The 230686-nt window shown below is 73.7% G+C and carries 191 protein-coding genes, 2 pseudogenes and 1 riboswitch (2 of these 194 only partly in view); of the genes and pseudogenes, 90 read left to right on the top strand and 103 right to left on the bottom strand.

Annotated elements, in window-relative coordinates; genetic code table 11:
- A protein-coding gene (locus EIZ62_RS02505; protein ID WP_156691073.1) for an ion channel crosses the window boundary here: on the bottom strand, positions 1–379 show its 5' portion. Its footprint begins 209 nt before the window's first position; the window shows 379 of its 588 coding nt (coding positions 1–379); its start codon is at positions 377–379; the stop codon falls past the left edge of the window.
- A 182-nt stretch (positions 380–561) separates the two neighbouring features.
- On the opposite strand from EIZ62_RS02505, the gene EIZ62_RS32900 reads away from it, so the two are divergent.
- The 6 genes from EIZ62_RS32900 (at position 562) to EIZ62_RS32685 (ending at position 8037) form a co-directional block, all read left to right on the top strand.
- A complete protein-coding gene (locus tag EIZ62_RS32900) occupies positions 562–960 on the top strand; it encodes a DUF308 domain-containing protein (RefSeq protein WP_156691072.1) in 399 nt (132 codons plus the stop codon).
- Positions 961–1004: 44 nt separating this feature from the next.
- Entirely contained in the window at positions 1005–1730 is a 726-nt protein-coding gene (locus tag EIZ62_RS02495) for a dienelactone hydrolase family protein (RefSeq protein WP_156691071.1), read from the top strand.
- A gap of 164 nt (positions 1731–1894) precedes the next feature.
- Positions 1895–2263 carry a hypothetical protein gene (locus EIZ62_RS02490; RefSeq protein ID WP_156691070.1) on the top strand — a complete coding sequence of 123 codons (369 nt, stop codon included), beginning with the start codon at positions 1895–1897 and terminating at the stop codon, positions 2261–2263.
- 40 nt (positions 2264–2303) lie between these two features.
- The gene (locus tag EIZ62_RS02485) at positions 2304–4853 is read left to right on the top strand and encodes a VWA domain-containing protein (RefSeq protein WP_156691069.1); all 2550 of its coding nucleotides are present in this window, start codon (positions 2304–2306) and stop codon (positions 4851–4853) included.
- Complete coding sequence (locus EIZ62_RS02480; RefSeq protein ID WP_156691068.1) at positions 4850–6325, top strand: extracellular solute-binding protein; 1476 nt, start codon at positions 4850–4852, stop codon at positions 6323–6325. The genes EIZ62_RS02485 and EIZ62_RS02480 overlap by 4 nt, the downstream gene beginning before the upstream one ends.
- Before the next feature lie 131 nt (positions 6326–6456).
- Complete coding sequence (locus EIZ62_RS32685; RefSeq protein ID WP_156691067.1) at positions 6457–8037, top strand: D-alanyl-D-alanine carboxypeptidase family protein; 1581 nt, start codon at positions 6457–6459, stop codon at positions 8035–8037.
- Between the two features lie 23 nt (positions 8038–8060).
- Here the strand turns inward: EIZ62_RS32685 and meaB are convergent, their stop codons facing one another.
- Genes meaB through EIZ62_RS02460 form a run of 3 tightly spaced genes read right to left on the bottom strand, consistent with a single transcriptional unit; the run spans position 8061 to position 13044 of the window.
- Positions 8061–9056: a methylmalonyl Co-A mutase-associated GTPase MeaB gene (meaB, locus tag EIZ62_RS02470; RefSeq protein WP_156691066.1), complete on the bottom strand. Its 996-nt coding sequence runs from the start codon at positions 9054–9056 to the stop codon at positions 8061–8063.
- Positions 9053–11233, bottom strand: coding sequence for a methylmalonyl-CoA mutase (gene scpA, locus EIZ62_RS02465; RefSeq protein ID WP_156691065.1), 2181 nt, complete (start codon positions 11231–11233; stop codon positions 9053–9055). The genes meaB and scpA overlap by 4 nt, the downstream gene beginning before the upstream one ends.
- Positions 11233–13044, bottom strand: coding sequence for a methylmalonyl-CoA mutase subunit beta (locus EIZ62_RS02460; protein WP_156691064.1), 1812 nt, complete (start codon positions 13042–13044; stop codon positions 11233–11235). The genes scpA and EIZ62_RS02460 overlap by 1 nt, the downstream gene beginning before the upstream one ends.
- A 123-nt stretch (positions 13045–13167) precedes the next feature.
- Positions 13168–13353, top strand: a riboswitch (cobalamin riboswitch).
- A 155-nt stretch (positions 13354–13508) separates the two neighbouring features.
- Between EIZ62_RS02460 and EIZ62_RS02455 the strand changes: the two genes are divergently transcribed.
- Together EIZ62_RS02455 and EIZ62_RS02450 are read left to right on the top strand one after the other, a co-directional pair.
- Positions 13509–14216 (top strand): (2Fe-2S)-binding protein, encoded by a 708-nt coding sequence (locus EIZ62_RS02455; RefSeq protein WP_156691063.1) that lies wholly within the window; start codon positions 13509–13511, stop codon positions 14214–14216.
- 153 nt (positions 14217–14369) lie between these two features.
- The gene (locus EIZ62_RS02450) at positions 14370–14957 is read left to right on the top strand and encodes a fasciclin domain-containing protein (RefSeq protein WP_156691062.1); all 588 of its coding nucleotides are present in this window, start codon (positions 14370–14372) and stop codon (positions 14955–14957) included.
- 60 nt (positions 14958–15017) lie between these two features.
- On the opposite strand, the gene EIZ62_RS02445 is transcribed toward EIZ62_RS02450, so the two are convergent.
- Complete coding sequence (locus tag EIZ62_RS02445; RefSeq protein ID WP_156691061.1) at positions 15018–15767, bottom strand: anti-sigma factor; 750 nt, start codon at positions 15765–15767, stop codon at positions 15018–15020.
- Positions 15764–16327 carry an ECF RNA polymerase sigma factor SigK gene (gene sigK / locus EIZ62_RS02440; RefSeq protein WP_156691060.1) on the bottom strand — a complete coding sequence of 188 codons (564 nt, stop codon included), beginning with the start codon at positions 16325–16327 and terminating at the stop codon, positions 15764–15766. Before sigK ends, EIZ62_RS02445 begins: the two co-directional genes overlap by 4 nt.
- A gap of 159 nt (positions 16328–16486) precedes the next feature.
- Here sigK and EIZ62_RS02435 point away from each other — a divergent pair, with 159 nt between their 5' ends.
- The 8 genes from EIZ62_RS02435 to EIZ62_RS02400 all read left to right on the top strand — a co-directional run bounded on the left by EIZ62_RS02435 (position 16487) and on the right by EIZ62_RS02400 (position 25489).
- Positions 16487–18121 carry an MFS transporter gene (locus tag EIZ62_RS02435; protein WP_156691059.1) on the top strand — a complete coding sequence of 545 codons (1635 nt, stop codon included), beginning with the start codon at positions 16487–16489 and terminating at the stop codon, positions 18119–18121.
- Between the two features lie 153 nt (positions 18122–18274).
- The gene (locus EIZ62_RS02430) at positions 18275–18754 is read left to right on the top strand and encodes a hypothetical protein (RefSeq protein ID WP_156691058.1); all 480 of its coding nucleotides are present in this window, start codon (positions 18275–18277) and stop codon (positions 18752–18754) included.
- Between the two features lie 22 nt (positions 18755–18776).
- The gene (locus tag EIZ62_RS02425) at positions 18777–19454 is read left to right on the top strand and encodes an RNA polymerase sigma factor (protein WP_244375381.1); all 678 of its coding nucleotides are present in this window, start codon (positions 18777–18779) and stop codon (positions 19452–19454) included.
- Complete coding sequence (locus tag EIZ62_RS02420) at positions 19451–20017, top strand: hypothetical protein (RefSeq protein WP_156691057.1); 567 nt, start codon at positions 19451–19453, stop codon at positions 20015–20017. The genes EIZ62_RS02425 and EIZ62_RS02420 overlap by 4 nt, the downstream gene beginning before the upstream one ends.
- Before the next feature lie 132 nt (positions 20018–20149).
- Entirely contained in the window at positions 20150–22531 is a 2382-nt protein-coding gene (locus EIZ62_RS02415; RefSeq protein ID WP_244375379.1) for a transglycosylase domain-containing protein, read from the top strand.
- 80 nt (positions 22532–22611) lie between these two features.
- Positions 22612–23811, top strand: a complete 1200-nt coding sequence (locus EIZ62_RS02410; protein WP_156691056.1) for an amidase domain-containing protein — start codon at positions 22612–22614, stop codon at positions 23809–23811.
- Between the two features lie 131 nt (positions 23812–23942).
- Positions 23943–24833: an ATP-binding cassette domain-containing protein gene (locus tag EIZ62_RS02405; protein ID WP_156691055.1), complete on the top strand. Its 891-nt coding sequence runs from the start codon at positions 23943–23945 to the stop codon at positions 24831–24833.
- Entirely contained in the window at positions 24830–25489 is a 660-nt protein-coding gene (locus EIZ62_RS02400; protein ID WP_156691054.1) for a hypothetical protein, read from the top strand. The genes EIZ62_RS02405 and EIZ62_RS02400 overlap by 4 nt, the downstream gene beginning before the upstream one ends.
- A gap of 3 nt (positions 25490–25492) precedes the next feature.
- Here the strand turns inward: EIZ62_RS02400 and EIZ62_RS02395 are convergent, their stop codons facing one another.
- On the bottom strand, positions 25493–28450 hold the full coding sequence (locus tag EIZ62_RS02395; RefSeq protein WP_156696161.1) for an NACHT domain-containing protein: 2958 nt from the start codon (positions 28448–28450) through the stop codon (positions 25493–25495).
- A gap of 176 nt (positions 28451–28626) precedes the next feature.
- Here EIZ62_RS02395 and EIZ62_RS02390 point away from each other — a divergent pair, with 176 nt between their 5' ends.
- Positions 28627–29013, top strand: coding sequence for a hypothetical protein (locus EIZ62_RS02390; protein WP_156691053.1), 387 nt, complete (start codon positions 28627–28629; stop codon positions 29011–29013).
- 65 nt (positions 29014–29078) lie between these two features.
- On the opposite strand, the gene EIZ62_RS02385 is transcribed toward EIZ62_RS02390, so the two are convergent.
- Both EIZ62_RS02385 and EIZ62_RS02380 read right to left on the bottom strand, forming a co-directional pair.
- Positions 29079–30311 carry a DUF418 domain-containing protein gene (locus EIZ62_RS02385; protein ID WP_156691052.1) on the bottom strand — a complete coding sequence of 411 codons (1233 nt, stop codon included), beginning with the start codon at positions 30309–30311 and terminating at the stop codon, positions 29079–29081.
- 129 nt (positions 30312–30440) lie between these two features.
- Entirely contained in the window at positions 30441–31343 is a 903-nt protein-coding gene (locus tag EIZ62_RS02380; protein WP_156691051.1) for a GNAT family N-acetyltransferase, read from the bottom strand.
- Between the two features lie 228 nt (positions 31344–31571).
- Here EIZ62_RS02380 and EIZ62_RS02375 point away from each other — a divergent pair, with 228 nt between their 5' ends.
- The 4 genes from EIZ62_RS02375 (at position 31572) to EIZ62_RS02360 (ending at position 36475) form a co-directional block, all read left to right on the top strand.
- Entirely contained in the window at positions 31572–32558 is a 987-nt protein-coding gene (locus EIZ62_RS02375; protein WP_244375377.1) for an endonuclease/exonuclease/phosphatase family protein, read from the top strand.
- Positions 32559–32627: 69 nt separating this feature from the next.
- Positions 32628–33566, top strand: coding sequence for a DUF8017 domain-containing protein (locus tag EIZ62_RS02370; protein ID WP_156691050.1), 939 nt, complete (start codon positions 32628–32630; stop codon positions 33564–33566).
- 274 nt (positions 33567–33840) lie between these two features.
- Positions 33841–34755 carry an AurF N-oxygenase family protein gene (locus EIZ62_RS02365; RefSeq protein WP_156691049.1) on the top strand — a complete coding sequence of 305 codons (915 nt, stop codon included), beginning with the start codon at positions 33841–33843 and terminating at the stop codon, positions 34753–34755.
- A 61-nt stretch (positions 34756–34816) separates the two neighbouring features.
- On the top strand, positions 34817–36475 hold the full coding sequence (locus EIZ62_RS02360) for an FAD-dependent oxidoreductase (protein ID WP_156691048.1): 1659 nt from the start codon (positions 34817–34819) through the stop codon (positions 36473–36475).
- A 48-nt stretch (positions 36476–36523) separates the two neighbouring features.
- Here the strand turns inward: EIZ62_RS02360 and EIZ62_RS02355 are convergent, their stop codons facing one another.
- Together EIZ62_RS02355 and EIZ62_RS02350 are read right to left on the bottom strand one after the other, a co-directional pair.
- Complete coding sequence (locus tag EIZ62_RS02355) at positions 36524–38146, bottom strand: peroxidase family protein (RefSeq protein WP_156691047.1); 1623 nt, start codon at positions 38144–38146, stop codon at positions 36524–36526.
- 73 nt (positions 38147–38219) lie between these two features.
- Positions 38220–39527: a cytochrome P450 gene (locus EIZ62_RS02350; RefSeq protein ID WP_156691046.1), complete on the bottom strand. Its 1308-nt coding sequence runs from the start codon at positions 39525–39527 to the stop codon at positions 38220–38222.
- Positions 39528–39740: 213 nt separating this feature from the next.
- Between EIZ62_RS02350 and EIZ62_RS02345 the strand changes: the two genes are divergently transcribed.
- A complete protein-coding gene (locus EIZ62_RS02345; protein ID WP_156691045.1) occupies positions 39741–40820 on the top strand; it encodes an acyl-CoA desaturase in 1080 nt (359 codons plus the stop codon).
- Between the two features lie 118 nt (positions 40821–40938).
- Entirely contained in the window at positions 40939–42189 is a 1251-nt protein-coding gene (locus tag EIZ62_RS02340) for a beta-ketoacyl-[acyl-carrier-protein] synthase family protein (RefSeq protein ID WP_156691044.1), read from the top strand.
- A 34-nt stretch (positions 42190–42223) separates the two neighbouring features.
- On the opposite strand, the gene EIZ62_RS02335 is transcribed toward EIZ62_RS02340, so the two are convergent.
- Both EIZ62_RS02335 and EIZ62_RS02330 read right to left on the bottom strand, forming a co-directional pair.
- On the bottom strand, positions 42224–42496 hold the full coding sequence (locus EIZ62_RS02335) for a hypothetical protein (protein ID WP_156691043.1): 273 nt from the start codon (positions 42494–42496) through the stop codon (positions 42224–42226).
- Between the two features lie 24 nt (positions 42497–42520).
- The gene (locus EIZ62_RS02330) at positions 42521–44737 is read right to left on the bottom strand and encodes an alpha/beta hydrolase family protein (protein ID WP_156691042.1); all 2217 of its coding nucleotides are present in this window, start codon (positions 44735–44737) and stop codon (positions 42521–42523) included.
- A 400-nt stretch (positions 44738–45137) separates the two neighbouring features.
- Between EIZ62_RS02330 and EIZ62_RS02325 the strand changes: the two genes are divergently transcribed.
- The gene (locus EIZ62_RS02325; protein WP_156691041.1) at positions 45138–46157 is read left to right on the top strand and encodes an isopenicillin N synthase family dioxygenase; all 1020 of its coding nucleotides are present in this window, start codon (positions 45138–45140) and stop codon (positions 46155–46157) included.
- A 36-nt stretch (positions 46158–46193) separates the two neighbouring features.
- On the opposite strand, the gene EIZ62_RS02320 is transcribed toward EIZ62_RS02325, so the two are convergent.
- From EIZ62_RS02320 to EIZ62_RS02255, 14 genes are all read right to left on the bottom strand, one after another.
- Complete coding sequence (locus EIZ62_RS02320) at positions 46194–46997, bottom strand: endo alpha-1,4 polygalactosaminidase (RefSeq protein ID WP_244375376.1); 804 nt, start codon at positions 46995–46997, stop codon at positions 46194–46196.
- The gene (locus EIZ62_RS02315) at positions 46994–47923 is read right to left on the bottom strand and encodes an NAD-dependent epimerase/dehydratase family protein (RefSeq protein ID WP_156691040.1); all 930 of its coding nucleotides are present in this window, start codon (positions 47921–47923) and stop codon (positions 46994–46996) included. The genes EIZ62_RS02320 and EIZ62_RS02315 overlap by 4 nt, the downstream gene beginning before the upstream one ends.
- 7 nt (positions 47924–47930) lie before the next feature.
- On the bottom strand, positions 47931–48644 hold the full coding sequence (locus tag EIZ62_RS02310) for a sugar phosphate nucleotidyltransferase (RefSeq protein ID WP_156691039.1): 714 nt from the start codon (positions 48642–48644) through the stop codon (positions 47931–47933).
- A 43-nt stretch (positions 48645–48687) separates the two neighbouring features.
- Complete coding sequence (locus EIZ62_RS02305; RefSeq protein WP_156691038.1) at positions 48688–49689, bottom strand: SDR family NAD(P)-dependent oxidoreductase; 1002 nt, start codon at positions 49687–49689, stop codon at positions 48688–48690.
- A gap of 81 nt (positions 49690–49770) precedes the next feature.
- Positions 49771–51084: a hypothetical protein gene (locus EIZ62_RS02300; RefSeq protein ID WP_156691037.1), complete on the bottom strand. Its 1314-nt coding sequence runs from the start codon at positions 51082–51084 to the stop codon at positions 49771–49773.
- The gene (gene pelF, locus EIZ62_RS02295) at positions 51081–52586 is read right to left on the bottom strand and encodes a GT4 family glycosyltransferase PelF (RefSeq protein WP_156691036.1); all 1506 of its coding nucleotides are present in this window, start codon (positions 52584–52586) and stop codon (positions 51081–51083) included. Before pelF ends, EIZ62_RS02300 begins: the two co-directional genes overlap by 4 nt.
- A gap of 100 nt (positions 52587–52686) precedes the next feature.
- Positions 52687–54837 (bottom strand): hypothetical protein, encoded by a 2151-nt coding sequence (locus EIZ62_RS02290; protein ID WP_156691035.1) that lies wholly within the window; start codon positions 54835–54837, stop codon positions 52687–52689.
- 454 nt (positions 54838–55291) lie between these two features.
- Positions 55292–55831 (bottom strand): hypothetical protein, encoded by a 540-nt coding sequence (locus EIZ62_RS02285; protein ID WP_156691034.1) that lies wholly within the window; start codon positions 55829–55831, stop codon positions 55292–55294.
- A gap of 284 nt (positions 55832–56115) precedes the next feature.
- Positions 56116–57309 (bottom strand): PP2C family protein-serine/threonine phosphatase, encoded by a 1194-nt coding sequence (locus EIZ62_RS02280; protein WP_156691033.1) that lies wholly within the window; start codon positions 57307–57309, stop codon positions 56116–56118.
- Positions 57310–57439: 130 nt separating this feature from the next.
- On the bottom strand, positions 57440–59335 hold the full coding sequence (locus EIZ62_RS02275; protein WP_156691032.1) for a CASTOR/POLLUX-related putative ion channel: 1896 nt from the start codon (positions 59333–59335) through the stop codon (positions 57440–57442).
- Positions 59336–59399: 64 nt separating this feature from the next.
- On the bottom strand, positions 59400–61754 hold the full coding sequence (locus EIZ62_RS02270; protein ID WP_156691031.1) for an Orn/Lys/Arg family decarboxylase: 2355 nt from the start codon (positions 61752–61754) through the stop codon (positions 59400–59402).
- A 148-nt stretch (positions 61755–61902) separates the two neighbouring features.
- On the bottom strand, positions 61903–63531 hold the full coding sequence (locus EIZ62_RS02265; RefSeq protein WP_156691030.1) for a SpoIIE family protein phosphatase: 1629 nt from the start codon (positions 63529–63531) through the stop codon (positions 61903–61905).
- A 6-nt stretch (positions 63532–63537) separates the two neighbouring features.
- Complete coding sequence (locus EIZ62_RS02260; RefSeq protein ID WP_208827737.1) at positions 63538–64116, bottom strand: methanogen output domain 1-containing protein; 579 nt, start codon at positions 64114–64116, stop codon at positions 63538–63540.
- Between the two features lie 187 nt (positions 64117–64303).
- Positions 64304–65977: a sigma-70 family RNA polymerase sigma factor gene (locus EIZ62_RS02255; RefSeq protein ID WP_156691028.1), complete on the bottom strand. Its 1674-nt coding sequence runs from the start codon at positions 65975–65977 to the stop codon at positions 64304–64306.
- 192 nt (positions 65978–66169) lie between these two features.
- Here EIZ62_RS02255 and EIZ62_RS02250 point away from each other — a divergent pair, with 192 nt between their 5' ends.
- Complete coding sequence (locus tag EIZ62_RS02250) at positions 66170–66970, top strand: DUF1206 domain-containing protein (protein WP_425281790.1); 801 nt, start codon at positions 66170–66172, stop codon at positions 66968–66970.
- An 87-nt stretch (positions 66971–67057) separates the two neighbouring features.
- On the opposite strand, the gene EIZ62_RS02245 is transcribed toward EIZ62_RS02250, so the two are convergent.
- The 3 genes from EIZ62_RS02245 to EIZ62_RS02235 form a co-directional block, all read right to left on the bottom strand.
- Positions 67058–68863 carry a S8 family peptidase gene (locus EIZ62_RS02245; protein ID WP_208827735.1) on the bottom strand — a complete coding sequence of 602 codons (1806 nt, stop codon included), beginning with the start codon at positions 68861–68863 and terminating at the stop codon, positions 67058–67060.
- A 202-nt stretch (positions 68864–69065) separates the two neighbouring features.
- Entirely contained in the window at positions 69066–69647 is a 582-nt protein-coding gene (locus tag EIZ62_RS02240) for an antibiotic biosynthesis monooxygenase (RefSeq protein ID WP_156691026.1), read from the bottom strand.
- Positions 69648–69743: 96 nt separating this feature from the next.
- Positions 69744–70763 carry a ketopantoate reductase family protein gene (locus tag EIZ62_RS02235; protein ID WP_156691025.1) on the bottom strand — a complete coding sequence of 340 codons (1020 nt, stop codon included), beginning with the start codon at positions 70761–70763 and terminating at the stop codon, positions 69744–69746.
- Between the two features lie 133 nt (positions 70764–70896).
- Between EIZ62_RS02235 and EIZ62_RS02230 the strand changes: the two genes are divergently transcribed.
- Entirely contained in the window at positions 70897–72753 is a 1857-nt protein-coding gene (locus EIZ62_RS02230; RefSeq protein WP_156691024.1) for a glycoside hydrolase family 15 protein, read from the top strand.
- A 15-nt stretch (positions 72754–72768) separates the two neighbouring features.
- A complete protein-coding gene (locus EIZ62_RS02225) occupies positions 72769–74151 on the top strand; it encodes a glucose-6-phosphate dehydrogenase (protein WP_156691023.1) in 1383 nt (460 codons plus the stop codon).
- 28 nt (positions 74152–74179) lie between these two features.
- Here the strand turns inward: EIZ62_RS02225 and EIZ62_RS02220 are convergent, their stop codons facing one another.
- Positions 74180–76453: an FUSC family protein gene (locus EIZ62_RS02220; RefSeq protein ID WP_156691022.1), complete on the bottom strand. Its 2274-nt coding sequence runs from the start codon at positions 76451–76453 to the stop codon at positions 74180–74182.
- Between the two features lie 42 nt (positions 76454–76495).
- Entirely contained in the window at positions 76496–77059 is a 564-nt protein-coding gene (locus tag EIZ62_RS02215) for a DUF3291 domain-containing protein (protein ID WP_156691021.1), read from the bottom strand.
- A gap of 312 nt (positions 77060–77371) precedes the next feature.
- On the opposite strand from EIZ62_RS02215, the gene EIZ62_RS02210 reads away from it, so the two are divergent.
- The 3 genes from EIZ62_RS02210 to EIZ62_RS02200 all read left to right on the top strand — a co-directional run bounded on the left by EIZ62_RS02210 (position 77372) and on the right by EIZ62_RS02200 (position 79505).
- Entirely contained in the window at positions 77372–78016 is a 645-nt protein-coding gene (locus EIZ62_RS02210; protein WP_156691020.1) for a class I SAM-dependent methyltransferase, read from the top strand.
- 174 nt (positions 78017–78190) lie between these two features.
- Positions 78191–78550 (top strand): phage holin family protein, encoded by a 360-nt coding sequence (locus EIZ62_RS02205; RefSeq protein WP_156691019.1) that lies wholly within the window; start codon positions 78191–78193, stop codon positions 78548–78550.
- Between the two features lie 100 nt (positions 78551–78650).
- Positions 78651–79505 carry a DMT family transporter gene (locus tag EIZ62_RS02200; RefSeq protein WP_156691018.1) on the top strand — a complete coding sequence of 285 codons (855 nt, stop codon included), beginning with the start codon at positions 78651–78653 and terminating at the stop codon, positions 79503–79505.
- A 446-nt stretch (positions 79506–79951) separates the two neighbouring features.
- Here the strand turns inward: EIZ62_RS02200 and EIZ62_RS02195 are convergent, their stop codons facing one another.
- Positions 79952–81550, bottom strand: coding sequence for a glycerol-3-phosphate dehydrogenase/oxidase (locus EIZ62_RS02195; RefSeq protein ID WP_156691017.1), 1599 nt, complete (start codon positions 81548–81550; stop codon positions 79952–79954).
- Positions 81547–82146 carry a TetR/AcrR family transcriptional regulator gene (locus tag EIZ62_RS02190; protein WP_156691016.1) on the bottom strand — a complete coding sequence of 200 codons (600 nt, stop codon included), beginning with the start codon at positions 82144–82146 and terminating at the stop codon, positions 81547–81549. Before EIZ62_RS02190 ends, EIZ62_RS02195 begins: the two co-directional genes overlap by 4 nt.
- 74 nt (positions 82147–82220) lie before the next feature.
- Between EIZ62_RS02190 and EIZ62_RS02185 the strand changes: the two genes are divergently transcribed.
- Genes EIZ62_RS02185 through EIZ62_RS02175 form a run of 3 tightly spaced genes read left to right on the top strand, consistent with a single transcriptional unit; the run spans position 82221 to position 85161 of the window.
- The gene (locus EIZ62_RS02185; protein ID WP_156691015.1) at positions 82221–83819 is read left to right on the top strand and encodes an FAD-binding oxidoreductase; all 1599 of its coding nucleotides are present in this window, start codon (positions 82221–82223) and stop codon (positions 83817–83819) included.
- A gap of 43 nt (positions 83820–83862) precedes the next feature.
- A complete protein-coding gene (locus EIZ62_RS02180; protein ID WP_156691014.1) occupies positions 83863–84747 on the top strand; it encodes a diacylglycerol/lipid kinase family protein in 885 nt (294 codons plus the stop codon).
- Between the two features lie 60 nt (positions 84748–84807).
- Positions 84808–85161, top strand: coding sequence for an iron chaperone (locus EIZ62_RS02175; protein WP_156691013.1), 354 nt, complete (start codon positions 84808–84810; stop codon positions 85159–85161).
- A gap of 102 nt (positions 85162–85263) precedes the next feature.
- Here EIZ62_RS02175 and EIZ62_RS02170 read toward each other — a convergent pair whose 3' ends face one another.
- Entirely contained in the window at positions 85264–87525 is a 2262-nt protein-coding gene (locus EIZ62_RS02170; protein ID WP_156691012.1) for an MMPL family transporter, read from the bottom strand.
- 225 nt (positions 87526–87750) lie between these two features.
- Here EIZ62_RS02170 and EIZ62_RS02165 point away from each other — a divergent pair, with 225 nt between their 5' ends.
- Together EIZ62_RS02165 and EIZ62_RS02160 are read left to right on the top strand one after the other, a co-directional pair.
- Positions 87751–89589, top strand: a complete 1839-nt coding sequence (locus EIZ62_RS02165; RefSeq protein WP_156691011.1) for a glycoside hydrolase family 15 protein — start codon at positions 87751–87753, stop codon at positions 89587–89589.
- A 75-nt stretch (positions 89590–89664) separates the two neighbouring features.
- Entirely contained in the window at positions 89665–89907 is a 243-nt protein-coding gene (locus EIZ62_RS02160; RefSeq protein WP_156691010.1) for a hypothetical protein, read from the top strand.
- Positions 89908–89909: 2 nt separating this feature from the next.
- Here the strand turns inward: EIZ62_RS02160 and EIZ62_RS02155 are convergent, their stop codons facing one another.
- Both EIZ62_RS02155 and EIZ62_RS02150 read right to left on the bottom strand, forming a co-directional pair.
- Complete coding sequence (locus EIZ62_RS02155) at positions 89910–90947, bottom strand: lactonase family protein (RefSeq protein WP_156691009.1); 1038 nt, start codon at positions 90945–90947, stop codon at positions 89910–89912.
- Positions 90948–91011: 64 nt separating this feature from the next.
- On the bottom strand, positions 91012–93078 hold the full coding sequence (locus EIZ62_RS02150; RefSeq protein ID WP_156691008.1) for a discoidin domain-containing protein: 2067 nt from the start codon (positions 93076–93078) through the stop codon (positions 91012–91014).
- Positions 93079–93206: 128 nt separating this feature from the next.
- Here EIZ62_RS02150 and EIZ62_RS02145 point away from each other — a divergent pair, with 128 nt between their 5' ends.
- On the top strand, positions 93207–93593 hold the full coding sequence (locus EIZ62_RS02145; protein ID WP_156691007.1) for a VOC family protein: 387 nt from the start codon (positions 93207–93209) through the stop codon (positions 93591–93593).
- A gap of 77 nt (positions 93594–93670) precedes the next feature.
- On the opposite strand, the gene EIZ62_RS02140 is transcribed toward EIZ62_RS02145, so the two are convergent.
- The 8 genes from EIZ62_RS02140 to EIZ62_RS02105 form a co-directional block, all read right to left on the bottom strand.
- Positions 93671–94519, bottom strand: a complete 849-nt coding sequence (locus EIZ62_RS02140; RefSeq protein WP_156691006.1) for a C40 family peptidase — start codon at positions 94517–94519, stop codon at positions 93671–93673.
- Between the two features lie 137 nt (positions 94520–94656).
- Complete coding sequence (locus EIZ62_RS02135; protein WP_280117724.1) at positions 94657–98631, bottom strand: WD40 repeat domain-containing protein; 3975 nt, start codon at positions 98629–98631, stop codon at positions 94657–94659.
- A 170-nt stretch (positions 98632–98801) separates the two neighbouring features.
- Positions 98802–99173: a peptidase inhibitor family I36 protein gene (locus EIZ62_RS02130; protein WP_156691005.1), complete on the bottom strand. Its 372-nt coding sequence runs from the start codon at positions 99171–99173 to the stop codon at positions 98802–98804.
- A gap of 160 nt (positions 99174–99333) precedes the next feature.
- On the bottom strand, positions 99334–101697 hold the full coding sequence (locus EIZ62_RS02125; RefSeq protein ID WP_156691004.1) for an NACHT domain-containing protein: 2364 nt from the start codon (positions 101695–101697) through the stop codon (positions 99334–99336).
- 111 nt (positions 101698–101808) lie between these two features.
- Entirely contained in the window at positions 101809–102012 is a 204-nt protein-coding gene (locus EIZ62_RS02120) for a hypothetical protein (protein ID WP_156691003.1), read from the bottom strand.
- Positions 102013–102105: 93 nt separating this feature from the next.
- The gene (locus EIZ62_RS02115) at positions 102106–102771 is read right to left on the bottom strand and encodes an ATP-dependent endonuclease (protein WP_156691002.1); all 666 of its coding nucleotides are present in this window, start codon (positions 102769–102771) and stop codon (positions 102106–102108) included.
- Positions 102772–102849: 78 nt separating this feature from the next.
- The gene (locus tag EIZ62_RS02110) at positions 102850–103644 is read right to left on the bottom strand and encodes a VOC family protein (RefSeq protein ID WP_156691001.1); all 795 of its coding nucleotides are present in this window, start codon (positions 103642–103644) and stop codon (positions 102850–102852) included.
- Between the two features lie 109 nt (positions 103645–103753).
- Positions 103754–105379 (bottom strand): FAD-binding oxidoreductase, encoded by a 1626-nt coding sequence (locus EIZ62_RS02105; protein ID WP_156691000.1) that lies wholly within the window; start codon positions 105377–105379, stop codon positions 103754–103756.
- Positions 105380–105479: 100 nt separating this feature from the next.
- Between EIZ62_RS02105 and EIZ62_RS02100 the strand changes: the two genes are divergently transcribed.
- Positions 105480–106028: a DUF2165 domain-containing protein gene (locus EIZ62_RS02100; protein WP_156690999.1), complete on the top strand. Its 549-nt coding sequence runs from the start codon at positions 105480–105482 to the stop codon at positions 106026–106028.
- On the opposite strand, the gene EIZ62_RS02095 is transcribed toward EIZ62_RS02100, so the two are convergent.
- Together EIZ62_RS02095 and EIZ62_RS02090 are read right to left on the bottom strand one after the other, a co-directional pair.
- The gene (locus tag EIZ62_RS02095; protein ID WP_156690998.1) at positions 106011–107549 is read right to left on the bottom strand and encodes a sensor histidine kinase; all 1539 of its coding nucleotides are present in this window, start codon (positions 107547–107549) and stop codon (positions 106011–106013) included. The genes EIZ62_RS02100 and EIZ62_RS02095 overlap by 18 nt on opposite strands.
- Positions 107550–107564: 15 nt before the next feature.
- Entirely contained in the window at positions 107565–108293 is a 729-nt protein-coding gene (locus EIZ62_RS02090) for a response regulator transcription factor (protein ID WP_167536463.1), read from the bottom strand.
- Between the two features lie 352 nt (positions 108294–108645).
- Here EIZ62_RS02090 and EIZ62_RS02085 point away from each other — a divergent pair, with 352 nt between their 5' ends.
- A complete protein-coding gene (locus EIZ62_RS02085) occupies positions 108646–109239 on the top strand; it encodes a carbonic anhydrase (protein ID WP_156690996.1) in 594 nt (197 codons plus the stop codon).
- 100 nt (positions 109240–109339) lie between these two features.
- On the top strand, positions 109340–111046 hold the full coding sequence (locus EIZ62_RS02080; RefSeq protein ID WP_156690995.1) for a SulP family inorganic anion transporter: 1707 nt from the start codon (positions 109340–109342) through the stop codon (positions 111044–111046).
- A 103-nt stretch (positions 111047–111149) separates the two neighbouring features.
- Here the strand turns inward: EIZ62_RS02080 and EIZ62_RS02075 are convergent, their stop codons facing one another.
- On the bottom strand, positions 111150–111746 hold the full coding sequence (locus EIZ62_RS02075) for a Type-2Aa cytolytic delta-endotoxin (RefSeq protein ID WP_156690994.1): 597 nt from the start codon (positions 111744–111746) through the stop codon (positions 111150–111152).
- Positions 111747–111948: 202 nt separating this feature from the next.
- Here EIZ62_RS02075 and EIZ62_RS02070 point away from each other — a divergent pair, with 202 nt between their 5' ends.
- Positions 111949–112692 (top strand): PIG-L deacetylase family protein, encoded by a 744-nt coding sequence (locus EIZ62_RS02070; RefSeq protein WP_156690993.1) that lies wholly within the window; start codon positions 111949–111951, stop codon positions 112690–112692.
- On the opposite strand, the gene EIZ62_RS02065 is transcribed toward EIZ62_RS02070, so the two are convergent.
- Positions 112682–114172 (bottom strand): pyridoxal phosphate-dependent aminotransferase, encoded by a 1491-nt coding sequence (locus EIZ62_RS02065; RefSeq protein ID WP_156690992.1) that lies wholly within the window; start codon positions 114170–114172, stop codon positions 112682–112684. The two genes, EIZ62_RS02070 and EIZ62_RS02065, sit on opposite strands and share 11 nt — an antisense overlap.
- 234 nt (positions 114173–114406) lie before the next feature.
- Here EIZ62_RS02065 and EIZ62_RS02060 point away from each other — a divergent pair, with 234 nt between their 5' ends.
- The 10 genes from EIZ62_RS02060 to EIZ62_RS02015 all read left to right on the top strand — a co-directional run bounded on the left by EIZ62_RS02060 (position 114407) and on the right by EIZ62_RS02015 (position 124130).
- A complete protein-coding gene (locus EIZ62_RS02060; protein ID WP_156690991.1) occupies positions 114407–115375 on the top strand; it encodes an NADPH:quinone oxidoreductase family protein in 969 nt (322 codons plus the stop codon).
- On the top strand, positions 115372–116553 hold the full coding sequence (locus tag EIZ62_RS02055; RefSeq protein ID WP_156690990.1) for an acyl-CoA dehydrogenase family protein: 1182 nt from the start codon (positions 115372–115374) through the stop codon (positions 116551–116553). Before EIZ62_RS02060 ends, EIZ62_RS02055 begins: the two co-directional genes overlap by 4 nt.
- Positions 116532–117659, top strand: a complete 1128-nt coding sequence (locus EIZ62_RS02050; RefSeq protein ID WP_244375374.1) for an acyl-CoA dehydrogenase family protein — start codon at positions 116532–116534, stop codon at positions 117657–117659. Before EIZ62_RS02055 ends, EIZ62_RS02050 begins: the two co-directional genes overlap by 22 nt.
- A 109-nt stretch (positions 117660–117768) precedes the next feature.
- Entirely contained in the window at positions 117769–119364 is a 1596-nt protein-coding gene (locus EIZ62_RS02045; RefSeq protein ID WP_156690989.1) for an ABC transporter substrate-binding protein, read from the top strand.
- An 83-nt stretch (positions 119365–119447) separates the two neighbouring features.
- Positions 119448–120413: an ABC transporter permease gene (locus EIZ62_RS02040; RefSeq protein WP_156690988.1), complete on the top strand. Its 966-nt coding sequence runs from the start codon at positions 119448–119450 to the stop codon at positions 120411–120413.
- Positions 120406–121272, top strand: coding sequence for an ABC transporter permease (locus EIZ62_RS02035; protein ID WP_156690987.1), 867 nt, complete (start codon positions 120406–120408; stop codon positions 121270–121272). The genes EIZ62_RS02040 and EIZ62_RS02035 overlap by 8 nt, the downstream gene beginning before the upstream one ends.
- 50 nt (positions 121273–121322) lie before the next feature.
- On the top strand, positions 121323–122222 hold the full coding sequence (locus tag EIZ62_RS02030) for an ABC transporter ATP-binding protein (RefSeq protein WP_156696156.1): 900 nt from the start codon (positions 121323–121325) through the stop codon (positions 122220–122222).
- Positions 122215–122880, top strand: a complete 666-nt coding sequence (locus tag EIZ62_RS02025; RefSeq protein WP_156690986.1) for an ABC transporter ATP-binding protein — start codon at positions 122215–122217, stop codon at positions 122878–122880. Before EIZ62_RS02030 ends, EIZ62_RS02025 begins: the two co-directional genes overlap by 8 nt.
- A gap of 28 nt (positions 122881–122908) precedes the next feature.
- A complete protein-coding gene (locus EIZ62_RS02020; RefSeq protein ID WP_156690985.1) occupies positions 122909–123775 on the top strand; it encodes a GAF and ANTAR domain-containing protein in 867 nt (288 codons plus the stop codon).
- A gap of 160 nt (positions 123776–123935) precedes the next feature.
- On the top strand, positions 123936–124130 hold the full coding sequence (locus tag EIZ62_RS02015; protein ID WP_156690984.1) for a hypothetical protein: 195 nt from the start codon (positions 123936–123938) through the stop codon (positions 124128–124130).
- A gap of 86 nt (positions 124131–124216) precedes the next feature.
- Here the strand turns inward: EIZ62_RS02015 and EIZ62_RS02010 are convergent, their stop codons facing one another.
- The 10 genes from EIZ62_RS02010 to EIZ62_RS01965 form a co-directional block, all read right to left on the bottom strand.
- Positions 124217–125398: a phosphodiester glycosidase family protein gene (locus tag EIZ62_RS02010; protein WP_156696155.1), complete on the bottom strand. Its 1182-nt coding sequence runs from the start codon at positions 125396–125398 to the stop codon at positions 124217–124219.
- A 214-nt stretch (positions 125399–125612) separates the two neighbouring features.
- Complete coding sequence (locus EIZ62_RS02005; protein WP_156690983.1) at positions 125613–126440, bottom strand: AAC(3) family N-acetyltransferase; 828 nt, start codon at positions 126438–126440, stop codon at positions 125613–125615.
- Positions 126441–126561: 121 nt separating this feature from the next.
- Entirely contained in the window at positions 126562–127152 is a 591-nt protein-coding gene (locus tag EIZ62_RS02000; protein ID WP_156690982.1) for a GTP-binding protein, read from the bottom strand.
- Positions 127139–127504 (bottom strand): DUF742 domain-containing protein, encoded by a 366-nt coding sequence (locus EIZ62_RS01995; RefSeq protein ID WP_156690981.1) that lies wholly within the window; start codon positions 127502–127504, stop codon positions 127139–127141. The genes EIZ62_RS02000 and EIZ62_RS01995 overlap by 14 nt, the downstream gene beginning before the upstream one ends.
- Entirely contained in the window at positions 127504–127908 is a 405-nt protein-coding gene (locus EIZ62_RS01990; RefSeq protein WP_156690980.1) for a roadblock/LC7 domain-containing protein, read from the bottom strand. The genes EIZ62_RS01995 and EIZ62_RS01990 overlap by 1 nt, the downstream gene beginning before the upstream one ends.
- Entirely contained in the window at positions 127905–130199 is a 2295-nt protein-coding gene (locus EIZ62_RS01985) for a sensor histidine kinase (RefSeq protein ID WP_244375373.1), read from the bottom strand. Before EIZ62_RS01985 ends, EIZ62_RS01990 begins: the two co-directional genes overlap by 4 nt.
- A gap of 315 nt (positions 130200–130514) precedes the next feature.
- Positions 130515–132155, bottom strand: coding sequence for a phosphoglucomutase (alpha-D-glucose-1,6-bisphosphate-dependent) (gene pgm / locus EIZ62_RS01980; protein WP_156690978.1), 1641 nt, complete (start codon positions 132153–132155; stop codon positions 130515–130517).
- A 201-nt stretch (positions 132156–132356) separates the two neighbouring features.
- Positions 132357–133217 carry an oxygenase MpaB family protein gene (locus EIZ62_RS01975; protein ID WP_156690977.1) on the bottom strand — a complete coding sequence of 287 codons (861 nt, stop codon included), beginning with the start codon at positions 133215–133217 and terminating at the stop codon, positions 132357–132359.
- A gap of 45 nt (positions 133218–133262) precedes the next feature.
- Positions 133263–133739 (bottom strand): CBS domain-containing protein, encoded by a 477-nt coding sequence (locus tag EIZ62_RS01970; protein WP_156690976.1) that lies wholly within the window; start codon positions 133737–133739, stop codon positions 133263–133265.
- Positions 133740–133856: 117 nt separating this feature from the next.
- On the bottom strand, positions 133857–134246 hold the full coding sequence (locus EIZ62_RS01965; protein WP_156690975.1) for a DUF5997 family protein: 390 nt from the start codon (positions 134244–134246) through the stop codon (positions 133857–133859).
- 57 nt (positions 134247–134303) lie between these two features.
- Here EIZ62_RS01965 and EIZ62_RS01960 point away from each other — a divergent pair, with 57 nt between their 5' ends.
- The 4 genes from EIZ62_RS01960 to EIZ62_RS01945 all read left to right on the top strand — a co-directional run bounded on the left by EIZ62_RS01960 (position 134304) and on the right by EIZ62_RS01945 (position 138735).
- Complete coding sequence (locus tag EIZ62_RS01960; protein ID WP_156690974.1) at positions 134304–135089, top strand: LysR family substrate-binding domain-containing protein; 786 nt, start codon at positions 134304–134306, stop codon at positions 135087–135089.
- 159 nt (positions 135090–135248) lie between these two features.
- Positions 135249–136517: a glycoside hydrolase family 16 protein gene (locus EIZ62_RS01955; protein WP_156690973.1), complete on the top strand. Its 1269-nt coding sequence runs from the start codon at positions 135249–135251 to the stop codon at positions 136515–136517.
- An 89-nt stretch (positions 136518–136606) separates the two neighbouring features.
- Positions 136607–137815 (top strand): RNA ligase, encoded by a 1209-nt coding sequence (locus tag EIZ62_RS01950; protein ID WP_156690972.1) that lies wholly within the window; start codon positions 136607–136609, stop codon positions 137813–137815.
- A 2-nt stretch (positions 137816–137817) separates the two neighbouring features.
- Positions 137818–138735, top strand: a complete 918-nt coding sequence (locus EIZ62_RS01945) for a phosphatase domain-containing protein (RefSeq protein WP_156690971.1) — start codon at positions 137818–137820, stop codon at positions 138733–138735.
- 33 nt (positions 138736–138768) lie between these two features.
- On the opposite strand, the gene EIZ62_RS01940 is transcribed toward EIZ62_RS01945, so the two are convergent.
- Positions 138769–139125, bottom strand: a complete 357-nt coding sequence (locus EIZ62_RS01940) for a transglycosylase family protein (RefSeq protein ID WP_156690970.1) — start codon at positions 139123–139125, stop codon at positions 138769–138771.
- A gap of 43 nt (positions 139126–139168) precedes the next feature.
- Positions 139169–140026, bottom strand: coding sequence for an alpha/beta fold hydrolase (locus tag EIZ62_RS01935; RefSeq protein ID WP_156690969.1), 858 nt, complete (start codon positions 140024–140026; stop codon positions 139169–139171).
- Positions 140027–140117: 91 nt separating this feature from the next.
- On the opposite strand from EIZ62_RS01935, the gene EIZ62_RS01930 reads away from it, so the two are divergent.
- The 3 genes from EIZ62_RS01930 (at position 140118) to EIZ62_RS01920 (ending at position 145987) form a co-directional block, all read left to right on the top strand.
- Positions 140118–141341: an MFS transporter gene (locus EIZ62_RS01930; protein WP_156690968.1), complete on the top strand. Its 1224-nt coding sequence runs from the start codon at positions 140118–140120 to the stop codon at positions 141339–141341.
- Positions 141342–141415: 74 nt separating this feature from the next.
- On the top strand, positions 141416–143485 hold the full coding sequence (locus EIZ62_RS01925; RefSeq protein WP_156690967.1) for a SpoIIE family protein phosphatase: 2070 nt from the start codon (positions 141416–141418) through the stop codon (positions 143483–143485).
- Between the two features lie 18 nt (positions 143486–143503).
- A complete protein-coding gene (locus EIZ62_RS01920; protein ID WP_156696154.1) occupies positions 143504–145987 on the top strand; it encodes a SpoIIE family protein phosphatase in 2484 nt (827 codons plus the stop codon).
- Here the strand turns inward: EIZ62_RS01920 and EIZ62_RS01915 are convergent.
- From EIZ62_RS01915 to ribA, 5 genes are all read right to left on the bottom strand, one after another.
- Complete coding sequence (locus tag EIZ62_RS01915; RefSeq protein WP_156690966.1) at positions 145959–147536, bottom strand: urease accessory protein UreH domain-containing protein; 1578 nt, start codon at positions 147534–147536, stop codon at positions 145959–145961. The two genes, EIZ62_RS01920 and EIZ62_RS01915, sit on opposite strands and share 29 nt — an antisense overlap.
- Positions 147533–148912 carry a tetratricopeptide repeat protein gene (locus tag EIZ62_RS01910; RefSeq protein ID WP_156690965.1) on the bottom strand — a complete coding sequence of 460 codons (1380 nt, stop codon included), beginning with the start codon at positions 148910–148912 and terminating at the stop codon, positions 147533–147535. The genes EIZ62_RS01915 and EIZ62_RS01910 overlap by 4 nt, the downstream gene beginning before the upstream one ends.
- A gap of 132 nt (positions 148913–149044) precedes the next feature.
- Complete coding sequence (locus EIZ62_RS01905) at positions 149045–150598, bottom strand: DUF4331 domain-containing protein (RefSeq protein ID WP_156690964.1); 1554 nt, start codon at positions 150596–150598, stop codon at positions 149045–149047.
- An 88-nt stretch (positions 150599–150686) separates the two neighbouring features.
- Complete coding sequence (locus tag EIZ62_RS01900) at positions 150687–151253, bottom strand: hypothetical protein (protein ID WP_156690963.1); 567 nt, start codon at positions 151251–151253, stop codon at positions 150687–150689.
- 106 nt (positions 151254–151359) lie between these two features.
- On the bottom strand, positions 151360–152040 hold the full coding sequence (gene ribA, locus EIZ62_RS01895) for a GTP cyclohydrolase II (RefSeq protein ID WP_156690962.1): 681 nt from the start codon (positions 152038–152040) through the stop codon (positions 151360–151362).
- A 66-nt stretch (positions 152041–152106) separates the two neighbouring features.
- On the opposite strand from ribA, the gene EIZ62_RS01890 reads away from it, so the two are divergent.
- Positions 152107–152868, top strand: a complete 762-nt coding sequence (locus EIZ62_RS01890) for a creatininase family protein (RefSeq protein ID WP_156696153.1) — start codon at positions 152107–152109, stop codon at positions 152866–152868.
- Entirely contained in the window at positions 152865–153815 is a 951-nt protein-coding gene (locus tag EIZ62_RS01885; RefSeq protein WP_156690961.1) for a RibD family protein, read from the top strand. Before EIZ62_RS01890 ends, EIZ62_RS01885 begins: the two co-directional genes overlap by 4 nt.
- Here EIZ62_RS01885 and EIZ62_RS32250 read toward each other — a convergent pair.
- The 5 genes and pseudogenes from EIZ62_RS32250 to EIZ62_RS01860 all read right to left on the bottom strand — a co-directional run.
- Positions 153747–154664, bottom strand: a pseudogene (locus EIZ62_RS32250) (lysylphosphatidylglycerol synthase domain-containing protein); the annotation flags it as partial. The gene EIZ62_RS01885 and the pseudogene EIZ62_RS32250 sit on opposite strands and share 69 nt — an antisense overlap.
- Positions 154665–154786: 122 nt before the next feature.
- The gene (locus EIZ62_RS01875) at positions 154787–155707 is read right to left on the bottom strand and encodes a class I SAM-dependent methyltransferase (protein ID WP_244375372.1); all 921 of its coding nucleotides are present in this window, start codon (positions 155705–155707) and stop codon (positions 154787–154789) included.
- A complete protein-coding gene (locus EIZ62_RS01870) occupies positions 155704–156816 on the bottom strand; it encodes a glycosyltransferase family 4 protein (protein WP_156696152.1) in 1113 nt (370 codons plus the stop codon). The genes EIZ62_RS01875 and EIZ62_RS01870 overlap by 4 nt, the downstream gene beginning before the upstream one ends.
- A gap of 53 nt (positions 156817–156869) precedes the next feature.
- Entirely contained in the window at positions 156870–157268 is a 399-nt protein-coding gene (locus EIZ62_RS01865; protein WP_156690960.1) for a 6-pyruvoyl trahydropterin synthase family protein, read from the bottom strand.
- Positions 157269–157348: 80 nt separating this feature from the next.
- Positions 157349–158329 (bottom strand): zinc-dependent alcohol dehydrogenase, encoded by a 981-nt coding sequence (locus tag EIZ62_RS01860; RefSeq protein ID WP_156690959.1) that lies wholly within the window; start codon positions 158327–158329, stop codon positions 157349–157351.
- Positions 158330–158455: 126 nt separating this feature from the next.
- On the opposite strand from EIZ62_RS01860, the gene EIZ62_RS01855 reads away from it, so the two are divergent.
- Entirely contained in the window at positions 158456–159265 is an 810-nt protein-coding gene (locus EIZ62_RS01855) for a CDP-alcohol phosphatidyltransferase family protein (RefSeq protein WP_156690958.1), read from the top strand.
- A 7-nt stretch (positions 159266–159272) separates the two neighbouring features.
- Here EIZ62_RS01855 and EIZ62_RS01850 read toward each other — a convergent pair whose 3' ends face one another.
- Complete coding sequence (locus tag EIZ62_RS01850) at positions 159273–160988, bottom strand: alkaline phosphatase family protein (RefSeq protein ID WP_244375371.1); 1716 nt, start codon at positions 160986–160988, stop codon at positions 159273–159275.
- 213 nt (positions 160989–161201) lie between these two features.
- Between EIZ62_RS01850 and EIZ62_RS01845 the strand changes: the two genes are divergently transcribed.
- The 4 genes from EIZ62_RS01845 (at position 161202) to EIZ62_RS01830 (ending at position 165720) form a co-directional block, all read left to right on the top strand.
- Positions 161202–161621, top strand: a complete 420-nt coding sequence (locus tag EIZ62_RS01845; protein WP_156690957.1) for a PPOX class F420-dependent oxidoreductase — start codon at positions 161202–161204, stop codon at positions 161619–161621.
- Positions 161622–161708: 87 nt separating this feature from the next.
- Complete coding sequence (locus tag EIZ62_RS01840) at positions 161709–162281, top strand: PadR family transcriptional regulator (protein ID WP_156690956.1); 573 nt, start codon at positions 161709–161711, stop codon at positions 162279–162281.
- 40 nt (positions 162282–162321) lie between these two features.
- Positions 162322–164061, top strand: coding sequence for an acyl-CoA dehydrogenase family protein (locus tag EIZ62_RS01835; RefSeq protein ID WP_156690955.1), 1740 nt, complete (start codon positions 162322–162324; stop codon positions 164059–164061).
- Between the two features lie 204 nt (positions 164062–164265).
- A complete protein-coding gene (locus EIZ62_RS01830; protein ID WP_156690954.1) occupies positions 164266–165720 on the top strand; it encodes a glyceraldehyde-3-phosphate dehydrogenase in 1455 nt (484 codons plus the stop codon).
- A gap of 98 nt (positions 165721–165818) precedes the next feature.
- On the opposite strand, the gene EIZ62_RS01825 is transcribed toward EIZ62_RS01830, so the two are convergent.
- The 8 genes from EIZ62_RS01825 to EIZ62_RS01795 all read right to left on the bottom strand — a co-directional run bounded on the left by EIZ62_RS01825 (position 165819) and on the right by EIZ62_RS01795 (position 173105).
- Positions 165819–166754 carry a TauD/TfdA dioxygenase family protein gene (locus EIZ62_RS01825; RefSeq protein WP_156690953.1) on the bottom strand — a complete coding sequence of 312 codons (936 nt, stop codon included), beginning with the start codon at positions 166752–166754 and terminating at the stop codon, positions 165819–165821.
- On the bottom strand, positions 166751–168130 hold the full coding sequence (locus tag EIZ62_RS01820; RefSeq protein ID WP_244375369.1) for an LLM class flavin-dependent oxidoreductase: 1380 nt from the start codon (positions 168128–168130) through the stop codon (positions 166751–166753). The genes EIZ62_RS01825 and EIZ62_RS01820 overlap by 4 nt, the downstream gene beginning before the upstream one ends.
- A 71-nt stretch (positions 168131–168201) precedes the next feature.
- Positions 168202–169173, bottom strand: a complete 972-nt coding sequence (locus tag EIZ62_RS01815) for an ABC transporter permease (RefSeq protein WP_244375367.1) — start codon at positions 169171–169173, stop codon at positions 168202–168204.
- Positions 169170–170012, bottom strand: a complete 843-nt coding sequence (locus EIZ62_RS01810) for an ABC transporter ATP-binding protein (protein WP_156690952.1) — start codon at positions 170010–170012, stop codon at positions 169170–169172. The genes EIZ62_RS01815 and EIZ62_RS01810 overlap by 4 nt, the downstream gene beginning before the upstream one ends.
- A gap of 5 nt (positions 170013–170017) precedes the next feature.
- A complete protein-coding gene (locus EIZ62_RS01805) occupies positions 170018–171064 on the bottom strand; it encodes an ABC transporter substrate-binding protein (RefSeq protein ID WP_156690951.1) in 1047 nt (348 codons plus the stop codon).
- Between the two features lie 56 nt (positions 171065–171120).
- Positions 171121–171681 (bottom strand): NADPH-dependent FMN reductase, encoded by a 561-nt coding sequence (gene ssuE / locus EIZ62_RS01800; RefSeq protein WP_156690950.1) that lies wholly within the window; start codon positions 171679–171681, stop codon positions 171121–171123.
- 388 nt (positions 171682–172069) lie between these two features.
- On the bottom strand, positions 172070–172162 hold the full coding sequence (locus tag EIZ62_RS32800) for a putative leader peptide (protein WP_341873920.1): 93 nt from the start codon (positions 172160–172162) through the stop codon (positions 172070–172072).
- 121 nt (positions 172163–172283) lie between these two features.
- Positions 172284–173105 carry an ATP-grasp domain-containing protein gene (locus tag EIZ62_RS01795; RefSeq protein ID WP_156696148.1) on the bottom strand — a complete coding sequence of 274 codons (822 nt, stop codon included), beginning with the start codon at positions 173103–173105 and terminating at the stop codon, positions 172284–172286.
- A 163-nt stretch (positions 173106–173268) separates the two neighbouring features.
- On the opposite strand from EIZ62_RS01795, the gene EIZ62_RS01790 reads away from it, so the two are divergent.
- The 9 genes from EIZ62_RS01790 to EIZ62_RS01750 all read left to right on the top strand — a co-directional run bounded on the left by EIZ62_RS01790 (position 173269) and on the right by EIZ62_RS01750 (position 183469).
- Positions 173269–174039, top strand: a complete 771-nt coding sequence (locus EIZ62_RS01790; RefSeq protein WP_156690949.1) for a GntR family transcriptional regulator — start codon at positions 173269–173271, stop codon at positions 174037–174039.
- A gap of 54 nt (positions 174040–174093) precedes the next feature.
- On the top strand, positions 174094–174321 hold the full coding sequence (locus tag EIZ62_RS01785; RefSeq protein WP_064067780.1) for a 4Fe-4S dicluster domain-containing protein: 228 nt from the start codon (positions 174094–174096) through the stop codon (positions 174319–174321).
- Between the two features lie 15 nt (positions 174322–174336).
- A complete protein-coding gene (locus tag EIZ62_RS01780) occupies positions 174337–175695 on the top strand; it encodes an ABC transporter substrate-binding protein (RefSeq protein ID WP_156690948.1) in 1359 nt (452 codons plus the stop codon).
- Entirely contained in the window at positions 175692–176603 is a 912-nt protein-coding gene (locus tag EIZ62_RS01775) for an ABC transporter permease (protein WP_156690947.1), read from the top strand. Before EIZ62_RS01780 ends, EIZ62_RS01775 begins: the two co-directional genes overlap by 4 nt.
- Positions 176604–176614: 11 nt before the next feature.
- Positions 176615–177388: an ABC transporter ATP-binding protein gene (locus tag EIZ62_RS01770; protein WP_156696147.1), complete on the top strand. Its 774-nt coding sequence runs from the start codon at positions 176615–176617 to the stop codon at positions 177386–177388.
- 12 nt (positions 177389–177400) lie between these two features.
- Positions 177401–180163, top strand: coding sequence for a fumarate reductase/succinate dehydrogenase flavoprotein subunit (locus EIZ62_RS01765; RefSeq protein ID WP_156690946.1), 2763 nt, complete (start codon positions 177401–177403; stop codon positions 180161–180163).
- Between the two features lie 542 nt (positions 180164–180705).
- On the top strand, positions 180706–181479 hold the full coding sequence (locus EIZ62_RS32680; RefSeq protein ID WP_156690945.1) for a DUF2637 domain-containing protein: 774 nt from the start codon (positions 180706–180708) through the stop codon (positions 181477–181479).
- 263 nt (positions 181480–181742) lie between these two features.
- Entirely contained in the window at positions 181743–182837 is a 1095-nt protein-coding gene (locus EIZ62_RS01755) for an RICIN domain-containing protein (protein WP_156690944.1), read from the top strand.
- Between the two features lie 209 nt (positions 182838–183046).
- A complete protein-coding gene (locus EIZ62_RS01750; RefSeq protein WP_156690943.1) occupies positions 183047–183469 on the top strand; it encodes an acyl-CoA thioesterase in 423 nt (140 codons plus the stop codon).
- A 151-nt stretch (positions 183470–183620) separates the two neighbouring features.
- On the opposite strand, the gene helR is transcribed toward EIZ62_RS01750, so the two are convergent.
- Together helR and EIZ62_RS01740 are read right to left on the bottom strand one after the other, a co-directional pair.
- A complete protein-coding gene (helR, locus tag EIZ62_RS01745) occupies positions 183621–185789 on the bottom strand; it encodes an RNA polymerase recycling motor ATPase HelR (protein WP_156690942.1) in 2169 nt (722 codons plus the stop codon).
- Positions 185790–185970: 181 nt separating this feature from the next.
- Positions 185971–187206 carry a glycosyltransferase gene (locus tag EIZ62_RS01740; protein ID WP_156690941.1) on the bottom strand — a complete coding sequence of 412 codons (1236 nt, stop codon included), beginning with the start codon at positions 187204–187206 and terminating at the stop codon, positions 185971–185973.
- Positions 187207–187698: 492 nt separating this feature from the next.
- Between EIZ62_RS01740 and EIZ62_RS01735 the strand changes: the two genes are divergently transcribed.
- From EIZ62_RS01735 to EIZ62_RS01715, 5 genes are all read left to right on the top strand, one after another.
- A complete protein-coding gene (locus EIZ62_RS01735) occupies positions 187699–188100 on the top strand; it encodes an ATP-binding protein (RefSeq protein ID WP_244375365.1) in 402 nt (133 codons plus the stop codon).
- Positions 188101–188172: 72 nt separating this feature from the next.
- Positions 188173–188520: an STAS domain-containing protein gene (locus EIZ62_RS01730; RefSeq protein WP_156690939.1), complete on the top strand. Its 348-nt coding sequence runs from the start codon at positions 188173–188175 to the stop codon at positions 188518–188520.
- A 213-nt stretch (positions 188521–188733) separates the two neighbouring features.
- Entirely contained in the window at positions 188734–189906 is a 1173-nt protein-coding gene (locus EIZ62_RS01725) for a phospholipase D-like domain-containing protein (protein WP_156696146.1), read from the top strand.
- Between the two features lie 175 nt (positions 189907–190081).
- Positions 190082–190930, top strand: coding sequence for an RNA polymerase sigma factor SigF (locus EIZ62_RS01720; RefSeq protein WP_167536315.1), 849 nt, complete (start codon positions 190082–190084; stop codon positions 190928–190930).
- Positions 190931–190948: 18 nt separating this feature from the next.
- Positions 190949–191914: a YihY/virulence factor BrkB family protein gene (locus EIZ62_RS01715; RefSeq protein WP_156690938.1), complete on the top strand. Its 966-nt coding sequence runs from the start codon at positions 190949–190951 to the stop codon at positions 191912–191914.
- A 46-nt stretch (positions 191915–191960) separates the two neighbouring features.
- Here EIZ62_RS01715 and EIZ62_RS01710 read toward each other — a convergent pair whose 3' ends face one another.
- The 4 genes and pseudogenes from EIZ62_RS01710 to EIZ62_RS33010 all read right to left on the bottom strand — a co-directional run.
- Complete coding sequence (locus tag EIZ62_RS01710; protein WP_244375363.1) at positions 191961–192389, bottom strand: MarR family transcriptional regulator; 429 nt, start codon at positions 192387–192389, stop codon at positions 191961–191963.
- Between the two features lie 195 nt (positions 192390–192584).
- On the bottom strand, positions 192585–195107 hold the full coding sequence (locus EIZ62_RS01705; RefSeq protein ID WP_156690936.1) for a SpoIIE family protein phosphatase: 2523 nt from the start codon (positions 195105–195107) through the stop codon (positions 192585–192587).
- A 47-nt stretch (positions 195108–195154) separates the two neighbouring features.
- Positions 195155–199396, bottom strand: coding sequence for a HAMP domain-containing protein (locus EIZ62_RS01700; protein ID WP_483030214.1), 4242 nt, complete (start codon positions 199394–199396; stop codon positions 195155–195157).
- Positions 199397–199582: 186 nt separating this feature from the next.
- Positions 199583–199732, bottom strand: a pseudogene (locus EIZ62_RS33010) (hypothetical protein); the annotation flags it as partial.
- Between the two features lie 323 nt (positions 199733–200055).
- On the opposite strand from EIZ62_RS33010, the gene EIZ62_RS01695 reads away from it, so the two are divergent.
- Together EIZ62_RS01695 and EIZ62_RS01690 are read left to right on the top strand one after the other, a co-directional pair.
- A complete protein-coding gene (locus EIZ62_RS01695) occupies positions 200056–200283 on the top strand; it encodes a hypervirulence associated TUDOR domain-containing protein (protein ID WP_156690934.1) in 228 nt (75 codons plus the stop codon).
- Positions 200284–200289: 6 nt separating this feature from the next.
- Positions 200290–200625: a DUF3140 domain-containing protein gene (locus EIZ62_RS01690; RefSeq protein ID WP_156690933.1), complete on the top strand. Its 336-nt coding sequence runs from the start codon at positions 200290–200292 to the stop codon at positions 200623–200625.
- Positions 200626–200718: 93 nt separating this feature from the next.
- On the opposite strand, the gene EIZ62_RS01685 is transcribed toward EIZ62_RS01690, so the two are convergent.
- From EIZ62_RS01685 to EIZ62_RS01670, 4 genes are all read right to left on the bottom strand, one after another.
- Entirely contained in the window at positions 200719–201381 is a 663-nt protein-coding gene (locus EIZ62_RS01685) for a DUF5825 family protein (RefSeq protein ID WP_156690932.1), read from the bottom strand.
- 25 nt (positions 201382–201406) lie between these two features.
- A complete protein-coding gene (locus EIZ62_RS01680) occupies positions 201407–203344 on the bottom strand; it encodes a RiPP maturation radical SAM C-methyltransferase (RefSeq protein ID WP_156690931.1) in 1938 nt (645 codons plus the stop codon).
- Between the two features lie 143 nt (positions 203345–203487).
- Positions 203488–205410, bottom strand: a complete 1923-nt coding sequence (locus tag EIZ62_RS01675) for an alpha/beta hydrolase family protein (protein WP_156690930.1) — start codon at positions 205408–205410, stop codon at positions 203488–203490.
- Entirely contained in the window at positions 205407–206720 is a 1314-nt protein-coding gene (locus tag EIZ62_RS01670; RefSeq protein WP_244375361.1) for an MFS transporter, read from the bottom strand. Before EIZ62_RS01670 ends, EIZ62_RS01675 begins: the two co-directional genes overlap by 4 nt.
- Before the next feature lie 880 nt (positions 206721–207600).
- On the opposite strand from EIZ62_RS01670, the gene EIZ62_RS01665 reads away from it, so the two are divergent.
- The gene (locus tag EIZ62_RS01665) at positions 207601–208338 is read left to right on the top strand and encodes a S1 family peptidase (RefSeq protein WP_156690928.1); all 738 of its coding nucleotides are present in this window, start codon (positions 207601–207603) and stop codon (positions 208336–208338) included.
- A 74-nt stretch (positions 208339–208412) separates the two neighbouring features.
- Here the strand turns inward: EIZ62_RS01665 and EIZ62_RS01660 are convergent, their stop codons facing one another.
- Both EIZ62_RS01660 and EIZ62_RS01655 read right to left on the bottom strand, forming a co-directional pair.
- A complete protein-coding gene (locus tag EIZ62_RS01660) occupies positions 208413–208934 on the bottom strand; it encodes a hypothetical protein (RefSeq protein ID WP_208827730.1) in 522 nt (173 codons plus the stop codon).
- On the bottom strand, positions 208931–209683 hold the full coding sequence (locus EIZ62_RS01655) for an alpha/beta fold hydrolase (RefSeq protein WP_156690927.1): 753 nt from the start codon (positions 209681–209683) through the stop codon (positions 208931–208933). The genes EIZ62_RS01660 and EIZ62_RS01655 overlap by 4 nt, the downstream gene beginning before the upstream one ends.
- A gap of 134 nt (positions 209684–209817) precedes the next feature.
- On the opposite strand from EIZ62_RS01655, the gene EIZ62_RS01650 reads away from it, so the two are divergent.
- The 5 genes from EIZ62_RS01650 to EIZ62_RS01630 all read left to right on the top strand — a co-directional run bounded on the left by EIZ62_RS01650 (position 209818) and on the right by EIZ62_RS01630 (position 215154).
- Positions 209818–210279 (top strand): pyridoxamine 5'-phosphate oxidase family protein, encoded by a 462-nt coding sequence (locus EIZ62_RS01650; protein WP_156690926.1) that lies wholly within the window; start codon positions 209818–209820, stop codon positions 210277–210279.
- A gap of 97 nt (positions 210280–210376) precedes the next feature.
- On the top strand, positions 210377–211627 hold the full coding sequence (locus EIZ62_RS01645) for a spore photoproduct lyase family protein (protein WP_156690925.1): 1251 nt from the start codon (positions 210377–210379) through the stop codon (positions 211625–211627).
- A gap of 37 nt (positions 211628–211664) precedes the next feature.
- Positions 211665–212132: a helix-turn-helix transcriptional regulator gene (locus tag EIZ62_RS01640; RefSeq protein ID WP_244375359.1), complete on the top strand. Its 468-nt coding sequence runs from the start codon at positions 211665–211667 to the stop codon at positions 212130–212132.
- Between the two features lie 5 nt (positions 212133–212137).
- Complete coding sequence (locus EIZ62_RS01635) at positions 212138–212548, top strand: VOC family protein (protein ID WP_156690924.1); 411 nt, start codon at positions 212138–212140, stop codon at positions 212546–212548.
- A gap of 212 nt (positions 212549–212760) precedes the next feature.
- Complete coding sequence (locus EIZ62_RS01630; RefSeq protein WP_156690923.1) at positions 212761–215154, top strand: ATP-binding cassette domain-containing protein; 2394 nt, start codon at positions 212761–212763, stop codon at positions 215152–215154.
- Between the two features lie 141 nt (positions 215155–215295).
- On the opposite strand, the gene EIZ62_RS01625 is transcribed toward EIZ62_RS01630, so the two are convergent.
- Together EIZ62_RS01625 and EIZ62_RS01620 are read right to left on the bottom strand one after the other, a co-directional pair.
- Positions 215296–215724 (bottom strand): PRC-barrel domain-containing protein, encoded by a 429-nt coding sequence (locus EIZ62_RS01625; protein ID WP_156690922.1) that lies wholly within the window; start codon positions 215722–215724, stop codon positions 215296–215298.
- 337 nt (positions 215725–216061) lie between these two features.
- The gene (locus tag EIZ62_RS01620) at positions 216062–216766 is read right to left on the bottom strand and encodes a DUF4142 domain-containing protein (protein WP_244375357.1); all 705 of its coding nucleotides are present in this window, start codon (positions 216764–216766) and stop codon (positions 216062–216064) included.
- A gap of 199 nt (positions 216767–216965) precedes the next feature.
- On the opposite strand from EIZ62_RS01620, the gene EIZ62_RS01615 reads away from it, so the two are divergent.
- Entirely contained in the window at positions 216966–217478 is a 513-nt protein-coding gene (locus tag EIZ62_RS01615) for a MarR family winged helix-turn-helix transcriptional regulator (protein WP_156690921.1), read from the top strand.
- Between the two features lie 167 nt (positions 217479–217645).
- On the top strand, positions 217646–218404 hold the full coding sequence (locus EIZ62_RS01610) for an alpha/beta fold hydrolase (protein ID WP_156690920.1): 759 nt from the start codon (positions 217646–217648) through the stop codon (positions 218402–218404).
- On the opposite strand, the gene EIZ62_RS01605 is transcribed toward EIZ62_RS01610, so the two are convergent.
- From EIZ62_RS01605 to EIZ62_RS01565, 9 genes are all read right to left on the bottom strand, one after another.
- A complete protein-coding gene (locus tag EIZ62_RS01605; RefSeq protein ID WP_156690919.1) occupies positions 218388–219107 on the bottom strand; it encodes a hypothetical protein in 720 nt (239 codons plus the stop codon). The genes EIZ62_RS01610 and EIZ62_RS01605 overlap by 17 nt on opposite strands.
- Before the next feature lie 207 nt (positions 219108–219314).
- Positions 219315–220541 (bottom strand): cation:proton antiporter, encoded by a 1227-nt coding sequence (locus EIZ62_RS01600; RefSeq protein WP_156690918.1) that lies wholly within the window; start codon positions 220539–220541, stop codon positions 219315–219317.
- A gap of 149 nt (positions 220542–220690) precedes the next feature.
- Positions 220691–222100 carry an aminobutyraldehyde dehydrogenase gene (locus EIZ62_RS01595; RefSeq protein WP_156690917.1) on the bottom strand — a complete coding sequence of 470 codons (1410 nt, stop codon included), beginning with the start codon at positions 222098–222100 and terminating at the stop codon, positions 220691–220693.
- A complete protein-coding gene (locus tag EIZ62_RS01590; protein ID WP_156690916.1) occupies positions 222093–223427 on the bottom strand; it encodes a flavin monoamine oxidase family protein in 1335 nt (444 codons plus the stop codon). The genes EIZ62_RS01595 and EIZ62_RS01590 overlap by 8 nt, the downstream gene beginning before the upstream one ends.
- Positions 223428–223506: 79 nt before the next feature.
- Positions 223507–224619 (bottom strand): ABC transporter ATP-binding protein, encoded by a 1113-nt coding sequence (locus EIZ62_RS01585; RefSeq protein ID WP_244375355.1) that lies wholly within the window; start codon positions 224617–224619, stop codon positions 223507–223509.
- A 5-nt stretch (positions 224620–224624) separates the two neighbouring features.
- Positions 224625–225473 carry an ABC transporter permease gene (locus EIZ62_RS01580; RefSeq protein ID WP_156690914.1) on the bottom strand — a complete coding sequence of 283 codons (849 nt, stop codon included), beginning with the start codon at positions 225471–225473 and terminating at the stop codon, positions 224625–224627.
- Positions 225470–226471 (bottom strand): ABC transporter permease, encoded by a 1002-nt coding sequence (locus tag EIZ62_RS01575; RefSeq protein WP_244375353.1) that lies wholly within the window; start codon positions 226469–226471, stop codon positions 225470–225472. The genes EIZ62_RS01580 and EIZ62_RS01575 overlap by 4 nt, the downstream gene beginning before the upstream one ends.
- Before the next feature lie 4 nt (positions 226472–226475).
- Positions 226476–227639, bottom strand: a complete 1164-nt coding sequence (locus EIZ62_RS01570) for a polyamine ABC transporter substrate-binding protein (RefSeq protein WP_156690913.1) — start codon at positions 227637–227639, stop codon at positions 226476–226478.
- 211 nt (positions 227640–227850) lie between these two features.
- Positions 227851–229023, bottom strand: a complete 1173-nt coding sequence (locus EIZ62_RS01565; protein ID WP_156690912.1) for an aromatic ring-hydroxylating oxygenase subunit alpha — start codon at positions 229021–229023, stop codon at positions 227851–227853.
- A 365-nt stretch (positions 229024–229388) separates the two neighbouring features.
- Between EIZ62_RS01565 and EIZ62_RS01560 the strand changes: the two genes are divergently transcribed.
- Complete coding sequence (locus tag EIZ62_RS01560) at positions 229389–229832, top strand: hypothetical protein (RefSeq protein ID WP_156690911.1); 444 nt, start codon at positions 229389–229391, stop codon at positions 229830–229832.
- On the top strand, positions 229829–230686 hold the 5' portion of the coding sequence (locus EIZ62_RS01555; RefSeq protein WP_156690910.1) for an NADH-ubiquinone oxidoreductase-F iron-sulfur binding region domain-containing protein. The gene runs 609 nt beyond the window's last position; 858 of the gene's 1467 nt are visible here — the first part of the coding sequence; the start codon lies at positions 229829–229831; the stop codon falls past the right edge of the window. Before EIZ62_RS01560 ends, EIZ62_RS01555 begins: the two co-directional genes overlap by 4 nt.

Below are 230686 nucleotides of genomic sequence, written 5' to 3'. Positions count from 1 at the left end.
GCGGTTCGCTGAACGATCCCGGCGACGAGCGCTCCAACACGTAATAGGCGACGGCGAAGAGCACCAGGTACAGCGCCAGCGTGGTGCCGAGGGCCTCGACCGCCCGCAGACGGGGGTGCGGGGAGTGCGCGATGGCCCGTGCCTGCCAGACCAGGAGCACGGCCACCCCCAGCAGACCGATGGCGAACAGGGCCGTCGCGGCTCCGGTCCTCCGCCCTTCCAGCGGCAGCAGGTAGTACGCGGCCACGAGCAACGTGGTGACGCCCACCGCCCGCGCCAGGACCACGGCGGCCACTCGTCGCCCGCCGCCCGGCGGCATCCCGTCGCCCGCCCGCCCCGAGGGGCCGCGCTCGCTCCGGGAGGGCGCTGAATCGTTCATGACCGTGACTTTCCTCCGTTCCGGCGCCCACGGGTACGCCCCCGGCGCGCACCGGGACCCGCCAGTACGTCCGGACCCACCAGTACGTCCGGGGTTCCAGTTCACCGCCCCGGCGGTGGGGCCGGATCACCCGCCAGGGGTGACCCCGCGCCCCGCCGCGCCCGGAACACTGGTGCCAGGAGGTGTCCCGGCGAGCGCGCCGGGGCACCGCCGGCGACCCCCGAGCACCGCGGCCACCGAGCCGGCGTCACGGCCCCGCCCGCCGGGGCGGACCCGTACCACCGCACGAACGCGCCTGGAAGAGCCAGGACCGTGCCGTCAGGTCCCGCGCGTCCCGTCCCGGACGAGAGGACCAGCCGGAGGACCGGTCGGAGGGCCGGCCGCTCGGCGCCGCGCTGGCGACACTGGCGCCGGGCGTGCTGATCCTGGTGTGGCCGGACGGAACGCTGCACGTCCTGGCGCTCCTCGTCGGCCTCTGCCTACTGGTGACCGGCGCCTTCCGGTTCGTCGGCAGGGGCGGGTGGCGGCGGGCGGGCCCACGACCACTGACGGGACGGACCGCCGCCGTCTGCCGTCGGTGAAACACCGCCCCCGGCGGGCGCGGCGGTCACTACCGTCCAGTCGCATGACGACGATCACCACTCGTACGGTCGCCTACCCGGCCGACAACCTGACGATGATCGGACACCTCGCGCTCCCGGCCGGTGCCGAGCGCCGGCCCGCGGTCCTGATCGGACCGGAGGGGGTGGGGCTCAGCGACGTCGAGCGCCACCGGGCCGAGGCTCTGGCCGAGCTGGGGTACGTGGCGCTGGCCTTCGACCTCCACGGCGGACGCTATCTGGCCGACCCGGAGGACATGCTGGCCCGGTGCATGCCGCTGCTCGCCGACCCCGACCGGATGCGGGGAATCGGTCACGCCGCGCTCGACGTGCTGCGTGCCGAACCACGGGCGGACCCCGACCGGACCGCCGCCATCGGCTACGGCACCGGGGGCGCCGTCGCACTGGAACTCGGGCGCGACGGCGTCGACCTGCGCGCGATCGCGACAGTCAACGGCCTCACCACGGGCCGGCCGGGTGAGGCGGCACGCATGCGCTGCCCGGTATGGGCCGGGGTCGGGTCGGAGGACCCGATCATGCCGCCCGTGCAACGGGACGCGTTCACCGCGGAGATGCAGGCAGCGGGCGTCGACTGGCGCCTCGTGGTCTACGGGGGAGCCCTTCACGCCTTCCACCATCCGACGGTCGACCACATCGTGCGTCCCGGCGTCGGCCACCACCCCCGGCACGCACAGCGAGCCTGGCGTGACGTCGTCGCCCTGCTCGCCGAGTGCCTGCCGCTCACGGATTGACGGGTCACCGCCCGCCCGCGCCTGCCAGGACGGCCGGCGCTCCACGGGCGAACCCGTCGGCCGGCCCCGTTCGGCACACCGTGCGGACAGCCCTTCCGCCCCGGCAGTGCGTTCAGGCCACATCACCATGAACACGCGTGACACTATGGGGAGTTATGAACCCAGTGGATCCATCGCAGCCCCTCACCCTCCGGGTGGTGATGAACCCGGACGCGGCGAGCCCCGCCGACATCGAGGAACTGACGCTCTGGCTCAGGCGGGAGCGGGTGTTCCGCGAACTGCTCGACCGCAGCGCCCTCCGCTTCGCCTCACGGGCGCGTCAGCCCGGCGACGGCGATGCCGGGACCCCCATGGGCCCGGTCGAGGACCTGCTGGTGATGGTCGTGCTGCAGCCGGCCCTCGGGTACACGGCCACCCGCCTCCTGGAGGAGGCCGAGGAGTCGGTGCGGGCCTGGTGGACCGCGCGCCGGGCGCAGCGCGGGGAGGGTTCCGACGGGGCACCCGGAGTGGTCCGGGAGGGCGACGGCGACTGAGCGCACGGGCGACGCCACGGCGATGTGAGGAGCTGATCCGGTGCCCGACAGGCGGGGGACCTCACCCGACCAGGCGTTACTGGTCGGTGTGTCCACGTACGAGTACCACGTGGAACGGAACGAGTACTTCGGGCTGCCCGGTGACATACCCGCCGCGCGCCACAACGTGGAGCGGATGAAGTCCACCCTCCAGGGCATGGGCCTGTTCCCCGACTCCGCGTTACGGGTCTGCGACGACACCTGCTCCGAGGAACAGGTCCTCGCCGAGCTCAAGGCCACCAGCAAGCTCGCCCGCGGCCTGCTGCTCTTCTACTTCTGCGGCCACGCCATGCCCCATCTGCGGGGCGAGGAACTGTGGCTCCCGCTGCACCGGGGCCATGCGGTACGCGGCGAGGACTCGACCGACTACGCCAACTCCCTGCGGCTCACCCGGGTGCTGGAGCGGCTGGGGCGCAGCCCCGCCCAGCGGATCGTCGTCGTCCTCGACTGCTGCTACGCGGGGACCGCCGAGGCCCTCCTTGGGCAGCTCCCCGAGTCGCGCCGGCGCAAGTTCACCCTGCTGCTGGGCGTCCAGTCCAACCGCCGGGTCGACGCCGGGGACGGCGAGGACGCCACGCCGTACACCCGCGAGCTGACCGAGCTGCTCTCGGCCGGCCACCACGACCTGCGCGACCTGGCCCAGCGCCTCGCCGCGACCGCGGCCGCCCAGGGCTGGAAGACGTACGAGGGCAGCGTGCGCGAGACCGTGCACGTCGCGGGCGACCCCATGGCCCAGGTGCGCCTGGAGCCGACGGCGGCGGCACCCGAGAACCGCGTACGCCCCCTCGTACGGGGCCGGGGCCGGGGCCGCGCCGCACCCCGCCAACGGGAACGGACGACTCCGCTCCCCGGCGGTCTCGGTGACCGGCTGCGCGGGGCCCTGCTCCGCCCCGCCGCGCGTCTCGTCACCGCCTGCGTCCTGCTCGCCCTGCTCGGCGCCGGGGTGGGCGCCTGGCTCTGGCTCACCGGTGACGGGCAGGCCCACGCGTGCGTACCGCCCCAGGAGATCCGCCTGCTCACCGACCCGGAACTGGAGGAGGCCGTGCGGGCCGCCGCCGACGCCTTCGAGGCGACCGCCGCGGCCAACAAGGACGCCCACGGGTGCCTGCGCGGGGGGATCACCGTGTACAGCGCGCCCGCCGACCGCGTGGCGAAGGCGTTCCGGGAGGACGCCGCCGCCTGGCAGGACCCCACCCAGGCCGCCAACCCGGCCCGCGACATCGGACCCCAGCCCGACGTGTGGATCCCCGCCACCTCGGCGGAGGTGCCGCGCGCGAGGCCCGCCGGCGGGGGTGCGGGCCCGGCGGAGCTGTCCGACCACCCGACCGCGCTGCCGGTGTCCCCGATGGTGCTCGCCGTCCCGGCGGCCGTGGCCGACCGGGCCGGACTGTCCGCCGGACGGACCGGCCGCCCCCTGGACGACCTGCTCGCGGACGTGCTGGCCGCCGAACCGGGCTCGGCGGTCCGCCGTACCGACCCCGAGGTGGGGACCGCCGGACTGCTCGCCACCCAGGGCCTGTACGCCGGACTCGACGGCGTGGCGGACCGCAAACGCGCCGAACGCCGCACCACGGACGGCCTGCGGGTGCCCGTGTCCACCGGCGAACACCTGCTGTGCGAAGCCCCGCACGGCGGCCCCGGCGCCACCGACACCCTCCTGCTCCCCGCGTTCCGGCTGAAGGACGACCCGGACTGCGGCCGCCCCGACACGGTGCGCCGGATCGCCGTGCAGCCGGACGACGTGCCGGGCCTCGACCCGGTCTTCGTCCGCGTGCGCTGGGCGCACGCCTCCGGCGGATTCACCTCCGTACGCCAGGAGACCCTGGAGGCGTTCGAGACCTGGCTGACCGGCCCCGAGGGACGCAAGCAGTTCATCCTGCGCGGCTTCGACTCCGGCGGCATCAGCCGGGCGAGCACCGAGGACCTGAACACCACCCTGGCCCAGTACCGCCAGGCGACCGGCCCCGGCCGGGTCCTCTTCCTCGTCGACAGCTCCGGTTCCATGGCCGACCGCTGGGAGGGCGACGGCGGCGCGCTCGGCCTGCTCAAGGCCGCCTTCGAAGGGCTCGGCACCGAGGACGAGTACGCGGTGTGGGGCGTCGCCTCGGCCGACGGCGCCGACCGTCCCTACAGCACCGTCCTGCCGATGGACGGCCACCGCCCCGACACCGCCCGCGCCACCCTCGGCAGCAAGGCCGCCCTGCACCCCGACCTGGAGGCCGACCCCTACCGTGCGCTCGGCCAGGCCGTCGACACCCTCGCCGCGCGGGGGCGGGACGACGACCGGCCCCAGCTCGTCGTCCTCCTCACCGACGACGAGGACAGCCGCCGCCCCGGCTGGCAGCGGCAGCTCGACGACCTCACCGACCGGACCAGGGACAAGGGCGTACCCATCGTGATGGCCGTGATGGAGAGCGGCGCCTGCGCCGCCGGCGCCCCGGCCCGCCGTGTCGCGGACACCGCGGGCGGCCGCTGCCTGGACGCGCCCGGCACCCTGGTGCGGGACCTCGCCGCCGAAGTGGCCTGGGTGGGCAAGGGGGAGGCGCGGTGACCGTCCCCGGCGGCCGCCAGGCCGGCACACGACGCCCACGAGCACTCCTCAGGCGCGCGGCAGCCGTACTGGCCGGCCTCGCCCTCCTGTCCGGCACCGCGTCGTGCACCGGCGGCAGCCCCGGCCCGGCACCGGCGATCAGCCCCGACGCGCTCGGCAGCGACCAGGAGATCGTCGTGGTCAGCGGGCTCGACGTCACGGGCCAGGGCGGCATCCGCCACCAGCTGATCGAGGAGTGGAACGAACGCCAGGAGGCGAACGGCTCTCCCTACCGGGCCCGGCTCGTCGAACTGTCCGGCTCCGCCGACCAGCAGCGCAGCCAGCTCCTCGGCGCCCTGCAATCCGGAAGCGCGTCGTACGACGTCGTCAACCTCGACGTCACCTGGGTCCCCGAGTTCGCCCAGGGCGGCCTCATCCAGCCGCTCGACGACTCGCTCCTCGACGAGCAGGACCTCTTCCCGGCCGTCACCGCCACCGCCCGCTGGAACGACGTCGTCCACTCGGTGCCCTTCAACACCGACGTCGGCCTGCTCTACTACCGCAAGGACCACCTCGCCGCCGCCGGCCTGCCCGACCCCGCCGGCACCGGCTTCACCTGGCAGGACCTGATCGCGTACGCCACCGCAGTCCAGGAGGCCGCCCGCCGCGACCCCGGCGCCCGGGCGTTCAAGGGTCTGGAGTCCGGCTGGACCAGCCAGCTGTCGGCGTACGAGGGGCTCACCGTCAACGGCATCGAGGCCCTCAGCACCACGCACCCGGCCCCCCCGCTCACCGACGCCGAGGGCCGCTACACGGGCACCCCCGCCCTCATCGAGGAGGGCCTCGACGAGCTGGCCCGCCGCACCCACCAGGCCCACACCCTGCCCGGCGCCGGGGACTCCACCGAGTCCACCTCGCTCGCCGACTTCGTCGCCGGGCGCACCACCTTCCTGCGCCACTGGCCCTACATCTACCGTGACGTCGCCGACCTGCCCGGCACCGACGTGGGGGTGATGCCACTCCCCGGCAAGGCGGTCCTCGGCGGCCAGAACCTCGCGGTGGCCCGCACCGTCGGCGGCGGCGCCGCGGACAAGGCCCGCGACCTGATCTCCTTCCTGACCGGCCCCACCGGCGAACGCTGCCTGCTCGACGCCGGGTTCGCCGCCGTCCGCCGCTCCGCCTACACCGACCCCGACGTCACGTGCAGCTACGTCCGGGGTGACACCGCCACCCCCGGGGCGCCGCCCACCGGCGAGCCCACCCGCACCATGCCCCGCGACCGGGACGGCCGCCCCGCCTACGCCGACACCGTGCTGCGCCCCGCCCTGGACGACGCCGTGTCCCGGCCCCGCACCCCGTACTACGGCGCCTTCACCCAGACCTACGCCGCCCACCTCGCGGCCGTCGCCGACGGCGTCCCGCCCGACGACCTGTCCACCACGGCCCGCGACCTCGACGCCGCCCTCCGCAAGGTCATGCCGGTCCGCCCCTGAACAGCCGATCTCCAACGGAACCACACGCCCGTCAACCGCATCGTCATAGCGGGGGCGTCACGTCGACTGGACGAGTGGACGGCCGGAAGCGCCCCACCCCAGAAGAAGACGAAGAAGACGGAGAACCGGCAGTGACCAACGCCGCGCCCGCGTGTCCTGAAACCCCGGCACAGGACGACGAACCCGCACCCTCCACGCACGAGGCGACGCGAGCCACGGCCGGTGAACGGGACGCGTCGGCGGAGCCGGTTGCGGAGGCCGCCACCTCGCCTGCCGAACCCGCCGACGAGCCGCCCACGAAGGCCGCTGCCCCGCCCACCGAGCCGCGCGCCGAGCCCGCCGCGAAGCCCGCCACCGAGCCGCCCGCCGAACCCGCGGCCCCGCCCGCGAAGCCCGCCCCGGCACCCGCCCCCGCGCCTCCCCTCGCACCCGTCCCCGCACCCGCCCCCTCACCCCTCGCCGAGCCGGGCGATGCCCGTACCCAGGGGGAGGGGCCAGGCCGCGGGGCGTCGCGGTGGCTACGTCTCGGGGTGCCCGTCGTCGTGCTGCTCGCCGTGGTCGGGGCGACCGTGCAGCTGGTCCGTCCGCTGCCCGCACCCGAGCTGCGCCCGGCCCTGGCGCCGGCGTACACCTTCGCGGGCGGAACGCTGGAGATGCCGTGGCCGGGTGAGGGGCAGGGCGCCGTGGAGGTGGACGGCGTCGGTGTCGTCGGTACGTACGGCGACGGCCGGCCCGCGCCCATCGCGAGCGTCGCCAAGGTGATGACCGCCTACGTCGTCCTCGAGGGACACCCCCTCACCGGGGACGGCACCGGCCCGGACATCACCGTCGACGCCGCAGCGGAGAAGGAGGGCCGGAACGCGTCCGAGTCGCGGGTGCCGGTCGCGAAGGGGGAGAAGTACAGCGAGAAGGACATGCTCCGGATGCTGATGCTGCCCTCGGCGAACAACGTCGCCCGGCTGCTGGCCCGTTGGGACTCCGGATCCCAGGACCGGTTCGTGGACAAGATGAACGACACGGCCCGGCGGCTCGGCATGTCCGACACCACGTACACGGACCCCAGCGGTCTCGACGCCGCCACCGTGTCCACGGCGGTCGACCAGGTGAAGCTGGCCAAGGCGGCCATGCGCGAGGAGGTGTTCCGCGAGATCGTGGACTCGGCGCACGTCACGCTCCCCGGCTCGGCGGGCACGATCACCAACAGCAACAGCATCCTGTCGCTGCCCGGGGTGAACGGTGTGAAGACCGGCTCGTCGACCCCGGCGGGCGCCAACCTCCTCTGGTCGGCCGACACCGTCGTCGACGGCAGGCGCCACCGTGTCGTCGGCATGGTGATGGGCGTCCGGAAGGGCGCCACGCTGCGGGAGAAGCTCGGGCTCGCCATCGGGACGTACAGCCGCGGTCTGATCGAGGCGGCGCAGAAGGGCGTCACCTCCGCCACGGTCGTCGAGAAGGGCGATGTGGTGGGGTATGTGGACGACGGCCTCGGTGGCCGGACGGCGGTCGTCGCCACGGAGGGCCTGAGGGCCGTCGGCTGGCCGGGTCTGAAGGTGCGGCCGCGCCTCACCGCGGGCGGCGAAACCATTCCGCGCTCGGCGAGGGCGGGCACTGTGGTGGGGGAGGTGTCGGCGGGCGGGGCCCGGGTCGCCGTGGCCCTGCGCGACGACCTCGTCGAGCCGGGAGCCGGCGACCGGCTGGTCCGGCTGGGCTGACGGCCGCCGGAGGTCCGCAGTCGTCAGCCGGCCGCGCCGCCACCCTCGCCGCCGAACGCGCCCAGGATGCGTTCGGCGGCGAGCGTGGCCGTCAGGCGGCCGTCCCGCACCTGCTGCTCCAGACCGGGGGCGAGGGCGCGTACCGCCTCGCTGGACCGCAGACGGGCGAGCAGCTCGTCGCGGACCATGGTCCAGGTCCAGTCGACCTGCTGGTCCCGGCGCTTGGCGGCGAGACGGCCGGTGGAGTCCAGCAGCGTGCGGTGCTGCTCCAGCCGCTCCCACACGACGTCCAGGCCGCTGGACTCCCGGGCGCTGCAACTGAGCACCGGCGGCGTCCAGAACGCGTCCTTGCCGTGCATCAGCCGCAGCGCGCCGGCCAGTTCGCGTGCGGCGGTCCGGGCGTCCCGCTCGTGCGGGCCGTCGGCCTTGTTGACGGCGATCACGTCGGCCAGCTCCAGGACACCCTTCTTGATGCCCTGCAGCTGGTCCCCGGTGCGGGCCAGCGTGAGCAGCAGGAAGGAGTCGACCATGTTCGCGACCGCGGTCTCCGACTGGCCGACGCCGACCGTCTCCACCAGGACGACGTCGTAGCCGGCCGCCTCCATCACCACGATCGACTCGCGGGTCGCCTTGGCCACGCCGCCGAGCGTGCCGGCGGTGGGGGAGGGGCGAATGAACGCCGCGGGGTCCACCGCCAGGCGTTCCATCCGTGTCTTGTCACCGAGGATCGAACCGCCCGTCCGGCTGGAGGACGGGTCGACCGCGAGCACCGCGACCCGGTGCCCGAGCGACGTCAACATGGTGCCGAACGCGTCGATGAAGGTCGACTTGCCGACCCCCGGCACCCCGCTGATGCCGATCCGCCGGGCCCGGCCGCTGTGCGGCAGCAGCTCGGTCAGCAACTCCTGCGCCAGCACCCGGTGCTGGGGCCGGGTCGACTCCACCAGGGTGATCGCCCGGGCCACGAGGGCCCGCTTACCCTCCCGTACGCCCTTCACATAGGTGTCGAGATCGATCACAGCTCGTGCCCGAGGCCGCCCGCCAGCCGCTCGACGAGGTCGTGGGCCGCGTCCGGGATGACCGTGCCGGGCGGGAAGACGGCCGCGGCGCCCATCTCGAGGAGGGTCGGCACGTCCTGCGGGGGGATCACCCCGCCCACCACGATCATGATGTCCTCGCGGCCCTCCTCCGCGAGCTGTTCGCGCAGGGCGGGGACGAGCGTGAGGTGGCCCGCCGCGAGGGAGGAGACCCCGACGATGTGGACGTCCGCCTCGACCGCCTGGCGGGCGACCTCGGCCGGAGTCTGGAACAGCGGGCCGACGTCGACGTCGAACCCGAGATCGGCGAAGGCGGTGGCGATGACCTTCTGGCCGCGGTCGTGCCCGTCCTGGCCCATCTTGGCGACCAGGATGCGCGGGCGGCGGCCCTCGGCCTCCTCGAACGAGGACACCAGGGCGCGGCAGCGCTCCACGGACGGCGACTCACCGGCTTCGTTGCGGTACACGCCGGAGATGGTACGGATCTGTCCCGCGTGCCGCCCGTACACCTTCTCCAGGGCGTCGGAGATCTCCCCGACGGTGGCCTTCGCCCGGGCCGCGACGACGGCCAGCTCCAGCAGGTTCCCCTCGCCGCCGGCGGCGCGGGTCAGGGCGTCGAGCGCGTCCTGGCACGCCTGTTCGTCCCGGTCGGCGCGCAGCCGCCGCAGCTTCTCGATCTGCTGGGCCCGCACGGACGAGTTGTCGACCTTCAGCACCTCGATCTGCTCGTCGCTGTCGACGCGGTACTTGTTGACGCCGATCACCGGCTGGCGTCCCGAGTCGATACGGGCCTGGGTGCGCGCGGCCGCCTCCTCCACCCGGAGCTTGGGGATGCCCGCGTCGATGGCCTGGGCCATGCCGCCGGCCTTCTCGACCTCCTGGATGTGCTGCCAGGCCCGCCGGGCGAGGTCGTACGTCAGCTTCTCCACGTACGCGCTGCCGCCCCACGGGTCGATGACCCGGGTGGTGCCCGACTCCTGCTGGAGCAGCAGCTGCGTGTTGCGGGCGATGCGCGCCGAGAAGTCGGTGGGCAGTGCCAGCGCCTCGTCCAGTGCGTTGGTGTGCAGCGACTGGGTGTGCCCCTGGGTGGCGGCCATCGCCTCCACACAGGTGCGGGTGACGTTGTTGAACACGTCCTGCGCGGTCAGCGACCAGCCGGAGGTCTGCGAATGGGTGCGCAGCGACAGCGACTTGGTGTTCTTCGGGTCGAACTGGCGCACCAGCTTGGCCCACAGCAGCCGGGCCGCCCGCAGCTTGGCGACCTCCATGAAGAAGTTCATGCCGATGGCCCAGAAGAACGACAGCCGCGGTGCGAACGCGTCCACGTCCAGCCCCGCCTCCCGGCCCGCGCGGATGTACTCCACACCGTCCGCGAGCGTGTACGCCAGCTCCAGGTCGGCCGTCGCGCCCGCCTCCTGGATGTGGTACCCGGAGATGGAGATGGAGTTGTAGCGGGGCATGCGCTGCGAGGTGAAGGCGAAGATGTCGGAGATGATCCGCATCGACGGCTTCGGCGGGTAGATGTAGGTGTTGCGGACCATGAACTCCTTGAGGATGTCGTTCTGGATGGTCCCCGCCAGCTTCTCGGCCGGCACGCCCTGCTCCTCGGCCGCCACGATGTAGAGCGCGAGCACCGGCAGCACGGCGCCGTTCATCGTCATCGACACCGTCATCCGGTCCAGCGGGATGCCGTCGAACAGCTGCCGCATGTCCAGGATGGAGTCGATCGCCACGCCCGCCATGCCGACGTCACCGGTCACCCGCGGGTGGTCGCTGTCGTAGCCGCGGTGGGTCGGCAGGTCGAAGGCGACCGACAGGCCCTTCTGGCCGGCCGCCAGGTTGCGCCGGTAGAAGGCGTTGGACTCCTCGGCGGTGGAGAACCCCGCGTACTGGCGGATCGTCCACGGCTGGTTGACGTACATGGTCGGGTACGGGCCGCGCAGGTACGGCGCGACGCCCGGGTAGGTGCCCAGGAAGTCGAGGCCCTCCAGGTCCTGCCCGGTGTACAGCGGCTTGACCGGGATGCCTTCGGGGGTCTCCCACAGCAGGTCGTCCGGCGCGGCGCCGGTCGCCTCCCGCACGGCCGCCCGCCACTCGCCGGCGCCGCCGTCCGTGTGGGGCGCCCCGAGGTCGATGCCGGAGAAGTCGGGGATTCCCATCAGGACACTCCCATGCGGTCGAGGGTGGCGGAGAGTACGGCGACGGCGTCGCAGCCCGCGAAGACGTGGCCGTCGACGTCCGCGTCCCACGGGCCCGGGCGGCCCGCCAGGAACACGTGCCGGGCCCCGGCCGCCTTGAGGGCCGCGGCGGTCGCCGCCGCCCGCTCCTCGTACAGGGCGTCGCTGGAGCACAGGCAGGCCTCGGTGGCGCCGCTGTCCTCGAAGGTGCCGTCCGACACGGGCTCGATGCCGCCCGCCTGGAACAGGTTGGACGCGAACGTGGCGCGCGCGGAGTGCGCCGCGGCGGGGCCGAGCGTCGCCAGGAAGACACGGGGCCGGGCGCCGGTGGCGGCGAGGTGGGCGTCGGAGCGGGCGCGCAGCGCCTCGAACGCCTCGTCGCGCCGCACGCGGGGCAGCCCGCCGGCCGGGCCCTCGGGCGCCGGTTCGCGCTCCACGGCCCGCTCCGCCAGGTGCGGGAACTCGCTGACGCCGGTGATGGGTTCGCGCCGCTTGGCCAGCTTCGCGCCGCGCGCCGCCCAGGTGTCCGCCAGCTCCTGGCCGAGCCGGCCCGAGCGCAGGGCCGTGGCCTGGCCGCCGTTCCGCTCGATCCACTGGAAGAACTCCCAGCCCGCGTGCGCCAGTTCGTCGGTCAGGCGCTCCACGTACCAGGACCCGCCGGCCGGGTCGATGACCCGGGACAGGTGCGATTCCTCTATGAGGATCGTCGAGGTGTTGCGGGCGATGCGCCGGGCGAAGGCGTCCGGCAGCCCCAGGGCGTGGTCGAAGGGGAGGACCGTGACGGCGTCGGCGCCGCCGACACCCGCGCCCAGGGTCGCGATGGTCGTCCGCAGCATGTTCACCCACGGGTCGCGGCGCGACATCATCACGGGCGAGGTCACCGCGTGCTGGACCTGCGCACCGGCGCCGACCGCTCCGCACACCTCTGCCACGCGCGCCCACAGGCGGCGCGCGGCGCGCAACTTCGCGATCGTCAGGAACTGGTCGGCGGTGGCCGCGTACCGGAACTCCAGCTGGGCGCACGCCCGCTCCACCGGCAGCCCCGCCCCGGTCAGTTCGCGCAGGTAGGCGACGCCGGTGGCGAGCGAGGCGCCCAGCTCCTGCGCGGCCGAACCGCCGGCCTCGTGGTACGGCAGCGCGTCCACCGTCAGGGCCCGCAGGCCCGGGTAGCCCTCGGCGCACCGGTGCGCCAGGTCCGTGGTGGGCGTGATGTCGCAGGGCCGGCCCGTGCGGGCCTCGTACCCCAGCGGGTCGGCGCCGAGGCCGCCGCGCGCCGCGCCGCGGTCGACGCCCCGCCGCTCGTACAGCCGCAGCAGCGCGTCCGCGGCGTCCTGGACGTCGCGTCCGGCGTCGAGGACGACGGGCGCCAGGTCGAGGTGGACGCCGTCGAGGACACGCTCGATCGACGACACCGGCAGGCCGCCCTCACCGACGACGAGCCAGAGCGACGTGACGCCGTTCTCCAGGTCGCCGAGCACGGCGTCGCCCGCCGCCACGGTGTACCGCTGGCGCAGGTCCCAGCCGCCCGCGGTGTTCCCGGTCGCCCGGCCACCCCGTACGAACGGGGCGAAACCGGGGAAACCGGGCTCGGGGGCGGTGTCGTGCGCCGTATAGAGGGGGCGCGTGCGCAGCCCGTCCTCCAGCGCGGTGGACAATGCGTCTTCGGCTGCTGTGCCTTCGGCTTCCTTGCCCGACTTGCGCAGCACGCCCTCAACCAGGCGCTGCCATTGCTCGTGGGTCGCGGCAGGGAAATCGGCGGCCAGCGAGAGCCCGTCATCAGGCAGGACCGTCATGCTCGGATGCTAGGGCACATGCCCAAAGGAGCAGCAGAGGGCACGGCTGTGACCTTGCCCTCTTCGCCAGCCCTTGATCATCGCGGGCGCCTCGTACTACGGAGACGCGCTGGCGCGCCGGGTCACGGTCTGGGATGCTGCGGTCCGACCAGCGACGGCGGAACGAGGAAGCCGGTGAGATTCCGGCACGGTACCGCCACTGTGCAGGGGGAGCGAACCCGCCATGGCCACGGCCCCGTAGAGGGGCGGGAAGGCCGGGGGAGCGTCGATCCCGAGTCAGGAGACTCACGCCGTCGCACCTCGATGGACCGGGGCGGACTTCCCCGAGAGAGGACGGTGGCACCCGTGTGCCCTCGTACGCGTGACGGCCTGCCGGCGTCCGCGGGCGGCGACGGACCACGGCCCGTCGGCGACGGCGTCGTGCGCCCCGCTGCCTTCCACGCACTGACCCGGGCGGTACGCACATGGTGACCACCGACGTCTTCGCCCGCGTGTCCGCCATCGGCCCCTACTTCGCGGTGTCCCACGGCCCCCGGCCGGACGCCTCCCGCTACCGGCCGCTCTCCGAGCTGTACGGGGACCACGAGGTGCTGGACCGGTACGTCGAGGCCGTGGCGCGGCGGCTCGGCACCGGCCAGCGGCGGGTGGCCGCCTCCACCCTGCACATCGGGACCGCCGCCCGCCTGTGGTCGATCGGCCTGGCGACGGCCTCCCTCACCGGGCGCGTACCCGACCTCGCGCCCGGCCGGCTGTGGTGGCGGACGCCCGAATCGGGCCCCATCGACCTCTGGCTCCCCGAAGCCACCACCACGGCCGCCGCCCCGGACGGCCTGGCCGACGGCCTGCACGAGGCCGTGGTCGTCCGCAACCTGCTGCCGCTGGCCGACGCCGTACGCCGGCACTACGGCGTCTCCCCGCACGCCCTGCGCGGCAACGCCGCCTCCGCCCTCATCGGCGCCGTCCGGGTGCTGCTCGCCCACGCCCCCGGCGCCCCGCACCCACCGGTCCCGCTCGCCACCGCCCTGCTGGAGCGCGAGCCGCTGGCCGGCGCGGGCGCGTTCACCGCCCAGCCCCTCACGTACCGCCGCCGCAGCTGCTGCCTCTACTACCGCGTCCGCGGGGCCGGTTACTGCGGAGACTGCGTCCTCACCTCCAAGGGGCCCCGAGCCTGACCGGCCCGCCATCGCCGTGCGGAACGGGGACCAATCCATTCCGGTCCCGGCTCCGAAGTACAGGTGTGAAGCGATGGAACCCCGTCCCCGCGACGGGCGGCCACCGGCCCGGGCGGTCACCCGCGCAGGACCTCTCACACCAAGGATGAAGCGATGAAGACGATCCCGATCCGCCGTACCGCCGGAGCCGTGGCCGTCGCCGCCGTCCTGCCCCTGGGGCTGGCCGGCTGGTCCGCCACCAGCGCGGTGGGCGACACGAGGGCGGATGACCCGTTCGGCCCGGCCTGCGCGTCCGTGCCCGCGGAGGGCCCCGGCAGCCTGGCGGAGATGGCGAAGCAGCCGGTCGCCACCGCCGCCTCGAACACCCCGGCGCTGTCCACCCTGGTCACCGCCGTCCAGAAGGCCGGACTGGCCGGCACGCTGAACGACGCCCGCGACATCACCGTGTTCGCCCCGACGAACGAGGCGTTCGAGAAGATCCCGAAGGCACAGCTCGACAAGGTCCTCAACGACAAGGCCGCGCTGACGAAGATCCTCACCTACCACGTCGTCGGCCAGAAGCTCACCCCGCAGCAGATGGAGAACGGCACCTTCCCGACCCTGGAGAAGAGCACCCTCACGACCTCCGGCTCGGGCGAGTCCTACAAGGTCAACGGCACGGCGAACGTGGTGTGCGGCAACATCGCCACCGCCAACGCCACCGTCTACGTCATCGACACCGTGCTCATGCCGAAGGCCTGACGCGCGCCGGCGCACCGGAACCGGGCGTCCAGCCCCTGGGCGCCCCCTTCCCGGCGCCCGTCACGCGGGCAGCGTCATCTCCATCAGGGGCGCGGTCGTGGGCCGCGGGGAACCACCGGAGGGCTCGACCGTCACACCGACCCCGGTGGCGCCGTCCACGTCCCCCTCCATCAGCGACGCGCCGTCCCGCCCCACCAGGCCGGCCGGGCGCATGGCGCCGTCCTCGTCGAACCACAGCTGGTACGTCCGGTCACCCGGCAGCTCCGGCAGACCGGACGCCACGAAGACCGCGCTGTTCTCGGAACGGGCCACGACCACCGTCGCCCTCGTGCCGCCCTCGACGGTTCCCGTGACCGTACGGGCGTCCGGCGCCGCCAGGACGGCGACCAGCCGGTCCGTCTCCGCCCTGGCCTGCCGCGCCTGCTCCTGGGCGTTCCGCGCCTCCTGCCACTGCCACGCCGCCACCCCGCCGAAGCCCGCCAGCACCACCAGGCACGCCGCGAGGACCAGCCCGCCGACGGCGCGCCTGCTGCCCGAGACGAGCCGGGCGGCGGCACCGGGTGGCGGCCCGCCGGGCGACGGGGACTGCCGTACGCCCTCGATGCCCGCCAGTACCGCCTCCTTCATCCCGGCGGGCGGGGCGGACGCGACGGCCGACCCCAGCAGCGCCGCGGTGGCCGTCAGCTCGCGCACCTCCCGCGCGCACGCCGGGCATCCCTCCAGATGACGTGCGAAGGCCGCCCGCTCGTCGTCGGGGAGCGCGTCCAGCGCGTACGCACCGGTCGCGAGGTGCGGATGCTCGTCGCTCATGCCCTCACCCCCATGCAGTCCCGGAGGCGGAGCAGACCGTCCCTCAGCCGGGTCTTGACCGTGCCCAGCGGTGCCGACAGCGACGCGGCGAGCTCACGGTGGGTGTAGCCCGCGTAGTAGGCGAGGGCGACGGCCTGCCGCTGGACCTCGGTCAGCGACTGAAGGCACCGGCGCACCTCCTCGCTCTCCAGCCGCGCCGCCACCTCCTCGCCGACCTCGTCGTACGCCGGCATCAGGGCCCGCCGCGCGTCGCGCCGCTCACGCTCCGCGGCCGCCCGTTCGGCGCGCACCCGGTCCACCGCGCGGCGGTGAGCCATCGTCATCACCCACGTCATGACGCTTCCCCGTTCGGGCGAGAAGCGCGCCGCGGTACGCCACACCTCCACCATGACGTCCTGCGCCACCTCCTCGGACTGCGCCGCGTCCCTGACCACCCTCAGCACCAGACCGAAGACCGGCGCGGCGACGGCGTCGTAGAGCGTGGCGAACGCCTCCTTGTCGCCGGACGCGACCCGGGACACGACCTGGGGCAGGCCGGCGACGACTTCCTGGCTGCCCATGCGCAACCCCTCCCTCGTGCGGCCCGGTCACCCTTCGATGCTGCCTCTTCACCGCGCCGAGGTCCACCGCGACCCGGTCCCGCTCGACCCGGCCCGGTCCGGCCCGGCCCGCCTCGGCTCGGCGTGCGGGGTGCCGGGGACCGGGTGACCATGTGGACCATGAGTGATCACCAGGGTGCGCGCGGGCCGGCGGAGGAGCGTTCCGCCGTCGGGGTGAAGGCGCCCAGCCAGTCACTGGCGCTGGCGGCGACCCTGTTCGCCGTGTCGATGACGTTCATCGACCAGACGATCGTGAGCATCGCCGCGCCCAACATCATCGACGAGCTGGGTCTGTCGTCGTCCGGCATGCAGTGGGTGGTCAACGCCTATCTGCTGTCCCTCGCCGCGTTCTTCGCCCTCGGCGGCCGCATCGCCGACCTGTTCGGGCACCGGCTGATCCTGCTCACCGGCACCCTGGTGTTCGTGATCTCGTCGGTGCTCTGCGGCTGCGTGCCCGCCGGCGACTTCGCCCAGGCCTGGCTGATCATCTTCCGTGCCACCCAGGGCTTCGGCGCCGCACTGATGTTCCCGGCGGCCCTGGCCGTCGTCATCACCGTGTTCCCCGTCGAGAAGCGCGGCCGGGCGCTCGCCCTGTTCTTCGGCCTGTCCGGCGCCCTCACGGCGGTGGGCCCGCTCCTCGGCGGCTGGCTGACCGACTGGACCTGGCGGGCCGTCTTCTGGGTGAACGTCCCGGTGGCGATCGCCGCCCTGGTCCTGACGGCGATGGCCCACCTCCCGAACACCCGCCGCCCCGAACGGCTCGACCTGGTGGGCGCGCTCCTGGTGTGCGGCGGCATGGCCCTGAGCGTGCTGGGCCTGATGCAGGCCTCCGCCTGGGGCTGGAGCAGCGTCGCCACCTGGGCGTGCATCGCCGGGGGCCTGGTCGTCCTGGTCCTGTTCTGCCGGTACGAACTGGGGAGGGAACACCCGCTGGTGCGGCTGGAGGTCTTCCGCGACAAGGCGTTCACCGTCGACATCCTGGTGCTGTTCTTCTCGATGCTGGCGTTCGTACCCGTCTTCTTCTTCGCCTCGGTGTACGCGCAGGTCTCGCTCAGCTCCTCGCCGAACCAGGCGGCCCTCTACCTGCTGTACTTCTTCATCGGCTTCGGCATCGCCTCGCAGTGGGGCGGCCGGATCCTCGACAAGCGCGGGGCGCGGCCGGCGATGAGACTCGGCTGCGCGCTGGGCGCGGTCGGGTTCGCGCTGTGGGCGAGCAAGCTCACCCACCTGTCGACCCACGACCAGTGGCCGTACGCCGCCCTCGCCGGCGCCGGGATCGGCTTCCTCCTCTCCCCGGCGTCCACCGACGCCGTCAACCGGGCGATCGGCGCGTCGTACGGCGAGGTCACCGGCATCACGCAGACCGTGCGCAACTTCGCCGCCAGCATCGGCCTCGCGGTCTTCGGCACGATCCTCACGCACGTCACCACCAACCGGATCGTCTCCACCCTCACCGCGCGCGGCGTGCCCCACGCCTCGGCCGAGGGCGCCGCCCGCGACATCGCCGAAGGGGTGACCGGCCACCCGGACGGGCAGCAGCCCGCCGGGGAGGGGCCCGTCGCCTCCGTCATGCGCGACTCGATGAACGCCATCCGCATGGACTTCGCCGAGGCCAACCAGTACGTCTTCTACGGGATGGCCATCGCGCTCGGCATCGCGTTCCTCTGCGCGACGCAGCACCCCGGAACCCGCGTCACCACCGCCACGGCGCCGTCCACCGCCACGGAACCCCCGGCCGGCGCCCGGCGGCCCTGAACCCGGCCCGACGGCCAGGCCCTCGCGCCCGGACCGGACCGACCCGGACGGCGGTCCGAAAAAACTTCACGGAGATCGGCAACCTCCCGGCCACTCGCACGTCGTGCGGGGGTGAAGGGCGTGAAACCGCGCCCCCGCCAGTCGGGAGAGATCGTGAACAACCTGAAGCGCGTGGTCCTCGCCACCGCCGTCACCGGCGCTCTGGCCGCCCTCGCCGTGCCTGCCTCGGCGACCGCCGGACCCGCCACGCCGCCGTCGGCCACCCCGTCCCCGGTGCCCAGCACCGCCCCGTCGGCCACGCCGTCCCCGGCCCCCAGCGGCGCCCCGTCCGCCACCCCCTCCGCCACACCCGCCCCGGCCACCAGCGGCCCGGCGGGCGCCGCCCCCAGCGAGCCGCCCGCTCCGGCCACGAGCGCACCGCCCAGCGCCACCCCCAGCGCACCGCCCAGCGCCACGCCCAGCCCCAACCCCAGTGGCGCCCCCACCTCCGCACCCCGGCCGAGCAACGACCCCGAGCTCGCCCATACTGGTGGCTCCAGTGCCACCACCACCGCCCTGGGGGCGGGCGCCGTAGGGCTGCTCGGCCTGGGCGCCGGCACCATGTACGCCGTACGGCGGCGCGCCGCCCGCTGACGTGCTCGACCCGAGGAACCCCGTGCTGCCCCACGCCCTGCCGTTCCGCCCCTCCCTGCCCGGCTTCCCCCGGGCACGGCGCGGCGGGCGGCCGGGCGTGGGCGCCGCCCTGCGCGCCCTGCTGCGCGGCGACCGGACGGCACCGGCCGCCGACCGCCCGACGCTGGGCGGCCCCCGGCCCGTACCCCGGTACGACGGCCCGCCGGACTCACGGCCGCCGACGCTCGTCGAGCTGTACCAGGCCCACCGCCTCGGCATGGTGCGCCTGGCCGTGCTGCTCGTGGACGACCTCGCCACCGCCGAGGACGTCGTCCAGGACGCCTTCACCGCCCTCTACCGGCGCCACGGCGAACACATCGCCGAGGTCGACAACGCGCTGGGCTACCTGCGCACGGCGGTCGTCAACACCTCCCGTTCCGTGCTGCGCCGCCGCCGGACCGCCCGCGCCTGGACACCGCCCGCCGCGGCCGACGTGCCCTCCGCCGAGGAGCACGTCGTCCTGGACGAGGCGCACCGCGAGGTGCTCGCCGCGCTGGGCCGCCTCACGCCCCGCCGCCGTCAGGTCCTCGTCCTGCGCTACTGGGCGGACCTGAGCGAGGCGGAGATCGCCGAGACCCTCGGCATCAGCCGCGGGGCGGTCAAGTCGAACGCCAGCCGCGCCCTGGACGCGCTGGAACGGATCCTGGAGGGACGGATATGACCCCCGGCGAGGAACGCGAGCGCCCCGTGGAGCGCCGTCTGCGCCATGCCCTCGAAGCGCGGGCCCAGTCCGTCACCGTACGGGACCTGCGGCCCGCCCAGCCGCCGCGCCCGGCCGCCCGGTGGCTCCGGTGGAGGCCCGCCCCGGTGACCCGCGCCGGTCTGGCCGGCCTGGCCGCCGCCGCTCTGGCGGGCGCCGCCTATCTGACGCTGGCCCCCGGACCCGCCGACCCCCGGCCCGTCCCGCCCGCCGACCCGCCGAGGAACACCTCCCCGGCACCGCCCCCGCCGACGGCTCCCTCACCCTCGCCGACGCCCACCCCCGACGCGACACCGCCCGGCACACCGGACCCGGGTCCGGAGCCGAGCACCAGCCTGGCACCACCGCCCCCGAGCGCGACGCCGAGCACGACACCGGGCGCGACCGCGGGCACGGCACCCGGCGCGAGCGCCTCCGCGGGTGAGCCCGTCACGTCCGGACCGGGCACCGGCCCGCCCCCGCCCGGCACGGCATCACCGTCCGGCACGCCCGGTCCCGACACGCCCAGCCCCGGGGCGACCTGACGCACGCGATGTTCGTCACACGCACCGGCGGGGCACAAGTGGAAATCTTTGTCCGCAACTCGCACGCAATACTGATATGTGTGGGGTCGCGAGTTCCGCGAGGGGGCCGGGAGTTGGGGAGGGTGACGAGGCGTGACCGAGCCAGGGCAGGGGGAGGGCACACCGCCCGGAGGGCGCCGGTCGCGCGGGCGCCGCGCCGCGCCCAAGAAGTCCTGGCGCCGCCGGACACCGGACGGCGGTGACACCCGGGCACCCGCGGGGCGGCCCGCACCCCCGGACGAGACCATGCAGTTGCGCGTCGACGACCTGCGCGGCGCGGCCGGCACCGACGACCTCACCGCGGCCCACGACCCGGCCCCGGCGCCGGGCGAGACCATGCAACTGCGCGCGCTCAAGCCCACGGAGGCGGCCGACCGGTCCCGCACGGGCGCGAAGGGCACGGACGGCAACGGCACGGGCCGCAAGGGCACGGGCGGCGGACGGCGGCGGCGCGGCGCGGAGGCCGACGCCCCGGCGACGGCCGGGCGCGGCAGGCGCGCCACGCGCCGGGCACCGTTCGCCGCGGGCATCGCGCTCCGCCTCCGGCGCCTCAGGCCCGCCTACCCGCGCCCCGGCCGCGCCGGCTGGCGCCGCTGGGTGCCCTCCTGGCGGCAGTGGCTGGGCGCGTGGCTGTCCGCCATCGGGCTGGCCGGGGCCGGCCTGGTCGTCGTCTACGCGGCGACGGACATACCCGAGAACCTGAACACGTACGCCACGCAGCAGGACAACGTCTACTTCTGGTCCGACGGCACCGTCATGGCCCGCACGGGCTGGGTGCAACGTCAGGCGATGCCGCTCAAGGACATACCGCAGGACGTGCGGTGGGCGGTGCTGGCCGCCGAGAACGGAAGCTTCTACTCCGACTCCGGGGTGTCCGTGAAGGGCGTCACCCGCGGCCTGTGGCGCACCCTCGGTGAGGGCAGCACCGAGGGCGGCTCCACCATCACGCAGCAGTACGTCAAGAACGTGTACCTGACGCAGGACCGCACGCTCACCCGCAAGTTCACCGAGGCGATGATCGCCCTCAAGCTGGACAACCGGATGAGCAAGGACGAGATCCTGGAGGGCTACCTCAACACCAGCTGGTTCGGCCGCGGCACCTACGGGATCCAGCGCGCCTCGCAGGCCTACTACGGCAAGGACGTCGGCAAGCTCAACGCGAGCGAGGCCGCCGTGCTGGCGTCGCTGCTCAAGGGCGCATCCCTGTACGACCCGACCCTCGGCCCGGCCAACCACAAGCGGGCCGTGCAGCGCTGGTCCTGGATCCTCGACCGCATGGTCGTCCTGGGCAAGCTGACCCCGGCGGAGCGGGCGACGTACACCAAGTTCCCCGAGCCGCTCGAACGCAACCCCCTGGGCCGCACCGGCAAGCAGAGCGACTACCTGGTCGAACTCGCCGCGCAGTACGCCAAGAAGGCCGGCGGCATCTCGGACAAGGACCTCGACCTCGGCGGCTACCAGATCTACACCACCTTCGACCGCGAGCGGGAGGCGACGCTCACCGACGTCGTCACCAAGGCCCGCCAGAAGGCGGCGAAGAGCGACGCCGACGCGGCGAAGGACGTGCACTACGGCGCCGCTTCGGTGGCCGCCGACGGCCGGATCCTCGCCGTGCACGGCGGCCCGGACCACCGTAAACAGGCCTTCAACGAGTCCAACGCCACCACCGTCCCCGCCGGTTCGGCCTTCCTGCCGTTCGTGTACGCGGCCGGCCTCGAGCACGGCGTCGTCAGGGAACGCCAGGCGCCCCGCGAGCAGGTCGGCCCGGACACCGTCTACGACGGCGACGACGCGGTGCCCGTGACCACACCGGAGGGACCGTACTGGGACCGCAACGGCCGGAAGGTCGCCGGACACAACGACGGCGAGAAGTCCTGGGGGCGGATCAGCCTGCGCGGGGCGCTCGCCAACTCGGTGAACACGCCGTTCATGCAGCTCGGCATGGACACCGGCCTCGACAAGGTGAAGCAGACCGCCCAGGCGTCGGGCCTGCTGTCCTCCAGCATGGGCCCGATGGTGCCCGGCCTGTCCCTGGGCAGCTCCACGCCGAGCGCGATCCGCATGGCCAGCGGCTACGCCACCTTCGCCGCCCGGGGCACGCACACCGAGCCGTACTCGGTCCGCCGCGTCACCCGCAACGGGGTCGCCGTCCCGCTGGACGCCCCCAAGAAGCGCCGCGCCGTGAGCGACGAGGTCGCCGGGCAGGTCACCGACGCGCTCGGTGACGCCTACCGTGCGTCCCGGCAGCCTGGAGACCCCGCTCCGGAAGGGGTCTCCGGCAAGCCCGGCACCACCGCCGACGACACGGCCGCCTGGTACGCCGGCACGGCGAGGTCCGTGTCCACGGCGGTGGTCGTCTACCGGATGGACCTCTCCGACAGCCTGCAACCGCTGCCGCTGGAAGGGCTCGCCGGAACAGGACGCGACAGCGTCCCGTACACCATCTGGGCGCGCGCCGCGGGCATCCCGGACTGACCCTCCGGCCCGTGTACCGCCGACCCACACCGCACAGCGGCGCTCGACGTCCGAGCGCCGGCCGAAGGAAGGAGCATCCATTGCAGACAAGAGGACTGGGCCGTCGGGGGAGCCGTGCGTCCATAGTCGTGGCGACGGCCGTCGCGGTCGCCGCGGGAGTTGGCCTGCTGCCCGGTCAGACCGCCGCCGCCACGGAGCACGACACTCCGCGGGTGGACGCCACGACCAGGGCCGGCTTCCAGCGCCTGGCCACCGCGGTCCTCACCGACCGCACCCAGGCCCTGGTGGGCGACACCCGGACCGGCGCGCGGGCACAGCACCGGCAGACCACGCCCGCCCAGAAGACCGTCACGCTCTCCCCGGCGGCGGCGCTCCACGAGCGTGCCGTGCTGGACGGCCTGCGCGACCGCAGGGCCCGCCTCGCGGCACTCGGCGAGACGTACAGCAAGGGCGCCACCTCGGTGACCGTGGACGCCGCCGACGTCAACGGCCGGCGCGCCACCGTCCGCGTCACCGAGACGACGACCCTGACGTACGCGAAGGCCCGGCGCGCCGAGCCCACGGCCACCGGCTTCCGTGCCCACCACGAGCTGACCTTCCAGGCCGACCGGCGGGGCGACTGGCTCCTGACCGCCGTCCGCGACACCGACGGGGGCCAGCCCACGGTCAACCAGGTCACCGGGCCCGCCGCCGCACCCCGCACCGCGGCCGTGCCCCGCGTCGCGGCGGACGCCCCGCCCAACGCGCCCCGCGCGGCCACCACCTGGCCCGCCGCGGCCAGCCCGAAGAACCTCACCACCGGTGCCTACGACTACAAGGCGATGGCGGCCTACGCCCAGAAGTACTGGCGCAATTACAACCCCGCCTACCCGAGCTTCGACGGCGCTGGTGCCGGCGGCGACTGCACCAACTTCGTCAGCCAGTCCCTCAAGGCCGGCGGCTGGAAGCACGTCCCCGGCTACGTCTACGACTGGCACAAGTGGTTCGGCAACGCCGACATCCAGTCGCACTCGTTCGTCGGCGTGAACGAGTTCTCCTGGTTCGCCCTGTCCTCCCAGCGCGTGACCAGCCTCGCCAACGTCTACCAGATGGACATCGGCGACGTGCTCCAGATCGACTTCGACAAGGACGGCTCCAAGGACCACACCATGGTCGTCACCTCCCGCAGCGCCCAAGGCGTGCCCTACCTGACGTACCACTCCGTCAACACCTACAGCAGGTCCGTGACGAGCATCCTCGCGTCCCACCCGACCGCCGCGTACTACGCCTACCGCACCTGATCCGCCGGGCCCCCGGGGAGCCGGCCACCGGTTCCCCGGGAGGCTCAGAGCACGCGGCGCAGCAGGACCGACACCCCCCGCGACGTGCGAGCAGCGAGCCGGGCGGGCCGTACCGGACATGGGAGTTCCGTTTGTTACGACTTGACGCGGTGTGCAAGCGCTACGGCCGTGGCGGCTGGGTCCTGCGAGACGTGGACGTGGAGGTCCCGGCCGGGGAGGTCGTGGCGTTCGCCGGCGGCAACGGATCCGGGAAGTCGACCCTGTTGCGGATCGCGGTGGGCCTGTCCCGGCCGACCCGTGGCGGGGTGACGGCCCGGCCACCGGTCGTCGGGTACGTACCGGACCGGTTCTCGCCCGGTGAACGCATGTCGGCCATGGCCTACCTCACGCACATGGGCCGGGTCCGCGGGCTGGCCACCTCGGTCGCCTCCGCACGGGCCGGCCTCCTGCTGGAGCGGCTCGCCCTGGTGGGCGGCCGGGAGGCCCCCCTGCTGAGCCTGTCCAAGGGCAACGCGCAGAAGGTCGCGCTGGCCCAGGCCCTGCTGGTGGAACCCGGACTGCTCGTCCTGGACGAGCCGTGGTCGGGGCTGGACGCCGACGCCCACGGGATGCTCGCCGAGATCATGACCGACGTCGCGGCCTCCGGCGGCATCGTGCTGTTCACCGACCACCGCGAGTCGGTCACCCGCGCCCAGGCCACCCGCACCTACCGCGTCGGCGACGGCCGGGTGTCGCCGCGCGGACCGGAGACACGGGCCGCCGCGCACCGGACCGTGGCCGACGTCGTCCTCACCGCCGACCGGGACGGCCGCGTACCTGAGGACCTGGCGTGGGAGCGCCTGGACGGCGTACTGGCCGTACACCGGGACACCACCGGCGTCCGGGTGCGCGTCCTGCGCGAGTCCACCGACGCCCTGCTGCTCGCCGCGCTCCGGCACGGCTGGTCCGTCGGGACCGTCACCGAGACGACCACCGGCCACCACGCGACGCCGCACGCCACGACGAGCGGGGACACCCGGTGATCGCGCTCATCCGTTACACCTTCGCCACCGTGCTGCACACACAGCGCCACCTCGCCCCGCTGCTGCTGTTCATGGGCCTGATGGGCGTGCTGACCGTCAACGGCAGCGGCCCGTTGCCACCCGCCTACGCCTCCTCCGCCGGTGCCCTGCTCGTCTGCTCGACCTGGCTCACCGTCGCGCTGACGGGCCTGGACGCCCCGCCGCAGCGGGCGATCGTCGTCGTCGCCTCCGGCGGCCGGTCGCTCACCGTCCTGCTGGCGGTGATCTGCACCGCGCTGCTGAGCTGTCTCGTCCTAATGGTCGTCGGGCTGCTGTTCCCGCTGTGGACGGGCGACCACGCGGTCACCGCGACGGACCTCCTCCTGGGCGTCGAGGCGCAGCTCACCTGCGCGCTCACCGGCATCGCCATCGGCGTGCTCTGCTCGCGGCCGGTCTTCGGACGCCGGGGTCACGCCCTGGTCGCCGCCCTCACGCTGGTGACGGCCGCCCTCTTCGCCAAGGGCGCGCCGCCGGTCAACCGGCTGTTCACCCTGATGGCCACGACCCCCGACGCGGCGGAACTCCTCGCCCCCGCCGGCGTCATGCTGGCGGTCTCCGCGGTGATCCTCGCGGTGTTCACCGCCGTCGCGCACGTCGTCGCCGTGCGCCGCGAGTGACCCTCAGGCCGTCCCGTCCGGCGCGGCGAGCAGCCGCCGTATCCGCGCCCCCACCTCGGGGGATAGGCCGTCGAGGCCGCCCAGCACCCGGGCGCGCAGGGCGTCCGCCTCGCCGGGCGGCAGGTCGGCCCCGCCGAGCAGCAGCTCCAGCACGTCGTGCGCCAGCGAGGTGGCCGGACCGCCCGGGGACGTCAGGAACGTCGTGACGGCCGGCCCCAGCCACGCGTACACGGGATCCATCGCGTGCCGTACCACGGCGTCGTTGGTGCCGCCCGACACGTCCTGCTTGTGCCGCAGCTCCGACCAGTACGTCCGGGACCAGCCCGGCCCGTCGTTGCCCCGGGGGTAGCGGTAGAGCCAGTTCATGTCCACCGGGTCCGGCGCCGCCAGGGCACCGCTCCGCAGGCTGATCTCCAGCTCCCTGCCGTGCTCGGACCAGGTGCGCCGGGTCGAGACGGACACGGCGAAGTCGGTCCACTGCTCCTCGTCGAACGCGGCACGCCACAGCAGCACATGGCGGTGCCACGCACTGGCCCGGTCGTTCCAGGACGGGAACAGCTCGCTCGCGGTGACCGTGCCCTTCAGGAGCAGGATCACCAGGACCAGGTTGGCGCCGTACACGCCGTGCCGGGCCGACGTCCGCAGCCCGGGGGAGGCGGGGGAACGGGCGGGCCGGTACCCGCGGTGCGGCTCGTGCGTGCGCTGCCCGTGCTGCTCCAGCACGCCGACGAGGAGGCGGGCCAGCCGGTCGCGTTCGGCGGCCGGGATCCGGCGCACCATCGCCCCCGCGAACCGCAGCATCTGCCGTGACGACAGCGGCGCGTACGACAGCAGGGTGTACGCCAGGTCGTCGTCGACGCTGGTCGCGGCGTCGGACAGGGACGGCCGGTGCGCCAGCAGACTCGTCAGCACGTGCAGCGCGAGGCGCACCACCAGGTACTCGCCGAAGGTGGCGTGCAGGAACTCGTACGTCGCCAGCACCCGCCCGTCGCGTACGGACCGGGCGCGCTGGACGAAGAAGAAACGGCCGAGCGCCACCTCCGCGGCGCCCAGGGGCGTACGGAACCCGGACGCCTCGGCGGATGCGCGCCCCAGCAGCGCCGTGAGGTCCTCGTCGAGTTCGGTGGCCGACACCCACTGGCGGCGGCGGTTGTGCAGGGCGAAGGCGACCAGCGACAGGCGTTGCAGCTCCCGCTCGGCGCGGGCCCGCGCCTCGTCGTCCGGTACGGCGGCCGGCGCCGGGCCGGACTTGTCGATCTCCCGGCGGGCGAACGAGGTCAGCAGCTCCTCGTACAGCTCCGCCTCGTCGAGGGGGCCTTCGCCGTCGCGGCGCAGCGCGTTGTCCGCGGCGTCGTACAGCGCGAGCATCGTCAGCAGCAGCGGCTGCGCGGCGAGCGCCCGGTGGTGCGCCACGGCCTCCCAGGTCAGCGGCCGCAGCCCGCGGGCGGCGAAACCCCCGGCGTTCGCCTCGTTCCACAGGGCGAGCCAGCGGCGCACCTGTTCGGGGCGGAACGGCTCCAGGCGCAGGGCGACGAGCCCCTCGGGGTAGCGGGCCCGGTCGGCGACGGCGGTGCGGCTGGTGACCAGGGCGCGTACCGGGCGGCCCTGTTCCGCCTCGCGCTGCTGGAAGCGGGCGACCCTGGCGAGGAAGTCGCTGTGGTGGACACCGGTGGTCTGGAGCAGCTCGTCGAACCCGTCGAGGAGCAGTACGGGTACGGCGCCCCCGGCCGCCCGGGCCAGCTCCGGCCACGACACCCGCTCACCGGTCGCCGTGCGCACGGCCTGTTCGATCTGGCTCTGGACGTCGTCCTCGGCGCGGACGTCCCGCAGCGGAACCCGCACCGGCAGGAAGCCGGCCGACGGCAGCCGGGCGGCGAGGACCCGCGTCAGGACGGACTTACCCGCGCCGGGCTGGCCGAGCACGAGCAGCGGCACCTCGGCCGGACCGGCGGACGTCAGCGCCCCGGCGAGGTAGCCGGTGAGGTCCCGGCGCACCGGGGCCTCCTCCCACCACGCCTCGGTCGCCGGGCCACTCCCGCCGGTCACCTCGCGCACCCGGAAGTCGGGGTCGAGGTACATCTCGCGCAGCGTCGGCACCCGGATGCCCCGCGGCCCCGAGGAGGCGTCCAGGACCGGGCGGGCCAGCACCGCTTCGTGGGAGCGGGCCAGCGCGGCCGCCACCCCCGTCGGCGGCCGGATCCCCTCCGCCGGGCCGGCCAGCAGCTCGGCGACGCCCGCGAGGGAGCGGCGGATCTCCGCCCGGGTCGCCCGGTGCTCGATCTGCGTCGTCCAGAACCCGAACTCCGGTGCCTCCTGCGCCAGCTGGGCGTACAGCGACTCGTACTGCCGGACCGCCGCACGGGGCAGCTCGGCGCGGATCAGCCGCCCGGCCTCCTCGCGGGCGCTCGAAGGCCGCGCGCTCCAGGCGCTCAGCCCCTCGGCGAAGTCGAGGAACCTCTCCGACAACCCCGTGTACCAGCCGAGCAGTTCCTCCGTGACCGCTTCGAAGGGGCGGTGCGGGGCCGGGCGCGGCGCGTCGGTGGCTGCCAGCGCCCGGGCGAACGCGGCGCCGCGCTCCGCCACCCGCTCCGCGCCCGACAGGACGAGCTGGTCGCCACGGGTCAGCTCCAGTTCCGCGGCGCCGACGGCCGGTTCCCGCTCCTCCAGGGCCTGGAACCAGGCGAGGACGACGATCACGGTGTGGGCGGCGTGCAGCAGCTCGGTGCGCTCGGCGCGGCCGTCCGCGCGGCCCAGGCGCCGCCCGACGCCCCGTACCGCGCCACGGCCGAGGGCCAGCACGCTGCCCCGGGCGTCGGCGATCCGCACGAGCCCGTCACCGATCCCGCCCGTGGCGACGTTCAGCGCCCCGCCGAGCGCCCGGTCCAGCGCGGCGACGGCGGGCGGGTCACCGCCCAGCAGCACCAGCGCGTCCGAGAACGACAGCAGTCCGCGTACCCCCACCAAGCCCCCACGGTCACCAGCCGGTTGCGACGATCCCCCCGGCACTCTGGCACAACGACGCGGCGGCGCGGGCGCCGTTGGGGGAACCGGCCGGTGCCGCACCCACCCTCCGGCGGACGATCCCGCGGTGTTTAGGGTGGAGCGGGTCCATCGAGCACGACACCACAGAGGTGCACATGAGGAAGATCCAGTACGCTCGGGCCGCGGTGGCCCTGGCGGGTGCGGCGGCGCTGGTGGCGGCGGGCAGCGGGCCCGCGGCCGCGGCCGACACGAAGCTGACGCTCAAGCGCGGCGGTCACACCATCGGCACCATGACCCACCTCGACCCGGACCCCGACACCTTCCGCGTCTGCGACACCCGGGCGGACGGTCACGGCGTCACCGGCAAGCTCTACATGTACATGGCCGGCTGGCAGCTGAAGGAGACCAAGCAGGACGGCGGCGACTCCGGCTGCGGCTACTTCGACTACAACGTCGTCCCCTACGCCGCCAAGTACATGATGAAGCTGTGCTGGAACGGCCCCGGTGAGGTGTGCGTCACCAAGGAGTTCACCGAGGACTGAGGCCCTGCCGCCGGACCGGCGCCGCCGTCACGGACACGGCCCGGCGCGGCCCGGCTCGGCGGCTCTCAGCGGATCAGGCGCGCGGGCAGCGTGAGCACGTGCATCACGTACTCCAGGGGCCCCCGCCGGAAGAACCGCGTCCACACCAGGGCGAAGAGCATGGCCGCCGCGGCGAACCAGAAAAACGCCGGCAGCGAGGCGGAGTCGGGCAGGTCGCCGGTGTCCAGCACCTCGATGGCCACCACATGGCCGACGTACGCGGTCAGCGCGATCGACCCGACCGCGCTGACGGGCGTGGTCACCCACCGCAGCGCCGCCGAACGGCCGGTGGCGACCAGGCACACCGCCAGCACCACCAGGGCCACGCCCGTGTTGCCCACGACGGACAGCGTCGTCTGGCTGTGCGGCGCGGCCACGAGGAGCCAGGCCGGCAGGCCGGACTCGGGGTCCCAGCCCACGGCACTGGACCACCAGCCCGGCGACGCGGTGCCGGTGTTCGAGGCCGCCCGCACCCCCTCCAGCGCCCCGGGCACGAGGTGCAGGGCCAGCCACGACCCGCCGTACCCGATGACGGCGAGCGCCCCGCCGACCACACCCACCCCCGTGACGGCGCGCGGCCGCCGGAGGTCCAGTTTGGCCACCGCCATCCCCGCGAGGATGAACGGCAGCCAGCTCGGCAGGGGGTAGGCGCCGGTGACGAACAGCTCGATGACGCCGCCCGAACCGGTGACGCGGGCCAGCGGGTCGCGGGCGGTGACCGCGTCCGGCCACCCGCCTCCGTCGACCGCCTCCCGCAGCAGGTACAGCACCTGGGGCAGGACGAGGGCCGCCGCCGCGGCGACGGCGCCCAGGGCGGCCGCCCCCAGCCGGTGCAGCGGCAGGGCCAGCACGAAGAGGACGCCGTAATAGGAGAGGATGACCAGGACGTCGGTGTCGAAGGCGCTCAGGACGTAACCCAGGGCGACCAGGAAGCAGGCGCGGATCAGCACCCTGCCCGCCGCCTGGCGTCCGGCGCGCCCGGTCTTCGGCTCGGGCCGGCCGGTGAGGATGACCAGCGAGAAGCCGGCCAGCACCGCGAAGAGGGTCGCCGAACGCCCGCGCGCCGCCTCCATCGCCCAGCCCACCGCACCGCCGGCGTACGACGGCTCCGGACCGACATGGACGGCGTACATGCCCAGGATGGCCAGCCCCCGGGCCAGGTCCAGGCCGACCAGTCGTCCCGTCGACGACGTATAAGGCGTCCCGCCCGGTGTGGGTGCTGATGCGGGTGCGATGCCCGGCGATGCGTCGCGCCTCATGTCTTCCACGGTCACGGGAACGGCCGCGATCCGCCAATCGGCGGGCCACCGGCGGAGCGGTGACCGGCCGCGGAGGAGACCCGCCCGGGGGTGTGCCGGGCGGGTACGCCCCCGGGCGGGCCAGGCGTGTCAGGCCCGGGGGGCGACGCCGGGCACCAGGTTGATGCGTTCCCGGACCACCGGGTACCCGGCCTTGGCGAAGTTCGCCGCCATCGGGGTGTTGCCCTGGTCCGTCGCCGCCGCGATGAAAGCGGCTCCCCGCTCGGCCAGGAAGTGCGTGCACTCCGCCAGCAGGTCGTGGGCGTAACCGTGTCCCCGGTGCTCGGGCAGCACGCCGATGAAACCGACGCACGGCCCGGCGGGGTTGTGCGCGGGGATGTGGATGCCGACCGGTTCGCCGTCCGGCGTGTACGCCACCTGCCACCACTCGCGCGGCGACGGGCACCAGTGGAAGAAGTCCAGCTCCTCCTGGGCCGCCTGGTCCAGCCCGCCCTGCGCGATCGCCCGCAGCGCGTGCGCGTCCAGCGTCACCGAGTGGATGCGGCGCAGGGCGTCGAAGAACACGGCGTCGTCCGGCTCGGCCGCGAACCGCAGGCGTCCCGGCCGCTCCGGCAGGCCGAGGTCCGGCGTCCAGCGGTACATGAACCGCTCCACCAGCACCTCGTATCCGGCCGCCCGCGCGGCCCGGAGCCGGGCCTCGCCCGCGGCCCGCGCGACGGCGTCGTCGCGCCAGCCCGAGGGCAGGTTCAGCTCCAGCTCGACCTGGTGAGGAGCGCCGCGCAGCAACTGGGCGCCCGCTTCCTCCTCGCCCTCGGCGACGTCGAACCAGTTGATGTTCAGCGGGGTGTCGTCGTCGGGGCCGCCCCACCAGGCGCCGCGGGCGACGACCGCACCGTCGCGGACCGCCACGCGCTTCCAGTCGGGACGGTGCCGGTTGTGCGCGTGTGCCGCGCGGGCGCCGAGGGGATCGGGCAGGGTGTCGAAAAGATGGGCGTCGCTCGAGTCGAGCGCGCGGATGACCAGCTCGGTCATGGGGGTGTCCTCCGGGACGCGGTGAAGTGTGGCGCTCCCGGTCAGACCGATGACGCCGGGGAGACGGAACGGGAGCGAGGGGAACGTGACTTGGGCACGGCGCTCGCCTCCTTTCCGCTGTCGTGGGCGTCGGCGCTCACGTTAGGCGACACCGGGCACCGGCGTCCATTTTTTGGCGTCAGCAACGATCAGGGAACCCGGCGGCGCGCACGGGCGTCATCGTCCGGTATGGACGGGGACATGCTGGGCAAGGGCGGGGGAACGACCGGCACACCGGTCGCGCGGGGACGGTCGCCGTGGCGGCGGGGCCGGGTGACCGCCGCCCTGGCCGTCGTGACCGCCGCCCTGCTGGCCTTCCCCGGCGCGGTGCCCAACACGCCCGGGCGGCTGGGCAGCCTGCTGGAGACGTTCCTGCCGTGGCTCGGCCTGGCCGCCCCGGTGGTGCTGGTCGCCGCGCTGGTACGGCGCTCCGCCACCGCGCTCGTGGCGTTGGTCCCGCTGACCGTGGCGTGGCTGGTCCCGTTCGGCGGCGCCCTGACGGCGGGCGACGTGCCGGGCCACGACCTCACGGTCGTCCAGCACAACGTCAGCGACGAGAACCGGGACCCCGAAGGCACCGCCCGCACCCTGATGGAGGCCGCGCCCCAGCTGATAGCCCTCCAGGAGCTGACCCCCGCCGCCCTCCCCGCGTACCGGGCGGCCCTCGCGTCCCGCTATCCGCACCACGCCGTGCACGGCACGGTCGGGCTGTGGTCGGCGTACCCCCTGCGGGACGTACGGCCGCTGGACATCAGGCCCCCGGGGTTCGGCACCGACTGGAACCGCGGGCTCCGGGCGACCGCGGTGACGCCCTCCGGCGAGGCGGCCGTGCTCGTCGCCCACCTGCCCTCGGTACGCCTCGGCCTGTCGACCGGGCTGGGCTCGGCCGCGCGGGACAGGAGCGCCGCCATGCTGGGGCGGGCGATCGCTGCCGAGCCGCTCGGGACGGTGATCCTGCTCGGCGACCTCAACGGCACGGTCCAAGACCGCGGGCTCGCCCCCGTCACCGGGGCGTTGCGGCCCGCCCCCGAGGACTTCGCCCTCAGCTGGCCGGCCGCGTTCCCGTTGGCGCGGATCGACCAGGTCATGGCCCGCTCGGCGACCGTCGTCGACATCCGGCCCCTCCCGCGCACCGGCAGCGACCACCTGCCTGTCGCCGCACGCCTGCGCATGTGACGACCGGCCGACGCGGGGGCCGAGGCCGGGAAAGGGGCCGGCCCGAGCCACGACCTAGGGTGGAACACCATGTGGCCAGGACAGCAGCAGCCGACGGGTGACGACCCGAACGCACCGAACACACCGAACGCCCCGGGCGCGCAGCCCAACCCCTATGCGCAGCCCTACGCCCCGACCGTCGCGCAGGGGCCTCTCGTGCCGCCCGGCGCCGTGCCGTCCGGGCCGCCCGCGCGGGGCGCCCGGAGCACGACCGTGATGGTCGCGGTGGCCGCGGCCGCGGTGGTCGTCGCCGCCGCGGGTGTCACCGGCTACCTCGTCCTGGGCGGCGAGGAGGACCCCGCCCCCCGCCCCGGCCCTCCCGTCGCCGCGTCCTCGCCGCCCGCCTCGCCGGACGGCCGCGGTGCCGCCGGGCGCCCGGTCGTCGCCGGGTGGAAGACCGTGGTCAACCCCAAGAAGGGCATCGCGTTCGACGTCCCGCCGGAGTGGGGCGTCAAGGCGGCCTCCTGGGTGAGTTACGTGAGCGACGAGAACGATCCCGAGGACAAGCCCCTCGTCGGCTTCGCGGCGCCGGCCATGCTCAAGGAGCAGTGGTGCCAGTCCGACGACGACAGGGACGGTACGCCCGAGGACACCCCGCTCGCCTCCGTGGGCTCCCGCGGTGAGAAGGACGCCGGGACGCCCGAGGAGGCGGCCCGCAAGAGCGTGGAGCTGTGGGTGTACGGGGCCTACACCCAGCCCGACCGGGACAAGGTCCGGGTCGGCGCGGTCACGCCGTACACCACGCCTTCCGGGCTCAAGGGCGTCGTGGCGACGGCCTCGTCGTCCGGTGCGGCCGGCCCCGGCAAGTGCGACGTCGAGGGCACGGCCACCACCTTCGCCTTCACCGGACCGGAGGGGGAGATCCTGTCGTGGACCTTCCTGGGGGCGGCGGGGGTGTCCGACCGGGTGCCCGACGCGACCGTCCGCCGGATCCTCGGCACCGTACGCCTCACGGCGAGAACCCCCTGAGCCGGCGGCCCGCCCCACCCCCACCGCCTCACCCCCCGCCGCCCGTGCCCCGGCGGGTCATCCACCACCCGGTGAGTGACCCGCCGGGGCTTTTCGCGTGGTGCGGCGTGACCGGCGAGGCCGGCGCGGCTCTCCCAACTCGCCGGTCCGACCGATCGCGTGGAGATTTCTACCGGAGGGTAGGCCCCGGCGGCCCTCGTGCTGTACGGTCCGTCCGACGGCTTGCTTACATCTTGTCTAATAAGGAAACGCCGCTCGATCCGAGGAGCCCCGCATGGCAAGCAGCACCGCCCGGCCGGAGACCCGGCGCGGGCCGCACGCCCAGGACGTCGCCCGCCGCCTGCTCGACTCGGCCGCGACCCTGTCGTACGACCCGGCCACCGAGGTCGACTGGGAGACGCCGCTGGACAAGGACTTCCACGGCGCCAGCCCCGAATGGAGCACGCTCTACGGCACGGCCTACTGGCGCGAGATGACCGACGCGCAGCGCAAGGAACTGACCAGGCAGGAAGCCGCGTCGGTGGCGAGCACCGGCATCTGGTTCGAGATGATCCTCCAGCAGATGGTGCTGCGTGACATCTACGCCAAGGACCCGACCGACCCCGGCTTCCAGTGGGCGCTGACCGAGATCGCCGACGAGTGCCGGCACTCCATCATGTTCGCTCGCGGGGCGCAGAAGCTCGGAGCCCCCGCGTACCGGCCGCACCGGATCGCCGTCGAACTCGGCAGGGCCTTCAAGACGATCGCGTTCGGAGAGGCCGCGTACGCCGCCATCCTCGTGGCCGAGGAGGTGCTCGACGTCATGCAGCGCGACTGGATGCGGGACGAACGCGTCGTGCCCTTCGTCCGCACCATCAACAACATCCACGTGGTCGAGGAGTCGCGGCACATGAAGTTCGCCCGCGACGAGACCCGCAGGAGGCTCGCGAAGGCGGGGCGCCTGCGCCGGCACGTCCACGCCGTCGTCATCGCCATCGCCTCCTACGTCATCGTCACCAGCATGGTGAACAAGGACGTGTACCAGAACGCCGGACTCGACCGGAAGCGTGCCCTCCGCGAGGCCGGGGCCAACGAGCACCACAAGTCCCTGATGCGTTCGAGCTGCGCCGGACTGATGGAGTTCCTGGCGTCGGCCGGGCTCCTCACCCGCCCCGCCCTGGCGTTCTACAAGCGCGCCCACCTGATCTGAACGAGCCGGGACAGGGCGAGAAGAGACGACACGAGCCGAACGAGCCGGACGGGCCGACGACATGACGTACGCCATCACCCAGACCTGCTGCAACGACGCCACCTGTGTCGCCGTGTGCCCGGTCAACTGCATCCATCCCGCGCCCGGCGAGCCCGCGTTCGGGACCACCGACATGCTGTACATCGACCCGCGGGCCTGCATCGACTGCGGCGCCTGCGCGGACGCCTGCCCGGTGGACGCGATCTTCCCCGCCGACGCGCTGACCGGCGCGCACCGGGACTTCGCCGACGTCAACGCCGCGTACTACGAGGGCACGCCGGAGCCGCCCGCCGACACCGGCCCCAACTTCCACCCCTGGGGCGCGCCGCGCTTCGAGCGAGCCCTGCCGGCCGACTTCGCCCCCGTCCGGGTCGCGGTGGTCGGCACCGGCCCGGCGGGCATGTACGCCGCCGAGGACCTGCTGCTGCACACCAACGCCGAGGTCACCCTCGTCGACCGGCTCCCGGTGGCCGGCGGCCTCGTCCGCTACGGCGTCGCTCCGGACCACCCCGGGACCAAGAGGATCGGCGACGCCTTCGCCCGCTTCCACTCCCACCCGCGCGTGCGGATGCACCTGGGCCTCGATGTCGGCCGCGACATCACCGCCGAGGAACTCGCCGCGCACCACCACGCGGTCGTGTACGCCGTGGGCGCCTCCACCGGCCGCCGGCTCGGGATACCCGGGGAGGACCTGCCCGGCAGCCTGTCCGCCACCACGTTCGTCGCCTGGTACAACGCCCACCCGGACGTCGCGGCGGACGCGGTACGGCCGGCCGGCGAGCGGGTGGTCGTCGTCGGGAACGGCAACGTCGCCCTGGACATCGCCCGGATCCTGGTGTCGGACCCCGACGCCCTGGCGGCCGGCACCGACATCGCCGGCCACGCGCTGGGCGCGCTGCGGGCGGGGGGCGTGCGCGAGGTGGTGCTGCTGGGGCGCCGCGGCCCCGAGGACGCGGCATACACACCCTCCGAACTGCGCGCGCTGAAACACCTGGACGGTGTCGAACTGGTCGTCGACGACCACGACCCGCGCGTCGGCGCCGCGATCGACGCGGCAGGCCCGTCGGACAAGGCCGCCCTCCTCGCGGACGTCACCCGCGAACGCCCCGACTGGTCCGGGCCGCCCGCCCCCGGGCGCGGGCGCCGCATCGTGCTGCGCTTCCACTCCGCACCCCTGGAGATCCTCGGCGGCGACGCCGTGACCGCCGTACGCGTCACCGGGCGGCAGGCCGAAGCGAGGATCCCCGCGGGCACCGTGGTGCGAGCGGTCGGCTACCGCGGCGTGCCGGTCGCCGGACTGCCCTTCGACGACGCCACCGGCACCGTCCCGCACGACGCGGGCCGGGTGCGGGAGCGCCCCGGCACCTACGTCGTGGGGTGGATCAAGCGCGGCCCCTCGGGCGGCATCGGGACCAACCGCACCTGCGCGGCCGAGACGGTGGGCACCCTGCTCGCCGACGCGGTCGCCGGCGTCCTGCCCGAACCGGCCCGCTCGGCGAAGGACTTCCGGCGGCTGGTCCGGCGCCGGGTCCGGGGAGTCGTCGACGCCCGCGGACTGGCCAGGATCGAGCGGGCGGAACTCGCCGGTGGCCGCCGCGAGGGCCGGCCCCGGGTCAAACTGGCCACGGTGGAGGAACTGCGGGCCACGGCGAGACGGGTCCTCCCGGCCCCCCGGGCCTGAGAGCCCACCCGCCGCCCGGCCCGGCGGTGGCCCCGTCCCGTCCGGTGGTCACCGCGCGTGCTTGACCCCCAGCGACACCCGGTAACGCCCGTCGTCCTCCGGCAGGTTGCGGTGGACGACGTCGGACAGCGAGCGGGTCCGGCGCAGGATCTCCATCCCCTCCGGGGAGAACGTCTCGGCGGTGAACAGCCGGGGCGACAGCAACGGGTTGGTGAGCGCCTCGGAGAAGGAGTCGATGCCGATGATCCGCCCGAGCAGGTTGCCGAACAGGCTGCCGTGCCGGGCGTCCTCGGCGTGGATGCCGACGTACAGGTCCAGCTCGTCGACACCGCCGTACAGGTCGTGCAGCGCCTCGCGCACCACCGGGTCGCCGGACACCTGGCGCAGATCGGTCGCCCGGGGGAAACCGAAGTGCTCCCGGTAGTCGTTGTACGACGCCACTTTCAGCTCCCGGCCCACCTCGACGCTGCGGGCCTCGATGGGCAGCAGCAGGGGATCGGTGTTGAACAGCCCCATGTGTCCCGCCGGTTGCCGGGACAGGTCGTCGAACAGCGGGCCCATGCCCCGCTCCTCGATGATCCGGCCGTTGGCGAGCGTGTGGAGCAGCGGTACTTCCCGGCCCGCGATCCGGTACGCCGACGGAATGAGGGCGTGCCAGCGGTAGACCAGGCTGAACTCGATGGTCGACCAGTTCTCCCGGTACCAGCTGGACCGCACCGTGCGTGACGGGTCGAGGCGGAACCGGAAGTGGAACGGCGTCAGGTGGTTGATGTACTCCTCCAGCACCAGCCGGATCGTCATCACCACCAGGATGTTGCGGGTGGTCTGGAAGATCCGCTCGTCGTCCCACGACCGGTGGGCACGGGCCAGCAGCCCCGCGATGCGGTTGTGCTCGCGGAGGAAGAGCACGTTGACGAGCATCGGCCCGAGGTGGGCGTGCGCCCGGTCGCCGCCCGACGCGAAGACGGTGTCGCGCAGCGGTTCCGGGACGTCCTCCCACCGGACCGGCTTCAGCGCCTCGAACTCGGCCTTGATCCGGCCCTCGTCGCACAGCAGGGGCGGGAACTCCCCACCGTCGACGGTCCGGCTCTTCAGCCGTCCGCCCTCGAACTCCCGCAGGCACGCCGTCATCTCCGGGTCGGCACCGTACAGCTGCACCATGTCGATGGTGTGCGGCGAGTCGGTGCGCCGGGGGTCGCCGCCCTTGCCGTGCCCGCGCAGGAAGCCGTCCGTGAACCACTGGGCGAAGGCCGGCAGCAGCGCGGTCGACCGGGCGCAGGTCCCGCCCTCCCCGTCCCGGCGGAACAGCTCGGCCGCCCGCTCGGGGGCGGGCCGTGCCGGGTGGGGCGCGGGGTCCGGGGGGAGGTGACGGCCGACGTACGACCGGTCGGTGAGGGAGGTCCACGAGGTGTAGGGCGCCAGCGTGCTCAGCGGGTTGGGGCGCGGCGGCGCCTTGAGGATGGCGAGGTCGGTCAGCGCGGCGTTGGTCCGGCGGTACAGCCACCGGTTGCCCTGGACCGCCCGCCACAGCGGCTCGTAGTGGGTGAGGACGTGGGCCTCGATCCGGTTGCGCAGTCCGTCCCTGGACGGGTCGCGGCCTTCCCCACCCCCGCCCCCGCCCCCGTCTCCGTTCCCGTTCCCGGTGCGTGCGCGGCGCGCGGTGGTGGTCATCGGTCCCTGCCCTCTCGTCGGTACGCCGGTACGCCGGTACGCCGGTACGCGGGGTACGCCGCCGGCCGCGGCGTCAGGACGCCGTCGCGCCCGCGGTCACGGTGTAGTGCTGCGGGTACGGCGTGCCCGCGTAGTCCAGCGCGCGCTCGCCGCCCGGCAGCGGCCGGACGCCCGGGCGCAGGAGCACCCGCCGCACCATCTCCGGCACGATCGCCCGGGCCGGGTACTTCCCCACGCAGTCGTGCGCCCCGTACCCCAGCACCATGTTGTGCACCGGCGTCCGGTCCGGCCGGAAGGTCTCCGGGTCCTCGACGACCGTCCCGTCGAACATCGCCGACGCCATGTGCGCGTGCACGACCGTGCCGGCGGCCAGACGCGTCTCGCGGGACGTCCCGGCGGCCAGCAGGTGATCGCGGACGCAGAGCCTCGGTGTCGACGGCACGAACGGGTGGAAGCGCAGCGCCTCCCACACGTGGCCGTCGAAGGACGCGGTGTCCTCCTCGGCGGCCGCCCGTTCGGCCCCGGCCAGCGCGTCGGGGCGCGAGACGAGTTCCTTCAGCGCGGTCACCGCGCACTGCGTGGCGTTCTGCTGGTAGCCGATCAGGTAGCCGACGAGCTGGTGGTTGATCCGCTCGTCGTCCAGCTCCCGGCCGGTGCCCGGCGCCAGGGTCGTGCGCAGCATCCGGCCGAGGACGTCGTCGGGTGCGTCGTCCGCCGCGTCCGGCCCGGCACCGCCGGCCCGGCGCCGCGCGATCACGCCGGCCACGATGTCGTGCAGCTCCTTGCCGGCCGCCACACCGGAGGCGTGCACCTCCGGGTCCCGCTCCTGGTTGACGAAGACCGCCCGCTGCACCCGCTGCGACAGGGTGTGCAGCGTCTCCTCCGGTACGTCCCCGAAGCCCAGGTACTCCCGGGCGACCCGGGCGGCGACGGGGGCCGCGTACTGCTGGACGCAGTCGAACGTCGTCCGGCCCTCGATGCGCGCCACCGCGACGGCCCGGTCCAGCGCGTCGTCGGCGATCCGGGCGGTGAGCCGGCGCACCGGGCCGAAGTCCTCCGCGGGCAGCATCAGCTGGGCGTGGGCACGGTCGTGCCAGTGGAGGTCGGCACCGTCCCGGGCGAGCATGAACGGACCGTGCAGGGCCTCCTCCAGGGCCGCCCCGTACACCCCGACCGTGAACACGTCCGGGGTGGACAGCACCTCCATCACATCGGGCATCCGGGTGACGAAGACCCCGGCCGGGGTGGCGAACACCGGCCGCTCCTCGCGCAGTTCGCGCAGGAGGGCCGCCCCGTCGGACTTCATGTGCCGCCTCAGCAGACCCACGCGCCCGGCGGCGTCGGTCGGCGGGATCGCGTCGTACGCCGCGAGGAACTCCATGGGACCACCCAGACGTGGCAGGGCGACGCGACAGCGGTCGCCGGCGGATTCCCTCCCATTACGGCACGCCGCCCCGGCGTGCGCACCCGGGCCGCGCCGACGGTGTGAATATGCGCGTGGCACACCGGACCGGCCGCGCGCCGCCGTCCCGCCGTCCCGGCGACGCCCCAGCATGTGACCGGACCCACCCGGCGAGACAGGAGGCCGCACAGCATGCTTCGACGAGGCGAACCCCCGGCGCCGGCCGCCGGCGACACCGGGACGGCCACCCCGCCCGCCGGGAACCACGATCGCGCGAGCCGCGACCGCGGGAGCCGCGACCGCGACCGCTCCAGACCGTCCGCGGGAGGACCGGACGGCGGGGGACCGGCCGGCACCGTCCCCGTCTCGGCTGCCGAGTACACCGGCTACCTGGTCGGCATCATCGTCCTGCCCTTCGCCGTGCTCGCCGCGGCGGTACCCCTCGCGTGGGGCTGGGGCGTGAACGGCCGCGACCTGGCCCTCGGCCTGGTGATGTACGTCGTCTCCATCGCGGGCATCTCGACCGGCTACCACCGCCACTTCACCCACCAGTCGTTCAAGGCGAAACGCCCGCTGCGCATCGCCCTGGCGCTGGCCGGCGGGATGGCCATGCAAGGGCCGGTCGCGCTCTGGGTCGCCGAGCACCGCCGGCACCACCAGTTCTCCGACCGCGAGGGCGACCCGCACTCGCCGTGGGCCTTCGGCACCGGGCGCCGCGCACTCCTGCGGGGCCTGTGGCACGCGCAGATCGGCTGGTTCGCGCGGCGGCGGCGCGCGGACCTGGCCCACTACGCCCCCGACATCCTCGGCGACCCCGACATCAGCCGCCTGGACCGCTGGTACTGGCTCACCGTGTCCGTGTCCTTCGCGCTGCCCCCGCTGGCCGGCGGGCTGTGGACCATGTCCTGGCACGGCGCCGCCACCGCCTTCTTCTGGGGCAGCCTGGTGCGCTACGCCGTCGTCCACCACGTCACCTGGTCGGTCAACTCCGTCGCCCACGCCTTCGGGCCGCAGCACTACCGCAGCCGCGACCAGTCGCGCGACGTGCGCTGGGTCGCGCTGCTCACCTTCGGCGAGGGCTGGCACAACCTGCACCACGCCGACCCGACCAGCGCCCGGCACGGCGCCCTGCGCGGGCAGCCGGACGCCACCGCCACCCTCATCCGGCTGTTCGAGCGCCGGGGCTGGGCCCACGACGTCCGCTGGCCCGACCGGGACCGCCTCGCCGCCCGCACGCTCCCCGGCGCCGCCCCACGATGGAGTGAACGCTGAGGTCGGCGCGCGTGTCGCGGTCGGCGACCGGCACCCGCGCGGGCCGGGGTGGTGGTAGGCAGGGGGCGTCCGTTCACCATCCCGCACCGCACCACGCACCGCCCGGGAGGCTCCCCCGTTGGACCCGCGCACGCGCGACGTCGCCGTCACCGGCGTCGGGCTCCTGACACCGGCGGGGACGTGCCCCGACACGACCTGGGCCACCCTGCTCCGCGGCGAGTCCGTGGCACGCCCCGATCCCGTGCTCGCCGGGCTGCGCACCGACTTCTCCTGCGCGGTGCCCGACTTCTCCGCCGGCATGGTCCTCGGCCACGCCACCGCCCGCCGGCTGGACCCGTACGCCCAGATGGCGGTGGTCGCCGCCCGGCAGGCCGTGGACGACGCGGGCCTCGACCCCGACGGGTGGCGCGGCGACCGCGTCGCCGTCGTCCTCGGTGTCGGCAGCAACAGCCTGCACTCGTACGAGGAGCCCTTCCGGCTCCTGCGGGAGAACCGCGGCCACCGCGTCTCGCCCTACCAGGTCACCCGCAGCGTGCCCAGCATGGCCGCGGCGGAGGTGGCCCTCGACCTCGGCGCCCACGGCGTCAACTTCACCACCAGCAGCGCGTGCGCCTCCGGGGCCACCGCCCTCGGCACCGCCCTGGACCTGCTGCGCGCCGGCCGCTGCGACATCGTGCTGGCCGGGGGCAGCGAGTCCGCCCGGAGCAGGATGACGACGACCTGCTTCGGCCAGATGCGGGCCATGTCGGCCCGCCGCGCCGACCCCGCCACCGCCTCCCGCCCCTTCGACGTCGAACGGGACGGCTTCGTGCCCGGGGAGGGCGCCGCCGTGATGGTCCTGGAGCGCGCCGACGACGCCCACCGGCGCGGCGCCGGGGTCCGCGGCTACCTCGCGGGCTACGGCGCCAGCGCCGACGCCCACCACCCCGCCGCCCCGCACCCGGAGGGCCGCGGCGCCCAGGCGGCGGTCCTGGCGGCCCTGGCCGACGCCGGGTGCACCGCCGACGACATCGACCACGTCAACGCCCACGCCACGTCCACCCCGCTCAACGACGTCACCGAGGCGCGCATGCTGCGCCGGGTCTTCCGGCACGACCCGCCGGTGACGGCGAACAAGAGCGTCATCGGCCACGCCCTGGGCGCGGCGGGCGCCATCGAGGCCGTACTGACCGTGCTGAGCCTCCAGCACCGGACCATCCCGCCCACGGCCAACCTGACCCGCCAGGAACCGGGCGCGGAACTGGACGTCGTCACCCGCGTGCCGCGCCCCGCCGCCCGGATGCGCACGGCCCTCAGCACGTCGTTCGGGTTCGGCGGCCAGAACACCGCACTCGTCCTGCGCGCCCCGGAACACCCGCGCGTCCCCTGAGGACCCGACCCGGCGGGGGCGCCCGCGGTGACCGTCAGACGGCCGTCGGGCGCCCGTCCACGACACGGGCCGCGTGCCGCCCGAGGACGGCCGCCGCCCGCGACAGGTCCCGCGCGGCGGCCCGGCAGCACTCCGCCTGTCGCCGCAGTGTGGGAACGCACCAGTCGGGCACGCCCGGACGGCCCTCCAGCGCGGCGGCCTGGGCCAGCAGCCGCCGCTCCGCGCCGGTGAGCACCTCGGCGTCGGCGCGCAGCGCCGCCTCCTGCGCGGCCGGTCCGTCGCCCTGCGGTACGGCGTCCACGGTCATCCCGTTTCCTCGCTTCCTCTTCCCTCACCGGGGCAGGGGCGCCCCGGCACCACGGCGGGCCCGGTACTCGGGCGCGCTCAGCACGCACAGCGGCCGCGCACCGTCCAGCCCCAGCGCCCGCACCTGCCGCACCAGCGGTTCCTCCACCGCCGCGGCGCCCGGCGCGCAGCGCAGCCGCACCCGGGGCGCGGCGTGGAACCGCTGGCGGCCCTCGCAGTGCACCATCGACCGCAGCGTCGCGTCGGCCGTGCGCCCGTACAGGACCGAGTCCAGGTGCGGCGCCGGCGCGTACGGACCGAGGTCGCCGGTGAGCGCCAGCAGCGGACCACCCGGGACACCGTCCGGCCCGCCCTCGGGCGCCAGCACGGCGTGCAGCCGGTTGGCCGCCAGCCGGACGTCGACGGACGCCCGCGTGGCGGGCTGCCCCCACACCTCCCGGGCCGCCGCCTCCGCCTCCGCCGTGGTGACGGCGACGGCCGTCACCTGACGACCGGTGCGGCGGGTGTCCGCCCGGCGCAGCAGCTCCCGCAGCACGTCGTGCGCCCGCGGCCGCCACAGGTCGTTCACCAGGACGGCGAGGCTCAGCTCGTTGTAGGGCCCGAGGCTCACGCAGCGGTGCTCGTACGCGGACAGCGCCACCAGGACCCGCCGCCCCACCCGGCTGGGGCTCATCCAGGACGTCTCGGACAGCAGCCCCGCCGCCCGGTCGGCCTCCACGGCGAACACGGCGACGACGGCCGACGAGTCGTAGTACCGCACCGGGACCTCCACCGGCCCCACGGAGGTCGCCACCGGCGTCACGGGCACCGCCATCAGGGGATACCCCTGCGGAGGGTTCGCCCGGTCCTTCAGCTGGTACACCTGGGAGCGCACCACCGGCCCCCGGTACGGCGCCAGCGCCTCGTCGATGTCCCGCCGCGCGTCGGCCAGGTCGTCCTCCAGGTTCCCCAGGTACTTGCCCAGCGAGTGGCACAGCGGGAACTCGTGACTGGAGTCGACGTAGTCCACCTCGTACCAGTCCGGGTGCGGGGTGAACACCGACCCCGAGCCCGCGCCCCTGCCGTCCAGCGTCGGCACCAGATCGTGCTGGTTGGTGACGCTGGCGACCCAGGTGCGGGCGTCGGCGGGCTTCTTGTTGTCGATGGGGGAGCCCACCGCCACCACGTGCGTCACCCGGAAACGACGGCAGAACGCGCTGTTCTGCGCCAGGTTCATCAGCGCGATGCCGCCCTCGCTGTGCCCGACGAGCGCCAGGTCCGCGCCCGCGGGCAGCCCGTACTCGTCGATGGCCAGCAGGATCCCCCGGGTGTACGGCGACTCCGGGTCGAACAGGTTGCTCCAGGCGCCGACGAAGTCCTGCGGCGAGTCGTTGCGCGGCTTGCCGGGCGCCATGCCCGGCGCCTGGAGGACGTGCCGCACCACCCCGTCGGGTCCACGGACGTCCTGGATCAGGATCCGCCCGTCCGTGCCCAGGAAGTCGATGTTCCGCAGGAAGTCCATCAGGGAGCCCTCGCCGGCGATGGGCCACCGCTCGTCACCGGCCGGCTCCACCGGCACGGCGGCCCCCTCGCCCACGTCGAACGCCGCCAGGTGCCGGGCCGAGATCCCGAACCACGGATCGGCGTGCAGCGCCTCACCGGTCGCGATCTGCCAGCCCACCTCGTCGTTGAGGGGGTTCTCGTCCAGCAGTGCCCGGATGGCCGACAGCTCCGCGAACAGCGGCGCCACCGTGGACATGGCCCGCTCGGCCCCCTTGTCCTTCAGCATCGCCCGCAGGGCGCGCAGCGCCTCCACGTCCCGGTCGCCGGTCACGGCGTCCATCAGCCTGCGCATCCCCGGGTCCCGCCCCAGCTCCGGGTGGACCGCCAGCACCGCGGCCGCCCGCAGCCGCAGCGACGTCACGGCCACCCGGTTCGCCAGGCTCTCCCGGCCGCACACCTCACCGGCCTGCCCCATCCGCCTGAGCACCCCGTCCCCGGCGCCCAGCGCGAAACCCAGCCCCGCCCCGCTCGTCAGCGCGCGCACCAGCGACCACTGCGCCGCCACCCCGGTCAGCGGGTGCCGCAGCGCGGACCGGGCGAACCGCGGGGAGCCGAGCACGGCACCGGCCCGCGCCGCGACGCCCCGGATCTCCCGCGCGCTGCGGGACACCTCCAGGGCGGTCTCCCGCAGCAGCCGTGCGGTCGCGGCCGCACCGGCGTCGCCGTGCCGCGCCGTACCGGCATGGTGGTGGGTCGCCATGGCGGCCTCGCAAAGGCGTGTGAACAGGGCCGACCGGTTCGGCCCTCCCGGACGATCGTCCTGTCCGCCGCCCGCTGCCGCATCCCGGACCGGTGCGGGGGCCGCCCGTGTGGCCGACGTCTCCGGCCGGCGGGCCGTGGGCCGGGTTAAGCTCAACGGGTGACTCTTCGGGTTCCTCTTCTCGTGATGCGCCGGCACGTGGACTACGCGCGCGTCACGACCATGGGCTGTCGGCCGCAGGCCTGACCCTCCCCCCTCACGACCCACTCGGTTCTCACGACCCACACGGTCCTGTCGGGGCGCGCGGCCCCGGTCACACCCCTGCCGACGGCTCCGCGTACCCCCATATCCCGCCACCTCCGGGAACAGGGCCTCGTCACCGCAGAAACGGAAGGCCATCATGCCGTCCATGCCACCAGCGTCCACCACCTCGCTGCCCGTCATCGACCTGTCCCGGGCCGACGACCCCGCCACCCGCGCGGCGTTCCACGAGGAACTGCACGACGCCGCCCACGACGTCGGGTTCCTCCACCTGACCGGCCACGGCATCGGCCCGGCGGAGACGGACCGGATCCTCCGCGTCACCCGGGAGTTCTTCGCACTGCCCGAGGCCGACCGGCTGGCCCTCAGCAACCTGCGCTCGCCGCACTTCCGCGGCTACACGCGGATCGGGCACGAGCTCACCGGCGGCCGCTCCGACTGGCGCGACCAGCTCGACGTCGGCGCCGAACGGCCCGCACCGGCGGTGGGCCCGGACGACCCCGCGTACCTGTGGCTGGAGGGCCCCAACCAGTGGCCGGCCGCCCTGCCCGAACTGCGCACCGTCGTGCTGGCCTGGCAGGAGCGGCTGGCCGCGGTGGCCCACCGGCTGCTGCGCGAACTGCTGGTGTCCATCGGCGCGCCCGCCGGCTTCTTCGACGAGGCCTTCGCCGACCGGCCCCACCTGCACACCAAGCTGATCCGCTACCCCGGATCGGCGCCCTCCGGCAGCGGCCAGGGCGTGGGGGCCCACAAGGACTACGGCTTCCTGACGCTGCTGCTCCAGGACGGCGTGGGCGGGCTCCAGGTGCGCTCCGGCGACACGTTCATCGAAGTCCCTCCCATGCCCGGCGCCTTCGTGGTCAACCTGGGCGAGCTGCTGGAGATCGCGACGAACGGCTACCTCGTCGCGACCGACCACCGGGTCGTCAGCCCGCCCGGCGCCGTGGAGCGCTTCTCCGTGCCGTTCTTCTACAACCCCCGCCTCGACGCCGTCATCGACACCGTCCCGGGCGGCTACCTCGGCCGGGCACCGGGCATCGCGCACGACCACGCCAATCCCCTGCACGCCGAGTACGGCCGCAACGAACTCAAGGGCTGGGTGCGCGCCCACCCCGAGGTCGCCCGCCGCCACCACCCCGAACTGGCCGAAGCCCGCTGACCGGCCGCTGACCGGCCGCCGCCCGGACACCCGGCGTCAGCAGGCCTGACGCCAGGTGTCCAGCCGTAGCCGCTTGCGCATCGACGACAGGCCCAGCCGGCGCGTCTCGGCGCAGAAGTCGGCCCGCGCGAGCCCGTACTCGACGTGGAACACCGCCTTGCCCGCCCGGACGAACGGGCTGAGCCGCGCGCACTCGCCGTACTCGGCGCACTGCTCGTTCACCGCGAAGTCGAACGTGCCGACCAGCTCCGGGATCTGCGGCAGGTCGTTCTTCAGCCCGACCGACAGGCCCCGCTCGTGCGCCGCCCGGGCGATCATGCGGTTGTACGCGAGCTGGTGCGCGGCTTCGAGCGGGAAACCGGTGTCGTGGAGGTAGCCGTCCACGAGGTCCGGCTCCACCGCGTCGAAGCCCTTCCGCCGGCACATGTCCAGCCGACGTTCCATCAGCGGCCGCAGGACGTCCAGGCGCCGGACGTCCAGCCACCGTTCGCCGCTCCAGCCGTTGGGCCGGCCCCGGACGGACGCGGGGAAGTCGTCCCTGTCGGGACGGAAGTCCTCCCAGGCGCCGGCGTTGACGTAGCAGACGACCCGGCGGCCGTCCCGGTGCAGCCGCGCCACGTCCTCGGCGCTGTTCTCGAAACCGTCGATGTCGTACACCGGTACGTCGGCACGCGGGTCGACCCGGCCGTCCAGCTGCCACTCCCACGCCGTGCCCGGCCGCGGCACCCAGCGCTCCCGGGGCGGCCGGGGGGCGGTGTCCCCGGCGCACCCCGCGACCACCAGGAGCAGCGCGGCCACCAGCAGCGACGGCCGCACCCCCCGCCGGGCGAGCCCCGTCACCGCACCACGTCCAGGCCCGCGCCCGCCGCCGGTGCCGCGTCCGCGACGGCCGCCCACAGCGCCGCGAGCGAGTCGGCGAGCCCGTACCGGGGCGCCCACCCCAGCGCCTCGCGCGCCGCGGAGATGTCGGAGCACTGCCAGGCGACGGCGGCCGAGCGGGCCGACCCGCCGCCCGCCTCCTCGATACGGCCCGTGAACCCGGCCGTACGCGCCAGCCCGTGCACCAGGTCGCGCACGGGCACCGCCCGCCCGCCGCCGACGTTCAGCACCGGGGGCACCGGGCCCGGCCGGGTCACCGCGAGCACCACCGCACGGGCGACGTCGCGCACGTCCACGAAGTCGCGGTACGCGGAGAGGTCGCCGAGCCGCACCGGCTCCGCCGCGTCCCCGCCCGCCCGGTACAGCCGTCTCGCCAGACCTCCGGGCAGCCCGGCCGCCGGAGCCCCCGGCCCGACCGGGTTGCCCACCCGCAGGACGACGGCGTCCAGACCGGACGAGGTGACGGCGACCGTCCCGGCGAGCTTGGTGGCCCCGTAGGGGGCGACCGGCCGGGTCGGTGCCCCTTCCGTGACCGGCTCCCCGGCGGTGCCGGGGCCGTACTCGGCGGCCGACCCGAGGTGGACCAGCCGGGCGCCCGGCGCGGCCTCCCGCAGCGCGGCGCACAGCACGGCCGGCCCCCGGGCGTTCACCTCCGCGAGCGTCACCGGGTCGCCCCCCACGGCGCCCGCGCAGTTGACCACCACGTCGGGCGCGAGCGGGGCGAGCGCCTCGCACAGCGGACCGGTCCGGGCCGTCGCGAGGTCCACCGCCAGGTCGGTGCCGGGGGAGCGGCCGCCGAGGAGCAGCCGCGCCCCCTCGACGGCGCGCAGCCCGGCGGTGACGTGGCCCCCCAGGTAGCCGGTGGAGCCCAGGACGAGGATGCGCATGCGGGTCTCAGGCCCCCTTCAGCAGGAGGGACTGGTGGGTGGTGAACTCCGCGTTGGCCCGGTCGTAGTCGTCCGGCCGCCCGATGTCGAGCCAGTAGCCGTCGAACTCGTACGACGCCGGGGGAGTGGGCGTGTCCAGCAGGTCGAGGATCAGTTCGTCGAAACCGAGCGGCAGGCCCGGCGTGTAGTGCTCCAGCGTGGCGCGCGACAGCCCGTACACGCCCATGGAGACCCGGTAGTCCAGGCTGGGCTTCTCGCTGAACCCGACGACCTTGCCGGCGTCGGTGGTGAGCACCCCGAAGTCGATGTGCACCTGGCGGCAGTAGGTGGCGATCGTCAGCGGGGCGTCCCCGCCGGCGTGGCGGCGCAGCAGATCGGCGTAGTCGAGGTCGGTCAGGACGTCGCCGTTCATCACCAGGAACGTCTCGGGCAGCCGGTCCCGCATCATCAGCAGCGGCCCGATCGTGCCCAGCGGGCTCTCCTCGGCCGCGTAGTCGACCTCCAGGCCCCACCGCGAGCCGTTGCCCACGTAGGCGCGGATGATCTGCCCGAGGTGGCCGATGGCCAGCGTGCAGCTGGTGAAGCCGGCCGCCGCCAGCTGCCGCAGCACGATCTCCAGGATCGCGTGCCGGTCCCCGATGGGCACCAGCGGCTTGGGCAGTGCGGTGGTGTACGGACGCAACCGCACACCCTTGCCCCCGGCGAGTATCACTGCGTGCATGGGGATGCCTCCCTCTCCATGGCTCGTACGGGTTCCGTGCGGGTCAGATGTTGTAGATGTCCGTCTTGTAGCGGGCGAGATGCGCCGGGTCGCGGAAGAACTCGACGGTCCGGGCGAGGCCCTGCTCCAGGTCGTGGCCCGGCGCCCAGCCCGTGGCGTCGCGCAGCCGGGTGGCGTCCGCGACCAGCCGCATGACCTCCGAGGCCGCGGGCCGGATGCGCTGCGCGTCCTCCTGGACGTCCAGGTCGGCGCCCATCACCTTGCCGATGAGCCGGACCAGGTCGCCGACCGAGATCTCCTGCCCCGTACCGGCGTTGAAGGTCCGCCCCACGACGCGTTCGGCCGGGGCGGTGCCGACGGCCAGGAACGCCCGCGCCGTGTCGGCGACATAGGTGAAGTCGCGGGTCGGCCGCAGGTCCCCGAGCGTGATCGTGCGCGAGCCCGCGGCGACCTGTCCGATCACGGTCGGGATGACGGCCCGCATCGACTGCCGGGGGCCGAAGGTGTTGAACGGGCGCAGGGTGACCACCGGCGTGCCGAAGCTCGCGTGGTAGCTGTCGGCGAGCCGGTCCCCGCCCGCCTTCGACGCCGCGTACGGCGACTGCGTGTTGATGGGGTGGTCCTCGGTGATGGGCACCGTACGGGCGGTGCCGTACGTCTCGCTGGTGGAGGTGTGCACCAGCCGGGGCGTCTCCAGCGTCCGCACCGCCTCCAGCACGTTGAGGGTGCCCGTCACATTGGTGTCGACGTAGCTGTGCGGCGCCCGGTAGGAGTACGGGATCGCGATGAGCGCGGCCAGGTGGTAGACGGCGTCCGCCCCTTCGGCGAGGGCGCGCACCGAACCGGGGTCGCGCACGTCGCCCAGGACGATCTCGACCTGGTCGAGCACGTCGCGAGGCAGCACCTCCAGCCAGCCGTACGACGAGAAGGAGTTGTACTGCGCCATGGCGCGGACCCGGTGCCCCGAGGCCACCAGGGCCTCGGTCAGGTGTGAGCCGATGAACCCGTCGGCTCCGGTGACGGCGGCGAGCGGTGCGGAGGTCACGTGGTGTTCCCCTTCGTCCGGATGGCTGGTCGTGTGGTGCGCGAGGCGGTGGTGCGCGAGACGGAAGTGCTGAAGGTGCGGTCAGGCGTGCGCGGAGGGCCGGCCCAGCACGTGCAGGACGCAGCCGGCCAGGGCGAGCGCGGCGGCGGCGCACCAGGCGAGGGACACCCACGGCGGCGCCCCGCCGGTGGCCGCCGCCAGGACACCGGCCGCCGCCAGGAGGCACACGGCCGCCGGGAACCAGCCCGCGCCGAAGGCCTGGAGCAGCAGGGCGGCCCACAGGGCGGCGCCCAGAGCGGCCACCTCCGCCGCGGGCGCCCCGGTCAGCAGCGCCGCCGGGACGAGCAGCCCCAGGTACGCCGCGAGACAGAACGTCAGGGTGCGTGCCGTCCGCAGCCGGAACCCCGCGGGCGTGGCCGACGCCCGCAGCGCCGCCACCGACATCCCCCGGAAGCGGTACAGCAGCCACTCGGCGGGCCCCATGCTCACCGTCAGCGCGACCACGGTGTACGGGTGCCGGGCCCCCAGGGACAGCACGAGGACCCCCGCCGCCAGCCCGAACAGCCCGTACGGCGACGAGGACAGGTACCCCGGCCGGGCCGCCCCCGGCACCGGTGCCGAACCGAGGGCGCCGCGCACCGCGCGCACGGCCGACGCCGTCGTCGCCGCGAGGGCCAGCAGCGGCAGACCGACCCGCCAGGCCGCCCCCGGCTCCCCGTACAGCAGCAGCGCGCCGCCCACGACGAGCGGCGACAGCGCCGCCGCCAGCACCCGCTCACGGCCCAGCACCAGCAGGACGCCCGCCGCGGCCAGGTACACGGACTGGCCCACCGCGAACAGGGCCGCCGCCCCCGGTCCCGCCACCGCCAGGGCGGCCAGGCTCGCCAGCACGGCGCCCACCGGCGCACCGGCCCGCAGCGTGAGACCCGCCTCGTGCCGGCCCGTGGCGAGACGTACGTAGGTGCGGTGGCTCAGCGCCTGCCCCCACGCCCACGACACGAGCCCCGCGAGGACCAGCCCGGTCACCGCCCCCGCCCCCCGCCACAGCGGCGCGGTCAGCGGATAGGCGAGCCCCGGGAGCGCGAACAGCAACCCGCGCAGGGCGCAGCGCAGGTGGTCGGGCGCCCAGGGGTCGGTGGCCGGGGGCGGCTCGGGGAAGGCGCGCGGCACCCGCCGGTAGAGCTCCTCGGCGAGGGAGAAGATGTCCGGGTGGCCGTACCGCTCCCGTATCCGCTCTCCCGTCAGCCCCTCGGATTCCAGGAGCGCCGCCACTTCGTAGGGGTGCATCGCCGAGGCCGTCCGGTCGGACAGTTCGGCGGCCAGCTCGTCGACCGGTCCCGCCAGCCGCAGCGTCACGGTGTCGCTGTCCGGCTCGGGAACGGACCGTCCGCTCATCCGGCCACGCTCCCGCGGGCGGCGAGGTGTGCGCGCTCCGGGTGGGGGAGTGCGTCCCGGGCGGGGGCGGAGAGTTCCACGTAGATGGAGCGGAAGGTCTCCACGGTCTGCCGGAGCGTGAACTGCTCGATCACCCGCAGCCGTGCCGCCTCACCCATCGCCGCCCGGCGCGGCGCGTCGCTCAGGAGCTCCAGCGCGGCGGCGGCCATCGCGCCGGGGTCGCGCGGCGGTACGACCAGACCGGCGCCCCCGACCGCCTCGCGCACCCCGCCCACGTCGGTCGAGACGGTGGCCCGCCCGCACGACATGGCCTCGATCAGGGTGAAGGGGAACCCTTCGCTGATGCTGGACAGCATCACCACGTTGCCCGCGGCGTAGGCGTCCCGGATGTCCTCCACCCGGCCCTCGAAGGTCACGGCGTCCCCCTGGCCCAGCGAACGGGCCAGCTCCTCGCACCGGTCCCGGTAGGCCTCGCCGCCGCGGGGCGTCCCGCCGAAGAGCCGCAGCACGGCCTCCGGTATGCGCTCGCGCACCTGCGCGAAGGCGCGTATCAGCGTCTCCAGGTCCTTGATGGGGTCGACCCGGCCGGCCCAGCTGAGGGTGGGGCGCTCCGGTTCCGGGCCGGCGGCCGGGAACGCGGCGGGGTCCACCCCGTTGTAGACCGTGCGGATCAGCGCGGGGTCGGCCCCGCCCTGCTCCTCCCACAGCCGGTTGTAGCGGTTGCCCGGGGTGATGAGCGCGGCCCGGCGGTACGTCTCCCCGGCGAGCAGCCGGAAGAAGCCCAGCATCACCGCCTTCACGGGCCAGCGGTAGGCGGCGCCCCGGTAGCCGATGTACCGCTCGCGCAGGTACACCCCGTGCTCCGTCAACAGCAGGGGCACACCGTGCAGTTGGTGTGCGGCCAGGCCCGGGAGCGCGGCGATGCCGCCGCTGACCGCGTGGGCCACCCCGCGGTGCGGCGGCCGCGCGGCCAGCGGACGCAGGGCGTGCTCCAGCAGGTTCGTGGCGGTCACGGCGTCGTGCAGGGAGGGGCGGGCCTCCCGGACCGTCAGGCCGGGCCGGTTCCACACCCCGGTCAGCACCGTGACGGCGCGGTCCGAGCGCAGGGCGGGGCTGAGCAGCCCGTCGCGGGCGGCCCCCGCCAACTCGTGCAGCGCCGGCCCGAACAGCTCCTCGTGGGCGGGGTCGAGCAGGGCGGTGAGGAACCGCTCGTACGCCGCCATGAGCCGTCGCCCACGGCGGCCCGACGGTGGTGCGCCGGTGGGCGTGGGGCCCCACATGGGGACCGCGACGGGCTCGGACACGTGCGGGGGGATCTTCCAGACGAGTGGTTCCCGGCCGGTTCCCGTCACCGCGATCACCTCGAAGTCGATGTCCGGCATGCCGTTGACGAGTTGGTCGCACCAGACGCTGACGCCGCCGTGACTGTGCGGGTAGGTGCCTTCGGTGAGCAGGGTGACGTGCGCCGCGCCGGTGCGCGGCGCGGGGTGCGATACGTGCATGGACGTGCTCCGCGGCAGCAGGGGCCGGCCGGGGCACCGGTGACGCGCACCGGTGCCCGGGGGCCGGGCGGGGAGTGGGTGGGGCGGGGAGCGCGGCGGGTCAGCCCTGCGGGCCGGGCGGCACCGGCCGGGTGACCCCCGGGGGCACCGGGGTGTGCGGTGCCTTCCGGTACGGGGCCGGTGCCGGGGTCCGCGCGGCGCCAGTGTCGGCCGTGTCCGCGCCGGTGGCGGAACCGGGCAGCGCGAGGGTCATCGGGCCGCTCCCGGGGCCGGCGACCCGGCCCGAGGTGGTGCCGGCGTACGGCTCGCCGAAGGCGGTGGCGCCGTGGACGGTGCCGGCCGGCATGGTGGCGGCGACGGGCAGCCCCGCGGGGGCCTCCACCGTCACCGTGTCACCCACGCGGTAGGCGGTGACGTCGCCGTCCCGGACCGCGGTCCGCCAGGCCGCGCGGTCGCGCAGCTCGGCCCCGATGGCGCTCATCGGCAGGTTCACCAGGGGGGTGTTGGCGGCGTGGAGGGCGGCGTACCGGTCCAGCACCCCGTCGAGGACGGGGTAGGCGATGCGGTCCTCGGCCAGGTTGGACTGGTGGATGAAGTGCGGGCGGGGGTCGCCGGACAGGACGTGCCCGAGCGCGACCCGCGTCTCGAGCGGCACGATGTGACCGGTGTAGCCGGTCGCGGCGTCCAGCGGCTCGTCGAGACAGGTGGTGGTGGCCAGTTCCTCGCACAGGCCGCTGCCGCCCTGCGCCCGGCTGGTGTAGATCCAGTTGTACTCGTCGACCTGCTCGGCGACCCGGCCCGCGTTGTAGAAGATGTTCACCGGGTGGCGGGCGACGGTCAGGGCGGAGCCCACCTGCCGCTGCCCGGGGTCGCGGGAGTTGTCGGCCCCGAGCCAGGCGATGCCGTTGGCGGTGAGCGACGGTGCCAGGTGGGGGTTGTCCTCGGGCTGCTGCGGGAGCAGCCTGAGCCCCGAGTGCTCGCCGGTGATCAGTTCGCCGTCGCGCAGCGGCAGTCCGGCCCGCTCGGCCCACCTGCGGTTGCCGGCGATCTGGTGGTCGATCTCGGCGCGGCTCACGTACCGGGTGGCGCCCGCCGCGTCGGTGGCGCACTTCCACGGGACGCTGCTGACGTCCTGCTCGCACCCCAGGTAGGGGTGGTCGTAGGTGTGGTTGATCCAGCGGAACGCGTCGCGGTCGGCGACGAGCCGGTCGGCGGCGGGATCGCTGCCGCCGTGCTCCTCGCGGTGCTCCACGCTGCCGCCGCCGTTGAACGCCATGTCGAGGGTGAACCCGTGGTCGCGCGACCACCGGGCCGCGTGCTCGACGTCCGCGGCGGTCATCCGGATCGGGTCCGGGGCCCCGGTGCCGGGCGCGCAGTCCACGTCGCCGGGCGTGCAGTTCAGCGTGGTGTCCCAGCGGTCGTCGGCCGCGAAGACGTCGTCCACGTGCACGGCGAAGTAGTTGCGCGAGGTGCCGAGCCTGGTCTCCTGGGTCATCCAGTCGACGATCCCCCGCGCCAGGAGCCGGAACTGCTGCTGGTGCTGGTTGTAGGCGAAGGTGACCACCAGCTCCCGGCGGCCGTCGTGGCGGTACTCGCCGACCAGGACGCCCCGGGTCTGCCGGCCGGGCATCGGCGCCTCGACGTAGGGCGTGAAGTCGGCCCCGGCGACCGGCCGGGACAGGAACGCGTAACTCTCGCTGACCGTGGGTGAGTTGTCCTCGAACGGCACGGCGCCGTCGAGGTACCCGAACGGCCCCGACCGGCCCGCCGCGGTCACCTCGGCGCGCACCCCGTCCACGGTGCCGAGGTAGCCGCCGTTCACCGGGTAGGCCAGCCCGTTCTGCGGTCTCGCGTAGGTGTAGGCGTCGACCTGGGGGACGGCGTAGGTCCTCTCGTACGAGACGAGCGCGGCCATCTCGCCCGAACCGGCCGCGAACGGGGCGTCGTTGGGCAGCACTACCGCCTGGAACTTCGCCCGCGGCCGGCCGTCGACGGTGTCGGCCAGGAACGCCGCGTCGATCACGGGCCGGTCCGCACGGGTGAGGTCCACCAGCGTGTACGGGGTCCCGGCGCCGTCGAGCTCGGCGGCGATCGCCGCGGTGGCCGGCCCGCCGTCCGTGACGACCAGGACCCGCAGGTCGACGCGCGGCGCCGGGTCCGCCGCCGCGGTGGTCGCCGGTATGGCCGGGGACCCGAGCCCGAGTAACAGCGCGCCCATGGTGAGCGCGGTCGTGCGCAGCGTCCGCTTCATGCGGTGATGTCCCTCCCCGGAAGGGCGGCCCGCCTCTCCCCGGCGGACGCACCCCACCCCCCAGCCTCCCGGCCGCGCCTCGCCGAGGCGGCGCCGATCGGCTCCAACGCGTCACATAGTGCGGCCTGTGTGGAGGATCCGTGCGCACGATGTGGAACATGACGGAAAAGCGCAGGTGCCGGACCGGGTGGGAGACGGTTCCCGGGGCCGCTCGAAGGGCTGTGCGGAAGGGCCTCTCCGCACGGTCCCGGCGGAGTGCGGCGCTGGTGCGGCGCGGCGGAAATCGCTTGCGGCCGGCCGCGCGGCGGCCCTGCCGGAGGCGCCCGGCCGGCCCGTGCGAAGCCCCGGGGGCCGCTGCCGGTTTTCGGCCACACGACGAGGCGGCCGGCCGCACCCGGGTGCGGCCGGCCGCCTGCGGGCCGGGGGACGGGATCCTGCGAGAAGGGGGGGTCGGTCAGCTGGTGGCGGGCGCGCAGACGACCCGCGTCTCGGGCGTGTTGAACACCCCGTCCTTGGTGGCCTGGCCGCCGTTGTACTCGTAGTAGAGGTACGAGTAGAAGCCGATGTTCCCGTTGCAGCCGGAGTCGGCGGCGATCTGGACGGACAGCGTCACCGTCCGGGTCGCGCCCGGCGCCAGCGGGATGGCGTAGTTCATGCCCACGCTCGTGGTGCCGGTCCCCGAGCAGGTCACGCCGTCGGCGGTGCAGGAGGTGAACGCGTACTTCAGGTCCTTGCGCTGGGTGGTGAGCCACGTCGGCTGCACCGACTGGTAGACGAACCAGATGTCCGTCTCCTGGTTGTTGGTGAACGTCATCGTGAAGTTGACCGTGGACCCCGGCGTGACGCTCTGCTGGTCGGCCGTGAAGGTCAGGTCCGCGGCGGCGGCCCCGGTGTTCCCCTGCCCCGCCGCGGTCGCCGGCCCGCTCAGGCCGAGGGCGAAGGCGACGGTGAGCAGTGCGGTCAGGATCGCTTTGCTGAGGTGTGTGATGCGCATGGCGCGGGAGGCTAGGACACGCCCGCCGCGGCCGTCTGCCCCGTCCCGCCGGTGCGCGGGGCTCACCGGCTCGAACAGGACGCGGGTACCGGGGCGTCACCGGTGCGTCCGTCGGAGGGCCCGGCGGACGCATGTGCCCCGCGTGAGGGCCATACGGAGCCGAGGCCTCCGGCGACGGCACCCAGCGTGCCGACAATTTCTTCACACGGTGAAGGAATGGCGCATTCCGCCACCATCGCCTCACCCCCCCGCTCCTACGAAGACCGTTGCTACGAAGACCTCTCCTACGAGGACCACGACTCCCGCCGCCCGGCGGCATCCGCGCCGTACCAGTCGAGGCACATCACCGTGGCGTCGTCCGGCAGACGGTCCTGACAGGCCGTACGCACCGCGCCCACCAGCGCGGTGACCGCCTCACGCGGGTGGAGCCACCGGGTGTCCCGGACGAGGGCCGGCAGGTCCACCGCCGACGCGGACCGCTCCTGCATGCCGTCCGTCAGCAGCACCAGCCGGTCACCGGGCCGCAACTCCAGCTCCTGGACCCGGTACGGGACCGGAGAGGGCACCCCGAAGGGCAGGTTCACCGCGAGGGCGAGCTCCTCCACCTCGCCGTCGCGCAGCCGCAGGGGGCGCGGATGGCCGGCGTTGACGAGCTGGACGCGTCCTTCGCCCAGGTCGACCCGGAGCAGCTGACCGGTGGCGATGCCACAGTCGTGGGCGACCAGGGCCCGGTGCGCCCGGCGGGCCTGCTCGGCGATCCCGCAGCCCGCCCGCCGGGCACCGCGCAGCGCCGCCACCAGGAGGGTGGCCAGCAGGGCGGACTCCGTGTCGTGCCCCATGGCGTCCGTGATGGACAGGTGCAGGGTGTCGCGGTCCAGCGCGTAGTCGTAGGTGTCGCCGCCGATGTCGTCGGCCGGCACCAGGCCACCGGCCACCGAGAACTGCGCCGCCTCGCAACACGAGGCCGACGGAAGCAGGTTGTGCTGGATCTCGGCCGCCAGGCTCGTCGGCGTCGTCCGTCTCCCCACGTGGTAGAGGTCGGTGAACCGGCGGTCCGTCACGATGATGTACGCCAGCGCCCGCGCCGCCTCGTGCACTTGCCGCAGCGTCGACTCGTCGGTGTACGGCAGCGTCATCTCCAGCACACCGATGCAGTCGCCCCGGTTGGTGACCGGCGCGACGACCCGCCGGGCGTTGTCGCCGTGCGGCTCCACGTGCAGGCGTTGTGACCGCAGCACCTTCTCGTACACACTGCCCCGCAGGCCGATGCGCGTGGTGCCCTCCCGCTCGGCCTCCGGCCCGTCGGCGATCGCCAGCCGGATGAGCTTCTCCCCGATGAGGTCTGCGAACAGGAAGGAGACGCACACCGCTTGGAAGCGCTTTTGAAGGTGGCGGGCGACGACGTCCACGGACTCCACCGGCGAGGCGTCGGCCGCCTCGGCCAGTACGTCCCCGATCCTCAGTGTTTCACCGTCCACAGCAGCCTCCTTTTCGCTGCCGCTACTTCTTCCCCCGGTTGTCGGGTTCGCACCTGGCAGTCGACGGTGGCGACGGACGACCACCCCGAGGAGTGAAGACCGCACCACGCGGAAGCCTCGTGGTGGCCGGTCAGCCCTCCGCCACGACGATCACCGCGTCCCCCGTCCCGAACCGCACCGGCACGCGCTTGTCCGGGTTGATCCGCACGCCGTGGGACGGACCCGTGGCCGCCTCGGCCCGCAGCCGGTAGCCGATGGCGCACTCCTGACGGCGGCGCGCGGACTCCACCACGGTGGCGAAGGAGACGTCACGGCCGGGCAGGACGTAGTCGGCCGCCGGCCGCAGGTGGATCGAGCTCCCGGTGGCGCTGAACAGTTCGTCGAACACACCGGCCAGGTGCCGGTTCTCCGCGATCTGCGTCATCAGCAGACTGATCAGCCGGCCGCTGACGATGAAGTCCGCGCCCTGCCGCACCGGTGCCAGCAGCCGGTTGCGGTCGTCGGTCATCTCCGTGATCACGGACAGCTCCCGCCCGGCGGCCTCCTCGACGGCGCGCAGGTGAAGCAGGGTGACCAGCGTCCGGTCGTCCGTCTCCGGACCGGCCTGCGCCGAACCCCCGTCGTCCGCGATGAGCATCACGCTGTCGTACGACGGCACGTCCAGGCCGCTCAGCGTCCGCCGCTCGGTGATGTCACCGTGGTGGAACGTCACCAGCAGGCGCACGCACCCGCCCACCGCGCTCACCGCCGAGCGCAGCGTCGCCGCGTCGCTCAGCGACACCACGTCCAGGGACGAGCCGGGCCGTACGTACTGGTCGAGCTGCTCGACGATCAGCGGGGCGCGGCGGTTCCAGCCGAGGAGCAGCAGCCGTTCCGCCGCCGGTGCGCGGGGTCCGGCCGCGACGATCGCGTCCTCGTCGACGGGCGGCACCGTGTCGGCCGGCACCGCGGTGTCGTCGTCCTCGGTGATGACCACGAGCCGGTCGCCGGCGCCGATGCGCACGTCGGGCGGCGGACTGAGGACGGTGTCCCCGCCGGCCCGGACCAGCCCCGCCACCGAGGTGGTCGCGAACGCGCTGAGCGCCTCGCCGAACGTACGGCCGGCGAGCCCGGCGGCGGGCACCAGATAGAACTCGTCACCCGCGAAGTCGAGCAACTCCCGGTAGACGAGCGACAGTCCCGGCTGTCGCGAGGTCTGGACCAGGAGCCGGGCGACGATGTCGTCGATGCTCAGGACGTGCCCGTGCGGGCCCGCGGCCAGGACCGCGGCCGTGTGGTGCCGGGGCTCGCGCACCGCGGCGACCACCACCCGGTCCTCCGCGCGCGGCACGGCCGCGTCCAGGGCGAGCAGCGTCTTCACCACATGACGGTCGCCGTCCGGGCCGCCGGGGGACAGCACCAGCACGGCCTTCGCGGTCCCGGGGCTCACCCGCGGCAGGACCGCCGGGTCGGTGGTGGCACCGCTGCGGCAGATCACCCGTGTGGTGCCCGTGTCACCGACGTGCGTCGCGATCTCGCCGTCCATGTGGGCCTTGTCCTCGTCGGCGAGCACGGCGACGGCCGCCCTGCGCTGATTGGCGTTGGCGGCGACCAGCTCCGCGACGACCGGGAACACCTGGTCGGACCAGCCGAGCAGCACCGTGTGCCGCTCCTCCAGGACCACCGACCGGCCCAGCCGCAAGGCCAGCAGGCGCTCGTTGAGCCCCGTGGTGATCAGGCTGACGAGCGCCGACACGAACAGCAGTGCCACGAGCGCCAGCAGGACCGACATCGCCACGTACACGGGCGGACCGACCTCGCCACCCAGCCTGAGCGTGCGGCCGACGCTCTGCCAGACGGCCGTCGCCCGCCCGGAGAAACCGGACGGAGCACCGCGGTCGGCCCAGACGAGCACCACACTGGCCGGAACCACGATCACCAGGCAGACCAGCGTCAGCCAGCCGATGAGCACGGGCGTGCCGTGGACCATCAGGTTGTCGAAGCGGTACCGCAGGCGTGACCACGGACCGGACGCGCGCCGCGCCATACAGACCCCCCAGAAAACACCGGACCGGGCAATCACCCCGGTCACGGACGGAACACCGGACGCGTCAGACCCGGGCCGGGCGGACGCACTCGATCAGGTAGTCACCGGTCTCGGCGTCCACGGTCACACCGTGCGCCTCGCTGTGGAAGCCGGGGAACGCCCGGTCGAACGCCTCCAGCGCGCCCAGGTAGCGCAGCAGCGGCCCGTCCGGCGCTCCGGTGGACTCGCCGGGCATCAGCACCGGGATGCCCGGCGGGGTCACCGTCACCATGGCGGCGGCGACCCGCATGGACGCCTCCCTGAGCGGGAGGCGTTCGGTACCGCCGCGGATCAGCTGTTGGTAGCAGGCCTGCGGCGGGGCGACCGGCTCGGGGAGCTGCTGGAACGCGGTGTCGAGCGCGGTGATCAGCCGGGCGCCGGTCAGGTGCTCGTGCATCTCCTGGCACAGGTCGCGCAGCGTGGTGCCGGCGTACCGGCGCGGATACCGCCCCACCAGGTCCGGCAGCACCCGGTCGAGGGGCGCGTCCGCGTCGTACAGCGCCTTGAAGTCCATCAGGGCGTCCATCAGCGTGCCCCACTTGCCCTTGGTGATGCCCATCGAGAACAGGACGAGCGTGGTGTAGCTGTCGGTCTTCTCCACGACGATGCCCCGCGTGGCGAGGTACGCGGTCAGCACGCGCGCCGGGATCCCCCACGGCGAGGTCTCCCCGGTGGCGGACACACCGGGGCAGGTCAGCGTCACCTTGATCGGGTCGAGCATGCAGTAGCCGTCGGTCAGATCACGGAAACCGTGCCAGGCGGCGCCCGGTTCGAGGTGCCAGCAGCCCGGTTCGCGGCGCAGCAGTGAGGCCGGGGCGTCGGCGAAGGCGACGCGCTCACCGGTGGCCGGGTCCGTGACGGTCTCCGGCTGCCAGACGCCGAAGAACCAGCCGGGCCGGTCCCCGGCGCCCGCGATGCGCCGTCCGGTGCGCACCACGGCCTGCCGGAAGCGGATGGCCTCGGTCACCGCCTCGTCGATCAGCCACTGCCCCTGCGGACCGTCCATCATCGCGGTCGCCACGTCGAGGGACGCGATGGCCGGATAGAGCGGCGAGGTGGTGCCGTGCATCATGAACGCCTCGTTGAACCGTTCGTGCACCACGGGGGCCCGCGGCGCCGACCTGACGTGCACCATCGCGGTCTGCGACAGGGCGGCCAGCAGTTTGTGCGTCGACTGGGTGGAGAACACGGTGGGCCGCTCCGGGCCCGGGAGCGTGTCCGGGCCGACCGCCATCCCGTAGCGCCCCGCGTACAGGGGATGGAAGCGGGCGTAGGCGAACCACGCCTCGTCGAAGTGCAGGCGCGGAGTGCTCGGCGCGAGGGCCCGGGCGGCTGCGACGGTGTCGTAACACAGGCCGTCGTACGTCGAGTTGGTGAGCACCGCGTACTGGGCCTCGCGCGAGACCGCCCCGGCCGCCAGCGGGTTGGCCGCGATCCGGGCGGCGACCGCCGAGGAACCGGTCTCCGCCGGCGGCAGCGGACCCGCCAGGCCGTAACCGTTGCGCGTCGGCACCAGGTACACGGGGCGGGCGCCGGAGATCACCAGGCCGTGCAGGACGGACTTGTGGCAGTTGCGGTCCACCAGGGCGATCTCGTCGGTGGTGACGCTGTAGTGGCCCACCATGCGGTCGGCGGTGGAGTCGCCGTGCAGGACGAAGTAGGTGCGGTCGGCGCCGAAGACGCGGGCGGCGTTGCGTTCGGCCTCGCCGATCGGCCCGCTGTGCTCGAACAGCGACCCCAGTTCCCCCACCGAGATGGACAGGTCGCTGCGGAAGAGCCGCTCGCCGAAGTAGTCGAAGAACGCCCGCCCGGCGGCGGACTTGAGGAACGCGACACCTCCCGAGTGCGCGGGGGTGTGCCACGAGTACTGGTGCGCGTCGTCGAAGCGGCGCAGCGCCTTGAAGAACGGCGGCAGGATGTCCTGGTGGTAGGCGCGGGCGGCGGTCACGACCCGCCCGGCGATGAAGGCGGCGGTGTCCTCCAGCGGCCAGATGTAGCCGACCACCGTCTCGGAGACCCACAGCGGCAGCCGTTCCAGGTCCTGGTCGGCGTCGTCGGCCATGAGCAGGAAGACGGGCAGGTTCTTGAACCGCCGTCCGATGTGGCGCAGGACGTCCGCCCCGCCGGCCACCTCGCCGTCCGCCCCGTCGCCCTTCCCGGCGGCGGCACCGGTGCCGCGCGGCAGGTCCCAGGCGACGACGGCAGCCGCCAGACCCGACTCCGTGTGGAGGGTGGCGCGCGCCTCCTGGGCACTGGCGGCCCACCGCGGCTCCAGCCCCTGGTTCGCCAGCTCCTTGCCGATCCGGCGCAGCTGCTCGGTGCTGACCCCACCGCCCAGAGGGTTCTCCCGCAGTGCCAGCAGAACGGTGCCGTTCGCCATTGCGTCCGCCTTCCCTGATCCGTGGGCCCAGCGGCCCCGCGGCACAGTCTCGCGGCGGAACGAGCGGAATCGGCGATCTTCGGCCCACGCTTCACCCGCAGGGGGCACCGGACCGGCCGGCAGACGCGGACCGCCCGCCCGGCGGGGCTCAGCCCTCGGGGGCGGCCTCAGCCTCGGGGCCCTCCCCGGACGGGTCCTCCCCGGACGGGTCCTCCTCCGGGAAACGGACGACGAGGAGGGCCTGGTCGTCGGGCATGTCCGTGTCCGGCTGCTCGTGCAGCAGCAGGTCGCACGTGCCCTGCGCGTCGAGCGCGGCCGCGGTGGAGGCCGTACGGGCGAGGCGGTCCAGCCCGACGTCCAGGCTCTCGCCCCGGCGCTCGATGAGGCCGTCGGTGTAGAACACGAGCGTGGCGCCCGCCGGGACGGTGATCTCCGCCTGCGGGTACCGGGTGAACGGCACCGGGCCGAGCGGTGGGGCGAGCCCGCTCATCAGGTACTCGGTGGTGCCGTCGCGCCGGATCAGCAGCGGCGGCGGGTGTCCCGCACGGGTGTAGCGCAGCGTACGGGTGCTGCGGTGGTAGGTGGCGTAGCAGGCGGTGGCCATCAGCCCGTCGTGGTACGTGCCCAGGTAGTCGTTGAGCTCCGCCATCACCGCCGGGAGGTTCTCCCGGTGCCGCCGGGACAGGCCGCGTAGCACCGTGCTGATCTGCGCCATCGCCGTCGCCTCGGTGATGCCGTGGCCGGCCACGTCCCCGATGGTGAAGCCGATGGTGTCCTGGCTGAGCAGGTGGACGTCGTACCAGTCGCCGCCCACGTCCACCATGTGGGTACCGGGGGCGTAGCCGCTGGCGATGTCCAGACCGTCGATCTCCGGCAGGCGCGGCAGCAGGCTGCGCTGGAGCCGAACGGCCAGGCGGTGTTCGTGCTCGAACAGACCGGCGCGGCGTACCGCCTGGGCGATCTGCTGGGCGATGGCGACGGTGTGGTCGGGGTCCGGGTCCGCCCCGGGCAGGTAGTGGATCACCAGGCTGCCCAGGGTCACGCCCTCCGCCTCCAGCGGCACGCGCCGCGCCGCCTCCGGCAGCGACCCGGTGGGGGAGGGGCCGCCGGGCAGCTGGTCCAGATCGGTCCAGGCGGCGGTCGTGACCGGAAGCGTGTCGGTGGGCGCCAGCGACGGCACGATGCGGCGGGGGTGCAGCTCCAGGGTCACCCCGGCCGCGTCCAGGGCCTGCGGCGCGCACTTGTGCACCGCCTCGCACACGTCGGTGAGGTTCGCGCTGGCGGCCAGCGCGGCCGTCAGACGGTACAGGCGCTGCATCCGGGCGCGCGCCTCGGTCTCGCTGCGCAGCATGCGGTCCCGCTGCTCGGCGATCGCCCGGCGGTAGGCCATCTGCTGGTTCATGAGACTGACCCGCTGGCTGAGCGCCACGAAGCGGTCGCTGACGTCCAGCCGCGACAGGTGGATCTGTACGGCCGGCTCGGAGCCCTGCCACCAGGTGGCGCGGGCCCCGTGGCACCGCAGCCGGATCGGACGGCCCTCACCGTCGTGCGCGGTCATCACGCCCGGGAGCGGCGAGCCGCTGCGCAGCCACTGCCTCAGCCGCTGCGCCACGTCGTCGGCGTCGGCCACCAGCCCGAGCAGGTCGGCACCGGGACGGAGCGTGTCCATCGTCCGGTGCGTCGCGGGGTTGACGGCCAGGATCCTGCCCGAGGCGGCGACGACCACGACCGCGTGCGGCAGGAGCTTGGCCACGGCGTGGAAGCCGGCCAGGTCCATCTCGGTTCAGTCCTCTGCCGGCGCCGGCGTCGTGGGGGCGGCGGTAGGGGCTTCCGCCTTCCGCGAGTCGCCGAAGTACTCGCGGCCGGGCTCGTCGTGCTCGTCGATCTCGAGGTCGGGGGTGAGGTGGACGACGACCCGGCAGCCGGAGCTGCCGCGGGCGATCGTCTCCTCCAGCTCCACGCGCGCGTAGCCGAGGTTCTGGGCGGCGATGGTGCCGAACATGTTCGACGTCATCATGCACATCGACTCCCGGCCCTCCACCTTCTCGGCGAACGGGCAGCTGCGGCTGCCCAGGACGATCTTCTCCTCGTCCTGGGAGATCAGGTAGAAGTCGCCCCTGATGCGCTGCTTGAGGTCGACCAGGACGTCGGCCACCTGCTCGCGGGTGAGCCGCGGCACACCGAGGGCCGCGGTGTAGGACGCGTTGATCTGGGTGCCGACCGACTGGCCGACCAGGCTGATGTAGCCGGACGCCTCCTCCAGGCCGACCACCGTCTCCAGGGACGTCGCCAGCTCCCGGACGAGCCCGCGCATGAAGACGTCACGGTCCAGCCCCACGTCCGCTTCCCTCGCCGGTCTCACGTGCCCGCTCCCTTCCTCCCTCGTGATGGGCACCGCGCGGTCTGCCGCCGCAGGGTCGTCGGCGAGGTGCGGTGACCATCTACCCCGTCGTCCGAGGATAAGCCCCTCCTCTTCCCCGGTTGAAGCCTCGGCCCGGAGCCCCCCGATCGGGGCACGGCGATCAACGGCCGTGCCCGTCGTCGCCCGGTCAGCCGCGTGCGCCGAAAACCTGTGTCCACCACGGGCCGCCCTGCCCCTGGTGGACGCCGAGGCCGATCTCCTTGAACGAGCAGTTGAGGATGTTGGCACGGTGGCCCGGGCTGTTCATCCAGGACTCCATCACCGAGGCGGCGCTCTGCTGGCCCCTCGCTATGTTCTCGCCGTACGTCGACCACTGGTACCCCGCGGCGGTGACCCGGTCGCCCGGGTCCGTGCCGTCCGGGCTCGTGTGGTCGAAGTAGCCGCGGGCCGCCATGTCCTCGGAGTGCCGCTGGGCGGCCGTGTCCAGCTGCCCGTTCTGGCTCACCGGACCGCAGCCGTTGTCCGCCCGCTCCGAGTTGACCAGCGCGGTCACCTGCTCCGCGAACGACCCCCCCGAGGGCGCCTGCGGCCGCTCGGGCCGCGGGGCGGAACGCTCCCGTGACGGGGACGCCTCCGGCCGCGGCTCGGCCGTCTTCCGGCTGGGCGTCGCCTTCGGCTTCGGCTTCTTGGACGGCGACGCCGACGGCGAGGGGCTCTTCGACGCGGACGGTGACGGCGAGGCCGACGGCCGCGCGCTCGGCCGGGCCGGCGCGGACGGTGTCGCGAGCGCCGCGCGGGAGGGTTCCGTCGCCGTCTGCGTACGCAGCTCCCGGCTGCCCTCCTCGGGCCCGAGGAGCTGCCAGCCGGCCACCCCGCCGCCCGCCACCAGCAGCGCCGCCGCGGCGGCCGCCCCGCGTCGCTGCCGCCGGCGCCGGGCGTGGCGCTCCTGCCGCCGGACGCCCGGACCGCTCCCGCCCCCGCGCCCGGCACCGCCCGCGGCCACCCCGGCGGGCACCGACCCGTGCGCGCCCGGGACCGCCGACCCGGCACCCGCCAGGACGAACGTGTCGCCCGCGCCGGCCGCGAGCCCCGCACCCGCTCCCGCGAGCGCGGCCCCCACGGGCACCAGCCCCAGACCGACCAGCAGCCCCTCGGCGGGGACCAGCCCCGCACCATGACCGGAACACACCGTGCAATCACGGGCGTGCCGGGCGATCCGCTTGCGCCAGAGCGCCGACGGCAGCCCGTCCCACCCCGCCACCGCGTCGTCCAGCAGCACACACCGCGGCACCGCCGCCAGCGCCCGGACCACGATCCGCGCGGTCTCCAGCTGCGCCTTCATCCGCTGTACGCGCACGGCCGTGTGCTGCGGCGTGAGCTCCAGAGCCTCGGCCACCTCCGTCCGGCTCAGCTCGCCCGCCGCCTCCAGCCACCACAGCGACAGCAGCTCCCGGTCGTCGTCCTCCAGCCACCGGGTGGCCTCGGCCGCCTCGCGCCGCTGCCCCGACAGTCCCAGCCGCAGGATCGTGAGGTCCACGAAGTCGGCGCCCGGATCCGCCGGCTCCTCCCCGGCGTACGAGTCACCCGCCAGGGTGGGGACCGACCGGTGGTCACGTATCCGGTTCATGGTGATCGCCACCAGCCAGGACCGGAACCGGTCCGGATCGCGCAGCGAACCGAGGCCGCCGAGCGCCCGGATCATCGTCTCCTGCACCACGTCGTCCACATCGGCGTGCCCGCTCAGCGCCCGCCCGACGATGTTGTAGACGAGCGGCAGGTAGGCCGCCACCAGCTCGTCCTGCGCCCGCTGGTCCCCGGCCTGCGCCGCCCTGACCAGCCGTGCCTCGTCTGTCTGGCTCACTTCTCGGCTCCTTCCTCCCGCGGACGACGATCCGCCCGACACCTGGGAGACCGGCCGCCGGGCCGGTGATAACGGAAACAGCGAAAAAACAATGGCAACCTTCGAGAACCCGCACCCCACAGGTCCCACTGCCGGGCGGCCGCCCGGTTTCCCGTCCGCCGCGCAGGGCAACGGGGCAGGGGAGGTGCCGTGGTGAGCATACGGAACAAGGCAAACGGCAAAAGCGGCAGAACCGTCGTAGAGGTGGCAGGTCGGTGGGGATTCGCCGCACGGGGTGTGATTTATCTCCTCGTCGGCTTCCTGGCCCTGCGGATCGCCTTCGGAGACGGCGGCGAACAGGCCGACAAGGGCGGTGCCCTCGCCGAGGTCGCCGCCAAACCCATGGGATCGGTGCTCCTGTGGCTGCTCGGCATCGGCCTGGTGGGCATGGCCCTGTGGCAGCTCACCGAGGCGCTGTGGGGGAACAAGACGACCCGGCGACTGCTCTCGGCCGGCCGCGCCGTCTTCTACGCCGTGGCCGCCTGGTCGGTGTTCACGTTCGCCGGCGGTGACCACAGCGGCGGCGGCGGACAGAGCGACCGGCAGTCCGACGACCTGACGGCTCGCGCGCTGGAACTGCCCGCCGGGCAGTGGCTGGTGGCGGCCGCCGGGATCGGCATCGCCGTCGCGGGCGCCGTCGGTGCCGTGCAGGCAATCCGGCGCAGCTACCACAAACATCTGAAACTGGGCGAGATGAGCACCCGGGCCCGTCAGGCCGTCGACGTCGCCGGAGTGGGCGGCGGTGTGGCCCGCGGCCTGGTCTTCATGGTGGCCGGCGGGTTCGCGCTGCGAGCCGCGATCACGTACCGGCCCAGCGAGGCGAAGGGCGTCGACGACACCATCCGCTCCTTCGCCGACACCCCGGCCGGCCCCTGGCTGCTCGTGGCCGTCGCACTGGGGCTCGCGCTGTACGGGCTGTTCTCGTTCGCCATGGCGAGGTGGCGCCGGGTGTGAACGCCGCGGCCGTGCCGCCCCGCGACCGACGCGGGGCGGCACGGCCATGAACGGCGGTGCCCGGAGGGACGAAAGCCCTCAGAACATTCAGAAGGTCAGGTTCCAGGCGTCGATCTTCCCGGTGTCCTGCCGCGCGATGTCCCGCACCCGGAGCTTCCAGGTGCCGTTCGCCACCTCCGCGGAGGCGTCGACCGTGTACGCCTTGCGCACGTTGTCCGTACCGTCGTTGTCGGCGAAGTCCTCCAGCGGGTACACCGTGCCGTCGGGCGCCACCAGCGAGACGACCAGGTCACCGCGGTACGTGTGCGCGATGTCGACGCCCACCTTCAGGGCGGCCGGCGCGTTGCCCGTCACACCCGAGACGGTGATCGGGCTGTCCACGGTCGCGTTGTCCGCGATCGTCACGTCCGTGGTGGTCTCGAAGTACCCGCCGGGAGGCGGCGTCGTCCCACCGACCGCCTTCAGGGCGTCGGTCTGACCCTCGCCGAAGAACCCGTTCCTGGCGGTGGTACCCGTGCACCGGCTGTCGGCCGGGCACGCCACGTCCACAGCCTGGACGCCGAGCCGGGACCGGATGTCGGCCGGGGTGGCCGTGGGGTCGGCGCTCGCCATCAGCGCGGCGACGCCCGCGACGTGCGGCGACGCCATCGACGTACCGTTCATGTTGCCGTACTTGCCGCCGGGCAGGGTGGAGTAGACGCCGGAGGCACCGTCACCGCCCGGGGCGGCGATGTCGACGACGCCGTTGCCGTAGTTGGAGTACGACGCCTTGACGTTGCCCTTGCCCATGGCGGCGACCGTCACGACGCCGGGCAGCTCGGTCGGAATGTCCAGGCAGGCGTTGGTGATCGGGCGCCTGACCGGAGTGGAGTCGTTGGGGCTCTCCGTGTCGACCGTCTTGTTCGCCAGGTCGAGGTTGGAGTTGCCGGCCGCCGCGACCTGCAGCGAACCCCGCCTCTCGGCGTACTCCTGCGCCCTGCGGACACCCTCGATGATGGCGGCCTGGTCGGCGTTGTCCGGGCAGTTGAACTGCCACGGGTCCGTGTAATAGCTGTTGTTGGTGACCTTGAAGCCGTGGTCACCGGCCCACATGAAGCCGCAGATCGTGTTCTCCGCGAAGAACAGGCTGCTGCCCGGTTCGGCGATGCGGACCGAGGAGATCTTCACCCCGGGCGCCACACCGACCACGCCCTTGCCGTTCTTGGCGGCCGCGATCGTCCCGGCCACGTGCGTCCCGTGCGTACCGACGTCCCGCCACGCGCCCGCGCGGGTGTCGGCCTTGCCGTAGGCGCAGGAGGCGGAGTCCGCCGCGTTGAAGTTCGGCGCGATGTCCTGGTGCCGGTCGTCCACGCCCGTGTCGAGCACACCGACCTTGACCGTCGCGGAACCGGGGTTCACCGCCCACGCCTTGTCGGCGTTGATCTGGGTCATGTCCCAGCGCAGGCTCTCCGCCGGCGGGTTCGACGCCTGGGGCGGGTTCGCCGGGAGGGCGGGGTCGTACGCGTCGGCCGGCACGTCCGACGTACGCGTCGCACCGACCTGCTGCACTCCGGAAACCCCGCGCATCGCGGAGGCGAAGCCGGCCGAGGCCGAGTGGGCGACGATCACGCCGATCGCGTCGTAGGCGGCGAACACCGAACCGCCGTTGGCGGTCACGGCCGCCCGCACGGCGGAGGTGTCACCGGGCGAGGTGATCACGAGGTGGGCCCGGGTGCCCGCGACCCACGCGGCGGCCGACGCCGGCGCGACGGCCGGTGCGGGCACGGGGGTGGCGGCGTCCGGCGCGCTGCCGAGGGCCGCGGCCGGAGTGACGAGGGCGAGGGTCGAGCCGAGTACGGCCGCGGCGGCCGTGAGCGATCTCGCCGGGTGCCAACGGGATATGTGACGTATCAACGCGTCCTCCGAGTCCCGGCGTGCTGGTCGGGCAGCCGGGCCGAGTGTGTAGGGGGCGAACGCAAGATGTCAGACGGAGAAACCACGGAGAAAGAGGGGAAACCCTTGCTGCCCCCACCACGCGCCACGAGGGTTCACCGACCGGCCGCCCGCACCGAAGCCGCCACCGGATCCGGCTCCGCGGCCCGGGCAGGGGCGTCCCCTACGCCCGCGGTCCGCGGAGCCAACCCCGCAGCAGGCGGCTGACCGCGGGCATCGCCGCGTACGTCATCAGGACGTTGAAGACGCAGGCGATCACCGCACTGCTCACGACCGGGTGCAGGCCGGTCAGGTGCGGGACGAGGACATAGCTGCCCGCCAGGGAGATCGGGTAGATCGCCAGCGTGGCGCTGATCGCCATCTTCCACCGCGGGGGCGCCGGCGTCACCGCGCCCGGCTCGGCGAACCACGTCTCCATCCCGGTGAGTTCCCGCCGCGCCACCTCGATGTGGTGGTGCCCCTCGCAGGCGGCGAACCAGGCCGCCCTCTCCGGGGACTCCTGCCAGCGGCGGCACGCCTCGGCGTCCCGGAACCGGTGGATCAGGAACCAGGGCGCGCCGTCGGCGGACGGCCGGAACAGGCCGTGGCCCAGGTGACCGGGGAACCCCGCCGCGGTCGCGAGGATGCCCCGCGCCCAGCGCTCGAAGACGGCCTCGTGTCCCGGCTCGACCTGCCGCGCGATCAGCAGGGTCACCTCGCCGGTGTCGGCGGGTACGGTCCTGTGCTCAAGGCTCACCGCAGTCACGTGCTCTCCCGATGCTCGTGCCGCGCCCAGGAGCACTGTACGGTGCCGGACCCCCCGCGCGCCCAAAGCCCCCGGGGGCCCCGGGGGCCCCGGGGGCTACCCCGGGGGTTGACCGGCGGTGCGGGCGGTGGCCTCGTCCGCGAGGGCCGTGAGGTCCTCGACGGACATCGCACCCGGCGGCAGGCCCTTGCGCGCGAAGATGTTCGCCGCGTGCCGCAGGACGTCGTTGACCGGGGTCGCGACCCCGTGCAGCCGCCCGAGCAGCGAGATCTCGCCGTTCAGGTAGTCCGCCTCGATCGATCCCGTCCCCCGGGCCAGGCTCTGCCAGGACGAGCCACCCCGCACCTCCGCCGGCTGCTCGGCCTTGCCGTCGCGGGCCTCCGCCTCCTCGGCGGCGGAGGCGTACGCGATGCCCGCCGCCGCGTACACCGCCTCCGCCTCGCGGACCGCCCGCCCCAAAAGAGCCCGTTTCGCGGGCGCGGCCTCCGGGCCGGTGGTGGCCTGGATCGCGTTGCCCAGATTGGACAGCAGCTTGGCGTACTTCCAGCGCATCACGTCGTCGACGACCGGCGCCCCGAAGCCCGCGGCGGTCAGGTCCGCCGCCACCGCCCGGCACAACGCGTCACTGCCACCCGCGGCGAGCCCGAGGTGCAGGACGCCGGTCAGCGGGGCGCAGAGCGCCGACACGATGCCCGGCCGCAGGAACGTCGACGGCAGCCAGACGCACACGCCGTGGACGCGGGAGAACCGCCGCAGCGCGATCCGCTCGCCCTCCACACCGTTCTGCAGGCAGAACACCGGCAGGCGCTGGGCCGCCGTGCCGCCGCCCGCCACCTCCGCGTCGCCCCACGCGTCCAGGGCGGCGACCGCTCCTTGCGTCTTCACGGTGAGCAGCAGGACGTCGTCCCGCCGCAGACGGCCCGCGTCCGCCGGGCCGGTGACGACCGGCAGCCGGTGGACCCGCGTCCCCTCCGCCGTGGTGAGCCGCAGTCCGTCCGCCCGCAGGGCCTGTGCGTGCTCGCCCCGCGCGACCAGGACGACCTCCTTGCCCGCCTGCGCGAGCCGCCCGCCGATGGTGGCGCCGACCGCGCCCGCGCCGATGATGATGTACCGCATGGGCTGAGCCTCGCACACCGGCCGCCCGCCCCGCACCCAGCGCCTGGCCTGCGGGAAGGCGTCTCGGGGCGACGGGAGGACCGGCGAGGCGGATAGTGGGGGGAGACGGCCACGCACCACACGAGGAGCCCATGTGGAGCGTTACCCTCCCATAGCCGACCACGGTCTCGTGGGCGACCTGCAGACCGCCGCGGTCATCTCGTCCGAAGGCGTCGTCGACTGGTTCGCGGCGCCGCGGTTCGACTCACCCGCCCTCTTCGCGGCCCTCCTGGACCACGACCGCGGCGGGTTCTTCGAGATCGCCCCGGACCACCCCAGCGGCACCTGCAAGCAGTTGTACTACCCCAACACGGCCGTGCTGGTGACCCGTTTCATGTCGCCCGACGGTGTGGGCGAACTGCTCGACTGGATGCCCCCGTCCCCGGGCGGCGCGGCGACCGACCGGCACGTCCTGGTACGGATGCTGCGCTGCATGCGCGGCACCGTCCGCTTCCGGCTGCGCTGCGCGCCCCGCTTCGACTTCGCCCGCGCCCCGCACACCCTGCACGTCGACGGCGACCACGCCACCTTCCGCAGCCCCGGCACGGCCGCGCACCTGCGCGCCACGTTCCCCCTGGAGCGAGGCCCCGGCGGCGCCACCGGCGACGACGCCTACGGCACCATCCACCTGAGCGCGGGACAGAAGGCCGGAGCCGCCCTGACGGTGTGCCGGCCCGACGGCGCGCCCCCCGGCCCCATCGACGTACCGGGGCTGGAGGACGAACTGAACGACGCGGTGAGGTTCTGGCAGCGGTGGATCCACACCACCCACTACCGGGGCCGGTGGCCGGACATGGTGCACCGCGCCGCCATCACCCTCAAGCTCCTCACCTACGCGCCCACGGGCGCGCCCGTCGCCGCCGCCACCCTCGGGCTCCCCGAGCAGGTCGGCGGGGAACGCAACTGGGACTACCGCTACACCTGGATACGGGACGGCTCCCTGTCCGTACGGGCGCTGCTGGACCTGGGGTTCGTCGAGGAGGCGACCGCGTTCACCGACTGGCTCACCGCCCGGCTGACCGAGAGCCCGTCGGGACCCGGCCCGGGCGGCGGGGGACGCGACCGCGAACCGCTCCAGATCATGTACCGGGTCGACGGCGATCCGGACCTTCCCGAAGAGGTGCTCGACCACTTCGAGGGCTACCGCGGCTCGGCCCCCGTCCGCGTCGGCAACGCCGCCATGGACCAGCTCCAGCTCGACATCTACGGCGAGGCGCTCTACGCCCTCGCCCAGGGCCGGGGCGGCGGCACACGGCCGCACCACCGCAGCTGGAAGGCGATCGCCGAGGTGCTGGACCGGCTGGCGAACTCCTGGGACCGCCCCGACGACGGCATCTGGGAGACCCGCGGCGGGCGGCAGGACTTCACCTTCAGCCGCGTCATGTGCTGGGTCGCCCTGGACCGGGGGCTGGGCCTCGCCACCGAGTTCTCCCGCCCCGCGGACCTGGTCCGCTGGCGGACCACGCGCGACGCCATCTTCGCCCAGATCATGGACAGGGGCTGGTCGTCCGCGCGCGGCGGACTGGCACAGCACTACGGCGGCGACGTCCTGGACGCCTCCCTCCTGCTCACCCCGCGCGTCGGGTTCCTGTCACCCACCGACCCTGAGTGGCTGGGCACCCTCGACGCGATCGAGGAGAACCTGGTGTCCGACAGCCTGGTCTACCGCTACGACCCCGCCGCCTCGCCCGACGGACTGCGCGGCTGCGAGGGCACGTTCAGCCTGTGCAGCTTCCTCCGGGTCGACGCCCTCGCCCGCGCCGGACGACTGGAGAAGGCCCGGTTCGCCTTCGAGAAGATGTTCACCTACGCCAACCACGTCGGGCTCTTCGCCGAGGAGATCGGCCCCACCGGCGAACAACTGGGCAACTTCCCCCAGGCCTTCACCCACCTCTCGCTCATCATGGCCGCCACGACCCTCGACGACGCCCTGGACCGTCGGCACTTCTGACCTCCTGGAGGCAGCATGACAACGGAACGCGTGGACGCACTCGTCATCTTCGGGGCGACCGGCGATCTCGCGAAGCTGGAGACCTTCCCCGCGCTGGTCGGGCTGTGTGAACGCGGTGTCCTCGACATGCCGGTCATCGGTGTGGCGACCGGCGGCTGGGACCTGGAGCGGTTCCGCGACTACGCCAGGGCCTCGCTCGAACACAACGGCATCCCCGCCGACGGCGCCGGGGCGGAGAAACTGCTCGGACTGCTGCGGTACGTGGACGGCGACCTCACCCAGGACACCACCTACCAGGCGCTCGACCGCGAACTGGGCGACAGGGGACGGGTCCTGTACTACCTGGAGGTGCCCCCCGCCCTGTTCGGCCGGATCGCGCGGGGCATCGCCGCCGTGGGCCGCGCCGACCACGCCCGCATCATGGTCGAGAAGCCCTTCGGCACCGACCTGAAGAGCGCCCGGGAGCTCAACGCGACCATGCACGAGGTGTTCCCCGAGGAAGCCGTGTTCCGCGTCGACCACTGGCTCGGCCTGGAGCAGATGGAGAACCTGATGTTCGCCCGCTTCGCGAACTCGGTGCTCGAACCCCTCCTCGACCGCGACCACGTGCGGAGCATCCAGATCACCATGGCGGAGGCCTTCGGCGTCGACGACCGCGGCCGCTTCTACGACCGTACCGGAGCGGTCCGCGACGTCCTCCAGAACCACCTGCTGGAGCTGCTCGCCACGGTCACCGCCGACCCGCCCGACGGCCCGGGGCTGGCCGAGTGGCAGGACTCCCGCGCCCGCGTCATCACCGCGCTGCGCCCGCTGGACCCGGCGGACGTGCTGCTGGGGCAGTACGACGGCTACCTGGACGTGCCGGGGGTCGCACCCGGCAGCCGCACCGAGACCTACGTCGCCGCCCGCTTCCACCTCGACTCCTGGCGGTGGGCCGGCGTACCGGTCCTCATCCGGGCCGGCAAGCGGCTGCCCGTGAGCGCCAGCGAGGTGTGGGTCACCTTCCACGGACCGCCGAGGGACATCTTCGGCCTCGGCTCGTCGGCCGGCGCCAACACCCTGCGCGTCCAGGTGCGGCCCGAGAGCGTCCTGACGCTCACGCTGGTCGGCAAGCGGCCGGGCGCGGGCTGGCAGGCCCAGAGCGAGCCGCTGTCCTTCAGCGAGCGCCCCGAGCACGACATGCGACCCTACGACCGGCTGATCGGAGCGGCCCTGGACGGGCAGCGCTGGCTGTTCGCCCCCCAGGACACCGTGGAGGCCGCCTGGCGCGCCGTCGACCCCGCCCTCGCACCCGGCCTGCCCGTCCACACGTACGCGCCCGGCAGTTGGGGCCCGTCGCAGGCGGCGGACTTCCCCGGAGCCGGGGAGACGTGGCACGACCCGGTCCCGGGGACGTGAACGCGCCGCCCGCGGGGGGCCGGGACGGTCAGGAGGGCGCCGGGCCGGCGGGGGAGAGGTGCCGGGTGATCCGGTCGGCGTCCGTGGCGAGCGTCTCCAGCCAGCTCGCCGTGTCGAAGTACAGCGACAGCGTGGCCATCCCGACGTCGTCGCACTCCTCGGAGAGGGCCGGGCCCGCCGCCGGGTGACACCGGCCGCCCGGACCCGTCCCGTCGTACGCCCGCTTCCCCTCGATCGACGCGGCGATCCGCTCGTACCGGGCGCCGAGCAGGTCGGCGTACCCGGCGATCCGCGCGGCCGGGGCGGCGCCCAGCGGTGACGGCTCCTCCCGGCGCAGCCGCCGCAGCCGCTGCGCGCCCCGCAGCACGTGGTGGCCCGTCATCAGAGCGGCCTGCCAGTCCAGCTGCCGCTCGTGCGGCGAGGGCGGCTCGCTCTGCCGCTGGGCGAACGCCGACTCCGCGAGCGTGAGGGAGTGCCGGAGCGCCTCGACGTGGTCCCGGCCGCCCGGGCGGTCCCGGTCCGCGTGCCCGTCGTCACCCACCGCCCGCGCCGTCTCCCGGACGGTGGCCGCCGCCGCCCGCAGCATCCGCGCCAGGGAGCGCAGCAGTTCGCCCCGGGCGCCCCTGGGCCAGGCGACGAGCCCCAGGACCAGCCCGATCACACTGCCGGTGAGGACGTCCAGGACCCGCACCTCCGCGAGCTGCCAGGTGGCCCGCCCGAGCTGGGCGAACACCACCGACACGACCACCGTGAACATGCCCTGGGCCCAGCCCGCCCCGCGCGTCGGGCCCATCACGAACGCCACCAGCATGACGAACGGGAGCACCACCGCGTACCCCAGCGTGTCGGCCCCGAGCACCACCAGCAGCAGGCCCGCCACCAGCGCCCCGGCCAGGGTGCCCGTCAGCGCCGCCGCCACCGTCGAGCGCGTCTGGTGCACCGTGGTGCGCGTCAGCGACAGCGCGGCCAGCGTCGCCCAGAAGCCGTGCGGCAAGGAGTCCAGACCGGCCACCGTGCGCGCCACGGCCAGCGCCAGCGCCAGCCGGACGGCGTTCTGGAAGTACACCGAGTGGACGCTGAAATGGCCCCGCACCCGGATGACCCACAGGTACGCCGAGCCGTGCGCCGCGTACCAGAACGTGCCGTCCGAGGCCCGGGCCCCGGCGGCGACCGCCCGGCGTTCCCGGCGGCCCGCCACCGCCAGCGACGCGGCCCGCGACAGGGCGAGCGCGACCGCGGCGGTGCCCGTCAGCGCGGCGCGGCGGCGCAGCCGCTCGGGCCCGGGGCGGTCGGCGCCGGGCCCGGACGCGGAACCGCCCGGCGGTCCGGGGGGCACGGTCCGCGCCCGGCGGAGGCACTCCACGGCGGCCTCGTACCCGGGCGAGGCGCCGGCGGGCTCGCCGCGCAGCAGCCGGGCGGTGTGGCCCGCGACCTCCCGCACCGCCGCGATCACCCGGGCGCTCCGCTCACTGGGCGGACCGCCCCCGGGAGGCGGGGGCAGCGCCGCGAGGCGGTCCAGCAGCATCCGGGCGGTGAGCCCGGTGTGCGCCAGGGCCCGTTGGCGCAGGCCCGGCCCGCCCGGCCGTTCGGCCTCCGGCACGAGCGACGGGCGCAGGGCCTCCCCGGCGGCCGCCGCCCGTGCGCGCATGGCCGGTGCCACCGTCCAGGGCGGCCGGGCGGACTGTCCGGCGCAGCCGGCCGCCACCTCGCAGGCGTCCGCCGCCAGCGCCCGGTAGGACCGGGTCCGCGGATCGGGCAAGATCAGCGCCTCGGCCAGCACGAGCAGCACGAACCCGAGGGTGGTGCCGATCAGCCGCTGGTCCACGGTGTCCGGGGCGTACGGCGGGAAGCACGGCAGGATGTACAGGAGTTGCAGTCCGGGCGCCGCCCCGGCGAGGCGCGGCCCCGCCACCGCCGCGTAGGCGATCACGAACCCCAGCACCAGCATCCCGGCCACCGCCGTCCAGGTGCGTACCGCGAGGAACGTCCCCACGGTCACCAGCACCCACCCGGCCGGCAGCAGCGAGGCGACGACGGTGGCACGCTGACGTCCCGTGCCCGGGATCCGGGACAGCCCCGCCATCGCGACGACCGCGAACAGCGCGTACGTCCCGACGACCGGCAGGCCCCACCCGTACACGCAGGCGAAGAACCCGGCACACGACGCGACCGTGACGCGCACCGCGCGGCGCGCGGCGGTCGCCACGGGCGACGAGCCGTGCCGCAACGCGTCCGCCCGGCGCCGCAACCGCCCGGGACCGGCCCCGTCCGGGCCGCCCGCGGTCCTGCTGGCTGCTTCCATGGCACACCCGTCGACGAGGCCTCCGCTCGGCTCGGCCCAGCTTCACACGGCGCCCCGCGCCGGGCGAGCGCGCGATGCCCGGACGGCCGCCGCCGGGCCCCCGTCCGGGGCGAACGAGTCGTGGAAGGTGAAGGCGTGCGGTGCGGCGCCGTGGGCATGGAGGTGCTCCAGCCTGGAAACCCCGTTGTGCCAGGTGGGTATCACGCCGTCGGAGACCCACCACAGCACGTGGTTCGGGTGCCCCGTCCGCTCGAACCAGTCGTAACGCCTGCTCAGGGCCGTACGGTGCGGACCGGTGTAGACGGCGTCGAAGGCGGAGCGCAGGTCGGTCCAGAGCGAGAGGGAGGCGGCCAGGGCGGTGGTTTCCGGTGTACGGCCCTTGCCGTACCAAGCCGGTACGGCGAACTCTCCCCACGCACCCCAGTCCGCGTCGAAGAGCACGCCCCGGTCACCGTCCGCCGCTTCAGCATGCGCGAGGTAGCCGGGGTGTTGACCCATCGCCCGGTAGACGGACTCCCCCACGTCGTAGAACTCGCGTGTGAGAGGCGCGGGGTCGGCGAGAGGTGACGTCAGTACGCCGAACGTGTACAGAGCAAGGTGGGGCATGCGTCTCTCCGTGGTCAGCGGGTGTTGGTGTGCCGGGGTGCGTGCGGGGTGAACGACTCGTCCTGTCGCGGCCGGCGCAGCCTGAAGGAGTCCCCGTGACCGTGGGCGGCCCAACGAGGACCAGGTGAAAGTAGCCGCCCGTGCGGACCCTGTCGAAGTTGCGTCCCGCCCGCCCAAGTGCCCCTGCCCCAGGCGCTCGCGGCGGCTGGGGGCGGTGGTGGTGTCCGCCGTCCGGACGTCGCCCTGGCGGGCCCCGGCAGGGGGCCGGTACCGTCGTCGCTTCAATCCCGTACGACCACGGAGGTGGGTCGCGTGAGCCAGGTGCCACGGCCCGGGGGCGCGTCGGCCGCCGAGGTCTTCGACGCGGTCGGCGCGCGGTACGAAGAGGTGTTCGCCGACGTGCCCGGTCAACTGGAGGCGCTGGACTGGCTCACCGGCCGGCTCCGGCCCGGCGCGCGCGTCCTGGACGTGGGCAGCGGCACCGGGCGTCCCGCCGCGGAGACGCTCGTCCGGGCGGGTTTCGCCGTGACCGGCATCGACGTGTCGGCCGAAATGGTCCGGCTGGCCCGCCGGCGGGTGCCCGGCGCGGACTTCCGGCAGGCCGACGTACGCGCCTACCGGGCGCCGGAGGGCGGCTACGACGCGGTGTGCGCGTTCTTCCCGCTGCTGATGATGGACCAGCCCGAGGTGGAGACGTCCCTGTCCGCCATGGCGTCGTGGGTCGCTCCCGGTGGCGCGTTCGCCATGGCCACCGTGCCCGGTGACGTCAGGAACCTCGACATCGAGTGGATGGGGCACCGGGTCACGGTGAGCAGCCTGGCGGCCGCGGACCAGCTGCGGGTGCTGGAGGACGCGGGCCTGGAGGTCGTCCACCACCACACCGCGCTCTACCGTCCCCACGGGCCGGACGCGGAACCCGAACCCCATCTCTACGTCCACGCCCACCGCCCCGGCTGACCCAGGCATGACCCGCCGGACCGGGGGCAGACGAAAGACATCCCCCTTCGGGACGGCCCCCCTCCGTCCCGCCACGGCCCCGCCGCCTTCCCCCGCCGGCGGGGCCGTCGGCGTTTCCCGGGGCGGCACCGGTGGCCCGGGAATGGCCGCACGCGGCGCGGGTACGAGCGCGGCATGGAGCCGTTGCCCGAGGAGACACGCAACACGGTCCGCGAGGACCTCGACATCGCGCGGGACGAGGCGAGCCTCGGCCTGTCCGAAGCCCGCCACGGCGTCGCGGCCCTGGCGGCCGGCGGGGCGTGCGGGCTGCTCGCCCTCTGGTCGGCGCACTCGACGCTGGTGCGCGGCCTGGAGCGCGTGTGGACCCCCGAACGGGTCGCGGGCGCGCTCACCGTCGTCTACGCGTCGGGTGCCTCCGTCCTCGTCCACTACGGCTCGAAGCGCATGCGGGTCGCCCGCGCCGCGTCCCGTGAGGCGCTGAACTCCTCCGTGGACGTGGTCCGGGGCGTGGTGGACGAGCTGAAGGACGGCTGACCCCGCCGCGGGCGGGCGGACCGGTGTTCACCCCACTCCTCTGGCCGGGGCCCGGCCGTGTCGGCGCCCCGGCACCCGCTCGCGGGGCGAGGATCGACGGATGGGCGTCCTCCTCCCCACCGTCTTCGCGCTGTGCGCCGCGACCGCCAACGGTCTCGCCACCGTGCTCCAGCGCCGTGCCACGCTGACCGTCCCCCAGACGCAGGGCTTCCGCCCCGGCATGGTGCTCGACCTGTTGCGCCGGCCCCTGTGGCTCGCCGGCATCCTGTGCGTGATCGTCGCCGGCGTGGGCCAGGCCGCCGCCCTGGCGACCGGGCCCCTCGCCCTCGTACAGCCCCTGTTCGTCCTGGAGCTGCCGCTGGCCCTGCTGTTCGGGTCGCTCGCGGACCGCCGGAGCATGGCCCCGCGCCTGTGGGCGGCGGTGGCCGCCGTCGTCGGCGGGCTGGTCCTCGCCATGGTCGCCGCCTCACCGCAGGGCAACCGCACCCGTGTGCCACTGGACCGGTGGATCCCGACCCTGGCGGTGTGCGCCGTGGTGGTCCTGCTGCTGACGGCCACCGCGCTGCGCCGCCCCCCGGGGAAGGCGCGCGCCGGGTGCCTCGGGGCCGCCACCGCCGTCTGCTACGCGCTGACCGCCTGCCTGATGAAGACGTCCATGCACATCCTCGACGACGAGGGCGTCGGCGCGTTCTTCACCACCTGGCACACCTACGCCTTCGCCGCGTGCGGTGTCGCCGCGCTGCTCCTGCTCGAACACGCCCTCCAGGGCGGCCCGCTGGTGGCGTCGCAGCCGGCGCTCACCCTCGGGGACGCGACCGTGAGCCTGGTGCTGGGGGTGCTGCTCTACGAGGAACACCTGCGCGGCCACTGGTGGCTGCTGCCGGAGCTGGTCGGGGTCGGCCTCGTCGTCGCCGGGGTGCTCGCACTGGCGAGGGCGGAGAGCGAATACGGGTGACCGGCGGGCCCGGACCCGCCCCGCGCCCGCCCCGTGCCGGCCATCCGTCGTCCCGCACGGGCGGTGGGCCGCCATTCGTCTCGGAACACGAAGCGGCCCCGGCGCCCGCGTCGGCCCCGCGACGCGGGGTACGCGCGGGACGTGACACGACAACACCACCATGACGACGACGATGTGACCCGGAGGAACCCGTGAACCCCATCGTGACCGCTTCGCAGGACGCCTCGGCCGCCCCCGCGTGGCTGCACGTGACCGTGATGGCCGTGGCCGTACTGATCCTCTGCTACAGCCTGACCCGGCACAGCAACTGACTCGTCCGGCGCGCAGCCTGTTACGCGCCCACGGGGCGTGCGTTCCGTCCCACGCCGAGGGGCGTGAACCCCTGTACCGCACGCCGGGGCGCGAACCCCTGTTCCACACCCGGTGTTCCACACCCGGCGCGCAGCCTACGAGGCGTGCGGCGTCAGCCTCTCGTCGTCCTCGTGGCGCAGCACCTCCGTCGCCGTGCTCAGTGCCGTCTCCCGGTCCTGCGGCACGACGCCGATCCGGGTGCGGCGGTCCAGCAGGTCGCCCTCGTCGAGGGCGCCCTCGTGGCGCACCGCCCACACGAGTTCCGCCACGGTGACCGGGTGGCCCGGTACGACGGGGCGCGCCAGCTGCGGGTCCGTGAGGCCCAGGGCGTGCACGGCGGGCGCCTCGGTGCCGTAGCGGCGGACCAGCCGGCGGGGAGCGTCCAGCCGGGCGAGGGTGCCCGGCGACGCGGCGCCCACCAGCGGCAGGGCGGCCGTGCGGCACGGACCGGCGGCGAGGCCGCGGGCCGAGACGGCCGCGTCCAGCGCGTCCTGCGCCATGCGGCGGTACGTGGTGAGCTTGCCGCCCACCACCGTGACGACCCCGTCGGGCGACGTCAGTACCGCGTGCCTGCGGGAGATGTCGGCCGTGCGCGACGAGCCGGCCGCACCCGGCGCGCCGGACGTGTCCAGGAGCGGGCGCAGCCCGGCGAAGGCGCCGATCACGTCGGCGCGGCCCAGCGACACGTCGAGCGCCGACCCGAGCACGTCGAGCAGGAAGCCGATGTCCGTCTCGGGGACCTCGGGCACGTCCGGGACGTCCCCGTCGACGGGCTCGTCGGTGAGCCCCACGTACACCCGTCCGTCGCCCTGGGGGAGGACCAGGACGAAGCGGTTGGACTCGCCGGGGATGGGGATGTGCATGCCGGCGGTGAGGGAGCCGAGGTCCTCGGAGCGGAGCACCAGGTGGGTGCCGCGCGAGGGGCGCAGCCGGATGTCGTCGATGAGGCCGCCCGCCCAGACGCCGGTGGCGTTGACGACCGCGCGGGCCCTGATCCGCGTCTCCTCGCCGGTGAGTTCGTCCCGCACGAGGGCGCCGCCCCCGTCGAGGGAGAGCGCCCGGGTGCGGGTGAGGATCCGCGCGCCGTGCGCGGCGGCGGTCCGGGCCAGGGCGGTCACCAGCCGGGCGTCGTCGCTGAGGCGGCCGTCCCAGGAGAGCAGTCCGCCGCGCAGGCCGGCCGGGCGCAGCGCGGGCGCCATGTGCCGGGTCTCGACGGCGGAGAGGGCGCGCGGCCCGGGCAGCGTGGAGCGCGACGTACGCGCCGAGGCGCGCAGCAGGTCGCCGGCGTGCAGTCCGGCGCGCGCGAGCGCCGCCTGCGACCGGGAGACCAGCGGGGTGAGCGGCAGCACGAAGGGCTGGGCGGCGACCAGGTGGGGTGCGGTCCGCTCCATCAGGACACCGCGCTCCACGGCGCTCTCGTGGGCGACGTCGAGCTGTCCGGTGGCCAGGTAGCGCAGGCCGCCGTGGATGAGCTTGGAACTCCACCGGGAGGTGCCGAAGGCCAGGTCGTGGGCGTCGATCGCGGCGACGGTCAGCCCCCGGGACGCGGCATCGAGCGCGGCGCCCGCGCCGGTGGCCCCGAGGCCGACGACCAGGACGTCGACCTGTTCCCCGTCGGCGAGCCCGGCCAGTTCACGGCGGCGGCGCGCCGCGCTCAGCGACGAAGAAGCACGTGTGGTGCGCGGGTGGCTCATGGGGTGAGGGTCCTTTCCAGGAGGGTCCGCAGCTCACCGAGGAAGGCCGCTTCGTCGAGCGCGGGGTCGGACGCGTCGGTCATGGTGCGCAGCGAGAGCGTGAAGGACTGGACGACCAGCAGGACGGACCGGGCCTGGAGGTCGGGGTGCGCCGTGCGGACGGAACCGTCGGCGTGCCCCTCCTTCAGCGCACCGGTGATGAGGCCCAGCAGCGCGTCCTGGCTCGCTCCCCGCCGGTCGAGCACGTAGGGCAGCAGCAGCTCGGGGTCCACGTCGAGGATCTTGTGGAACAGCGGATGGGCGCGGAACGCCTCGATCCCGGCGACCAGCCCGTCGACGAGCCGCGTCCGGGCCGGGGCGCCCGGGACGCGCTCGGGCATCGCCGCCACGGCCAGGCCGACCCACTCACGGGTCATCACGTCCCCGACCAGCGTGCGCACGTCCGGCCACCTGCGGTAGAGCGTCATGCGCGAGACCCCGGCGCGGCGGGCCACGTCGGTGAGCGTCGTGCGGCGGACGCCGACGGCGAGGACGCAGTCGCGGGCCGCGTCGAGGACGGCTTCCCCGTCCGAATGGTTGTGACGAATGGGCGTCATCTGTCACAGTGTACCGCCAGGCGGGCCGGCGAGCACGCCACGATCCCGAACCGACGGTGAGGAAACCGATCCCCGTGGACATGTTGTGGAGCGGCTGGGGCGACCCGGCCAAGGCGGCACCCCTGCCCGACACCGTGACCGGCCTGCTGCGCGACCTGCTCGGCGTCACCCCGCGGGGCAGCGGCCCCACCGCACTGGACGACATCGCGGTCCCCGGGTCCCCGCTCACCCCCGAGGCGCACCGCGCCCTCGCCGACTGCCTCGGCGACCCCGCCCACCTGCGCACCGACGCCGAGACCCGCATCCGGCACACCCGCGGCAAGTCCACCCCCGACCTGCTGCGCATCCGCGCCGGCGAGGTCGACGACATCCCCGCCGCCGTCCTGCTGCCCGGCAGCCACGACGAGGTCCTCGCTGTCCTGCGCGTCTGCGCCGAACACCAGGTGGCCGCCGTACCGTTCGGCGGCGGCACCTCCGTCGTCGGCGGCCTCGCCCCCGAGCGCACCACCTTCGTCGCCCTCGACCTGCGCAGGCTGGACGCCCTGCTGGGCCTGGACGAGGTCTCCCGCACCGCCACCCTCCAGCCCGGCCTGCGCGCGCCCCGCGCCGAAGCCCTGCTCAACGAACGCGGCTACACGCTCGGCCACTTCCCCCAGTCCTACGAGTGGGCCACCATCGGCGGCTTCGCCGCCGCCCGCTCCAGCGGCCAGGCCTCCGCCGGGTACGGCCGGTTCGACGAGATGGTCCTCGGTCTCACCGTCGCCACCCCGGAGGGCACCTGGGAGACCGGACGCGCCCCCCGCTCGGCCGCCGGTCCCGACCTGCGCCAGCTCGTCCTCGGCTCCGAGGGCGCGCTCGGCGTCATCACCTCGGTGACCGTCCGGATCCGCCCGCTGCCCCAGGAGCGGGTCTACGAGGGCTGGCGCTTCGCCTCCTTCGAGGCCGGCGCCGCCGCGCTCCGCAGGATCGCCCAGGACGGCCCGCGCCCCACCGTGCTGCGCCTCTCCGACGAGACGGAGACCTTCATCGGGCTCGCCCAGCCCGACCGCATCGGCAGCGCCGACGCCGCCGGCTCGGCCGGCTGCATGGCGGTCGTCGGCTACGAGGGGACGGCCGCGGCGAACGAGGAGTGCCGGACCGGCGTCCACCAGGTGCTCCTCGCCGAGGGCGGCGAGCACGTCGGCAGCGAACCCGGCGACCGCTGGGCCCACGGCCGCTACAACGCCCCCTACCTGCGCGACGCGCTCCTGGACGCCGGCGCCTTCGCCGAGACCCTGGAGACCGCCGCCTTCTGGTCCGCGATCCCGGAGCTCTACCAGGGCGTCCGCCTGGCCCTCACCACCACCCTCACCGACGCGGGCACGCCCCCGCTGGTCATGTGCCACATCTCGCACGTGTACGAGAACGGCGCCTCCCTGTACTTCACGGTCGTCTCCGCCCAGGGCGAGGACCCCGTCGCGCACTGGGCACCGGCCAAGCACGCCGCCAACGAGGCGATCCTCGCCGCCGGGGGCACCATCAGCCACCACCACGGCGTGGGCACCGACCACCGGGACTGGTACGCCACGGAGGTGGGCCCCCTCGGCGTCCGCGTCCTCCAGGCCGCCAAGGCGGAGCTCGACCCCGCCGGCGTGCTCAACCCCGGCATCCTCGTCCCCCCGCGCCACCCCTGACCCGGCCCACCCCCAGCCTGCCCAGCCCTACGGAGGCGCGCACATGCGACAGTTCACCGCCGTCGTCAACCCGGCCGCGGGAAGTTCCAGCGGCACGGCGGCCCTGCTGCCCGTGGCCCGGCTCCTGCGGGAGGCGGGAGCCGGGCTGGACACCCGTTACAGCCGCAGCCTCGACCACGCCCGCGAACTGGCCCTCCAAGCCGCCTCGCAGGGGCGTGTGGTGCTCGCCGTCGGAGGCGACGGCATGGCCGGCGCGGTCGGCGGCGTGCTCAGCGGCACCGACGCCGTCCTCGGACTCGTACCCTCGGGCCGCGGCAACGACTTCGCCAGGGCCCTCGCCCTGCCCACCGACCCGGCGGCCCTGTCGGAGCTGCTGCTCGGCGCCGAGCCGCGCGCCGTCGACACCATCCGGGTCGACTCGGCCGTACACGACGGCGTCTCGGTCCTCGGCAGCGTGTACGCCGGCGTCGACGCGGTCGCCAACCGGTACGCCAACCAGTCCCGGCTGCTGCGCGGCGCAGCCTCGTACTACGCGGGCGGGGCGCGCGCGGTGGCCGGCTGGCGACCGGCGGCGTACCGCATCACCGTCGACGGCGGGGAGGCGCGCGAGCTCCGCGGCTACACCGTCGTCGCCGCCAACTCCGGCTTCTACGGGTTCGGCCGCCGCGTCGCGCCGGACGCCCGCGTCGACGACGGCCTGCTCGACGTCGTGGTGATCCGGCACGCCCCGAAACGGCTGTTCTTCACGATGATGAACGAGCTGAAGACCGGCGCGCACATGGGCCGCCCGCAGGTCGAGGTCCTGCGCGGCAAGGAGATCCGCATCGAGGCCGACCGCGGTCTCCCCTACGGCGCGGACGGCGAGGTCGACGCGACCCTCCCGGTCACGGTCCGCGTCCAGCCAGGCGCCCTGCACGTGCTGCGCTGAACGCGCGCGGGGGAGCGGCGGCGCCTAGCGTGGCACGGTAGGCAGCGAAAGGGCGGACCCGTGACAGAGCACTTCGCGTCGGTCGACGACTACATCGCCTCGTTCCCCGAGGACGTCCGGGGCGTCCTCGAAGAGGTGCGGCGGACGATCCACGACGCCGCGCCCGACGGCGTGGGCGAGAAAATCTCCTACGGGATCCCGGCGGTCACCCACGGCCGCCGGAGCCTCGTCTACTTCGCCGGCTGGCAGAAGCACGTCAGCGTCTACCCCGTCCCCGAGGGCGACGACGCCTTCCAGCGGGACATCGAGCCCTACCGGTCGGGCAAGGGAACCCTGAAGTTCCCGCTCTCCGCACCCGTGCCGTACGACCTCATCGCCCGGGTGGTGGGCCACCTCCTCGCCGAACGCCCCTGAGAGGGCGCGCCCGAGGGTGCCCCCGTCGTGACCGGTCACCCGCGGACCGGGGAACAGGCCACTTCGGGCGGCAGCGGCCGCAGGGGCGGCTCGCCCGGGGCGTCAGCCGGCCCGCCCCCCGCCGGGCGGGGCGGGGGCACCGGCGTCCGCGTGGGCGGCGGACTCGCCCTCCGTGTCGATGTGCGGCAGCACGCGGTCCAGCCACCTCGGCGTCCACCAGGCCGACTTGCCCAGCAGGGTCATCGCCGCGGGGACGAGCAGGAGGCGGACGATGGTGGCGTCGATGAGCACGCTCGCGGCGAGGCCCAGGCCCAGCATCTTGACCACGATGTTGTCGCTGAGGATGAACGCGGCGAAGACGCTCACCATGATCAGCGCGGCGCACGTGATCACCCGCGCCGTGATCTCCAGCGCGTGCGCGACGCTCGCCTTCGGGTCGCCGGTGCGCACCCACGCCTCGTGGACGCGGGACAGCAGGAAGATCTCGTAGTCCATGCTGAGCCCGAACACGATCGCGAACATCATCATCGGTACGTAGCTCTCGATGGGCACCTCGCCCGACACGCCCAGCGCGGGCCCGCCCCAGCCCCACTGGAAGACGGCCACCACCACCCCGTACGACGCGGCGATCGACAACACGTTGAGCACGGCCGCCTTGACGGCGACGAGCACACCGCGGAACACGACCAGGATCACCAGGAACGCGAGGCCCACCACCACCGCGATGATCAGCGGCAGCCGGCTGGAGACGATGTCCAGGAAGTCCACCTGGGCCGCGGTCGTGCCCGTCACGTACGTCCGGGCGTCGGTGCCGGACACCGCCTGCGGAAGCACGTCGTCCACCAGGTGGTTGACGAGGTTCGTGGTCTTCTCGTCCTGCGGATCGGCGACCGAGTACGCCGTCCCGATCAGCACGTCACCGTCCGGTGTCGCCTTCAGCGGTGTGATCAGCGCCGCGTCGGGCACGTTCGCCAGGGTGCTCTGCGCCCGGCTCGCCAGCGACGACCGGTCCGCCTGCGGCACGTCCGTCTGGTCGACGACCAGGGTCAGCGGACCGTTCGACCCGGGCCCGAACGCCGAGGACATCAGGTCGAACGCCCGCCGGTCGGTGAACGACTTGGGGTCCGCCCCGTCGCCGATGTGCCCCAGCTGGATGAACAGCAGCGGCACCGCCAGGACCGCGAGGACCACGACCCCCGAGACGAGGAACCACCACGGGCGGCGCTCCACCCGCTGGGCGTACCGGTGCCAGGTGCCGTGCGCCGTCTCACCGGGCCCGGCCTCCGTCTCGGCGATCGGCCGCCGTACGCGCAGCTTGTCGATCCGCCGCCCGGCCAGGCCCAGCATCGCCGGCACCAGGGTGAGCGCCCCGAGGACGGCCGTGACCACCGTGACGGCCGCCGCCAGGCCCAGCTTGCCGATGAAGCTGATGCCCGACACCCACAGCCCCGACAGGGCGATGATCACCGTGCAGCCGGAGACGAGCACCGCGCGGCCGCTGGTCGCCGCCGCCAGCCCGGCCGCGGTCGCCGGGTCCCGCCCGTCCATCAGGTTCTGCCGGTGCCGGGTGATCAGGAACAGGGCGTAGTCGATACCGACACCCAGACCGATCATCGTGGCGAGGGTCGGCGACACCGTGGCGAACGTGAAGGCCGCGGCCAGCAGCCCCAGCAAACCCAGTCCGCAGACCACCGCGACCAGGGCGGTCACCAGCGGCATCACCGCCGCCACGACACTGCCGAAGCCGATCAGCAGGACCAGGATGGCCACCCCGAAGCCGATGGCCTCGCTGGTGCGGTCGTCCGGCTCCGGCCGCGCCAGTTCGCCCAGCGGCCCGCCGTACTCCACCTCCACGTCCGCCGCGCGCAGCGGCTCGACCGCCGTGTCGACACCGTCCAGGTAGGACGAGCCCAGCGTGGACGGCTGCACGTCGAAGCGCACGGTGATGTACGCGGTCTTCCCGTCCGACGACAACGGCCCCACGTTGGGCGTGCCCTTCGCCGGCGGTGGCGTACCGGGCGCGGGCAGCGGGTTCTGCGCGCTCAGCACGTGCGGCAGCTTCCCCAGGTTCGTCACCGCCGTGCCGATCGGCCCGCTCTCGTCGGTGAGCGGCTTCGCCGAGTCGTGCAGCACGACCTGGGCGCTGTACCCGCCCGCGGCCGGGTCGTGGGCCTTCAGCACGTTCAGGCCGTCCTCGGACTGCGACCCCGGCAGCGCGAAGTTGTCCGAGTAGTCGCCCCCGTACAACCGGTCCAGTACCTGGAGCCCCGCCACGGCCGCGAGCCACAGGACGATGACGGTCACGAAGTGGCGGGAGCACCAGGCGCCCGTGCGGCGCAGTGCCCCCTTCTGCGGTGACGTCATGCGCCCTCCCGAAACACCGGCCCGGTCGTGGGGGGACCGCGACACGACGACGCGTGCCGCCCACGGGCGGGCGGCGCACCTGATGCCGCCATTCAAGGCCGCCGCCCGCCGTTCGGCACGCCCCGCGCCGCCCGACGGGTGACCGCCCGGCCGGACCGCCCGGCATGCGGGGCGGAGCACCCGGTCCTAGCGTGGGGGGACGGGCGAGCTCGCGAAGGGACCGCCATGCGCCGCTACCCACCCATCGCCGACCACGGGCTCATCGGCGACCTGCGGACGGCGGCCCTCGTCTCCTCCGACGGGGTGCTCGACTGGTTCTGCGCGCCCCGCTTCGACTCGCCCAGCCTGTTCGCCGCCCTCCTCGACCACGACCGCGGCGGCTACTTCGCCATCGCCCCCGACGCGCCGGACGCCACGACGCGCCAGCTCTACCTCGCCGACACCGCCGTCCTGGTGACGCGCTTCATGACCGAGGAGGGCGTCGGGGAGGTCGTCGACTTCATGCCGCCGGCCGAGGCCGGCACCCCCGAGGACCGGCGCCGCGTCATCAGGGTCATGCGGGTCACGCGCGGCACCGTCCGCTTCCGGCTGGAGTGCCGCCCCCGCTTCGACTACGGCCGGGCGGCCCACCACCTCGACCTGGACCGGGACTCGGCACGCTTCACCGGCCCGGGACTGACGGCCCACCTGCACGTCGGCGGGGACGCGGCCCGGCCCGTGCGGCTGCTCCGCGACGGCGACGACGTCCACACCGGGCTGACGCTGAACCAGGGACAGCGCGCGGCCGCCGTCCTGACCGTGTGTCCGGGCACCGGCACGTCACCGCCGCCCAGACCGGACGAGGACAGCGTCCGCGAGGCGTTCCTCTCCACCTACGACTACTGGCACCGCTGGGTGCGCCGCAGCCGGTACCGGGGCCGCTGGCAGCAGGTGGTCAACCGCTCGGCGATCACCCTCAAGCTGATGACGTACGCCCCCAGCGGCGCACCCGTGGCCGCCGTCACCACCGGGCTGCCCGAGCGGCTCGGCGGGGAACGCAACTGGGACTACCGCTACACGTGGGTGCGCGACGCGTCCCTGTCCGTGAAGGCGCTGCTTGACCTCGGGTACGAGGAGGAGGCGGACGCGTTCCGGCGCTGGCTGGGCGCCCGCGTCGCGACGGGCACCACCATCACGGACGAGCCGCTCCAGATCATGTACCGGGTGGACGGCGACCCGCACCTGGCCGAGGAGGTCCTCGGCCACCTGGAGGGCTACCGGGGCTCGGCACCGGTCCGGGCCGGCAACGACGCGGCCGGACAGCTCCAGCTCGACATCTACGGCGAGGTGGCCTACGCCCTGACCCACGCCCGGGACCTGGCGCAGCTCGCCGGGTACGACGGCTGGCGCAACCTCAGCGCCCTCCTCGACTGGCTGGCCCGCAGCTGGGACCGCCCCGACGAGGGCATCTGGGAGACCCGCGGCGGCCGCAGGGACTTCACCTTCAGCCGCCTGATGTGCTGGACGGCCTTCGACCGCGGCATCCGGCTGGCCGGCGAACTGGCCCGGCCCGCCGACGTCGCGGGCTGGACCGCCGCACGGGACGCGGTCTTCGAGCAGATCATGGACCGGGGCTGGAGCCCGCGCCGCGGGGCGTTCGTCCAGCACTACGGCAGCGACGTCCTCGACGCGTCGCTGCTGCTGATGCCGGTGGTGGGCTTCCTCTCCCCGAAGGACCGGCGCTGGCTGTCGACCCTGGACGCCATGGAGGCCGAACTCGTCTCCGACAGCCTCGTCCACCGCTACGACCCGCTCGCCTCGCCCGACGGGCTCCGCGGGGAGGAGGGCACCTTCTCCCTGTGCAGCTTCCTGTACGCCGGGGCCCTGGCCCGCGCGGGCCGGCTCGGGATGGCCCGGTACGCGTTCGACAAGATGCTCACCTACGCCAACCACGTGGGCCTGTTCGCCGAGGAGATCGGGCCGACCGGTGAGCAACTGGGCAACTTCCCGCAGGCGTTCACCCACGTGGCGCTCATCATGGCCGCGCTCGCGCTCGACGAGGAACTGGACCGCGCCGGCGACTGACCACCGGATGCGCGGTTGCGCCGGACGGGCGACGGGCGCGGTGACCCGGGCGGCGCGACGGTCGTTGGGCCGGGCATGTCACGTACCAGCACCCGCGCCCTGACCCTGCTCGCCCTCGCCGGCGCGGCCCTGGCGGCCGGCCCCGCCGCCCACGCCGAGTCCCTCAACGGAGGCATCGTCGACAAGGTCCACGTCGGACTCGACGGCAGGCTCGCCCAGCCCGTCCTGGACGAGGCCGTCCACACCGTCGACACGGTGCAGTCCAAGGCGTCGATCCAGCCGGGCGGTCCGGCCCGGGGCGGTGGCGCCGGACGCTGACGTCAGGAGAGGACCAGGCACGCGGCGGCCGGCACCTCCACCGCGCCGCCGCGCTCCAGCCGCCCGCTCTCCTGGTCCACGGCGAACCGGGTGACGTCCCCGGACCACTCGTTGACCACGTACAGCCGGCGCCCTGAGGCGTCGGTCACCAGGTCGCGGGGCCACACCCCGCCGCAGTCCGTCACGGCCGTGAGCAGCGGCTTCTCGGCCCCTCCCGCCAGCGCGTACGTCAGGATCCGGTTGCTGCCGCGCACGGCCGCCCACAGGAACCGCCCGTCGGGCGACTCGCGCACCACCGACGGGAACACCCGTCCCCCGTCCGGTGCGCCCTCGGGGTCGACCGCCACCTCCGCCAGCGGCTCCAGCCGCCCGGCCACCGCGTCCCACCGGCAGACGGTCATCAGCGGCTCCAGCTCGTGCAGGACGTGGACCACCTCGCCGTCCGGGTGGAAGGCGGCGTGGCGCGGCCCGGACCCGGCCCGCAGCACCGTCTCGGTGTGCACCCGCAGCCCGCCGGTCTCCTGGTCCACCGCGCAGACCCGCACCGCGTCCGTGCCCAGGTCCACGCTCAGCACCCACCGCCCTTCCGGGGCGGGCAGCACCTGGTGGGCGTGCGGCCCCCGCTGCCGCTCGGGGTCGGGCCCGGAGCCGTGGAACTCCAGCACGGAAGGCGGCCCGGACGGACCGCCGTCGGGGCCGGTGGCGAGGCTGCTGACGCTGCCCGAGCCGTAGTTCGCGGTGAGCAGCCTGCGCCCGGCGAGGGCCAGGTGGTTCGGCCCGTCACCGGCCACGGCGACCGCCGGGCCGAGCGGGGTCAGGCTTCCGTCGGGGCCGGTGCGGAAGGCCGCGACCGCGCCCGCCTCGGTGTCGCTCACCGCGTAGAGGATCCCCGCCGCCCGGTCGAGGGTCAGGGACGAGGGGTTGGCCACGGTGTCGACGCCGTGCCGCGGGGTCAGGTCCCCGGTCGCCGGGTCGACGGCCGCGACCGTGATGCCGCGGCCGCCCCCCGAGGTGAACGAGCCGATGTACGCCCAGTGCACGCCGGTGCCCTTCCTGCCGTTGCCGAGTCGACTGGCTGGGCACTGTACGCACGGCCGGGCGGCGTCAGCCGCCGTACACGCCGACCTCCCGCAGCGAGTAGCCCCATCCGGTCCCGCGTTCGAGTCCCGTCACGCGCACGAAGCGCGCCGGTACGGCCGGGAAGCGTGCCGTGTCGAGGCCGCCGTCACCGGCGGTCGTGGACCACACGGTCCGCCAGTCCTCGCCGTCGGCGGACACCTCGATCCGGTACGCCCTGCCGTACGCGCGCTCCCAGTCGAGCGTGACCCGCCCGACCGTGCGCGGGGCGCCCAGGTCGATCCGCAGCCACTGCTGGTCGCTCCAGTGGCTGGCCCACCGGGTGCGGAGGTCGCCGTCCACGGCGCGCCCGGGCGCGTAGCTGGTGAACGGGTTCCACTCCGACGAACTGGCCGAGGTGGCGGCGCCGGCGGCCAGGCTGGCGGCCGGGCGATGGCGCTCGGAGGAGCCCCAGGTGGTCAGGTAGGACTCGGCGCCGCGGAAGAGGTCGCCGATGACGTCCTGTCCGCCGGTGACCCGGATGTCCTCCAGCCAGTCCGGCACCAGGCCGTAGTGCGCGGCGCCGTCGGTGTTGACGTCCCAGGTGCGCTCGCCGGTGACCGGCCGGTCGACGACCGAACCGCCGTCGGCGCTGCGGAAGGGGTAGCGCACCGGATTCGGGGTGTCCGCGCCCCGGGGGCCGGGCCAGCCGCCCACGCCGTTCATGTCGGTGCCGTAGCCGTACCCGACGCCGTACTTGTCGCGCAGGGCGGCCGTACGCCGGGCCTCGGCGGTGAACCCCTCGGCGCCGTGCATGTACTGGGCGATGAAGCCGCCGAGGCGGTAGACCCGCTCGGTCCAGTCGGCGTCCATCCAGCTGTGCGAGGAGAGGACGCCGGGGTACGACTCGGACTCCAGGACGTCCAGGACGCGACCGGTGGCCTTGACGCTCATGTGGTCGACCTCGATCATCATCCCGCGCCGCATCATCCCGCGCAGGGCGTACTCGCCGAGATCGGTCAGGCCACGGGTGTTGCAGCGGGCGTCGGTGGCGTACGACGGCACGGAGACGCCCGGCGGGAGCTGCTTCTCCGCCCCGGCCGCCGGCGCGGCGCCGATGGGGTTGTCGGCCTGCGGGCCGGTGCACTTCTCCGTCTTCCAGAAGGTGCCCGTCGACAGGAACTGGCCGACGTTGATGGCCGTTCCGAGCGAGCCGGAGTCGAACCTGACGCCGCACAGGGCGTTGTCGAACTTGTGGCACAGGAACATGCTGCGCACGCCCAGCGCGTGCAGTTCGTCCAGGCCCCGGTCGATGTCGCCCCGGTCGCACTGGGCCACGTCGAGGATCTGCTTGCAGCCGAAGGGTTCGGAGGTCTCCACACCGAGGACGACCGCCATCTTGCCCTGCTCGATCACCTGCCGGGCCTGCGCGGAGTCCGTGACGACCCGGAACCAGCCCTTGCCGGGTCCGCCGTACATCCGGTCGACGTACGCCTGCATCTCGTACGTCTTGCGCGCCTGGAGGCGGATGGAGGTCATCTCGTCGCAGCCGCGGTCCTTGAAGAAGTAGACCGAGCAGATCACCCCGTTGGTGACGAGGTCGTTGACGAGGACGCGCTGGCCGCCGCGCCAGGCCCGTTCGATCCAGGCGTAGTAGTTCTGCTGGTGGGTCAGCGAGTCGTGGGCGGGCCAGTCCTTGAAGGTGGGCCAGCCGTCGGGGTCGTGCCGTCCGTCGCCGCCCTTGGTGATGAAGTCGAAGACGGCGAGCGAGCCGTCCGGGTAGTGCTCGGGGCAGTCCTTGAGCGCGTCGGCGACACCGAGTTCGGAGAACGGCTTGCCGCAGATGAGGCGGCCGCCGAAGGCCTCGTTGGACATGATGTGGTCGTGGGCGTCGACGAACCCCCGGACCCGCCCCTGGGCGTCGGTGCCCTTGAAGGGCTCCCCGGTGACACCGATCCGGGAGTCGGGCGCGGGGCGCTGGACCGGATCCCACCAGCCCGGCGCGTCCTCCCCGCCCGGACCCGCCTGGGCCTGCGCCGGGGTCAGCAGGGTGAGCAGCAGGCAGAGGACCGCCAGTACCTTGAGCCTGCCGTGCGAGCGTAGCGACAAGGTCATCACCCGAGTTCCAGCCGGAGGAGCCGTGCTTGTCATGTACCTACAAATCGTGCGGAGAGGATCGCGGCTGCCGTCGAAGCAGTCAAGAGGGCCGCCCCGCGGAACGGCCGGCGGCGTAGGCTCCCCGTATGGTGCACGTACTGAGCAGCAGGGTCCTGCTGCGCCCCCGCGACCCGCAGGCCTCCCGCGACTTCTACGGCGAGACCCTGGGGCTGGACGTCTACCGGGAGTTCGGTACCGGACCCGAACGGGGCACGGTCTACTTCCTGGGCGGCGGATTCCTGGAGGTGTCCGGGCGGTCGGACGAGCCGCCGACGGAGACCGTCCGGCTGTGGTTGCAGGTCGCCGACTGCGCCGCCGCCCACGAGGAACTGTCCGCACGAGGGGTGCGCGTACTGCGGCCACCGGTGCGGGAGCCGTGGGGCCTGATCGAGATGTGGATCGCCGACCCGGACGGCCACCGCATCGTGCTCACCGAGGTGCCCGCCGACCACCCCCTGCGCTACCGGCCCTGACACGCCGTCCGCACCAGTGGCCGACCCCCGTGGCGGTCACTGGTGCGGACAGCGGTCGGCGGACGAACCGCGACCCGTCAGAAGGTGCAGGTGGGGACCCCGTTCAGCCACGCGGGCCCCTGGATGTAGATGTTGGTCATCCAGGCCTTGTAGTCCGGCAGGTAGGACCAGGCGTCATTGGTGTAGCCGTCGGAGGTGACCTCCTCCGCGTGCTTCTGGCACTGGACCCGGATCGTCGTCGGCCCCGGGAAGGCGTACACCCGTGCCGCCCTCGTCGACGGCTCCGCCTTGGTCCACACACCGGAGCCCCACGTCCGGAAGACGTGACCGGTCACCGGGCCGGTGTCGACCCGCACGGCGCCGTAGTAGTCACCGCTCAGACGGACGTCGCTGACCATCAGCTTGGTGCCGGACTGGCGCGCCTCCACCATCTTGCCCTCACCCAGGTAGATGGCGATGTGGTGCAGGTCCCAGGACTTGCCCCAGACCAGCAGGTCACCGGGGACCAGCGGAGCCAGACCCTGCGCGGCGGTGAAACGCTCGGCGGCGTGGTGCGTGTAGTACTGGCCGCTGGCCGGGCTGTTAAGGATGTCCGACCCGGTCGCCTCGGCGTAGGCGTGCCGGACCAGCCCCGAGCAGTCGAAGCCGAGCCGCTCCGGGTCGTGTTCACTGGCCGGATCGGTCGGGTCGACCTGCCCGTAGGTGGGGCCCGGCTTCGGGCCGTGGCCGCCGCCCCACGTGTACCAGACGCCCGCCGCCACCTGCTTGCAGGCGGCGGCCACGGCGCGCTCGGCCGCCGCGGAGGCACCCGGCGCCCGTACGGCACACCGGTCGTCGGGGGCGAGGGCCGACGCGGGCGCCGGTGCCCCGAGGAGGAAGACGAACACGGCGACGAGTGCGCCGATGAGACGGGAACGGCGAAGCATGCTGGACCCTCGTTCTTGTCGGAAGTGCCTGCGGACAGCAGCCTGCTGGCGTTGCCGTCCCCACGTCGAGACCTCCGCGTCGCCCCATCCGGACGGGCAACGGGAAACCTTCGGGAAACCACCGGTGACCTGGGGCGTCAGCGGTCGGCGCACGTCATGCTCAGGGAGACACCGAGGCTGCGCCCGAGCTCCTCGCGCTCCTGGGGGCCGACGCGCTGCCGCATCCGGCAGATCTCGGCCAGCCGGGCCCCCACGTCCAGGTCCCACAGCCGTACCGTCCCGTCGTTGCTGCTGCTGGCCACCGTCCGCCCGTCACGGGAGAACGCGATGCCCCACACCGCGTTCGTATGACCCGTCAGCACCGCCCACAGCCGCCGCCCGGGCACGTCCCACACCCGCACCGTACGGTCGTTGCCGCTGCTGGCCAGCGTCCGGCCGTCGGGCGAGAAGGCGATGCCCCGCGCGGATCCCGTGTGGCCGGTCAGCGACCCCACGGAACGCCGCAGCCGGACGTCCCACAGCCGTACGGTCCCGTCATTGCCGCTGCTCGCGAGCGTCCGCCCGTCCGGCGCGAACGCCACCCCCCGGACCGCGCCCGTGTGCCCGGTGAGCTTGGCCTGCGGGCGGCGCCCCGCCACGTCCCACAGCCGCACCGTCAGATCGTCACCCGCACTCGCCAGGGTCCGCCCGTCGGGGCTGAACGCGACGTCGTTGGCGAAGTCGGTGTGCCCGGTCAGCGCGGCCACCGGGCGGCGCGAGGCGACGTCCCACAGCCGGACCGCACGGTCGGAGCCCGCCGACGCCAGCGTCCGCCCGTCCGGCGCGAAGGCGACCGAGAACACGTCCCCGTGGGTACCCCTGAGCGTGGCCAGCGGCCGGCGCGCGGCCACGTCCCACAGCCGTACCGTCCCGTCGGAACCGGCCGACGCCAGCGTCCGCCCGTCCGGCGCGAACGCCACCGCGAACACCGTCTCCCGGTGACCCGTGAACGTCGCCACGACCCTGCGCCCCGCCACGTCCCACAACCGCACCGTGTGATCGGCGTCGGCGGTCGCCAGCAGCCTGCCGTCCGGGCTGTACGCGGCCTGCCAGATCTCCGTGAACGGACGCGACGTCAGCACCGAACCCCGCAGGTCCCACAGCACCACCGACTGGTCGAACCCGGCCGTGGCGAGCACCGAGCCGCCCGGCTCCACGGCCACGCCCTGCACGTAGTCCGTGTGTCCGGTCAGCGTCGCGACCTGCCGGCCGCCCCGCACGTCCCACAACCGCGTCGTACCGTCACCGCCCGCACTGACCACCGTCGTCCCGTCCGGCGTGTAGGCCACCGCGTTGATGTCGTCGTCGTGCCCCGTCAGCGTCCGCACGGAGCGCGGCGGCCGGGTGTCCCACACGCGCACCGTGCGATCCACACCGCCCGTGGCGACCGTCCGCCCGTCGGGGCCGAACGCGGCCCCCAGCACCTCGTCGGTGTGACCGCGCAGCACCACCGGCGGACGACCCGACGCAGGGTCCCACAGCCGCACGGTCCGGTCGGAGCCCGCCGACAACAGCGTCCGCCCGTCCGGGGAGAACGCCACGGCGTTGACCCGCCCCTCGTGGCCGGCCAGGGACAGCAGCGACCGGGGCCGGGCACCGTCCAGCCCGAACAGCCCCACCGTGCCGCCCGGCGTCGCGACGGCCAGCACCCGCCCGGCCGGGGCGAACGCCAGCGCCCGGGCGCCCGCCGTCACCGCCGGCAGCACCGCCACCGGCTCCGCCCGCCCGCCCGCCGTGTCCCACAGCCGCACCGGACCGTCCGTGGACGTCGCCGCGAGCAGCCGCCCGTCCGGGCTGAAGGCGACCGCGCGCACCCGCCCCGGCACCGTGAACGTCATCGTCGTCCGCCGGTCGGCCACCCGCCAGAGCCGGACCGTGCCGTCCGAACTCGCCGACGCCAGCAGCGCACCGCCCGGGGCGAACGCCACCGCGTTGACCGGCCCGCCGTGCCCGCCGAGCCGGGCGGAGAACGGCTGCGACTGGGTGCTCAGCAGCGCACCGCGCGCCTCGGTCGTCGGCTCCGCGCGGTAGGCCTCCTCGGCCAGCAGCATGGACGCCTCGGGCTGGCCGGCGGCCAGCGACGTGGACCGCACGGCCAGCGCCTGCGAGCGGGCGACCCGCTCCTGGTCCAGCGCGCCCGCCCGCTGCTGGTACGCCACACCCCCGGCGGTCAGGGCGAGGAGCAGCAGCACGACGAGCGTGGCCAGCATCCGCTGCCGCAACCGCACCTGCCGCCTGGCCTGTTCGGCCCGGCGCGCCTCCTCCGCCCGGCTCGCCCGGAGGAAGGCCTCCTCCCGGGGGCTGAGCCGGCTCGCGCCGTCCAGCTCGTCGGCCCAGGAGCGCACGGTGTCCAGGCGGGTCCCGCGATAGAGGGCGGACGGGTCGCGACCCTCACGCTCCCAGTCCTCGGCGGCATGGGCCAGTTGCTGGTGGACCAGCAACCCGGCCCGGTCGGCGTGGATCCAGCCGTGCAGCCTGGGCCAGGCGTGCAGCAGCGCCTCGTGCGTGATCTCGACGGTCTCGCTGTCCATGGTGATCAGACGGGCCCGTACGAAGGCGTCCAGGGCGTCCGATGCGCCGTCCGCGTCCGCCAGCTGCTCCAGCAGGGCGGTCCGGCTCATCCGGCGCCGGGTCGCCCCGGTGCCGTCCGCGACGTGCACCAGACGCACCAGGAGGCGGCGGATGGTCCGCTGCTCGGCCGGGTAGAGCCGGGCGAACACGTCCTCGGCGGTCCGGGCGATCGCCCCCTGGATACCGCCGGTGTCCTCGTACCCGGCGACGGTGAGCGTGCCGCCCTCGCGCCGCTGCCAGGTGGCCATCAGCGCGTGGGACACCAGGGGCAGTGCTCCCGAAGGGGCCCGCCCGGGCCGGCCGTCCGGGCCTCCGGCGGCCGCCTCGTCCCGCAGGCCCACGTCCCGCAACAGCAGCTGGACCAGGCCCGGTTCGAGCGTGACGCCCGCGAGCCGCGCCGGGCGGGTGATGGACTCCCGGAACTCCGCCACCGACATCGGCGGGAGGACGAACAGCCCGTCCGTGAAGAGCGACGCCGGCTCGGGCAGGTCCAGGCACCTGCCCGTGAAGTCGGCCCGGACACCGATCACCACGACGGCGGCGTCGTACCCGGTCGCCTCCGGACGGGAGGTGGCGACGGAGGTGAGCACCCGCACGAACGCGCGGCGCTCGTCCTCGTCCGGACAGAGCGTGAACAGCTCCTCGAACTGGTCGACGATCAGCACCGGACGGACGGGCGGCGGCCGCCGGTCCCCGGCCGGCGTCGCGACGCCCCGCGACGGCCGGTCGTCCGGCGCCCGGCCGTCCGGCTGATCGCCCCCCGCGACCAGGCCGCGGGGCACCCGGCCCTCCGACAGCCGGCGCACGGCTTCCAGCAGCCGCTCCGGCCGCTCCCGCACCTGCCCCGTGCTGATGCCGAGGTCACTGCCCAGCGCTTTCGCCGTGCAGTCGAGCAGCTCCTGCAACGGCTGCGCCGTGGGCGTGCACACCACCACCGGCCAGCCCTCGGCGCCCGGCATCGGGAAGCCGCCCGGGCGCCGCAGGGCCGGTACGAGACCGGCGTTGAGCAACGACGACTTGCCCCCGCCCGAAGGGGCGACCAGCAACAGCGGCCCGCTGCCGACGCGTTCGAAGACCCGCTCGACCAGCGCGGCCGTCGCCCGCTCCCGGCCGAAGAACCAGCCGGCGTCCTGCGGGGTGAACGACGACAGGCCCCGGTAGGGACAGGTGACACCCGTGTCCGTGTCCGCGTCCCTGTCGCCGTCCGTGTCGTCGGCGGGGCGGGGGCGCGGCACCGGTCCCTCACGCACCAGGCGCAGCAGTTCGCCCTCCGCGCGCAGGACCTCGTCACAGCGGCGGGCGACATCGAGGGTGACCCGCTTCGCGCCGGTCTCGATCTTGCTCAGATAGCCCTTGCTGTAGTGCGTCTGCCGCGCCATGTCGGCCAGCGACAGCCCGCGTTGCAGCCGCAGCCGCCGCAGCCGCGCGGCGAAGGAGGCCGCGGCGTCGTCGGTCGGGTCGTGCGGCCGGTCGGTCGTCCGCCCGCGGTCCGGATCCCCCAAAGCATCCCCCGTGGCAAGGTGCGCCCAGATTGTGAGATGACAGGCGTCCAGGCTACAGCGGGGGTCCGACAGCGGGCCAAGCCGTTCGTCCGGCGTGGCGGGAACACGACTTCCGGGACCGCCGTCACGGCGGTCCCGGAAGCTGTCCACGATGCCGGGAGGCTACGGGGTCAGGGCTGGAGGGTGATGGAGTTGATGGGCGTCATGTCCTTGTCGATGTACCAGCCGGCGGGCAGGTAGCCCTGGCAGCCGGTGCCGTTGTACCCGGTGCAGGTACGCACGGTGGCGCCACCGGTCTGGTTGTTGTAGAGGCGGTACGTCCCGACCATGTTGCTGAGGTTGTGGGCCCCGTACGTGTACCACTTGTGGCTCGGGCGGTCGCCGTTCCAGCCGGCCCCGGGGTACGCGCAGACGTACCCGGACGGGCACCCGTGGCTGGCGGCCGCCTCCGCCGCCTGGGCCTGGGTCGCGGTGACGGCGGTCATCGTCCCGACGGCGAGGGCGAGTGCCGCGGCGGTCCTCATCATCTTCACCTTGCGCATGTTTCCCCCTGGTGGGTGGTGCGTCGTGCTGACGACTTCAGACTGTCCGCCCCGCCCGCCCGGGTCGACGGGTTTCCTGTTGCCCGTCCGGCCCCGCCCCGGGAAACGGCCGCTGACCAGCGCCGTCGCCGTGACCGAGTCAACGGCCCCGGGCGTACGTTCACCGGTGGAACGGCACCGCGGACCGCTCGGCGGCGGTCCGCTGCCGCGGCGGCGTGCCGTGCCGGGCCATGCGCTGCTGGAGCCGGGCGTGCCGGAACTGGTACACCGGGCCGGTCTGCCGCAGGACGCCCAGGCGGTGGGCGTCGGCCAGGAAGGCCTGGAGCCGCCACGGGAGCCGGCCCCGGGCCGCCGGCACCAGGCGCGCGACGGTGTAGTGCGGCCACGAGGAGGCGGCCAGCGCCAGCACCAGCCCGGTCGGCCCCATGCCCAGGAGCAGGACCACCACGGTCACCAGCACGTCGGCCGCCCCCCGGCCCCCGGCCGGGGAACCCGCCCGCAGCACCGCCACGATGGCGAGGGGGAGCGTGACGACGAGCGCTCCGAGTCCGGCGCCGACCAGGGTGACGAGCCGGTCGGCGCGCACGGCGGAGGCCGGGGTGATGGGGTCGTCCGTGCTCGTCGTGGAACGCACCCAGTGGAGCACGGCCTGCACCGCCCCGAGAACGGCGCCCATGGTCAGCCCGGACGACCACGGGAGCTCCGCCGCCGGCTGCCCGGGCGCGCCGGGCGCACCAGGGGCTCCGGACGACGCCCCCCGCTCCAGCACCACCAGGGCGTACAGCCGCAGGGCGGCACCGGTGAGGACGGTGGTGCCGGCGAACACCGCCACCGCCCGGGGCAACCGCTGCCGCCAGTGCCGGGTGGTGAGCGCGCCACGGCTCGGCAGCCGGGGCGGCACGGGAAGACCCGCCGTACGGAAGACCAGCAGGAAGGCGAACCCCACCACGGCGACGCAACCGACCACGTACCAGTGGGGTTCCTGGTCCACCCGGCCGAGTGCCACATCGGGAACCGCGAAGGCCGCGCCGCCGCACGCCGCCGTCAGCACGATGCCGGGCGCCCCGTGCGCTCCCGCGGCGTCCCGGCGGCCCGCCCACCACGCCGCGACCCCGCAGACGCACGGCAGGGCGACGGCCACACCGAGCGCGTATCCGAACGCCGCGTCACGATCCCGCGCGGGCAGCCCCGGTACGCCGCCGCTCACCGCGTACCCCAGCAGCGTGAGGCCGAGCAGCACGCACGTCCACAGGGCGGCGCGCGCCCAGGTGCGGGACAGGGGCGGGACCCACCCGTGGAGCCGCCACCACGCCAGGTCGTACACCCGCCCGCGTTCCATGGCGGCGGCGAGGTACGCGAGGTGGCGGTGGGCGCTCTCCGGGCTCCACGGCCGGTCCGCGCCCGGGTCCTGGCGCCGGGCGCGGGCGTACACGGCGGGGACGAGGGCGTCCAGCAGGTGGTCCTCGACCGCCTGCCGCGTCCTGCACCCCCGGAGTTCCGCGGGGTCGGCGGCCGCGTCGGCGTACACCGTCCGGGCGAGGGCCACCATCAGAGGGCTGGTCAGGGCCTCGGCGAGCGGGCCACGGGGGTCGCGGGCCACCGCGTCGGCCACCCCGTCCCAGGACGACGGCCGGGCCGCCCGCAGCAGTTCGACGGCCTCCACCGCGTCCACCGGGGCCGGTTCGACCACGGCCGCCCCGGCCAGGGGGCCGGCGGCCGGCACCGCGGCGACGTAGGCCTCGGTGCGGCAGGTGACGACCAGGGGGGCGAAGGTGTCGTACGTGTCGTTCAGCGCCTCCAGGGCCTTCGTGCGGGCGGCCGGCGGAAGCTCGTCCAGGCCGTCGATGACGGGCAGCACCCGGTGCCCCGTCAGCAGGTCCTCGATCGCGCTGGGTCCGTAGGCGTCCGCGTCGGTCAGGGCCGGGTACTCCGCGGCGATCCGGCGGCGCAGCCAGTCGCGGACACCCCCGCGCGGGTCGAAGGAGGCCGCGGACAGCAGGACCGGCACCGGCTCGCCGGGCTCCCGGTTCTCCAGCAGCGACAGCGCGAGCACCACCGCGAAGGTGGACTTGCCGGAACCCGCGCCGCCCAGCACCACCAGCCGGCGGCGGTCCAGCCGGCGGAACACCGCCGCCGGCTCGTCCAGCCGGTCCGCCCGGCAGACGACCGTCCCGCCGATCGACCGCGGCACGGCGCCGAGCCCGGCCGGCCGGGCGTCCGACCAGAGCACCGGGAGCGGCGCCACGTCGAACAACTGCCGCAGCCGTGCCTCGTCGCGCCACTGGCGCGTGACCATGAGCGCCAGCGCCTCCTGTGCCTCGGTGAGCTGTTCCGTACGGGAACGCCCCCGGCGGGAGCCGCGGCGCCACGCCCAGACGGACAGGACGCCGAAGAGGGTGACGACCGTCGACAGGACCGAACTGCCGGTCGCGATGACCGCACTGCCCAGCCCGCCCCAGACCAGCGTCTGCACGAGGGCCACCACCCCGCACAGCGCCCACACCACCGCCCAGCGACTCCGCACGTCCGCCCCTCCGTGTCGTGCCGGCACACGAAACTCCGGCACACGAAGCTCCGGCACACGAAGATCAACGAGGGGCGGTCCGGCGGGAAACGGCGCACCGGGTGCCGGGGTTCAGCACGCGAGGGCGGGGAAGGCCGCGGCGGGGAACGGGGCGTCCACGCCTCCGCGGCGGTCCTGGAGGCGGGTGAGCCCGGTGTCCCGCTCCTCTCCGCCAGGGTGCGCGGAGGGCGAGCGGTCCGGTGACCGGGGTAAGCCGGTCAGCCCTCCGTCCGCCTCACGGTCCGTCCAGTGGTCCGTCCAGGATTCCTCGATCATCCGGCTGCCTCCCCGTGCCGCGCCACCTGTTGAGCACCGTAGGGGGAGGCCCGGCGGCGGCACATCCTCCGCGGTGCGTATCCCGGGGCCCGGTCAGGCCGCGGCGTGTGCGAGCAGCCGGGTCAGCGGTGCGGGGACGCGTCCCGGGTCCAGCCGCTCGACGAGCAGCCGGGCGTACTGCGACTTCCGCCCGCTGTGGGTGCCCATGAAGCGGTGCAGCTGCCGCTCGACGCCGCGCTCCCGCTGCGCGGGCTGGTTCTGGAAGGTGCGGAACGCGCGCCACTCGCCCGCGGCGACGATGACCTCCCGGACCGCGTCGGCGCCCATCGCCCGTATCAGCTCGTCCTCCAGGTCGGCGTCGCACACGTGGAAGCCGCGCAGCTCCATCCCGGCACGGCCGAGGCCGCTGCCCAACCCCGCCCGCTCCAGCCCCCGCTGGAACCAGTGCTCCTCCGCGGCGTCGCACATCCCCGCGAGGCCCAGGCCGAGCCCCCGCGGCCCGAGCACCTCCAGGAAGCGGCCGATGCTCGTCACGCCGCCGAGCGGCACGACCGGGAACCCCTCCGCGTCGAGGTCCCGCCCCAGGCGCGCGGCCAGGGCCTCCAGCGCGACCCGGTCGCTGGGGCCCTCGACGAGCACCACCTTCTTCGGCCGGGTCCTCACGGCCAGTTCGCGGGCCGCGGCCGCCGCCTCCGGGGCGTCGTCCCCGCCCGCGGCCCAGGCGACCGCCGCCGCCCGGAAACGCTCCACGTCGTCCATCCGCGCAGTGTCGCAAATCCGTGCGGAAACACCGACCGATTTATCGCCCGCCCCGTCGCGCGCGTGCTGGTCGGCGCCTCAGCCCTCGACGGGGGTGAGGACCACGAAGTCCGCACCGGCCGGGTCGGCACAGACCGCGAGACGGCCCACGTCCGGGGCGTCGTCGGGACCCATCTGGACGGTGCCGCCCTTCTCCCGGACCTTGGCGACCGTCGCGTCGCAGTCGGCGGAGCCGAAGACGGGGTGCCAGTAGGCCCGGCCGCCGGTGGCCGTGAGCGCCTCCGCCGGCAGCTGCATCAGCCCGCCGTGCATGCGCTCCTGGGGTAGCCCGGGCGGGGTGATGAGCGAGTACGTACCCCCGTCGCCCGGCAGGGGCATGTCCTGGGTCTCCCAGCCGAACAGGTTGCCGTAGAAGGCCTTGGCGGCGGCCGCGTCCGGCGTGTACAGCTCGATCCAGCCGAGACTGCCCACGCCGTCCACCACCTCCACGCCCTTGTGCGACCCGGGCTGCCAGACGGCGAACTGCCCGCCCTGGGGGTCGGTGTACTGCGCCATCCGGCCCTCGCCGCCCGCGTCCATCGGCGAAACCCGCACGGCGCCGCCCTCCCGCCGCACCGCCTCGGTGGTGGCGTCGGCGTCGGACGTGTGGAAGTAGATCATCCAGGCCGAGCGGGCGCCCTCCTCGGTGAGCTTCCCGAGACCCGCGACCGTCTTGCCGTCCAGCTTGAACGCGCCGTACTCGCCCTCGTCGGAGTCCATCGGCTCGAACGCCCAGCCGAACACCGAGCCGTAGAAGTCGACGGCCGCCGGGACGTCGGGCGAGCCGAGGTCGAGCCAGCAGGGGGAGCCGGGAACGAAGTCAGTGGTGATCACGACGGTGCCTCGATTCGCGCGAACGGTGTCATGCCGGGCGTACGGCAGTAGCGTGACACCGCCCACCGACATCCGCCCCCGGGGGACGGACGAACCGGTGAACCGGGGCTCAGAAGGCGTGGCCGTGACGGAACAGACGCCCCGGGTCGTAGGCCGCCTTCACCTTCGCCAGACGGCCGGCGTTCGCGCCGAAGTACGCCCGGCGCCAGTCCCGCAACGCCGGGTCCGTGTAGTTCTGGTACGCCTGGCCGCTCGCCCACGGCCGCATCACGTCGTACGTGCCGTCCAGCCACGCCCGGTGCCGGGCGACCGTCGCCGCGGGCGCCCGGTCGGGCCAGGACACGATGTACTGCGCCAGGAACAGCGCGTCCCGGTGCACGAACGCCGTGTCGGCCGCCCGTACCCGGTTCACCGCGCCGCCCATCGCGTCCAGGGCGATGCTCCCCGCACCGCCGCCGCTGAGCTTCGCGAGCCGTTCCACCCGGGAGATCAGAGCCTTGACGCCGTCGGCCGGAATGGGCCTCGTGTAGAAGTCGGAGCGCGCGGTGTACGACTCGCGCGCCACCTTGCCCTGCGGCGTACGGCCGGGCAGGGACCCCTTCTGGTGCGCCTGCGCGATCGTCCAGCCCGACACCCCGCCCATCACCTTCATGGCGTCCATGAAGGGACGGGTGCGGATCGACTCCGAGCGGGGGGCCGCGCCGACGGCGGACGCCAGCCGGTCGAGCCGGTTCTCCAGGTCGCGCCGGCCCGTCAGGGCAAGTCCTCCGACCCGCACCGAACCGGGCCGCCCGCCGACCGGGGCCGCCAGGTGGAGGTTCGCCCAGATGCCGTCCGGCGCGGTGGGCGCCCAGCGCTGCCACTCCCGGACCACCGCGGCCGCACGCGACCAGGGCCAGCTGAGGAAGAACGTGGTGCACTCGGGCGCCGCGTGCGTACGGAACCGCAGGTCGGTCACCACCCCGAACTGCGCGTTGCCACCGCCCCGCAGCGCCCAGAACAGGTCGGGGTCCCGCTTGGCGTCGACGTCCCGTACCCGGCCGTCGGCCGTCACGATCCTGGCCCCCGTCAGGCTGTCGCTGGTCAGCCCGTACGCCCGGCTGACGACGCCGATGCCGCCGCCGAGCGCCAGCCCGGCGACCCCCACGGTGGGGCACGACCCGGCCGGCACGGTCCGGCCCCGCGCGGTCAACCGGTCGTAGACGTCGATGAGTTTCGCCCCCGCCCCGACCGTCGCGGTGCCGCCCGTCAGCGACACGGACGCCATCCGCTGCACGTCGACGATCAGCCCCGGCCCGGACGACCAGCCCGCGTAGCTGTGGCCGCCGCTGCGCACCGCGACCGGTACGCCGTGCCGGCGGGCGAACTCCAGGCAGCCCCGTACGTCCTCGGGCCGGGCGCAGTAGGCGACCCCGGCCGGGCGCACGGCGTCGAACCGGGGGTTGAACAGGGTGCGGGCCACGTCGTAGTCACGGTCGCCGGGGCGGACCAGCGACCCGTCCAGCCCCTTGGCCAGCGCCGCCCAGTCCGCCGCCCGGGGCGGCTTCGGCGCCCTGGCCGCCGGCCCGCCCACGGCACCCGCCGTTCCCGCTCCGGACGCCCGGCTCGTCGCGAAGCCCGTGAGCACCGCCCCGGAGACGGCGGCGGCGGCGCCGGCGCCAAGGAGGCGACGACGGCTCGTACCGCCGCCGGATTCCGCTCGTGTGCCGCTCGCCGGTACCGCCCGCTGCTCCATCGTCCGTTCCCCACTGCCGTGTTGACCTGTCGCACCGGGGATGATGAGAAAATACGCCGAGAGGTTGCCCCGCAACCCACGGCCGACGAGGGGGATTCGCATGGCAGGCAACACCCAGGAAACCCGGGCACCGCGGGACGGGCTCCAGCGGCTGGGCACCGTGTCCGCCGCCGCGGCGGCCCTGACCGCCACCGTCGCCCTGTCCATGGTCCTCGTGGCCTTCGGCAACATCACCGACTTCGGGACCAATCAGCAGTTCGTCCAGCACGTCCTGGCCATGGACACCACGTTCAAGGACCCCGACCTGATGTGGCGGGCGGTCACCTCACCGGCGCTCCAGAACGCGGCGTACCTCGCCATCATCGTCTGGGAGGTGCTCACCGCGGCCGTCCTGGTGCTCGCCACCTGGCTGTGGGTGGCGGGCCTGCGGGGCGGAAGCCACGGGCGGGCCCGCCGGGCGAGCAGCACCGGGCTGGTGATGGTCCTGCTGCTGTTCGGGGCCGGCTTCTTCGGGATCGGGGGAGAGTGGTTCGCCATGTGGCAGTCCGCCGACTGGAACGGCCTTGACTCGGCGTTGCGTTACGTCGTCCTGGCGGCGGTCGCCCTGATCGTCGTCCACCTGCCCGACGGCTCACGGGCGGCGGACTGACGGGGCCGGCCTGCGAGGCGTGTGGACGGTCCTTCGGGCCGGCCACGGGAGCAGCGACTCGGCCCGGGACTCGGCCCGCGCCGAGGGGTGCCCCGGCCCGCCGCGCGACGGGATCGAGGGCAGCCGTACGACGGCGTCGATACCGCCCCGCGCGGCTTCCTCCAGCACCACGTGACCGCCGCTCGCCACCGCCAGGCGCTGCACCAGCGGCAGGCCCAGACCGCTGCCGCCCTCGGTGGAACCGGGGGCGCGCCAGAACCGGTCGAAGGCCCGCTCGCGGTGCTCGGGGGGCATCCCGGGGCCTTCGTCGACGACGTGCAACTCGGCCCAGGGAGCACGGTGGTCGCGGGGCGAGCGGCGTGCCGGGCGGGGGAGCCGGCGGTCCAGGAGCACCACGGAACCGGACGGCGACACCCGCAGGGCGTTGGACAGCAGGTTGTCCAGGATCTGCTCCACGGCCCCCGGCACGGCGAGGGCCTGCCCGGCGTGCTCGACACCGAGCGCCAGCCGGCAGCCCCGCTCCTCGAACACGGGTGCCCAGGTCTGCACACGGTCCAGGGCCACGCGGTCGAGGTCGACCGGCACGCGCATGACCGCCTTCTCGTCCAGCCGCGCCATCGCCAGCAGCCCCTCGACCATGCGGGCCAGCCGTTCCGTCTCGGTCATCGCCGCGGCCAGGCCGCCCCTCGCGTGGTCGGCCACGTCCGGTTCGAGGTTGTCCAGGCGCAGCCGGAGCGCCGCCAGCGGCGTCTTCAGCTGGTGGGACGCCTCACCCGCGAAGGCGCGTTGGGAGGCGAGCAGGTGCTCCAGGCGCGCGGCGGTCTCGTTGAAGGTGACCGCCAGCCTCCGGACCTCGGGCGGGCCGGTCGACGTGGCGAGGGTCGCCCGCACCGACAGGTCCCCCTCGGCGAGGCGGGCCGTCGCCCGCTCCAGCTCCAGGACGGGCCGGCTCGTCCAGCGGGCCAGCCAGAACGCCACGCCCGCGACGGCTACCAGCGCGACCAGCCCCACGACGGCCAGCGTCAGCCACACGCCGTGGATCCGCCGGTGCACCATGTCGGCGGGCAGGACCACGCGGACCGCCCCGAAGCGGTCCGGGCCCAGCGGCACCGGAGCGGCGGCGGCCGGCACCCGTACCCCGCCGCCCGCCGTCCCCTCGCGCAGGTCGACCGCGGCACGCCCGCGCAACGCCGACCGCACCTCCCGGCGCCCGGCCATCTCCCGGGCCTCCGTGGGCGTCAGGGGCCGGGACGAGGCCATGAGGCGGCCTTCCGGGCCGAAGACGAAGACGTCCCCGCCGACGCGTTCCGCGCAGTGCGCCACCCGGGAGCGCAGGGCGGCCGTGCGCCGGCCCTCGAGCGAGACGGCCGCGAAGGCCGCGAGGGACTCCGCCTCGTCACCGGCGGCCCGGGTGGCGTGCTGTTGCTCGGCACGGCTGTAGAAGATGCCCAACGGCACCTCCAGGCACAACAGGACGAGCAGCGCCACCGTGAGGTGGCTCAGGAGCAGACGTCGGGTCACGGTGGCCGTCCGGCGTCAGCCGTGGGACGCCGGGACGACGAGGCGGAACCCGACCCCTCGTACCGTGTGGATCCAGCAGGGGTCGCCCAGTTTGCGCCGCAGCGCCGCCACATGGACGTCGAGGGTCTTGGTGGGGCCGTGGAAGTGCGGGTCCCACACCTCGTCGAGGATCTGCTGGCGCGAGTACACCGCACCCGGGTCGTCGGCCAGCAGCGCCAGCAGGTCGAACTCCTTGGGCGTCAGCGCCACCTGCGCGTCGCCGACCCACGCCTGGCGGGTGCGCCGGTCCACCACCAGCGCGCCCAGGCGCCGCGGGCCGTCCGGGCGGTCGGTGCCGCTCGCGTGGCCGGTACCGCTCGCGTGGCCGGGGTGTCCGGCAGGGGCCGTACGGCCCGAGGCGGCGTGGGTGCGGCGGGTCACGGCGCGGATGCGGGCGATCAACTCCCGCATGCTGAAGGGCTTCGCCAGGTAGTCGTCGGCACCCATCTCCAGGCCGACCACCCGGTCCGCCTCCTCACCGCGTGCGGTGAGCATGATGACCGGTACGTCGGAGACCTGCCGGATCCCGCGGCACACGTCGATCCCGTCCATGTCCGGCAGCCCCAGGTCCAGGAGCACGATGTCCCCGAGCGGCCCGGCGAGCGCGGCGCCCCCCGTCGCCACCCGCTCCACCGCCAGCCCGTACCGGGAGAGCCCTTCCGCCAGCGGTTCGGCAATCGTGTCGTCGTCCTCGACGAGCAGCACACGCACGAGTCGCCCCCTCCTTCCGGTTCACCCCGGAACACCGCGCCGCACGGCACCGGATGTCGTACCAACTGCCGGTTCCGGAGCGTGTGTTCGGATTTCGCACCGTACAACAGGACTGGCCTCCGCATACGCCGTCCGGGCCGTTCGAGCGATTGATCACACCGCACCGCCCGCCCGGGGCTCGCGCGGCGAAAACCTGGGCCTCCGTTGGACTCCTCTTAACCGAACGCTGTCCCACGCCTGGAAACCGCCTTCCTAGGGTCGTCGGCACCGTCGTCCGCACGTCCGGAGCCACCGTGACGCAGCCCATGTGCTGGAGCGTGACGACCCACGCCCAGGAGGTCGGACCATGCAGGCCCTTCTCGACCACGCCCGTTCCTTCCACCGGCAGGTCGCCGACGCGGGGGACACCTACCGGCGCCTCGCCGCCGGGCAGTCGCCGCAGGCACTCGTCATCAGCTGCTCGGACTCCCGGGTCGTACCGTCGCTCATCACCGGGGCGCGCCCGGGTGAGATCTTCGAACTGCGCAACGCCGGCAACATCGTTCCGCCGCGCTGGGCGGCCGACGTGTCGGGCGAGGTGGCGACCATCGAGTACGCCCTCGAGGTGCTCGGCATCCGTGACATCGTCATCTGCGGCCACTCCCACTGCGGCGCGATGAGCGCCCTCGCCGAGGGCAGTGACCTCTCGCTCCTCCCCGGTGTCGACGCCTGGCTCTCGCTCGTCCGCCCCGCCCTGGTGTCCCGGGTCGCCCAGCACCCCGGCTCCCTCGAACGGCTGGTCCAGCTGAACGTCGTCCACCAGTTGGCGACGCTGGGCACGTACCCCGTCGTACGGCGGCTCCTGGACGACGACGAGCTGCGCCTCCACGGCTGGTACTACCGCGTCGACACCGGCGTGCTCCACGAACTGGACGAGGACGGGTCGTTCACGTCCCACTGAACCGCCGCGCCCCGCCCGCCGCCGGCCCCGCCGCCCGGCACGATTCCCCCCCCACACGGAGTACCTCCACCGGGAGTACCCCCCGCAAGGAGCCCCCCGCATGCCGTCCCCGTCCCCGTCTCCGTCTCCGTTCCCGACCCCGTCCCCGCCGCGCCGGCGCGCCCGCCACGCCGCCCGCCCCGACACTCCCACTGCCCCCTCCGTACCTCCCGCACCGCAGGCGGCACCGGCCGCGGGCCGGAGCCTGCGGGCCGAACTGCGCGGTGCCCACCTCGGTACGGAGATCACCGCCTCGTTCGTGGTCTTCCTGGTCGCCCTGCCGCTCTGCATCGGCATCGCCGTCGCCTCCGGCGCACCGGCCGAACTGGGCATCGTCTCCGGCATCGTGGGCGGCCTCGTGGTGGGCCTGATGCGCGGCAGCACGCTCCAGGTGAGCGGCCCCGCCGCGGGCCTCGCCGCCCTGGTCGCGCAGGCGGTGACGGAGCACGGCCTGGCGATGCTCGGGATCATCGTCCTGGTCACCGGCCTGCTGCAGATCGCCCTCGCGCTCATCCGGCTGGGGCGCATGTTCCAGGCCATCTCGGTCGCCGTGGTCCAGGGCATGCTCGCGGGCATCGGCCTGCCCCTGATGATCGGTCAGGCCTACGTGGTGGCCGACGCGAAGGCACCGGGCACACCGGTGGAGAACCTGCTGGGCCTGCCGGGGCTGGTCGCCGCCACGTTCGGCGACTCCGACGCCCTCGTCGCGGCCGCGCTCGGCACCGTGACCGTGGTCCTCGGCTTCGTCTGGAAGAAGGTGCCGCACCCGGCCGGCCGGGCACCGGCGGCGCTCGTCGCGGTCGTCCTGGGCATGGGGGTCGCCGCACTGCCCGGTGTCGACATCAACACCCTTCAGGTCGGCGACCTGCTGGGCTCGGTCCACCTGCCCGGTTCCGCGGAACTCGCGGGGCTCGCCGACCCGGCGGTCCTCACCACCATCGTCACGTTCACCGTGATCGCGTCGGCCGAGAGCCTGTTCACCGCCGCCGCGGTGGACCGCATGCACACCGGGCCGCGCACCCGCTACAACACCGAGTTGTTCTCCCAGGGCGTCGGCAACACCGTCTGCGGCGTCCTGGGCGCCCTTCCCGTGACGGCCGTCGTGGCCCGCAGCTCCTCCAACGTCCAGGCGGGCGCCCGCACCAGGCTCTCGCGCACCCTGCACGGCCTGTGGCTGCTCGCGTTCGCCCTCCTCCTGCCGGGCCTGCTCGCCCTCGTCCCCATCACCGTCCTCGCCGGCGTCCTGGTGCACAGCGGGTGGAAGCTGTTCGCCCCGGAACAGTTCCGGCTGTTGTGGCGGCAGGACCGTGGCGAAGCGGTCGTCATGGGGGTCACCACCCTCGCCATCTTCGGTACGGCGCTGCTCGAAGGCGTACTGATCGGCCTGGCGGCGGCCACCCTGCTGGCCGTGCTGCGCATGTCACGGACGACGCTGCGGCAGACGACCGACGGGCACACCGCGACCCTCGCCATCACGGGCAGCGCCACCTTCGTCCGGCTCCCGCAGCTGCTGGAGGCCCTGGAGGCGCTCGGCGCGCTCGTGGAGGCGGGGGCGCCCCGCATCCGTATCGACCTCAGGGCCCTGACCCATCTGGACCACGCCTGCCGGACGCAGATCGACGAGTTCGTCGCCCAGCAGCGCACGTCCGGCACCGTACGCGTCGAGGTGCTGCCGCCGAACACCACCGGCGCGGCACCGGTCGCCGGTTTCGACGCCTATACGCGGGAGGGTGACGGGTTCGCCTGGTTCGCCGACACCAGGAGGTGACCGCGAGGACGCCGGGAAGGGCGTGCCCGGCGGCCGCCCCCGGGAGCGTGCGCCGCGCACGGCGTCCCGGGGGCGGCCGCACGAGCGGTGCCTGGCCGCCGTGTCAGGCGGTGGTGGGCGGCGTCCGCCGCACGGTGATGGCGTTGAGGCGGATCGTGTACTGGGCCGTGTCCTCGAGGGTGAGCGTGCGGACGGCGTCCGGGCCCAGGGCGACCGTCACGTTGGCGCAGAAGGCGACGGCGTGGACGGAGCCTCCGGTCTCCTCGTCCTGGAGGGCGAACAGCAGGTTGTAGTAGTAGCCGGTGCTGTCCGGCTCCTCCCGGTAGAAGGAGAGGTGGGTGCCGCGCTGCTCGTACAGCCCCACGAAGACGTCGGTCAGGGCCCGTTCGGCCTGGTCCCAGAAGGCCGGGTTCGTGAACGGCTGGGGCAGGGCCTGGCGTACGGCCTCCCTGAGGGAGAGGACCATGACGCTGACCGGGGCGGTCTCCTGGAGGCCCCAGCCGCGGATGATCTTCACCGTCGTGCTGTCGGGGATCCCGTTCGCCGCCCGGCTGATCTCGCCGAAGTCGAAGTCCACCGTCGCCGGGGCGATCGCGTGCTGGAACCGTGCCTCGATCCCGGCCGCCTGTTCCGTGAAGGCCGATCCCACCTCGAAGACCGGCCTGAAGGTCGTCTTCTCCGTGGCGATCTGGTCAGCCATGACTGCTCCTCGCATGTCGGAAGTGATCGCGCCCGGTCGGTCAGTATGCCGTCCGCCCGGACCGGCGCCACGCCGGCGGGGTGGTCCGGCCGTTCACCCACGGTCCGCGGGCCTGCCGTACGAGAGCGCCAACGCGCCGGGCGGCGTGGGCCGGTCGTCGCGGGCACGCGCGCGTGGCGCGGCGCGACCGTATCCTGCCGCCATGACCGATCAAGGAAACGACCAGCTCCGGCCGATGCCCGAGGACTGGCGGCGGGCGCTCGCCGTCGTCGCCCACCCCGACGACCTCGAGTACGGGTGCGCCGCCGCCATCGCCTCCTGGACCGACGGCGGCCGGGAAGTGGTCTACACCCTCGCGACCCGTGGCGAGGCGGGCATCGACACCATCGACCCCGCCACCTGCGGCCCCCTGCGCGAGCGGGAGCAGCGGGCGAGCGCCGCGGTCGTCGGTGTGTCGGAGGTGGAGTTCCTCGACCACGAGGACGGGGTGATCGAGTACGGTCCCGCCCTGCGCCGTGACATCGCGGCCGCGATCCGGCGCCACCGCCCCGAACTCGTCATCACGCTCAACCACCGGGACACCTGGGGCGGGGTCTACTGGAACACCCCCGATCACGTCGCCGTCGGCCGCGCGACGCTGGACGCGGCGGGTGACGCCGGAAACCGCTGGATCTTCCCCGAGTTGACCGAGCAGGGCCTCGAACCCTGGGACGGGGTGCGCTGGGTGGCCGTCGCGGGTTCGGCCTCGCCGACGCACGCGGTGGACGCCGGGCCCGGCATGGAGCGCGCCGTGCGGTCGCTGCTGGAGCACCGCGCCTACATCGAGGCGCTGACCGACCAGCACCCCGAGGAGTACTGCCGTACCTTCCTCGCCTCCCACACCGACGCGGCGGCCGCGCGGTTCGGCGGCCGCCCGGCCGTGACCTTCGAGGTCTTCAGCCGCTGACGAGCCGGTCGACGGCCGCGGTGCCGGAGGAGGTGTATCCCCTGGCCATCGCCATGGGCCCCGCGCCCGGTACCGCGGCGGCCCCCGGCGCGGGTGCCACTGCCGGTGTTGCCGGTGTTACTGCCGGAACCGGTGCGAGGGCCTGCGCCGACGCCGGTACGAGTTGCAGCCCCAGCGGCGGCCCCGCCACCGGTGTCCCCGCCCTCACCGGTGTCCCCGTCCTCACCTGTGCCGGAACCGGCATGGGAACCGACGCCGGCATGGGCGCAGACACCGGCATGGGCGCCGGCACGGGCGCGGGCGCCGGCATCGGGGCCAGCATGGGGGCGGGCGCCGGGGCCGGCTGCGCGGGGCCGCCGTACAGGACCTGTTCCAGCGCGGAGATCAGCTGCCGCACCTCCTGCGCCGGACGGACGACCAGCCGCAGGAAGCGGCTGGAGCTGCCCACCTTGTTGCCGCACTCGCGCACCAGCACCGCGTGCTCGGTCAGCAGCCGGTCCCGCAGCGTCACCCCGTCCACGCCCACCGGCAGCCGTACGTACAGGAAGTTGCCCTGCGAGGGGTAGACGGTGAGGCCGGGCAGCGCCGAGAGCAGAGCGGTCATCTCCTGCCGGTCGCGGCGGGAGCGGTGCAGGCTCTCCTCGTACTCGGCGCGGTGCTCCCGGAGCATGAACACCACCGCCTCCGCGAAGGAGTTGAGGTTCCACTTCGGCAGCATCGAGCGGATCCGCCCGGCCAGCGCCGGGTTGGCGACCAGGTACCCGAAGCGCACGCCGTGCAGACCGAAGTTCTTGCCCAGGCTGCGCAGCACCACCACGTGCGGCCGCAGCACCGCCTCCTCGACGATGCTGGTGGCGGCCGCCGCGTCGGAGAACTCGAGGAACGACTCGTCGACCACCACCAGGTCCAGGTCCTGGAGGGAGTCGCACAGGTCGAGGACCTGGTCCTTGGTCAGCAGTCCGCCGTCCGGGTTGTTGGGGTTGCAGATGACCGCCGTGCGGGAGCGCCGGGCCCGGACGAACCGCACGAACGCGTCCGGGTCGAGTCGGAAGCCGTGCGCCTCGGGCAGCAACATCATGTCGACGCGCTTGCCCGTCTCCATGGGCTGGTCGGTCCACCGGCCGAACGTCGGCACGGGCACGGCCAGCGATTCCCGGACGAGCAGGTGGTCGATCCAGGTGATCAGCTCGGTGGAGCCGTTGCCCATGGCGACGGTCTGCGGGTTGAGGCCGAGCGTCTGGCACAGCTCGGCGGTGATGGCGTCCGCGCTGCTCGGGTAGTACGTGAGGATCTCTCTGAGACGTCCGCCGAGCTGCTCGAACATCCCCGGTGTGGGGAAGTACGGGTTGCACGGGATGCAGAAGTCCGTGATCCGGCCGGGTGCCCCGCCCGCGCCCCCGCCGGCCGCCCGCCCGAGCATGGCGATCGAGGGGCTGTGCGCGGTGGACGCCCGGAAAAGCGTGGTGATGTCGCCGGCCATGGAACTGCCCTCCCTGCCCGAGGAAGACCCGCACGGGGGAGTGCGGACCGCCGATGCATACGGATACGGGTGGGGCGATGTTCAACCGGTGGGGCGGGCGGTCCGGCAGCGCGCCCGGATGTCCGGGAGCTGTTCCCTCGGGGCAAGCGACCGCTTAGTATGCCCCTCAGTGTGTCCCGGCCGCGGACGGGCGCGGCCCGGCGCGGTACTGCCCGACTCTTGTGGAGGCCCTCGATGCAGGCATGGCGAGTACACCGGAACGGCGAGCCGGGCGAGGTGATGCGGCGCGAAGAGGTGGACCGGCCCGCTCCCGGTGCCGGACAGCTCCTGCTGGAGGTCCGGGCGGCGAACATCAACTTCCCCGACGCGCTGCTGTGCCGGGGCCACTACCAGGTGCGGCCGCCGCTGCCCTTCACCCCGGGCGTGGAGGTCTGCGGCCTGACCGAGGACGGCAGGCGCGTGATCGCCACGCCCGCCCTGCCGCACGGAGGGCTGGCCGAGTACGTCGTCGCCGACGAGGCGGCGGTCCTGCCGGCGCCCGAGGCCCTCGACGACGCCGAGGCCGCCGCCCTGCACATCGGCTACCAGACCGGCTGGTTCGGACTGCACCGCAGGGCGGGGCTGAGGGAGGGCGAGACGCTCCTCGTCCACGCCGCGGCGGGCGGCGTCGGCAGCGCGGCCGTCCAGCTCGGCAAGGCCGCCGGGGCCACGGTCATCGGCGTCGTCGGCGGCGCGGAGAAGGCCGCCGTCGCGCGCGGGCTCGGCTGCGACGTCGTCATCGACCGGCGTACCGACGACATCGTCGCGGCCGTGAAGGAGGCGACCGGGGGCCGGGGCGCCGACGTCGTCTACGACCCGGTCGGCGGCGACGCGTACGCCAAGTCCGCCAAGTGCGTCGCCTTCGAGGGGCGGATCGTGGTCGTGGGCTTCGCCAGCGGCGACATCCCTTCCCCCGCCCTCAACCACGCCCTGGTCAAGAACTACTCGATCGTGGGCCTGCACTGGGGCCTGTACAACCAGCGGGACCCCGGGGCGATCCGCCGCTGCCACGACACGCTGACCGCGTACGCCACCAAGGGGCTGATCAAGCCGCTGATCAGCGAGCGCGTCCCCTTCCAGGACGCCGCGGCCGCCGTCCAGCGCGTCGCCGACGGCACGACCACCGGCCGCCTGGTCGTCGTACCGGAAGGAGCCGGGAAGTGACCGACGCCGCCGAACTGCGGGCCCGCGCACAAGAGTTGCTGAAGGCCCACCCGCCCGCCACCACCGGCCGCACCGACTTCCTGAAGGCCCGCTTCGACGCCGGCCTGGCCTGGGTGCACTACCCGGCCGGCCTCGGCGGGCTCGACGCCCCCCGCTCGCTCCAGGTGGTCGTCGACGCCGAGCTGGCGGCCGCCGGAGCCCCCGACAACGACCCGCGTCGCATCGGCATCGGCCTCGGCATGGCGGCCCCGACGATCCTCGCGTACGGCACCGAGGAGCAGAAGGAGCGCTTCCTGCGCCCCCTGTGGGTGGGGGAGGAGGTCTGGTGCCAGCTGTTCAGCGAACCGGGCGCCGGCTCCGACCTCGCGGCCCTCGGCACCCGGGCCGTCCGGGACGGCGACACCTGGGTCGTCAACGGCCAGAAGGTGTGGACGTCCAGCGCCCACGTCGCCCGCTGGGCCATCCTCGTCGCCCGCACCGACCCCGGGCTGCCCAAGCACCGGGGCATCACCTACTTCCTGTGCGACATGACCGACCCCGGCGTCGAGGTGCGCCCGCTGCGCCAGATCACCGGGGAGGCCGAGTTCAACGAGGTCTTCCTCACCGGCGTGCGCATCCCCGACGCCCACCGGCTCGGCGAGGTCGGCGACGGCTGGAAGGTCGCCCAGACCACCCTCATGAACGAGCGGGTGTCCATCGGCGGTATGCGCATCCCGCGCGAGGGCGGCATGATCGGGCCCGTCTCCCGGACCTGGCGCGAACGCCCCTCCCTGCGCACCCACGACCTCCACCAGCGCCTGCTCGACCTGTGGGTGGACGCAGAGGTCGCCCGGCTCACCGGCGAGCGGCTCCGCCAGCAGCTCGTCGCGGGCCGGCCCGGACCCGAGGGCAGCGGCATGAAGCTCGCCTTCGCCCGCCTCAACCAGGAGATCAGCGGCCTGGAGGTGGAACTCCTCGGCGAGGACGGGCTGCTGTACGACGACTGGACGATGCGCCGCCCCGAACTCGTCGACTTCACCGGCCGCGACGCCGGCTACCGCTACCTCCGCTCCAAAGGCAACTCCATCGAGGGCGGTACCAGCGAAGTGCTGCTGAACATCGTCGCGGAACGCGTCCTGGGCCTGCCCCCCGAGCCGCGCAACGACAAGGACGTCGCATGGAAGGACCTGACGCGATGACGGACCTGCCCGACCAGCCGGACCTGCTGTACTCCGAGGCCGAGGGCGACCTGCGCGCCGCCGTGCGCTCCCTGCTCGCCGACCGCGCCGCCCCCGCGGAACTGCCGGGCCGCGTGGAGGGCGACGGACGCCACGACCCGGCCCTGTGGACCGCGCTCGCCGCCGGCATCGGCGCGGCCGGGCTGCTCGTCCCCGAGAAGCTCGGCGGCCAGGGCGCCTCCCACCGGGAGGCCGCCGTGGTGCTGGAGGAGCTCGGGCGCGCCGTGACTCCGGTCCCGTACCTCACCAGCTCCGTCGTCGCGACCGAGACGCTGCTCGCGGCCCGGGCCGGCGACGTGGCCGGTGACCCGGCCGGCGACCTGATCGGCGAGCTGGCCGCCGGGCGCAAGGTCGCGGTCCTGGCCGTCCCGCTGTCCGCCGGGCCCGGACACGAGCCGGCCACCACCGGCCCGGTCACCGGGGTGGCCGACGCCGTCCACGCCGACGTGCTGCTGGTGGTGCGCCCCGACGGGCTGTACGCGGTCGACCCGGCCGGCGCCACGATCGCACCGCGGACCCCGCTGGACCTGACCCGCCCGCTCGCCACCGTGACCGCCGACGGCGGCGGCACCCGCCTCGCCGGCCCCGCCACCGCCCGCGAGGCGGTGCGCCGCGGACTGCTCGCCGGCGCCGGACTGCTCGCCTCCGAGCAGCTCGGGCTGGCCGAGTGGTGTCTGGAGGAGACGGTCCGCCACACCCGCGAGCGCCACCAGTTCAACCGGCCGGTCGGCTCCTTCCAGGCGCTCAAGCACCGCATGGCGCAGCTGTGGCTGGAGGTGGTCAACGCCCGTGCCGTCGCCCGGAACGCGGCCGCGGCACTCGCCTCCGGCAGCCCCGAGGCGCCGCTCGCGGTGGCGGTCGCCCAGGTCTACTGCTCGCGCGTCGCGGTGCACGCCGCCGAGGAGTGCGTCCAGCTCCACGGCGGCATCGGGATGACCTGGGAGCACCCCTCTCACCTCTATCTGAAGCGGGCGAAAGCGGACCAGATCGCCCTGGGGTCGGCGGGGTCGCACAAGGACGACCTGGCCCGCCTCGTGGATCTGCCCGGCCCGGTGGCCGCCGGGTAAGGACCGCAAGAGGAACCCACCCTTCTACATGCTGTTTAATGGCGACGCGTCAATTGCGAATCAGTCGCAACAGCAGTTGATCTTCACCAGTCACGAGGGGTGTGGAACCATGACCGCCCGATCCATACGCGGCATGGCCGCCGCCACGCTGGCCGGAGCCCTGGCCATCACCGCGGCGGCCTGCTCGGCCCCCGGCTCCGACGGCAAGGGCGCCGCGGCCGGGGACAGCGCGGTCGTCGGCATCGCGTACGAGCCCGAGTCGCTCAGCCCGCTCCTCGGCTACGGCAAGGACGGCAACTCCAAGATCTTCGACGGACTGCTCGCCTTCGACGGCGACATGGAGCTGAGGCCCGCCCTCGCCGTCGCGCTGCCGAAGGTCAGCCCCGACGGACTGACGTACACCTACCAGCTCCGCGAGGGCGTGAAGTTCAGCGACGGCAAGCCCTTCTCGGCCAAGGACGTCGTCTTCACCTACCGCACCATCCTCGACAAGCAGACGAACAACGCCTCCAAGAGCGAGCTCGACGCCCTCAAGGACGTCAAGGCGACAGGTGACCACACCGTCGTCTTCACCCTGAAGTACCCCTACGCGGCCTTCGCCGAGCGCACCGTCCTCGGCATCGCCCCCGAGCACGTCGCGGCCCGCCAGGACGTCAACAGCGGCCCCTTCACCACCAAGCCCGTCGGCACCGGACCGTACGTCCTGACCGGCTGGTCCAAGGGCGAGAAGCTCAGCTTCACGGCCAACCCGGACTACTGGGGCGGCGCGCCCAAGGTGAAGAAGTTCACCATGGCGATCATCAAGGACGACGACGTCCGCGCCACCCGGCTGCGCTCCGGCGACCTCGACGGCGCGATCCTCCCGCCGAACCTCGCCAAGGGCTTCAAGGGCGAGAGCGGGAAGAAGACCTACGAGGCCACCACCTACGACTACCGCCTGGTGACCCTCCCGACCCACAACAAGGTCACCGGCGACACCGCGATCCGCCGCGCCCTCGACGTCGCCGTCGACCGCCGGACCATGGTCGACAAGATCCTCGAAGGCGCCGGCAAACCCGCCTACGGCCCGGTCCCCACCGGCAGCGAGTGGTTCACCAAGGGCACCGAGCGCCCGCACGACCTCGCCGCGGCCAAGAAGGTCCTGGACGCCGCCGGCTGGAAGCCCGGCCCCGACGGCATCCGCGTCAAGGACGGCGTCCGCGCCACCTTCCCCCTCTGGTACCTCTCCGGCGACAAGCTCCGCCAGGACCACGCCCTCGCCTACGCCTCCGACGCCAAGAAGGCCGGCATCGACGTCAGGACCCAGGCCGGCACCTGGGAGGTCATCGAACCGCGCATGAAGCAGGACGCGGTCCTCGCGGGCGGCGGCTCACCCGGCGATCCCGACTTCGACCAGTACCTGCTGCTGAAGTCCTCCCTCGGCGGCGACGGCTTCAACAACATGGGCTGGTACGACAACCCGGCCGTCGACAAGGCCCTCGAAACGGGCCGCCGGACCAACGACAAGGCCGCCCGCAAGGCCGCCTACGACACCGTCCAGCGGGAACTGTCCAAGAACCCCGGCTACACCTTCCTCACCCACATCGACCACGTGTACGTCGTGAACGACGCCTGGACGGGCCTGTCCACCCAGGTCGAGCCGCACGACCACGGCCTGGCCTCCGGCCCCTGGTGGAACGTCGAGAACTGGGTTCCCAAGAAGTGACGCCCGCGACGCCCGTGACGCCGGTGAGCCCGGCGCCACCTGCGGCACCCCGGAAGACCGGCCGCCCGCTCCCGTGGGTGCCGATGGCCAGGATGGCGGGACGGCGGGCCCTGTTCGCCGTCCCCGTCCTCCTGGTGGTGACCTTCGCGGTCTTCGCCGTCGCCGCGGCCAGCCCGTTCGACCCCGTCAAGGCGTACGCCGGCACCGCCGGGCTCACCGCCTCCCAGGAGAACCTCGACCAGCTGCGCGCCAACCTCGGCGTCGACCAGCCGCTCGCCGAGCGCTGGTGGACCTGGCTGACCTCCGCCCTCACCGGCGACCTCGGCGACTCCAGCGTCATGCGCCAGCCCGTCGCCGACGTCATCGCCGAACGCATCGGCTGGTCGGCGCTGCTCGCCGCCACCGCCTTCGCCGTCGCCATCCTGCTCGGCACGGCACTGGGCGTCCTGGCCGCCCGCCGCCGGGGCGGCTGGCTCGACCGGTCCGTCAGCTCAGCCGCGTACACCCTGGAGGCCGCCCCCGCCTTCTGGCTCGGGCTGCTCGCCATCTGGTTCTTCGCCCTGGAGCTGGGCGTCCTGCCGGCCGGCGGGCTCACCGACACGGCCAGCGAGACGGTCACCTTCGCCCAGGTCGCCTCGCACCTGGTGCTCCCCGCGCTCGTCCTCGGCGTCTCCCAACTGCCCTGGTTCTTCCTGTACGTCCGCCAGGGCGTCGCCGACGCGCTCGACGAGGACCCGGTACGCGGCGCACGCGCGCGTGGCCTGAACGAACGCACCGTCCTCCTCGGCCACGCCCTGCGGTCCGGCATGCTGCCGATGCTCACGCTCATCGGCTCGCGCGTGCCCGAACTCATCACCGGCGCCCTGCTCGTGGAGACCGTGTTCAGCTGGCCCGGCATCGCCGCCGCCACCGTGCAGGCCGCGACCTCCGTCGACTTCCCGCTGCTCGCTGCGCTGACCGTGCTCGCCACCGCCGCCGTGCTGCTCGGCAACCTGCTGTCCGACCTGCTGTACGGACTCGCCGACCCCAGAGTGGGCTTCGATGGCTGACCTCGCCTGGCGCTCCCACGGGCGCACCCGCCGCTCGACGCGCACCGTCCGGGTCTCCGTGTCCGCCGTGATCGTCGCGGCCGTCGCCCTCGCCGTGCTGCTCGTACCGCCGCTGGTCCAGCTCGACCAGCAGGCCGTCGACCTGTCGCGAAAACTCCTGCCGCCCTCCTGGCAGCACCCCTTCGGGACCGACGACGTCGGCCGCGACCTGCTGCTGCGCTGCGTCTACGGCCTGCGCGTCTCGCTCCTCGTCGGCCTGGTCGCGGCGCTCGTCGCCACCGTCATCGGGACGGCCGTCGGCGCCGCCGCGGCGGCCTTCGGCGGCTGGACCGACCGGCTCGTCATGCGGCTCGTCGACACCTTCTCGTCCGTGCCGCACCTGCTGCTCGGCATCTTCATCGTGGCCATGTTCCGCCCCGGCGTCTGGCCGGTGATCGTGTCCGTCGCGCTCACCCACTGGCTGTCCACGGCGCGGATCGTCCGCTCCGAGGTGCTGTCGCTGCGCTCGCGCCCGTACATCGACGCGGCCGTCTCCGGCGGGGCCTCCCGGTGGCGGGTGACGGTCCGCCACCTGCTGCCGGCGGTGCTGCCGCAGGCCGGCCTCGCCGCCGTGCTCATGGTGCCGCACGCCATGTGGCACGAGTCGGCGCTGTCCTTCCTCGGCCTGGGGCTCCCCGCCCACCAGGCGAGCCTCGGCAACCTGGTCCAGTCGGCCCGCGGTTCCCTGCTGGCCGGCGACTGGTGGCCGACGCTCTTCCCGGGCCTGTTTCTGATCATCCCCACGCTGGCCATCGCCGGGCTCGCCGGCGCCTGGCGGGAACGGATCAACCCCCGCCGCCGATCGGAGCTGATGCTGTGACTCCCGATCCGCCCGTCCTCTCCGTACGCGACCTGTCCGTACGCTTCCGGATGCGCGGCGGCCGGCACGTCGCCGCCGTCAGCGGGGCGAGCTTCGACCTGGTGGCGGGGGAGTGCCTCGCCCTCGTCGGCGAGAGCGGCTGCGGCAAGTCCGTCCTCGCCTCCGCGCTCCTCGGGCTCCTGCCCGGCAACGCCCAGACCGCCGGTACGGCGACGATCGACGGCATCGACCTGCTCACCGCCGGCGAGCGCACCCTGGCGCGCACCGTACGGGGCCGGCGCGTCGGCCTGGTCCCGCAGTCGCCCGCCGCCCACCTCACCCCCGTACGCACCGTCCGGGCCCAGCTCGAGGAAACCCTCCGCGAGCTGACCACCACCCCCCGGGCGGCCCTGCGCGCCGCAGCGGTGGCCGCGGCCGAACGCGCCGCCTTCCCGCCCGCCCTGCTGGACCACTACCCGCACGAGCTGTCCGGCGGCCAGGCGCAGCGCGCCGCCACCGCCCTCGCCCTCATCGGCGACGCCCCGCTGCTCCTCGCCGACGAGCCGACCACCGGCCTCGACCGCGACCTCGTCGACCGCACCGTCGACGAACTGCGCCGCCACGCCGACGACGGCCGCGCCCTGCTGATGATCACCCACGACCTGGCGGCCGCCGAGCGGATCGCCGACCGCGTCGCCGTGATGTACGCGGGCCGGATCGTCGAGCTGTCCCGGGCCGACCGGTTCTTCGGCGACCCCGGGCCCCGCCACCCCTACGCCCGCGGTCTGCTCGCCGCCCTACCGGAACGCGACTTCACCCCCATCCCGGGCATGCCGCCCGAACTGGGCGCCCTCCCGGACGGCTGCGCCTTCGCCGCGCGCTGCGACCGCGCGGACGACACCTGCGGGGCCGTGCCGCGCTTCGAGGACGGCGTCGCCTGCCACCACAGCGAGGAGACGGTCCGTGCTTGAACTGGACGCCATCACCGCCGGGTACGACCCCCGCACCCCCGTCTTCCGCGGCGCCTCCCTGACCGTCGGGCCCGGCGAGGCCGTCGGGCTGCTCGGCCCCAGCGGCTGCGGCAAGTCCACCCTCGCGCGGGTCGCCGCCCTGCTGCACCGGCCGGACGCGGGCCGGGTCGTCGTGGACGGCCGGCAGGTGCGCGGCTGGCGCCACCGCGCGCCCCGGGAGCTGCGTACCGCCATCGGCGTCGTGTTCCAGCAGCCCCGCCTGTCCGCCGACCCGCGCCTGCGGCTGCGCGACCTGATCGCCGAGCCGCTGCGGGCGACCGGCCGCCGGGACGAGGCCGAGACGCGGACACCTGAACTGGCCGCGACGGTCGGCCTCACCGACGACCTCCTCGGCCGGCGCCCGCACGAGGTCAGTGACGGCCAGCTGCAGCGCGCCTGCCTCGCCCGCGCCCTGAGCCTGCGCCCCCGCTGGCTGGTCTGCGACGAGATGACCGCGATGCTCGACGCCTCGACCACCGCCGCCCTGGTCGCCGCCGTCGAGACGTACCGCCGCGAGCACGGGGCCGGACTCCTCGCCGTCGGCCACGACCGCGTGCTCCTGGAACGCTGGTGCGACCGGACCGTGCAGTGGGCCGATTGCGCACCCGGAGGGGTGTGACGTCCCCGGTCGTGGGCAGGTGCGCCCCATGACCGATACGTTCGACGCCGGTGCGCTCGAGGCGGACGGGACCCTGGCGGAGCTGGCGCGCCTGCGCGAACAGGTCCGTCACCTCCAGGCCCGCGCCCGCAACCGCCCCCTGATCGCGGAGGCGCAGGGCATCCTCAGGGAGCGGTACCGGCTGGAGGACGCCGAGGCCGCCTTCGCCCTGATGCAGCTCTCCTCACAGCGCTTCAACGTCAGGGTGCGCACCCTCGCCGAAGCCGTGGTCCGGCTGGAGCGCCCCGACGAGCGGGCGGACCGCTGGTTCCCCGGCCGCGTCCGGCACCCGGCACCGGCGCTCGACGCCCTGGGCATCGGCGACGCCGCCCACGCCCACCGGGGCGCCGTGCTGTCCACCGTCCTGTCGCAGACGCTGGCCGTCGCCGGCACCGACATGGGCAACGTCCAGCTCGGCGACCACGCCACGGGCGGCCTGTGGATGGAGAAGCACACCGGTCTCGGCGACGACTTCGTCACCTACTTCGACTTCGTCGGCCCGGACGGCACGTCCTGCGCCCAGGCCGCCAAGGACATGGCGCAGGTGACCGTCCGCGACGTCGCCACCGCCCCGGTGTTCAGCGAGGGCGCCCGCCGGACGATCCTGCACGCGGGCAGCCGGTCCTGCCACAGCGTGCCGCTGGTCACCGGCGACCGGTGCCTGGGCATGGTCTCGGCCCACTTCGACCGCCCCATCGACGAGCTCCACCCCGCCCAGCTCCAGACGCTCGAGTACACCGGCCGTCAGGTCGGGCGCTGGCTGGAGTGGTACGACCGCACGGTCGTACTCGACGCCCTGGAGTACCTGCACCTGGCGGCCCGGCACCCCGGCATGACCCGGGCCCGCCGCCGCTGACCGTTCCGTCCGTTTCCTCCGCACCCACGACGAGTAACGGGTCACGGCCCGGCAATACCCGTTCGGCCGACACGCCGTACGTCCGGACGGCGCCCCCGCTCCGCCAGACTGGCCGCCGAATGCCGCACAAAAGGTGCGGACTGGCCGAGGAGGGTGACGGATGGCCGTATCCATTTCCGTGGTGGTGCTGCTGCTGATCCTGGCGGTGGTCTTTCTGCGCAACGGCGGGCTGAAGGTCTCGCACGCCCTGGTGTGCGGCCTGCTCGGCTTCTTCCTCGCCAGCACCAGCCTCGCGCCCACCATCTACAACGGCGTCTCCGCCACCGCGGACGTCGTCAGCAACTTCAAGCCCTAGGTCGTGTCCGTAAAGTCTCGCCTGGCCCGTGACGCCCTGCACGCACCCCGCCCTCCGGGCGGACGCCGATACTTTCCGGACACTCCCTAGCCCCCGGCCCCTACGAACACCCCGATGCCGTTCGCCACGGCCCGCTGGGCGCCGCCGCTGGGATGGTTGAGCACGCTCACCCTCGCCGCGCCCTCCTCCCGGGCCACCAGCGTGGACGAGCCGCCACCGTCCAGGTTGACGGCGTCCGACGCGCCCAGGTCCCGCATCGCGTCCGCCACCTCGGCGACCGTCAGGCCGCTGCGGAACCCGGGCGACCCGTCCAGCGCGAGCAGCAGCAGCCACCGCCCGCCGTCCTTCACGCCCGCCGCCGTCCGTACCGCCGGTGTCACCTTGTCCATCCCGCTCAGCGGCGCCCCGTCCCGCAGCACCGGGAAGCCGCCCACCGCGAAGCGGTAGGGGCCGCCCGTCAGACCGTACGAGACCTTCACCCGGTCACCGACCGCCATCCGGCGCAGCTCCCGCGCCCCCGCCTCCCGGCCGACCAGCACCTCCGTACCCGGCGCGATCGAACCACGGCCGGGCTTCTCGGCAGTCGAGACCACCTGCCCGTCGCGCACCGTCACCTCATAGGTCTCGGCGCTGCACGGCGCGTCCCGCCGCGTGTCGGTGCCGCAGGTGGCGCGCACCCGGGAGGCGGCGCCCCAGTCCTCGGTGAACACGCCCACCGAACCCACCGGCAGCGCGTACTGGTTGAGCCCGCGCAGCGCGAACGCGCCCCCCTCCGACGACACCGTCCCGTCCAGCGCCAGCTCACCGATCCGGGCCGCACCGTCCTCCCCGACGCCCAGCACCTGGCGGCTGTTCGTACCCGGCGGCAGGGCGGGCCCGAACCGCTGCCCGTTCGGCACGGCGGCCTTGAGCGGGCGCCCGTCCGCGACCGCGGGGCCGACCGGCGCCCCGGTGGCCTCCACACCCGGGTGCTGGGTCTCCGACATGTGGAAGAAGTCACCGTTGACACCGCCCACGGCCCCGGCGCCGTCGGCGAGCGACGACAGTGGCGAGCGGGCCGCGACCACCCCCGGGTAGAGCAGCCCCACCGACACGCGCGCGTCGCCCAGGTCCACCGAGAGCAGGTGGGCGCGGGCGGTGCCGCGCGAGGAGGGGATGTCGAACCACCGGTACTCGACGCCCGACGCGACCGGCCGCCACACGGGCGCGGGCGCGGCGGGCGGAGCCGCGGCCAAGGAGGCGCCCAGCAGGGACGCCAGAACGAGCATCAGAAACGCACGGCCACGCAAGCCGGTCACGGTCCCCCCACGGTCCAGGGCAACTTCCTCGGGTCACGGAAGAGTTGCCCGGAGCGGACCGGCCACGAACCGCCGCATCGCGAACGAATGGGGAAACGTAGGCCATACGGGGCCCTTCGGGACGCTCCACCGCCCCGCACGGGTGCGTTTCCCGCACGGCGGCGGCCACCCGGCCGGGGGAACCTCAGCGGCACTCCGCGGCGACCGGCGTACGCGAACGGTTGCGCGCGAACCACAGCCGCGCGAAGTCCACCGCCTCGGCGACCCCCACGAGCCGGCAACCGGCCGCGCCCACCCGCCCGGTGCACACCGCGCCACCGCCGTACCGCTCCAGGTCCTCGCCCAGCGCGCCGAAGTCACCGTCGTCGAGCGCCACGTCCTCGTACTCCCACCACCGGCGCACCCCGCCGTCCGCCACCACACAGCGGTACGTGCGGCGCGGCGGGCCGGACACCCGGTACTCGCCGAGGTGGAACGCCGTGCAGCTGCCGAACCCCGCGCCCAGCAGCAGGATCCGCGCCCGCAGGTCGTACATCCGCGCGAGGGGTGAATCCTCGCCCAGGTGGCAGTCGGGGCGGTGACCGGACACCACCTTCTCGGCGTGCGGCCCCAAGGCGGCGAACGACGTCTGCGGGTGGGCGCTGCGCACCGCTCCCGGGCTCGTCCGCACGATCTCGGGCAGGACGCCGAGCCCCGCGTCGCACGGCATGGTGTCCGCGTCGTACGGCGGCATCGCCGCCCGCACGGCCGCCCGCCCCGCCGCACCGAGCCCGCGCACGCGCTCCCGGTAACCGGACGAGGTGTCCGAATTGCGTGCCGTGAACGCCGGGACCACCACCGTGCCGTCCGGCCCGAGCGCCTCCCGCACCGCCCGCAGCACCGCCCGCCCGCCACCCCGGACGGGGCCCACCGCCCGTAACGAGGCGTGCACCAGCAGGATCCCGCCGGGCTCCACGCCCAGCGCGGCGAGCTGCGCCCCGAGCTGACGTTCCGTGAGAACCCTGCCGGTCAAAGCCGCTCATTCCGTCCCGTGCTGGCCATGGACGCCCATGGTAGGGGCTCCGGCGGACGGCGTCGGCGCGATAAGCGGCCAACCGGCGTCGACGGCCGCTTTGCCGTCCCGGAGCGCGGGCTCAGGCGGGCGCCGCCGTACGGGCCCGGGCGATGACCGTGTCCAGCAGCGCGAGCAACGCGCCCCGCACGTCGGCCCGGGCACGCGCGTCGAGCATCAGGATCGGCGTGCCCGGATCGCGCAGGTGCAGGGCGGCCCTGATCTCCGCCTCCGTGTAGAGCTGTTCGCCGTGGAAGCAGTTGGCCCCCACCACGAAGGGCAGCCCCCGGCTCTCGAAGAAGTCGACGGCCGCGAAGCTGCGGTCCAGCCGGCGGGTGTCCACCAGCACGACCGCCCCGAGCGCGCCGTTCAGGAGTTCGTCCCACATGAACCAGAAGCGCTCCTGGCCCGGCGTACCGAACAGGTAGAGCACGACCCCGGCGTCGTCGAGGGTGATGCGGCCGAAGTCCATCGCCACGGTGGTCGCCGTCTTGGACTCGACGCCGTCGAGGTCGTCCACGCCGACCCCCGCGGCGGTCAGCAGTTCCTCCGTCCGCAACGGCTCGATCTCGGAGACCGTCTCCACCAGCGTGGTCTTGCCGACGCCGAACCCACCGGCGACGAGGATCTTGACGGGGGCCGCTTCCTGGGCAGGGGTGTCATATCCGGTCAAGGTTGTCCCTGATTCTCATGAGCAGGTGGACGTTGGTGGTCTCGGCCCCCTCCAGGGGCGGCCGGTGGTCGATCAGCCCGCGGTCGGCGAGTTCGCCGAGGAGGAGCGCCATGGGTGTCAGGCGCATCCCCATCCGCGCCGCGACCTCGGCGACGGCCCGCCCGCTGGGCGCCGGGCACATGGCCAGCACGGCCTGCCACTCGCTCGGCAGGCCGTCGCGGCCGTCCTCGCCGACGGCCGCCGTGATGGTGGTGTCCATCGTGAGGACGGTGTGCGGAGCGGCCGTACGGCCGTCGGTCAAGGCGTACAGCCGCGTCCTGCGACGGCTTCCACGCCGCGGCTCGTCGGGCATTACGACGTGGCGGGCTGGGTGCGCTCGGGGGTGCCCAGCCACTCGCCCAGCGCCTGCGCGGTGCGTACCGCCTCGCCGCCCAGCTCCCCGAGCCGGGCCTTGCGGGAGGTGACGACGATCAGCGTGCTGCCCTCGCCGCAACCGACGATGCACAGGTACCGGTCGTCCATCTCCACGAGCTGCCGGATCACCCGGCCGCCGTCGATCTCACGGGAGATGGCCTTCATGGTCGACGCGATGCCGGAGGACGCCGCCGCGATGCGTTCGGCCTGGGGGCGGTCCAGCAGGTACGCGCTCAGCTTGATGCCGTCGTTGGAGAGGAGCACGGCGCCCTGGATGCCCGCGATCCGGCTCAGGTTGTTGTCCAGAACGCTAAAGATCATGTCGTTCGGTGTCGTCGTCATGGCTGTTCCTGTCGGAGTTCGATTTCCACTGTCCGGGTCCCCTGTTCGTAGTCGTCCCAGGCGTCCGCGACCTCCTGGGGCGTCGCCGCGTCCGGGGCGGCCGCCGTCTCCGCCGCGCGCGGCTCGCGCAGCTGCTCGGCCATATGGGTCTGCGGAACGCGCTCGGGCAGCGCCGGGCGCGCGGCGCCGTCGCGCGCGGCGGGCAGGGCGGGCGTCGGCCGGGGCGGCGTCGCCCGGCGGACCGGCAGCGGGCCGGCCTCGCCGGTCGGGAGGGCGGCGGGAGCGGCGGCCGCCGCGGGCGCGGGGGCGACGACGGCCGTGGGCGCGGGGGCGGCCGCCGGCTCGTGCTCGCGCTCGGTCGCCACCAGCAGCCCGCGGGGGACGATCACCACCGCGGAGGTGCCGCCGTAGACGGATCGGCGCAGGGTGACGGTGGCCCCGAGCCGGTCGGCGAGGTGCCCGACCACGAAGAGGCCCAGCCGGTGCGCGTTCTCCGCCAGGACGGAGTACGGCGGCGCCGAGTGCAGCCGCCCGTTCATCTCCTCGTACCTCGCGGGCGTCACCCGCGGGCCCCGGTCCTCGATCTCGACCGACAGGCCGTCGGCCACCAGCTCGGCGCGGATGACGACCTTCGAGCGCGGCGGCGAGAACCGGGTCGCGTTGTCCAGCAGTTCGGCGAGAAGGTGGCTGATCTGGCTGATGACCCGCGGTTCCACGCTGATCTCGTCCAGCGCCTGGCGCTCGATCCGCCGGAAGTCCTCGACCTCCGCGGCGGCCTCCCGCAGCAGGTCGGCGACGCGCATGGGCTCGGTGTGCGGGTCGGGGATCTCGCCGCCCGAGAGGATGAGCAGGTTCTCGATCTGCCGCCGCATCCCCACCGTCAGCTGGTCGGACCGCATCAGCTGCGCCAACAGCGCCTCGTCGCTCCCGAACCTGTCCTGGAGCTCCTCGGTCAGGGCCAGCTGACGGCTGACCAGGTTGCCCGTCCGGGAGGCGATGCCCGAGGCGAACAGGCCGAAGCCATGACGCTCCGCCGCCAGCTGCCGGTGCCCCTCGACGGACACGGCCACGGCCCGCGCGAACGCGTCGCCGACCCGGCCCACCTCGTCCGGCTCGCCGCCCACCGAGGGCAGCGCCGCGGCGTCGACGGGCCGGCCCTGCTGGAGCCGCGCCACGACGTCCGGCAGGGTCTCCTCGGCGACGGTCACCGTGCGGTCGTGCAGCACGCGCAGCCGGCGCAGCACCGAGCGGGTGGTGAACACGACCACCACCGTGACGATCAGCAGCGCGCCGCCGCCGCCCCCGATCAGCCACGCGACCTCCGTCTCCAGCTCCGTGGCCCGGGCGTTCCCGTGGGTGAGCAGGGCCCGCGTGCGGCTGGTGTTGAGCGCGTCGAGCTGCGCCGACCACGTCCGGTGCGCGGCCGCCCAGTCGTCGATCTCCCGGGGCAGCCCCTTGCCGGCGTCGGTGTCCTCGTGGTCGGACAGGATCGCGTTCTCGACGCGGGTCTTGACCGTCCAGGGGACCGAGCCGGTGATCTCCGAGTAGCGGTCGGCGTCGGCGGTGGGCAGGAACGGCACGATCCACCGGTCGTACAGGTGGCGGTGGGCTCCGACCGCGTTGACGAAGTCGGCGAACCGGCGCGTGGACAGCTCCCTGGACGGACCGGCGAGCGCCAGGATCGTGTCCTCCTGGGCCGTCATCTCGGTGGCCGTGAACATCGTGACGACGACCCGGCTCTCCGCCGTGAGCCCGGCGTCGTCCGTGTGGCTGAACCCGTCCTGGAAGTAGCGGATCATCTGGCCGATGAGGTCGCTGTAGAAGACGACCAGGCCGTCCGCGCTGCCGATCCGCGCGTCGGCGCGCTCGCGGTGGGCGTCCAGGTCGTCGAGGCCCTTGATGACCTCCACCAGGCGCCGGTCCGACTCCTCGGTCCCCGGGCCGGCGGCCGCCGACGAGTGGCGGAACGATTCCGCGGCGGTGTCCGTGGCGGCGCGCTGGGCGCGCAGCGCCTCCTCGGGGACGTCGGTGCCCGCCCAGCGCGCGGCGGTCATCGTCCGCTCGGTCTGCATCTCCGTCATGAGGGTGTGCAGGGGCATGCCGATCCGCTCGCCCGCCGCCACGTCGTCGCGCAGGTGCCGGGACTGCGCCAGCAGCCGTTCCGCGGTCACGGCGACGTGGGTGCCCATCGCCACGGTGGGGACCAGCGCCAGCAGGATGAGCAGGGTGCGCAGGCGCACGGTGCGCGGCCGGCGGAGGACCGGCCGGGCGCGCGGACCTTCGGGTTCCATGGAAGACATCAGCCCTCGGAGCGGTGAGCGGGGACAGGCCGGCGACCCGGACCGGCACCGCCCGGGTGAGGGCGTGGGGGACGGCCGGTCCGACGCCGGTGACGCGTGCGGGTGCCGATCATAACCAGCCAAGTCGGGTGACGGAGAGGTTGCTTGTGCATGCGGAACGTGGTATTCACCGCGGGCCGCTCACGGGTACGGGAAACACGCCGGCCGGTGGTTCGGGGACGAACCACCGGCCGGAAAGGGCTACTCGGGCGGAACCGCGAAGGCCGCGACGGACTCGGGGCGGAAGGCGGTCGGGCGGTCGGGCGGTCAGGCGTTCAGCGCGGCCGAGACGACCGCGCGGGCCTCCTCCTGCACCCGGCCCAGGTGTTCGGGCCCGAGGAAGGACTCGGCGTACACCTTGTACACGTCCTCCGTGCCCGAAGGCCGCGCGGCGAACCAGGCGTTCTCCGTGGTCACCTTGATCCCGCCGATGGCCGCCCCGTTGCCGGGAGCCTCCGTCAGCACGGAGGTGACCGGCTCGCCGGCGAGGCTGCCGGCCGTCACCTGCGCGGGGGAGAGGCGGCCCAGAACGGCCTTCTCCTCCCGGGTCGCGGGCGCGTCGACCCGGGCGTACGCCGGTTCGCCGAACCGCGCGGTGAGCGACGCGTAGTGCTCACTGGGCGACCGCCCCGACACGGCCAGGATCTCCGACGCGAGCAGCGCCAGGACGATGCCGTCCTTGTCGGTGGTCCACACCGAGCCGTCCCGGCGCAGGAAGGACGCGCCCGCGGACTCCTCGCCACCGAAGCCGAGTGTTCCGCCGGCCAGCCCGTCCACGAACCACTTGAACCCGACGGGAACTTCGACCAGCGGCCGCCCGAGGTCGGCGGCCACCCGGTCGATCATCCCGGACGACACCAGGGTCTTGCCGACCCCGGCTTCGGAGGGCCACCGCTCACGGTGGCGGAACAGGTGGCCGATGGCGACGGCCAGGTAGTGGTTGGGGTTCATCAGACCGCCGTCCGGCGTCACGATCCCGTGCCGGTCGGCGTCCGCGTCGTTGCCCGTGGCGATCTGGAACCGGTCGCGCCCCTCGATCAGCGACGCCATCGCGTGCGGCGACGAGCAGTCCATCCGGATCTTCCCGTCCCAGTCCAGGGTCATGAACCGCCAGGTGGGGTCGGTCGCCGGGTTCACCACGGTCAGGTCGAGCCGGTGTTCCTCGGCGATCCGCCCCCAGTACGCGACGGAGGCGCCGCCCAGCGGGTCCGCGCCGATCCGCACGCCCGCCACCCGCACGGCGTCCAGGTCGAGCACGGACGGCAGGTCCCGCACGTACGTGCCGAGGAAGTCGTACCGCCCCGTCGTCGGGGCGGCCAGCGCCCGCGCGTACGGCAGCCGCCGCACGTCCTTGAGGCCGCCCGTGATGATCTCGTTGGCCCGCTCCTGGATCCAGCCGGTCGCCCCGGAGCCGGCCGGCCCGCCGTTCGGCGGGTTGTATTTGAACCCGCCGTCGCCCGGCGGATTGTGCGAGGGGGTGACCACCACACCGTCGGCGAGGCCCGTGGCGCGCCCCCGGTTGTGCGTGAGGATCGCGTGGGACACCGCCGGGGTCGGGGTGTAGCCGTCGGCGGCGTCCACGAGGACGGTCACCCCGTTGGCCGCGAACACCTCGACGGCGGTCACCCGGGCCGGCTCCGACAGCGCGTGGGTGTCCGCGCCGAGGAACAGCGGGCCGTCGATGCCCTGCCCGGCCCGGTACTCGCAGATCGCCTGGCTCGTCGCCGCGATGTGGTCCTCGTTGAACGCCCCGGCCAGGGACGACCCGCGGTGCCCGGACGTCCCGAAGGTGACGCGCTGGCCCGGCTCGGCCGGGTCCGGGTGCAGTGCGTAGTACGCGGTCACCAGCCGGGCCACATCGACGAGGTCCTCCGGCCGCGCCGGCCGCCCCGCGCGCTCGTTCGGCATCCGTCCACTCCTCCATGTCCGCCGGCGGTGAGTCCGCCGGCCATCGGGTCGCTGCGATCAGTACGGGGAGATGATCGCCCGCCGACCGCCTTCCGTACGACTGCCCCTCCGCGGAGGTCCGCAAGGGTGTTCCCGTGGGGCATGCCCAGCGCACGGCCGGACACCCGCCTCCCGCGGCGATTTTCCGGAAGTCGGGCCCGCTCAGGACGGCCGGGCGGGCGGCGGGGCAGAGCTCATCGCCCACCGGATCGTGCTGGTCAGCGCATGCCCGGAGGCCCGTACGACGGTCTCCTCCACCCCCGGCACCCGGGGCAGCCCGAGCTGCCGCCGCGCCCACGGCGGCAGGGTGGACACCGCGTTCGCGGCGAGCACCGCGTACGGCGGCCGGGCCACCCACGGCAGCGGCGGGCGCAGCAGGATGAACCGGGCGGCCTCCCGCGCCTCCCGCGTGGCCCGCAGCTCCGGGCGGTACGCGGCCAGCCGGGCGGCCAGCGCGGCCCGGTCGCGCGGCGGATCGACCACCCCGAGCGCGGCCGCGACCCGCGCGGTGTCGGCGACGTACGCGTCACAGCCGGCGGCGTCCAGCGGATGGGCGCCGAAGCGCTGGTGGGCGGTCAGGAAGCTGTCGACCTCGGCGACGTGCACCCAGGCCAGCAGGTGCGGATCGGCGGCGTGGTACGCCTCGCCACGAGCGGTCGTGCCCCGCACCCGCTCGTGCACCGCCCGCACCTGGTCGACCGCCCGCTGCGCGTCGTCGGCGGTGCCGTACGTCGTCATGGCGAGGAAGGTGCTGGTGCGCTGGAGGCGCCCCCACGGATCGCCCCGGTAGCCGGAGTGGGCCGCCACCGCCGCCATGGCCAGCGGGTGCAGGGACTGCAGCAACAGCGCCCGCAGCCCGCCGATGAACATCGACGCGTCGCCGTGGACGACGCGGATCGGCCGCTCGGGGCCGAACCACCGGGGCCCCGGCGTGCCGTGGATCCGGGCCCGGTTGACCGGCCCGGCCGGGCCCGCGACACGGGTGAACAGACCACGGCCCAGACGTTCCCGGAGGGTGTCCATGCGGCCAGTATCCGCCCGGCGCGGGCCGGGCGGGAGCCCCCGGAGTCAGGTGTGCGCGTCGCCGCTCCGGCCGAGCCGGACCAGGAGGTAGCGCACGAGGCGGGCGGCGGTCACGGTGCCCAGGAGCCGGACCCGGCCGTCGCCCTCGCGCTCGATCACCGCGACCAGCGGACTGTGCGTACGGGACATGAGCGCCGCGACCTCCATGGCCGTGGCGTCCGGACCGACGTACGGCGGCGGGAAGAGCCGCCGCGGCACCCACTCGGCGACCGTGAGGCCCGCCAGGCTCTCGGCGACCTCCCGGTCGTCCACGGTGGACGCCAGCAGCGGGTCGTCGACCGCGTACGCGGGGACCAGCCGTCTCAGCAGTTGCGAACCGGGCACGATGGCGTGCGGGAGTCCGTCCGCGTCCAGGACCAGCAGGGCCGGCAGCGAGTTCTCGGCGAGCAGCCGCGCCGCGTCGAGGGCGTCGTCGTCCGTGGTGACGTACGGATAGGGCTCGGCGAGATCATGTGCGCGCACTCTTCCTCACCTCACCTCACGGGCGTGACCGGGACCGGCACGCCTCCAACCTAGGCTCGTCCGGCGCGTGCCGCCCGTCGGACCGGGCGACCGGGCGGCCCCTGCCCGCGGGCTCCCTCAGGCGCCCTCCGCCTTCTTGTCCTGCTGCTCCTTGATCCGCGCCGCTTCCTTGCGGACCTCGGCCTGGACCGCGCGCTCCCGCACCAGCCACTCGGGGCTCTCCGCCTTCAGCGCCTCGATCTGCTCGGTGGTCAGCGCCTCGGTGACGCCGCCGCGGGCGAGACCGGAGATGGACACGCCCAGCTTGGCCGCGACCACCGGCCGGGGGTGCGGACCGGTGCGGCGCAGCTCCCGCAGCCACTCGGGCGGGTCGGTCTGGAGCGCGTTGAGCTCGGCGCGGGAGACGACACCCTCCTGGAATTCGGCGGGGGTGGCCTCGAGGTACACACCCAGCTTCTTCGCCGCCGTGGCGGGCTTCATCGTCTGGGTGGTCTGGTGCGACTTCATGGGTCAAGGGTATCGAGCGTGTGCACGACCTCCGACCACGACCGGTAACCTGGCGGGGTGACAGGCTCGGATGCATCCCCGTCGTTCCGGCTCGCCTACGTCCCGGGTGTGACGCCGACCAAGTGGGTGCGGATCTGGAACGAGCGACTGCCCGGCGTTCCGCTGACCCTCGTCCCGGTGTCCGCCGCCGAGGCGCCGGACGTGCTGCGGGACGGTGGCGCCGACGCCGGTCTCGTGCGGTTGCCGATCGACCGGACCGACCTGAGCGCCATCCCCCTCTATACCGAGACGACGGTCGTGGTGGTCCCGAAGGACCATCTCGTGGCGGCGGTCGAGGAGGTGTCCGCGGCGGACCTCGCCGACGACGTCGTCCTGCACCCGCTGGACGACACCCTCGGCTGGGAGCTGCCGCCGGGGCTGCCCGCGAAGGAGCGTCCCGCGACGACGGCGGACGCCGTCGAGCTGGTCGCGGCGGGGATCGGACTGCTGGTCGTGCCGCAGTCACTGGCGCGGCTGCACCACCGCAAGGACCTCACCTACCGGACGGTGACGGACGTCCCCCAGTCGCGGGTCGCGCTGTCGTGGCCGGAGGAGGAGACCACCGACCTGGTGGAGCACTTCATCGGCATCGTGCGCGGGCGGACCGTCAACAGCACCCGCGGACCGCAGGCACCGGCGCAGCGGAAGGCCGAGCGCCCGGCGAAGGGCGGAGCCGCCCGGCAGAAGCCCGCGGGCAAGAAGCCCGGCGGCACGACGCAGCGCGGCGGCTCCGGCACCACGAAGGGCGGCAGGTCCGGCAGTCCCAAGGGCGGCAGGGGCGGCAAGCCCCGCCGCCGCTCGTAGCGCCGACGGCCGGGCTGGTCCGTACCAAAGCCTTGACAGGGGCTCGGGCCACTTCTTGAATCGCGTGAAGAACCAGCCCTCGCCCAGCCGCGTCCCGTCCGATGTCATGTGCATGTCACTGACCTGGGGCCGGGTCGTCGTGTTCAGGAAGGGAGAGTCATGGACTCCCCACGGTTCCTCCGGCGCCTGCTGCCACCCCTCGTCCCCCTCCTCACCCTCGCGGCCCTCTCCACCGCCCTCGCCCCGGCGCCCCGCCCCGGAGCCGCACCGGCACCCCGCCCCGTGGCCGCACCGGCCGCCGTCACCTTCGCGGACGAGTTCGACGGGCCGGCCGGCTCCGCCGCCGACGGCGCCAAGTGGCAGACCGAGACCGGCGACAACGTCAACAACCACGAGCGCCAGTACTACACCGCCGGCAACCGCAACGCCGCGCTCGACGGGCAGGGCCACCTGGTCATCACCGCCCGCAGGGAGAACCCCGGCAACTACCAGTGCTGGTACGGGCGTTGCGAGTACACCTCCGCCCGGCTCAACACGGCCGGCCGGTTCACCACCACCTACGGCCGGGTGGAGGCGCGGATGAAGGTCCCGCGCGGGCAGGGCATGTGGCCCGCCTTCTGGATGCTGGGCAACGACATCGGCCAGATCGGCTGGCCGGCCTCCGGCGAGATCGACGTCATGGAGAACGTGGGCTTCGAGCCGTCCACCGTCCACGGCACGCTCCACGGCCCCGGATACTCCGGCTCCGGCGGCATCGGCGCCGCCCACACCCTGCCCGGCGGGCAGGCGTTCGCCGACGCCTTCCACACCTTCGCCGTCGACTGGAGCCCGGACGCGATCACCTGGTCCGTCGACGGAACCGTCTACCAGCGGCGCACCCCCGCCGACCTCGGCGGACGGAGCTGGGTCTTCAACAAGCCCTTCTTCCTCATCCTCAACCTCGCGGTGGGCGGCTACTGGCCCGGCGACCCCGACGGCAGCACCGTCTTCCCGGGCCAACTGGTCGTGGACCACGTCCGCGTCACCACCGGGGGCACCCAGCCGGGCGGCGGCCCCATCACGGGCGTGGGCGGGAAGTGCGTGGACGTGGCAGGCGCCAACACCGCCAACGGCACCCCCGTACAGCTCTACGACTGCAACGGCACCGCCGCGCAACACTGGACCGTGGGCTCCGACGGCACCCTCCGCGCCCTCGGTAAATGCCTGGACGTCTCCTCGGGCGGCACCGCCGACGGAACGCCCGTCCAGCTGTGGGACTGCAACGGCTCGGCCGCGCAGGTGTGGGCCGTTCCCCCCGCCCGGGACATCGTCAACCCGCAGGCCGACAAGTGCCTCGACGCCACCGGCGGCGGTACGGCGAACGGCACCCGGCTCCAGATCTGGACCTGCACCGGCGCGGCGAACCAGAAGTGGACCGTGCGCCGCTGACCCCGCCACCTCGCTGACCAGCGGAGATATTCGCTGTCCTCCGGTGCCTCCCGAAGGCGAGAATGCGTCATCTCGAACGGGAGGAACACATGAGCCAGGCACACCTGACTCTCCAGCAGCTGCTGCCGCCGGAGGAACTGGCCGCGGCGCTCGACGCCGGGCACGTCACCCGCAAGGCACACCCCGAGCTGCCGCTGTCCATCTACACCTACACCCGCGCCTGCCAGTACGAGCGGATCTGGAACCGCGTCACCACGCGCTGCCGCGGACTCGTCGCCGACGACGTCACCGGTGAGGTCGTCGCCCTGCCCCTGCCGAAGTTCTTCAACGTCGGCGAGCACGAGTCCGGGCAGCCCTACGCGCCCGCGCTGCCCGACGAACCGTTCGAGGTGTACGACAAGGTCGACGGCAGCCTCGCCGTGGTCTTCCACTACGCGGACCGGTGGCGGGTCGCGTCCAAGGGGTCGTTCATCAGCACGCAGGCCACCTGGGCACAGCGCCGGCTCGACGGCAAGGACACCTCCGCCCTCACCCCGGGGGTGACCTACCTGGCGGAGATCCTCTACCCGGAGAACCGCATCGTCGTCGACTACGGCGACCGCCGGGACCTGGTGCTGCTCGCCGCGTTCGGCAGGGACGGCACCGAGATACCCCTGGCCGACGCTGCCCCCGCCTGGCGGCCGGTCGGCTCCGTCGTCACGCTCCGGCCGCCCGTGCCGCTCGCCGAGCTGCTGGCGATGACCGAGTCCAGCACGCTGCCCGGCGGCGGTGCCGCGACCGGGACGGAGGCGGAGGGCTTCGTCCTGCGCTTCGCCTCCGGAGTGCGCGCCAAGGCCAAACTGTCGGAGTACGTACGCCTCCACAAGGTCCTGACGGGCGTCACCGAGCGGGACATCTGGCGCGGGCACGGCGTCCAGCGCTTCGCGCACCTGCCCGCCAAGCAGGTGGCGCAGGCGCTCGGCTGCTCGCCCGCGGACGTCGCCGCGTCCGGCGGCCGCCCGCTGGACGCCCTGCTGGAGCAGGTGCCGGACGAGTTCGACACCTGGGTGCGCGAGGTGATCGCCCGGATCGAGAAGGATGTCGCGGACCGGGAGCGGGTCATCGACGACGCCTACGCGTCCCTGGCGCCGTTCACCGGCGACCGCGCCGCCTTCGCCCGCGCCGTGAAGGCCCTGCCGGACCCGGCGGTGCGCCCCGCCATGTTCCTGCGCCTCGACGACCGCCCCACGGAACTGGTGACGTACCGTTCGGTGCGACCGGAGGCGGCCGACCCCTTCCGAGACGACCAGGAGAACTGACCGTGCCCGTAGTACACGTCATGACGGGCCTGCCCGCGTCCGGGAAGACCACCGAGGCGCGCCGCCTCCAGGCGGAGTCCGAGGGCCGGATGCGCCGGGTCAACCTCGACGACCTGCGCGCCATGCTCGACATACCGTCGCCGGGGCGCGGGCGGTCGTCCCACGCCCATGAGCAGACGGTGCTCGCGATCCAGGACGCGGCGGTCCGGGCGGCCGTGGACGGCGGCTTCGACGTCGTCGTGGACAACACCCACCTGACGCCGCACATCCCCAAGCGGCTCAAGGCCGCCGTCGGCGGCGAGGCGTCCTTCGTCGTGCACGACTTCACCGGTGTGCCGCTGGAGGAGTGCGTACGGCGCGACGCCGAGCGCGAGCGTCCCGTCGGCGAGGACATCATCCGCATCCTGGCCGACAAGCACCTCAAGGCCCGCAAGGGCGGGTGGCGGCTGACCGGGGAGTGGCTGAACGACGAGGTGCCCGTGGAGCCGTACGTCGCCGACCCGGCGCTGCCGTCGGCGGTGCTGTGCGACATCGACGGCACCCTGGCGCTGCGCGGGGACCGAGGCCCGTACGACTTCACCCGCTGCGGCGAAGACCTCCTCAATGTCTCGGTGCGGCAGGCCCTGCACTCCTTCCGGCGCGCCGACGGCGACGTCGTCGTGCTGCTGTCCGGGCGGGGCGAGGAGCACCGCGAGAGGACGGAGGAGTGGCTGCGGCGCCATGACGTGCCCTACGACGAGCTGTGGATGCGGGCCGCAGGCGACGGCCGCCGCGACGACCTCGTGAAGGCCGAGCTGTTCGACCGGCACGTCCGCCACCGCTACGCGGTACGGGTCTCCCTGGACGACCGGGACCGGGTCGTCGCCGTGTGGCGCCGGATGGGCCTGCCCACGTGGCAGGTGAACTACGGCAACTTCTGAGCGGGTGGGCGCCGGGCCGGGTGCCGGGCGTGGTCAGCGGCGCCGCGCGCACGCCCAGGCGCCCATGCCCTGCATCGCGGCGAGCCGCCGGGCCGTGGCGATCTGCTCGGCCTTGGTCGCCAGGTCGGCGCGCGGGGCGTACCTCAGGCCGCCCGCCGCCACCCAGCTCGACTGCTTGAACTGGAGCCCGCCGTAGTGCCCGTTGCCGGTGTTGGCGTCCCAGTCGCCGTTGGACTCGCAGCGGGCGATGGCGTCCCAGTCGACGCGTCCGCCGGGACGGGGCGCGGCGGCCCCGGCGTCGGGGGCGGCGAGCCCCAGGAGCGCCGACACGCACAGGGCTGTCGTGACGAGGGTGACGAACCGGCCGGTGGTGGGTCGGTGACAGTGCATCAGGTTCCTTCGGGCCGTCGGCTGGGTGACTACGACCGTAAGGTCACCGGTCGTCCCCGGCACCTGGTGTTGCGCCCATCGGGTCCACGGGACGGGTGAGGAACTCCGCGACGCGCTCCCCCCAGGTGCGGACGTCGGCGCGGGTGCGGGACACATGGAGGCCGGCGCCCAGCAGCCGGGCCGCCGTCTCCGCGGTGGACAGCGGGTGGCCCGGGTCGTCCGCCCAGGCCAGCACCAGGCTCGGCAGCCGCAGCCGGGCGAGCGACTCGGGCGGTGGCAGGTCGGACATGGCGAGGCCCCGCAGGACGGACGGCAGCACCCGCTCGTGCGGTGTCGGCGGGACGTCGGGTACGCCGGCCACCGCCGGCGGAGGCGTCCGGCGCGTCCGCCCGGCGAGCCAGGCGTCCACCCCCTCCCGCTCGACCGTCTCCGCGGCCTCGCGGGTGCCGCGCGCGTACGCCTCGCGTGTCGTCCAAGCGGTCGGCGGGATCAGCAGGACCAGCCGGGAGAACCGCCACGGGGCCCGGACGGCGGCGTGCAGCACCGTCCCGCACCCCATGGACGCACCCATCGCGTCGGCCGGCCCGCGTGCGCCCAGGTGGTCGAGCAGGGCCAGCAGGTCGTCCGCGAGGGCGGGGTAGGCGTAGTCGCCGTCCACCGGTCCGCCCGTGGAGCGGCCGTGCGCGCGGGCGTCGTAGCGGACCAGCCGCCGCCCGGCGGCCACCACCGGCGCCCAGTCGAACAGGCCCATCCGGTCCTCGGCGGCCCGGCCGGCGAAACCGCCGTGCGCGTACACCGCGAGCGGACCGCTGCCCGCCACCTCGTAGGCCAGCCGCGCCCCCCGGTGCGGGAAGGAGCCCTGCCCGACGGCGCCCCCGCCCTCCCGCTCTCCTTCTCCCATGGTTCCCCTTCCGGGCGATCCGGGCCAAAGGTGGCGATTCATGCCCGATGGCGTACCGAAATGATCGACTTTCTTCCCTAGTGTGATCGTTATGACCCGAACCTCTCCCGCGTTCCACCGAAGCCGCTCCCGCGGCGAGCGGCGCCCGGGCTACCTCGCGGCGGCCGCCGTCTTCGCCATCGGCATGGCCGGCACGACGCTCCCCACCCCGCTGTACGGGCTGTACCGCGACGAGATCGGGTTCTCCGAGCTGATGGTGACGGTCGTCTTCGCCAGCTACGCCGTCGGCGTGATCTGCACCCTCCTGCTGGTCGGCAACCACTCCGACGTGGCCGGACGGCGCCCCGTCCTGCTGTGCGCGCTCGGCTTCGGCGCCGCCAGCGCGGTGTGCTTCCTGCTGGAGGGCGGGCTGCCCGCCCTCTTCACCGGCCGGGTGCTGTCGGGCTTCTCGGCCGGGCTGCTCAGCGGCGCGGGCACCGTCACCGTGCTGGAGCTCGCGGCGCCCGGGCGGAAGTCCCGCGCCGGCTTCGCCGCGACGGCCGCGAACATGGGCGGCCTGGGCTGCGGACCCCTCCTGTCGGGGCTGCTCGCCCAATACGCCCCGCTGCCGCTGACGTGGCCGTTCCTCGCCCACCTGGCCCTGCTGGCCGTCGCCGCGGCCATCGTCCTGCTCCTGCCGGAGACCGTCCCGCACGCCCGCCCGAAGGCCCGGCCCAGGCCGCAGGGCCTGTACGTCCCCCCGGAGGTCCGCGGCGTCTTCGCGCCGGCCGCCCTCGCCGCGTTCGCCGGGTTCTCCCTCCTCGGCCTGTTCACCGCCGTGGCGCCGAGCTTCGTCTCCCACACCCTCGGCATCGGCAACCTCGCCGTCACCGGGCTCGTCGTCTTCTCGGTGTTCCTCTCCTCCACCGCGGGCCAGTCCCTGACCGGCCGCATGACCACCCGGACCGCCCTCCCGCTCGGCTGCCTGGTCCTCGTCGCCGGCCTCCTGCTCGTCGGCGCCTCGCTGTGGGCCAAGAGCCTGCCCCTGATGGTGGCCGGCGCGGTCTGCGGGGGACTCGGCCAGGGTCTCGCCTTCCGCGCCGCGCTCACCGCCGTCGGCGACGCCGCACCCCCGGCACACCGCGCCGCCACCGTCTCCTCGTTCTTCGTCGTCGCCTACACCGGCATCTCCCTGCCGGTCGTCGGCGTGGGCGCGCTGACGATGTGGCTGGGCCTGGAGCGCGCCGGGCTCACCTTCACCGCCTGCGTGACCGTCCTGGTCGCGGCCACCGCGGTGCGCCTGGTGCGGCACCCCGCCCCGACGCGCGGCGACTGACGCCTCGGATAAGATGATTTTTCGGAATCCAAGCCCATGAGGCGGCGTCACGCCCCGGTGGTGAGGTCATCGCGTTGGACACGCACGAGTCGACCAGTGGTGCACCGGATCACCCCCTGACCGCGGTGGGGTACGCGGGAGTGCTCCGCGACCTGCTGCCGATCGCGCTCTGGCGGACCGACGAAGAGGGCCACATCGTGGAGTGGTCGCTCGCGGCCCAGGACGTGCTGGGCCACCTGCCGTCCGAGATCATGGGCCGGCACTCCAAGCCCGCCCTGGTCCCGGAGGCCAACTGGGAACTGGCCGAGCGCCTGTCCCGGCGCGTCCTCGCGGGCGAGGCCCTGGTCGCCACCCTCCCCGTACGCCACCGCGACGGGCACTTCGTGCAGATGGAGATGTGGCTCAGCCCCGCCGCCGACGCACGGGGCCGGACGGGCATCCTTGCCATCGCCGTGGAGACCTCCACGGTCCTCCACATGCGCGACTCCCTCGCCGCCCTCGAAGGACTGTTCAGCCAGTCGCCGATCGGCCTCGCCCTGCTCAACACCGACCTGCGCTTCCTGCGCGTCAACGAGGCCCTGGCCCGCATGAACGGCGTCCCGGCCCGCGACCACCTCGGCAAGCGGCTCGTCGACATCGCCCCCGGGATCAACGCCGCGGCACTGGAGACGGTGATGCGCCAGGTCCTCGCCGACGGCGAGGCCGTGGTCGACGTACGCCGCACCGGCCACACCCCCGCCGACCCCGGCCGCGAACGGATCTGGTCCTGCTCCTACGCACCGCTCCTCGACGGCGCCGGCCGGCCACTGGGCGTGGTCGCCTCGCTCATCGACATCACCGAGGGCCAGCAGGCCCAGATCGAGGCCGAACGGGCCCGCCGGCGGTTCGCCCTGCTGGCCGAGGCCGGCACCCGCATCGGGACCACCCTGGACCTGCGCCAGACCGCCGAGGAGGTGGTCGCCCTGCTCGTGCCCCGGCTGGCCGACTCCGCCGACGTACAACTGCGCGAGGAGGTGCTCGACCCCGAGGAGGCCGCCGCCTCCACCCACGGCCTGCTGCGCCGGGTCGCCGTGTCCTTCACCGACCCCGCCGCACCGTCCGAGGCGCTCGCGGTCGGCCTCACCTACCGCATTCCGCCCGGCTCCGTGTACGAGAGCGTCATCGCCGACGGACGCCCCATGAACCTGTACCTGACCGACATCCCCGCACTCGTCGGCGAAGCCCACGCCGAACGGCTCCGCCCCTACCTGGCCGGCCTCGGCTCCGCGCGGCTCGTACCGCTGGTCGCCCGCGGCAAGGTCCTCGGCGCCGTCATCGTCACCCGTACGCGCCACCGCGAACCCTTCGACGAGCAGGACTGCGTCCTCGTCGACGAGCTGGCGGCCCGCGCCGCCCTCAACGTCGACAACGCCCTGATGTACACCGGCCAGCGCGAGGCCGCCCTCACCCTCCGGCGCAGCCTCACCAACAACGCCCTGCCGGACGTGCCCGGCCTGGACCTCACCGGACGGTACCTCCCCACCAGTGACCACCAGGTCGGCGGCGACTGGTTCGACGCCATCGCCCTCCCACGCGGCCGCACCGGGCTCGTCATCGGCGACGTCATGGGCCACGGCATCCACGCCGCGGCCGTCATGGGACAACTGCGCACCACGGTGCGCACCCTGGCCCGCCACGACGTCCCGCCCGACCGGATCCTGGCCTCCCTGGACGCCGCCGTGGCCGACCTCGGCGAGAACGAGATGGCCACCTGCGTCTACGCCATCCACGACCCGGCCACCGGACAGTGCCTGATCGCCCGCGCCGGCCACCCCCCGCCCGCCGTCGCCGACCCCCGCGGGAAGGTCACCTTCCTCGACGGCCCGCCCGGAACCCCCCTCGGCACGGGCGTGGGGGACTTCCGCACCGAACACGTCCCCCTCGGCCCCGGCGGCCTGCTCGTCCTCTACACCGACGGGCTCATCGAGGCCCGCGACCGGGACCTCGACCAGGGCATGGACCAGCTCGCCGCCTCACTGCTCCGCCTCGACCGCCCGCTGGACGAGATCTGCGACCACATCCTCGGCCGGCTGCTCCCCGACGAGGGGGCGCAGGACGACGTGGCGGTACTCCTCGCCAGAGCCCCGCTCCCCACAGAAACGTAAGGTGCAAGAGTGGCAGCGATGCACGAACCGGTGACGACGTTCAGCGAAGGTCCCGAAGACCCTTTCGCCGTGCGGCGCTCCGCCTCGGCGGTGCTCGACGACCGCGGCACCGTCACCGGCTGGAGCGAACGGGCCGAGGCACTCCTCGGATACCCGGCCGCGGAGGCGCTGGGCCGCCCGGCGGCCGGCTTCCTCGTCGACCCCCGGGACCGGGACGTCGTCCTGGAGGCCGTCGCGGCATGCGTACGCGGCCCCGGCTGGTTCGGCGTCGTCCCCGTCCGCCACCGCGACGGCAGGCGGGTCGAGGTGGGCTGCCGGGCCCGGTCGATCTCCCGGGACGGCGACCGCCACGAGTGGTTCGTCGTCGGAGCCCCCGCCGAGGAGGTCGTCCAGTGGGAGACGGACCGCTCGGTGCTCGACGGGCTGTTCGGCCGCTCACCGATCGGCCTGTCCGTACACGCCCCCGACCTCACGATCCTCCGCGTCAACCGGGCCATCGCCAAGTTCAGCGGGATCCCCGCCGAGCAGCACCGCGGACTGCGCACCAGCGACTTCCTGATCCAGCGCGACACCGACACCGTGGAGGGCCAGCTGCGGGAGGTACTGGAGACCGGCCGGTCCTCCGTCTTCGCCGAACAGTCCTGCGTCCTGCGGCGCGACCCCGGCCACGAACTGTTCGTCTCCGTGTCGGCCTTCCGCCTGCACGACCCCTCCGGGCGGGTCCTCGGCGTGACCCAGACCGTCGAGGACGTCACCGACCGCTACCGGGCCCGCCGCCGGCTCGCCCTCCTCAACGACGCCAGCGCCCGCATCGGGACCACCCTGGACCTCACCGAGACGGCACGCGAACTGGCCCAGGTCGCCGTGGAGGGCCTCGCCGACCGGGTCTCCGTGGACCTGCTGGAGTCCGTCGTCCGGGGCGAGGAGCCCCTCCAGGACACGGCCGGGCCCCTGCGCCGGGCGGCCGTCCGCACCGTCCCGCCCGACGCGGCGGAGCGGATGCACCCGGTCGGCCGCACCCTGGACGTCCGGCCGGGGACCGTCCACGCCCGGTGCCTCACCGAGCGCAAACCCCTCCTCGACGCCGGACCCGAGGGCTCCGCCGCGTGGCTCTCCGCCGAACCGGAGCGGAACGGGGACGACCCCGGCCCGGGCATCCACTCGCTCCTGGTCGTGCCCCTGGTCGCCCGCGGCCTCGTCCTCGGCCTGCTCAGCCTGTGGCGCTCCGGGCGGCTCGAACCGTTCGAGGAGGACGACGTCACCCTCGCCGAGGAGTTCGCCTCGCGCGCCGCCGTCTGCATCGACAACGCCCGCCGCTACACCCAGCAGCACGAGACGGCCCTCACCCTCCAGCACAGCCTGCTCCCGCACGTGGTGCCACGGCACCCCGCGGTCGACGCCGCCCACCTCTACCTGCCGGCCGACGCCGCCTCGGGGGTCGGCGGCGACTGGTTCGACGTCATCCCGCTGTCCGGGCTCCGCGTCGCCCTCGTCGTCGGTGACGTGGTCGGCCACGGCATCCACGCCGCCGCCACCATGGGCCGACTGCGCACCGCGGTCCACACCCTCGCCAACCTCGACCTCGGCCCCGACGAAGTCCTCACCCATCTCGACGACCTCGTGGACCGGCTGGCCGCCGAACAGGAACCCACCGACGACCTCTCCCGCCAGGTCGTCGGCGCGACCTGCCTCTACGCCGTCTACGACCCGGTGACCCGGCACTGCGCCCTCGCCAGGGCCGGCCACCCGCCACCCGCCCTCGTCACCCCCGACGGCCGGGCCGGCCTCCTCGACCTGCCCGCCGGACCGCCCCTGGGCCTGGGCGGCCTGCCGTACGAGTCCGCCGAACTGCACCTCGACGAAGGCAGCCTGCTCGCCCTCTACACCGACGGACTCGTCCAGGCCGGCGACCGGGGCGCCGACGAGCGGGACGTCGACGAACGCGTGGCCGACCTGTGCGCGGCGCTCACCGCGCCCGCCCGCACCCTGGAGGAGGCGTGCGCCGCGGTCCGCGACGCCCTGCTGTACGACCACCCCACGGACGACGTCGCGCTGCTCGTCGCCCGCACCCGCGTCCTCGAGGACGAGAAGGTCGCCACCTGGGAACTGCCCGCGGAGCCCACCGCCCCCGCACGGGCCCGTACGCTGACCGAGTCCCGCCTCACCGAGTGGGGGCTCGCGGACATGCTCTTCACCACCGAACTCATCGTCAGCGAGCTGGTCACCAACGCCTACCGGTACGGCGGCGGCCCGATCACCCTGCGGCTCGTCCGGGACCGCCACCTCATCTGCGAGGTGTCCGACTCCAGCAGCACCTCACCGCACCTGCGCCGCGCCCGCAGCACCGACGAGGGCGGGCGGGGCCTCTTCCTGGTGGCCCAGCTGACCGAGCGGTGGGGGACCCGCTACACCCGCGACGGCAAGACCATCTGGACGGAGCAGGCGCTGCCCGCCGCGCCGGAGCCCCTCACCCTCAGGCCAGAGCAGTCGCCGCCCCCCTGAGCACCAGACCGCACCCGAGTGCCAGCACCACCGCGGCCGTGCCGAGCGGAGCCGTCCGCTGCGCCAGCGACACCAGCCGGCCCCGGGGCCGTTCCACGAGCCGGCGCTTCGTGGTCTCCCGCAGCCGCACCACGGCGAACCCGGCCACCGCGAGCGTGAGCGCCACGCCCGCCCCGTACGCCAGCACCAGCAGGAACCCGAACCACGCCTGGCCGAGGGCGGCCGCGCCGACCAGCACGACCACGGCGGACGGACTCGGCACCAGGCCGCCGGCCAGCCCGAGGAGGATCACACCGCGCAGGCCGGGGGCCGGCGGGAGGTGGGAGTGCGTGTGCCCGTGACCGTGATCGTGCGGGTGGTCGTGGCTGTGGCTGTGTGGAGGGTCGTGCGCATGGTCGTGTGCGTGGCCGTCGCCGTGTGCGTGTGCGTGACCATGACCGTGTCCGTGCGTGTGGCCGTGGCTGTGGCCGTGCGCGTGGTGGCGTCGGCGCCAGGCCCGGCGCAGCAACAGCCCGCCCGCCACCGCCACCAGCGTGCCGCTCGCGATGCCCAGCCAGGACACCACACTGGGCGCCGCCGCCGAACCCGCCGTGATCAGGGCACCGAGGGCGAACACGCCCAGGGTGTGGGTCAGCGTCACCGAACCCGCGAGGGCCAGCATGTCGCGCCGCGAGCTACGGCCGCCCGCCGCCGCGGCCGCGGCCATCATGGTCTTGCCGTGCCCCGGGGCCAGCGCGTGCATGGCGCCCAGGAGCAGGGCCGCGCCGAGCGCCAGCACCGCGAAACCCGCGGTCAGTTCGTGCCGGGCGACCAGCCCCGTCAGCGCCTGCGCCCAGCGGTCCGCGCCGCGCGGCAGCACCCCGCCCGTCGGCGAGGCCTCCGACCCGGAAGCGCCCCCGTCCCCGGTGAGCGCGGGCCCGCCGGCCCGTACGGACAGGGCGGCCGACCGGGAGCCGGGCGGGGAGGACAGCAGGTCGTCGGGGTAGGCGGTCAGCCGCCGGGAGACCGAGTCACCGGACACGTCCGACTCCGCGAGCGTCATCCGGTCGCCCCGTGCGGTGATCTCCCGCCACCCCGGGCCGGCCGACACCGCCGCCGGTGCGTACCGGAGGTCCATGCGCTCCTGGCGCGGCAGCGGAGCCGTCGAGGCGCAGGTGACCCGCAGCGTCTCCAGGCCCGCCTGGCCGGGGCGCACCTCCGCCGTCGCCTTCGCGGCCTTCAGCGGACGCGCGTCGCCGCCCCCGACCGTCAGGCGCGCGCCCCCGGCCGCCGCGTCACAACGCGCCCGGGCCCACGCCGACAGCTCGGCCGGCGACAGCCGGTCGTCCCCGTCGGTGTCGATGCGGCGGCGCTCCTGCGAGGCGGGGATCTCGGCCAGGTCCTCCACGTGGTCCACCGTCAGCTCGCCCGGGGCGACGACGATGCCGTCGTACTGACTGACGGTGAAGTTGCCGAGCGGGTGGGCCTGCGCCGCCTGGGCGGGCAGCAGCACCAGGGCCGTTCCCGCGACCAGCGTGGCGACGGCCCGTACGGCGTGGCGGCGGCTCATGACTCCTCCCGGAGCCCGGTGAGGGCCGCCCGTGCCTCCCGGGCACCGGTCGCCGAGAAGGCGGGGTTAAGCTCCAGCGCCGCGGTGAGGTCGCGGCGCGCGGCCGCCCGGTCGCCGAGGGCGCGCTCGATCATGCCCCGGTGGAAGAGGAACGACGCGTTGCGGTACCCGGGGGACAGGGCCGCCGCCCTCTTCGCGTACACCATGGCCTCCTTGTCCTTGCCGTTGACGTGCAGTGCCCAGGCGAGGGCGTCGGCGGTGTGGACGGTACGGCGGCGGTCCCATTCGGCGCGCGCCGCTGTCAGTGCTCCCGCCGCGTCCCCGTGGTCCGCCTCGATCAGGGCGGACTCGAGATCGGTGGCGACACCGTTCGCCCGGGCGAGCCGGGTCCAGGTGCGGACCAGCGCGTACTGCTCCGCCGCCCGGTCGCGCCGGCCGAGGGCCTCGTACTGTTCACCGAGCGCGGCGAGCTGTCCCGGCAGCGGATGACGGCGCACCACCGCTTCCAGGTCGCGCACCGCGCGGACGCCGTCGCCCAGCGCGGCGTACGCCCGCCCCCGCCCCTCCTGCGCCGGCACGCACGTCGGGTCCGCGCGCAACGCGGCCCCGAAGTGTGTCAGGGCATCGCGGAAGTCGCCCTGCCCGAAGGCGAGTTGACCGAGGTAGGTGGAGACGTACGCGGCGTCGGCGGCGTGGGACGCGGAGCCGCGGGCGCGCAGCAGCACCTTGCGCGCCCCGCCCACGTCGCCGCGCAGCTCCAGGACGTAGGCGTAGCGCGTGAAGACGGGGATGCCGGGGCGGCGGCGGTCGGCGAGCCGGACCGCGCTCAGCGCCTCGTCGTAGCGGCCGAGTTCGACGAAGGCGTCGACCCGGGTGGCCAGCGCCCGCTCGCTGTACGGGTTCACCTTCAGCGCCTCGTCCGCCCGGCGCAGCGCGGCGGCGAAGTCGTGGCGCGCGGCCGCCAGCGCCGCCTGCCCGGCGAGGGCCGCGTCGTTGCCGGCGGCGGGGCGCAGCTTCAGCGAGCGTGCGAACGCCTCCTCCGCCTGGGGGTAACGGGTCGGATCGCCGCCGGTCCTGGCCTGCTCGACGTACGCCGCGCCCAGCGTCGCCCACCCGGTGGCGTCCCGCGGCTGGTCCTTGAGGTGCTGTTGCAGGCCGTTGATGCCCTGTGCCAGATCACCGGCCGCCAGCCGGTCCAGGGGTACGCCCGCCGTGAGCGCCCCGGCCGCCGGCCGCCGGTCGGGACCGGTGTCACCGTCGGCCCCGGACGCCACCGAGCCTGCGGTGAGCGCGAGCGCCACCGCCACGACCGCCGCGGTCCGCCGGCGCCCCGGCAGTCCGCGCCATCGGGCGGACCGCGCCTTCCCTACGAGCATCCGTTGTGCCTTCCTCGATCTTCTGGGCCCGGCCCGGTCGTCCGGTGGTGGAGGGGTGGGAGAGAGGGGCCCGGCAGCGCCGTGGGGGACGAAGGACGCTGCCGGGCCGTCATGGGGGAGTGGCCGCCGGTGTCAGCCGATCCAGGAGCTTCGCCCGGGCCGGCGGCGGGTGCGCGACCACATCGCCCTGGCCAGGCCGGCGAGCAGGACGCACAGCGCGCCCGCGGCGCCCGAGACGAGCATCACCGTGTTGTCGTCCCACGACGAGGTGAGCGAGGAGACCCCGCCGGACAGGCCCGTGGCGTCCGACTTGGTCTCGGCGGCCGCGGCCCGGGTGTCGGAGCCGGCGGTGGGCAGCGCCACGTACGGGAAGCTGTGGCCGAACTCCTTGTCGTTGGCGTCGACGGAGTCGCCCAGGTCGTTCTTCGCGCCGACCAGTTCGCCCTCGACGACCTGCAGCGCGATGTCGAGCACGTCGTCCGTCAGCCGCCGCCCGTTGGGGAACCCGGCGGTGTCACCGTCGAGCACGCCCAGCCGCTTCGGCTCGGCGACCGGCTTGATGGAGGTGTTGAGGCGCAGCATCTCCGAGGGCTTGCCGTCGGGCTGCTGGTTGACGTCCTTGACCCCGGTGAGGAACACCGACACGAGGTCGTTGCGCGGCTCGGCCGGCGCCTTGATCTTGTAGAGGCCCTCGATCAGCTTCGGCAGCTCGGGTTCGGTGACGTTCTTGAGGAAGTCGCCGTCGTTCTCGGGCGAGGAGGCGTTGAACTTGTCCTTGTCCTTGACGGGGTTGACGACCTCGTTGACCAGCGGCATGCCGAGCCGTGACACACGCGTCCACTCGCCCTGGGCGTTCTGGCGCTCGGTCGTCGCGTAGACACCGATCACCGGCTGCTCCTCGGACTGCCTGAGGTAGGAGCTGGGCACCTGGAGGGCGATCGAGTTGACGTTGTAGCCCTTGAGGGTGTCGTTGCCGACCTCCGACAGGTCGCCGCCGTACAGCAGGTCGAACACCCGCAGGTCGAGGAAGAACGGGTCGTCGGCCTGGCCGGCGAACGACTTGAGCCCGCCGGGTACCTTCCGCACCGCCTGGTCACGGAGCTTCTGGTAGTCCGGCATCGACGCCTTGCCGACGTTCGACGGTGCCACCGGCAGGTCCTTCGCCAGCTGGTGGCGCGAGGCGACCTTGCCGTGACTCAGCCGCTGCAGCTCGATGTCGTACGTCTGCGTGAAGTTGAGGTCGGGGTCGTCCAGGCTCTCGACCGCACCTGTGTTGTAGAGGAAGGTGTTCTCGTTCTTGCGGTGGTCCGTGAAGGTGAACCGGTAGAGCAGGTCGTCCTGGGCGTCACCGTCGCTGTCGATGTGGATGTCGTAGCGCGCGTCACTGGCGAAGGTGTAGAAGTTGGGGCCGCCCGCCGGTTCCTGGAACGGCAGCCAGTTCGCCACCAGCGTCGTCGAGTCGGGGTGGTCGGGGCTGACGAACGCGTACACGTCCGTGGTGTCGAACTGCGGCTGCCCCTGGATCAGGGGCGCCTCCCGGTGGCTGGAGGCGCTCGCCGGCTGCGGCTGGAGCACCCCGGCCCCGGCGGCGGCCAGCGCCCCGGCGGTCAGCGCGGCGCAGGTGAGCAGGGCGACGCTCCTGCCCCGTCGCTGCGTCGGGCCTCCGGCGGTTGAGTCTGCGGTCATCTCGTCCGTCCTTCGTCAGTCATCGCGCTGTTCCTGCGTCGTCGTGGGAGCAGTACGTGCGCACCGGCCGTTGTGTTCGGGGTGGCGGTCATCGAAGGGCCGCCGGCGGATCCTGGAACCGGGCGGCGACGGCCTGGACCTCGATGCCGTAGCCCCCGCCGCCCGGCTGGAGCCGGGGGATCCGGTACGTCCGCCTCGGTGCGCCGGGCTGTTCCCGCACGGTGTCCTTGGAGCCGCTCACGTCCTGCTGCGGCGGTCGCACCGGCTGCCCGGGAGTACCGGGTTCACCGGCCGTCAGGGTGCCGTTGGCCAGCATCGTGGACACCACGAGGAGACCGCCGGCCGCGCCCACCCCGCACGCGCCGACCCAACGCCCCCGCTTCTGTGCCTCCGTCAGGAACCCGCTGTACCTGCCGTGTTGCGGGGGCCTGGTGTCGCGCGCCCACAACGGTTCCACCGTGACGGGCGGGGGAGTGCGGGGGTGCGGACCGTCGAGGGGACCGCCCGTCGAACCGCCGAACGGTGCGGTGTTGTGAAGTTCGGCGCGTGCGGCGTCCAGGTCGTCCAGCACACGCTGGAACGACTCCATGATGGACTGCGCGGAGGCGGGCTCCGCACCGGCGACGCGCGGGTGTTCGTGGTCCTCAACGTACACGGCGGTGCTCCTCGCGGGGGTACGTGCCTTCCGCCGCGATCCGGGTGTGACGCGGACCGCGGTGGTGCTTCGTCGTCAGGCAATACGCAACGCGAGCGCGCTTGTCTCAACCGGTCGTTGATGAGGTGTCAGCCGTGCGGCTCAGGTCCACGGGCAGGTGCGGAAGGAGGTGGCCGAGCCGCTCGCGCTTCGTCACCTGGTAGAAGAGGTTCTCCTCGCGCGGCGGGATCAGCAGCGGCACCCGCTCGCTGACGGCGATCCCGTTCTGGTGCAAGGCGTCCCGCTTGCGCGGGTTGTTGGACAGCAGCCGTACGGACCGCACACCGAGGTCGTGCAGGATCCCGGCCGCCGCCCGGTAGTCGCGGGCGTCGTCCGGGAGCCCCAGCGCCAGGTTCGCCTCGACGGTGTCCAGCCCCTCCGCCTGCAACCGCATCGCCCGCAGCTTGTCCAACAGGCCGATGCCACGTCCCTCGTGACCCCGCAGGTACACGAGGACGCCCCGCCCCTCGCTCACTATGACGCGCAGGGCCGCGGAGAGCTGCTCCCCGCACTCGCAGTGCCGGGACCGGAAGGCGTCCCCGGTCAGGCACTCGGAATGCAGGCGGGTGAGGACGTCGTCCCCCCGGACGTCCCCGTACACCAACGCCATTTGTTCCTCGCCCCGGTCGTGGTCCCGATAACCGGCAGCGAGGAAATCACCGAACTCGGTGGACAACTGCACATTCACCACATGCTCGACGCCCGTCCGGCGAGTGGTGTCACGGAGCACATCATCGGTATCTATCATGGCCCGATCGTATCGGGTAACCTCCGGCAGTGGGAGGGAACTGACGAGAGGAAAGGGGAGGGAATGATGAGAGTTCCGCAACCGCGGATGCCGGCGCTGGGTATGCTGCCGCTGGACACGACGACGGGTGATGTGAGGGAAAGTCAGGCCGAAGTCGCCGTTCTTCCCATTGGGAGTTTCGAGCAGCACGGGCCGTATCTTCCCTTGATGACGGACACCGTCGTCGCCTGCGCCATCGCGCGCGAGGTGGCCGCGAGACACCCCGTGCACCTGCTCCCACCAGTGACGATGTCCTGCTCACAGGAGCATGCCGACTGGCCGGGGACCGTGAGCATCTCCGCCACGACCCTCTGCGCCGTCATACGGGACATCGCCGGATCGCTCCGGAACTCCGGTGTCGAAAACCTCGTTCTGGTCAATGGGCACGGTGGCAACTACGTATTGCGCAATGTGGTTCAGGAATCACAGGGAACCGGTACGAGAATGGCTTTGTTTCCCGGTCCGTCCGACTGGGACGTCGCACGGGAACGGGCCGGTGTGCTGACGCCGTCCGTCAGTGACATGCATGCGGGTGAAGTGGAGACGTCCATACTTCTGCACGACCATCCGGAACTGGTCCGTCCCGGATATGAGACGGCGGACTGGACGGCCGACGACCGCAAGCATTTGTTGTCTCTCGGAATGCGGGCCTACACCGAATCCGGAGTGATCGGCCGCCCTTCCCGGGCGTCGGCCGAAAAGGGAAGAATATTGCTGGCCTCTCTTGCCGAGTCGTTCGACGAATACCTGTCCCTGCTGGCCCCGAAGTCCCGGCGGGCCGTGCGGTGACCGGCGCCTCCTCCCTTTCCACGGCGGCTCCCACCGCCCACCCCGCCGTCGACGCGGCGGAGGCCTGGGAACGGCTGCGCGGCATCAGGTCCGTCGCGGCCGCCGAGCGCGCCGGCCTGATCGTCACCGCCGATGGTGGCGGTTACGGTGACGGCCGGACACGGTGGCGCGACGGTACGCCCGAGGCGGACGACCTGGCCCGCCGCTACCTGCCGCTGTGCCTGGCCGGCCCGCACGTCACGTTCGCCCAACTCGGCCAGAGTCTCGACGGGTTCATCGCCAGCCGCACCGGTGACGCCGACTACGTCACCGGCGAGGAGGACCGCGCCCACCTGCACCGCCTGCGCGCCCTCGCCGACGCGGTGGTGGTCGGCGCCGGCACCGCCGTCGCGGACGACCCGCGGCTCACCGTACGCGCCTGCCCCGGCGACGACCCGGTGCGCGTGGTCCTCGACCCGCACGGCCGCGTACCGCTCGGGCACCGGCTGTTCACCGACAGCGCGGCACCCACCTTGTGGGTCGTGTCCGCCGACGGCGACACCGACCGCGCCCGTACGGCGGCCGCCGCCCGCCGCGACGGCGTCGACGTCCTGACCCTGCGCGACCGTGCGGCGTTCGCCCCGGCGAGCCTGGTGCGGGAGCTCGCCGGCCGCGGCCTCGGCCGCGTACTCGTCGAGGGCGGCGGTGTCACCGTGTCGCGCTTCCTCCACGAGGGCGCGCTGCACCGGCTCTACCTCACCGTGGCACCGGTCCTGCTCGGTGACGGCATCCCCGGACTGGCCTTCCCCGGACCGGACTCCATGCGCGACGCGCTCCGGCCGCCGACGCGACGCGTCACCCTGGGCGAGGACACGCTCTTCGAACTGGACCTCGGTACGCCGCAGGCCGGCCATCCAGTCGGCCGCCAGTACGCCGGCGCCGGGCAGGCTCGCGGCGAGGCTCAGTAGCCCGTACACCACCGAGACGGTCAGCCCCTGGGCCGCGCCCAGACCGGCCGCGCCGAAGGCCCAGGCGGCGACCCCCTCCCGGGGCCCCCAGCCGGCGACGTTCAGCGGCACCGCCATGGCGAGCAGCGCGAGCACCATCAGCGGCAGCAGCACGCCCGCCGGCGCCGACGCCCCGGCGGCGCGTGCCGCGAGCAGGAACATCGTCAGGAACCCCGCGAGGACCGCGACGGACGACACCAGCACCCCCGCCCACACACCCGGCACCAGCGGCCCGCGGCCCGCCGCGTCGGGCTTCCGGCGCATGCGCACGACCAGCACCGCGAGCAGTACGGCCCCGGCGACCGCCACCGCACCCGCGACGGCCCGGCCCGCCCACGGCGGCACCGGCGCCGCGAGCGTGAGCAGCAGCGCCGCGCCGACCGCGACCAGGACCACCTGGCCCGCGACCCGTTCGATCACCACCGCGCGCACCCCCCGGCCGACGTCACCGGCGCTCCGACCGTGCCGGACCGCACGGTGCACGTCGCCGAGGACACCACCGGGCAGCGCCGCGTTCAGGAAGAGCGCACGGTAGTAGTCCGCGACCGCCCGCCCGAGCGGCAGCCGGATGCCCAGGGCGCGTGCCACGAGGCACCAACGCCACGCGCTGAGCACCGTGGTGAACCCACCGATGCCCACGGCCGCCAGCAGGGTGGGGACGTCGACGCCCCGCAGCCCGGCCAGGAACGCGCCCACGCCCTGCCACCACACCACCAGCGCGAGGACGGCCGCACCCGCGAACACGCCCGCCCGGCCGCGCGCCACACGCACCACCCGGCCCGCACGCGCGCGGGCCGCCCGCGCCACGATGCGCGGGAAGCCCGGGGCGGTCCCGGGCGCGCCGCCCGCACGGCCCGCACCCGTACCCGTACGCCCCGCCGAACCCGCCACCCCGCGCGCACGGTTCACACGGCCCACCACCGTCCCCGCCGTCACGCGGCGGCCCCCGCCTCCGGCCCCGCGGCCTCTCCCGGTCGCGTCGCGCCCGCGTCGCGTCCCGCGCCACGCCCCGTGCCCGGGAGGGCCAGCAGGTCGGTGTGGTGGACCACGGCCCGCAGTTCGCCCGCCTCGCAGGCCTCCAGCCGGCGCCGCAGGTACGCCGTGGCGCGGGGCGCGAGGTCGGGGCGCTGTTCACGGGCCGCGCCGACCCAGCCGCGCAGCCACTCGGCCGTCAGCGCCGACTCGCCGGGCCCCAGCCGCCACGGGCTGGAGTGCGTCAGCACGGTCATGCCACGCGCCTCGAACAACTCCCGGGCCGCCGCGACCGCGTCGGGTCCCAGCAGTCGGCGCCCGTGCTCCAGGCGCCGCTGGTGGTCGTTGAACGCGGCGCCGAGGGCGCCGTCCAGCGGGTCGGCCGGGGTCAGTTCGACCCGCCCCACCACCGAGAGGGCGAGGAGCGCCGGGCACCCGGCCTCCGCGCAGGCCGCGGCCAGCCGGTCCACCTCGTCGCGCGTGAGCACGTCCAGCAGCGCGGACGCCGTCACCAGCCCCGTGCCGGCGAGTTCGGCGGCGGTGAGCCGGCCGATGTCGCCGCTGCGGGTCGCGACCGTGACCCGGCCGCCTCCCGCACCGGTGCGCGGCATCCGGCCGCTCGCGAGGCCGAGGAGTTCGGCGTCGTGGTCGTGCAGCACCCAGTGCTGTGGCCCGCCCAGCCGGGGCGCGAGCCAGCGCCCCATGGAACCGGTGCCGCAGCCGAGGTCCCGGACCACCAGGACGGCGTCCTGCCGCGGCCGGTCGAGGCCGAGGTGGCCGCGCAGCGGGCCCAGGAGCTCACCGGCGCGGGCGGCGGCGTCGGCGGGCTCGCGGAGAGCCAGCCAGTCCGGGGCGTAACGGGGTCTGTCGGTCACGGTCACGCCGCCTCCAGGGGGTGTTGCCGGAGCTGTTCCAGGGCCTTCGACAGGCTTCGGGTGGTCGTCTCCCAACCGGCCAGCGCGGTGCGCCGCCGCCGTGCGGCGACCTTCGCGCGATGGCGCTCGCCGGGCTCGCCCAGCCAGCGCCGCAGCGCCGCCGCGAGCGCCGCGGGATCGCCGGGCGGTACGAGGGCGCCCGGCACGCTGCCGTCGGGTGCTTGGCCGACCGCCTCGGGGAGCCCGCCGACGGCCGTGGCCAGGACGGGGACGCCCCGAGCGAGCGCCTCGGTGACGGCCATGCCGTACGTCTCGGCGTGCGAGGCGAGGACCAGGAGGTCCGCGCCCGCGTAACTGGCGTTCAGCTCCGGACCGCTGCGCGGGCCCGCGAGGTGGACGCGGTCGTCGAGCCCGTGGCGGGTGATCAGCCTCCGCAGCCGGGCGACGTACGCGGGATCCTGGCGGAGGCCGCCCACCAGGACGCAGCTCCACGCCAGGTCGGCGACGGTCGCGAGGGCCTCCACCAGTTCGTACTGCCCCTTGCGCGGGGTCACCGACGCCACGCACAGCAGGCGGGGGTCGCTGCCGGTGCCGGGCGAGACGTCCCGCGAGGTGCCCGGCGCGGTCGCGCTGCCCGGGGCGAGCGGCCCGATGTCGGCGCCCGGGGCGGCGACGTGGACGCGGCCGGGGGCGAGCCCGTGGTGCCGCACGAGCCGGTCCGCCGCCCACCTGCTGGTGGCGACGACCGCCGCCGCCGAGCGCAGGGTGCGGCGCTCGGCGGCGTCCAGCGCGGCGACCCGTTCGGGGGCGAGCCCCGTCTCGTCGGCCAGCGGCAGGTGCACCAGCACCGCCAGGCGCAGCCGGCCGGTCTCGGGCACGACGACGTCGGGCACCCCGCAGGCGACGAGCCCGTCGAGGAGGAACAGGGTGCCGTCGGCCGAGTCCGCGAGGAGCCGCGCCAGTTCCTCGCGCGCGGGGCGCGCGGGCGCGGGCCAGTCGCCCGCGACCGTGTGCTCGGCGACCTGCCAGCCGACGGCGGGCAGGTCGCGGCACACCCTGCGGTCGTAGACGTTGCCGCCGCTCGGCGCGGACGGGTCGTCGATGCCCCCGGGCATCACCACCCGCACCGACCGCACCGGTGGTGGCGCGCCGGCCGGTCCGTGGTCGTTCACAGGGCCCGCTCGTAACTCGCCCACGCGATGTGCGACTCGTGCAGGGTGACCGTGACACCGGTCAGCCCGCGCGCACCCTCGCCCAGCGCTCCGGCGTGCACCCGGTCGGCGAGCCGGTCGGCGATGACCTTCGCCAGGAACTCGGTCGAGGTGTTGACGCCCGTGAACTCGTCCGCGTCGTCGAGGTTGCGGTAGTTGAACCGGGCCACCACCTCGCCGAGCTCCTTGGTGGCGAGGCCGATGTCGACGACGATGTTGTCGGCGTCCAGCTCGGGACGGCGGAACGTGGCGTCCACGAGGTACGTCGCGCCGTGCAGGCGCTGCGCGGGTCCGAACACCTCCCCGCGGAAGCTGTGGGCGATCATGAGGTGCTCGCGGACTGTGACACTGAACAACGGCTGTGACCTCCCGGTCCGTCCATGAGGGCCGGTCGGCGGCCCTGCTGGAATCAGTACGGCCGGGAGGGCCGTTGCGTTCAGGGCCCGTCGTAGCGCACCCGGTGGCACAGTCCCGGCAGGTCACCGGCGGCCATGGCGGCCATCACGGACGGCAGCTCGCCGAAGGCGCACTCGCCGGTGACCAGCGCGTCGAAGACCGGGTCGGCGAGCAGGTCGAGCGAGAGGGCCAGCCGGTCGGCGAAGGTGCGCCGGGAGCGCCTGGCCTCCGAGACCCGGCCCACCTGGCTGCCCCGCACGACCAGCCGGCCGGAGTGGAACGCCTCGCCGAGCGGCAGGCTGACGCGCCGGTCCCCGTACCAGCTCAGCTCCAGCACGGTGCCCTCGGGGGCGAGGAGTTCCAGGGAGCGTTCGAGACCGGCTTCGGTGGCGCTCGCGTGGACGACGAGGTCACAGCCGTCGAGGGCGTCCCCCGGGAGGGCGAAGCCGACGCCCAGCGCGGTCGCCACCGAGGCGCGGGCCGGGTCGGCGTCGACGAGCTGGACGCGTACGCCGGGGAACCGGGCGAGCAGCGCGGCCACCGAGCAGCCGATCATCCCGGCCCCGACGACGGCGATCCGGTCGCCGACGAGCGGCGCCGCGTCCCACAGGGCGTTCACCGCGGTCTCGACCGTGCCGGCCAGGACCGCCCGGGCGGCGGGCACGGAGTCGGGCACCGGGGTCACGGCGCCGGCGGGGACGACGTACCGGCTCTGGTGCGGGTAGAGGCAGAAGACGGTGCGGCCGGCGAGCTGGTCGGGCCCCTCCTCGACCAGACCGACGTTGAGGTAGCCGTACTTGACCGGGCCGGGGAAGTCGCCGTCCTGGTACGGCGCCCGCATCGCCCGGTGCTGGCTCTCGGGGACGCCGCCGCGGAAGACGAGGCCCTCCGTCCCGCGGCTGACACCGGAGAACAGCGTTCTCACGACGACGTCGCCGGCGGCCGGTTCCGGCAGGTCCACGTCGCGTATCTCGCCGTGGCCGGGGGAGCGCAGCCAGAAGGCGCGCGCGGTGCGCTTCATCGGGTTCTCCTGTTGAACGCTGGGGTGCCGGTGCACGTTCTGAGGGTGATACGAGGCCGCGCACACGGCGCGCGACGGCCATTGACTCTGTCACAGGTCCGGAGGGGTCCCTTGTCCGTGGGCGACATGACCGACGCACGTCCCGACGCACGTCCCGACGCGGGTCCCGGCGCGCGTCCGCTGCGTCCCGAACCCGCCCTCGGCGCGGTCGCGCAGCTCGGGGTCCTGCTCCTGCTCGGCGCGGTGACGGGGCTGGGGCCCGCCGGGTGGCTCACGGGCCTGGCGTTCACGGCCGCCACCTGGGCCGTGCTGTCCCGGGCGCTGCGCGGGTCGAGGCCCCGGCCCACGCCCTTCGGCCCGGCCGACGCGGTGACGCTCGCCCGGACGACGCTCGCCGGGGGCGTGACGGCGCTGGTCGCCGACCTGTTCGCGGGGCGAGCACCGGTCACCGCCCTGGCGGTGCTCACCGCGGTGGCGCTGGCGCTCGACGCGGTCGACGGGCAGGTCGCCCGCCGCACCGGCACGGCGTCGCCGTTCGGGGCGCGCTTCGACATGGAGGCCGACGCCTTCCTCATCATGGTCCTCAGCGTGCAGGTGTCCCTGTCGATGGGCGCGTGGGTGCTGGCGATCGGCGCCATGCGGTACGTGTTCGTCGCGGCGGCCCGCGTGCTGCCGTGGCTGAACGGGCCGCTGCCCCCGAGCATGGCCCGCAAGACGGTGGCCGCCGTGCAGGGCGTCGTCCTGCTGGTGGCCGGCACCGGGGCGCTCCCGCGCGTGCCGGCGTACGCGGCGGTGGCGGCGGCGCTGGCGCTGCTCGTCTGGTCGTTCGGCCGGGACATCCGCTGGCTGTGGCGCGTCCGTGTCGACGTCCGCGTCCCCGTCCCGGCCGCCGCGGCGGGGGCGCCGGTCCGGCAGACGGTGCGCCCGGGCGCCTGACCGGCCGTCATCGCGGACCGCCGGCGGGGCCGTAGGCGGTCAGGAAACGGTCCCGGAAGGCGTCCATCGGCCAGACCGGGGCGTCCGGTCCCGGCTTCAGCCCCTCCTGCCAGCCCCAGCCCGCCACCCGGTCCAGCACCGCCGGGTCGCGGGCGACGATCGTCACCGGCACGTCCCGGCCCAGGCGGTCCCGCGTCACGGTGGGGACGGGCTGGTGGTCGCCGAGGAAGACGACCACGGTGTCGTCGTCGCCGTACTTCTCGACGTACGAGACGAGGCTCGTCAGCGAGTACTCGATCGAGCGCCGGTACTCGGTGCGCACCCGCGCCGGGTCCTTCCACACCTCCTTGGGGTCCTCGCCGGCCTCCTTGACCGACTCGTAGACCGAGCCGTCACCGAGCCGGTCCCAGCCGAGCATGGTCGGCACCGGCGCCCACGGGTTGTGGCTGGAGGTCAGGATGATCTCCGCCATCAGGGGGCCGCGGCCCGGCCTTCCGTGCTCCAGCCGCTCGAACGCGGCGAGGCTGAACTGGTCGGGCACGGGCGTCCAGCTGAACTTCGGCCCCTCGTACCCCAGGTTGCGTGAGTCGTAGACGTGGTCCAGGCCGTAGAACCGGCCCTCCGGCCAGGCGCGGGTGACGCCCGGCATGATGCCGACGGTTCGCCAGGCGCCCGCCTTGCGGAAGGCGCTGGTGAGGGTGAGACGGTCGCTGGAGGTGAGGTCGCGGTAGCGCTGCTGGTTGTCGATCCGCAGACCCGAGGCGAACGTGGCATGGGCCAGCCAGCTGCCGCCGCCGTACGTGGGGGAGGTGAGGAACGCGCTCCGGGAGGAGAACCCGGCGGCGCCCAGCCGGCGCGTCCCGTCCGCGAGCACCGCCCCGACCCCGGGCGCCATCTCCGGGTCCTGCACGGCGCTGCGTCCGTAGCTCTCGATGAACACGAACAGCACGTCCTTGCCGCGCAGCCCGGTCAGCAGCCGGTCGCCCGGCGTCGCGCGGAAGGCGTCGACGGCGGACTCCTCCGCGAACGCCTCCCGGTCCGCGATCCCGGCCCGCACCTGCTGCACCCGGCCGCTCACGACGTCGGCCGCGCCGCGTGCGGCGACCGCCGCCCCCGAGACCTGCACCCCGAGCGCCGCACAGGCGACCCAGACGGTCCCGGCCAACAGGGTCGCCGGCGCCGCCACGGCGCTGTGCCGCACCACGACGTGGCCCAGCCGGACGACCGACAGCGCCATCGCCACCAGCAGGAGGACGACGAGCACGCCGGCCCCGACGACGACCGCGGTCGCGCCGGCCGAGCCGATGGAGTCACCGAGGAACGCCTCGGCGTCGTCGAGGAGGATCCAGTCGAGCACCGGGTCGAAGGGCCGGACGAGCACCGAGCGGAAGCCCATGTCCAGGACGTTCAGCAGCGTCACCAGCCCCAGCGCGACCCCGGCGAGCACGGCCACCACCCGCCGGGCACGCGGGCCCAGCACCAGCAGCAGCGCGGTGCCGGCTATCGCCTCCACCGGTATGCGCGCGAACGCCACGGGCCTCAGGTGCTCCACCCGGTCCGGGAGCAGCAGCGCCGCGACGACGAGCACCGCCGCCGCGCCCGTGACCGCCCGGGACACCCGGACCCGCGCCGCCGCCCGGGGGCGCGCGGAGCCGTCGGCGACCACCTCCTCCGGCTCCGCGGCGGCTGGGGGCGGCAGCTGACGAGACGTCCCGATCGACACCCGAGGGTCCTTCCGTACGAAGCGCGGTGGCTCGGCGGCCGCGGCTCACGGGCCGGGGCCGCCGTGGAAGGTACGGTCCGCCGGCCGGTCCCGTTCAAGAGCGCGAAACGGGGAAGGCCGTACGAGGGTGAACCCACCGGGTTCCACCCGGGGACCCGCCCGGGATCCCCGCCCGCGACCACACCCACCGGCATCCGGACGGAAAGGCGTCACATGTCGAAACCACCGCTTCCCGACGAGGCAGTCACCATGCTGGGCAAGCCCAACCCGGCCACCATCACGACCCTGCGGACGGACGGCCAGCCGGTCTCCACGGCCACCTGGTACCTCTGGGACGACGGCCGGATCCTGGTCAACATGGACGAGGGCCGCAAGCGGCTGCAGCACGTGCGCCGCGACCCGCGGGTGACCCTCACCGTGCTCGACGAGGGCAACTGGTACACCCACCTGAGCGTCGTCGGCCGGGTCGCCGAGCTGCGGGAGGACGAGGGGCTGGCCGACTCGGACCGGCTGGCGCGGCACTACCTGGGCGAGCCGTACCCGAACCGGGAGCGCCGCAGGTTCAGCGCCTGGATCGAGATCGACCGCTGGCACGGCTGGGGAACGCTGAAGGACACCCGCCAACCCGGGTGAGACCGGAGCGCCACGGCCCGGGTGAGCCACGTCTCACCCGGGCCGTGGCGCTTGTCTATGCAACGAGTTGCATAAGAAGATCGGGGCATGGCGCTCGACCACGCGATCCTCGTGTCCCTGCTGGAGAAACCGGGCTCGGGCTATGAGCTGGCCCGGCGGTTCGAGCGGTCGTTCGGGTACTTCTGGACCGCCACCCACCAGCAGATCTACCGCGTGCTCCGGCGCATGGAGAGCGAGGGCTGGATCGACGTCCGGGAGGTGCCGCAGCAGGGCCGCCCGGACAAGAAGGAGTACTCCGTCGCCGCCCCCGGGCGGGCCGCGCTCTCCGAGTGGCTGCACGAGCCCATCGCGCCCGAGAGCGTCCGCCACGACCTCGCCGTCAAGATCCGCGGAGCGGCCTTCGACGACCCCGCCGCGCTGATCCGCGAGGTGGAGCGGTACCGGCAGGTCCACTCCGAGCGGCTCGCGCACTACCTCGCGGGGGAGGCGCGCGACTTCCCGGACCCCGGCGCACCCGGACCCCTCGACGCCCGGCCGCTCGACGCCGGGCGGGAGCTCCAACACGTCGTGCTGCGCGGCGGCATCGCGTACGAGCGGATGACGCTCGCCTGGCTCGACGACGTCCTCGCCACCCTCCGCCGGCTCACCCCCGAGCGCTGACCACCCTCACCGAACACACCTCCCGGAAAGGCGGACCTCCATGGCCGACCCGCTGCTGTTCAACCCGCGCACCTACGACCCGGCGCACTTCGACGCGGAGACGCGCAGGCTGCTGCGCGCCACCGTCGACTGGTTCGAGGAGCGCGGCAAGCGCAAGCTGATCGAGGACTACCGCTCCCGTGCCTGGCTCGCGGACTTCCTCGCCTTCTCCGCCAAGGAAGGACTCTTCGCCACCTTCCTCACCCCCGCGTCCGCCGCCGCCGGGCAGCCGGGCGACCAGAGCGACAAGCGGTGGGACACCGCCCGCATCGCCGCGCTCAACGAGATCTTCGGCTTCTACGGGCTCGACTACTGGTACGCCTGGCAGGTCACCATCCTCGGGCTCGGACCGGTCTGGCAGAGCGACAACGCCGCCGCCCGGGCCCGCGCCGCCGAACTGCTCGCCCAGGGCGAGGTGTTCGCGTTCGGCCTGTCCGAGAAGTCCCACGGCGCCGACATCTACTCCACCGACATGCTGCTGGAGCCGGACAGTGACGGCTCCGGCGGCTTCCGGGCCACCGGCTCCAAGTACTACATCGGCAACGGCAACGCCGCCGGGCTGGTGTCCGTCTTCGGCCGCCGCACCGACATGGAGGGCCCGGACGCGTACGTCTTCTTCGCCGCCGACAGCCGGCACCCGGACTACCACCTGGTGAAGAACGTCGTCGACTCCTCCAAGTACGTCAGCGAGTTCCGCCTGGAGAACTACCCGGTGCGCCAGGAGGACGTCCTGCACACCGGCCGGGCCGCCTTCGACGCCGCCCTCAACACCGTGAACGTCGGCAAGTTCAACCTGTGCACCGCCTCCATCGGCATCTGCGAGCACGCGATGTACGAGGCCGTGACCCACGCGCACAACCGCATCCTCTACGGCCGTCCGGTCACCGCGTTCCCGCACGTGCGCCGGGAGCTGACCGACGCGTACGTCCGCCTCGTCGGCATGAAGCTGTTCAGCGACCGCGCCGTCGACTACTTCCGCTCCGCCGGGCCCGACGACCGCCGGTACCTCCTCTTCAACCCGATGACGAAGATGAAGGTGACCACGGAGGGCGAGAAGGTCATCGACCTGATGTGGGACGTCATCGCCGCCAAGGGCTTCGAGAAGGACAACTACTTCGCCCAGGCCGCCATCGAGATCCGGGGCCTGCCCAAGCTCGAGGGCACGGTCCACGTCAACCTCGCGCTGATCCTCAAGTTCATGCGCAACCACCTGCTGGACCCGGCCGGCTACGACGCCGTCCCGACCCGCCTGGACGCCGCCGACGACGCGTTCCTCTTCCGGCAGGGGCCGGCCAGGGGCCTGGGCTCGGTGCGCTTCCACGACTGGCGTCCGGCCTTCGACGCGTACGCCGACGTCGCCAACGTCGCCCGGTTCCGCGAGCAGGCCGACGCGCTGTGCGCGTTCGTGACCACCGCCGCCCCCGACGAGGCGCAGAGCCGTGACCTGGACCTCCTCCTCGCCGTCGGCCAGCTGTTCGCGCTCGTCGTGCACGGTCAGCTGATCCTGGAGCAGGCGCGCCTCACCGGCCTCGACCGGGACGTCCTGGACGAGCTGTTCGCCGTCCTCGTGCGCGACTTCTCCGCCCACGCCGTCGAGCTGCACGGCAAGGACTCCGCCACCGAGCAGCAGCAGGAGTGGGCGATGGGAGCGGTCCGCCGCCCGGTCGTCGACGAAGCCCGCTCGGCCCGGGTCTGGGAGCGCGTGGAGGCGCTCTCCGGCGCCTACGAGATGGCGCCGTAACCCGCCGGGCAGCACGGTGACGACGGGCCGGTGGGGCGGACGAGGGCCGCTCCCGCCGGCCCGTCGTCGTGCTCGGCAATCCGGGGCAAAGCGGAACGAATTCTGCTCCGATGGGTCCCCTCGCCCTCTCGGGGGAGGGCCCATGCCTGATCAGAACACGGGCGGGTTAGCATATGAGCGCCGCCTAGCTCGAAAGATAAAACTGTGACTGTCAACGACGACTCGTTCACCAGTTGGAAGACCCGCGAGGAGATCGCGGAGTCGATGATCCCGATCATCGGGAAGCTGCACCGGGAGTATGACGTCACCGTCCTCCTGCACAGCCGCTCCCTGGTGAACAAGTCGGTGGTCAGCATCCTCAAGACCCACCGATTCGCCCGCCAGATCGCCGGCGAGGAGCTCTCGGTCACCGAGACGATGCCCTTCCTGCGGGCCCTCGCCACCCTCGACCTCGGTCCTTCCCAGATCGACATCGGCATGCTCGCCGCCGAGTACAAGACCGACGACCGCGGTCTGTCGGTCGAGGACTTCACCGCCGAGGCCGTCGCCGGCGCCACGGGCGCCAACAAGATCGAGCGCCGCGAGGGACGCGACGTCGTCCTCTACGGCTTCGGCCGCATCGGCCGCCTCGTCGCCCGCCTCCTCATCGAGAAGGCCGGCTCCGGCAACGGCCTGCGCCTGCGGGCCATCGTCGTGCGCGGCGGCGGCGAGCGGGCCGCCGAGGACATCGTGAAGCGCGCCTCGCTGCTGCGCCGCGACTCGATCCACGGCCAGTTCCAGGGCACCATCACCGTCGACGAGGCCAGTGGCACGATCTTCGCCAACGGCAACGCCATCAAGGTGATCTACGCGAACGACCCGTCCGAGGTCGACTACACCGCGTACGGCATCAAGGACGCCATCCTCATCGACAACACCGGCAAGTGGCGCGACCGCGAGGGCCTGTCCAAGCACCTGCGCCCCGGTATCGACAAGGTCGTCCTCACCGCCCCGGGCAAGGGCGACGTGCCCAACATCGTCCACGGTGTGAACCACGACACGATCAAGCCGGACGAGCGGGTCCTGTCCTGCGCCTCCTGCACCACCAACGCCATCGTGCCGCCGCTGAAGGCGATGGACGACGAGTACGGCGTCCTGCGCGGTCACGTGGAGACCGTCCACTCGTTCACCAACGACCAGAACCTGCTGGACAACTACCACAAGGCCGACCGCCGCGGCCGCTCCGCGCCGCTCAACATGGTGATCACCGAGACCGGTGCCGCCTCCGCCGTCGCCAAGGCCCTCCCGGACCTCAAGGCGCCGATCACCGGCAGCTCCATCCGCGTCCCCGTCCCGGACGTGTCGATCGCCATCCTGAGCCTGCGCCTGGGTCGCGAGACCACCCGCGACGAGGTCCTGGAGTACCTCCGCGACGTGTCGCTGCACTCGCCGCTCAAGCGCCAGATCGACTTCACCACCGCCCCCGACGCGGTCTCCATGGACTTCGTCGGCTCGCGTCACGCCTCGATCGTCGACGCCGGCGCGACCAAGGTCGACGGCGACAACGCGATCCTCTACCTCTGGTACGACAACGAGTTCGGCTACTCGTGCCAGGTCATCCGGGTCGTCCAGCACGTCTCCGGCGTGGAGTACCCGACCTTCCCGGCCCCCGCGGTCTGATCGGCGACGGCGGCGGTGGGGGCGGGATCACCGCCCCCACCGCCGCCGTTCTCGTCCCCGCCCGCCAGACGCCGGTCGGGCGCCCGGTCAGACGCCGGTCAGGCCTCCGTGGGCGTGTAGTGGGCGGCGTCGTCGCCCTCGACGACCCGGCTCGGCTCGCCGCCGACGCCCACGGGCACGTCCCCGGCGACCGTGACGCGGTGCAGCAGCCGGGGCAGGTCGCCGTAGTCGTCGGGGGCGTAGTGCTGCGTGACGCGGTTGTCGAACAGCACCAGGTCACCCGGGCGCCACGCGATCCGCACGACGTTCTCGGGGCGTACGACGTACGACTGGAGGAGCCGCAGCAGGTCCCGCGACTCCGACGGACCGAAGCCCACCAGGCTCTGGGCGAACCCGCCGATGAACAGACCGCGCTCCCCGCTCTCGGGATGAACGCGGACCACCGGGTGCGCGGTGCGGTACCGGCGCGACACGAACCGCCTGCGGTGCTCCGCCGCCTTCTCGTCCTTCGGCTCCGCGTAGTCGTACGCGTTGGTGTGCACCGCCCACAGCCGGTCGGCGAACTCCCGCAGCGGCTCGGGCAGGTCCCGGTAGGCGGCAGCCGTGTTGGCGATCAGCGTGTTGCCCCCGTACGGCGGGACGACGAGGGCGCGCAGGGTGGACGCCTTCGGCGGCGTACGGACGAAGGTGACGTCGGTGTGCCAGTGGTTGGCGCGGATGCCCTCGTCACCGTCCACCGGCAGGATGTGCGGCTGCCCGTCGACCGACGGGACGGTGGGGTGCGCGGTGGTCAGCTCGCCGAACAGCGAGGCGAAACGCAACTGGCCGGCGTCGTCCAGGCGCTGGTCGCGGAAGACGAGGGCCTTGTGCTCCAGCAGGGCCCGGCCGATCGCCGCGACGGTTTCCGGCGCGAGGCCGTCCGCCAGGTCGAGACCGTGGATCTCGGCACCGATGCGCCCGCCGATCCGGCGGACCTCGACGTCGGCTGGTGTGTCCGGGCCGGAGGAGTGGGGGGACGTCGTGGTGGTCGTCATGAGCGGTGGTCCTCTCGTGAGGTGGAACCCGTGGTGGAACCGGTGGTGGAACCAGGGGTGGTGGCGGTGGGGCGCGGCAGTCCGTAGTGCTCGCGCAGGGTGCGGCCGGTGTACTCGGTGCGGAACAGCCCGCGCTCCTGGAGCACCGGGACGACCTGGTCGACGAAGTGGTCGAGCCCACCGGGCAGGTACGGCGGCATGATGGTGAACCCGTCCGCCGCGCCCCCGGTGAACCACTCCTCGAGCCGGTCCGCTATCTGCTCGGCGGTGCCCGCCACCACGTGGTGGCCACGGCCGCCCCCGAGCCGGGCGATCAACTGGCGCAGGGTGAGCCCCTCGCGGCGGCCGAGCCGCGCGACGAGCGCGAAACGGCTCCGGTTGCCGTTGATGTCCCGCTCCTCGGGCAGTTCCGGCAGTGGCCCGTCCAGGGGCAGGCCGGTGAGGTCCGTGCCGAGCATCCCGGAGAGCTGCGCCAGGCCGTACGCCGGCACCTGGAGGTCGGTCAGCTCCTGTTCCAGGGCCCGCGCCTCCGCCTCCGTGGAGCCGATGACGGGGCAGACACCGGGCAGGATGCGCACGTCGTCCTCGGCCCGCCCGTACCGGTGCAGCCGGCTCCGCAGGTCCTTGGCGAACGCCTGGGCGTCGGACAGGGTCTGCTGTGCGGTGAACACCGCCTCCGCGTGCCGGGCAGCGAACTCCTTGCCGTCCTCCGACGACCCCGCCTGCACCAGCAGCGGACGCCCCTGCGGCGATCTGGGCACGTTCAGCGGGCCCCGCACCCGGAAGTGGGTCCCCCCGTGGTCGACGGGCCGCACCTTGTCGGTGTCGGCGTAGATCCCCGCCGCCCGGTCCAGCACGATCGCGTCGTCCTGCCAGCTGTCCCACAGCTTCACGGCCACGTCGACGAACTCCTGTGCCCGCTCGTAGCGCAGGCCGTGCTCCAGGTGCTCGTCGCGGCCGAAGTTGCGGGCCTCGTCGACCGTCCCGGAGGTCACGATGTTCCAGCCGGCCCGGCCACCGCTCAGGTGGTCGAGGGAGGCGAAGGCACGTGCCGTGGAGAACGGTTCGGTGAAGGTCGTCGAGACGGTGGCGATCAGCCCGATGCGTTCGGTGGCGGTCGCGAGCGCCGACAGGAGCGTCAGCGGCTCGAAACCGCCCAGCGCGTTGTGGCGCACTGTGCCCCACAGCGCCAGCCCGTCGGCGAGGAACACCGAGTCGAGCAGGCCGCGTTCGGCGGTTCTGGCCAGTTCGGTGAAGTACGCGGGATCGGTGACGCGCTCGGGCGTGGACAGGGGATGGCGCCAGGCGGCGTCGTGGTGACCCGCGTTCATCAGGAACGCGTTCAGGTGCATCCGGCGGGGTGGTGTGGCGGGCACGACGAGTCCTTCGGTGTGGGTGTGGTGTGGGTGTGGGTGTGGGGGAGGGGCGGTGAGGGCGTGGGGTCGGGTCAGCCGTCCGAGGGCACCCGCCAGGAGCTGAGCCGCCGCTCCAGGACGACGAGCAGGTGGTTGAACAGCACGCCGATCGCCGAGACGGTGACGATCCCGGCGTACATCTGCGGGATGGCGAAGTTGTACTGGGAGGCGTTGATGAGGTAGCCGAGCCCCGCCTTCGCGCCGATCATCTCGGCCGCGACCAGCACCAGCACCGACACCGCCCCCGCGAGCCGGACACCGGTGAACACCGCCGGCACGGACGCCGGCAGGATCACCTTCTGGAAGAGCCGCAGCGGCGGCAGGTCCATCGACCGGGCCAGCCGCAGCAGCGTCGGGTCCACGGACCGGACGGCACTGATGGTGTTCAGCACCACCGGCCAGGTGCACGCGTACACCACGATCGAGACCTTCGACGTCTCACCGATGCCCAGCAGCAGCACGAACACCGGCAGCAGAGCCAGCGCGGCGGTGTTGCGGAACACCTCCAGCAGCGGCCCGAGGAGGTCCGCCACCCGCCGGTACCAACCGATCAGCAGGCCCAGTGGTACGGCGACGGCCACCGCGATCCCGAACCCGCTGAGGGACCGGCCGAGGCTGGCCAGTGTGTGGTCGGCGAGCTGCCCGCTCTCGGCGAGCTGCCACCACGCCACCACCACCTCGCTGAACGGCGGCAGGAACGTACGGTCGGCCAGCCCGAGCCGAGGTGCCGTCTCCCACAGCAGGAGCAGCGCCACGACGGCCGCCGAGCGGGTGCCGCCCTTGACCAGCCGGTGCAGCAGCCTGCGTACGGCGAAGCGCGGTTTCACCCCGCGCGGGGCACCCTGGCGCAGGGACCCCGCCCCGCTCACCGGTGGCGGCGCCGTCTTCGGGCCCGGGGGGCCGGTGCGGGGCCGGCCGGCCGCAGCCGCGGTGGTGGTCGCGGGGGACCGGTCGGCGGTGTCGCCGACCGGGTCGTGCGTGGCGGTGCCGGTCACAGAACTCATACGGCCGCTCCCTCCCTCTCCTCCTGCTGGGCCCTGGACACCTCGTCGCGCAGCAGGGACCAGATCCGGTGCCGGTACCGCGCGAACTCGGGGCTGGACCGCGGATCGCCCCCGTCCGGCAGCACCGGCAGATCCACCGGTACGACCTCCTTGATCCGGCCGGGCCGGGAGGTCATCACGGCGACGCGCTGCCCCAGGTGGACGGCCTCGTCGATGCCGTGCGTGATGAAGACGATCGTCTTGCCGGTGCGCTGCCAGATGCGCAGCAGCTCGTCCTGGAGGGACTCCCGTGTCTGGGCGTCCAGTGCCGCGAAGGGCTCGTCCATCAGCAGCACGTCCGGGTCGTACGCCAGGCTGCGCGCGATCGCGACCCGCTGCCGCATGCCGCCGGACAGCTCGTGCGGGTGACGCCCTTCGAACCCGCTCAGCCCCACGAGGGCGAGGTGCTCCCGCGCACGGTCCGCCCGCTCGCGCCGCGGCACCCCGACGGCCTCCAGCCCGAACTCGACGTTGCCCTGGGCGGTGCGCCAGGGGAGCAGGGCGTACTGCTGGAAGACGATGCCCCGGTCGAGACCCGGCCCGGCGACCGGTGAGCCGTCGAGCAGGATGCTGCCGGACGTGGGGCGGGTCAGCCCGCCGAGCAGGTCCAGCAGCGTGGACTTGCCGCAGCCGCTCGGACCGACGACGACGAGGAACTCACCCGCGCCCACCGTCAGGTCGATGCCGTCGAGGGCGGTGACCGTGGAACGCCCACCGTCCCCGCCCCGGACGGTGAACTCCTTGCGTACCGCGCTGAACACGATCTTCGCCGTGTGCCCGTCGTTCCCGGCATCCGCCATGGGGGTCACCTCCCGCTCGCCGCCGGCGACACGGGCGCCGGCGCGTTGAAGTCGTTGGTGTACAGCTCGTCGAGCGAGACCCGCCCGCGGTCGATGTCACCGCGTTCGGCCAGCCAGTCGATCCAGAGCTGGAGCTCCTTGCCCGCGATGCGCCCGCCGGGAGCGGCCACGCCGTACGACTTCCAGTACCGCAGGGCGTCGAGGTCCTCGTTGCGGCCGCGTCGTCTCACGATGTCCGTCATCCGTGCGATCACCTGGGGGCGGGGCGTGGTGCGCGCCCAGTCCAGTGCCCGGCCGACTCCCGTGACGAAGGTCCGTACCGTGTCGGGGTTCTGCTGGACGAAACGCCGGGTCATGACGTACGTCCCGGCGCTGAAGGACCCCAGGAGCCGGTGGTCGGTGAACAGCGGCCGCAGTCCGCCGCCGGCGAGCGCCTTGTCCCGCAGCAGACCGCTCAGCACGGCCACGTCGATCTGGCGCCGCCGCAGGGACTGTTCGGTGTTGACCGGCGGGACGACCAGGGCCTCGACCTTCCCGGCGTCGGCGGCCGAGATGCCGCTGCGCTGGAGGTAGATGTCGAGCATGGCCTGCGAGTGGGCTCCGAGGGTGTTCATGCCGACCTTCTTGCCGATCAGGTCTCGGGCGGAGCGGATGGGGCTGTCGGCGCGGACGTAGTAGCCGCTGTAGGCCTGTTCGTCGGAGCCGTAGTAGCTGATGACCGCTTTGACGGGTGCGCCGTTGGCGGCCAGCTTCACCACCGCGCCGTTGAAGGCTCCGCCGAAGTCGGTCTGGCCGGTCGCCGCCGACTGGATGTCCTGCGGGCCGCTGATGGTGTTGCCGACCCACTCCAGCTTCACGTCCTTCAGGTGTCCCAGGTCCTGCGCCAGCTCGGCGGGGGTCACCTGGCCGGCCCAGCCCTGGTAGCGGAGCGTGCGGGTCCCTCCCTTGCCGGGCGGGCCGCCGCCCAGGGCGGTGCCGCAGCCGGCCGCGACCGTCGAAAGCCCGGCCAGGGCGAGGAAACGGCGTCGGTTCACCGGGGACAACGTGCTCATGGAAGCGTCCTGTTCGAGAAGAGGGCGTCGGGTCGGTCGGGAGGGGTCGGGGTACGTCAGAGGGCGGCGCTGAGGGTGGGTGCGGCCCGGCCGGTGAGCGCCTCGGCGAAGCCGTCCACGGCTTGCCACAGCCGCAGTTCGGCCTCCGGCTCCACGCGGCACGACGCCGCGCCCACCCGCTCGATCACCGAGTCGAGCAGGAACGCCCCGGGCACGATGTGCCGGGCGCCCAGCGCCGACAGCACCGGGCGCAGCGCGTAGTCCATCGCGAGCATGTGGGCGAGGCTGCCGCCGGTGACCAGTGGGAGGACGACCTTGCCCGCCAGCCCGGACTGGGGAAGCAGGTCGAGGAAGACCTTCACCAGGCCGCTGTACGAGGCCTTGTAGACCGGTGTGGCGACGACGACGCCCTCGGCGCGGGCCACCGTGTGCAGCGCCGGCCGCAGGGCCGGGTGCGCGGCGGAGCCCCCGAGGAGCTCGGCCGGGGGAAGGTCCCGCACCGTGATGTGCCCGACGCCCCTCCCGTCGGCGGCGAGCCGGTGCAGCAGGTGCTCCGCCACCCGGGCGGTGCGGGAATCGGCGGACGGACTTCCGGAGATGGCGACGACGTACGACAAGGGGGACCTCCTGGAGCGGGTGCGGCGACGCGCCGCAGCGGGGGCGACCGTGCGGTGCTCATGCGGTGCTGGTGCGGGGCGTGGGGGGCGGGGGAAGCGCGACGGGCGGAAGCGCCGGACGACGGCGGGAGCCGGACGACGGCGGGAGCAGTGTCGTGCCGGGGTGTTGTGCCGGGGGAGCGACGTGTGGTGGGAACACGCGGGTGTGCCGGCCGTGCGGGGCGTGCGGGCGGAGCGGTGCCGCCGGCCGGGTCAGTACGCGGCCGGCGGGCCGGTCACGGCCGGTCGTACCGGTGGGCCGCCGGAAGCGCGGCCACTCCGGTCACCGCGAACGGCACGTCATGGCGCGGCGCAGCGGGGGAAGGGCCGGGCGGCCGCCCGGCGGGCGTCAGCGGACGCGGAGGCCGGAGGCACAGAGGGCGCTGGCGTGCCGTCGCAGGTCGACGTGGCGCCGCGCGGAGAAGTTCGCTGACTGGCTCACGTCCATGAGGCTGGCAGCGACAACCGGCCACGTCAACGCGGGCAGCGGCACTGTCTCACATGCTGGGTCCACCGCCACACGCCCGAAGCGTGCCGTTCACACTGGGCCTTCGGCATCCCGCTCACGCCCGGCGGCAGAAGGCACGGTCCCGCCCGGCGAGCCGGGAGCGCGGGCCCGCGGAGCGCAGGACGACGTCCAGGGCACGGTCCGGATCGGCGGCGTAACAGGTGCTGAACCAGGCCATGTTCGCCTCGACCACCGCCCAGCCCCCCTCGCCCCCCGGGCCCGAACCGGTGGCCGTCACCAGACCGGCGTCCACGACCACCGCGCTGGGCAGTGTGTCCCCGCACGCGTCGAGGAGGTGCGCCGCGAAGTCCAGGACGGCCCCCCGCTGAGGGTGGCCGTCGAGCGGAGCGGCGTCGAGCCGGCCGAACGTGGCGTACTGCGAACCCGTACGCACCTCACCGTCCAGGACGAACAGGCGGAACTCCACCGCCCAGTCGACCACGTCGCCGACCAGCACCGGTGTTTCCGGGGACAGTCCGGGGTCACCGTCCGGGAGCCGGCCGCCGTCCGCGTACACCGCCGCCGGGAAGCTCTTGTCGCTCGGCGGCTTGACGAACGCGGGCCGGGTCAGCCGCCGGGCCTCGCCGAGTGTGGTCAGGGCGACGTCGCGGAGGGTGTACGCGCGGGGCAGTTCCGCCAGCCAGCCGTCGGACGGCTCCAGCAGCGCGACCCCCAGGTCGTCCACCGCTCCGGCCGCGAACTTCGGCCCGCCGTAGTAGTGGACGTCCCCGGCACGCCACGACGGGGCGACGCCGGAGCCGTCGCGGGCGGGGAGCACCTCGACCCGCATGCCGCGCCGCAGGGCGGCGCCGGACAGCAGCCCGCCGGTCGTGGTGCGCCACGGGGACAGGGCGAGGACTCCGTGCTCGTTCACGATCGGCGAGCGTGCCACCACGCCGTCTCACGGACCAAACGCCTTTTGTGGCAGATCTTGCGGTGGCCGCCGCGAAAGTGCAGGTCACAGCGGATGCGCCAGGCGGTGGAAGTGGCGCAATGTTGTCGCAACACCATCGCGTGCGCGACGTCGGTATGGTCCAGCCATGCCCGCCGAACGCACCCGTGAACACGCAGCCCCGGTCGCCGCCGCCCGTCGGCGACGGCTGCGTGCCGACCGGGCACGGCAACTCGCCGACCTGCTGCGCCACCAGGCGCGCACCACCGGGTTCCCCGGCGGTGTCCTGCCCCTGGAGGGCCGGATCGGTGCCGACTTCGGCGTGTCCCGCAACACCGTGCGCCAGGCGCTCGACCTCCTCCGTACCGAGGGCCTGGTCGAGCGGCAGCCGGGCGTGGGCACGGTCCTGGTGGCCGAGAAGTACCCGCACGGCCTCGACCGCCTCCAGGGTCTCGCCGAGACCCTGCACGAGCACGGCCGGGTCACCAACGAGGTACGGACGGCGGGGCCGGTACCGGCGCCCGCTCCGGTGGCGCGGCGGCTGGAGCTGCCCGAACGCTCCGACGTCCTGTGCATCGAGCGGCTGCGCCGGCTGAACGGCCTGCCGCTGTCACTGGACCTGACGTACGTCCCGATGGACATCGGGGCCGGGCTGCTCGACTGCGACCTGGAACACAACGACGTGTTCCGGCTCATCGAACGACTCACCGGGCAGGCACTCGGTTCGGCCGGCATCACCCTCGAAGCCGTCAACGCCGACGCCCACTCCGCCGCCGTGCTGGAAGCCCCGCGCGGCGCGGCCGTGCTGATGCTGGAACGGCTCACCCACCTGTGTGACGGCCGGCCCGTCGACCTGGAGTTCATCCGCTTCCGGGGCGACCGCATCACCATGAGCGGCCTGCTGCACCGCTCTCACTGACCCCCGCCTCTCCCGCCTCTCCCTCCTTTCCCACCGCCTCCTCTGGAGACAGCCATGCCCCTGGCGCCCCAGCGTGCCGACGTGCCCGTGACCATCGACGAGTCGAAGTGCATCGACGGCTGCACCCTGTGCGTCGACATGTGCCCGCTCGACTCGCTCGCGATCAACCCCGACAGCGGCAAGGCGTACATGCACGTCGACGAGTGCTGGTACTGCGGCCCGTGCGCCGCCCGGTGCCCCACCGGTGCCGTCGAGGTCAACATGCCCTACCTGCTGCGCTGAGAGGCCGGACCCACCATGAAACGCGCGATCCCCACCACCGTCCTCCTCGCCACGGCCCTCACCGCCACCCTCGTCACCGGATGCGGCGGCGACGCGAACGCCGGGGACGACGACGGCACCGTCACCGTCACCGTCGGCTACCAGTCCAAGACCATCAACACGGTCACCGCCGGCACCCTGCTCCGCGAGCTGGGCTACTTCGAGCAGGAGCTGAAGGCCCGGGGCGCCGAGGACGGCACCACGTACCGGGTGCGGTGGCAGGACTACGCCACCGGAGCGCCGATCACCGCCCAGATGACCGCCGACAAGATCGACATCGGCTCGATGGGGGACTTCCCCCTCCTGATCAACGCCGCCCGCGGCGAACAGCTCGACCGGCCGACCCGGCTGGTCTCCGTCACCGGCTACAACCCGCGCGGCGGCCTCAACACCATCGTGACGGCGCCCGGCTCGAAGCTGCGCACCCTGAACGACCTGCGCGGCAAGAAGGTGTCGACCTCGGTGGGCTCGGCCGCCGACGGGACGCTCGTACGCGCACTGGAACGCGCCGGGATCGACCCGGAGAAGGACGTCCGCAAGCTCAACCAGCAGCCGTCCGTGGGCGCTTCGGCCCTCCGGTCCGGCAGCGCCGACGCGCTGTCCCAGTTCGTCGCCTGGCCCGGACTGCTCGCCCACCAGGGCCGCGCGCGGGCCCTGTACGACGGGGCGGCCCTGAACCTGCCGACCTTCCACGGCGTCACCGTGCGCGAGCGCTTCGCCGAAGAGCGGCCCGCGGTGCTGGAGGCCTTCCTGCGGGCGCAGATACGGGCCACCGAGCACCTGCGGGCCGAGCCCGTCGCGGCGGCGGAGTCGGTGGCCCGCGCCACCGGACTGCCGGCCGAGGTGGTGTACCTCTACAACGGCGCCCACGGCATCGCCACCTTCGACCCGACCCTCAAGCCCGCCCTGGTGGACGCCCTGAAGAAGGACGTGCCGGTGCTCGCCTCGGCGGGACTGGTGCGCGACGTCGACGTGGACGCCTTCGTCGACGACCGGTACCTGAAACGCGCGTACGGCCCCGCCTACCCCAGGGCCCTGGCCGCCGGCGCGCCCACGTCACGCGCCGAGGTGTGGTTCAAGGACGGCACCACCCGGTCGTTCGCGTCCCCGACGGCGCTGCTCGGCGCCGTGGCCGCCGCCGGCGACACGGTGCGCGCCGCGTACGTCCCCGACACCACGACCGGGACGTCGTGGTTCGCCGACAAGGCGGTGTGGGTGGCGGACGGGACGAAGCGGTTGCCGTTCGTCACCGCGTCGGCCGCCGACGCTTACACCGCCGGGCACCCCGGCGCGCGGACCGTCCCGTACGACCAGGCGCTGCGGGGCGCGTCATGACGGCCCGCCGGCGCGTCCTGCGGATGCTGTCGCCCCTCGCCGCCCTGGTGGTGTGGCAGCTGCTGACCGCGTACGACGTCAACGTGTGGCTGCGGTTCGAGCAGTTCCCGACGGTGACGGACGTGGCCCGCGCCCTCGGGCAGCGGCTCGGCACCGACGCGTACTGGCAGGACCTCGGGCACAGCCTCACCCGCGTCGTCACCGGGTTCCTCCTGGCCGCGGTCGCCGGCCTGGCCGTCGGCACGGCGATCGCCCGCTCACGGCTCGCCGCCGACCTCGTCGGGCCGGTGCTCGAAGTGCTGCGGCCCATCCCGGCGATCGCCCTGGTGCCGGTGGCGATCCTGTTGTTCCCGAGCAACGAGCAGGGCATCGTCTTCATCACCTTCACGGCGGCGTTCTTCCCCGTCCTGGTCTCCACCCGGCACGCCGTCCGCGCGCTCGCCCCCGTCTGGGAGGAAGCGGTCCGCACGATGGGCGGCGGGCGGTGGCGCGTCCTCGCGTCGGTCGTCCTGCCCGGAGCGCTGCCGGGCGTCTTCGGCGGCCTGTCCGTCGGCGTCGGTGTCTCCTGGATCTGTGTGATCTCCGCGGAGATGATCTCCGGCGAGTACGGGGTCGGCTACCGCACCTGGCAGGACTACACGGTCGTCGACTACCCGGGTGTGTTCGTCGGCATGGCGACCATCGGCCTGCTCGGGTGGCTGACCTCGACGGCGGTGGAGGTGCTCGGACGCCGGCTGACCCGGTGGCTGCCCCGGCCGGCCACCGGCGGCCCCGCGCCCTCCGTACGGCGTCCGGCCCGGCGGACCCCGGCACCGGCACGCCCCGGAGCGGCGGCACCGCCCGTCCCCGCGCCGGACGCGCCCACGGTCCCCGCCCCCGTACCGGTACGAGGAGGACACACACCATGACCGCGACGAGCATGGACACCGACACCGACACCGACACCGCCACCGCGACGGCCTCGTCCCCGCACGGCGCCCGGCTCGCCCTCCGGGGCGCGGTGCTGGGCCACGCCGGAACGGCCGTCGTCGACGGCATCGACCTCGACGTCGAACCGGGGGAGGTCCTGACCGTCGTCGGCCCGTCCGGGTGCGGCAAGTCGACGCTGCTGCGCACCCTCGCCGGACTGCTCCCCGCCCTCGGCGGATCCGTCACCGTGGACGAGCGGCCCGTCACCGGCCCCGGGGCCGACCGGGCGCTGGTGTTCCAGGAGGACGCCCTGCTCCCCTGGCGGACCGTACGCGGCAACGTCGAACTGCCCCTGGCGATCCGGGGCGTGCCGAGGGCCGGGCGGCGGGCCGCCGCCGAGGACTGGCTGGAGCGCGTCGGGCTCTCGGCGCACACCGGCGCGTACCCGCACCGGATCTCGGGCGGCCAGCGCCAGCGCGTACAACTGGCCCGCGCGCTGGCCGGGCGGCCGCGCGCCGTGCTGATGGACGAGCCCTTCGGCGCCCTGGACGCCCAGACCCGCGCCGGGATGCAGCGGCTGCTCACCGACGTCCTGCGCGGCACCGGGGCGACCGTCGTCTTCGTCACCCACGACGTGGAGGAGGCGATCCACCTCGGCGACCGGGTGGCGCTCCTCGGCACCGGCCGGGTCCTGCCCGTACCGCGCCCCCGTGACCGCGACGGCGGCAGCGACCCCGCCACCGGCGCCCTGCGCCGCGCCGTCCTCGAATCCCTCCGCACCTGAGAGGCACGCACCATGCACATCCCCTCCCTCACGGACGCGGAGGAACTCTCCTGCGACGTCCTCGTCATCGGCGGCGGCACGGCCGGCACGATGGCGGCCCTCACGGCCGCCGAGCACGGCTCGGACGTCCTGCTCCTGGAGAAGGCGCACGTCCGCCACTCCGGCGCCCTCGCCATGGGCATGGACGGGGTCAACAACGCCGTCGTCCCCGGCCGGGCCGAACCCGACGACTACGTCGCCGAGATCACCCGCGCCAACGACGGCGTCGTCGACCAGTCCACCGTCCGGCAGACCGCCACGCTCGGTTTCGCGATGGTGCAGCGCCTGGAGCGGTACGGCGTGAAGTTCGAGAAGGACGAGCACGGCGAGTACGCCGTCCGCCAGGTCCACCGCTCCGGCTCGTACGTCCTGCCCATGCCGGAGGGCAAGGACGTCAAGAAGGTCCTCTACCGGCAGTTGCGACGTCGCGAGATGCGCGAACGCATCCGCATCGAGAACCGGGTCATGCCGGTGCGCGTCCTCACCGGCGCCGACGGCCGGGCGGTCGGCGCGGCCGGGTTCCACACCCGCACCGGAGCCTTCGTCACCGTACGGGCCGGGGCGGTGATCCTCGCGACCGGCGCGGCGGGACGGCTCGGCCTGCCCGCGTCGGGCTACCTGTACGGCACGTACGAGAACCCCACCAACGCCGGTGACGGCTACGCGATGGCGTACCACGCCGGCGCCGAGCTCACCGGCATCGAGTGCTTCCAGATCAACCCGCTCATCAAGGACTACAACGGCCCCGCCTGCGCCTACGTGGCCAACCCGTTCGGCGGCTACCAGGTCAACCGGCACGGCGAGAGGTTCGTCGACTCGGACTACTGGTCCGGCGCGATGATGGCCGAGTTCGCCGGCGAACTCGCCTCCGACCGCGGCCCGGTGTACCTGAAGCTGAGCCACCTCCCCGAGGAGTCGGTGGCCGCCCTGGAAGGCATCCTCCACACCACCGAACGCCCCACGCGCGGCACCTTCCACGCCAACCGCGGCCACGACTACCGCACCCACGACATCGAGATGCACATCTCCGAGATCGGCCTGTGCGGCGGCCACTCCGCCTCCGGCGTGCGGGTCGACGACCACGCCCGCACCACCGTGCCCCGGCTGTACGCGGCCGGCGACCTGGCCTGCGTCCCGCACAACTACATGATCGGCGCGTTCGTCTTCGGGGACCTGGCCGGCGAGGACGCCTCCCGGTACCGCACCCACGCGGACGAACTGCCCACCGCGCAACTGCGGGAGGCCCACGAGCTGATCTACCGCCCGCTGCGCCACCCGGACGGGCCACCGCAGCCACAGGTCGAGTACAAGCTGCGCCGCTTCGTCAACGACTACGTCGCCCCGCCCAAGTCGGGGGCGCGGCTGTCGCTCGCGGTGGAGCACTTCGAGCGGATGCGCACCGAGATCGCCGCCATGGGTGCCACCACCCCGCACGAGTTGATGCGCTGCGCCGAGGTGCGCTTCATCCGCGACTGCGCCGAGATGGCCGCCCGCGCGTCGCTGGCCAGGACCGAGTCGCGCTGGGGCCTCTACCACGAGCGCACCGACCACCCCCGGAGGGACGACGAGGACTGGCTGCACCACCTGGACCTGCGCAAGTCGGCGTCCGGGGCGATGGAGTTCACGGCCCGCCCGGTCGCGCCGTACCTGGTGCCGGTCGACGAGTACGCACCCACCGGAGGACCGTCCCGGCACCTCGGGGAGGTCGCCCTGGAACAGGTGGCGACCGCCGGTTCCCGCCAGGCCGCGCCGGCCGGTTCCCGGGTCGCCGCAACGCCGGTACGCCACGAGGACACCGCCGCCGCCTTTGCCTCCCCGCGGATCCTGGAGCTCGTGGCCCTCGCCGACGAGCAGCCCCGGCTGGAGGCGTTCACGCCGTACCTCGACGACGCCGATCCCGCCGTCCGCCGCGCCGCCGTCGCCACCCTGACGGAGGCCGCGCCCGAGGGCACGGGCCCGGCGCTGGCGCGGGCGCTCGCGGACGACGACGCGGGCGTGCGGGGCGCCGCGGCGGACTCGCTGCGCGAACTGGTGGAGACCCTGCCGCCCGGACCGGAGCTGCGGCACCCCCTGGTGACCGCGCTGTCCTCGGCCGACCCGGCGGTCCGCACCGCGGCGGTGACCGTGCTGCGTTCCCTGCGCCTGGGCGACGCCGCCCTGTACGCGCCCGGCCTGGCCGACCCCGACCGGGCGGTGCGCGTCGAGACGGTCCGCGCGCTGGTGTCGGTCGACGCGGTCGCGGCACTGGCCACGGCCGCCCGTGACGCCGACCGCGAGGTACGTGTCGCGACGGCGAAGGGCCTCGTGGCCGTGACGGCACCGCAGGCGGGCGGTGTCCTCGACACGCTGGCGGTCCTGGCGCACGACGCCGACGGCCTCGTGCGCGGCGCCGCGTTCGAGGCCCTGGGCTCGGCCGGCTGCCCGCCCGTCCTCGCGGACGCCGCCGTCACGGCCCTCTCCGACGAGGCGTGGCGCCCCCGCGCCGGCGCGGCGACGGCCCTCGGCGCGGCGGAGCCGGAGATCGCCGTCCCGGTCCTGGCGGAGGCCCTGGGCGACGCCAACGCCGACGTACGCAAGGCCGTGGTGCTGAGCCTCCTGCGGCACCGCGCCGACGACCGGGCCCGCGCCGCGCTCGCGACCGCCACCGTGGACCCGGACGCCGATGTACGCGCTTTCGCCGCGCGCGGGACCGCCGGACCCGTCCGGCCCCACCGCGCCGACCCGCTCGCCCGATGATCACTCATGTCGCCGTGCCATTGCGCTTCCGAATTCCGCGAAAGGCGTTCGGATATGCGGTGGCCGGAAAGGGCGGCCCATTGACGATCATTCGTTGGCGGGCGCGGGCGGACGGCCCGAACGGCATGGAGTCACTCCGATGTCGGCAACTCGCCATCGGAGCGATAAACCGCCCGCAAAGGCACCCGAATGCCCCAGCGTTGTCACTCTGATGACGCACACCTGGATCGCGATCTGTGGCGTTAGGGGGAATATGACCACAGCGCAGGTGAGTACGTCGTTCCCCCGGAACCTCGCCGGAGACAGTCGGTACAACCGCACCGGGGCCACCCGGGCGGGCAAGTGGACATTCACGCCGGGCTTCGCCGCGTCGACCGCGGGCAAGGGGGCGACTCTGCGTCACGGGACGGAGTGCATCGATCTGCACTACTCGTCCTCGGCGCTGGAGGACTTCCTGATGACAATGAGCCGGATCCAGGCGGAGTTCCACGCGGCGGAACCCTCCACGGTCCGCCGCGGAGAAAATGCAGGACGGGCCCGGGATGTATGAATACGACTACCAGCCGGTCGGCGGCAGGCCGGCGCGACCGGCGCGTCCCTCGTCCGGCACACCGGATCCCTCCTGGGACACACCGGACCCCTCGTGGGACGAGGAACTGGTCAATCTGCTGCTGGAGACCGACCCGTCCCGGCAGTGGATCGTCCCGCCCCCCACCACCCCGTCCGCCGCCCCGGCCGACACCCCGGCCGCGCACGACGACGACCTCCTGGAGGACCTCCAGCCGGTCACCGCCGAGCTCCCGCCGGTGCGCCCTCCCGGCGTGAGCCATCGCCGCGTACCCGCCAAGAAGCGGGTCATCACCCTGCTGCGGACCGGCAGCATCCTGATCGCCGCCCTGACCGCCGTCATCGTCGCCATGGTCAGCGTCTACGGCGGCATGGTCACGTACGGCCCCCTGCTCCGCAACGCCACCGGGCCCCGGGCCTCCGACGCCGTACTCCGGTGGTGGCCCCTGCTCGTGTACGGCCCGTGGCTGGTCGCTTCCCTGTCCATCCTCCGCGCCGCCTTCCACCGGCGCCGGGCCACCCACTCGTGGTCCGCCGTCGTCCTGTTCTCGACCATCGCCATGCTGCTGTGCGTCGCCCAGGCGCCCCGCACCCCGCTCGACGCCGTCGCCGCGGGCCTGCCCGCCGTCGCCGCGCTGGCCTGCTTCCAGCAACTCGTCCGGCAGATCACCCTGACCCGGCCACCGCGCCAGGCCGCCCCCCGCCACCGCACCGCGCCCGCCCCGGCCCGCCCCCACACGGCCGACTGAGACACCACCCGGGCGGGGGCACGGCCGGTCACCCCCGCCCCCGGGAGGTCGCTGGACCGATCGCGCATCGCCCATCGAGCACGGATCAACCCCGCGCCATCCCGCGCCTTTCCGGACAGCGGGCCGCCCGAGTCAGCCGGAAGTCGATCCCCGGAACGTCACCCGCGGCGATAGTGTGCCTACCGTTCGCCACGCGTACGCAACGCTCTGACCGGGTCCGATGCGACCCGATCGGACCGATCGGACAAGGGGGTTGTTCTGACATGTCTCCGTTCGGACACCGCGGCTTACCCAGAACCTTCGCCGTGCTCATCGCCTCGCTCTGCGCCGTCCTCGGCCTGGCCGCCGGAACCGGCACCGCACAGGCCACCGGCCAACCGCGCGCGACCGACGCCGCCGGGGCCGCCGGCGCGTCCGGTCTCGACGGCCTGACCCTGACGTCCGTCAACAGCGGCCGCAACCTGGACGTGCAGAACGGCAACACCGGCGACGGGGTCTTCCTCGTCACCAACTCCGCACCCGGGTACCACCAGAAGTGGAACGCCGTCACCCAGGCCGACGGATCGTTCAACCTCGTCAACGGCACCACCGGCAAGTGCGCCGCGATCGGCTTCCCGCTCAGGCAGCAGTCCTGCAGCGGCGCCTCGAGCCAGCGCTGGTACTTCCAGCCCGTACGCGGCGCCGCCGACACGTTCATGATCCGCAACGCCGGTGACAACAAGTGCCTCGACGTCGTCCTCGGCGCCCAGAACGACGACGCGTGGACGCAGACCTACGGCTGCAACGGCAGCAGGGCGCAGCAGTGGCGCATCCCGTCGCAGGCGGCCGGCGCCGCGCTCCGGGCGGCCGTCGACCACGCGTCCAAGCGCTGCCAGAAGGACGCGACGACCTGCTCGTGGACGAAGGGCTCCCAGGCCCCCGCCGAGCCGCTGCCCAAGCAGTGCGTGTCCCCCGTCTGGTTCAACGGCACCGAGGCGCCCGTACCGTGGACGTTCTCGCTGAACACCTCCACCGGCTGGTCGAGCCAGCTCGGGGTGTCCTTCACCTCGACCCTGGGCACCGGCGGGCCGAGCCCGGTCCAGACCAGCGTCAGCCTCACCCTCTCCGGCCAGGTCAGCTACGACCTCCGCCAGGACCTCGGCAACAGCCTGATGATCACCGTCCCGGCCCGGCACTACGGATGGGTGGCGCTCTCGGAGCTGGCGACGAAGGTCACCGGTGAATGGACCTTCGACGCCAACGGCTACCCCTGGAAGGTGACCGACACCGTCACCGTCCCGCTCAAGAGCGACGCGCAGGGCCGCGCCAGCATCTACCTGGCCCAGACCGGCGCCGAGTTCACCTCCTGCCACACCTGACCCGGCGAAGGGGGCGGGCCGCCGGCACGCGCGCGACGTCCGGCCCGCCCCCCACACCCCGCCCCTCGCGTCCGTCCTCTCACGCCCGACGCCGCACACCGTGACCACCACGGGGACCACCACGGGACCGCCACGGAATGCCCGGCACCCCCGATTCGGTTGTCATGGTGATCAGGCGCTCAACCGGCGCCGTCGTCGAGAGGATCAGCGTGACCGAGCCGTTCTCCGTGCCCGTCGTGGTGCGCGGATACGAGACCGACACCCAGGGCCACCTCAACCAGGCCGTCTACCTCCAGTACGCCGAGCACGCACGCTGGTCGTTCCTCCAGCAGGGCGGCATCCGGCAGGCGGACCTCCTGGAGCGGAACATCGGACCGGTGGCGCTGGAGGTCACCGTGCGCTACCGGCGCGAGCTGCGGGCGGGTGACGAGGTCTCGGTCACCTGTGCCTTCCTGTGGGGCGAGGGCAAGACCTTCCGTATCGAGCAGACGATCCGCACGGCGGACGGCACGGTGGCAGCCGAGGTGTCCGGGGTCGGCGGCCTGATGGACCTCGAGCGGCGCAAGCTGGTGCCGGACCCCCGCGACCGGTTCCGGGAACTCGCCGCCGACCCGGCGGTCTTCGGTCTCTAGGTCGTGTCTTCAAAGTCCCGTCTGCCCGGCGACTCCTGGCACGCACGCTCGGCTGCGCTCGCGCGGGGGGACCCCCATGACGCCGCCGGCCCCGCCCTCCGGGCGGACGACGCTACTTTGAAGACACTCCCTAGCGGAGGCCGGCGACCCGTCAGGAGCTGGTCAGGACGACGAGCCGGCGGGTCGCGCGGGTCATCGCGACGTACCGGTCCACCGCGCCCCCGACGCCCGTCCCGAACGCTTCCGGGTCGACGAGGACGACCAGGTCGAACTCGAGCCCCTTCGTCAGCTCCGGGGCCAGCGACCGCACCCGTGCCGTCGACCGGAAGGACGGATCGCCGATGACGCACGCGACCCCCTCGGGATGCGCGGCGAGCCAGTCGTCCAGGATCGTGTCCCGCTCCGACACGTCTCCGTGCACGACGGGCAGGCCGCCGCCGCGGATGGAGACCGGCACGTTGGCGTCCGGGAGCACGGCCCGGATGACCGGCTCCGCCTCCGCCATGATCTCCTCCGGCGTCCGGTAGTTGACGCTCAGCGACGCCTGCTCGATCCGGTCGAAGCCGACCCGCTCCAGCCGCTCCCGCCACGACTCCGTGAACCCGTGCCGGGCCTGGGCGCGGTCCCCGACGATGGTGAAGCTCCGCGAGGGGCACCGCAGCAGCAGCATCTGCCACTGCGCGTCGGTGAGTTCCTGCGCCTCGTCCACGACGACGTGTGCGAACGGTCCGGCCAGCACGTCGGGGTCGGCGACCGGCACCTCGGACTCGTCGGCCAGGCTGACCCGGGCGTCCTGGCCGCGCAACATGGTGACCAGGCCCTCGCCGTCGTCACCGTCGGCGCCGGAGTCGGCCACGGCGTTGACGAGGTTGTCGACGACCTGCTCCATCCGTTCGCGCTGGGCGGCCATGACGGCCCGGTGCCGGCGCTTGCGCCGGAACGCCTCCGGGTCGCCGAGCCGCTGCCGCGCGGCGTCCAGCAGGGGCAGGTCGGACACCGTCCAGGCCTGGGCGTCCGCGCGCTGGAGCGCCCGCACCTCGTCGGGGCCGAGCCAGGGCGCGCACATGCGCAGGTAGGCGGGCACGGTCCACAGGTCGCCGACGAGGTCGGTCGCCTCCAGCAGCGGCCACGCGCCGTTGAAGGCCGCGGCGAGCTCCCGGTTGCGCGGCAGGGACCTGCGCAGCTGCTCGGGCGGGACGTCGTCGCCGTGCTTGTCCACGATGATCGTGAGCAGTTCCTCCCAGACCTGGTCACGCGCCTCGTTGTGCGGAGTGCCGGGTTCCGCCGCGTCGAACGCCGCTGCCCAGTCGTCGGGCTCCAGCCGTACGCCGGACCAGTGCGTCGTGACGGTCATCCCCTTGGCGGGCGGCTCCTCGTAGAACCTGACGGCCGTCTCGATCGCCTTCACCAGGGCCGCCGACGACTTCAGGCGGGCCACCTCCGGGTCCGCCTCCTCCGTGGCCGCGGCCCCCTCCGGGACGAGGTCCCGCAGCGTGCAGGTCTGCACGCCCTCCTCCCCGAGGCTGGGCAGCACGTCCGCGACGTACCCCAGGTAGGGCTCGTGCGGCCCGACGAACAGCACGCCGCCCCGCCGGTGCCCGAGCCGGGGGTCGGAGTACAGGAGGTAGGCGGAGCGGTGCAGCGCCACGACGGTCTTGCCCGTACCGGGGCCGCCGTCGACGACCAGCGCGCCACGGGACCCGGCGCGGATGATGGCGTCCTGGTCGGCCTGGATGGTGCCGAGGACGTCCCGCATCCGCGGCGACCGGTCGCCGCCCAGACTGGCGATGAAGGCGGACTGGTCGTCGAGCGCGGCGTGTCCGGCGAACCCGCCCTCGGTGAAGACCTCGTCCCAGTAGTCGCTGATCCGGCCGCGGGTCCAGCGGTACCGCCGGCGGCTGGCCAGGCCCATCGGGTTGGCGTGCGTGGCGCCGAAGAACGGCTCGGCCGCGGGGGAGCGCCAGTCGACGAGCAGCCGTCGCCCCGTGCTGTCGGTCAGACCGAGGCGCCCGACGTACACGGGCTCGGCGTCGTCCGCGCCGACCATGTGCCCGAGGCACAGGTCCAGTCCGAAGCGGCGCAGGGTGCGCAGACGGCTGGTCAGCCGGTGGATCTCCGCGTCCCGGTCCATCGCCTGCCGGCCCATGCCGCCGGGTGCTCGGCGCTCGGCGTCGAGGCGGCCCGTCAGCTCGGCGATCGACTCCTCCAGGCACTCCGCGATGGCGGCGAAGTGCCGCTCGTCGTCGGCGATCAGCGCCGGGTCGGCCTTGGCGTCGAGACGGTCGGGAAGGTCGAAAGCGCTGGTGGTCAGGGGGTTCACGTCATCAGCTCCGATCTGGGCCGCTCGCGCTGAAGCGGCGCGCGGCCGGGCGCCCGGACGGGCGTGGTGAAACTGGTGGCCGTCGCCGGTCCGGGCCACCAGGTGGTGCGGGGTGCGGGTGCGGGTGTGCGGTTCGAGCGCGGTGGTTCAAGGGCGCACCGTCCGGGCGGGCCCCGGTGGGTCACCCGCGCAGGGGCGGCCGTCCGTCGCGGACCGTGTCGAGCAGCAGCCGCGCGGCCACCGTCGCCCCGTCGGGCCGGACCATCCCGGCGACCGCGGTCGCCCGGGCACGCGTCTCGGGCGCGAGGGCGGTCCTGAGCGCGGCGGACAGCGACTCCGCCGTCGGGACGGGACCGTCGTGCGCCACGCCGACACCGAGGTCGGCCACCCTGCCCGCCCAGTACGGCTGGTCCGCGAGCTGGGGGACGACGACCTGGGGCGTGCCGGCCCGGGTGGCCGTCGTCGTGGTGCCGGCGCCACCGTGGTGCACGACGGCGGCGGTCCGGGGGAACAGCGCCTGCTGGTTGACCTCGCCGACGACGAAGCAGTCGTCCCCGTCGTCGATCAGGTCGAGATCCGCCCAGCCGCGGGCCACCACCGCGCGGCGGCCCAGCGCGCGGATCGTCCCGATGGCCACCTGGGCGACGTCCGCCGCACCGTGCATCGGCATGCTGCCGAAGCCCACGTACACCGGGGGAGTGCCGGCGTCCAGGAACGCCATCAGGTCGGCCGGGAGCGGCTGCACGTCGGGCACGATCCACGCACCGGTCTGGACGACGTCCAGTCCCGGCGTCTCCTGCCACGGATCCAGCACCGGGTCCGTCGCCAGCCACGGCCGGTCGCCGAAGACGTGGTCACGAACGCTGTCCACCGGCGCCAGACCGACCGCCGCGCGGTGGAGGTTGAGCGCGGGGCCGAACAGTTCGTGGATGTTCCGCGCGTCCAGCTCCCACAGCTCCCGGTTGTCGGTCACCTCCGGCGGGAACGGCCGCCCCGGGTACGCCAGCGGCCTGCGGTGCGGCGACGGCAGGGTGAGCTGCTGGAAGGTCAGGGCCACGGACGGGATGCCCAGGCTCTCGGCCACCGACCGCGCTCCGGCCGCGGCCGGCATCGCGCCGGTCGACACCACCAGGTCGCAGCCCTCCGCAGCGGCGGTGACCGCCTCGAACTGCGAGGCGATCAGTTCGGCGGCGCGCTCGGGCAGCGACGCGGGCGCCGAGCCCGCCGTCGTCAGCGCGCGCGCCGACCGGCCGACCGGCACCATCGTCACCCCCACACCGGCCAGCCGCCGGGCGAAGTCCTCGTCCGGCGGCGCGCACACCCGCACCTCGGCGCCGAGCTCCCGCAGGTGCACCGCCAGCCCCGCCAGCGGTTCGACATCCCCACGAGACCCGTACGTCGACAACAGAACGCGCATGCGGTGGCTCCCCGTTTTCCCAGTTCATGGCCTTGGACGGGTAATACTGCGGCACCACCGGGGCCTTGCCGCAAGGCCCCCCGTGCGCTATACATTGAGAGTGGCAAGGAGAGGGATCACCTCCTTGCCCTTCTTTATGTCCGTCGCCACCGCCTTCGTCCACGGCGTGGCACCGTGGCGCGGAGCGAGTGCGTGGACCGTGAAAGGGACGGGCTGTGCACGACGTCGGCCTCCGCGGGGGCCCTGTCCCGCCCGTGCGGGACGGGGCGAATTTGCGCGCGGGCGGGCGGCCCGTCATCATCCGGTTCCAGCAGACCCCGCCGCGGTGTGTGTCCCGCCGGATTCGGGACAGGGGTACGGGGGAAAGGCAGCGGGAAGGGAACCGGAGCGCCATGGGGGGCAGCTTGTATGCAGAGTGACGGCACGGCCTCCCTCGAGGCGACGAGAACGGACCGGGCGGTCCACCAGGACGAAGAGCGGGGAGGTTCGCCTGTGGCAGGGCCGGGGGCGTCCGCCTCGACGGTCTACACCGACCTCGGGGACGCCATCGGGTCGGCCAGGGACTTCACCGCGGCGTTCCTGCGGGCCAGGGCGGACGAGGGGACGGACATCCGGCCCCGGACCGTCGAGGACGCACGCCTGGTGGTCAGCGAACTCGTGACCAACGTCGTCCGGCACGCGGCCGGGCCCTGCCGGGTCGACCTCGAGCTGGCGGGCGGGATGCTGGAGATCTCGGTGTCGGACGCGTACCGGGCGGCACCCACCGCCCACGCGCCCGACCCGGGGCGGGTGGGACAGCACGGACTGGAGATCGTCCTTGCCCTGTGCGCGAGCGTGGACGTGGAGCCGCTGCCCGACGGGAAGCGCGTACGGGCCTGCCTCGTCGTGGACTGACGGCGCCGGGCGGCAGCAGCGGTGGTGCCTCCGCGAGGGGTACCGAGGGCGGGCTTGAGGAGAAGGCGGGAAATGGAACAGTCCGGGGTGCGGGTCGGCATCGAGGTGCGTCCGGCAGGTGTCGGGGTCCTGACGGTCAGAGGGGAACTCGACTACGACGGGGTGCCCCTGTTCGACGAGGCGGTCGGGTCCGTCCGGGCGGAGGGCGTCCACCGCCTGCTGCTGGACCTTTCCGACCTGACCTTCATGGACTCCTCCGGAGTCAACGCCTTCCTCCGGGTCCAGCGGGACGCGCGGGCGGAAGGGGGCTGGCTCCGCCTGGCGAACCCCCAGCCCTCGGTGCTCCGGCTCATCGAGCTGGTGGGTCTCACCGCGGCCATCCCGCTGTACGACACGGTCGGCGACGCCCTCGCGGGGTGAGCCGGCGACCCCCGCCGCGCGGACCCTCGCGGCGGCCACCTCGCAGCGGACGCCTCGAAGCGGGACTCCCCGGAGTGGAACACCCCCGACAGGGAATGTGGAGCTTCGTCGGAACGGACGCGGACGCGAGTCCGCCGCGAGCCTGGAGCGAGCAGCATGCATGTCAGTGACCCCATCAGACCCGGTGAACCCGCTGACCTGGCCGCGCCACCGATGTCCGCCATGTCCGCCCAGGAACAGAAGCAGCGCCTGCGCCGGCGCCTGGAACGGCTGATCGGAGCCGCCGCCACCGAGGGCAACGAACTCCTCCGGCTGCGCAACGGCGACGAGATCTTCCCCGCCATGCTGCGGGCCATCCGCGGCGCCGAGCACACCATCGACATGATGACCTTCGTCTACTGGCAGGGGGACATCGCCCGCGAGTTCGCCGGCGCCCTCGCCGACCGAGCCCGGCACGGCGTACGCGTCCGGCTGCTGCTCGACGGCTTCGGCGCCCGGCAGATAGAGACCGGCCTCCTCGACGACATGGAGGCCGCAGGCGTCGACGTGGCCTGGTTCCGCAAGCCCCTGTGGCTCTCACCGCTCAAGCAGAACCACCGCTGTCACCGCAAGGCCCTGATCGTCGACGAGCACACCGCGTTCACGGGTGGGGTGGGCATCGCCCAGGAGTGGTGCGGCGACGCCCGCAACCCCGGCGAGTGGCGGGACACGCACGTCCAGGTGCGCGGCCCCGCCGTCGACGGCATCGCCGCCGCGTTCGCGCAGAACTGGGCGGAATGCCACACGGAACTGTTCGACTCCCGGGACCGCTTCACCGAACACACCCAGCACGGAGACGCGATCGTCCAGGTGGTGCGCGGGTCCGCCAGCATCGGGTGGCAGGACATGCAGACCCTCATCCGGGTCATGCTCACCTCCGCCCAGAAGCGCTTCCGCCTGGCCACCGCCTACTTCGCCCCCGACGAGTACTTCGCCGACCTGCTCTGCGCCACCGCCCGGCGCGGGGTGACCGTGCAGATCCTGCTGCCCGGCGAGCACACCGACCAGCGAGCCAGCCAGCTGGCGGGACAACGCCACTACAGCGACCTGCTCGCGGCGGGCGTCGAGATCCGTCAGTACGAGCCCACCATGATGCACGCCAAGATCATCACGGTGGACGACGTGGCGTCCCTGATCGGATCCACCAACTTCAACCGGCGCTCGATGGACCACGACGAAGAGGTGATGCTCGCCGTGCTCGACGAGTCCTTCACCGCCACCCTCGACCGGGACTTCGACGAGGACCTCGCCCGCAGCCTGCCCGTCACGCCGACCCGCTGGCGGCGCCGGCCCGTCCTCGACCGCGTCCTCGAAGCGGCCGTCACGCCCATCAGACGCTTCCTGTGACCGCGTCCCGCGGCGCCCTGCGGTCCCCTTGGAGGCCGTCCCGGAAAAAAACGCCGACCGGATAAAAATTTGTGTGCATGAGATGCATGAACCGGGGTACGCGCTGATCACTGGCTCGCCAGAGATCAACATGTGGCCGCTCCGAGCGGCCGTTCACGTGGGAGGGGACAGGGCAATGACGACCGCTGTGGCGATGGGCGCGGGCACGAAGACCGGTGTCGCGGAGCTGCCGGAGGTGACCGCTCCGGAGAGCCTGGCGCCGAAGGACGCTCGCGCCCTGTCGAAGATGTTCTTCGACAAGCTCGCGGTCCTCGAAGAGGGCACGCCGGAGTACCAGTACGCACGCAACACCCTCATCGAGATGAACATGTCGCTCGTCCGGTACGCCGCCGGCCGCTTCCGCAGCCGCGGCGACCAGATGGAGGACATCGTCCAGGTCGGCATGATCGGCCTGATCAAGGCGATCGACCGGTTCGAGCTCTCCCGCGAGGTGGAGTTCCCGACCTTCGCCGTGCCGTACATCGTCGGCGAGATCAAGCGGTTCTTCCGCGACACCTCGTGGGCCGTGCACGTGCCGCGCCGCCTCCAGGAGGCCCGCGTCGAGCTGGCCAAGGCCACCGAGGAGCTGAGCACCCGGCTCGGCCGCGCCCCCAAGGTGAGCGAACTGGCCGCCCTGATGAGCCTCTCGGAGGACGAGGTCATCGAGGCCCGGCTGGCCTCCAACGGGTACAACTCCACCTCCCTCGACGCCGCGATCAACAGCGGCGAGGACGACGACGCGGCCCTGGCCGACTTCATCGGCGCGGACGACCCGGGCATGGAACTGGTCGAGAACTTCCAGTCCCTCGCCCCCCTCATCCACGAGCTCGACGACCGCGACCGCCAGATCCTGCACCTGCGCTTCGTCGAGGAGCTCACCCAGTCCCAGATCGGCGAGCGCCTCGGGGTCTCCCAGATGCACGTCTCCCGCCTGCTCACCCGCATCCTGGCGCGCCTGCGAGCCGGCTTGCTCACCGTGGACTGAGCCCGGACGATCACGGGCATGGGGACGGTCGTACACGTACCGCAGACCCGGGACATGGCCGGTGAGGAACTGTCCGGCGACGAGGCGTACTCCGCCCTCCGGCGCTACGGAGGGCGGAAGCTCGTCACCGACTCCTTCACCCGGTTCCGCTACGCGGACGGGTTCAGTTCCGCCCGCAGTCTCGGCTACCAGGTGGTGCTCGGCATCGTGCCGTTCACCATCGCACTGGTCGGCATCGCCACCACCACGCACGTCGAGAGCGTGGGACGCGCCATCGAGCTGGCCCTGGCCCGGATCGTGCCGGGCGTCAGCGGGGAAGTGGTGGGCCAGGTCTTCTCCGACACGCGCCGCAGCGCCGGCGGGAACACCGCCGGAGCCGTAGCGATGTGGCTGGGCCTCGGCTTCGCGGTCGTCAACCTCGCCTCGGCCATGGGACAGATCGAACGCGGCTGCAACCGCATCTACGGCATCGAGCGCGACCGCCCCTTCCCCGTGAAGTACGGCAGGGGCGTGCTGCTCGCCCTGTTCGCGGGGCTCCCGCTCGGCGGCGGGTTCCTCGCCATCGTCGCCGGCGGGGAGATCGGGGAGGCCGTGGTGGAGGCGCTGCACTGGCCGCCGTCCGCACTCACCTGGTGGCAGCACCTGCACCTGCCGGCCGGGATCGTCCTCGCCGCCGTCGCCTCGGCCGTCATCTTCCGCTGGGCGCCCCGGCGCGACCAGCCCGGCTACACGTGGCTCATCTTCGGCTCGGGCGTCCACCTGGTCCTGTGGGTCGGCGCGACCGCCCTGCTGGCCCTCTACATCAACGAGAGCGGATCGTTCGGCGCCGTCTACGGTCCCCTCAGCGCGTTCGTCGCCCTGCTGCTGTGGGCCAACGTGACCGGCGTGGCGCTCTTCCTGGGCATCGCGTTCGCCGCGCAGCTCGAAGCCGCCCGAGCGGGCATCACCCGGGCCGCCCACCCCGACCCCGGACCCGGCCCCTGACTCAGGGAACCGGCTTCACGCGACCGCGGACTCGGCGGACCGCGACTCAGGGGGCGGTGGCGGACGCCGGACCGCCGCCGTCCGCCGCCTGCCGCGCCTCACCGTCCTCCAGGGCGGCCCGGAAGCCGTTCAGCCCGGCCGCCAGCGCTGAGCACTCCGCGGCGGACAGGGCGGAGATGACGTCGAGCAGCGCGGTCTCGCGCCGGGCGCGCAGGTCGCGCAGGTACTTCTCGCCGCGGCCGGTCAGCCGCAGCTCCAGTTCCCGCCGGCTGGCGGTACTGGGGGAGCGTTCGATCAGCCCGAGCGCGTCGAGCCGGTCGCACATCCGGCTCACGGACGACGGCGCCGACCCCAGGACGTCGCCCAGCGTGCGCAGGTTGATGGGCCGGTCCCGGTCCAGGACGTACAGCACGCGCAGCTGCGACGAGGAGACCGGCGCGGGAGAGGTCCCCTCCCCGCCCCTGTTCCACAGCACCTCGAGCAGTTCGACGACCTCCCGGGCGGCCTGGGCGGCACCATCCCGCCCGGCCCCCTGAGATCCGGCCCCCGGAGACCCGGCCCCCGGAGACCCGGTACCCGGAGAAGTCCCGGAGCGCACGCACTCCGCGGTGCCGCTCCGCGACAGGTCTGTCAGTCGCCGGGACATGTGCCCTCCTCGGTGCCGCGCCGGTCACACGACCTGGATACCGATGAGACAGGTGTCGTCGTCGGTGTCCGACTTGCTGTGCGTCAGCAGGCCGTCGAGCCGCTGCTCCAGCGTGGTGGTCGGTATCCGGGCGTTGGTCAGCAACTGCGCCAGGGAGTCCTGGACCGACTCGTCCCGGCGCTCCACCAGCCCGTCCGTGTACATCAGCAGCGTGTCGCCCGGCTCCATCGCGAGCTCCTCCTCCTCGTAGGAGGTCTCCGACAGCGCCCCGAGCAGTATGCCGCTGACCGTGCGCAGCGTGGTCGCCTTCTGCCCGCGGATCAGCACCGGCGGGAGGTGCCCCGCCCGCGCCCAGCGGAGGGTGCCCTTGTGCGGGTCGTACAGCCCGCACACGGCCGTGGCGGTGACCGGCTCGGTGAGGTAGTGCGCCACCAGGTTCAGCCAGGACAGCAACTGGGCGGGCCCGGCACCGGTGATGGCGAGACCGCGCATCGCGTTGCGCAGCACCACCATGCTGGTGGCGGCCTCCATGCCGTGACCGGCCACGTCGCCCACGCACAGCATCACCTGCTTGGAGGGCAGCACGACGGCGTCGTACCAGTCGCCGCCCACCATCGACTCCGACTCGGCCGGCCGGTAGCGCACGGCGATGTGCAGCCCGGGACTGTCCAGCGGCGCCTGCGCGGGCGGCATGATGGCGTGCTGCAACTGCAGGGTCAGCCGGTTGCGTTCGGCCGCCTGCTGCTCGGTGTGGGCGAGCTGGTCGCGGGTGGCCGCCAGCGCCACCTCGGTCCAGTGCTGCGCCGAGATGTCCTGGTAGGCGCCGCGCACCGCCAGCAGCCGGTGGTCGGCGTCGAGGACCGGCTCGGCGACCACCCGGATGTGCCGGGTGACGCCGTCGGCACGCTGGAGGCGGAAGGCCGCCGACGCCGGCCGCCGGTGGTGCAGCACCGCGCGCAGGAACCGCCCGATCGACACGGCGTCGTCCGGGTGCGCGTGCGCGGCGAGCTCGTCGAGCGGTACGGGCCGGGTGGTCCGGGGACGCCCGTACAGGTCGAACAGCTGGTCGTTCCAGACGATCCGGCCCGTCGCGAGGTTCTCCTCGAAGCCGCCGATCCTGCCGAGGCGCTGGGCGTGCTGGAGGAGGTTGGCCAGCCGGGCCGCCTCGTCCTCCACCCGCCAGATCAGGAGCACACTGCTGCCGTGCCGGCTGGCGCTGATGTCCGCGACGGCGGCGATGGGCACCTGGTCGACCAGGGCGGTCAGCGTCATCCGCCGGGCACGGAACGGCTCACCGGTGGCGTACACCCGCTCGATCCGGGCGAACAGCTCGCTGCCCCCCATGGCCATGGGGTACGCCTCCAGCAGCAGCGCCCCGTTCACGGCGCCGCGGGGACGCCCGGCCGGGTCGGCGAAGTGGCTGTTGACGTGGTGGATCCGGAAGTCGGCGAGCCGGCCGTCGGGCCCGAGGAAGGGGGTGAGGACCAGCGCCGGGTCGTACAGGCCCTCCGCCAGGTCCACCAGCTCGGACAGGTCCGGCAGGGTCGCCGGCGTGTCCGCGGCCAGAGCCGTCGTGGAACCGGGCCGCCCCTCCAGGGTGTGGGCGCACAGCTCCGCCAGGGCCTCGATCTGCCGCACGATCTGCGGCGGTTGCGGCTCCAGCGCGCCGGGCCAGCAGATCTCCAGGATGCCGTGGACACGGCCACCGGTCCCGGCGGGTACGGCGATCCGCCCGCCACCCGGGTTGAGCGTCCAGCCGACGGAGGGCAGCCCCACCGCCGGCTGGGAGGCGGCCCGCACGGCCTGTAGCTCGCTCAGCGCCTGACGGGCCAGCGTGGACACGCCCGGCGGTACGTAACGCCAGCGCCCCGCCTCGTCGGTGGGGAAACCGGCGTGCCCGGCCAGCGTCAGCGACCCGTCCGGCCCCGCCGTCCACACCGCCACCGCGTTGGCGCCCAGCGGCGTCAGCGCGTGGGCCAGCAGCGACTCGGCGACCGCCTGGGTGTCTCCCGCCGCGAGCGCGCCGCTCTCGGCCGTCCGCAGCCGCACACCGACCGATGCGCCGTCGTCGTCCGTCGCCCTGCCCGGCTCGCCGCTCGTACGCCGGACGAAGGTGGTCGCGATGTCGGTGACGTGGTCCCGCGCCGCCTGGTTGACGATGTCCGCCGCCAGCTCCAGCAGCGAGACACCCGACTCCTCGGCCAGTGCGGCGAGCTGGTGGGCGGCCGCGGTGGGCCCGCAGCGCAGCCGCTCGACGAGGACCCCCTTGGCCAGTTCGATCAGGGCCCGGCCGTCGGCCGCAGCCTGCGCGGACCGGATCTCGTCGCGCAGCCGCTCCACGGTCGCGGCCAGCCTGCCCAGCCCGGTCGCCTCCCGCGCCGCCACGACCGCCGACCCCTCCTCCGGGGAGGACCCCTCATCCGGCAGGGACCGGCCCTCCGGCAGCGGCTGGTCCTCCGGCAGGAGCTGGGACGGCACCCGCGGCTCCGGGTCACCCGGGGCGGGCGACCCGGCGGTGGCGGGCCCGGAATGCTCAGGAGTGCTCACTGTGCTGCTGACTCCTCGGTCGGCGACGGACGGGGGATACGAGGGCCTCAGGCGGACAGCCAGCGCCGGATGCAGGCGATCAGGTCGTTGGCGTCCACCGGCTTGGTCACGTAGTCACTGGCGCCCGAGGCCAGGCTCTTCTCCCGGTCACCCGGCATGGCCTTCGCCGTCACCGCGATGATGGGCAGCTGCGCGTGCGCCGGGTCCTCCCGGATCGCGAGGGTGGCGGCGTAACCGTCCATCTCCGGCATCATCACGTCCATCAGGATCAGATCGGTCTCGGGGTGCTCCTTGAGCGCCTCGATGCCCTTGCGGCCGTCCTCGGCGTGCAGCACCTCGATGCCGTGCAGCTCCAGGATGCCGCTGATGGCGTACAGGTTGCGCGCGTCGTCGTCCACCACCAGCACCGTACGCCCGGTGAGGGCGCCGTCGACCGGCTGGGAGGACTGCCGGCGCGTCTCCTCGGCCCGTACCAGCGGCAGGACGTCCCCCGGTTCCTCCGCCGACAGGTGCAGGGCGATCCGCTCGCGGAGCTCGTCGAGGCTGGAGATCAGCTCCAGTGGCCGGGTGTGCGCCCGGGACTCGAGCTTCTCCTCCTGGGCCCGTTCCAGCCGGCGGCTGTTGTGCGCCAGGACCGGCACGGTCGTCCCCGCCGCGTCCCCGTCCATGGCGTCCAGGAACTGCAGGGCCGCGTCCTTCGGCATGTCGAGTTCCAGCACGACGCAGTGGAACGGCCCGGCGGCCAGACTCTCGGCCGCCTCCTGCGCCCCCACCGCCGTGATGACCTCGATGTCCGCCGACCGCTTGGGCAGGTCGCCGTTGCCGGTCAGATCGGCCACCGCGCTCTCGGCGACCAGGGACAGCAGCCCCCTGTTGCGCTCCTCCACCACCAGCAGCCGCCTCTTCTGCCGGGGCGTGGGCGCGGGGCGGGCCGGCGGAACGCTCACCGCGGCATCGGGCGTCTCGTCCGCCGCGAACAGGGCGGGCCCGGCCGCGAAGCCGGTGGTCTCCCAGTCGGCCCGCGTCACCGGCAGGTACAGGGTGAACGTGCTTCCCCGGCCCTGCGCGCTCTCGGCGGTCACCGCGCCGCCGAGGAGATGCGCGATCTCGCGGCTGATGGACAGCCCCAGGCCGGTGCCGCCGTACTTGCGGCTGGTGGTCCCGTCGGCCTGCTGGAAGGCACCGAAGATCGCCTCCAGGTGCTGCTCGGGGATGCCGATGCCGGTGTCCTTGACGCGGAACGCCATCACCGGAAGGCCCCGGTGGACCGAGGCGGGCAGCTCGCTCTCCACGGCCATCTCGATGCGCAGCTCGACGCTGCCGCGCTCGGTGAACTTCACCGCGTTGGACAGCAGGTTGCGCAGCACCTGCCGCAGCCGGGAGTCGTCGGTGAGCAGGTCGGTGGCCACACCGGGGGCCGTGCTGATGGTGAACTCGAGGTTCTTCTGCGTCGTCATGGGCCGGAACGTCGCCTCGACGTAGTCGAGGAGCTGCCGCAGCGCCACGACCTCCGGGTTGATGTCCATCTTGCCCGCCTCGACCTTGGACAGGTCGAGGATGTCGTTGATGAGCTGCAGCAGGTCGGACCCCGCCGAGTGGATGATGCCCGCGTACTCGACCTGCTTCGGGGTCAGGTTGCGCGTCGGGTTCTGCGCCAGCAGCTGGGCGAGGATGAGCAGGCTGTTCAGCGGGGTGCGCAGCTCGTGGCTCATGTTGGCCAGGAACTCCGACTTGTACTTGGAGGCCAGGGACAGCTGCTGCGCCCGCGCCTCCAGCTCCTGCCGGGCCTGCTCGATCTCCAGGTTCTTCGTCTCGATGTCCCGGTTCTGGGCGGCCAGCAGCGCGGCCTTCTCCTCCAGCTCCGCGTTGGAGCGCTGCAACTCGTCCTGCTGCACCTGGAGTTCCTCGGAACGGGCCTGGAGCTCCGCCGTCAGCCGCTGCGACTCGTCGAGAAGTTCATCCGTACGGGCGTTGGCGACGATCGTGTTGACGTTGACGCCCAGCGTCTCCATCAACTGCTCCAGGAAGTCCCGGTGCACCGCGGTGAACGGCCCGAACGACGCCAGCTCGATGACGCCGAGGACCTGGTCCTCGACGACGATCGGCAGCACGATCAGGCTGGCCGGGCAGGACGAGCCGAGTCCGGAGGAGATGCTGACGTAGTCGTCGGGCACCTGCTCGACGGCGATCGTCCGCCGGCTGCGCGCGGCCTGCCCCACCAGGGACTCGCCCAGCTTGAACCGGGCGTGCCCGGTGAAGTCCGCCGGCTGGCCGTAGGAACCGACGAGCGTCAGCTCGGTCCCCGCGCCGGCCTCCTCGGCGAGGTAGAAGGCGCCGTACTGCGCGGAGACCAGCGGGGTCAGCTCGTCCATCACCAGCTCCGCGACCACGGACAGGTCGCGGTGGCCCTGCATCAGGCTGGAGATGCGGGCGAGGTTGGACTTGAGCCAGTCCTGTTCCTGGTTGGCCAGGGTCGTCTCGCGCAGCGACTCCACCATGGAGTTGATGTTGTCCTTCAGCTCGGCGACCTCACCGGAGGCGTCGACCGTGATGGAGCGGGTCAGGTCGCCCTCGGCCACCGCGCTCGCCACCTCGGCGATGGCCCGGACCTGCCGGGTCAGGTTGCCCGCCAGCTCGTTGACGTTCTCCGTCAGGCGCTTCCACGTGCCCGACACGCCCTCGACCTCGGCCTGGCCGCCGAGCCGGCCCTCACTGCCCACCTCGCGCGCCACCCGGGTCACCTCGGCGGCGAACGCCGAGAGCTGGTCGACCATGGTGTTGATGGTGGTCTTCAGCTCCAGGATCTCGCCGCGCGCGTCGACGTCGATCTTCTTCGACAGGTCACCGTTGGCGACGGCGGTGGTGACGAGGGCGATGTTGCGCACCTGGTTGGTGAGGTTGTTCGCCATCGAGTTGACGTTGTCGGTGAGGTCCTTCCAGGTGCCCGCCACGTTGGGCACGCGCGCCTGCCCGCCGAGCTGGCCCTCGGTGCCCACCTCGCGGGCGACACGGGTGACCTCGTCGGCGAACGCCGAGAGCGTGTCCACCATGGTGTTGATCACCCCGGCGAGTGCGGCGACCTCGCCCTTGGCCTCGACGGTGATCTTCTGCGAGAGGTCACCCTTGGCCACCGCGGTCGCCACCTGGGCGATCGACCGCACCTGGCCGGTCAGGTTGGAGGCCATGACGTTGACGTTGTCGGTCAGGTCCTTCCAGGTGCCCGACACGCCCCGGACGGTCGCCTGACCGCCGAGATTGCCCTCGGTGCCGACCTCGCGGGCGACGCGGGTGACCTCGTCGGCGAAGGCGGAGAGCTGGTCGACCATCGTGTTGATGGTCTCCTTCAGCTCCAGGATCTCGCCCCGCGCGTCGACCCGGATCTTCTGCGACAGGTCGCCCTGGGCCACGGCGGTGGTCACCTCGGCGATGGACCGCACCTGTGCCGTCAGGTTGTCGGCCATCACGTTCACCGACTCGGTGAGGTCCTTCCAGGTGCCCGAGACGCCCTTGACGTCCGCCTGGCCGCCGAGCCGGCCCTCGGTGCCGACCTCGCGGGCGACGCGGGTGACCTCGTCGGCGAAGGCGGAGAGCTGGTCGACCATCGTGTTGATGGTGTTCTTCAGCTCCAGGATCTCGCCGCGGGCCGTGACCGTGATCTTCTGCGAGAGGTCACCCTTGGCCACCGCGGTCGCCACCTGGGCGATCGACCGCACCTGGGCCGTGAGGTTGCCGGCCATGAAGTTGACGGAGTCCGTGAGGTCCCGCCACGTACCGGAGACGCCCTTGACGTCCGCCTGCCCGCCGAGGATCCCCTCGGTTCCCACCTCGCGCGCCATGCGGGTGACCTCGTCGGCGAACGAGGAGAGCTGGTCGACCATCGTGTTGATGGTGTTCTTCAGCTCCAGGATCTCGCCGCGCGCGTTGACGGTGATCTTCTGCGAGAGGTCGCCCTGCGCGACGGCCGTCGTGACCTGTGCGATGTTGCGGACCTGGTCGGTGAGGTTGCCGGCCATGAAGTTCACCGAGTCGGTCAGGTCCCGCCAGACACCGCCGACCCCGGGCACCTCGGCCTGCCCGCCGAGCCGGCCTTCGCTGCCCACCTCGCGGGCGACGCGGGTGACCTCGTCGGCGAAGGCGGAGAGCTGGTCGACCATCGTGTTGACGGTGTCCTTCAGCTCCAGGATCTCGCCCCGCGCGTCGACGTCGATCTTCTGCGACAGGTCCCCCTTGGCCACCGCGGTCGCCACCTGGGCGATGTCGCGGACCTGGGTCGTCAGGTTGCCCGCCATGGCGTTCACCGAGTCGGTCAGGTCGGCCCAGGTGCCGGACACCCCGGGCACCACCGCCTGCCCGCCCAGGGTGCCCTCGGTGCCGACCTCCCGCGCCACCCGGGTCACCTCGGAGGTGAACAGCGACAGCTGGTCGACCATGCCGTTGAAGACGGTGGCGATCTCGCCGATCAGCCCGTCTTCCTCGTCGGGAAGCCTGGTGCCGAAGTCCCCGTCGCGCACCGCCGTGAGGCCGGCCAGCAACTGCCGGAGCTCGGACTCGCCCACCTTGCCGCCCCCGCGAGAGGGCCGGGACCGCGGCACGGTACGGGAACCTTCGACCGCCGTCTCAGCCATGACCAACCTCGTTCCGAATCGATGCCGCAACGAATGGACCGAACCGAGCCACACCCGGGGCTCCGTTCGGCCTCACGCCATTCTTTCGACACTTAACCATTGCCGTCCGACAAAATACGCCGCAGGCTAACTCACGCGGCATCAGAAGGGCAATCGGGCCGAAGGCGCATTCACGCCCCCTGGCCGAATCAGGGCCGGTCCGCGAACCCCCGGTCCGCGACCCCCGCGCGCCCGTCCGTGAGCTGCGCGACGGAGGAGATGCCTCCACGCTGGAGGGGCGGCAGCAGGGCGCTGCCGCCAGTACTCCGAGAGGGAGCGCGGACATGGCGAAGAACCGCGGTAAGGGCGAGAAGCTGAAGAAGGGCGACAAGGTGGCCTGGAGCAGCCACGGCAGCCGGACCGAGGGCGAGGTGGAGAAGAAGATCACCGAGCGCACGGAGGCCGCGGGCCGCACGGTGGACGCCTCCCCGGACGACCCGCAGTACCAGGTGCGCAGCGCCAAGTCCGGCAGGTCCGCCGTCCACAAGCCGTCCTCGCTGAAGAAGAAGTGAGCCGGCGTGGACGACGAGGAGCGCCGGGAGACCTGGGAGCAGTTCCGGGAGCTGGTGAACATGACACCGGCCGGGCTGGAGAAGTGGCTGGAGTCGGACGAGTCGCACAGCGCCGGGCAGCACGGGAAGGACGGGGCGGAGTCCACCGGGCACGCCTCCGGCCGCCGGATCGTGGAGATCCAGCGGTCGAAGAAGGGTGACCTGTCGGACGACGACTACCAGCACATGCGCAAGGTCGTCGGCTACGTCCGCCGGCACCTGGCGCAGCGGCCCTCGGGCGACGTACGGGACACGAGGTGGCGGCACTCCCTGATGAACTGGGGCCACGACCCACTGGCCTGAGACCCCCGGCGAGCGCACGCTCACCCGGATGCGCGAACCGGCTCGCGCATCCGTGCCGCCACCCCCGGTTCCCTCGCGTGCGGTCGTCCGCGGTCAGATCGTCATCGACTCCTGGAGCCAGCGGCTGATCCGGTACGGCAGCCACCAGGCGAGGGGCCCGACGTCCAGCACGAGGGCCTCGCCGCGGAAGTCGTCGAGGACGGCGCGGGGCACCGAGTCCGCCGGCGCCCCGTGGGCGAGCCGCTCGATGGCCTCCGCGTACTCCGGTTCGTCGGCGGTGAAGCGGCGCAGCTCGCCCCAGCGCCGGTCACGGATCTGCACGAAGCCGGGACCCTTGCGCCACAGGCACTTGCACAGGTAGTGCCCGCGCCGCCAGGAGCGCAGCGCCTCGTCCGCCCCCGCCGGGCCCTCGAGTCGCCGGGGCGGCTGGAGGTGGCTGAGCGCCTGCCAGCCGTCCCCGTCCGCCGGGTCGAGCCGCAGGTCCCACTCGACGAGCACGGCCCGGGCGGTCAGATCCCGCACCAGGCTCAGCGCGCCCACGGCCGACGCGGCCCGCCCGGGGTCCGGCTCACCGGAGAGGTCGACGGGGTCCGGCAGCCGCACCCGGCGGGCGCCGAGCCCCCACAGCCGGTCGCTCTCACCCGCCGGCGGGCCCGGCAGGGCGATCTCGCCGAGGTACATGCCGGGCAGCTCGCAGGCGGCGGGGTCGTAGTCCCGCCAGGCGAGGACGGCGGGCGGACCGAGGGTGGTGCTCATCGGCTCTCTCCTCCACGGGACGCGGTCATACGTGAACGGGCTCGGGCTCTTGCTCGGGGTTCGGCGCCCCCTCGCGGGCGGGCGCCGCGTGCGCGTGGCGCATGAAGTCCAGCCGCAGCAGGTCCTCGTTGACGGCCGCCGGCGCGAGGTGGACGTACTGGCCGCCGTCCCGGAAGACGATCCCGAGCTCCAGCCAGGAGTCGAGGAGGCGCTGGACGGCGGCCTCGTCGCGCGCCGCGCCGGGTGCCTTGACGGCGGCCTTGCGGGTGAGGGCCGCGGGGGTGTGCGGCTGGTCGAGCAGCCGGAAGACGGCCCGCTCGAAGGGGTCGGTCAGCTCCAGGGTCCGCCACGCGAACGCCCGCCGGCGGGAGACGAGGACGATGCGGTCCTCCAGGTCGGCGTGGGTGAGCCGGGCGTCGGCGTGGTGCTTCTTCCAGGCGGCCAGCGCGTCGTTCAGGGCCGTGACGGTGGGCTCGCCGATGCCGCGGGCCGGGGCCTCGAAAACGTACGCCAGGTCGTACAGCTCCTCCTCGGGGAGGTCGTAGGTGAAGCGGTAGTGCTCCTCGGGGCGCAGCCCGGTGAAGCCGAGCTCGGGGCGCTCGAAGTAGGGGCTGAAGCGTTCGATGGCGATCCGGGCCGACAGGTCGACCGGCGGGTCGAGGTGCTCCAGGGCCGGGATCTGGGCGATCACCGGTTCGTAGTCGCCCGCGGTCTCGCCGGGGAAGCCGTGGAGGTAGTTCCAGGCCACGGACAGGCCGGTCTCCGCGCCGTCGCGCAGCATCCGGACGTTCTGGCAGCCGCTGACGCCCTTGTCCATCAGGTCCAGCACCTTGTGGTTGAGCGACTCGATGCCCGGCTGGACGTAGATCATCCCCGCTTCGGCGAGCGTACGGAGCTGCGCCCGGCGCATGTTGGCCTTGATCTCGATGTGCAGCCGCAGGTCGTACTCGCTGTCGATGATCCGGGGCAGGACGGTCGTGAGGTAGCCCATGTCGAGGATGTTGTCGACGACGTACATGTCCAGGACCCGGTGGCGGCGGGCCAGCTCCATGATCTCCTCGTAGAAGGTGTCCGGGCTCTTGGAACGGAACTCCATGAAGGAGCCGTTGAGCCCGCAGAAGGTGCAGTGGTGCTTCTCGCCCCACCAGCAGCCCCGGGCGCCCTCGACGACCAGCTTCGGCTCGACCCAGTTGCGGGCGACGGAGGCCGCGAGGCGCTCGAAGTAGCCGGTGTAGTCGGGCGGCAGGATCGCGGCGGGCGGCAGCGGGCGGGTGGCCATGGGGTTGGCCAGGCTCTCCCCGTCCGGGCCGCGGTGGCACAGACCCGGCACCCCGGCGAGGTCCCGGCCGCCGGCCAGCGCGGTCAGCAACTCCGGGAAGGCGGCCTCGCCCTCGCCGCGTACGACGTGGTCGACGAAGGCGAAGTTCCGGTGCACGGCCGCACCCTGGGCCCCGTCGCAGTTGGCGCCGCCCATGACGGTGACGATGTGCGGGGCGAGCTGCTTGACGCGGCGGGCGGCGGCGAGCGCCGCGGTGTTCTGCTGGAAGGTGGACGTGAACCCGACGACGTCCGGGGCGTACGCCACGATCCGCCGCGCGATCTCGTCGACGAACTCGGGAACCACCCGGTGCAGCGCGCGGGTCATCGCCATGCGGGACTTCTTGAGTTTCCCGCGCATCACCTTCGTGAATTCCTCGTCACGCCATTGCGGATCGTCATAGAGGGCGGAGGAGAACACCCAGTCGCCGCAGCCCATGAAATAGGACGACAGGGCGTAGTACTCGTAATCGTCGCCGGTGAACTCGGTACGGGCGGTGATCCAGTCGGTGAATTCCAGATTGGCGTGCAGGACCTCGGCCTCGGCGCCGGGCACGCGCTCGTCCACGCTCCGTTTGAGGATTCCCAGGGCGAGTGACGGCAGGTCGATGGGCGACCAGGGCATGTTGACCAGCAGGACACGCATGTCGGCTCCTCGGGATGGGGGACCGGCCGGCCCGGCGGTGCACCGCCGGGCCGGCCGGCGGGGGTCAGTCCTCTTCCGCGTCCTCGGCGTTGCGGAACGGGACGGTGACGGTGATGCCGACGCTCGGCTTGCGGTTCTCCTCGTCACCCGCGAGCGGGTCGTTGTGGATGATGTCCTTCTGCATGGGTCGTTCTCCTCTCCGTGGTGCGTTCGGCGGTGCGTTGCTCCCCGCTCCGGGCGGAGCGGGGCGTTCGGGGGCGGCGCGCCGGACCGGGTGCGGTGCCGGGCGCCGGGCCGCGCAGTTCGTGGTCCAGGAAGACCACGGCGCGGCGCAGTACGGCGACGTGGTCGCCGCCGTCGTAGCCGTCGTGGCCCGAGTCGAGCCACATCGCCTCGTGGCGGACCCCGGCGGCGCGCAGCGCGGCGAGGTAGCCGCGGACCTGGCCGGGCGGGCACTTGGCGTCGTGCGTGGCGGCGGCCACCAGCAGCGGGGCCCGGACCTCGGAGGCGTAGTGGATCGGTGAGCTGCGCGCGTACCGCTCGGGGACCTCGTCGGGCGTGCCGCCGAAGAGCCGCTCGTCCAGGGCGCGCAGGGCCGGGGTGGTCGTGCGGTGGGCGGCCGCGCAGTCGGCGACCGGCTTCACGGCGACCCCCGCCCGCCACAGGCCGGGGCGCGTGCCGAGGGCGAGCAGGACGAGGTAGCCGCCCCAGGAGGTCCCCCACAGCCCCACGGCGTCGGGGCGGATCAGCCGGCGGGCGACGAGGTCGGCCCGTACGGACACCAGGTCGTCGACCTGGGTGAGACCGACGCCCCGGCCGTGGGCGCGCCGCCAGCGCGGCCCGTAGCCGGTCGAGCCGCGGTAGTTGACGCGGGCGACGGCGAAACCGGAGGCGACCAGGGAGTGGACGACACCGTCGTAGGCGTCCCGGTCGTGGTCGGCGGGGCCGCCGTGCACCAGGAACACCGCCGGTGCCGGAGCGTGGGTGGCTCGTTCGGGGGCGCCGGTGTCGCCGGTGTCGTCGGGGAGGCTGAGCAGGGTGTGGACCGGACCGTCGGGGCCCGGCGTCCACACGTCCCGCTGGGTACCGGGCACCCGTCCGGCCACCGTCGGCAGCGGGGGCAGGGGAGTGCCGTGGGTGGAACACAGCCTGGGCGGGTGGCCGGTGGCGGTCCACAGGTAGTGCAGGTCGCCCCGGCGTCGGGTGGCGGCGTCCAGCAGGGTGCCGGCCGGGGTCGGCACCGCGGTGAGGGTCCGCGCGGTGAGGTCGGCGCGGTGGAGGGCGGAGCGCCCGTGACGGTCCTGCCGGACCAGGACCGTGCGCCCGCCGTCCTCCCAGCGGGCGGTGATCTCGGTGTCGAAGGCACACCAGTCGTGCGTGACGGTTCCGGTGGCGGGCCGCCAGCTCGACAGCACGTAGTGGTCGTCGCGTTCGCGGACGAGGAGCAGTTCCGTGGGGTCGCCGGCACCGGTGGGATCGCCGGTGCCGGTGGGGGCGAAGCCGAGGGACCAGAGGCGGCCGGTGTCGCCCCCGCCCGGCGGGACGGCGCGGACGGTCCCTGCGGGGGTGAGTACGGTGACGCCGCCCGCGCCGCTCAGGGCGAGCAGACCGCCCCCCGGTGTGATGCCGGTGAGCGTGGCGTGCCCCGGGATCCGCGCCACCGTGCGGGCGGCGCCGCCGCGCGGGCCGAGGTGGACGGTGGTGGCGCGCCCGTCGCCGAGGGCGAGGGCGACGGTGCCGTGGTCGCTCACGGCGAGGCCCCGGGGCAGGCCGGGCGGCACGCCGGTCAGCCCCGGCCGGTCGGCGCCGCCGGTGAAGGGCTGGAACCACCAGCGCCCGCGGCCGTGTTCGTCCTCGTCGAACCACCACACGTGGGCGTCACGGTCGATGGCCCCGTGCAGCGTGCCCCGGGGCCGCCGGGTGACCTGCCGGGCGCGGCGGACGGTGGCGTCCCAGGTGAACACCTCGCAACGGCCGTCGGCGTCGGCGGTGAAGACCATCCTGGCCGGGTCGGCGGCGCACACCTCGGGGAGCGCGGCCCGGTACACCTGGTAACCGCCGGTCATACCGGCACCTCCGCCGATGCCGTGGGCCCGGCCGGACCGTTGGCCAGGGCCGCGCGTACGGTCCGCCGGCGGGTGTGCAGCGCGAGCAGGGCCAGGGTGACACCGCACAGGACCGCGGGCGCGTACGTCGCCACGCGGCCGGCGAGCACCCCGGCGAGCACGGGCGCCAGGGCCGCGGCGCCCGTCGTCGCGGTGGCGAGGACCGCGCCGGTACGCGCCTGCAACGCCGGTGCGGTGCTCTGGATCGCCCGGGCCTGGAGCGCCACGGAAGCCGGCGGGGTCAGCAGGCAGACCAGGCAGAACAGCACCCCGCACGCCCACGCGAGCGTCCACCGGTCCGCCCACGGTCCCGCACCCGCCCCGCCCACACCCGTGGCGCCGGCCGTGACCGCGGCGAGCGCGCCGGTGAGCGGGACGAGCAGCCAGGTCGCGCCGGTCACCACGCGGGGGACGCCCCATCGGCGTGCGATCCGGGGCGCGGCGAGCGAGCCGGCGAGCCCGGCGGCGCCCGACGCGGCCAGCACGGCACCGAGCACACCGCCGCCGTGGCCGCCATGCTGGAGGGCGAAGAGGGCGCCGAAGTAGAGCGTCACCACCACGAGGTTGACCGTGGCGGTCCACACCAGTACCAGGCGCAGCAGCGGTGAGGAGCGCACCAGTGCCAGTCCCGCCGCGCCCTCCCGCAGCAGCCCCTTGCCCCGCTCCCGTGGCGCCGGCACGCCGAGGTCGGTGCGCATCGCTCGTACGCACAGAGCGCCGACCGCGTAGGAGAGGGCGTCGAGGACGAACGGCAGCGCACGGGAGGCCTGGTAGAGGACGCCGCCGAGGACCGGCCCGACGATCAGGGCGCCCTGATCGGCGGCCGCCAGCCGCCCCACCGCCCGCGGCTGTTCCGGCGGCGGGCACACCAGAGCGACCGTGCCGCGGGAGGCCGCCTCGAAGCAGGCGGTCGCGACCCGTTCGACCAGGACGGCGGCGAGGACCAGCCCCAGCGGCGGACGGGCGGCGGTCAGGGCGAGGGCGGCGCACCCCATGGCGGTGGCGGCCACGGAGGCGGAGCCGAGCATCACCCGCCTGCGCGCGCCCCGGTCGACGGGCACGGCGACCAGGGGGCCGAGTACGAGCCCGGCGGCGGTGGACACCCCGGCGACGAGGCCGACGACCTGGGGCGAGTTCCCGAGCCCGAGAAGCAGCAGCGGAAGCACGGCTCCCGTGGCCTGGGTGCCGACGCCGTCGGCGGCGTTGGCCCACCAGAGGAGCCGGAAATCATGTTTCGCCGCCCTCTGGTGGGACGGTGGTGCGGTTGACACGGGCCGTTCCACGGGGCACCTCACCAATTTGGCGAAACTGTGCAGAAAAGGTGGAGGGACGGAAACGAGCGGGATCCTAATCAGGCGCGAACGAACGCCACAAGGGGTTGTTGCGTGTGGCTGGATCCGTATTGCGAGGCGCCGGGGAATACGTGGTCATCCTGGAATGGAAAGGGGGAGAGATCATTCCGTCGATGGTGAGGAGGACGCACCTTTCGTCCAGGCGAAACGCGGAAGGGAGCCCGCGTTCCGGCCGGTGACGCCGCGTCTGCCGGTGCCCGCCGCAGGCGTGGCGCGCGGGTGAAAACCGGCTCCGGCGCGAACCGCCTTCGGCTGAGAACGATCGCCGGGGGCCCTGGGCCGCCCTCCTGTCCGGGGCCCGCTGCCGGTTCCCCGGTCGGTGGCGCGTCCGACCGGTGCGCCGTCCGGACGATTTCCCGCGCCCGGCGGCGGAGGCCGCAGCATTTCGCTTGGTCATGCTTCCAGGTGTACGTCTATGCGGCACCAGCCCCGGGTCGTGGTCGGGTGACATCCGGGCCGCGCGACGCAGCGGCCGCCCGTCGGTCGACACCTCCGCCGCCCGTCCGGAGCCCGCGCCGAGCGCCGTCCGCGCCATGGGTGCTCGCGCCGAAAACCCGCTCAACGTCCGTGATGTGACTGGTAAGTTGCGCCGAAGTGCTGCCCCTGGGGCCCGGCCCGAGAAGTTTCGGCATTCAACCCCTTGCGGGGGCGGCGGCTCGTCTGCCAGATTCGCCCACGGCCAGCAATGGCATGCACACGACAGCCCTACCCATGCTCGAGTGTGCCTTCGTCACCGCATACCTATGCGTGCACGAGGTCCTCACAGAGGACGTTCCACCCCCACACAATGGAGACGAACGTGCGAATAGCCAGACTGGTGCCCGCCCTCGCGGCCACCGCCCTCTCCGTCCTAGGGCTCGCTCCCACCGCGGTGGCGCAGACGTCGCCCTCCCCGGTCGCCCCCGCCGTCGCGCCCCGCACCGATCCCCAGCCGATCATCGGTGGCGGCTACGCCGGCAACGCCCCCTGGGCGGCCCGCCTCTTCTCCAACGGCCGGCAGACGTGCAGCGCGACGATCGTCGCGCCGACCTGGATCCTCACCGCGAAGCACTGCGTCAGCGGCGGCGGGCTCTCGTTCCGCATCGGCAGCCTCGACCAGAGCACCGGCGGTACGGTCGCCAACGGCGTCAGCGTCCACAACCACGCGTCCTCGGACCTGTCGCTCGTCCGGCTCGACCGCTCCGTCCCCGGCACCTACGCGACCCTCGGCCGGCCCGGCTCCGTGTCGGTGAACCAGACCGTGCAGGTGTATGGCTGGGGCGCCACGTCGCAGTGCGGTTCGGAGGCCAACTGCCAGTCCAGGTACCTCAAGGTCGCCGACGTCATCGTCACCGGCGGCTGCCGTGACGCCTACAACGGCTCCGCGATCTGCGCCCGCCGCGGCAACGGCATCACCGCGGGCGGCGACTCGGGCGGCCCGATGATGGCCAACGGCGTCCAGGTGGGCGTCGCCTCCACGAGCGACCGTCAGACCACCACCGCCTACACCAATGTGACGGCGTACCGCTCCTGGATCCAGAGCGTCGCCGGCGTCTGACCCCCACCGAAGACGCGCGGGCGCACGCGCAGGGCCCTCCACCGGCTGCCGGTGGAGGGCCCTGTGGCCACCCGTCAGCCCCGGCCCCCGCCCCCGTCACGGCCGCCGCCGCCCGCGTGGAAGCGCCGCCGTGCCCGGGTCACCGCGAGAACGCCCCCCGCGACGGCGATCACCGCGATGGCGAGCGCGATGCTGACCCCGCCCTCGGTGTCCCAGTACACGTCCTCGAGACTGATGAGCAGCGCCGCCTCGTCCACGACCAGCGCCAGCCCCACCCCGTACGCGAGCCCCAGCCACGCGCGCGCCCGCGCGGAGCGCTCGACGAGCCCGCCCGCGCCCACCGCCACGAGCAGCAGGATGCCCCACACGTAGTGGTGCAGGTGGACACCACCGGCCTGCACGTCGCCCACGCCCGCCACGTCGATGTGGATGAGCCACGTGAGCAGGCGCATCCCGCCGAAGGTGAGGGCGAAACCCCACCAGGCGAGGACGAAGCCCCGCCGCTCCGGCGAGATGCCCGGCAGGACGCGCAGCCACGGGGACGGGCGGTCCTGGCGCCGGGACCGCGAACGGTCGGACGTTCCGGTCGGCTTCATGCCCGCCCTCCTGACGTGAACTCCTCGATCAGCGCGGCCAGGGCAGCGGGCGCGCTGTAGTGGGCCGCGTGCGCGGCACCCCGGATCTCCGCCGTGCGGCCGTCACCGACCACGCGGGCCACGCGCCGGGTCCAGGCCCGTGAGGCGATCGTGTCACCGGCACCCCGTACGACGAGCGTCGGCGCGGCGACCCGGGCGAGATGCCCCTCGAACGACTCGGCCGCGTCCCGCAGTGCGTGCCGGAACGACGCGACGAACCGGAAGGGGCCGGTCACCAGGTAGTCGGCCACCGCGACCCCGAGCAGCGAGAGCGGTTCGCGCGGCGCGTCAGCCAGGAGCCGCCCGCACTGCCGCCAGCCGCCGGCACCCGGTTCGAGCGCCGGGCCGATCATCACGACGCGGCGCACCAGGTGCGGCTGGCGGGCGGCGAACGCCGCGACCACCTGACACCCGACCGAGTTGGCCACCAACAGGCTCGGACCGACGCCCAGCCCCCGGTGCCAGCGGGTGAGGGCACCGGCGAGCTCCCCGACCCGGGGCGCCCGCCGCGCGGCGGCCCGCGAGCGCGCGTTGCCCGGCAGGTCCGGTACGAACACGGTCGCCCCGCCCACGGCGAGGCGCCGCGCGAGCGGCACGAAGTACCGGCCCGAAAGCCCCAGCCCGTGCACCAGCACCACGTTGGGGACGCCCTCACGCGGCGGAGGGCCGAACCTGCGGGTGAAGAGCCCGGCCTGCGTCGACTGTTCCATCCGTCCACCATCCCTCACCTGCCGCCGCCCCCTCCGCACGCCACCTGCCCGCGCGTCACACGCCCACTCGGGCGCGAGGAGTAGGACCTGCGGCCCATGCGGGCGGCGCGGGGGCACGGCTAGGGTCGGCGTGCATGGAGAGCAGAGAGCCCGCCCTGCGCGGGGTGCGCGAACGGACGGCCGACACGCTGCGACGCCTCGCCGCGGAGCGGGACATCTGGGTGTCGACCGCCCACCCCGAGCACGGCCCGCACCAGGTGCCGCTGTGGTTCGCCTGGGACGGGCGGGCGGTATGGATGTGCACCGGGGCGACCTCCGCGACCGCCCGGAACCTCCGGAAGGAGCCGCGCGTCCGCCTGGCGCTGCCCGACACCTTCGACGTGGTGCTCCTCCAGGGGGAGGCGGAGTGCTTCACGGCCCAGGAGGTCCCCGCGGAAGGCGCAGACGGGTTCGCGGACAAGTTCGGCTGGGACCCGCGCCGGAAGGAGAAGCCCTACGTGTACGTGTGCGTCGTGCCGCGGACGGTACGCGCCTGGCGCGGCGAGGCCGAGCTGCGCGGTCGGGTCATCGTGCGCGGGGGAGTGTGGACGCGGTAGCCGCCACGCCCGGCCCGGCCCGGGGCTCCCGGGCCGGGCGAGACTTTACGGACACGACCTAGGCTGGAGGTGACGCGATCGACCCCCGGAGCAGGCCATGCCCCCCTCGCACCCCTCGACCGGGCCCACGGACGGCCCCACGGACGGTCCCCCGGACGGACCTGGCGAACGTCCCGCCGGCCCCTTCGCCGGCCCCTCCGACGACGGCGCGCTGTTCGGTCTCGACGAGCTGCCGACACAGACACCGGCCGGGGCGACGGGGAAGCCGCGGTTCCGGGACTCTCCCGAGGCGCGCCGCATGCTGGCCGTACGGGAGATCCACGCGGAGCCCGGGGCGGCGGCGTCACCGCGCGGGCGGCAGATCCTCGCGGCGTACCCCGAAGCCGAGGTCGTCCCGGTCGACTCCCACTGGCGCATCCCGGACCTGCACGGCAACAAGGGCAACGCCGAACGCTGGGTGCGCGTCAAGAGCACCGTCCTGGTACTGGGCGAGAAGAAGACGCTCACCGTACGACCCAACGGCAGGTCCGCCGACTGGATCGCCCCCGGGGCGGCGAACGGCTGCGCCATGGCCTGCGCCTACTGCTACGTGCCGCGCCGCAAGGGCTACGCCAACCCCATCACCGTCTTCACCAACATCGAACGCATCGTGTCCCGGCTGCGGCGCCACGTCACCGAGCAGGGCCCCAAGAGCGAGCCGAACCAGTGCGACCCGGCCGCGTGGGTCTACGACATCGGGGAGAACAACGACTGCTCGGTCGACGCGCTGATCAGCGAGAACACGGCCGACCTCATCCACGCCTTCACCCGCTGGCCCACCGCCAAGGCGTCGTTCGCCACCAAGTTCGTCAACCCCGACCTCCTCGACCTCGACCCGCGCGGCAGGACCCGCGTCCGGTTCTCCGTCATGCCGCCGGACGACTCACGGCTCCTCGACATCCGGACCAGCCCCGTCGAGCGGCGGATCGCCGCCGCGGGCGACTTCCTGGAGGCGGGATACGAGGTCCACTTCAACCTCTCTCCCGTCGTCATCAGGCCGGGCTGGGAGCAGGCCTGGGCGGAGCTGCTCCAGCACATGGACGACGTACTGCCCCGGGCGGTCAAGGACCAGGCGGCCGCCGAGGTGATCATGCTGACGCACAACCGGGACCTGCACGACGTCAACATGGCGTGGCACCCGCGCGCCGAGGACGCCCTCTGGCGCCCCGAGCTCCAGCAGGCCAAACGCTCCGAGAACGGCAGCTGGAACGTGCGCTACCGCAACGCCGACAAGGCCGAGGCGGTCGGCACCGTACGCCGGCTGGTCGCCGAGCACGCGCCGTGGCTGACCATCCGCTACGCCTTTTGAGTGGACGGGCCGGGAACCGGTCCGGGACAATACGGGGGTGCGAAACGACCGCTCGACGACCGAAGACCTCGCGATCCCGCAGCGCCTGCGCCACCTCGCCCAGCTGCGCCGCGTCCGCGACAGGATCGACCGGGAGTACGCACAACCGCTGAACGTCGAGGCACTCGCCCGTGGCGTGCACATGTCCGCCGGGCACCTCAGCCGCGAGTTCCGGCAGGCGTACGGCGAGTCCCCCTACAGCTACCTGATGACGCGGCGCATCGAACGGGCGATGGCGCTGCTGCGCCGCGGTGACCTCAGCGTCACCGACGTGTGCTTCGAGGTCGGCTGCCAGTCGCTGGGCACGTTCAGCACCCGTTTCACCGAACTGGTCGGCATGCCGCCCAGCACCTACCGCAGCCTCGCGGCAGAGGCGACGGCCGGGATGCCGTCGTGCGTGGCGAAGCAGGTCACCAGACCGGTCAGGAATCGAGAAGCGCGGCCCACCGCGCCGGACGTAGCGTGACGGACATGGACATCACCATCAACGCGAGTTTCCTCCCGCACGACGACCCCGAGGCCTCCCTGGTCTTCTACCGGGACATCCTGGGCTTCGAGGTCCGCAACGACGTCGGATTCGGCGGCATGCGCTGGCTCACCGTCGGCCCGGTCGGCCAGCCCGGGACCTCCATCGTCCTGACGCCGCCCGCCGCCGACCCCGGGATCACCGACGAGGAGCGCGCCACCATCACCGAGATGATGGCCAAGGGCACCTACGGCGGCATCCTCCTGGCCACCCCCGACCTCGACAAGACCTTCGAGAAGGTGCAGGCCGGCGGGGCCGAGGTCGTCCAGGAGCCCACCCACCAGCCCTACGGCGTCCGCGACTGCGCCTTCCGCGACCCCGCCGGCAACATGATCCGGATCCAGGAGCTGAGCTGATCTGAGCTGACCGGATCCGAGCTGAGCCGAGCCGGAGCGAAGCTGGAGCGATCCACCACCGCCGCAGGCCACCATGGCACCGCGCCGTACGACGACGGTGCCGTGGGACGCCACCGTCGCGGGGCCCGCGCCCGACACCGGGTGCGGGCCCCGGCCGGTCACCCCCGCACCCCCGACCATCGCGCCACCCCCGCCCAACAGATGGAGACACGATGAGCAAGGCCACGAGGACGGACCAGCAGTCGAGCGGGCAGCACGTCGCCGACAGCCATGATCTGATCCGCGTGCACGGCGCCCGCGAGAACAACCTCAAGGACGTCAGCATCGAGATTCCCAAGCGCCGGCTGACGGTGTTCACCGGGGTCTCCGGCTCGGGCAAGAGCTCACTGGTGTTCGAGACGATCGCCGCGGAGTCGCAGCGGCTGATCAACGAGACGTACAGCGCCTTCGTCCAGGGCTTCATGCCGACGCTGGCGCGGCCCGAGGTCGACGTGCTGGACGGCCTGACGACGGCGATCATCGTGGACCAGCAGCGGATGGGCTCCGACCCCCGCTCCACCGTCGGCACGGCCACCGACGCCAACGCGATGCTGCGCATCCTCTTCAGCCGGCTCGGGAAGCCCCACATCGGCCCGCCCAGCGCGTACTCCTTCAACGTGGCCTCGGTCTCCGCGAGCGGCGGGCTCACGGTCGACCGCGGTGCCGACAAGACGAAGACCGAGAAGGTGACCTTCAGCCGCACGGGCGGCATGTGCACCCACTGCGAGGGCCGGGGCACGGTCTCCGACATCGACCTCACGCAGCTGTTCGACGACTCGAAGTCGCTCTCCGAGGACCCGTTCACCATCCCCACCTACACCGGGGACGGGTGGGTGGTCCGGGTCATCATCGATTCGGGGTTCTTCGACAAGGAGAAGCCGATCCGGAAGTACACCAAGAAGGAGCGGCACGACTTCCTCTACCGCGAACCGACCAAGGTCAAGATCAACGGGGTCAACCTCACCTACGAAGGGCTGATCCCGAAGATCCAGAAGAGCTTCCTGTCCAAGGACCGCGAGTCGATGCAGCCGCACATCCGGGCCTTCGTGGACCGGGCGGTCACCTTCGCCCGGTGCCCCGACTGCGACGGCACCCGCCTCAGCGAGGCGGCCCGCTCCTCGAAGATCGGCAAGATCAGCATCGCCGACGCCTGCGCCATGGAGATCCGTGACCTGGCCGAATGGGCCCGGGGCCTGAAGGAGCCGTCGGTGGCGCCGCTGCTCGGCAAGCTCCAGCACACCCTGGACTCGTTCGTCGAGATCGGCCTCGGCTACCTCTCGCTCGACCGCGCCTCCGGCACCCTCTCGGGCGGCGAGGCGCAGCGCACCAAAATGATCCGGCACCTCGGCTCCTCGCTCACCGACGTCACCTACGTCTTCGACGAGCCGACGGTCGGCCTGCACCCGCACGACATCCAGCGCATGAACAACCTGCTCCTGCGCCTGCGGGACAAGGGCAACACGGTGCTCGTCGTCGAGCACAAGCCGGAGACCATCGCCATCGCCGACCACGTCGTCGACCTCGGCCCCGGCGCCGGAACGGCGGGCGGCACGGTGTGCTTCGAGGGCACGCTGGAGGGGCTGCGGAAGAGTGACACGGTCACCGGACGGCATCTCGACGACCGCGCGACCCTCAAGGACACGGTCCGCAAGCCCACCGGAACGCTGCCCGTCCGCGGCGCGAGCGCGAACAACCTCCAGAACGTCGACGTGGACATCCCGCTCGGCGTGCTGACCGTCGTCACCGGCGTCGCCGGCTCCGGCAAGAGCTCGCTCGTGCACGGCTCGATCCCCACCGACGAGGGCGTGGTGTCGGTCGACCAGACCCCGATCCGCGGCTCCAGGCGCAGCAACCCGGCGACGTACACCGGACTGGCCGACCCGATCCGCAAGGCCTTCGCCAAGGCCAACGGTGTGAAGCCGGCCCTGTTCAGCGCCAACTCCGAGGGCGCCTGCCCCACGTGCAACGGCGCCGGTGTCATCTACACCGACCTGGCGATCATGCAGAGCGTCGCCACCACCTGCGAGGACTGCGAGGGCAGGCGCTTCGACGCCTCAGTGCTGGAGTACCACCTCGGCGGCCGGGACATCAGCGAGGTGCTCGCGATGTCGGTGACGGAGGCCGAGGAGTTCTTCCGCGCGGGCGAGGCGCGGATCCCCGCCGCGCACAAGATCGTCGAGCGGATGGCGGACGTCGGCCTCGGCTACCTCACCCTCGGCCAGCCGCTGACGACGCTGTCCGGCGGTGAGCGGCAGCGGTTGAAGCTGGCCACGCACATGGGGGAGAAGGGCGGCGTGTACGTCCTCGACGAACCGACCACCGGCCTGCACCTCGCCGACGTCCAGCAGCTGCTCGGCCTGCTCGACCGGCTCGTCGACTCCGGCAAGTCGGTCATCGTCATCGAGCACCACCAGGCCGTCATGGCGCACGCCGACTGGATCATCGACCTCGGCCCCGGCGCCGGTCACGACGGCGGCCGGATCGTCTTCGAGGGCACCCCCGCCGACCTCGTCGCCGCCCGCTCCACCCTCACCGGCGAGCACCTGGCGGAGTACGTCGGCGCCTGACGCCCCCTCACTCCTCCGGTCGGCGGGGGTGCCTGTGACGCGACGGCCGCGGCCGACTCAGTCGGCGGCGGCCGTCGTGCCCGCTGGTGCCGTTCCAGCCGGCCCGAATCCGAATCCGGTCCGGGCCGGCGAAGGGGAGGGTCAGCGCTGGTGGGGGAAGCCGGGCGGCACGTATCCGGCGCCCCAGAACGGGATCAGGCCGTAGTGCGCGTACACCTGGTCGTAGTACTCGGGTTCCGACCGCGCCTCGACGAGCGCCGGGTCGTACGCGGGCGCCTGCGCCACGCGTTCCTTCGACTGGTCGATGAAGAGTTCCTCCTCGTCGACGCGTGCCACCGCGTCGACCGGGATGAAGCTCTTCTTCTCCCCGATCCCGAGGAAGCCGCCGTGCTCGACGAGCAGGAACCGTACCCTGCCCTCCTCCTCGTCGACGAGGAGGTCGGCGACCTCACCGAGATCGTTGCCCTGTGCGTCCTTGACCTTCCTGCCGCGCACGTCCTCGTCGGCCGAGGCGACGGTCCGGTCCGTGTCGGTGATCTTCTTCAGAATGGGCGAGCTGCTCCCTGCCATCGGGTGCTTCCCTTTCCGCTCGGGGGCGATCCCACGTCCGGGACCCGGTCCCGGTCCGCCCGTGGGGCGGCTCGCTCCGCCTGCCCCGCGAAGCCCCCTTCATGCCTGGCGAAGCCCCCACCCGGCTGCGCGTACCCGCGCGCTGGCGAGGAGGGCGCCGGGCGATGGATGGCGTGCCGGCGAAGCTGCGTCACCGTGCCTGGGCCGAGCTCCCGGTGGCAGAGGCCGACCAAAGCCGGGCCCTCCTCGCGGTGAAGGATTGCACAATGCAATGGAGAGTGCCAGGGCCGGGAGCGGAAGCCGGCCGCTCCCGGCCGCGGAGGTGCAGGAGGCGGTCCTACTTCGGCTTCACGGCCTCCTCCACCTCAGCCAGGGTCTCGCGGTCGACCAGCCCGGTGTCCTCGAGGACCTCCATGTGGTCCAGGACGGTCTGGTTCGCCTGGCGGGCGTGGCGGCGGATGAGGTCGTTCTGCGTGGCCGCCCTTACCTCGGCGATCGTCGCGAAGATCTTTCCGTGCGAGGCGCGCAGCAGGTTCGCGAAGATGCGGTCGAACTCCGCGCCCTCGGCGTTCTCCATCTGCTTGACGAAGCCCTGCTGTTCGGCCGTCGCCTCGTTGGGGAGGGTGACGCCGAGGATGGCCGCGTCCTCCCGGACGAGCTGGTCGAGCTTGCTGTGCCCGTCCAGGAGGTGGAGGCCCGCCCGCTTGACGGCCTCACTGGACGCGCGCGTCTGGGCGAGCCGGCCCGCGGGAATCTCCCACAGCCCGGCCTGCCGGACCGCCACCAGGAAGGTCTTGTCCACCTCGGTGATGGGTTGCGGCGCGCCGGAACCGGCCTGGCCGCCGGTGTCCTCCGTCCCGGCCGCCGAGTGGTGGCCGCTGCCGCCGTCCTCCGCGGTGGCCACGGCCGGGGTGGCGTCCGCCTCACCGCCCGTCACGCGTACCGCCGCGACCAGGGCGGCTATGGCCGCCACCGCGACGACGATGAGCATGATCGGGCGCAGCCCGGACACGGGGCGAAGAGCGCGTCGGTTCGGACGCATGAATGCCTCCCAGATTTGCCATGGAGAATGATCACTACATGTCACGGGGAGCTCGTGATGCGGCTGGCACGGCGCGCGACGAGGAATACGCACGCGGGCCGGAAAGTGTTCAACCGTCCCCCGCACGGTGCGCGTCACCCGGCCCGCCTGCCGGGGGCGTGGCACGGGTGGGCGCCGCGCACAGGGTAAAAAGGGTGTTATGGCCAGTGAGCAGCCGCCTGCGGCGACCGACGACGTGGACGTGGTGACCCGTGCCGTGCTTACGGCGTCCCGGCTGCTGGTGGCCATCTCGGCGCGCTCGCTCGCGGCGGCCGAGGAGCGGGTGACCCTGCCTCAGTTCAGGTTGCTCGTGGTGCTGTCCACCCACGGTTCCGCCAAACTGGTGAGCCTGGCCGAGCGGCTGGGCGTCAACCCGTCCACGGCCATGCGCATGGTCGACCGGCTGATCGCGGCCGGGCTCGTCACCCGCCGGGTGAACCCCGACAACCGGCGCGAGACCGTGCTGGAGCTCACCGGCACCGGCCGGGCGCTCGTCGACGACGTCACGGCCAAGCGCCGGCAGGAGATCGCGAAGGTCGTGGCCCGGATGCGGCCCGCCGCGCGCTCCTCACTCGTCGCGGCGCTCACGGCGTTCACCGAGGCGGGCGGCGAACCGAGCGTCGCCGACGCCACCGCCGCGTACCCCCTGGGCTGGCCCGAAGGATCACCCTGACGGGCACGGGCACGCGCACGGGCACGGGCACGGGCACAGGCACAGGCACAGGCGCAGGCACAGCACAAACACGGGCGCAGGCACGGGCGGTCGGGCGGCCTAGTACCGCCCCGGTAGAGTCGGCGCCCACGACCGTTCGGCCGACGACCGTTCCACGGGGGGAACCGATGACGACAGCGGACGCACTGCCCATGGTCTTCGTGCACGGGACGCGGTTCAGCGCGGGCCAGTGGAGCCCGCAACTGGCCGCGCTGGGCGAGGAGTTCCCGGTGACCGCGGTCGACCTGCCGGGGCACGGGACCCGCGCGTCGGAGCCGTGGAGCCTGAGCGCCGCGACACGGGTCATCTCCTCGGCGGTGGAGTCGCTCGGGTGCGGTCCGGCGCTGGTCGTCGGGCACTCGCTGGGCGGGTACGCCGCGCTGGAGTTCGCGCGGCGCCACCCGGAGCAGCTGCGCGGCCTGGTCCTCGCGGGAGCCAGCGCGTCCACCCGCGGGGCGTGGGCGGCGCCGTACCGCTGGGTCGCCGGGCTGGTGCCGCGCGTCCCCGCGGAGCGGCTGACCCGGTGGAACGACCGGATGCTGCGGCGGCTGTACCCCCCGGAGGTGGTCGACGCGACCATCCGCTCCGGCTACGCCTTCCACACCCTGCCCGCCGCCTGGGGCGAGGTGCTAGGACGCTTCGACGCCACCGCGATGCGCCACGTGGCGGCCCCGGTGCTGATCCTGAACGGCGAGAAGGACACCGTGTTCCGCTCCGGGGAACGGGAGTTCGCCCGCGCCCACCCGGACGCGCGCGTCGAACTGGTCCCGCGGGCACGGCACCTCGCGAACTTCGACGAACCCGCCGCCTTCACCGACGCCGTCCGCCGCTTCGCCCGCGAACTGCGCGCCGCCGCCCCCGGCGCCCCGGTCAGCCCCAGGCCGTGACCAGCCCCTCCAGCCAGGCGGGCGGCAGTTCGGCGGCGTCCCACTCCTCCCGCAGCGCCGACGGCGCCCGGACCAGCCGTTCCAGCACGGCGACGCTCGTGGGGGAGTGGACGAGGGAGTAGCGGCCATGGATGGCGATCGCGCTGCCCGGCCCGTACGCCGCGTACAGCCGCTCCAGGCGTACGCGGTTGGCCGAGGCGAACTCCGCCAGCAGGCCCGCGTACCCGGCCCGCTCCCGGGAGTTCATGGTGCCGAGGACGGCGGTGAGCACCTGCTCGGACACCTCGGGGTCGAGGTCGGAGACGTCGGAGAACGTGAGGTACAGCGGCATCACCGCCACCTTCGCGCGCTCCACCTGCATCTTCCGCACGGGTGGACGGGTTTCGGGCGACGTCTCCGACGCGGCGTCGACGGCGTTCCGCAGCGCCTCCTCGGCCAGGTCGCCCAGCACCCCGGTGACGGTCCGGGCGCAGTCGAGCCAGCCGGACGCGTAGGGCTCGCCCTTCTCCGCCGGAGCGTCCCGCCCGACCGCGCCGATCTCCTTGTGCGCCAGGGTGAGGGCACCGGCCTCGACGAGCCCGATCAGCTCCTCCGCGTCGCCGGAGTAGACCCCCGCACGGGCGAGCAGCTGGAGGAGCGTCTGCTTCGCGTTCAGGACGCTGACCGCGTCGAGCTGCTGCCGTCCGGTCTCGGCGGCGTTCATGGGGTCCTCCTCGTCGTGTGGGCGGCGCGGCGGGCGCACAGGGGCGGGACGCTCCGCTCCAGGATGCAACACTCGGCGGCCGCGCCGATCTTCCTCCCCGGCCGCTTCCCGGTCGCGTGCCGCCTGCGTCACCACGGTGTTCCCTCCTCGGCGCCGAACGGAATCGGATCATGTGCGCCGAACCTACCCCGCTGGTGGCGCCGGACGTCAGGTTCCGGCCCCGGTGGTGGCCTTCGGGTCCCCGGAGGGGCCGCGGGCGTAGGCGCGGGCGATGGGTTCGGCGCTCAGGCCGTGCAGCACGATGCTCATCATGACCGTGATCACCATCACCCGGACGATGAAATTGCCACTGTGGTCGGGCAGCTCGATGAACGCCAGGAGGCCGAACACCACCGAGGTCACGCCCCGGGGCCCCATCCACCCCAGGAACAGCTTGTCCCGCGTCCTCATCCCCGTACCCGCGAGCACCAGCAGCACGGGAACGATGCGGACCACGGTGAGCGCGGCGGCGGCGTACAGGATGACGGAGAGGTGGAACCCGTCCCAGAACTCGTTGTTCACCATCTGACCGAAGACGAACCACAGTCCGAGGCACAACAGCGCGACCATGTCGTCGGTGGTCTCCACCGCGTCCTCGGGGAGGTGCCGCATCGAAGGCGCCAGGCAGACCCCGGCGACGAACGAGGCGACGAACCCGTTGCCGCCGAGGGCCACGGACAGGGTGTACGCGGCGATCGGCACCGTCAGGACGCCGAGTCGCGTCGCCGAACGCTGCGTCCATCCGTGCGCCCACGACCGGCGCAGCACCCAGCCGGCCACGTAGCCGATCGCCGATCCGGCGCCGAGGGCCCAGCCCGCCGCCACGACCGCCTCCAGGAGCGCCTCCGCGTAGTCGGAGCTCTTGGCGTGCGACTCGGCCGCGGCGGCGATGCAGAGCAGGAACACCGGCGAGACGATGCCGTCGTTGAGGCCGCCCTCCACGTTGAGCACGTCACGCAGGCGCGACGGGATCCGCCGGTCGCGGACGACGGCCGCCGTGGGGGCCAGGTCCAGCGGGACGACCACCGTCGCCAGCGCGGCCAGGATCCAGCCGGGCTGGTCGGGGAAGAAGGCGAGCGCCGTGAGGAACGCGGCGCCCAGCGTGAGGGGCAGCGCGCCGCCGACCAGCCGGGCGACCAGCCCCTTCTCCCGGCGGATCACCCCTTGGGGAGCCTCGGTGGCGTCGACGAAGAGGAGCAGCGCGAGGACCACTTCCACCGCGTGCTCGAAGGCCGCCGTGTCGAAGTCGAACAGCAGCGGCGGATCCTCACCGCCGGTCAGGGCGATACCGGCCACCATCATCGCGATCGGCGCGGTGATGCTCCAGCGCGCCAGCCGGTGCGACAGGACGGTCCAGGTGAACAGAATGCCCGCGATGACGGTGACGGCAAGCATGACGTCCTGCGCTTTCCAGCTCGGCGTTTCCCGACCCGTGCAGCCTAGAGCTGGAATTCCGGCGTACCGGTACGAGCGCGCCGATGTTCGACAAGACGGTCATCCGGCCCGGCGGCCCGGCGCCGAGGGCCCACCTCGCCGCCCGCCGGTCACAACATCACATGCTTGACCTGCGTGTAGTCCAGCAGGCCCGCCATCGACAGGTCACTGCCGTAGCCGGAGTGCTTCACCCCGCCGTGCGGCATCTCCGACACCGTCGTGCCGTGGGTGTTCACCCACACGATCCCCGTGCGCAGCGCCCGCGTCGCCCTCATGGCACGGTCGTGGTCGGCCGTCCACACCCCGGCGGCGAGCCCGAACCGCGTGTCGTTCGCCAGCCGCAGCGCCTCCTCCTCGTCGGCGAACGCCTGGACCGTCACCACCGGGCCGAAGATCTCCTCCTGCACGATCTCGTCGTCCTGCCGTACGCCGGTGACCACCGTGGCCCCGTGGAAGAACCCCGGCCCGTCCGGCGCCGTACCTCCCAGCACCACCGTGGCGTGCGCGGGCAGACGGGCCAGCAGCCCCTCCACCGACGCCAACTGCCCGGCGTTGTTCAGCGGCCCGAAGTCGACGCCCGGGCGCACCCCCGCGGCCTCGGCACGGAACGCGTCGACGAACGCGTCGTGCACGTCACGGTGCACCAGCAAACGGGTGGGCGCGGTGCAGTCCTGGCCCGCGTTGTAGTACGCGACCCGAGCGAGCTGCTCCGCGGCGGCGGCCACGTCGGCGTCGGCGTGCACGACGACCGGCGCGTTGCCGCCGAGTTCGAGGTGGACGCGCTTGAGGTCGGCGGCGGCCGCCGTGGCGATCTCACGCCCCGCCCGCACACTGCCCGTCACCGCCACCAGCCGGGCCGCCGGATGCCCGACCAGCGCGCGGCCGGTGTCACGGTCGCCGCACACCACGTTCAGCACACCGGGCGGCAGGTGCTCCGCCGCGATCCGGGCCAGCAGCGCGGCCGACGACGGTGTGCTGTCCGCCGGCTTCAGCACACTGGTGTTGCCGGCCGCGAGCGCGGGTGCGATCTTCCACACCGCCATCATCAGCGGGTAGTTCCACGGCGTGATCTGCGCGCACACACCGACCGGCTCCCGGCGCAGCATCGAGGTGCGCCCCTCGGTGTACTCGCCGGCCGCGGCCCCCGGCAGGTTCCGCGCCGCGCCGGCGAAGAACCGTACCGTGTCCGTGATCGCGGGCAGTTCGTCCGCGCGGAACAGCGCCGCGGGCTTGCCGGTGTCGGCGGTCTCCGCCGCCACCAGCTCGTCCGCGCGGTCCTCGATCGCGTCGGCGACGCGCAGCAGCGCCCGCTGCCGCTCGGCGGGCGTCGTCACCGCCCAGCCCTCGTACGCCGCGGCCGCCGCCGCGCACGCCGCGTCGACGTCGGGGCCGCCGGACAGGGGCGCGGACCTGCGGGAGAGGCCGGTGACGGGATCGACGAGCCGCATCGTCGCGCCCGTGGTGGCGGGGGCGTCCCGGCCACCGATGTGGTTCAGCACCTCCGGAAGTCGTTCAGCCACGGCGCAGCGCCTCCTTCGCGGCGGCCCGCCCGGTGCGCACCGCGCCCTCCATGTAGCCGGCGACCCACTGGTCGGAGCCGCACACGTAGAACGGCGGCTCGTGCGTTCCGTGCAGCGGGCCGACCGCCGTCACGTCGCCGGGCGTCCACTGCGTCACGTACCCCTGCGTCCACGGGTCGGTGCCCCACATCCGCGTCCAGGTGTGGAGGGGGGCGTGCGCGTCGTCACCGTAGAGGCGGGCGACGTCACCGAGCAGTTCACGCTCCCTGAGTCCCGGCGGGACGCCCAGCAGGGTGCCGTAGCGCTCGGGCGGCACGAGGGCGGACAGGACGCCCTCGTTCTGCGGCCAGGTGCTGCCCAGCACCCCCTCGCACTCGGAGAGGCCGTTGTGTCCCGACGCGCGCCAGAACGGCTTGTCGTACGCGGCGACGAACTTCGCCGCGACGGCCTGGCGCTGCCGGTGCAGCGAGGCGAGCCGCTCGTCGGACACCCCGCTGACCCGCACCGACCGGAGCGGCCCCACCGGCAGGGCGCTCACCACGGCACCGCAGCCGAGGGTCTCACCGCCGGCCAGGCGCACCGCGCACCCCTCGCCGCGCCGGACGTCGACGGCTTCGACGACGGCGCCCAGCCGGACACGGTCGCCGAGTTCACCGGACATGCGCAGGGCCACGGTCGCCGACCCCTCGGCGACCCGCAGCCCCTCCCAGTCCTCGTAGTCGTAGTGCTCGCTCACCCCGTCGCCGGCTCCGCCGGGCACCGCCGCGTGCTTGCGCAGCGCGGACAGCAGACTGGTCCGCTCGTACGACCCGCTCGCCAGGGCGAGTTGGCCGATCTCCCACAGCCGTACGACTCCGGGCGTGGCGCCCTCGGACCGCAGCCAGTCGCCCACGCCGACCCGGTCGAGTGCGGCGGCGTCCGGGTGGTGCCAGGGGTCGTCGGGGTCGACGGTCCGGGCGAGCGCCGCGAAGGCCGCGGTGACCCGCCGGTGGCAGGAGTCGTCGCCGGGGGCGAACCAGTGCGGCGGGTCACCGGCCGAGACCCCCTCCGGGGTCGCCCGGGCGATGGCGCCGGGCTCGGCGACGTAACTGGGGACGAGGGTGAGGCCCAGCTCCCCGGCGAGCCGGAGGTAGGCCGTGTGGGCCCGGCCCACCACCTCCCCGCCGAGCTGGACGAGCCGGCCGTCCGGCAGGGCGGTCTGCTCGACCCGGCCGCCGACCCGGTCGCGGGCCTCGACGACGAGCACGTCGGCGCCACCCGCCGCGAGGTCCCGGGCGGCCGCGAGCCCGGCCAGCCCGGCGCCGAGCACGATCACGTCATGGTGCATGGGGACACGTTCCTTCTCTGAGGGCGCGGGCCACAGGGGCGCGCGCGGCGGTGCTGCGTGCGGAGGGCCGGGCAGGGCCTCAGTCCAGCACCAGGCAGTGCTCCGGGCGCCAGCCGATCTCGACGCTCTCCCCACCGCACCACCGGTCCTCCATCCGGGACCGGTCGGTGTTCTGCTCCAGCACCGACACCGTGACACCGGGGGTCAGTTCGATCAGATAGGTCGTGGTCGGACCGGAGTACACGGTCTCCCTGACCGTCCCGGTCACCCGCGCCATGTCCGCCGTCAGGTCGGACAGCCAGATCTTCTCCGGCCGGATCGCGACGCTCACCCGGCTGCCCTCGCCGACTCCCGCGCGCGGCCCCACCGGCAGCGCCGGGCCCCCGTCCATCACCACCTCGCCGGCCCGGTAGGTGCCCGGCACCAGGTTGGAGGTGCCCATGAACGAGGCGACGAAGGTGTTGGACGGCCGCTCGTACACGTCCTCGGGCGTGCCGCACTGCTGCACGTGACCGTCGTTCATCACGCACACCCGGTCCGACATGGTCAGTGCCTCGTCCTGGTCGTGCGTGACGAACACGAACGTGATGCCGATCTCCCGCTGGATCTGCTTCAGCTCCACCTGCATCTGCCGCCGCAGTTTCAGGTCGAGCGCGGCGAGCGGCTCGTCCAGCAGCAGCACCTGCGGCCGGTTGACCAGCGCCCGGGCCAGGGCCACCCGCTGACGCTGACCGCCGGACAGCGTGGCGGGCTTGCGGCCGGCCAGGCCGGACAGCTGGACGCGTTCCAGCATCGCGCCCACCCGCTCACGTATCTCGGCCCGCCCCACGCCCTTGCGCTTCAGCCCGAAGGCCACGTTGTCGGCGACCGACAGGTGGTCGAAGAGGGCGTAGCTCTGGAACACCGTGTTCACGTCGCGCCTGTCCGGCGGCAGACCCGTGACGTCGTCACCGTTCAGCAGGATCCGCCCCTGCGTCGGGGTGGTGAAGCCGCCGATCATGCGCAGCGAGGTCGTCTTGCCGCAGCCCGACGGCCCGAGGAGCGAGAAGAACTCACCGCCGTCGATGTCCAGACTGAGGTCCCGCACGGCGTGGGAGTCGCCGTAGCGCTTGCAGATGTCGTCCAGCCGCACCGCGGGCGCGCCGCCGCCCGCACCGGCCGCGGCCGCCTTCGAAGTCGTCGTGGTGGTCACGGGTATCACTTCCCGGAGAGGAGATCGATGCCGCCGCGCCGGCCGAACAGCCTGGGGATGAACAGCGCGAGGGCGATGAGGGCGATCGAACCGAACAGCATGAGGGTGCCGACCGCGTTGATGGTGGGCTGCACGCCGAAGCGGATCGCCGAATAGATGCGCACGGACAGCGGCTGCGGATCGACGCCCGTGGTGAAGTACGCCAGCACGAAGTCGTCGAAGACCAGGGCGAAGATCAGCACGGCGGACGCGAGGATGCTGGGCAGCAGCGCCGGCAGCGTCACCAGCCGCAACGCCTGCCAGCGCGTGGCGCCCAGGTCCATCGCCGCCTCCTCCACCTCCGGATTGAGCGCGGCGATCCGGGAGCGCAGGATCACCGTCACGTACGAGATGGAGAACGTGATCTCCGCCAGCATCACCGTGCCGGTGGACAGCGGCACCCCCATCCCCTTGAACAGCAGCATCGCCGCGACCCCGGTGACGATCTCCGGCGTGATGAGCGGAATGAGCATGATCAGGCCGGCGAGCGAGCCCAGCCGGTCCCGCGACCGCACCAGCCCCAGTGCCAGCGCCACACCGAGGACCAGCGAGCCGGCCGTCGCCACCAGGGACACCTGCAGGCTCATGCCGAGGGAGTCCAGCAGCAACTGGTCCCGGAAGAACGCCTCGTACCAGCGCGAACTGAAGTCCTTGAAGACCGTCAGCGACTTCTGCGAGTTGAACGAGAAGAGCACCACCACGCCGATCGGCAGGTACAGCAGCGCGAAGAACGCGACGGTGACGGCCAGGGCGAACCGCGGCCTGCGGTCGGTGCCGCGGCGCGCCCGCCGGGCTCCCTCGGTACGGAGCGTCATCGGACCGCCCCCGCCTCGTCCTTGCGGGCCCGCCGGAGGTAGCCCAGCATCCCCAGGAACAGCACCGCCATCATCAGCATCGTCAGCGCCGAACCGAGCGGCCAGTTCTGGCCCTGGAAGAACTTGTCCTGGATCAGGTTGCCGATCATGATCTGGTCGGGGCCTCCCAACAGCTGCGCGCTGACGAAGTCGCCCATGGCGGGCAGGAACACGAGGACGCACCCCGCCGCCGCGCCCTGCCGGGTCGCGGGCAGCGTCACGTGGAAGAAGGTCCGCAGCGGACCTCCGTACAGGTCACGGCCCGCCTCGATCAGCGAGACGTCCATCCGCTCCAGCGCGGCGTACAACGGAATGATCATGAAGACGACGAAGCCGTAGACGAGACCGGCGACGACGCCCCCGCCGGTCTGGAGGATCCGCGTGCCGTCGTCCGCCAGCCCCACCGCGCGCAACGCCCGCAGCAGCGGCCCGTCGTCCGACAGCACCACCGACCACCCGTACATGCGCACCAGGTAGTTGGCGAAGAACGGCACCACGATCGCCGCGATCAGCAGCGTCTTGAACCGGCCGCCGTGCAGGGCGATCGCGTACGCGACCGGATACGCCACCAGCAGGCAGATCAGGCAGGTCAGCAGCGCGTACCCGAGGGAGCGGAGCAGCACCGAACGGTAGGCGGGCTCGGCGAGGGCGGCGATGTTCTCCGGGTTGAACCCGAAGCGCGGATTGCCGAGGGGGTCGGTGGTGCCGAAGGCCAGCATGGCGACCAGGACCAGCGAGCCGACGAGGAACGCGGCCATCCACAGGATGCCGGGCAGCATCAGCCAGGCCCACAGGCGCCGGCCGGCGACGGGGGAGGGGCGCTGTGTCCCGGCGGGCCGGGGATCGTTGCGTTGTGGATCGGCGGCCGGCGGGGCGGAGTGTGGTGGATCGGTGTGTTGTGGATCGGGGTGTGGTGGGTCGGAGTGCGGTGCGGGACGGGAGACGTTCTGCGGTGCCATGGCGTCAGCCGGCTTTCACACGGGTCCAGGCGGCATCACGGGCGCGTTCGCCCCCGGCGTCGCTGTTGCGGAAGTAGAGTTCGTCCCTCAGCTCGTCCGCCCCGACCACGCACATCGGGAAGGGCTCGACCAGGGCGGCGTACGTGTCCTCGGTGCCGGCCACCGGCATGGGATAACCGATGTACTCGATGTTCCGGCGCGCGTTCTCGGGCCGGAGCATGTAGTCGATGAACATCATCGCAGTGCCGGGGTGCGGGGCGTCGGACGGAATGGCGTAGCAGTCCGAGTTGATCGGCGCGCCCTCCTTCGCCACCTCGAAGCCGAACACCGACGGGTCCTTCGCCTGGTTCAGCATCGCGGCCATGTCACCGCTCCACGCCTGCGTCATCACCGCGTTGCCGGTGAGCAGGTTGTTGTAGCTGTCGCTGGAGAACCCGCGCAGGTTCGGGCGCAGGGAGCGCAGGGTGTCGGTGATGTCCCCGAGGTCGCCGGGGTCGGAGGTCGAGACGGCCAGACCCAGCTTGAGCGCCGCCAGGCCGAGGACCTCGTCACGGTCGTCCAGCACGAACACCCGGCCCTTGACGCGGGACGACCACAGGTCCTCCCACGAACCGGACAGCGAGTCGCCGATCTTGTCCTTGCGCCACCCGATGCCCGTCTTGTACATCGTGAACGGCAGCGTGTGCTCCGACCCCGGGTCGTACCAGGGGTCGGAGAAGTAGTCGTAGGCGCCGAAGACGGCATCCGCGTTGCGCAGGCGCGTGCGGTCGATACGGCGCAGCCGGTGCCCCTGGACGAGCCGCTGCGCCCACTTCGCGGTGGGGAAGACGATGTCGTACCGGTTGCCGGCGTTGAGCTTGGCGACCATGCCCTCCATCGAGTCGAAGTTCGACTGGACGACCTTGACGCCGTACTCCTTCTCGAAACCGGCGAAGACCGCCGGATCGACGAAGTCGGCCCAGTTGAAGTAGACGAGATCGCCGTCGATCTTCATCTCGATGGGTTCGTCGTCGGCCTCCTGGGCGGCGACGCCGGCGGACGTGAACCCGCAGCCGGTGGCGGCCGTGCCGAGCCCGAGGCCGATCGCCGCCGCGGTTCCGGTGCGCAGCAGGGATCGGCGGGACAGGTGTCGGTGGGGCGGGGGTGGGGTGGGTGCCTCGGGGGACATCGATGGTCCTCTCCGTGGGGTCCGGGCGGAACGGACTCTGAGCGGGGAAGCGGGGAAGCGGGGGAGGGGAGGCGTTGCGGCCGGCCTGTGACGGAGGCACCGGGTGGGGAGGCCGGGCGCCGGAGCCGGGCGGAGGAGCCGAACGGGAAGGCGGGAGCGGGAAGGGGGAGCGGGGAACGAGGAACGGGAGGGAGCGGGCGGTACGAAGGGCTCAGGGCAGCTCGCCGTCGGGGGCGCCGGCGAGATCCGACCTCACCCGGCCGGCGAACCAGCCGACCGCCGCCTCGCGCCGCGAGAGCGGGCCCGGTTCGAACCCGGGCGTCGTGAGTCCTTTCTGTACGCGGGCCACGAGCTCGGCGTCCTCGTCGTTGGTGATCCAGCCGATGTGGATGTTGAGCCGCCGCGCGAGACGGGTGCGCAGCGAGGTGCCCCGCCGGGTGTAGAAGGCACCGGGGACGGCCACGCGGTCGACCCCGGTGGGGATCGCGGTCCAGGCAAGCACATGGTCGGGGTAGAAGTCGATGAGTGTGTTCGGATAGATCACCGCGTACCTCCACACCCGGCGGTCGGCCTCCTTGAGGCCCGGCATGGGAGCGGCGATCCGCTGGTAGAGGCGCTCGGGCCAGTTCGACGACGGCTTGTCCCGCAGCGGCGAGGCGAACAGCGCGTACGACTCGTCGGTCTCGCAGGTGTAGCCCTGGTAGTCGAGCAGGCGCATCAGGCCCGGGTGCGCGACCGGGACGTGGTAGCCCTCGAGGTAGTTGTCGACGGCCACCTTCCAGTTGGCCTGCTGGACCTCGGCGCCGTCCAGGTCGTGGATGCGGCCGCGCCCGACGGGGACCAGGTCGGTGCCCGCGTAGTGGCCGACGGCCTCGGCGAGCCCGGCGCACTGCTCGGCCAGCGGCACGGCGTCCGGGTCGTGGTTGACGAAGACGAACCCGAGGAACGACTCGACGCGGACCGGGAACAGTCCGAGTTTCGGTTTGTCCAGGCAGGGGATCTGGCGGGCCTCCGGCGCGCCCACGAGGCGGCCGTCGAGCTTGTACGTCCAGCCGTGGTACGGGCAGCGGATGGCCTTGCCCTCCGGCTCGGGTGCGGACACCAGGCGGGTGCCGCGGTGGCGGCAGACGTTGAGGTGGGCGGCCAGGCCGCCGTCCTCGGTGCGTACGACCAGGACCTCGCGGCCCGCGGCGGTGGCGGTGAGCCGGGCGCCGGGGCCGGGCAGGTCGGACTCGTGGCAGACCAGCTGCCAGGACCGGGCGAAGATGTGCCGGGTCTCGGCCTCGGCCACCCCGGGATCGGTGTAATAGCGGGCGGCCAGGGCCTGACCGGGATGGTCGTCCTCGGGGGCGAGGGGAGGTACGGCGGTGGCTTCAGGGTGCATCGGCTGACTCCAGCGGACGAGGCGGCTCAGCGCTGACTGATTGATTAGTCAGATTGCGAGTGAGGGTGGTCCATGTCAAGGGTTGCACACTGACTAATCAGTTAGTTAGTGTCATGGGGGTCGGAGGAAGGCCCGATGGACGGCCGCCGCCGACGTCCCCGCCGTCGAGTGCCCGCCGGTGTCCGGGCACCCCACGCCTGTCCCAGGCACCCCACCCGAGCTCCGAGCACCCCACAGCGTGCCCCAGGCACCGCACCCGTGCCCCAGGCACCGCACCCGTGCCCCAGGCACCGCACGCCTGCTCGTGGCACCCCCGCCCGGCTGGTGACGCCGGGCCCCTCCCACCCCTCTCCCCGGAGGCACGCATGAGCGGTCGTCGGAGTCTGGTCTGGCTCGGTCTCACACCCGAACCGGAGCGGGAACTGCCCGCGAGTGTCGCGGCCCTGCGCCGTCCGCCCGTCCACCCCGGCACGGAACGGCGCCGTGTGCAACGGCTCATCCTGCACGGCGGCCAACGCGGCTGGCTGCGGTACCTCGCCGAGGTCACCGACCTCGTCACCTCGGTCGCCGACGGTACGCGGCACGGGGACCGTGCGGCCGCGCTGCTGGCGGGCGAGGTGATCCTCGACCACCACCACATGCTCATCGGCCTGCCCGGCACCGGCTACGCCCGTACGTCGCGCCAGCGCGAGGCACTGGAGACCGCGGTGCGCCGGCTGCGCGGACCGTGCGACGCGCCCGCGGCCGGACCGGACGCCGGCCCTTCCCCAGCTCCCACGCCCATGCCTCCCGCCGGAGAACGCCCATGACGACCACCGCACGACCCGTCACCACCGGGCCGACCCGCGTCCGCTCCCTCCTGGCGGAACCGCCGGAACCGACGAGCACGGTGAAACCGCCGGAACCGACGAGCACGGTGGAACCGGCGGAACCGGCCGGCACGGTCCTCGGAGCGTCCCCGGGCGCCGTGGAGAGCCTGACCGCCTACCTCGACACCGGCGGCTACCGGCAGCGCGCCGACGACACCCCCGGCGAACTGCTCGCGCACCTCGCCGACGCCGGCCTGCGCGGCCGCGGCGGGGCGGCCTTCCCCGCCGCCACGAAGCTGGCCGCCGTACGCGACGCGGGCGGCGCCCCGGTCGTGGTCGCCAACGGCGAGGAGGGCGAACCGGGCTCGGTGAAGGACCGCTGGCTGCTGCGCGCCCGCCCGCACCTCGTGCTCGACGGGCTCGCCCGCGCCGCCTCGATCACCGGCGCCCGGCACGGATACGTGTACGTCGCCGATCCCGTGGCCGCCGAGCGTGTACGCGGTGCCCTCGCCGAGCGCGCCCCGGCGTCCCCCCTCGACACCGTCGAGGTCGTCGAGACCGGCCACACGTACGTGGCGGGCGAGGAGAGCGCCGTGGTGCGGCGGATCGACGGCGGCCCCGCCCTGCCCCTGGCGAAACCACCGCGTCCGTACCAGAGCGGCGTCGGCGGTGAACCCACCCTCGTCGCCAACGTCGAGAGCCTCGCCCGCATCGCCCTGATCGCTGCCCGGCCCGACCGGCGGCACCGGATCGCCCGGACCACCCTGCTCACCCTGGCCGGCCCCGCGGGCACCGAACCCCTGCTCACCGAAGCGCCCTACGGCACCACCCTGCGCCGGCTCGCCCGGGCGCAG

The organism is Streptomyces ficellus (assembly GCF_009739905.1).
Lineage (GTDB): Bacteria > Actinomycetota > Actinomycetes > Streptomycetales > Streptomycetaceae > Streptomyces > Streptomyces ficellus_A.
Note: the sequence above shows the minus strand (reverse complement) of the source record. Positions and strands in the feature narration are given on the sequence as shown.

Coding starts and splice junctions, on each gene's coding strand:
- scpA (WP_156691065.1), bottom strand. CDS start 11,233: ATGGGAATCCCCGACTTCTCCGGCATCGACCTCGGGGCGCCCCACACG.
- EIZ62_RS01570 (WP_156690913.1), bottom strand. CDS start 227,639: ATGTCCCCCGAGGCACCCACCCCACCCCCGCCCCACCGACACCTGTCC.
- EIZ62_RS01815 (WP_244375367.1), bottom strand. CDS start 169,173: ATGAGTTCTGTGACCGGCACCGCCACGCACGACCCGGTCGGCGACACC.
- EIZ62_RS02360 (WP_156691048.1), top strand. CDS start 34,817: ATGACGTACGCCATCACCCAGACCTGCTGCAACGACGCCACCTGTGTC.
- EIZ62_RS02345 (WP_156691045.1), top strand. CDS start 39,741: ATGCTTCGACGAGGCGAACCCCCGGCGCCGGCCGCCGGCGACACCGGG.
- EIZ62_RS01915 (WP_156690966.1), bottom strand. CDS start 147,536: ATGAGCCGCCGCCACGCCGTACGGGCCGTCGCCACGCTGGTCGCGGGA.
- EIZ62_RS02070 (WP_156690993.1), top strand. CDS start 111,949: ATGACCGATCAAGGAAACGACCAGCTCCGGCCGATGCCCGAGGACTGG.
- EIZ62_RS02015 (WP_156690984.1), top strand. CDS start 123,936: ATGGCCGTATCCATTTCCGTGGTGGTGCTGCTGCTGATCCTGGCGGTG.
- EIZ62_RS02325 (WP_156691041.1), top strand. CDS start 45,138: ATGCCGTCCATGCCACCAGCGTCCACCACCTCGCTGCCCGTCATCGAC.
- pgm (WP_156690978.1), bottom strand. CDS start 132,155: ATGCCGAACGAGCGCGCGGGGCGGCCGGCGCGGCCGGAGGACCTCGTC.
- EIZ62_RS01590 (WP_156690916.1), bottom strand. CDS start 223,427: ATGCACCATGACGTGATCGTGCTCGGCGCCGGGCTGGCCGGGCTCGCG.
- EIZ62_RS01645 (WP_156690925.1), top strand. CDS start 210,377: ATGCCCCCCTCGCACCCCTCGACCGGGCCCACGGACGGCCCCACGGAC.
- EIZ62_RS01730 (WP_156690939.1), top strand. CDS start 188,173: ATGGAACAGTCCGGGGTGCGGGTCGGCATCGAGGTGCGTCCGGCAGGT.
- EIZ62_RS02200 (WP_156691018.1), top strand. CDS start 78,651: ATGGGCGTCCTCCTCCCCACCGTCTTCGCGCTGTGCGCCGCGACCGCC.
- EIZ62_RS02190 (WP_156691016.1), bottom strand. CDS start 82,146: ATGACGCCCATTCGTCACAACCATTCGGACGGGGAAGCCGTCCTCGAC.
- EIZ62_RS02335 (WP_156691043.1), bottom strand. CDS start 42,496: ATGACCGTGGACGCCGTACCGCAGGGCGACGGACCGGCCGCGCAGGAG.
- EIZ62_RS01695 (WP_156690934.1), top strand. CDS start 200,056: ATGGCGAAGAACCGCGGTAAGGGCGAGAAGCTGAAGAAGGGCGACAAG.
- EIZ62_RS01975 (WP_156690977.1), bottom strand. CDS start 133,217: ATGGACACCCTCCGGGAACGTCTGGGCCGTGGTCTGTTCACCCGTGTC.
- EIZ62_RS02215 (WP_156691021.1), bottom strand. CDS start 77,059: ATGCCCCACCTTGCTCTGTACACGTTCGGCGTACTGACGTCACCTCTC.
- EIZ62_RS01985 (WP_244375373.1), bottom strand. CDS start 130,199: ATGGAACCCGAAGGTCCGCGCGCCCGGCCGGTCCTCCGCCGGCCGCGC.
- EIZ62_RS02315 (WP_156691040.1), bottom strand. CDS start 47,923: ATGCGCATCCTCGTCCTGGGCTCCACCGGCTACCTGGGGGGCCACGTC.
- EIZ62_RS02420 (WP_156691057.1), top strand. CDS start 19,451: ATGACCCCCGGCGAGGAACGCGAGCGCCCCGTGGAGCGCCGTCTGCGC.
- EIZ62_RS01905 (WP_156690964.1), bottom strand. CDS start 150,598: ATGACCGCAGACTCAACCGCCGGAGGCCCGACGCAGCGACGGGGCAGG.
- EIZ62_RS01825 (WP_156690953.1), bottom strand. CDS start 166,754: ATGACGACCACCACGACGTCCCCCCACTCCTCCGGCCCGGACACACCA.
- EIZ62_RS02080 (WP_156690995.1), top strand. CDS start 109,340: ATGCCGTCCCCGTCCCCGTCTCCGTCTCCGTTCCCGACCCCGTCCCCG.
- EIZ62_RS02495 (WP_156691071.1), top strand. CDS start 1,005: ATGACGACGATCACCACTCGTACGGTCGCCTACCCGGCCGACAACCTG.
- EIZ62_RS01680 (WP_156690931.1), bottom strand. CDS start 203,344: ATGCGTGTCCTGCTGGTCAACATGCCCTGGTCGCCCATCGACCTGCCG.
- EIZ62_RS01630 (WP_156690923.1), top strand. CDS start 212,761: ATGAGCAAGGCCACGAGGACGGACCAGCAGTCGAGCGGGCAGCACGTC.
- EIZ62_RS02165 (WP_156691011.1), top strand. CDS start 87,751: ATGCGCCGCTACCCACCCATCGCCGACCACGGGCTCATCGGCGACCTG.
- EIZ62_RS01845 (WP_156690957.1), top strand. CDS start 161,202: ATGTCGAAACCACCGCTTCCCGACGAGGCAGTCACCATGCTGGGCAAG.
- EIZ62_RS01580 (WP_156690914.1), bottom strand. CDS start 225,473: ATGACGCTCCGTACCGAGGGAGCCCGGCGGGCGCGCCGCGGCACCGAC.
- ribA (WP_156690962.1), bottom strand. CDS start 152,040: ATGATAGATACCGATGATGTGCTCCGTGACACCACTCGCCGGACGGGC.
- EIZ62_RS01685 (WP_156690932.1), bottom strand. CDS start 201,381: ATGAGCACCACCCTCGGTCCGCCCGCCGTCCTCGCCTGGCGGGACTAC.
- EIZ62_RS02455 (WP_156691063.1), top strand. CDS start 13,509: ATGGTGACCACCGACGTCTTCGCCCGCGTGTCCGCCATCGGCCCCTAC.
- EIZ62_RS01995 (WP_156690981.1), bottom strand. CDS start 127,504: ATGCCCGACGAGCCGCGGCGTGGAAGCCGTCGCAGGACGCGGCTGTAC.
- EIZ62_RS02275 (WP_156691032.1), bottom strand. CDS start 59,335: ATGGCGCGGCGCGCGTCCGGTCCGTGGTCACGCCTGCGGTACCGCTTC.
- EIZ62_RS01765 (WP_156690946.1), top strand. CDS start 177,401: ATGCACATCCCCTCCCTCACGGACGCGGAGGAACTCTCCTGCGACGTC.
- EIZ62_RS02140 (WP_156691006.1), bottom strand. CDS start 94,519: ATGCTTCGCCGTTCCCGTCTCATCGGCGCACTCGTCGCCGTGTTCGTC.
- EIZ62_RS01860 (WP_156690959.1), bottom strand. CDS start 158,329: ATGAAGCGCACCGCGCGCGCCTTCTGGCTGCGCTCCCCCGGCCACGGC.
- EIZ62_RS02170 (WP_156691012.1), bottom strand. CDS start 87,525: ATGACGTCACCGCAGAAGGGGGCACTGCGCCGCACGGGCGCCTGGTGC.
- EIZ62_RS02365 (WP_156691049.1), top strand. CDS start 33,841: ATGGCAAGCAGCACCGCCCGGCCGGAGACCCGGCGCGGGCCGCACGCC.
- EIZ62_RS01775 (WP_156690947.1), top strand. CDS start 175,692: ATGACGGCCCGCCGGCGCGTCCTGCGGATGCTGTCGCCCCTCGCCGCC.
- EIZ62_RS01840 (WP_156690956.1), top strand. CDS start 161,709: ATGGCGCTCGACCACGCGATCCTCGTGTCCCTGCTGGAGAAACCGGGC.
- EIZ62_RS02050 (WP_244375374.1), top strand. CDS start 116,532: ATGGAAGGACCTGACGCGATGACGGACCTGCCCGACCAGCCGGACCTG.
- pelF (WP_156691036.1), bottom strand. CDS start 52,586: ATGCACGTATCGCACCCCGCGCCGCGCACCGGCGCGGCGCACGTCACC.
- EIZ62_RS02385 (WP_156691052.1), bottom strand. CDS start 30,311: ATGAGGCGCGACGCATCGCCGGGCATCGCACCCGCATCAGCACCCACA.
- EIZ62_RS02085 (WP_156690996.1), top strand. CDS start 108,646: ATGCAGGCCCTTCTCGACCACGCCCGTTCCTTCCACCGGCAGGTCGCC.
- EIZ62_RS02100 (WP_156690999.1), top strand. CDS start 105,480: ATGGCAGGCAACACCCAGGAAACCCGGGCACCGCGGGACGGGCTCCAG.
- EIZ62_RS01770 (WP_156696147.1), top strand. CDS start 176,615: ATGGACACCGACACCGACACCGACACCGCCACCGCGACGGCCTCGTCC.
- EIZ62_RS02445 (WP_156691061.1), bottom strand. CDS start 15,767: ATGAGCGACGAGCATCCGCACCTCGCGACCGGTGCGTACGCGCTGGAC.
- EIZ62_RS01855 (WP_156690958.1), top strand. CDS start 158,456: ATGACCGACGCACGTCCCGACGCACGTCCCGACGCGGGTCCCGGCGCG.
- EIZ62_RS02300 (WP_156691037.1), bottom strand. CDS start 51,084: ATGAGCGGACGGTCCGTTCCCGAGCCGGACAGCGACACCGTGACGCTG.
- EIZ62_RS01890 (WP_156696153.1), top strand. CDS start 152,107: ATGAGAGTTCCGCAACCGCGGATGCCGGCGCTGGGTATGCTGCCGCTG.
- EIZ62_RS01620 (WP_244375357.1), bottom strand. CDS start 216,766: ATGCGTCCGAACCGACGCGCTCTTCGCCCCGTGTCCGGGCTGCGCCCG.
- EIZ62_RS01600 (WP_156690918.1), bottom strand. CDS start 220,541: ATGCTTGCCGTCACCGTCATCGCGGGCATTCTGTTCACCTGGACCGTC.
- EIZ62_RS02310 (WP_156691039.1), bottom strand. CDS start 48,644: ATGCACGCAGTGATACTCGCCGGGGGCAAGGGTGTGCGGTTGCGTCCG.
- EIZ62_RS02265 (WP_156691030.1), bottom strand. CDS start 63,531: ATGGACCTGGCCGGCTTCCACGCCGTGGCCAAGCTCCTGCCGCACGCG.
- EIZ62_RS01950 (WP_156690972.1), top strand. CDS start 136,607: ATGAGCCAGGCACACCTGACTCTCCAGCAGCTGCTGCCGCCGGAGGAA.
- EIZ62_RS01805 (WP_156690951.1), bottom strand. CDS start 171,064: ATGAGCACGTTGTCCCCGGTGAACCGACGCCGTTTCCTCGCCCTGGCC.
- EIZ62_RS01720 (WP_167536315.1), top strand. CDS start 190,082: ATGACGACCGCTGTGGCGATGGGCGCGGGCACGAAGACCGGTGTCGCG.
- EIZ62_RS01650 (WP_156690926.1), top strand. CDS start 209,818: ATGGAGAGCAGAGAGCCCGCCCTGCGCGGGGTGCGCGAACGGACGGCC.
- EIZ62_RS01610 (WP_156690920.1), top strand. CDS start 217,646: ATGACGACAGCGGACGCACTGCCCATGGTCTTCGTGCACGGGACGCGG.
- EIZ62_RS01870 (WP_156696152.1), bottom strand. CDS start 156,816: ATGCCCGGGGGCATCGACGACCCGTCCGCGCCGAGCGGCGGCAACGTC.
- EIZ62_RS02145 (WP_156691007.1), top strand. CDS start 93,207: ATGGTGCACGTACTGAGCAGCAGGGTCCTGCTGCGCCCCCGCGACCCG.
- EIZ62_RS02195 (WP_156691017.1), bottom strand. CDS start 81,550: ATGAGCCACCCGCGCACCACACGTGCTTCTTCGTCGCTGAGCGCGGCG.
- EIZ62_RS02115 (WP_156691002.1), bottom strand. CDS start 102,771: ATGGACGACGTGGAGCGTTTCCGGGCGGCGGCGGTCGCCTGGGCCGCG.
- EIZ62_RS02435 (WP_156691059.1), top strand. CDS start 16,487: ATGAGTGATCACCAGGGTGCGCGCGGGCCGGCGGAGGAGCGTTCCGCC.
- EIZ62_RS02105 (WP_156691000.1), bottom strand. CDS start 105,379: ATGGAGCAGCGGGCGGTACCGGCGAGCGGCACACGAGCGGAATCCGGC.
- EIZ62_RS01715 (WP_156690938.1), top strand. CDS start 190,949: ATGGGGACGGTCGTACACGTACCGCAGACCCGGGACATGGCCGGTGAG.
- EIZ62_RS32680 (WP_156690945.1), top strand. CDS start 180,706: ATGTATGAATACGACTACCAGCCGGTCGGCGGCAGGCCGGCGCGACCG.
- EIZ62_RS01625 (WP_156690922.1), bottom strand. CDS start 215,724: ATGGCAGGGAGCAGCTCGCCCATTCTGAAGAAGATCACCGACACGGAC.
- EIZ62_RS02450 (WP_156691062.1), top strand. CDS start 14,370: ATGAAGACGATCCCGATCCGCCGTACCGCCGGAGCCGTGGCCGTCGCC.
- EIZ62_RS01785 (WP_064067780.1), top strand. CDS start 174,094: ATGCCCCTGGCGCCCCAGCGTGCCGACGTGCCCGTGACCATCGACGAG.
- EIZ62_RS02120 (WP_156691003.1), bottom strand. CDS start 102,012: ATGATCGAGGAATCCTGGACGGACCACTGGACGGACCGTGAGGCGGAC.
- EIZ62_RS01575 (WP_244375353.1), bottom strand. CDS start 226,471: ATGGCACCGCAGAACGTCTCCCGTCCCGCACCGCACTCCGACCCACCA.
- EIZ62_RS02370 (WP_156691050.1), top strand. CDS start 32,628: ATGTGGCCAGGACAGCAGCAGCCGACGGGTGACGACCCGAACGCACCG.
- EIZ62_RS02060 (WP_156690991.1), top strand. CDS start 114,407: ATGCAGGCATGGCGAGTACACCGGAACGGCGAGCCGGGCGAGGTGATG.
- EIZ62_RS02220 (WP_156691022.1), bottom strand. CDS start 76,453: ATGGAAGCAGCCAGCAGGACCGCGGGCGGCCCGGACGGGGCCGGTCCC.
- EIZ62_RS02020 (WP_156690985.1), top strand. CDS start 122,909: ATGACCGATACGTTCGACGCCGGTGCGCTCGAGGCGGACGGGACCCTG.
- EIZ62_RS01615 (WP_156690921.1), top strand. CDS start 216,966: ATGGCCAGTGAGCAGCCGCCTGCGGCGACCGACGACGTGGACGTGGTG.
- EIZ62_RS02390 (WP_156691053.1), top strand. CDS start 28,627: ATGAGGAAGATCCAGTACGCTCGGGCCGCGGTGGCCCTGGCGGGTGCG.
- EIZ62_RS01605 (WP_156690919.1), bottom strand. CDS start 219,107: ATGAACGCCGCCGAGACCGGACGGCAGCAGCTCGACGCGGTCAGCGTC.
- EIZ62_RS02205 (WP_156691019.1), top strand. CDS start 78,191: ATGGAGCCGTTGCCCGAGGAGACACGCAACACGGTCCGCGAGGACCTC.
- EIZ62_RS02380 (WP_156691051.1), bottom strand. CDS start 31,343: ATGACCGAGCTGGTCATCCGCGCGCTCGACTCGAGCGACGCCCATCTT.
- EIZ62_RS01935 (WP_156690969.1), bottom strand. CDS start 140,026: ATGGGAGAAGGAGAGCGGGAGGGCGGGGGCGCCGTCGGGCAGGGCTCC.
- EIZ62_RS02290 (WP_156691035.1), bottom strand. CDS start 54,837: ATGAAGCGGACGCTGCGCACGACCGCGCTCACCATGGGCGCGCTGTTA.
- EIZ62_RS01725 (WP_156696146.1), top strand. CDS start 188,734: ATGTCCGCCATGTCCGCCCAGGAACAGAAGCAGCGCCTGCGCCGGCGC.
- EIZ62_RS01675 (WP_156690930.1), bottom strand. CDS start 205,410: ATGACCGGCGGTTACCAGGTGTACCGGGCCGCGCTCCCCGAGGTGTGC.
- EIZ62_RS01660 (WP_208827730.1), bottom strand. CDS start 208,934: ATGAAGCCGACCGGAACGTCCGACCGTTCGCGGTCCCGGCGCCAGGAC.
- EIZ62_RS02350 (WP_156691046.1), bottom strand. CDS start 39,527: ATGGAGTTCCTCGCGGCGTACGACGCGATCCCGCCGACCGACGCCGCC.
- EIZ62_RS01740 (WP_156690941.1), bottom strand. CDS start 187,206: ATGCGCGTTCTGTTGTCGACGTACGGGTCTCGTGGGGATGTCGAACCG.
- EIZ62_RS02030 (WP_156696156.1), top strand. CDS start 121,323: ATGCGCGGCGGCCGGCACGTCGCCGCCGTCAGCGGGGCGAGCTTCGAC.
- EIZ62_RS01955 (WP_156690973.1), top strand. CDS start 135,249: ATGGACTCCCCACGGTTCCTCCGGCGCCTGCTGCCACCCCTCGTCCCC.
- EIZ62_RS01990 (WP_156690980.1), bottom strand. CDS start 127,908: ATGACGACGACACCGAACGACATGATCTTTAGCGTTCTGGACAACAAC.
- EIZ62_RS02160 (WP_156691010.1), top strand. CDS start 89,665: ATGTCACGTACCAGCACCCGCGCCCTGACCCTGCTCGCCCTCGCCGGC.
- EIZ62_RS01780 (WP_156690948.1), top strand. CDS start 174,337: ATGAAACGCGCGATCCCCACCACCGTCCTCCTCGCCACGGCCCTCACC.
- EIZ62_RS01835 (WP_156690955.1), top strand. CDS start 162,322: ATGGCCGACCCGCTGCTGTTCAACCCGCGCACCTACGACCCGGCGCAC.
- EIZ62_RS02065 (WP_156690992.1), bottom strand. CDS start 114,172: ATGGCCGGCGACATCACCACGCTTTTCCGGGCGTCCACCGCGCACAGC.
- EIZ62_RS02330 (WP_156691042.1), bottom strand. CDS start 44,737: ATGGCGACCCACCACCATGCCGGTACGGCGCGGCACGGCGACGCCGGT.
- EIZ62_RS01790 (WP_156690949.1), top strand. CDS start 173,269: ATGCCCGCCGAACGCACCCGTGAACACGCAGCCCCGGTCGCCGCCGCC.
- EIZ62_RS01755 (WP_156690944.1), top strand. CDS start 181,743: ATGTCTCCGTTCGGACACCGCGGCTTACCCAGAACCTTCGCCGTGCTC.
- sigK (WP_156691060.1), bottom strand. CDS start 16,327: ATGGGCAGCCAGGAAGTCGTCGCCGGCCTGCCCCAGGTCGTGTCCCGG.
- EIZ62_RS01635 (WP_156690924.1), top strand. CDS start 212,138: ATGGACATCACCATCAACGCGAGTTTCCTCCCGCACGACGACCCCGAG.
- EIZ62_RS02075 (WP_156690994.1), bottom strand. CDS start 111,746: ATGGCTGACCAGATCGCCACGGAGAAGACGACCTTCAGGCCGGTCTTC.
- EIZ62_RS01930 (WP_156690968.1), top strand. CDS start 140,118: ATGACCCGAACCTCTCCCGCGTTCCACCGAAGCCGCTCCCGCGGCGAG.
- EIZ62_RS02045 (WP_156690989.1), top strand. CDS start 117,769: ATGACCGCCCGATCCATACGCGGCATGGCCGCCGCCACGCTGGCCGGA.
- EIZ62_RS02355 (WP_156691047.1), bottom strand. CDS start 38,146: ATGACCACCACCGCGCGCCGCGCACGCACCGGGAACGGGAACGGAGAC.
- EIZ62_RS01920 (WP_156696154.1), top strand. CDS start 143,504: ATGCACGAACCGGTGACGACGTTCAGCGAAGGTCCCGAAGACCCTTTC.
- EIZ62_RS02285 (WP_156691034.1), bottom strand. CDS start 55,831: ATGCGCATCACACACCTCAGCAAAGCGATCCTGACCGCACTGCTCACC.
- EIZ62_RS02180 (WP_156691014.1), top strand. CDS start 83,863: ATGCGACAGTTCACCGCCGTCGTCAACCCGGCCGCGGGAAGTTCCAGC.
- EIZ62_RS02130 (WP_156691005.1), bottom strand. CDS start 99,173: ATGCGCAAGGTGAAGATGATGAGGACCGCCGCGGCACTCGCCCTCGCC.
- EIZ62_RS02225 (WP_156691023.1), top strand. CDS start 72,769: ATGACAACGGAACGCGTGGACGCACTCGTCATCTTCGGGGCGACCGGC.
- EIZ62_RS01655 (WP_156690927.1), bottom strand. CDS start 209,683: ATGGAACAGTCGACGCAGGCCGGGCTCTTCACCCGCAGGTTCGGCCCT.
- EIZ62_RS01965 (WP_156690975.1), bottom strand. CDS start 134,246: ATGAAGTCGCACCAGACCACCCAGACGATGAAGCCCGCCACGGCGGCG.
- EIZ62_RS01810 (WP_156690952.1), bottom strand. CDS start 170,012: ATGGCGGATGCCGGGAACGACGGGCACACGGCGAAGATCGTGTTCAGC.
- EIZ62_RS02460 (WP_156691064.1), bottom strand. CDS start 13,044: ATGACGGTCCTGCCTGATGACGGGCTCTCGCTGGCCGCCGATTTCCCT.
- EIZ62_RS01565 (WP_156690912.1), bottom strand. CDS start 229,023: ATGCACCCTGAAGCCACCGCCGTACCTCCCCTCGCCCCCGAGGACGAC.
- EIZ62_RS02010 (WP_156696155.1), bottom strand. CDS start 125,398: ATGCTCGTTCTGGCGTCCCTGCTGGGCGCCTCCTTGGCCGCGGCTCCG.
- EIZ62_RS02150 (WP_156691008.1), bottom strand. CDS start 93,078: ATGACCTTGTCGCTACGCTCGCACGGCAGGCTCAAGGTACTGGCGGTC.
- EIZ62_RS01560 (WP_156690911.1), top strand. CDS start 229,389: ATGAGCGGTCGTCGGAGTCTGGTCTGGCTCGGTCTCACACCCGAACCG.
- EIZ62_RS02270 (WP_156691031.1), bottom strand. CDS start 61,754: ATGGCGAACGGCACCGTTCTGCTGGCACTGCGGGAGAACCCTCTGGGC.
- EIZ62_RS01940 (WP_156690970.1), bottom strand. CDS start 139,125: ATGCACTGTCACCGACCCACCACCGGCCGGTTCGTCACCCTCGTCACG.
- EIZ62_RS01910 (WP_156690965.1), bottom strand. CDS start 148,912: ATGCTCGTAGGGAAGGCGCGGTCCGCCCGATGGCGCGGACTGCCGGGG.
- EIZ62_RS02375 (WP_244375377.1), top strand. CDS start 31,572: ATGGACGGGGACATGCTGGGCAAGGGCGGGGGAACGACCGGCACACCG.
- EIZ62_RS02035 (WP_156690987.1), top strand. CDS start 120,406: ATGGCTGACCTCGCCTGGCGCTCCCACGGGCGCACCCGCCGCTCGACG.
- EIZ62_RS01700 (WP_483030214.1), bottom strand. CDS start 199,396: ATGGCGGGCAACCTGACGACCCAGGTCCGCGACATCGCCCAGGTGGCG.
- EIZ62_RS02235 (WP_156691025.1), bottom strand. CDS start 70,763: ATGCGGTACATCATCATCGGCGCGGGCGCGGTCGGCGCCACCATCGGC.
- EIZ62_RS02040 (WP_156690988.1), top strand. CDS start 119,448: ATGGCCAGGATGGCGGGACGGCGGGCCCTGTTCGCCGTCCCCGTCCTC.